General features: G+C 56.3%; 215 protein-coding genes, 3 tRNA genes and 3 pseudogenes (2 of these 221 only partly in view). 106 read left to right on the top strand and 115 right to left on the bottom strand.

Annotated features, from left to right (window positions below; translation table 11 throughout):
* Window positions 1–164, top strand: the 3' portion of a protein-coding gene (locus LAC65_RS08610; protein ID WP_166713891.1) for a hypothetical protein. Its footprint begins 4 nt before the window's first position; 164 of the gene's 168 nt are visible here — the last part of the coding sequence; its start codon lies beyond the left edge, outside the window; it ends in the stop codon at window positions 162–164.
* Window positions 165–360: 196 nt separating this feature from the next.
* On the opposite strand, the gene rsmF is transcribed toward LAC65_RS08610, so the two are convergent.
* The 3 genes from rsmF to yebS form a co-directional block, all read right to left on the bottom strand.
* Window positions 361–1743, bottom strand: a complete 1383-nt coding sequence (gene rsmF / locus LAC65_RS08605) for a 16S rRNA (cytosine(1407)-C(5))-methyltransferase RsmF (protein WP_233453631.1) — start codon at window positions 1741–1743, stop codon at window positions 361–363.
* 117 nt (window positions 1744–1860) lie between these two features.
* Window positions 1861–4494 carry a PqiB family protein gene (locus LAC65_RS08600; protein WP_039384848.1) on the bottom strand — a complete coding sequence of 878 codons (2634 nt, stop codon included), beginning with the start codon at window positions 4492–4494 and terminating at the stop codon, window positions 1861–1863.
* The gene (gene yebS / locus LAC65_RS08595) at window positions 4463–5707 is read right to left on the bottom strand and encodes a membrane integrity lipid transport subunit YebS (RefSeq protein WP_039384845.1); all 1245 of its coding nucleotides are present in this window, start codon (window positions 5705–5707) and stop codon (window positions 4463–4465) included. The genes LAC65_RS08600 and yebS overlap by 32 nt, the downstream gene beginning before the upstream one ends.
* Window positions 5708–5924: 217 nt before the next feature.
* Here yebS and LAC65_RS08590 point away from each other — a divergent pair, with 217 nt between their 5' ends.
* From LAC65_RS08590 to htpX, 4 genes are all read left to right on the top strand, one after another.
* A complete protein-coding gene (locus LAC65_RS08590; protein ID WP_039384843.1) occupies window positions 5925–6425 on the top strand; it encodes a GAF domain-containing protein in 501 nt (166 codons plus the stop codon).
* Between the two features lie 96 nt (window positions 6426–6521).
* On the top strand, window positions 6522–7202 hold the full coding sequence (gene proQ, locus LAC65_RS08585; protein WP_039384840.1) for an RNA chaperone ProQ: 681 nt from the start codon (window positions 6522–6524) through the stop codon (window positions 7200–7202).
* Between the two features lie 20 nt (window positions 7203–7222).
* Window positions 7223–9262: a carboxy terminal-processing peptidase gene (prc, locus tag LAC65_RS08580; RefSeq protein ID WP_039384838.1), complete on the top strand. Its 2040-nt coding sequence runs from the start codon at window positions 7223–7225 to the stop codon at window positions 9260–9262.
* A gap of 220 nt (window positions 9263–9482) precedes the next feature.
* Window positions 9483–10364: a protease HtpX gene (gene htpX, locus LAC65_RS08575; protein ID WP_039384837.1), complete on the top strand. Its 882-nt coding sequence runs from the start codon at window positions 9483–9485 to the stop codon at window positions 10362–10364.
* Window positions 10365–10432: 68 nt separating this feature from the next.
* Here the strand turns inward: htpX and LAC65_RS08570 are convergent, their stop codons facing one another.
* Together LAC65_RS08570 and LAC65_RS08565 are read right to left on the bottom strand one after the other, a co-directional pair.
* A complete protein-coding gene (locus LAC65_RS08570; RefSeq protein WP_071668876.1) occupies window positions 10433–11809 on the bottom strand; it encodes an MFS transporter in 1377 nt (458 codons plus the stop codon).
* 142 nt (window positions 11810–11951) lie between these two features.
* Window positions 11952–12191, bottom strand: a complete 240-nt coding sequence (locus tag LAC65_RS08565; protein ID WP_039384778.1) for a YobH family protein — start codon at window positions 12189–12191, stop codon at window positions 11952–11954.
* 208 nt (window positions 12192–12399) lie between these two features.
* On the opposite strand from LAC65_RS08565, the gene LAC65_RS08560 reads away from it, so the two are divergent.
* From LAC65_RS08560 to rlmA, 5 genes and pseudogenes are all read left to right on the top strand, one after another.
* Entirely contained in the window at window positions 12400–12675 is a 276-nt protein-coding gene (locus LAC65_RS08560) for a YebO family protein (RefSeq protein WP_039384776.1), read from the top strand.
* 19 nt (window positions 12676–12694) lie between these two features.
* Window positions 12695–13696 carry an MBL fold metallo-hydrolase gene (locus LAC65_RS08555; RefSeq protein WP_039384775.1) on the top strand — a complete coding sequence of 334 codons (1002 nt, stop codon included), beginning with the start codon at window positions 12695–12697 and terminating at the stop codon, window positions 13694–13696.
* A 514-nt stretch (window positions 13697–14210) separates the two neighbouring features.
* A pseudogene (locus tag LAC65_RS18280) lies at window positions 14211–14282 on the top strand (DUF2627 domain-containing protein); the annotation flags it as partial.
* 84 nt (window positions 14283–14366) lie between these two features.
* On the top strand, window positions 14367–14576 hold the full coding sequence (gene cspE, locus LAC65_RS08545; protein WP_021510024.1) for a transcription antiterminator/RNA stability regulator CspE: 210 nt from the start codon (window positions 14367–14369) through the stop codon (window positions 14574–14576).
* Window positions 14577–14714: 138 nt separating this feature from the next.
* Window positions 14715–15521 carry a 23S rRNA (guanine(745)-N(1))-methyltransferase gene (gene rlmA / locus LAC65_RS08540; protein ID WP_039384770.1) on the top strand — a complete coding sequence of 269 codons (807 nt, stop codon included), beginning with the start codon at window positions 14715–14717 and terminating at the stop codon, window positions 15519–15521.
* On the opposite strand, the gene LAC65_RS08535 is transcribed toward rlmA, so the two are convergent.
* Genes LAC65_RS08535 through manX form a run of 4 tightly spaced genes read right to left on the bottom strand, consistent with a single transcriptional unit; the run spans window position 15518 to window position 18672 of the window.
* Window positions 15518–15976 carry a DUF986 family protein gene (locus tag LAC65_RS08535; RefSeq protein WP_039384768.1) on the bottom strand — a complete coding sequence of 153 codons (459 nt, stop codon included), beginning with the start codon at window positions 15974–15976 and terminating at the stop codon, window positions 15518–15520. The two genes, rlmA and LAC65_RS08535, sit on opposite strands and share 4 nt — an antisense overlap.
* Window positions 15977–16028: 52 nt before the next feature.
* The gene (locus LAC65_RS08530; protein ID WP_039384766.1) at window positions 16029–16874 is read right to left on the bottom strand and encodes a PTS mannose transporter subunit IID; all 846 of its coding nucleotides are present in this window, start codon (window positions 16872–16874) and stop codon (window positions 16029–16031) included.
* Window positions 16875–16888: 14 nt separating this feature from the next.
* Window positions 16889–17668 (bottom strand): PTS mannose/fructose/sorbose transporter subunit IIC, encoded by a 780-nt coding sequence (locus tag LAC65_RS08525; RefSeq protein WP_039384764.1) that lies wholly within the window; start codon window positions 17666–17668, stop codon window positions 16889–16891.
* A gap of 47 nt (window positions 17669–17715) precedes the next feature.
* Complete coding sequence (gene manX, locus LAC65_RS08520; protein WP_039384761.1) at window positions 17716–18672, bottom strand: PTS mannose transporter subunit IIAB; 957 nt, start codon at window positions 18670–18672, stop codon at window positions 17716–17718.
* A gap of 493 nt (window positions 18673–19165) precedes the next feature.
* Here manX and LAC65_RS08515 point away from each other — a divergent pair, with 493 nt between their 5' ends.
* A complete protein-coding gene (locus tag LAC65_RS08515; protein WP_039384757.1) occupies window positions 19166–20731 on the top strand; it encodes a TerC family protein in 1566 nt (521 codons plus the stop codon).
* Between the two features lie 47 nt (window positions 20732–20778).
* Here LAC65_RS08515 and LAC65_RS08510 read toward each other — a convergent pair whose 3' ends face one another.
* From LAC65_RS08510 to pabB, 4 genes are all read right to left on the bottom strand, one after another.
* The gene (locus LAC65_RS08510) at window positions 20779–22338 is read right to left on the bottom strand and encodes an EAL domain-containing protein (protein ID WP_039384755.1); all 1560 of its coding nucleotides are present in this window, start codon (window positions 22336–22338) and stop codon (window positions 20779–20781) included.
* Between the two features lie 229 nt (window positions 22339–22567).
* Entirely contained in the window at window positions 22568–23932 is a 1365-nt protein-coding gene (locus LAC65_RS08505; RefSeq protein WP_039384754.1) for an L-serine ammonia-lyase, read from the bottom strand.
* A gap of 188 nt (window positions 23933–24120) precedes the next feature.
* A complete protein-coding gene (locus LAC65_RS08500; RefSeq protein WP_039384751.1) occupies window positions 24121–24687 on the bottom strand; it encodes a CoA pyrophosphatase in 567 nt (188 codons plus the stop codon).
* A 1-nt stretch (window position 24688) separates the two neighbouring features.
* Window positions 24689–26047: an aminodeoxychorismate synthase component 1 gene (gene pabB / locus LAC65_RS08495; RefSeq protein ID WP_039384749.1), complete on the bottom strand. Its 1359-nt coding sequence runs from the start codon at window positions 26045–26047 to the stop codon at window positions 24689–24691.
* A 111-nt stretch (window positions 26048–26158) separates the two neighbouring features.
* Here pabB and LAC65_RS08490 point away from each other — a divergent pair, with 111 nt between their 5' ends.
* Window positions 26159–26344, top strand: coding sequence for a YoaH family protein (locus LAC65_RS08490; protein ID WP_039384746.1), 186 nt, complete (start codon window positions 26159–26161; stop codon window positions 26342–26344).
* A gap of 12 nt (window positions 26345–26356) precedes the next feature.
* Here LAC65_RS08490 and LAC65_RS08485 read toward each other — a convergent pair whose 3' ends face one another.
* On the bottom strand, window positions 26357–26701 hold the full coding sequence (locus LAC65_RS08485) for a RidA family protein (protein ID WP_039385962.1): 345 nt from the start codon (window positions 26699–26701) through the stop codon (window positions 26357–26359).
* A gap of 124 nt (window positions 26702–26825) precedes the next feature.
* Between LAC65_RS08485 and LAC65_RS08480 the strand changes: the two genes are divergently transcribed.
* The 5 genes from LAC65_RS08480 (at window position 26826) to rnd (ending at window position 33245) form a co-directional block, all read left to right on the top strand.
* Complete coding sequence (locus tag LAC65_RS08480; protein WP_039384744.1) at window positions 26826–28736, top strand: DNA repair helicase YoaA; 1911 nt, start codon at window positions 26826–26828, stop codon at window positions 28734–28736.
* Window positions 28737–28788: 52 nt separating this feature from the next.
* Complete coding sequence (gene tsaB, locus LAC65_RS08475) at window positions 28789–29487, top strand: tRNA (adenosine(37)-N6)-threonylcarbamoyltransferase complex dimerization subunit type 1 TsaB (RefSeq protein ID WP_039384741.1); 699 nt, start codon at window positions 28789–28791, stop codon at window positions 29485–29487.
* Window positions 29488–29548: 61 nt separating this feature from the next.
* Complete coding sequence (locus tag LAC65_RS08470; protein WP_039384738.1) at window positions 29549–30142, top strand: Slp family lipoprotein; 594 nt, start codon at window positions 29549–29551, stop codon at window positions 30140–30142.
* A gap of 205 nt (window positions 30143–30347) precedes the next feature.
* Window positions 30348–32024, top strand: coding sequence for a long-chain-fatty-acid--CoA ligase FadD (gene fadD, locus LAC65_RS08465; protein WP_139239674.1), 1677 nt, complete (start codon window positions 30348–30350; stop codon window positions 32022–32024).
* A gap of 99 nt (window positions 32025–32123) precedes the next feature.
* On the top strand, window positions 32124–33245 hold the full coding sequence (gene rnd / locus LAC65_RS08460; protein ID WP_039385960.1) for a ribonuclease D: 1122 nt from the start codon (window positions 32124–32126) through the stop codon (window positions 33243–33245).
* Between the two features lie 55 nt (window positions 33246–33300).
* On the opposite strand, the gene minE is transcribed toward rnd, so the two are convergent.
* The 3 genes from minE to minC are packed head-to-tail and all read right to left on the bottom strand — an operon-like array spanning window position 33301 to window position 35127.
* Window positions 33301–33570, bottom strand: a complete 270-nt coding sequence (gene minE / locus LAC65_RS08455) for a cell division topological specificity factor MinE (RefSeq protein WP_039384731.1) — start codon at window positions 33568–33570, stop codon at window positions 33301–33303.
* 3 nt (window positions 33571–33573) lie between these two features.
* Window positions 33574–34386 (bottom strand): septum site-determining protein MinD, encoded by an 813-nt coding sequence (minD, locus tag LAC65_RS08450; protein WP_039384727.1) that lies wholly within the window; start codon window positions 34384–34386, stop codon window positions 33574–33576.
* 33 nt (window positions 34387–34419) lie between these two features.
* Complete coding sequence (gene minC / locus LAC65_RS08445) at window positions 34420–35127, bottom strand: septum site-determining protein MinC (RefSeq protein ID WP_039384722.1); 708 nt, start codon at window positions 35125–35127, stop codon at window positions 34420–34422.
* 155 nt (window positions 35128–35282) lie between these two features.
* On the opposite strand from minC, the gene LAC65_RS08440 reads away from it, so the two are divergent.
* From LAC65_RS08440 to LAC65_RS08430, 3 genes are all read left to right on the top strand, one after another.
* Entirely contained in the window at window positions 35283–35558 is a 276-nt protein-coding gene (locus tag LAC65_RS08440) for a YcgL domain-containing protein (protein WP_039384721.1), read from the top strand.
* 263 nt (window positions 35559–35821) lie between these two features.
* Complete coding sequence (locus tag LAC65_RS08435) at window positions 35822–36481, top strand: fumarylacetoacetate hydrolase family protein (protein WP_039384719.1); 660 nt, start codon at window positions 35822–35824, stop codon at window positions 36479–36481.
* Window positions 36482–36546: 65 nt separating this feature from the next.
* A complete protein-coding gene (locus LAC65_RS08430) occupies window positions 36547–36993 on the top strand; it encodes a YcgN family cysteine cluster protein (RefSeq protein WP_039384718.1) in 447 nt (148 codons plus the stop codon).
* Window positions 36994–37004: 11 nt separating this feature from the next.
* On the opposite strand, the gene dsbB is transcribed toward LAC65_RS08430, so the two are convergent.
* Complete coding sequence (gene dsbB / locus LAC65_RS08425) at window positions 37005–37535, bottom strand: disulfide bond formation protein DsbB (protein ID WP_039384717.1); 531 nt, start codon at window positions 37533–37535, stop codon at window positions 37005–37007.
* A 285-nt stretch (window positions 37536–37820) separates the two neighbouring features.
* Between dsbB and fadR the strand changes: the two genes are divergently transcribed.
* Window positions 37821–38540: a fatty acid metabolism transcriptional regulator FadR gene (fadR, locus tag LAC65_RS08420; RefSeq protein ID WP_039384716.1), complete on the top strand. Its 720-nt coding sequence runs from the start codon at window positions 37821–37823 to the stop codon at window positions 38538–38540.
* Between the two features lie 34 nt (window positions 38541–38574).
* Here the strand turns inward: fadR and LAC65_RS08415 are convergent, their stop codons facing one another.
* Window positions 38575–40110: a SpoVR family protein gene (locus LAC65_RS08415; RefSeq protein ID WP_039384715.1), complete on the bottom strand. Its 1536-nt coding sequence runs from the start codon at window positions 40108–40110 to the stop codon at window positions 38575–38577.
* Window positions 40111–40598: 488 nt separating this feature from the next.
* On the opposite strand from LAC65_RS08415, the gene LAC65_RS08410 reads away from it, so the two are divergent.
* The gene (locus LAC65_RS08410) at window positions 40599–41900 is read left to right on the top strand and encodes a D-amino acid dehydrogenase (protein WP_039384714.1); all 1302 of its coding nucleotides are present in this window, start codon (window positions 40599–40601) and stop codon (window positions 41898–41900) included.
* Between the two features lie 21 nt (window positions 41901–41921).
* Complete coding sequence (gene dadX / locus LAC65_RS08405; RefSeq protein WP_039384712.1) at window positions 41922–42992, top strand: catabolic alanine racemase DadX; 1071 nt, start codon at window positions 41922–41924, stop codon at window positions 42990–42992.
* Here dadX and LAC65_RS08400 read toward each other — a convergent pair.
* The 6 genes from LAC65_RS08400 to yeaG all read right to left on the bottom strand — a co-directional run bounded on the left by LAC65_RS08400 (window position 42985) and on the right by yeaG (window position 51703).
* Window positions 42985–44178 carry a multidrug effflux MFS transporter gene (locus tag LAC65_RS08400; protein WP_039384710.1) on the bottom strand — a complete coding sequence of 398 codons (1194 nt, stop codon included), beginning with the start codon at window positions 44176–44178 and terminating at the stop codon, window positions 42985–42987. The two genes, dadX and LAC65_RS08400, sit on opposite strands and share 8 nt — an antisense overlap.
* A 118-nt stretch (window positions 44179–44296) precedes the next feature.
* Window positions 44297–45763, bottom strand: coding sequence for an undecaprenyl-phosphate galactose phosphotransferase WbaP (gene wbaP / locus LAC65_RS08395; protein WP_039384708.1), 1467 nt, complete (start codon window positions 45761–45763; stop codon window positions 44297–44299).
* A gap of 374 nt (window positions 45764–46137) precedes the next feature.
* Complete coding sequence (locus LAC65_RS08390; RefSeq protein WP_039384706.1) at window positions 46138–46371, bottom strand: DUF1480 family protein; 234 nt, start codon at window positions 46369–46371, stop codon at window positions 46138–46140.
* A 76-nt stretch (window positions 46372–46447) separates the two neighbouring features.
* Entirely contained in the window at window positions 46448–48175 is a 1728-nt protein-coding gene (locus LAC65_RS08385) for a potassium/proton antiporter (protein ID WP_039384705.1), read from the bottom strand.
* 227 nt (window positions 48176–48402) lie between these two features.
* Window positions 48403–49680 carry a YeaH/YhbH family protein gene (locus LAC65_RS08380; protein ID WP_039384703.1) on the bottom strand — a complete coding sequence of 426 codons (1278 nt, stop codon included), beginning with the start codon at window positions 49678–49680 and terminating at the stop codon, window positions 48403–48405.
* Between the two features lie 88 nt (window positions 49681–49768).
* On the bottom strand, window positions 49769–51703 hold the full coding sequence (gene yeaG / locus LAC65_RS08375) for a protein kinase YeaG (RefSeq protein ID WP_065649162.1): 1935 nt from the start codon (window positions 51701–51703) through the stop codon (window positions 49769–49771).
* A gap of 412 nt (window positions 51704–52115) precedes the next feature.
* Between yeaG and LAC65_RS08370 the strand changes: the two genes are divergently transcribed.
* Complete coding sequence (locus tag LAC65_RS08370) at window positions 52116–52865, top strand: MipA/OmpV family protein (protein WP_039384700.1); 750 nt, start codon at window positions 52116–52118, stop codon at window positions 52863–52865.
* Between the two features lie 61 nt (window positions 52866–52926).
* A complete protein-coding gene (locus tag LAC65_RS08365) occupies window positions 52927–53775 on the top strand; it encodes an aldo/keto reductase (RefSeq protein WP_371328703.1) in 849 nt (282 codons plus the stop codon).
* On the opposite strand, the gene LAC65_RS08360 is transcribed toward LAC65_RS08365, so the two are convergent.
* Together LAC65_RS08360 and gapA are read right to left on the bottom strand one after the other, a co-directional pair.
* A complete protein-coding gene (locus tag LAC65_RS08360) occupies window positions 53772–54656 on the bottom strand; it encodes a D-hexose-6-phosphate mutarotase (RefSeq protein ID WP_039384696.1) in 885 nt (294 codons plus the stop codon). The two genes, LAC65_RS08365 and LAC65_RS08360, sit on opposite strands and share 4 nt — an antisense overlap.
* Before the next feature lie 73 nt (window positions 54657–54729).
* Window positions 54730–55728 carry a glyceraldehyde-3-phosphate dehydrogenase gene (gene gapA, locus LAC65_RS08355; RefSeq protein WP_039384694.1) on the bottom strand — a complete coding sequence of 333 codons (999 nt, stop codon included), beginning with the start codon at window positions 55726–55728 and terminating at the stop codon, window positions 54730–54732.
* A gap of 338 nt (window positions 55729–56066) precedes the next feature.
* On the opposite strand from gapA, the gene msrB reads away from it, so the two are divergent.
* Window positions 56067–56477, top strand: a complete 411-nt coding sequence (msrB, locus tag LAC65_RS08350) for a peptide-methionine (R)-S-oxide reductase MsrB (RefSeq protein WP_039384692.1) — start codon at window positions 56067–56069, stop codon at window positions 56475–56477.
* Between the two features lies 1 nt (window position 56478).
* Window positions 56479–56760, top strand: coding sequence for a YeaC family protein (locus LAC65_RS08345; protein WP_039384691.1), 282 nt, complete (start codon window positions 56479–56481; stop codon window positions 56758–56760).
* Window positions 56761–56790: 30 nt separating this feature from the next.
* Here the strand turns inward: LAC65_RS08345 and pncA are convergent, their stop codons facing one another.
* The 3 genes from pncA to sppA all read right to left on the bottom strand — a co-directional run bounded on the left by pncA (window position 56791) and on the right by sppA (window position 60369).
* Window positions 56791–57399, bottom strand: a complete 609-nt coding sequence (gene pncA / locus LAC65_RS08340; protein WP_039384690.1) for a bifunctional nicotinamidase/pyrazinamidase — start codon at window positions 57397–57399, stop codon at window positions 56791–56793.
* Between the two features lie 15 nt (window positions 57400–57414).
* Window positions 57415–58428: an asparaginase gene (gene ansA / locus LAC65_RS08335; RefSeq protein WP_039384688.1), complete on the bottom strand. Its 1014-nt coding sequence runs from the start codon at window positions 58426–58428 to the stop codon at window positions 57415–57417.
* 84 nt (window positions 58429–58512) lie between these two features.
* A complete protein-coding gene (sppA, locus tag LAC65_RS08330) occupies window positions 58513–60369 on the bottom strand; it encodes a signal peptide peptidase SppA (protein ID WP_039384685.1) in 1857 nt (618 codons plus the stop codon).
* 171 nt (window positions 60370–60540) lie between these two features.
* Here sppA and LAC65_RS08325 point away from each other — a divergent pair, with 171 nt between their 5' ends.
* From LAC65_RS08325 to LAC65_RS08315, 3 genes are all read left to right on the top strand, one after another.
* Entirely contained in the window at window positions 60541–61092 is a 552-nt protein-coding gene (locus LAC65_RS08325; protein WP_039384682.1) for an NAD(P)H nitroreductase, read from the top strand.
* Window positions 61093–61238: 146 nt separating this feature from the next.
* Window positions 61239–63158, top strand: coding sequence for a DNA topoisomerase III (locus LAC65_RS08320; protein WP_039384680.1), 1920 nt, complete (start codon window positions 61239–61241; stop codon window positions 63156–63158).
* Window positions 63155–63454 (top strand): YnjH family protein, encoded by a 300-nt coding sequence (locus LAC65_RS08315; RefSeq protein WP_039384678.1) that lies wholly within the window; start codon window positions 63155–63157, stop codon window positions 63452–63454. The genes LAC65_RS08320 and LAC65_RS08315 overlap by 4 nt, the downstream gene beginning before the upstream one ends.
* Before the next feature lie 33 nt (window positions 63455–63487).
* Here the strand turns inward: LAC65_RS08315 and xthA are convergent, their stop codons facing one another.
* From xthA to LAC65_RS08290, 5 genes are all read right to left on the bottom strand, one after another.
* Window positions 63488–64294: an exodeoxyribonuclease III gene (xthA, locus tag LAC65_RS08310; RefSeq protein ID WP_039384676.1), complete on the bottom strand. Its 807-nt coding sequence runs from the start codon at window positions 64292–64294 to the stop codon at window positions 63488–63490.
* A gap of 145 nt (window positions 64295–64439) precedes the next feature.
* Window positions 64440–64524: transfer RNA gene (locus tag LAC65_RS08305), tRNA-Tyr, on the bottom strand.
* A gap of 43 nt (window positions 64525–64567) precedes the next feature.
* Window positions 64568–64652 (bottom strand) — tRNA-Tyr (locus LAC65_RS08300).
* Window positions 64653–64809: 157 nt separating this feature from the next.
* The gene (gene purU, locus LAC65_RS08295; RefSeq protein ID WP_039384674.1) at window positions 64810–65658 is read right to left on the bottom strand and encodes a formyltetrahydrofolate deformylase; all 849 of its coding nucleotides are present in this window, start codon (window positions 65656–65658) and stop codon (window positions 64810–64812) included.
* A 56-nt stretch (window positions 65659–65714) separates the two neighbouring features.
* Window positions 65715–66170, bottom strand: coding sequence for a YchJ family protein (locus LAC65_RS08290; RefSeq protein ID WP_039384671.1), 456 nt, complete (start codon window positions 66168–66170; stop codon window positions 65715–65717).
* A 96-nt stretch (window positions 66171–66266) separates the two neighbouring features.
* On the opposite strand from LAC65_RS08290, the gene rssA reads away from it, so the two are divergent.
* From rssA to LAC65_RS08265, 5 genes are all read left to right on the top strand, one after another.
* Complete coding sequence (rssA, locus tag LAC65_RS08285) at window positions 66267–67166, top strand: patatin-like phospholipase RssA (protein WP_039384669.1); 900 nt, start codon at window positions 66267–66269, stop codon at window positions 67164–67166.
* A 101-nt stretch (window positions 67167–67267) separates the two neighbouring features.
* Entirely contained in the window at window positions 67268–68284 is a 1017-nt protein-coding gene (gene rssB, locus LAC65_RS08280; RefSeq protein ID WP_039384667.1) for a two-component system response regulator RssB, read from the top strand.
* Between the two features lie 193 nt (window positions 68285–68477).
* On the top strand, window positions 68478–69386 hold the full coding sequence (galU, locus tag LAC65_RS08275) for a UTP--glucose-1-phosphate uridylyltransferase GalU (protein ID WP_039384664.1): 909 nt from the start codon (window positions 68478–68480) through the stop codon (window positions 69384–69386).
* A 23-nt stretch (window positions 69387–69409) separates the two neighbouring features.
* Window positions 69410–70750 carry a UDP-glucose dehydrogenase family protein gene (locus tag LAC65_RS08270; RefSeq protein ID WP_039384663.1) on the top strand — a complete coding sequence of 447 codons (1341 nt, stop codon included), beginning with the start codon at window positions 69410–69412 and terminating at the stop codon, window positions 70748–70750.
* Window positions 70751–70764: 14 nt separating this feature from the next.
* Window positions 70765–71772, top strand: coding sequence for an NAD-dependent epimerase (locus LAC65_RS08265; RefSeq protein WP_039384660.1), 1008 nt, complete (start codon window positions 70765–70767; stop codon window positions 71770–71772).
* 95 nt (window positions 71773–71867) lie between these two features.
* Here the strand turns inward: LAC65_RS08265 and hns are convergent, their stop codons facing one another.
* Window positions 71868–72275, bottom strand: a complete 408-nt coding sequence (gene hns / locus LAC65_RS08260) for a histone-like nucleoid-structuring protein H-NS (protein WP_039384658.1) — start codon at window positions 72273–72275, stop codon at window positions 71868–71870.
* Between the two features lie 373 nt (window positions 72276–72648).
* Here hns and tdk point away from each other — a divergent pair, with 373 nt between their 5' ends.
* The gene (gene tdk / locus LAC65_RS08255) at window positions 72649–73269 is read left to right on the top strand and encodes a thymidine kinase (RefSeq protein ID WP_039384655.1); all 621 of its coding nucleotides are present in this window, start codon (window positions 72649–72651) and stop codon (window positions 73267–73269) included.
* Between the two features lie 51 nt (window positions 73270–73320).
* Here tdk and adhE read toward each other — a convergent pair whose 3' ends face one another.
* On the bottom strand, window positions 73321–75999 hold the full coding sequence (adhE, locus tag LAC65_RS08250; protein ID WP_039384652.1) for a bifunctional acetaldehyde-CoA/alcohol dehydrogenase: 2679 nt from the start codon (window positions 75997–75999) through the stop codon (window positions 73321–73323).
* 386 nt (window positions 76000–76385) lie between these two features.
* On the opposite strand from adhE, the gene LAC65_RS08245 reads away from it, so the two are divergent.
* The 6 genes from LAC65_RS08245 (at window position 76386) to oppF (ending at window position 83401) form a co-directional block, all read left to right on the top strand.
* The gene (locus tag LAC65_RS08245) at window positions 76386–77033 is read left to right on the top strand and encodes a YchE family NAAT transporter (protein ID WP_039384649.1); all 648 of its coding nucleotides are present in this window, start codon (window positions 76386–76388) and stop codon (window positions 77031–77033) included.
* A 772-nt stretch (window positions 77034–77805) separates the two neighbouring features.
* Complete coding sequence (oppA, locus tag LAC65_RS08240; RefSeq protein WP_039384646.1) at window positions 77806–79446, top strand: oligopeptide ABC transporter substrate-binding protein OppA; 1641 nt, start codon at window positions 77806–77808, stop codon at window positions 79444–79446.
* Between the two features lie 81 nt (window positions 79447–79527).
* Window positions 79528–80448: an oligopeptide ABC transporter permease OppB gene (oppB, locus tag LAC65_RS08235; protein WP_039384644.1), complete on the top strand. Its 921-nt coding sequence runs from the start codon at window positions 79528–79530 to the stop codon at window positions 80446–80448.
* Window positions 80449–80463: 15 nt separating this feature from the next.
* Window positions 80464–81372 carry an oligopeptide ABC transporter permease OppC gene (gene oppC / locus LAC65_RS08230; RefSeq protein WP_039384641.1) on the top strand — a complete coding sequence of 303 codons (909 nt, stop codon included), beginning with the start codon at window positions 80464–80466 and terminating at the stop codon, window positions 81370–81372.
* Between the two features lie 11 nt (window positions 81373–81383).
* Window positions 81384–82400: an ABC transporter ATP-binding protein gene (oppD, locus tag LAC65_RS08225; protein ID WP_039384639.1), complete on the top strand. Its 1017-nt coding sequence runs from the start codon at window positions 81384–81386 to the stop codon at window positions 82398–82400.
* The gene (gene oppF, locus LAC65_RS08220) at window positions 82397–83401 is read left to right on the top strand and encodes a murein tripeptide/oligopeptide ABC transporter ATP binding protein OppF (RefSeq protein WP_039384638.1); all 1005 of its coding nucleotides are present in this window, start codon (window positions 82397–82399) and stop codon (window positions 83399–83401) included. Before oppD ends, oppF begins: the two co-directional genes overlap by 4 nt.
* A gap of 63 nt (window positions 83402–83464) precedes the next feature.
* Here oppF and LAC65_RS08215 read toward each other — a convergent pair whose 3' ends face one another.
* Together LAC65_RS08215 and cls are read right to left on the bottom strand one after the other, a co-directional pair.
* The gene (locus LAC65_RS08215; RefSeq protein ID WP_199181676.1) at window positions 83465–83794 is read right to left on the bottom strand and encodes an HI1450 family dsDNA-mimic protein; all 330 of its coding nucleotides are present in this window, start codon (window positions 83792–83794) and stop codon (window positions 83465–83467) included.
* A 35-nt stretch (window positions 83795–83829) separates the two neighbouring features.
* Window positions 83830–85290 carry a cardiolipin synthase gene (gene cls / locus LAC65_RS08210; RefSeq protein WP_039384637.1) on the bottom strand — a complete coding sequence of 487 codons (1461 nt, stop codon included), beginning with the start codon at window positions 85288–85290 and terminating at the stop codon, window positions 83830–83832.
* A 163-nt stretch (window positions 85291–85453) separates the two neighbouring features.
* Here cls and LAC65_RS08205 point away from each other — a divergent pair, with 163 nt between their 5' ends.
* On the top strand, window positions 85454–85627 hold the full coding sequence (locus LAC65_RS08205; protein ID WP_128083772.1) for a YciY family protein: 174 nt from the start codon (window positions 85454–85456) through the stop codon (window positions 85625–85627).
* A gap of 20 nt (window positions 85628–85647) precedes the next feature.
* Here the strand turns inward: LAC65_RS08205 and LAC65_RS08200 are convergent, their stop codons facing one another.
* On the bottom strand, window positions 85648–85818 hold the full coding sequence (locus LAC65_RS08200; RefSeq protein ID WP_158086426.1) for a hypothetical protein: 171 nt from the start codon (window positions 85816–85818) through the stop codon (window positions 85648–85650).
* A 3-nt stretch (window positions 85819–85821) separates the two neighbouring features.
* The gene (locus LAC65_RS08195) at window positions 85822–86118 is read right to left on the bottom strand and encodes a YciI family protein (protein ID WP_039384635.1); all 297 of its coding nucleotides are present in this window, start codon (window positions 86116–86118) and stop codon (window positions 85822–85824) included.
* Window positions 86119–86322: 204 nt separating this feature from the next.
* On the opposite strand from LAC65_RS08195, the gene LAC65_RS08190 reads away from it, so the two are divergent.
* Complete coding sequence (locus LAC65_RS08190) at window positions 86323–87054, top strand: energy transducer TonB (RefSeq protein WP_108569366.1); 732 nt, start codon at window positions 86323–86325, stop codon at window positions 87052–87054.
* A 45-nt stretch (window positions 87055–87099) separates the two neighbouring features.
* Here the strand turns inward: LAC65_RS08190 and yciA are convergent, their stop codons facing one another.
* From yciA to LAC65_RS08170, 4 genes are read right to left on the bottom strand one after another with little or no spacing between them, the layout of a single operon-like run.
* A complete protein-coding gene (gene yciA / locus LAC65_RS08185; protein ID WP_039384631.1) occupies window positions 87100–87516 on the bottom strand; it encodes an acyl-CoA thioester hydrolase YciA in 417 nt (138 codons plus the stop codon).
* A gap of 54 nt (window positions 87517–87570) precedes the next feature.
* Window positions 87571–88110, bottom strand: a complete 540-nt coding sequence (locus tag LAC65_RS08180) for a septation protein A (protein WP_039384629.1) — start codon at window positions 88108–88110, stop codon at window positions 87571–87573.
* Window positions 88111–88169: 59 nt separating this feature from the next.
* A complete protein-coding gene (locus LAC65_RS08175; RefSeq protein WP_039384626.1) occupies window positions 88170–88904 on the bottom strand; it encodes a YciC family protein in 735 nt (244 codons plus the stop codon).
* Between the two features lie 49 nt (window positions 88905–88953).
* Window positions 88954–89349 (bottom strand): YkgJ family cysteine cluster protein, encoded by a 396-nt coding sequence (locus LAC65_RS08170; RefSeq protein ID WP_039384623.1) that lies wholly within the window; start codon window positions 89347–89349, stop codon window positions 88954–88956.
* 232 nt (window positions 89350–89581) lie between these two features.
* Between LAC65_RS08170 and ompW the strand changes: the two genes are divergently transcribed.
* Window positions 89582–90214 carry an outer membrane protein OmpW gene (gene ompW, locus LAC65_RS08165; protein WP_039384618.1) on the top strand — a complete coding sequence of 211 codons (633 nt, stop codon included), beginning with the start codon at window positions 89582–89584 and terminating at the stop codon, window positions 90212–90214.
* A gap of 38 nt (window positions 90215–90252) precedes the next feature.
* Here the strand turns inward: ompW and LAC65_RS08160 are convergent, their stop codons facing one another.
* The 6 genes and pseudogenes from LAC65_RS08160 to LAC65_RS08135 all read right to left on the bottom strand — a co-directional run bounded on the left by LAC65_RS08160 (window position 90253) and on the right by LAC65_RS08135 (window position 97318).
* A complete protein-coding gene (locus LAC65_RS08160; RefSeq protein WP_039384615.1) occupies window positions 90253–90567 on the bottom strand; it encodes a BON domain-containing protein in 315 nt (104 codons plus the stop codon).
* Window positions 90568–90753: 186 nt separating this feature from the next.
* A complete protein-coding gene (trpA, locus tag LAC65_RS08155) occupies window positions 90754–91557 on the bottom strand; it encodes a tryptophan synthase subunit alpha (protein ID WP_039384612.1) in 804 nt (267 codons plus the stop codon).
* A complete protein-coding gene (gene trpB, locus LAC65_RS08150; protein ID WP_039384608.1) occupies window positions 91557–92750 on the bottom strand; it encodes a tryptophan synthase subunit beta in 1194 nt (397 codons plus the stop codon). The genes trpA and trpB overlap by 1 nt, the downstream gene beginning before the upstream one ends.
* Window positions 92751–92793: 43 nt before the next feature.
* Window positions 92794–94155, bottom strand: coding sequence for a bifunctional indole-3-glycerol-phosphate synthase TrpC/phosphoribosylanthranilate isomerase TrpF (trpCF, locus tag LAC65_RS08145; protein WP_175540472.1), 1362 nt, complete (start codon window positions 94153–94155; stop codon window positions 92794–92796).
* Window positions 94156–94162: 7 nt separating this feature from the next.
* A pseudogene (trpD, locus tag LAC65_RS08140) lies at window positions 94163–95756 on the bottom strand (bifunctional anthranilate synthase glutamate amidotransferase component TrpG/anthranilate phosphoribosyltransferase TrpD).
* The gene (locus LAC65_RS08135) at window positions 95756–97318 is read right to left on the bottom strand and encodes an anthranilate synthase component 1 (RefSeq protein ID WP_039384597.1); all 1563 of its coding nucleotides are present in this window, start codon (window positions 97316–97318) and stop codon (window positions 95756–95758) included. Before LAC65_RS08135 ends, trpD begins: the two are co-directional and overlap by 1 nt.
* A 280-nt stretch (window positions 97319–97598) precedes the next feature.
* Between LAC65_RS08135 and rnm the strand changes: the two genes are divergently transcribed.
* Window positions 97599–98474, top strand: coding sequence for an RNase RNM (gene rnm / locus LAC65_RS08130; protein ID WP_039384594.1), 876 nt, complete (start codon window positions 97599–97601; stop codon window positions 98472–98474).
* A 21-nt stretch (window positions 98475–98495) separates the two neighbouring features.
* Entirely contained in the window at window positions 98496–99116 is a 621-nt protein-coding gene (locus LAC65_RS08125; protein WP_039384591.1) for an L-threonylcarbamoyladenylate synthase, read from the top strand.
* Window positions 99117–99139: 23 nt separating this feature from the next.
* On the opposite strand, the gene LAC65_RS08120 is transcribed toward LAC65_RS08125, so the two are convergent.
* Window positions 99140–99781 carry a hypothetical protein gene (locus LAC65_RS08120; protein WP_039384588.1) on the bottom strand — a complete coding sequence of 214 codons (642 nt, stop codon included), beginning with the start codon at window positions 99779–99781 and terminating at the stop codon, window positions 99140–99142.
* Window positions 99782–100557: 776 nt separating this feature from the next.
* On the opposite strand from LAC65_RS08120, the gene rluB reads away from it, so the two are divergent.
* The gene (rluB, locus tag LAC65_RS08115) at window positions 100558–101433 is read left to right on the top strand and encodes a 23S rRNA pseudouridine(2605) synthase RluB (protein WP_039384587.1); all 876 of its coding nucleotides are present in this window, start codon (window positions 100558–100560) and stop codon (window positions 101431–101433) included.
* Window positions 101434–101461: 28 nt separating this feature from the next.
* On the opposite strand, the gene cobO is transcribed toward rluB, so the two are convergent.
* A complete protein-coding gene (cobO, locus tag LAC65_RS08110) occupies window positions 101462–102049 on the bottom strand; it encodes a cob(I)yrinic acid a,c-diamide adenosyltransferase (RefSeq protein ID WP_039384586.1) in 588 nt (195 codons plus the stop codon).
* Window positions 102046–102810, bottom strand: a complete 765-nt coding sequence (locus tag LAC65_RS08105; RefSeq protein WP_039384584.1) for a YciK family oxidoreductase — start codon at window positions 102808–102810, stop codon at window positions 102046–102048. The genes cobO and LAC65_RS08105 overlap by 4 nt, the downstream gene beginning before the upstream one ends.
* A gap of 175 nt (window positions 102811–102985) precedes the next feature.
* Here LAC65_RS08105 and sohB point away from each other — a divergent pair, with 175 nt between their 5' ends.
* The 6 genes from sohB to acnA all read left to right on the top strand — a co-directional run bounded on the left by sohB (window position 102986) and on the right by acnA (window position 112191).
* Complete coding sequence (sohB, locus tag LAC65_RS08100) at window positions 102986–104032, top strand: protease SohB (protein ID WP_039384581.1); 1047 nt, start codon at window positions 102986–102988, stop codon at window positions 104030–104032.
* 463 nt (window positions 104033–104495) lie between these two features.
* The gene (gene topA, locus LAC65_RS08095; protein ID WP_039384579.1) at window positions 104496–107093 is read left to right on the top strand and encodes a type I DNA topoisomerase; all 2598 of its coding nucleotides are present in this window, start codon (window positions 104496–104498) and stop codon (window positions 107091–107093) included.
* Window positions 107094–107277: 184 nt separating this feature from the next.
* The gene (cysB, locus tag LAC65_RS08090; protein WP_039384577.1) at window positions 107278–108252 is read left to right on the top strand and encodes an HTH-type transcriptional regulator CysB; all 975 of its coding nucleotides are present in this window, start codon (window positions 107278–107280) and stop codon (window positions 108250–108252) included.
* A 492-nt stretch (window positions 108253–108744) separates the two neighbouring features.
* Entirely contained in the window at window positions 108745–108903 is a 159-nt protein-coding gene (locus tag LAC65_RS08085; protein WP_071668859.1) for a YmiA family putative membrane protein, read from the top strand.
* 3 nt (window positions 108904–108906) lie between these two features.
* Complete coding sequence (locus LAC65_RS08080) at window positions 108907–109086, top strand: hypothetical protein (protein WP_039384574.1); 180 nt, start codon at window positions 108907–108909, stop codon at window positions 109084–109086.
* A gap of 423 nt (window positions 109087–109509) precedes the next feature.
* Window positions 109510–112191: an aconitate hydratase AcnA gene (gene acnA / locus LAC65_RS08075; protein WP_039384572.1), complete on the top strand. Its 2682-nt coding sequence runs from the start codon at window positions 109510–109512 to the stop codon at window positions 112189–112191.
* A 32-nt stretch (window positions 112192–112223) separates the two neighbouring features.
* On the opposite strand, the gene ribA is transcribed toward acnA, so the two are convergent.
* Window positions 112224–112817: a GTP cyclohydrolase II gene (ribA, locus tag LAC65_RS08070; protein ID WP_039384570.1), complete on the bottom strand. Its 594-nt coding sequence runs from the start codon at window positions 112815–112817 to the stop codon at window positions 112224–112226.
* Between the two features lie 225 nt (window positions 112818–113042).
* Here ribA and pgpB point away from each other — a divergent pair, with 225 nt between their 5' ends.
* From pgpB to yciH, 5 genes are all read left to right on the top strand, one after another.
* Window positions 113043–113807 (top strand): phosphatidylglycerophosphatase B, encoded by a 765-nt coding sequence (pgpB, locus tag LAC65_RS08065; RefSeq protein WP_039384568.1) that lies wholly within the window; start codon window positions 113043–113045, stop codon window positions 113805–113807.
* 124 nt (window positions 113808–113931) lie between these two features.
* On the top strand, window positions 113932–114237 hold the full coding sequence (locus LAC65_RS08060; RefSeq protein ID WP_039384565.1) for a LapA family protein: 306 nt from the start codon (window positions 113932–113934) through the stop codon (window positions 114235–114237).
* Window positions 114238–114243: 6 nt separating this feature from the next.
* Window positions 114244–115413 (top strand): lipopolysaccharide assembly protein LapB, encoded by a 1170-nt coding sequence (gene lapB / locus LAC65_RS08055; protein ID WP_039384563.1) that lies wholly within the window; start codon window positions 114244–114246, stop codon window positions 115411–115413.
* 187 nt (window positions 115414–115600) lie between these two features.
* Complete coding sequence (pyrF, locus tag LAC65_RS08050) at window positions 115601–116308, top strand: orotidine-5'-phosphate decarboxylase (RefSeq protein WP_039384561.1); 708 nt, start codon at window positions 115601–115603, stop codon at window positions 116306–116308.
* The gene (yciH, locus tag LAC65_RS08045) at window positions 116308–116631 is read left to right on the top strand and encodes a stress response translation initiation inhibitor YciH (RefSeq protein WP_039384559.1); all 324 of its coding nucleotides are present in this window, start codon (window positions 116308–116310) and stop codon (window positions 116629–116631) included. Before pyrF ends, yciH begins: the two co-directional genes overlap by 1 nt.
* 62 nt (window positions 116632–116693) lie before the next feature.
* On the opposite strand, the gene osmB is transcribed toward yciH, so the two are convergent.
* Window positions 116694–116912 carry an osmotically-inducible lipoprotein OsmB gene (gene osmB / locus LAC65_RS08040; protein WP_039384556.1) on the bottom strand — a complete coding sequence of 73 codons (219 nt, stop codon included), beginning with the start codon at window positions 116910–116912 and terminating at the stop codon, window positions 116694–116696.
* A 316-nt stretch (window positions 116913–117228) separates the two neighbouring features.
* Here osmB and araD point away from each other — a divergent pair, with 316 nt between their 5' ends.
* Both araD and LAC65_RS08030 read left to right on the top strand, forming a co-directional pair.
* Window positions 117229–117921 carry an L-ribulose-5-phosphate 4-epimerase gene (gene araD, locus LAC65_RS08035; RefSeq protein ID WP_224144861.1) on the top strand — a complete coding sequence of 231 codons (693 nt, stop codon included), beginning with the start codon at window positions 117229–117231 and terminating at the stop codon, window positions 117919–117921.
* Window positions 117922–118237: 316 nt separating this feature from the next.
* On the top strand, window positions 118238–119104 hold the full coding sequence (locus tag LAC65_RS08030; protein ID WP_039384553.1) for a crotonase/enoyl-CoA hydratase family protein: 867 nt from the start codon (window positions 118238–118240) through the stop codon (window positions 119102–119104).
* A 15-nt stretch (window positions 119105–119119) separates the two neighbouring features.
* Here LAC65_RS08030 and pdeR read toward each other — a convergent pair whose 3' ends face one another.
* From pdeR to LAC65_RS08005, 5 genes are all read right to left on the bottom strand, one after another.
* Window positions 119120–121102, bottom strand: a complete 1983-nt coding sequence (pdeR, locus tag LAC65_RS08025) for a cyclic di-GMP phosphodiesterase (protein WP_039384551.1) — start codon at window positions 121100–121102, stop codon at window positions 119120–119122.
* 153 nt (window positions 121103–121255) lie between these two features.
* Window positions 121256–121552: a YbdD/YjiX family protein gene (locus tag LAC65_RS08020; RefSeq protein ID WP_039384547.1), complete on the bottom strand. Its 297-nt coding sequence runs from the start codon at window positions 121550–121552 to the stop codon at window positions 121256–121258.
* Complete coding sequence (locus LAC65_RS08015) at window positions 121545–123611, bottom strand: carbon starvation CstA family protein (RefSeq protein WP_039384544.1); 2067 nt, start codon at window positions 123609–123611, stop codon at window positions 121545–121547. Before LAC65_RS08015 ends, LAC65_RS08020 begins: the two co-directional genes overlap by 8 nt.
* A 179-nt stretch (window positions 123612–123790) precedes the next feature.
* The gene (locus LAC65_RS08010; RefSeq protein WP_113655177.1) at window positions 123791–125725 is read right to left on the bottom strand and encodes an exoribonuclease II; all 1935 of its coding nucleotides are present in this window, start codon (window positions 125723–125725) and stop codon (window positions 123791–123793) included.
* 124 nt (window positions 125726–125849) lie between these two features.
* Entirely contained in the window at window positions 125850–128159 is a 2310-nt protein-coding gene (locus LAC65_RS08005; RefSeq protein ID WP_039384537.1) for an FdhF/YdeP family oxidoreductase, read from the bottom strand.
* 242 nt (window positions 128160–128401) lie between these two features.
* On the opposite strand from LAC65_RS08005, the gene LAC65_RS08000 reads away from it, so the two are divergent.
* The 3 genes from LAC65_RS08000 (at window position 128402) to LAC65_RS07980 (ending at window position 131463) form a co-directional block, all read left to right on the top strand.
* The gene (locus LAC65_RS08000; RefSeq protein WP_039384533.1) at window positions 128402–129991 is read left to right on the top strand and encodes a PTS transporter subunit EIIC; all 1590 of its coding nucleotides are present in this window, start codon (window positions 128402–128404) and stop codon (window positions 129989–129991) included.
* Window positions 129992–130714: 723 nt separating this feature from the next.
* Window positions 130715–130789, top strand: a tRNA-Lys gene (locus LAC65_RS07985).
* 476 nt (window positions 130790–131265) lie between these two features.
* Window positions 131266–131463: a hypothetical protein gene (locus LAC65_RS07980; protein WP_039384530.1), complete on the top strand. Its 198-nt coding sequence runs from the start codon at window positions 131266–131268 to the stop codon at window positions 131461–131463.
* A gap of 301 nt (window positions 131464–131764) precedes the next feature.
* Here LAC65_RS07980 and LAC65_RS07975 read toward each other — a convergent pair whose 3' ends face one another.
* The 3 genes from LAC65_RS07975 to LAC65_RS07965 form a co-directional block, all read right to left on the bottom strand.
* Window positions 131765–132250, bottom strand: a complete 486-nt coding sequence (locus tag LAC65_RS07975) for a nucleoside triphosphate pyrophosphohydrolase family protein (RefSeq protein WP_224144702.1) — start codon at window positions 132248–132250, stop codon at window positions 131765–131767.
* 549 nt (window positions 132251–132799) lie between these two features.
* Entirely contained in the window at window positions 132800–133006 is a 207-nt protein-coding gene (locus tag LAC65_RS07970; protein WP_224144701.1) for a hypothetical protein, read from the bottom strand.
* A gap of 24 nt (window positions 133007–133030) precedes the next feature.
* The gene (locus LAC65_RS07965) at window positions 133031–133348 is read right to left on the bottom strand and encodes a hypothetical protein (RefSeq protein WP_039384526.1); all 318 of its coding nucleotides are present in this window, start codon (window positions 133346–133348) and stop codon (window positions 133031–133033) included.
* A 523-nt stretch (window positions 133349–133871) separates the two neighbouring features.
* Between LAC65_RS07965 and LAC65_RS07960 the strand changes: the two genes are divergently transcribed.
* Together LAC65_RS07960 and LAC65_RS07955 are read left to right on the top strand one after the other, a co-directional pair.
* Entirely contained in the window at window positions 133872–134036 is a 165-nt protein-coding gene (locus LAC65_RS07960) for a S24/S26 family peptidase (protein ID WP_158448517.1), read from the top strand.
* Between the two features lie 273 nt (window positions 134037–134309).
* A complete protein-coding gene (locus LAC65_RS07955) occupies window positions 134310–135206 on the top strand; it encodes a LysR family transcriptional regulator (RefSeq protein WP_039384523.1) in 897 nt (298 codons plus the stop codon).
* On the opposite strand, the gene LAC65_RS07950 is transcribed toward LAC65_RS07955, so the two are convergent.
* From LAC65_RS07950 to LAC65_RS07905, 10 genes are all read right to left on the bottom strand, one after another.
* Window positions 135197–136318 carry a CMD domain-containing protein gene (locus LAC65_RS07950; protein WP_039384520.1) on the bottom strand — a complete coding sequence of 374 codons (1122 nt, stop codon included), beginning with the start codon at window positions 136316–136318 and terminating at the stop codon, window positions 135197–135199. The genes LAC65_RS07955 and LAC65_RS07950 overlap by 10 nt on opposite strands.
* 194 nt (window positions 136319–136512) lie before the next feature.
* Window positions 136513–137301: an enoyl-ACP reductase FabI gene (gene fabI / locus LAC65_RS07945; protein ID WP_039384517.1), complete on the bottom strand. Its 789-nt coding sequence runs from the start codon at window positions 137299–137301 to the stop codon at window positions 136513–136515.
* Between the two features lie 141 nt (window positions 137302–137442).
* Window positions 137443–138246, bottom strand: coding sequence for a putrescine export ABC transporter ATP-binding protein SapF (sapF, locus tag LAC65_RS07940; protein ID WP_039384515.1), 804 nt, complete (start codon window positions 138244–138246; stop codon window positions 137443–137445).
* Entirely contained in the window at window positions 138246–139241 is a 996-nt protein-coding gene (gene sapD, locus LAC65_RS07935; protein WP_039384513.1) for a putrescine export ABC transporter ATP-binding protein SapD, read from the bottom strand. Before sapD ends, sapF begins: the two co-directional genes overlap by 1 nt.
* On the bottom strand, window positions 139241–140131 hold the full coding sequence (sapC, locus tag LAC65_RS07930; protein WP_039384510.1) for a putrescine export ABC transporter permease SapC: 891 nt from the start codon (window positions 140129–140131) through the stop codon (window positions 139241–139243). The genes sapD and sapC overlap by 1 nt, the downstream gene beginning before the upstream one ends.
* Window positions 140118–141083, bottom strand: coding sequence for a putrescine export ABC transporter permease SapB (gene sapB, locus LAC65_RS07925; RefSeq protein ID WP_039384506.1), 966 nt, complete (start codon window positions 141081–141083; stop codon window positions 140118–140120). The genes sapC and sapB overlap by 14 nt, the downstream gene beginning before the upstream one ends.
* 3 nt (window positions 141084–141086) lie before the next feature.
* On the bottom strand, window positions 141087–142703 hold the full coding sequence (gene sapA / locus LAC65_RS07920) for an ABC transporter substrate-binding protein SapA (RefSeq protein ID WP_039384504.1): 1617 nt from the start codon (window positions 142701–142703) through the stop codon (window positions 141087–141089).
* 557 nt (window positions 142704–143260) lie between these two features.
* Window positions 143261–143848 carry a hypothetical protein gene (locus tag LAC65_RS07915; protein ID WP_039384502.1) on the bottom strand — a complete coding sequence of 196 codons (588 nt, stop codon included), beginning with the start codon at window positions 143846–143848 and terminating at the stop codon, window positions 143261–143263.
* Between the two features lie 232 nt (window positions 143849–144080).
* A complete protein-coding gene (locus tag LAC65_RS07910) occupies window positions 144081–144563 on the bottom strand; it encodes a hypothetical protein (RefSeq protein WP_039384499.1) in 483 nt (160 codons plus the stop codon).
* On the bottom strand, window positions 144563–145228 hold the full coding sequence (locus LAC65_RS07905) for a winged helix-turn-helix domain-containing protein (protein WP_039384497.1): 666 nt from the start codon (window positions 145226–145228) through the stop codon (window positions 144563–144565). The genes LAC65_RS07910 and LAC65_RS07905 overlap by 1 nt, the downstream gene beginning before the upstream one ends.
* 308 nt (window positions 145229–145536) lie before the next feature.
* Between LAC65_RS07905 and LAC65_RS07900 the strand changes: the two genes are divergently transcribed.
* Window positions 145537–145944, top strand: a complete 408-nt coding sequence (locus tag LAC65_RS07900) for a hypothetical protein (RefSeq protein ID WP_039384496.1) — start codon at window positions 145537–145539, stop codon at window positions 145942–145944.
* A 17-nt stretch (window positions 145945–145961) separates the two neighbouring features.
* On the opposite strand, the gene pspF is transcribed toward LAC65_RS07900, so the two are convergent.
* Window positions 145962–146963 carry a phage shock protein operon transcriptional activator gene (gene pspF / locus LAC65_RS07895; protein ID WP_039384493.1) on the bottom strand — a complete coding sequence of 334 codons (1002 nt, stop codon included), beginning with the start codon at window positions 146961–146963 and terminating at the stop codon, window positions 145962–145964.
* 164 nt (window positions 146964–147127) lie between these two features.
* Between pspF and pspA the strand changes: the two genes are divergently transcribed.
* The 7 genes from pspA to tyrR all read left to right on the top strand — a co-directional run bounded on the left by pspA (window position 147128) and on the right by tyrR (window position 152937).
* Window positions 147128–147793 carry a phage shock protein PspA gene (gene pspA / locus LAC65_RS07890; protein WP_039384491.1) on the top strand — a complete coding sequence of 222 codons (666 nt, stop codon included), beginning with the start codon at window positions 147128–147130 and terminating at the stop codon, window positions 147791–147793.
* Between the two features lie 59 nt (window positions 147794–147852).
* Window positions 147853–148077 carry an envelope stress response membrane protein PspB gene (pspB, locus tag LAC65_RS07885; RefSeq protein ID WP_039384488.1) on the top strand — a complete coding sequence of 75 codons (225 nt, stop codon included), beginning with the start codon at window positions 147853–147855 and terminating at the stop codon, window positions 148075–148077.
* Complete coding sequence (gene pspC, locus LAC65_RS07880) at window positions 148074–148421, top strand: envelope stress response membrane protein PspC (RefSeq protein WP_039384486.1); 348 nt, start codon at window positions 148074–148076, stop codon at window positions 148419–148421. Before pspB ends, pspC begins: the two co-directional genes overlap by 4 nt.
* A 45-nt stretch (window positions 148422–148466) precedes the next feature.
* Entirely contained in the window at window positions 148467–148715 is a 249-nt protein-coding gene (gene pspD / locus LAC65_RS07875) for a phage shock protein PspD (protein WP_039384485.1), read from the top strand.
* Window positions 148696–150093 carry a YcjX family GTP-binding protein gene (locus LAC65_RS07870; RefSeq protein ID WP_039384484.1) on the top strand — a complete coding sequence of 466 codons (1398 nt, stop codon included), beginning with the start codon at window positions 148696–148698 and terminating at the stop codon, window positions 150091–150093. The genes pspD and LAC65_RS07870 overlap by 20 nt, the downstream gene beginning before the upstream one ends.
* Window positions 150090–151160, top strand: a complete 1071-nt coding sequence (locus LAC65_RS07865) for a YcjF family protein (protein WP_039384483.1) — start codon at window positions 150090–150092, stop codon at window positions 151158–151160. Before LAC65_RS07870 ends, LAC65_RS07865 begins: the two co-directional genes overlap by 4 nt.
* Window positions 151161–151371: 211 nt before the next feature.
* Window positions 151372–152937, top strand: coding sequence for a transcriptional regulator TyrR (gene tyrR, locus LAC65_RS07860; RefSeq protein WP_039384482.1), 1566 nt, complete (start codon window positions 151372–151374; stop codon window positions 152935–152937).
* 62 nt (window positions 152938–152999) lie between these two features.
* Here tyrR and tpx read toward each other — a convergent pair whose 3' ends face one another.
* Complete coding sequence (gene tpx, locus LAC65_RS07855; RefSeq protein ID WP_039384481.1) at window positions 153000–153503, bottom strand: thiol peroxidase; 504 nt, start codon at window positions 153501–153503, stop codon at window positions 153000–153002.
* Between the two features lie 149 nt (window positions 153504–153652).
* Here tpx and ycjG point away from each other — a divergent pair, with 149 nt between their 5' ends.
* On the top strand, window positions 153653–154639 hold the full coding sequence (gene ycjG / locus LAC65_RS07850; RefSeq protein WP_039384480.1) for an L-Ala-D/L-Glu epimerase: 987 nt from the start codon (window positions 153653–153655) through the stop codon (window positions 154637–154639).
* Here the strand turns inward: ycjG and mpaA are convergent.
* Window positions 154608–155321: a murein tripeptide amidase MpaA gene (gene mpaA / locus LAC65_RS07845; protein WP_039384479.1), complete on the bottom strand. Its 714-nt coding sequence runs from the start codon at window positions 155319–155321 to the stop codon at window positions 154608–154610. The genes ycjG and mpaA overlap by 32 nt on opposite strands.
* Before the next feature lie 183 nt (window positions 155322–155504).
* Here mpaA and LAC65_RS07840 point away from each other — a divergent pair, with 183 nt between their 5' ends.
* The 3 genes from LAC65_RS07840 (at window position 155505) to ynaL (ending at window position 158596) form a co-directional block, all read left to right on the top strand.
* A complete protein-coding gene (locus LAC65_RS07840) occupies window positions 155505–157124 on the top strand; it encodes a peptide ABC transporter substrate-binding protein (protein WP_039384478.1) in 1620 nt (539 codons plus the stop codon).
* A gap of 95 nt (window positions 157125–157219) precedes the next feature.
* On the top strand, window positions 157220–158203 hold the full coding sequence (zntB, locus tag LAC65_RS07835) for a zinc transporter ZntB (protein ID WP_039384477.1): 984 nt from the start codon (window positions 157220–157222) through the stop codon (window positions 158201–158203).
* 246 nt (window positions 158204–158449) lie between these two features.
* On the top strand, window positions 158450–158596 hold the full coding sequence (gene ynaL, locus LAC65_RS07830; RefSeq protein WP_166713867.1) for a proline-rich small protein YnaL: 147 nt from the start codon (window positions 158450–158452) through the stop codon (window positions 158594–158596).
* Between the two features lie 50 nt (window positions 158597–158646).
* On the opposite strand, the gene ttcA is transcribed toward ynaL, so the two are convergent.
* Both ttcA and LAC65_RS07820 read right to left on the bottom strand, forming a co-directional pair.
* Window positions 158647–159582: a tRNA 2-thiocytidine(32) synthetase TtcA gene (ttcA, locus tag LAC65_RS07825; RefSeq protein WP_039385949.1), complete on the bottom strand. Its 936-nt coding sequence runs from the start codon at window positions 159580–159582 to the stop codon at window positions 158647–158649.
* A 179-nt stretch (window positions 159583–159761) separates the two neighbouring features.
* Entirely contained in the window at window positions 159762–160418 is a 657-nt protein-coding gene (locus LAC65_RS07820) for an MgtC/SapB family protein (protein ID WP_039384476.1), read from the bottom strand.
* 189 nt (window positions 160419–160607) lie between these two features.
* Here LAC65_RS07820 and LAC65_RS07815 point away from each other — a divergent pair, with 189 nt between their 5' ends.
* On the top strand, window positions 160608–160880 hold the full coding sequence (locus LAC65_RS07815) for a putative hemolysin (RefSeq protein WP_039384475.1): 273 nt from the start codon (window positions 160608–160610) through the stop codon (window positions 160878–160880).
* 15 nt (window positions 160881–160895) lie between these two features.
* On the opposite strand, the gene LAC65_RS07810 is transcribed toward LAC65_RS07815, so the two are convergent.
* Entirely contained in the window at window positions 160896–161888 is a 993-nt protein-coding gene (locus LAC65_RS07810; protein WP_039384474.1) for a 2-hydroxyacid dehydrogenase, read from the bottom strand.
* Between the two features lie 164 nt (window positions 161889–162052).
* Here LAC65_RS07810 and LAC65_RS07805 point away from each other — a divergent pair, with 164 nt between their 5' ends.
* The 3 genes from LAC65_RS07805 to LAC65_RS07795 are packed head-to-tail and all read left to right on the top strand — an operon-like array spanning window position 162053 to window position 165182.
* Window positions 162053–164665: a YdbH family protein gene (locus LAC65_RS07805; protein WP_039384473.1), complete on the top strand. Its 2613-nt coding sequence runs from the start codon at window positions 162053–162055 to the stop codon at window positions 164663–164665.
* A 2-nt stretch (window positions 164666–164667) separates the two neighbouring features.
* On the top strand, window positions 164668–164853 hold the full coding sequence (locus tag LAC65_RS07800; protein WP_039385947.1) for a YnbE family lipoprotein: 186 nt from the start codon (window positions 164668–164670) through the stop codon (window positions 164851–164853).
* The gene (locus LAC65_RS07795) at window positions 164853–165182 is read left to right on the top strand and encodes a YdbL family probable chaperone protein (protein WP_039384472.1); all 330 of its coding nucleotides are present in this window, start codon (window positions 164853–164855) and stop codon (window positions 165180–165182) included. The genes LAC65_RS07800 and LAC65_RS07795 overlap by 1 nt, the downstream gene beginning before the upstream one ends.
* Window positions 165183–165252: 70 nt before the next feature.
* Here the strand turns inward: LAC65_RS07795 and LAC65_RS07790 are convergent, their stop codons facing one another.
* The 4 genes from LAC65_RS07790 to LAC65_RS07775 form a co-directional block, all read right to left on the bottom strand.
* Window positions 165253–165546: a hypothetical protein gene (locus LAC65_RS07790; RefSeq protein ID WP_039384469.1), complete on the bottom strand. Its 294-nt coding sequence runs from the start codon at window positions 165544–165546 to the stop codon at window positions 165253–165255.
* A 35-nt stretch (window positions 165547–165581) separates the two neighbouring features.
* Window positions 165582–166391 (bottom strand): hypothetical protein, encoded by an 810-nt coding sequence (locus tag LAC65_RS07785; RefSeq protein WP_039384467.1) that lies wholly within the window; start codon window positions 166389–166391, stop codon window positions 165582–165584.
* A gap of 341 nt (window positions 166392–166732) precedes the next feature.
* A complete protein-coding gene (gene azoR, locus LAC65_RS07780; RefSeq protein ID WP_039384466.1) occupies window positions 166733–167332 on the bottom strand; it encodes an FMN-dependent NADH-azoreductase in 600 nt (199 codons plus the stop codon).
* Between the two features lie 16 nt (window positions 167333–167348).
* Window positions 167349–167597, bottom strand: coding sequence for a hypothetical protein (locus LAC65_RS07775; RefSeq protein ID WP_144380290.1), 249 nt, complete (start codon window positions 167595–167597; stop codon window positions 167349–167351).
* Between LAC65_RS07775 and hrpA the strand changes: the two genes are divergently transcribed.
* On the top strand, window positions 167584–171480 hold the full coding sequence (gene hrpA / locus LAC65_RS07770) for an ATP-dependent RNA helicase HrpA (RefSeq protein ID WP_224144854.1): 3897 nt from the start codon (window positions 167584–167586) through the stop codon (window positions 171478–171480). The two genes, LAC65_RS07775 and hrpA, sit on opposite strands and share 14 nt — an antisense overlap.
* Before the next feature lie 43 nt (window positions 171481–171523).
* Here the strand turns inward: hrpA and LAC65_RS07765 are convergent, their stop codons facing one another.
* The 6 genes from LAC65_RS07765 to rstA form a co-directional block, all read right to left on the bottom strand.
* Window positions 171524–172330: a trypsin-like serine peptidase gene (locus LAC65_RS07765; protein ID WP_039384464.1), complete on the bottom strand. Its 807-nt coding sequence runs from the start codon at window positions 172328–172330 to the stop codon at window positions 171524–171526.
* 116 nt (window positions 172331–172446) lie between these two features.
* Complete coding sequence (ydgU, locus tag LAC65_RS18320) at window positions 172447–172527, bottom strand: small membrane protein YdgU (protein WP_459213502.1); 81 nt, start codon at window positions 172525–172527, stop codon at window positions 172447–172449.
* 73 nt (window positions 172528–172600) lie between these two features.
* Window positions 172601–173023 carry an acid resistance repetitive basic protein Asr gene (asr, locus tag LAC65_RS07760; RefSeq protein WP_039384462.1) on the bottom strand — a complete coding sequence of 141 codons (423 nt, stop codon included), beginning with the start codon at window positions 173021–173023 and terminating at the stop codon, window positions 172601–172603.
* A 158-nt stretch (window positions 173024–173181) separates the two neighbouring features.
* On the bottom strand, window positions 173182–174666 hold the full coding sequence (locus tag LAC65_RS07755; RefSeq protein ID WP_039384459.1) for a carboxypeptidase M32: 1485 nt from the start codon (window positions 174664–174666) through the stop codon (window positions 173182–173184).
* 12 nt (window positions 174667–174678) lie between these two features.
* Window positions 174679–175989: a two-component system sensor histidine kinase RstB gene (rstB, locus tag LAC65_RS07750; RefSeq protein ID WP_039384456.1), complete on the bottom strand. Its 1311-nt coding sequence runs from the start codon at window positions 175987–175989 to the stop codon at window positions 174679–174681.
* On the bottom strand, window positions 175989–176711 hold the full coding sequence (gene rstA, locus LAC65_RS07745; protein WP_039384454.1) for a two-component system response regulator RstA: 723 nt from the start codon (window positions 176709–176711) through the stop codon (window positions 175989–175991). Before rstA ends, rstB begins: the two co-directional genes overlap by 1 nt.
* 176 nt (window positions 176712–176887) lie before the next feature.
* Here rstA and LAC65_RS07740 point away from each other — a divergent pair, with 176 nt between their 5' ends.
* On the top strand, window positions 176888–177301 hold the full coding sequence (locus LAC65_RS07740) for a hypothetical protein (RefSeq protein WP_039384453.1): 414 nt from the start codon (window positions 176888–176890) through the stop codon (window positions 177299–177301).
* Here the strand turns inward: LAC65_RS07740 and LAC65_RS07735 are convergent, their stop codons facing one another.
* The 4 genes from LAC65_RS07735 to LAC65_RS07720 form a co-directional block, all read right to left on the bottom strand.
* Window positions 177302–178693, bottom strand: a complete 1392-nt coding sequence (locus tag LAC65_RS07735) for a basic amino acid/polyamine antiporter (protein WP_224144853.1) — start codon at window positions 178691–178693, stop codon at window positions 177302–177304.
* A gap of 205 nt (window positions 178694–178898) precedes the next feature.
* Complete coding sequence (gene ydgH, locus LAC65_RS07730) at window positions 178899–179855, bottom strand: DUF1471 family protein YdgH (RefSeq protein ID WP_039384446.1); 957 nt, start codon at window positions 179853–179855, stop codon at window positions 178899–178901.
* Between the two features lie 303 nt (window positions 179856–180158).
* The gene (gene uspE, locus LAC65_RS07725) at window positions 180159–181115 is read right to left on the bottom strand and encodes a universal stress protein UspE (protein WP_039384444.1); all 957 of its coding nucleotides are present in this window, start codon (window positions 181113–181115) and stop codon (window positions 180159–180161) included.
* Window positions 181116–181233: 118 nt separating this feature from the next.
* Window positions 181234–181986 carry an FNR family transcription factor gene (locus LAC65_RS07720; RefSeq protein ID WP_039384441.1) on the bottom strand — a complete coding sequence of 251 codons (753 nt, stop codon included), beginning with the start codon at window positions 181984–181986 and terminating at the stop codon, window positions 181234–181236.
* Between the two features lie 251 nt (window positions 181987–182237).
* On the opposite strand from LAC65_RS07720, the gene smrA reads away from it, so the two are divergent.
* Window positions 182238–182801: a DNA endonuclease SmrA gene (gene smrA / locus LAC65_RS07715; protein WP_039384438.1), complete on the top strand. Its 564-nt coding sequence runs from the start codon at window positions 182238–182240 to the stop codon at window positions 182799–182801.
* On the opposite strand, the gene LAC65_RS07710 is transcribed toward smrA, so the two are convergent.
* Window positions 182798–183718: a LysR substrate-binding domain-containing protein gene (locus tag LAC65_RS07710; RefSeq protein ID WP_039384435.1), complete on the bottom strand. Its 921-nt coding sequence runs from the start codon at window positions 183716–183718 to the stop codon at window positions 182798–182800. The genes smrA and LAC65_RS07710 overlap by 4 nt on opposite strands.
* A gap of 320 nt (window positions 183719–184038) precedes the next feature.
* Here LAC65_RS07710 and LAC65_RS07705 point away from each other — a divergent pair, with 320 nt between their 5' ends.
* The 4 genes from LAC65_RS07705 to LAC65_RS07690 all read left to right on the top strand — a co-directional run bounded on the left by LAC65_RS07705 (window position 184039) and on the right by LAC65_RS07690 (window position 190521).
* Window positions 184039–185373 carry an MFS transporter gene (locus LAC65_RS07705; RefSeq protein ID WP_039384433.1) on the top strand — a complete coding sequence of 445 codons (1335 nt, stop codon included), beginning with the start codon at window positions 184039–184041 and terminating at the stop codon, window positions 185371–185373.
* A gap of 88 nt (window positions 185374–185461) precedes the next feature.
* Window positions 185462–186805: a 2-oxoadipate dioxygenase/decarboxylase HglS gene (gene hglS / locus LAC65_RS07700; protein WP_039384431.1), complete on the top strand. Its 1344-nt coding sequence runs from the start codon at window positions 185462–185464 to the stop codon at window positions 186803–186805.
* A 363-nt stretch (window positions 186806–187168) separates the two neighbouring features.
* Window positions 187169–188692 carry a carboxylesterase/lipase family protein gene (locus tag LAC65_RS07695; protein ID WP_039384429.1) on the top strand — a complete coding sequence of 508 codons (1524 nt, stop codon included), beginning with the start codon at window positions 187169–187171 and terminating at the stop codon, window positions 188690–188692.
* A 158-nt stretch (window positions 188693–188850) separates the two neighbouring features.
* Window positions 188851–190521: a methyl-accepting chemotaxis protein gene (locus tag LAC65_RS07690; RefSeq protein WP_039384427.1), complete on the top strand. Its 1671-nt coding sequence runs from the start codon at window positions 188851–188853 to the stop codon at window positions 190519–190521.
* On the opposite strand, the gene LAC65_RS07685 is transcribed toward LAC65_RS07690, so the two are convergent.
* Window positions 190518–191360, bottom strand: a complete 843-nt coding sequence (locus LAC65_RS07685) for a LysR substrate-binding domain-containing protein (protein ID WP_039384425.1) — start codon at window positions 191358–191360, stop codon at window positions 190518–190520. The genes LAC65_RS07690 and LAC65_RS07685 overlap by 4 nt on opposite strands.
* A gap of 128 nt (window positions 191361–191488) precedes the next feature.
* Between LAC65_RS07685 and LAC65_RS07680 the strand changes: the two genes are divergently transcribed.
* Both LAC65_RS07680 and LAC65_RS07675 read left to right on the top strand, forming a co-directional pair.
* Entirely contained in the window at window positions 191489–192655 is a 1167-nt protein-coding gene (locus LAC65_RS07680) for a methionine aminotransferase (RefSeq protein ID WP_039384423.1), read from the top strand.
* A 13-nt stretch (window positions 192656–192668) separates the two neighbouring features.
* On the top strand, window positions 192669–193454 hold the full coding sequence (locus LAC65_RS07675; RefSeq protein ID WP_039384421.1) for a transporter substrate-binding domain-containing protein: 786 nt from the start codon (window positions 192669–192671) through the stop codon (window positions 193452–193454).
* 33 nt (window positions 193455–193487) lie between these two features.
* Here the strand turns inward: LAC65_RS07675 and pepT are convergent, their stop codons facing one another.
* Window positions 193488–194720, bottom strand: coding sequence for a peptidase T (pepT, locus tag LAC65_RS07670; RefSeq protein ID WP_039384419.1), 1233 nt, complete (start codon window positions 194718–194720; stop codon window positions 193488–193490).
* A 124-nt stretch (window positions 194721–194844) separates the two neighbouring features.
* Here pepT and LAC65_RS07665 point away from each other — a divergent pair, with 124 nt between their 5' ends.
* Window positions 194845–196431, top strand: a complete 1587-nt coding sequence (locus LAC65_RS07665; RefSeq protein WP_200889508.1) for an ABC transporter substrate-binding protein — start codon at window positions 194845–194847, stop codon at window positions 196429–196431.
* Here LAC65_RS07665 and LAC65_RS07660 read toward each other — a convergent pair.
* A complete protein-coding gene (locus tag LAC65_RS07660) occupies window positions 196421–197335 on the bottom strand; it encodes a LysR family transcriptional regulator (RefSeq protein WP_039384414.1) in 915 nt (304 codons plus the stop codon). The genes LAC65_RS07665 and LAC65_RS07660 overlap by 11 nt on opposite strands.
* A gap of 145 nt (window positions 197336–197480) precedes the next feature.
* Here LAC65_RS07660 and LAC65_RS07655 point away from each other — a divergent pair, with 145 nt between their 5' ends.
* Window positions 197481–198902 (top strand): M20 family metallopeptidase, encoded by a 1422-nt coding sequence (locus LAC65_RS07655; RefSeq protein ID WP_071668835.1) that lies wholly within the window; start codon window positions 197481–197483, stop codon window positions 198900–198902.
* A complete protein-coding gene (locus LAC65_RS07650) occupies window positions 198899–200173 on the top strand; it encodes an MFS transporter (RefSeq protein WP_039384408.1) in 1275 nt (424 codons plus the stop codon). Before LAC65_RS07655 ends, LAC65_RS07650 begins: the two co-directional genes overlap by 4 nt.
* A 39-nt stretch (window positions 200174–200212) precedes the next feature.
* Here the strand turns inward: LAC65_RS07650 and LAC65_RS07645 are convergent, their stop codons facing one another.
* From LAC65_RS07645 to LAC65_RS07625, 5 genes and pseudogenes are all read right to left on the bottom strand, one after another.
* Window positions 200213–200311: a YoaK family small membrane protein gene (locus tag LAC65_RS07645; RefSeq protein ID WP_139239671.1), complete on the bottom strand. Its 99-nt coding sequence runs from the start codon at window positions 200309–200311 to the stop codon at window positions 200213–200215.
* Window positions 200312–200322: 11 nt separating this feature from the next.
* The gene (locus LAC65_RS07640; protein ID WP_039384405.1) at window positions 200323–200646 is read right to left on the bottom strand and encodes a hypothetical protein; all 324 of its coding nucleotides are present in this window, start codon (window positions 200644–200646) and stop codon (window positions 200323–200325) included.
* A 117-nt stretch (window positions 200647–200763) separates the two neighbouring features.
* Window positions 200764–201948 carry a sugar transporter gene (locus LAC65_RS07635; protein ID WP_039385944.1) on the bottom strand — a complete coding sequence of 395 codons (1185 nt, stop codon included), beginning with the start codon at window positions 201946–201948 and terminating at the stop codon, window positions 200764–200766.
* Between the two features lie 243 nt (window positions 201949–202191).
* Window positions 202192–202442, bottom strand: a pseudogene (locus LAC65_RS07630) (hypothetical protein).
* 147 nt (window positions 202443–202589) lie between these two features.
* On the bottom strand, window positions 202590–203795 hold the full coding sequence (locus LAC65_RS07625; RefSeq protein WP_224144860.1) for an MFS transporter: 1206 nt from the start codon (window positions 203793–203795) through the stop codon (window positions 202590–202592).
* Window positions 203796–203923: 128 nt separating this feature from the next.
* Here LAC65_RS07625 and LAC65_RS07620 point away from each other — a divergent pair, with 128 nt between their 5' ends.
* From LAC65_RS07620 to bioD, 3 genes are all read left to right on the top strand, one after another.
* Window positions 203924–204820, top strand: coding sequence for a LysR family transcriptional regulator (locus tag LAC65_RS07620; RefSeq protein WP_039384400.1), 897 nt, complete (start codon window positions 203924–203926; stop codon window positions 204818–204820).
* 135 nt (window positions 204821–204955) lie between these two features.
* Window positions 204956–206173 (top strand): sugar metabolism global transcriptional regulator Mlc, encoded by a 1218-nt coding sequence (mlc, locus tag LAC65_RS07615; protein WP_039384398.1) that lies wholly within the window; start codon window positions 204956–204958, stop codon window positions 206171–206173.
* 108 nt (window positions 206174–206281) lie between these two features.
* Window positions 206282–207004, top strand: a complete 723-nt coding sequence (gene bioD, locus LAC65_RS07610) for a dethiobiotin synthase (RefSeq protein ID WP_052246494.1) — start codon at window positions 206282–206284, stop codon at window positions 207002–207004.
* 37 nt (window positions 207005–207041) lie between these two features.
* On the opposite strand, the gene osmV is transcribed toward bioD, so the two are convergent.
* Genes osmV through LAC65_RS07590 form a run of 4 tightly spaced genes read right to left on the bottom strand, consistent with a single transcriptional unit; the run spans window position 207042 to window position 210496 of the window.
* The gene (gene osmV, locus LAC65_RS07605; protein WP_039384396.1) at window positions 207042–208178 is read right to left on the bottom strand and encodes an osmoprotectant ABC transporter ATP-binding protein OsmV; all 1137 of its coding nucleotides are present in this window, start codon (window positions 208176–208178) and stop codon (window positions 207042–207044) included.
* Window positions 208178–208825 carry an osmoprotectant ABC transporter permease OsmW gene (gene osmW / locus LAC65_RS07600; RefSeq protein WP_039384394.1) on the bottom strand — a complete coding sequence of 216 codons (648 nt, stop codon included), beginning with the start codon at window positions 208823–208825 and terminating at the stop codon, window positions 208178–208180. The genes osmV and osmW overlap by 1 nt, the downstream gene beginning before the upstream one ends.
* A 9-nt stretch (window positions 208826–208834) precedes the next feature.
* Entirely contained in the window at window positions 208835–209761 is a 927-nt protein-coding gene (locus LAC65_RS07595; protein WP_039384392.1) for a glycine betaine ABC transporter substrate-binding protein, read from the bottom strand.
* Between the two features lie 18 nt (window positions 209762–209779).
* Window positions 209780–210496 (bottom strand): ABC transporter permease, encoded by a 717-nt coding sequence (locus tag LAC65_RS07590; protein ID WP_039384390.1) that lies wholly within the window; start codon window positions 210494–210496, stop codon window positions 209780–209782.
* A gap of 358 nt (window positions 210497–210854) precedes the next feature.
* Between LAC65_RS07590 and LAC65_RS07585 the strand changes: the two genes are divergently transcribed.
* Entirely contained in the window at window positions 210855–212315 is a 1461-nt protein-coding gene (locus tag LAC65_RS07585; protein WP_039384388.1) for an MDR family MFS transporter, read from the top strand.
* Window positions 212316–212356: 41 nt separating this feature from the next.
* On the opposite strand, the gene LAC65_RS07580 is transcribed toward LAC65_RS07585, so the two are convergent.
* Both LAC65_RS07580 and LAC65_RS07575 read right to left on the bottom strand, forming a co-directional pair.
* Window positions 212357–212653: a DUF1161 domain-containing protein gene (locus LAC65_RS07580; RefSeq protein ID WP_039384385.1), complete on the bottom strand. Its 297-nt coding sequence runs from the start codon at window positions 212651–212653 to the stop codon at window positions 212357–212359.
* A 51-nt stretch (window positions 212654–212704) separates the two neighbouring features.
* On the bottom strand, window positions 212705–213040 hold the full coding sequence (locus LAC65_RS07575) for a DUF1283 family protein (protein WP_039384383.1): 336 nt from the start codon (window positions 213038–213040) through the stop codon (window positions 212705–212707).
* 130 nt (window positions 213041–213170) lie between these two features.
* On the opposite strand from LAC65_RS07575, the gene LAC65_RS07570 reads away from it, so the two are divergent.
* Complete coding sequence (locus LAC65_RS07570; RefSeq protein WP_039385939.1) at window positions 213171–213497, top strand: YnfA family protein; 327 nt, start codon at window positions 213171–213173, stop codon at window positions 213495–213497.
* 41 nt (window positions 213498–213538) lie between these two features.
* On the opposite strand, the gene ydfG is transcribed toward LAC65_RS07570, so the two are convergent.
* Window positions 213539–214288: a bifunctional NADP-dependent 3-hydroxy acid dehydrogenase/3-hydroxypropionate dehydrogenase YdfG gene (gene ydfG / locus LAC65_RS07565; RefSeq protein ID WP_039384381.1), complete on the bottom strand. Its 750-nt coding sequence runs from the start codon at window positions 214286–214288 to the stop codon at window positions 213539–213541.
* A 314-nt stretch (window positions 214289–214602) separates the two neighbouring features.
* Here ydfG and guaD point away from each other — a divergent pair, with 314 nt between their 5' ends.
* Window positions 214603–215961: a guanine deaminase gene (guaD, locus tag LAC65_RS07560; protein ID WP_052246493.1), complete on the top strand. Its 1359-nt coding sequence runs from the start codon at window positions 214603–214605 to the stop codon at window positions 215959–215961.
* A 50-nt stretch (window positions 215962–216011) separates the two neighbouring features.
* Window positions 216012–218063, top strand: a complete 2052-nt coding sequence (dcp, locus tag LAC65_RS07555) for a peptidyl-dipeptidase Dcp (protein WP_071668827.1) — start codon at window positions 216012–216014, stop codon at window positions 218061–218063.
* A gap of 18 nt (window positions 218064–218081) precedes the next feature.
* Here dcp and hpxO read toward each other — a convergent pair whose 3' ends face one another.
* Complete coding sequence (gene hpxO, locus LAC65_RS07550; RefSeq protein WP_039384376.1) at window positions 218082–219239, bottom strand: FAD-dependent urate hydroxylase HpxO; 1158 nt, start codon at window positions 219237–219239, stop codon at window positions 218082–218084.
* Window positions 219240–219471: 232 nt separating this feature from the next.
* On the opposite strand from hpxO, the gene LAC65_RS07545 reads away from it, so the two are divergent.
* Window positions 219472–219711 carry a hypothetical protein gene (locus LAC65_RS07545; protein WP_039384375.1) on the top strand — a complete coding sequence of 80 codons (240 nt, stop codon included), beginning with the start codon at window positions 219472–219474 and terminating at the stop codon, window positions 219709–219711.
* Between the two features lie 3 nt (window positions 219712–219714).
* On the opposite strand, the gene LAC65_RS07540 is transcribed toward LAC65_RS07545, so the two are convergent.
* The 3 genes from LAC65_RS07540 to LAC65_RS07530 are packed head-to-tail and all read right to left on the bottom strand — an operon-like array spanning window position 219715 to window position 223831.
* On the bottom strand, window positions 219715–221199 hold the full coding sequence (locus LAC65_RS07540) for an FGGY-family carbohydrate kinase (RefSeq protein WP_039384372.1): 1485 nt from the start codon (window positions 221197–221199) through the stop codon (window positions 219715–219717).
* A gap of 51 nt (window positions 221200–221250) precedes the next feature.
* Window positions 221251–222096, bottom strand: coding sequence for a class I fructose-bisphosphate aldolase (locus tag LAC65_RS07535; RefSeq protein ID WP_039384371.1), 846 nt, complete (start codon window positions 222094–222096; stop codon window positions 221251–221253).
* A complete protein-coding gene (locus tag LAC65_RS07530; protein ID WP_039384369.1) occupies window positions 222080–223831 on the bottom strand; it encodes a glycerol-3-phosphate dehydrogenase/oxidase in 1752 nt (583 codons plus the stop codon). The genes LAC65_RS07535 and LAC65_RS07530 overlap by 17 nt, the downstream gene beginning before the upstream one ends.
* Window positions 223832–224014: 183 nt before the next feature.
* Here LAC65_RS07530 and ampC point away from each other — a divergent pair, with 183 nt between their 5' ends.
* The 4 genes from ampC to LAC65_RS07510 all read left to right on the top strand — a co-directional run bounded on the left by ampC (window position 224015) and on the right by LAC65_RS07510 (window position 227861).
* Window positions 224015–225130: a class C beta-lactamase gene (gene ampC / locus LAC65_RS07525; RefSeq protein ID WP_039384368.1), complete on the top strand. Its 1116-nt coding sequence runs from the start codon at window positions 224015–224017 to the stop codon at window positions 225128–225130.
* A gap of 9 nt (window positions 225131–225139) precedes the next feature.
* Entirely contained in the window at window positions 225140–225583 is a 444-nt protein-coding gene (locus tag LAC65_RS07520) for a GNAT family N-acetyltransferase (RefSeq protein WP_039384367.1), read from the top strand.
* Window positions 225584–225902: 319 nt separating this feature from the next.
* On the top strand, window positions 225903–227108 hold the full coding sequence (locus LAC65_RS07515) for a YbiU family protein (RefSeq protein ID WP_052246492.1): 1206 nt from the start codon (window positions 225903–225905) through the stop codon (window positions 227106–227108).
* 12 nt (window positions 227109–227120) lie between these two features.
* Window positions 227121–227861, top strand: a complete 741-nt coding sequence (locus LAC65_RS07510) for a DeoR/GlpR family DNA-binding transcription regulator (RefSeq protein WP_039384365.1) — start codon at window positions 227121–227123, stop codon at window positions 227859–227861.
* Between the two features lie 39 nt (window positions 227862–227900).
* Here the strand turns inward: LAC65_RS07510 and LAC65_RS07505 are convergent, their stop codons facing one another.
* Window positions 227901–228291, bottom strand: the end of a protein-coding gene (locus tag LAC65_RS07505) for a sugar-binding transcriptional regulator (RefSeq protein WP_039385931.1). It continues 560 nt past the right edge of the window; the window shows 391 of its 951 coding nt (coding positions 561–951); the start codon falls outside the window, past its right edge; it ends in the stop codon at window positions 227901–227903.

The raw sequence follows: 228291 nt of genomic DNA, 5'->3' as shown, positions 1-228291 counted from the left end.
CAGATACACACTATTTACTTTGGGTAATGACAGGGACGCTGACCATCCTCAGCCTGTTTATTGGTGCAATTGTCGGACAGGCAAAAACCCGCCGGCTGGGTATGATGACCTTTACCGGTCTCTGGGCATTTTTTATGCTGGCAATATTTTTGATAACCCGCTAACCCACTATCAGCAGATGCACCAGCCGGGCCAGCGATTCCAGCAGCAGCAGGCTGCCGGTCACCAGCATAATCAACACAATGATAAACTGCTTACGGCCTTTCATGCTGTGCTCTCCATGGCGACGCCATACCGGCATTACACTATGCCGGTTGGGTTAAACTAACGCTCAACCATCAGATTATGAGCCGCAGCCTGCTAGCGAAACAGCCGGCCGTCACGCACCAGCTCGCGCGGATAGCTGTTTTTAATGCGGTTGCCCACTTTTTTAGCCAGTCCAAGCGGCTGCTGCTGCCAGGTGACGATGACTTCATCCCGGTCAGGCAGTGTCTCCGGATGGATATCCTGTCCGCGATACCAGCTTTCCGCTTCCGCTTCATTCAGCGCAAACGCCAGCGATGCATCAGGCCTGGCCAGTGCCATCACCGCCTCATGCTGCCAGCGGTAGCCTTTGGGAAAGGTTTCAGCCAGTTTCAGACCAATGCGTGAGAAGCGTACCTTATTCAGCCACTGCTCTGCGCTGGCCGGAAACAGCCACAGCTCTTTATCGCGCTGCCAGAGCGTCAGGCTCTCATCCCACTGCAGGCCCACCTTAGCCGCTGCCTGCATCACCTCCGCGCTGAGTTTTCGGCTGGCGGGCGCAAACGGCAGTTTCCCGAGTTTATAGCCCGGCGCCGGCAGTGCCGGCACGCTGGCGGTTTTACGCAGACGCGCGACGAAAAATCCTTCGCTGTCGAAGCAGTGAGGAAACACGTGCAGATAGCCTTCCGGCGTCAGGGCAGCCTCTGCGCCGGCAAACAAATCCTGCAGCGACAAGATCTCAATGGCGTCGGGATAGCGTGTCAGCAACCAGGCTATGACCTGCTGATTCTCGATGGTGTTAAGGGTACAGGTTGAGTAGATCAGCACGCCACCGGGCCTGAGCGCGTGAAAAGCGCTGTCGATAAGATCGCGCTGGGTGGCCGCAATCGCCTCGGTGCTGGCCAGCGTCCAGTTGCGCAGCGCATCTGCATCTTTACGCACCACGCCTTCGCCTGAGCAGGGGGCATCAAGCAGGATGGCGTCGAACTGTTCCGGCAGCGCTGCGCCAAACACCCGGCCATCGAAATGCGTCAGCGCCACGTTGCTGACGCCGCAGCGGCTGATATTGGCATGAAGGACTTTGACCCGGCTGGCGGAGTATTCATTGGCGAGGATCGCGCCGCGATTATGCATCAGCGCCGCCAGCTGCGTGGTTTTGGATCCCGGTGCCGCCGCCATATCCATAACCTGCTGTGCGTCCGGCGCGGCGGCAAACAGCGCCGTCACCGGCAGCATCGAGCTCGCTTCCTGAATGTAGAACAGACCGCTGAGATGTTCAGCCACGCTGCCAAGCGGCAGGCTCTCATCATCGCGCTCGATCCAGAATCCCTCTGCGCACCAGGGAACCGGCGTCAGCCGCCAGCCATACTGCGCCGTGCGGGTAAGAAAATCAGCCACGCTGATCTTCAGCGTGTTGACGCGTACACTTTTGCGCAGCGGCTGCTGGCTGATAGCAAGAAAGCGTTGCAGTTCAGCCTCATCAGGGAGGCTGGCACGCATGAGGGTAATGAACTCTTCAGGAAAACGACTGGACACAACAATTTACCGCGCTGACAAATGATGGGCGCAGTGTAACACGCGCAAAGAGAACGGGCAGCCTGCTGGCTGCCCGGTTGTTTAGCGCGGAGCAGGGATAGCGGTACCCCAGTCACGCCACGCTTTCGGCGCTTCATCCTGCAGCAGGAAATGTTTGTTGGCGCCTGCCTGCGGTGCCAGCGGCACGGTTGGCGGCGTAGCGAACTGAATGCCGCCGCGAATAAACTGCTGGAAGGTGCCGGTTTTCACCACGCCGCCAATCAGGCCAAAATCGAGGTTATAGCCGGATGCCAGCCAGAATACTGAGTTATTCCGCACCAGATGCTGATACTTTTTACTGATGCGCAGCGCAATCTGCACCCGATCGGCCATATTACCCAGCGAGGTGCCGGTGACCGTACCGACCTCAACGCCGCGGAACAGAACCGGCGTACCCAGGGAGAGCGATCCCGCCTCGGCGGCATCGACATAAATGTTCAGGCCGTTCAGGTAACGCGAGTCGGTGATTGTGCTTTCCTGCAGCTCAAAGCTGCGCGCCATCGCACCTTTGCCGGGATCGACGTTGACATAGGGCTGCAGAATCGTCTCCAGATGGTTGACGCCTGCCGCAGAAATTTCCGGCGATACCACTGAGAAACGGCTGCCCGTGCGGGCAAAGTCCTGCACATACTCCGGATAGAGCACGGCTTTAGCGACCACCTGATTGTTATCCTGACTCAGCGCCAGCGACTCCACCTGACCGACATTAATACCGAGATAGCGCACCGGCATGCCTGCCGCCAGCTTGCTGCCGTCGTAGGTGTGCAGGGTGATCTGGCTGCCGACGGCGCGCGCTGCGGTTTCTGACGCATAGAGCACGCGCTTAACGCCTTTTTTCGCCTGTGCACCGGTCAGATTGTCAAAGCTGATGGCGCCTTTCAGCGCCCGGTTAATCGGCGACGCCTGCACGGTCAGACCGCTGCCGTTGAGCTGCACTTTTGCGCCACCTTCGGCCCAGAATACGCTTTCGCTGGTCAGCAGCTTGCGATACTGCGGCTGGATATGCACTAAGATATCAAACGCATCCGCACGCGGCACCACGTCGACCACTTCACCGACTTCAAACTTACGGTAGAGCACTACTGAACCTGCCTGTACGTCCGGCAGGCTGGTTGCCGTCAGCGTCAGCGTGGCAGGCGGCTGATCGCCGGTGATCCCTTCAGCAGCACGCTCGGCGTCTGCATAGAGTGGGTAGCGGCTGGAGGCTTTCCCTTTTGCGCCGGGATCGAGACGAATACCGCCATCCACCCATTCACGTGCGCTGGCACCCAGCACCTGCATACCATCAAGGCCAAATTTTACGTTCAGGCGACTGTTGACGATAAACTTGCTGTCAGCGTGCACCAGCTGACGATATTCAGGGTTAATCGCGACCACGAAATTGATGCCGTTCTCATCCAGTTTGCGCGAGATCACCTGACCAATCTTCATGCCATAGATCACCAGGGGCTGGCCGGCATCGATACCGTAGGTTTCCGGCGCGCTAAGCTGTACCGTCAGGACATCCGGTTTCTGCAGCAGCGTTTCGCTGGCGGGCAGCACGCTGAAATGGTCCTGCGGTTCGCCCTCACCGGGCACCAGCTCCAGCGTGTTACCGGTGAGCAGGCTGCTCAGGCTGGTGTCAGTGAGGCTGAGTTTCGGTGCGCGCATCTCAATACGTGTTCCGCTGCGCATCAGGCCGGTCACTGAGGGATCAATCGTCAGTTCGCCAGAGACTTTGCCGTCAGGCAGCAGCGTAAGTTTTGTCAGGGTGCCTACTTCCAGCCCCTGATACATCAGAGGCGTACTGTTGGCTTTGAGGTTGTTACCATCAGGCAGATCGAGGTTAATCAGCACGCCGCGTTGGCTGTGTGCCAGATCCGGATAGAGCTGATAGTTCTGCTCGCTCTCAGCCGGTTCGCCTTTATCGGGTGAATCAAACGCGATAGCGCCGTTTACCAGCGCGGCCAGACTCTCCAGCTTCACTTTCGCGCCGCTCAGGCTGACATCTGCATCAATACCGGAAACATTCCAGAAGCGGCTCTGCTTTTTGATGAGATTGATAAAGCGCCGCTCGATCAGCACATCAATGGTGACGCCATCAGTATTGCTATTAAGGCTGTAGTCATAGACGTGACCCACCGGAATTTTCCGGTAGTAGACCAGCGAGCCAGTATTAAGCGAGCCGAGATCGGGCGCATGCAGATGGATGAGCAGCTCGCCGGTATTGACCCGGTATTTAGGCTGCGTATCAAGCGCGGTGAAATGGTCGCGCTCTTTACCATCGCCAGGCATCATACCGATGTAGTTACCGCCCACGAGCGCATCAAGCCCGGAGACGCCGGCCAGGGAGGCTTTTGGCGTCACCAGCCAGAATTGCGTATTCTCGCGCAGGGCGTCGCGCATATCGCTTTTGATGCTCGCTTTGATACGAATGCTGCGATAATCATCACTCAGCTCAATACCCTGCACAGTACCGACCTCCACGCCCTGATAACGAATCGGCGTGCGGCCCGGCACTATGCCGTCCGCCGTCTGGAAGTTGATGGTAATGGTGGTACCGCGCTCCTGATAATTGGTCCATAAAAGCCAGCCGGCAATCAGCAGGGCGATAATGGGCAAAAGCCAGAATGGCGACAACTTGCGTTTGTTACGCACGGTTGCGCTAGTCGGTGTAGTCGGCGTTTCCTGTTGCATGTGCATCCCAGATCAGGCGGCTATCCAGCCACTCAACAGCCATAATAGTCAGGATTACCGCTGCGCCGAAGTAAAGCGCGGCAGGTCCCATGGTAAAAGCCAGCAGCTGATCGCGATTGACCAGCGACATGGTTAAAGCAATAACAAACAGATCCAGCATCGACCAGCGTCCCACCCAGGTCACCACGCGCAGCAGCCGGATGCGGGTTTTCAGCCCCTGTTCACATTTGAAGTGAATACTGAGCAGCAGCGTCAGCATCACCAGCACTTTAGTGAAAGGCACCAGGATACTGGCGATAAACACCACCGTAGCAATGGGAATATTGCCTGAGCCCAGCCCGAGGATACCGGAAAAGATAGTGTCTTCACGCCGCGAACCGTTTACAAACACCACGGAAATCGGCAGCAGGTTGGCGGGTATCAGCATCACGATCGACGCAATTAACGCCGCCCAGGATTTTTGCAGGCTGTGGCGACGGCGAAAATTAAGCGGCGTGTGGCAGCGGGTACAGCGACCACGCTCATCGGGCATGCCGGTGTGATGACAGTTGAGGCACACCTGCCAGCGCTCTGGCGGCGCGGTTGGGATGGACTGGGGATAGTAATGCTCCCAGAGCTCTTCCACATTAAGATGAATAATAGTGAGCAGGCTTAACAGGGTCAGAGCTACGTAAGCGACCAGACCATAACCCAACGCCAGCGAGGCGTAATCCTGAACTTTGATAGAGGCGACGCCAATACCTACCAGGTAGATATCCAGCATCACCCACTCTTTCAGCCGCTCAAGCATTAGCAGCACCGGTCGCAGATTCATGCCCAGCCGGTTGCCAATCCACAGATAGCTGATGCCGGCAACCAGCGTCACCGGAGCCCCGATTGTACAAAACGCGACCATGGCGGCCGTCAGCACGTTGCCCTGCTGCGCCATCTGCAATACGCCTTCCAGCAGACTGGCGTTTATGCGCATGCCAAGTAAGCGAATTTCAACCAGTGGCAGGCTGAAAGCAAAGGGCATCAGCACCAGCATTGTCACTGCCATCGCGGTCAGACGACGCATTGACCAGTCACGGCCATTCTGGATTTTGGCATGACAGCGCGGGCAATAAGCCGTTTGATGCGATTTCACATCCGGTAAGGAAAAAAGGGTATCGCATTGGGGGCAACGCTGATAACGTGCGTGGGGCAAGCTCTGGCTGATAGCGTGAATTTTCATAAGTGACGCGAGTGGCCCATCATTCGTTACGGTTGCCGGCAGTCTGAACAGAACGTGCAGCCTGCACTATCTTGTGGTACGAGATCAGTCTCAATCATAGCGTGCTAAGGGTATAGCAACTTATTCAATGATTCACCTTGTTGGGCTGGATTATTAGTGCTTATTTTAACAACTGAGGGAAAACTGATACCTCTCAGTGATGAATTATGGTTGATCAATGAACAAAAAAGCCTTTTACGAGGAATTAAATCGTGATGCCCGGGCGCTGCTGGCGGGCGAAACCTCTTTTCTTGCCGCGCTGGCTAACTGCAGTGCGCTGCTGTTTGAGCGTCTGGAGGGGGTTAACTGGGCAGGCTTCTATCTGCTGATTGAAGAGAATACGCTGGTCCTGGGTCCGTTCCAGGGCAAGATTGCCTGCGTGCGTATTCCGGCAGGTAAAGGCGTTTGCGGTACGGCAGTGGCTGAAGAGCGCGTGCAGCGCGTGGATGACGTTCATGCGTTTCCCGGTCATATCGCCTGCGACGCCGCCAGTAACGCAGAAATCGTGATTCCTCTGAAAGTGAACGGCCTGCTGGCAGGCGTTCTTGATATCGACAGTACGCTTTATTCCCGCTTTGACAGTGAGGATGAAGCAGGGCTGGTAGCCCTTGCCGACGGGCTTTGTGAGGTGCTGGCGAACAGCAACATCGAAAAATTTATTGCGCTGTCGCATAGCTAATCGTCTGGATTGCATGGCATTTGGCGATGTTGTCATTATAATGTCGCCTGTTCATGCCCGCTCTGGTCGGCAAATCCGTTGTAATCAGGAAATTTCATGGAAAATCAACCTAAGTTGAATAGCAGTAAAGAAGTCATCGCCTTTCTGGCGGAACGTTTTCCGCACTGCTTTAGCGCCGAAGGTGAAGCGCGTCCGCTCAAAATCGGTATCTTTCAGGATCTGGTCGAGCGCGTTCAGGGCGAAAATAGTCCGAGCAAAACGCAGCTGCGTTCAGCTCTGCGTCTTTATACCTCCAGCTGGCGTTATCTTTACGGTATCAAAGCCGGCGCAACGCGTGTCGATCTCGATGGCAACGCCTGTGGCGTACTGGATGAGCAGCACGTAGAGCATGCGCGGAAGCAGCTGGAAGAGGCAAAGGCACGCGTTCAGGCGCAGCGTGAGCAGCAGCGGGCGAAGAAGCGCGAGGCAGGAGAGGAGAGTGCAGAGCGTCGTCCGCGTAAGCCAGCACCGCGTAAAGCGGCTGAAGGTGATACGCCGCGCAAGCCGCGCCCTCAGACGCCACGCACCGGTGCTGCAGAACGCAACGCCGCACCACGTCCGCCGCGGGCAAAACCCGTTACCGACACCTCAGCTTTGCAGCCAGGCCAGAATATTAAAGTCAAAGCAGGCAAAAGTGCTATGGACGCCACCATTCTTGAAATCACTAAAGATGGCGTTCGGGTACAGCTTGCTTCAGGCCTGGCAATGATTGTGCGCGCAGAACACTTGCAGTTCTGAAACGGAGGCCCGACCCTGGCATGAACAGCTTTTTTAAGATCGGTATGATCGCGGGCCTGCTGCTGGCAGGCCCCTCCGTTGCCGCAGACAATATCACGCGTGCAGACCAGATCCCGCAGTTACATGAAGAAGCGCAGCATCCCACGGTCAGTGAGCGGGTTACATCGCGCTTTACCCGCTCTCACTACCGTCAGTTCGATCTGAATCAGGATTTCTCAGCAAAGATTTTTGATCGCTATCTGAACCTGCTGGATTACAGCCATAACGTGCTGCTGGCATCAGACGTTGCGCAATATGCGGACAAAAAAACCACGCTCGGCGACGAGCTGCGCAGCGGCAAGCTGGATCTGTTTTACGCGCTCTATAACCTGGCACAAAAACGCCGTTTTGAGCGCTATCAATATGCGCTGACGGTGCTGGATCGTCCGATGGATTTCAGTGGCAATGACACCATTGATATTGACCGGGCGAAAGCACCATGGCCAAAGAGCACCGCAGAGCTGAACGCGCTCTGGGACGCCAAAGTTAAATATGATGAGCTCAGCCTGAAGCTGGCGGGCAAAGATGACAAAGAGATCCGTGAAACGCTGACCAAGCGCTACAACTTTGCCATCCGTCGCCTGGCTCAGAGCAACAGTGAAGATGTCTTCCAGCTGGCAATGACCGCCTTCGCTCATGAGATCGATCCCCACACCAACTACCTTTCCCCACGCAATACTGAGCAGTTCAACACCGAGATGAGCCTGTCGCTTGAGGGGATTGGTGCCGTGCTGCAGATGGATGATGACTACACGGTCATCAACTCTATGGTCGCTGGCGGTCCGGCAGCAAAAAGCAAATCGATTACCGTTGGCGATCGCATTGTCGGCGTGGGTCAGCCAGGCAAGCCTGTTGAGGATGTTATCGGCTGGCGGCTGGATGATGTGGTATCGAAAATCAAAGGACCTAAAGGCAGCAAAGTGCGTCTTGAGATCCTGCCTGCCGGTAAAGGCACCAAAACCCGGACCGTAACGCTCACGCGTGAAAAGATCCGTCTGGAAGATCGGGCAGTTAAAGGCACGGTGCATAACGTCGGCAAAGAAAAAGTGGGCGTGCTGGATATTCCGGGCTTCTATGTCGGTCTGACTGACGATGTCAAAGTGCAGCTGCAGAAACTGCAAAAGCAAAATGTGGACAGCGTCGTTATCGACCTTCGAACCAACGGCGGCGGTGCACTGACTGAAGCGGTCTCTCTCTCCGGACTCTTTATTCCGGGTGGCCCGGTGGTTCAGGTCAGGGATAACAATGGACGGGTGCGTGAAGACAGCGATACCGACGGCATTGTTTACTACAAAGGTCCGCTGGTAGTGCTGGTCGACCGGTTCAGCGCGTCAGCTTCGGAAATCTTTGCCGCGGCGATGCAGGACTATGGCCGGGCTCTGATTGTTGGCGAACCGACCTTCGGCAAGGGAACCGTACAGCAGTATCGTTCTCTGAACCGCATTTACGATCAGATGCTGCGTCCGGAGTGGCCTGCGCTGGGTTCCGTACAATATACCATTCAGAAATTTTATCGTATCAACGGCGGCAGCACGCAGCGTAAAGGGGTAACCCCCGATCTGCTGATGCCAACCGGCGTTGAAGCGGCAGAGACCGGCGAAAAATTTGAAGATAACGCGCTGCCGTGGGACAGCATTAATGCGGCAACCTATACCAAAACCGGTGATATCACCGCGCTGGTGCCGAAGCTGACGCAGTCTCATGCCGATCGCATTGCGCAGGATCGTGAGTTTCAGTACATCATGAAAGATATTGCGCGTTTCAATGCGATGAAAGATAAACGCAATATCGTGTCGCTCAATCTTGCCCAGCGTGAGAAAGAGAGTCACGAAGAGGACGCGCTTCGTCTGGAGCGTATTAACGCGCGTTATCAGATGGAAGGTAAAAAGCCGCTTAAGAATCTTGAGGCGCTGCCAAAAGATTATAAAGAGCCCGATCCCTATCTGGATGAGACGGTGAAGATCGCTAACGATCTGGCTCAGCTGGCCTCTTCTCAGCCCGCTGCCACTCCGGCGAAGTAATCCTGAAGCCGGTCACAAAACACCGCTACGGCGGTGTTTTTTTTTACACTATACTCGCTAAATAAGTGGTCTGAGCAGTTTGCAATCGATCGCCAGAGTGGAATGTAAAGTTTTGTTTTTTTAGGCACTTAAAGATTAAGGTCGCTTGAAAAGCCGCGCAATGAACATAGGATATATATCCGCGTACAAGCGCGTGAACAACTGAGGAAGATTAACATTTATGATGCGTATTGCTCTTTTCCTGATCACCAACCTGGCGGTGATGTTGGTATTCGGACTCATTCTGAGTCTGACAGGAATCCAGTCAAGCAGTGTTCAGGGCCTGATGATTATGGCGGGTCTGTTTGGCTTTGGCGGTGCGTTCGTTTCACTGCTGATGTCCAAATGGATGGCGCTACGCTCCGTTGGCGGGGAGGTGATTGCACAGCCCCGTAATGAAACCGAGCGCTGGCTGATGGAGACCGTGGGTCGCCAGGCGCAGCAGGCTGGCATTGCGATGCCGCAGGTCGCGATTTATCATGCGCCCGATATCAATGCCTTTGCGACCGGTGCGCGCCGTGATGCGTCCCTTGTCGCTGTCTCAACCGGTCTGCTGCAAAACATGAGCCGCGATGAGGCTGAAGCCGTGCTGGCGCATGAGATCGCGCATATCGCCAACGGAGATATGGTCACCATGACCCTGATTCAGGGCATTGTGAACACCTTTGTTATCTTTATCTCGCGCATTATTGCGCAGGTTGCGTCGGGCTTTCTGTCCGGCAACCGCGATGGTGAAGAGAGCAGCAACGGTAATCCGCTGGTCTATTTTGCGGTTGCAACGGTGCTGGAACTGCTTTTTGGTATCCTCGCCAGCATCATTACCATGTGGTTCTCACGCCACCGTGAGTTTCACGCTGATGCAGGATCGGCAAAACTGGTTGGCCGTGAAAAAATGATCGCCGCGCTGCAACGTCTGAAAACCAGCTACGAGCCGCAGGAGCCAGGCAGCATGATGGCGTTCTGCATCAACGGTAAAAACAAGTCGTTCAGCGAGCTGTTTATGTCTCACCCGCCGCTTGATAAGCGCATCGAAGCGCTGCGCAGCGGGCAGTATCTGAAATAATCCGCTCAGGCGACGAAAAAAAAAGGCATCACCCTGGTGATGCCTTTTTTATTTGCGTGCGGATAGCGTCAGGCTGGCGCGCGTGACTGGGTCATCCGCACCAGACTTATCGCAGCAGCAGCGGAAGCAAAGCCACCGGCAAGGATCAAAGAAGCGTGCGTGCCGCTGTCGCTGAACAGGTTAAACATCAGAGCCACCAGCGCGGCACCGGCACTCTGTCCTGTCAGCCGGGCGGTGCCCAGCATGCCGCTGGCTCCGCCGCTGCGGTTGCGCGGGGCAGCAGAGATAATGGTGTGATTATTGGGTGACTGAAACAGGCCAAAACCGGCACCGCACAGCATCATACGCCAGATGATATCTGCATCAGCAGGCTGCGCCGGGAGCATGGCCAGCAGAAACAGCCCGGCGGCAAACAGCGCCAGCCCCAGTCCACCCAGCAGGCCGGCGTGATACTTCTCAATCAGACGTCCGGCAATCGGCGCCATCACCATTGTTGCCAGCGGCCACGGCGTCAGCAGCAGCCCGGTTGCCACTTCATCCCGGCCAAGCACGTTCTGCAGGTAAAACGGCAGCGATACCATCGCCAGCATCTGCGCGCAGAAAGAGCAGACGGAGGTGCCAATGGAGAGCGAGAACAGCGGCAGACGTAGCAGATCAACCGGTAACAAGGGCACCGGCAGGGTTAGCTGACGCCGCACAAAGATAATACCGGTAACGATCAGCGCCGCCAGTTCGGCCACGATAAGGCTGGCTGGCTGCCCCTGCGAAAAGCCGCTCAGTGCAGTGATGAGTAACCCAAAAAAGAGCGCGTTCATCACCGCACTTGGAATATCAAACTTCTGCTGGCGCGCTTTTTGCGGATTGTCAGGCAGGAAGCGCAGTGCCAGCCAGAGTGCGGCAAGGCCAAACGGGATATTGATTAAAAAGAGCCACTGCCAGCTGGCCACGGCCAGAATAGCCGCGGCAATAGTGGGGCCGGCGGCGCTGGAGACCGCCACAATGAGTGAGTTGATTGCCATGCCGCGTCCAAGAAAGCGCTGCGGATAAATAATCCGGATTAGCGCGGTGTTGACGCTCATCAGCGCGGCGCCGCCAAATCCCTGCAGTACGCGCGCCACGGTTAGCGTCGTCAGCGTGGAGGAGAGGGCGCAGAACAGCGATGTCGCGATAAACAGGATCAGGCCGGCCTGAAAGATACGGCGGTATCCCAGCATATCTCCCAGAAAGGAGAGCGACAGCAGCGAGATCACGATTGCGATCTGATACGCGTTAACTATCCAGATTGATTCAGCCGGGCTGGCGCTGAGATCGCGGGCTATCGTCGGCAGCGCTACGTTAGCGATAGCGCCATCGAGTACCGCCATCATAATACCCAGCGCAATCGTGATGATTGCGCCATAGCGCTGCGGTAGCGGAAGTCCATCCTGAGGGGCAATTGAAGGCATAATAGTGGTAAGTAAAGGGAGTAAATATCATCATGCTAATCAATTTAGCGCCGGAAAGCATCGCCGCAGGCGTGAAAAACCTCTATTTCGCTGATGCCGGCATAGCGAAAATCAAAATGGGCTCACGCTGAGCCCGGAAGGGTTACTGGTTATCAATGACATCGCCGCTTTTTTTCAGCAGCGGGCAGGCCGTTACACCGACAATTCCGCTGTCGCTATGCAGATAACGGGCGGTCATCATGCCGCGTGCGGTCAGGTAGTTACACTCCAGGCCAAGACCGGCTGCTTTCTCAGCGCTGCCGGTCAGAACACCATAGCCGGTGAAGAGCAGCGCCAGCCACAGCAGGGCGAACAGCATCACCAGACGAATAAAATATTTCATTATTATCTCCCGAAATTGAAAACGCGCCGCATCCGTTTGGCAATAAGCGCGACAGGCGTACCATGCCGTGCTTTACACGTTAATACGATCGGAGATAGCTGAAAGCGCTGCGGCAGGCAACTGCTTTGGTTGCAGAAGATATCTTTTCCTGGCGCAACAGGTAGAATTAGCGCCGTTAAATCCTTACTGATAGTTACCCGAGGCAGTTATGAACGAATTAGCCGCAAACTCCAGCCCGCTGCTGCACTATGGTATCGTGGCGCTCATTATTCTTGTGGCCTTTATCGTCTGGTTTTTTGTTAATCGCGCCAGCGTGCGTGCCAGCGAGCATCTGCAGCTGCTGGAAATGCTGGTGGAAGAGCAGAAAAAACAGACCGCGCTGCTGCGCCGTATTGCGGAGGCGCAGGGAGAAATGTCATCCGCTGTGCAGGATGACGAAGGCACGGCTTCACGCGATTTTATCCGGCTGATCCCGGAGCGCTGAAAGTAAAAATGGAGAGGGCATGAGCCGCAGAAGTCCCTGGTACGACGCTTCAAAAGCACACCATACCCCTGACGGGTTTTGCAATCCTGAAGGGGAACAGCGCAAGCCGGGTGATTTACAGCGCTGGCGTCGTGAACGTAAAGCGCAGCATCTCCCGCTGCCGCCTGCCAGCGGCTATGCTGATTTCAGCGCTCGCTGGTATCAGCCCGCCGACCTGAGCGGCAGTGACGATCGCATCTGGTGGCTGGGTCACGCCGCGCTGCTGCTGCGCCTTAAGCAGCGCTATATCCTGATTGACCCGGCTTTATCACCGCGCGCTTCGCCGCTGCCCTTTGCCGGTCCTGAACGCCGGGTACCCTCACCGCTTGATGTGACCCGGCTGCCGCAGCTCGACTATGTACTGATTTCACATAACCACTACGATCATCTTGACCGGGGCACGATAAAGCGCCTGCTGCGCTGTTTTCCGGAGGTAAAGATGATAGTACCGCTTGGCCTGGGCGCATGGTGCCGGAAGCGGGGGGCCCGCAACGTCACCGAGATGGACTGGTGGGAGTCAGCGGATAGTCAGGATTTGAGCATTACCGCTGTGCCGGCGCGCCACTGGAGTATGCGCACGCTGTGGGATCGCAATCGCTCGCTATGGTGTGGCTGGGTAGTGCGCTGCGGCACGCTCAACTTCTGGTTTTCCGGCGACAGCGGTTACAGCGATAACCTGCTGCAGATTGTGCAACGGCTGGGGCCGTTTAATCTGGCCGCCCTGCCGGTTGGCGCGTATGCACCAGAATGGTTCATGGGCAGCCAGCACATGAACCCGCAGCACGCCGCAGACTTATGGCAGTATGCCGGGCATCCATTAACAATACCTATACACTGGGGTGTTTATGAACTGGCTGATGAGTCGCTGGATGCGCCTCCTGCTGAACTGCAGCGTGTGCTGGACGCAGCCGGGACGCCTCTGGCCGGACGGTTCAGCCCGTGGCGAATAGGGGAGAGCCGGACGCTGGCGGATATTGAATGAGATTTTTCTCACCGGTAATGAATAAGGTGTACAGTTTTCTTAACCTGTCCGGATTAGCGTGCTTATAAAAATAACAGATAAGTTCAGCAGGTTAATGATTATATCCGGAGCAGCCGGATAATAATTTTCCCGGTTTTGGTGCAAAAGCGTTTTATAACCTGTACTCCGCGGGTTTAATTGTACACCTTGTGCATTAAGAGAAGCAGGCGCTGTTATTTTACACTGCAGAGAGAAATAATCTTTGTCTGCCATAATAGTGCAACACGTTTAACGTAGCGTCTGGCACTTAACGCAAATTCATGTCCTGCCGCTGCGCTTGACGTTGCTGCAGAAAAACGCTGGTCATCAAGGATTTTGTGCGCCATCAGGTGTTTGCAGTTCCTGTTTCACCACGAAGGAGCAGGGGTCCCGGATAATAATGTGCGACAAGTCGACCACTGTTTAAAAATGGCTTGCCATTATTTAGCGGATATGTGATAACCATCAGCGGGTCAAACGAGGTACAGTTCTGTTTATGCATGGCATCTTCAGTAAAGAAGTTTTGAGTAAAGACGTTGACGTTGAATACCGCTTCCTTGCCGAACCTTAAATTAGTGCCTCATTCAGTAACGTCTCTGTTTCTCTGCAATACTGCCTTCGGGCAAAATAAACATTTAAAGGAATTTGCAAAATGGCAAAGATTAAAGGTCAGGTTAAGTGGTTCAACGAGTCTAAAGGTTTTGGTTTCATTACTCCTGCTGACGGCAGCAAAGATGTGTTCGTACACTTCTCTGCTATCCAGGGTAACGGCTTCAAAACTCTGGCTGAAGGCCAGCAGGTAGAGTTTGAAATTCAGGATGGCCAGAAAGGTCCTGCAGCGGTTAACGTTACCGCTATCTGATTTTCCGCTCAGCCCGGGTCACTGTACCTGCTGAAACGAATCGTAAGCCCTGCTCTCTGAGCGGGGCTTTTCTTTATGCTTTTTGTTACTCCTGCTTCAGGGTAAACTGCGCCGCTTATCGTTGAACCGGAGTCCGCTATGTCCCTGATCTGTCCCCTGTGCCGCCAGCCATTAACCCAGCAGCCGGGCGTGTTTCGCTGTGACGCTGGTCATCAGTTTGATCGGGCCAGAGAAGGGTATGTCAATCTTCTGCCGGTGCAGCACAAGGGGTCGCGAGAGCCGGGTGACAGCCTGGAGATGCTGCAGGCGCGCCGTGCTTTCCTGGATGCCGGGCACTATCAGCCGCTGCGCGATCGCGCGGCGGCGATACTGGCGCAACGCCTGACGCAGCCTGCGGCTCAGGTTCTGGATATCGGCTGCGGTGAGGGGTATTACACCAGCGCCCTGACCAGCGCGCTGCCTGACGCCGAAATCTATGGGCTTGATGTTGCCAAACCGGCTATCCGGATGGCGGCAAAACGCTATACGCAGGTACGCTTTTGCGTTGCCTCCAGCCAGCGGCTGCCGTTTGCCAGCGCGGTGCTGGATGCGGTGGTACGCATCTATGCGCCCTGTAATGAAGAGGAGCTTAGCCGGGTGGTAAAGTCAGGCGGTTATCTGCTGACCGTTACGCCGGGTCCGCACCATCTGCAGCAGTTCAAGGCGCTAATCTATTCGCAGGTGCAGCTGCATGCTGCAGAAGAGAAAACCTATACCGGCTTTACGCTCTGCGAGTCGCAGTCTCTCAGCTATGACCTGACGCTAAGCGGCGCTGAAGCGGTAAGCCTGCTGCAGATGACACCCTTTGCCTGGCGTGCATCGGAAGCGGTATGGCAGACGCTGGCAGCGGCAGAGCAGTTCCGCTGTGACGCGGACTTTACCCTCTCTCTGTGGCAGCGCGATTAGCGAGCGGTGAGGAGCGTATGCCAGATACGCTCCAGGTCATCCAGCGTATGAACAGCAATAAGCAGCCGGCGCCGCTCCAGCTGCATCATTAAAACCCCCTCCGGCGAGAGGTTAATCGCGGCAATGCGCGCATAGCGGATCCAGATCCCGTTATCAAACAGGCCCTCCTGCTTCATCAGCAGCACCGGACGGCGCAGCCAGAATACCCAGAGCGTCAGGGCGCACAGCACCATGATAAGCGTTGTCGTCAGCACCGGCCCTGCATTGCTGATATTTTTCCACAGCAGAATCAGCAGCAGTCCGATAAAAATCGCGCTATCGGGCAGGTGACGTCGTCGCAGTGCGACCCGCAGCAGGGTGACGCCTTTACGGCGCGGCAACACTACATCATGGTAAATAGCAAACAGCAGCAAAGCGGCGATGCAGAACATCAGCAGCAGATCGGTCAGCGCCATTATCGCTCCTTTTAACACTCTGCCCATATTACGCGTCCGGCCGGAAAGCGGCTTACAGTCCCAGCAGGCCAATCGAGTAACCAATAATCCCGATCGCAAAGAAACCGATGATGATCCACAGCGCGTTAACTTTACGACGCAGCAGCCACATACAGCCAAATGTCAGCAGCAGCGGGATCAGGCCGGGCATAAGCTGGTCAAGAATAGACTGAACGGTGGTTATCGTGGTTTTACCGGTCTGGTCGGTAATACTCGATACCACCAGCGGCACGTTAACGTGGGTCCATTTATTGACCAGTGCGCCCATCACAAACAGGCCGAGGATCGAGGCGCCTTCGGTGAGCTTCTGCAGAAAACCGCCGCCCATATCGCTGACGATATCAACGCCTTTGCGATAGCCGTAAGCAACGCCGTAATAGCGGGTCAGCAGGCGCACAACGTTAAACAGCACAAAAAACAGCAGCGGGCCCAGCAGGCTGCCGCTCATGGCGATCCCTGCACCAAGCGCGGCAAATACCGGCCGTACGGTGCCCCAGAAGATGGGATCGCCTACGCCTGCCAGCGGCCCCATCAGACCTACTTTAATGCCGTTAATAGCACCATCATCAATGGCGGCGCCGTTTGCCCGCTGCTCCTCCATTGCCATAGTGACGCCCAGTACCGGCGCGGCGACATAGGGCTGCGTGTTGAAAAACTCCAGATGACGCCGGATCGCCTGTTTACGTGCGTCGTCGTTTTCCGGGTAGAGGCGACGAATCACCGGCACCATGGAAAAACAGAAACCGAGCGCCTGCATACGTTCAAAGTTCCATGACCCCTGAAGCAGGTTAGATCGTATGAACACGGCGCGGACATCACCGGAGGTGAGCTTTTTAGCCATTCGCGTGCTGTCAACCATAGTGGCACCTGCTCCTAGTCAAGTTCATTATCAAGGTCGTTTTGCGAGGCACCTGCCGGCGCTGCGCCTGCGACCCGGTTATATTTCGGGGCGAGCTGGATATAGAGAATCGCCATCACGACGCCGATAACGCCCAGCGCAACCAGATTGAAGTCAGTAAACGCGGCGGTGACAAACCCGAGATAGAAGAACGGCATCAGATAACCGGCGCGCATCATATTGATGACCATTGCGTATCCCACTACCACAATCATGCCGCCGGCGATGTTAAGGCCGTTGGTGACTACCTCCGGAATGGAACTCAGTAGCGTATGCACGGCGCTGGTGCCGACAGAGATAGCGACAATCAGCGCCGGGATGGCAATGCGCATCGCCTGCAGCAGCAGGGCAGAGACATGGATCCAGGAGATAGCGGTGAGGTTACCTTTCGCGGCCGCGTTATCTGCCGCATGCTGAAACGCCACGGTCAGCACCTGACCCGCTGCGGCCAGCGGGATCGCCAGAGCGATACCGGCACCGACGCTCTGTCCGCCGGCAATCACCAGGATGGTGGATATAATGGAGGCGAGAGCCGCATCGGGTGCTACCGCCGCCCCGATATTCATCCAGCCCAGCGCGATCATCTCCAGCGTGCCGCCGATAATAATGCCGGTTTTCATGTCACCCAGCACGGCACCAATCAGGGTACAGGCCACCAGCGGACGGTGAAACTGAAATTCATCCAGGATAGAACCCATACCGGCAACACAGGCCACGATAAATATCAGCACAATCTGTAACGTGGTTATTTCCATTTTGCATCTCCTCAGCACGCCCGCCATTATTGCCGGGCGGCAACAAGTCAGGCGGTGGCCTTCGCAATCAGGTCCATCATATTAAGCTTTTGATCGGTGGAGACTTTGCGTACCTCAAGCTCAATCCCGTGGGCGTTGAGCTGACGAAAAACGGCAATATCTTTTTCATCTACTGAAACCGCATTATTGACCTGCGTCTTACCCTGACGAAACGCCATGCCGCCGATATTCACAGAGGTAATATTGACGCCCTGCGCAACCACGCGCTCAACGTCGGTGGGATTAGTAAACAGCAGCATGACGCGTTCGCCCGCATATTTGGGGTTATTCCAGACGCGGATCATTTTTGCGATATCGACCACGTGTGCGGTTACGCCCGGCGGCGCCACCTGGGTCAGCAGGGTTTTACGCACGTGATCGTTTGCCACTTCATCACTGATCACAATAATGCGACTGACGCCGGTCTCTTTAGTCCAGCGGGTCGCTACCTGGCCATGGATCAGACGATCGTCTATGCGCGCCAGCCCGATTTTCATATGCTGGCCCGGCGCCAGCGGTGGCGGCGGCGGCGCAGCAGATTTAGCCGGCGCTGCGGCAGCGGAAACCGGGTTCGCCTTTAGCGCTTTAATGCCCTCACGGCCGGCATCGGTTGCGACCTGCACCAGCGCCGCCAGTTCAGGATTGTCATCGCGGGCCATCAGCGTTTCGACCAGCATCGGAATATTCACGCCAGCAATGACCTCCTGATCCGGGCGATCCGTGACGAGACGGCTGGCGGCATTAAACGGGCTGCCTCCCCATGTATCGACCAGAAACAGGACTCCCTGAGCGGTATCAAGCTCTGCCAGCCGGGCACGATACTTATCCATCAGGGTTTCGGCGTTTTCACCGGGTGCAAAATCGATACAGGCGACATTGTGCTGTTCGCCCAGCAGCATCTCTGCTGTTTTCAGGAGCGGCTCTGCTGCCCAGCCGTGTGTACCAATGACTAATGCGATGGTCACCTGCTACCTCCGTTTATGACGAAACCCTGTCATTAAAGGACGTTGACAGGAATAAAGGATGCGGCCGGGCCCGTCAGGCAATATAAGCCTGAGCCGCTACGATGGAGCCCCCATCGGTTTGCGTTAAGGTCGCCGTTTATTTTAGTTAGCGAAAGAAGAAAGAGTGTGACGCCTGTCGGTTATCTGGTGTAACGGCGGTTCAGCGGACTTTTTTATGCCGTTTTTATGCGCCAGCGCAGCTATGTGTAAATGTAAGAAAATTTTTTGATCTTGTTGAGGTAACTGATACATTAACTTTCTGTTTATTACTCAGGAGTACCGGGCTCAAGCTCACCTTTATGGACCGTCACCGACGTCGCTTCTTATCCTTACTGTGCCAGCCGGCGCAGATCGCCACGCCATTCAGCGTTATTTCGCCTTCGACTCTTCAGCTGTCTCACTTACCGGTGCAGGCTGATTTTCGTGCGTCTACTTTCTTAGCAAGGAGTCACTAATGGAGTTTCTCTTGGATCCCTCGATCTGGGCGGGGCTGTTAACGCTGATCGTGCTGGAAATTGTGCTGGGTATCGATAACCTGGTCTTTATCGCCATTCTTGCTGACAAACTGCCGCCAAAGCAGCGCGATAAAGCGCGACTGATCGGTCTGTCGCTGGCGCTGGTGATGCGCCTCGGCCTGCTCTCCCTGATCTCGTGGATGGTCACGCTGACCCGTCCGCTGTTCAGCGTGATGGATTTCAGCTTTTCCGGTCGCGATCTGATCCTGCTGTTTGGTGGCCTGTTCCTGCTTTTCAAGGCCACGATGGAGCTGCATGAGCGTCTGGAAAATAAAGGCATGGAGCAGCAGGGTAATCGCAACTATGCCAGCTTCTGGGCAGTGGTCGCACAAATCGTGGTGCTGGATGCCGTCTTCTCACTGGATGCCGTGATTACCGCAGTGGGTATGGTTAACCACCTGCCGGTGATGATGACTGCGGTGGTGATCGCAATGGGCGTAATGCTGCTGGCATCGAAGCCGCTGACTAATTTTGTCAACGCTCATCCGACGGTTGTCGTGCTCTGCCTGAGCTTCCTGCTGATGATCGGTTTGTCGCTGGTAGCGGAAGGGTTCGGTTTCCATATTCCGAAAGGTTATCTCTATGCGGCGATCGGCTTCTCAATTTTGATTGAGCTGTTTAATCAGATCGCGCGCCGTAATTTTATGCGCCATCAGGCGCGCCGGCCAATGCGTGAGCGCACGGCAGAAGCTATTTTACGCCTGATGGGCGGGCGCAATCGTCAGCAGCAGCCTTCAACGGATGAGCATACGCTGAATAACGCTATGCCGCAGGAAGCGTTTAAGGATGAAGAGCGCTATATGATTAACGGCGTACTGACGCTGTCGCAGCGCTCTATTCGCAGCATCATGACGCCGCGTGGCGATATCTCATGGGTTGATGTAACGCGTCCGCTGGATGAGATCCGTATGCAGCTGCTGGATACGCCACACAGTCTGTTTCCGGTGTGCCGCGGTGAGCTGGATGAGATTATTGGCGTGGTGCGCGCAAAAGAGCTGCTGGTGGCGCTGGAGCACGGTATGGATGTGACCACGTTCGCATCAGGCTCGCCGGCGATTGTTGTCCCTGAGACGCTGGATCCTATTAATCTGCTGGGCGTGCTGCGCCGGGCGAAAGGCAGCTTTGTTATCGTAACCAACGAATTTGGTATGGTGCAGGGTCTGATTACGCCGCTGGACGTGCTGGAAGCGATTGCCGGTGAGTTCCCGGATGAAGATGAGACGCCGGATGTGATCGCCGATGGTGATGGCTGGCTGGTCAAAGGCGGCACCGACCTGCATTCGCTTCAGCAGCTGCTCGACTACCATGAACTGGTTAAACAGGAGGACGATCACGCTTCGCTGGCGGGCCTGCTGATTGAGCAGAAAGGTCAGCTGCCGCAGCCTGGTGAGGTAATCGATCTGCCGCCGCTGCACTTTGAAATTGTTGAGGCGACAGATTACCGTATCGACCTGGTACGGGTGACCAAAGATGCGCCTCACGATGAAGATGAAGAAAACGCGTAATCGCGCGTAGCTGTTCAATCAGGGCCGTCGTGAAGACGGCCCTTTTTTTAACCCGCTGTTTCCTGATGCTGAGCCAGCCATGCCGGAAAATCTTCGATCGGCATGGGGCGCGCATAGAAGTAACCCTGCAGATGATCTACCCCGCGCTCGCGCAGATAGGAGGCCTGTTCAGCGGTCTCCACGCCTTCGGCCACCAGCGCAATCTTCAGCCGCTGCGCCAGTGAAATCACCATATCGGTTACCGTGGCGTTGATCGCGTCAGTGCCGATCGCCGCGGTAAAAATCTTGTCAATTTTCAGCACATCCGGCTGCAGATCTTTCAGGTAGGCCAGCGAACTGTGCCCGGTGCCGAAATCGTCTATCGCCAGGCGTACGCCAATGTTATGCAGCTGCGCCACGACCGACTGATCGATAACCGGCAAGGCGTCACGCTCTGTCAGCTCCACAACCAGCTGCGGATGGGGGTTAGCAGGCCACCAGATCTGCTGCAGATCTTCCACAATGGCGCGATCGTGAAAATGGCTGGCGGCGACGTTAATCGCAATATGGAACGCGCTGCTTTGCGGCAGCTGCGGCAGCGCCTCTACGGCCCGGGCAATCACGAAGCGGGTAAGGGGAGCGATCAGGTTTTGCCGTTCCGCCAGAGGGATAAAGACGTCAGGTGCAATCCATCCCTGACGCGGATTATGCCAGCGCAGCAGAAGCTCAATACCCTCACACTGTTCGCTGCGGGCATTGATCAGCGGCTGACAATAAACCATAAACTCACTGGCGGTGATGCCGTAGCTGATTTGCCAGCTGAGGCTCATGCGATTGGCCGTTGCCAGCCAGACAATATAGCCAATCAGCAGGCTCAGCATCACCGCCAGCGGCAGCTGGGAAGGCAGCGTATTTAACGCCAGGCGCGCCGGAGAAGGGCCGTAGAGCGTAATGGTGAACGGGTAGCGTAAAGATGCCTGATCGTAAGCGACCTCGTCATCCGAGGGCACCGTGTGTTCAATCATCGGATTACCATACTCAAGGCTCTGACCGCCCACGTTGAAAATAGCCCGCTCTACCCACGGCAGCTGAGGCTCAAGCAGATAATTGCTCATCAGTTCAACATTCACCACCTGCAGCAAGCCATCGCGATTATCCAGCGACTTTGGCGTCCAGAGCAGCAGCACCGGCGAGCCTTTAAGCAGATAATCATCTGTGGTCAGCAGCATGCGCTGATTATTGAGCGCCAGCTCCGGATAGGTCTGACTAAAAGAGATATCGCGGGCGCCATAGATGCTGGAGCAGTAGATAGTGTCATTTTGCACCAGCAGCACGGTGCGTACCGTCTGCAGCGCAGCGATCTTTTCAATCAGCGGATAACGCACCAGCGAACAGGGCAGGCCCACCAGGCCCAGCGTGTTATTGGCGGAGACGTCCAGCGGCGAGAACATACGGTCAAAGCGCTCAATGGCGCGGCTGGCAAAGTTAAGAGACTGCTGCTCAATACGTGACTTCTCTTCGATATAACGAAAAGTCAGGGTAAGGATCAAAACCAGCGTCGCGATCACTAACGCAATAAGCAGCCGCTTACGGCGAAATTGACCCACAAATTGCTGGGGAATGAGCATCAGTAACCACCTTGTTAAGACACAGACCAGGAGCAAATTAACGTGAAGGTTATCGGCATCGGGACGGCCAGGTTTAGCGCTGCCCGTTAAAAAAGCAGGCAATAAAAATTGCGTCCTGCCGGATCCGCGCAGGAAAATTACAATATCTGGTTTGGCAACGCCGAGGTAGGTAAAAAAGCAGAAATCAGTATGAGTGCGCTGATTTTAACCAGCGCACTCCGGACAGGTATCAGTCACACTGAACTTTGATGGCCAGACCGCCACGCGAGGTTTCGCGATATTTAGCGTTCATATCTTTACCGGTCTCATACATGGTCTCAATGACTTTATCCAGCGAGACGCGCGGGGCGCTGGTCCGGCGCAGCGCCATGCGCGCTGAGTTGATGGCTTTGACCGATGCAATAGCATTGCGCTCAATGCAGGGCACCTGCACCTGACCGGCAACCGGATCGCAGGTCAGACCCAGGTTATGCTCCATACCAATTTCCGCGGCCACGCAGACCTGCTCCGGGCTGGCGCCCAGCAGCTCCGCCAGACCCGCCGCCGCCATAGAGCAGGCCACGCCCACTTCACCCTGACAGCCTACTTCGGCACCGGAGATAGAGGCGTTCATTTTATAGAGAATACCGATAGCGCCTGACGCGAGAAAATAACGGATAAAGATATCGGGCGTGACGCTTTCGATAAAGTGATCGTAATAGGCAAGCACCGCCGGCACGATGCCGCAGGCTCCGTTAGTCGGGGCCGTTACCACGCGTCCGCCTGCCGCATTCTCTTCGTTTACCGCCAGGGCAAACATATTGACCCAGTCGATAACGTTCATTGGATCATTGGAGTGCTTGGTCGATGAGACCAGCAGGCGACGCAAAGAGGCGGCACGGCGCGGAACGCGCAGCGGCCCCGGCAGCACGCCTTCGGTGTTCAGACCGCGGTCAATACACGCCTGCATGGTCTGCCAGACATCGGTAAAATAGCGGGTGATCTCTTCACGGCTGTGCAGCGCCAGCTCATTTTGCATCACCAGTCCTGAAAGCGACATGCCGGTCTCGCTGCAGTGGCTGAGCAGCTCTTTTGCCGAGTGAAACGCATAAGGTACCGCGACTTCATCCAGCACCGGCTGGCCAAAATGCGCTTCATCCACGATAAACCCGCCGCCAATTGAGTAGTAGGTTTTCGTCAGAATCAGCAGATCGCCGGCAAACGCATACAGCGTCATACCGTTTTCATGCAGCGAAAGATTCTCACTGCGGAACACCATGCCGCCTTCGCGTGGAAAGTCGACCTCATGCGCGCCCTTAGCCAGCAGCAGGCGCTCACGCGTTTCCGTATCTTTAATAAATGCCGGGATCGCATCAATATCCACGGTGGCAGGTTCATAACCCGCCAGACCCATAATGATAGCGATATCCGTATGGTGACCTTTGCCGGTCAGCGAGAGAGAGCCATACACATCCACCGCTACGCGCGTGACATCCTGCAGTTTGCCCTGCTCAGCCAGCAGATCCACAAACTGTTTGCCCGCTTTCATCGGACCTACGGTATGTGAACTGGATGGGCCGATGCCCACTTTGAACATGTCAAAAACACTAATCAACGGTAACGCTCCTCACAAATACGGGGTTCTGCGGCCTGAGCCGTAATTGCGGCTAATAGTAATCGCCACGGCGGGCGAAAGAACAGCTTTTCGCATGAAATAATCTAATTATAAACCGCAGAAATAGTTATCAATCCATACCTTTGTGAAGTGGATCGATTTTTCAGCTATGAGTTTACACACGGCATTCAGGGCAGCGCGATCTGCTGACCAAGCGCACGAATAATTCCGGCCGTCATGCCCCAGATAAAATAATCGTTATACCAGGAGAGCCATATCCGGTGCTGACGCTGGCCGCGATATAACGTCAGCGGATGATAGCGGGCCAGATGCAGTGCTTCACGCAGCGGCATGGTAAAGGCGCTTTCGACTTCATCCGGGTTCAGACGGAGCGGCATGGCTGGCAGGATCCCCACCACCGGCGTGACGGCAAAACCGGTACTGCTGGTGACCGCCGGCAGTACACCGGCTATCTGCACCTGACGGGGATCGATCCCGATCTCTTCCTGCGCTTCACGCAGCGCGGTATCGATCAATGACGTATCGCTGGCATCCTGCATGCCGCCCGGAAAAGCGACCTGGCCGGCATGTTTACGCAGCAGCGCCGAGCGCCGCGTCAGCAGCAGTGCCGGCTCGGCGCTGTTGATAATCGGCACCAGCACTGCCGCATGACGTCCGGCAGGGGCCGGCAGGCGTGCGGGTGGCGGAGGCTGCAGCATAAAACGCGTCAGAAACTGGCTGAGTTCGGCAGTCATATTACTTCTCATCGCTGAGGCAGGGCAGAATGCGGTTAACCTTATGGAAGGTCTCTTCATATTCAGATTGCAGATCGCTGTCAGCCACCAGTCCGCCACCGGCGGCGCAGTAGAGGGTATTGTTTTCAGCGATCAGCGTACGAATGGTAATACTGCTGTCCATACGGCCACACAGGCTGACATAGCCTATGCTGCCGCACCAGGCGTTGCGACGATGCGGCTCCAGCTCTTCGATAATCTCCATCGCACGGATTTTTGGCGCTCCGGTGATTGAGCCGCCCGGAAAGCAGGCGCGCAGCAGATCGGTGGCGCGCAGCCTGTCGGGCAGACGGGCCCGCACGGTGCTCACCAGATGATGCACTGCCGGAAAGGGTTCAACCACAAACAGCTCAGGCACGCTCACGCTGCCGGGTTCAGCCACCCGACCAATATCATTACGCATCAGATCAACAATCATCAGATTCTCCGCACGATCTTTTGCGGAGTGCGCCAGCTTTTCCGCCTGCAGACGATCGGCCTCTGCATCGGCCAGACGCGGCAGCGTGCCTTTGATCGGACGCGTTTCAATAACGTTTTGCTGCAGAGAGAGAAAACGTTCCGGCGACAGGCTGAGCAGCGCGCTGTCCGGCAGACGCAGAAAGGCGCTAAAGGGCGCGCGATTGGCGCGCGTAAGGCGCAGAAACGCCTGCCACTCATCCCCGCTATAGCGCGCCTCGAAACGCTGAGCAAGATTGACCTGATAGCAGTCACCTGCCTGAATATACGCCTGTACAGCATTGAAGCGTGCTGCATAGGCTTCGCGCGTCAGGTCAGAGCGCCACGCGCTGGTTAAGTGAAACGCCCGCGGCAGCGGAACCGCCTGCGCCTGCAGCCAGCGCCAGCGCGCGTCAGCATCGCTGAGAGAGACCAGCGTAAGCCGCTGCAGGTGATGATCGGCAATCAGCGCCCAGTCATAAAGGCCCACTGCCATATCAGGCGTCTGCAGATCCTGCTGCGCTACCGCCGGCAGCTGTTCAAACCGGCGGCCGAGATCGTAGCCAAACAGGCCCAGCGCACCGCCCTGAAAAGGCAGATCGGGATGGGAGGCGGGCTGCAGGCCCAGCCGGTCAATCTGCCGCTGCAGCAGCTGCAGCGGATCCTCCCCGGAGCGCTGAATGCCGGTGCCATCATCGGTTTCGGTATACCCGCCGCGCGTGGTGAGCGTGATGCGCGGATCGGCAGTCAGAATATCAAAGCGGTTATCGGCGTGATCGGCCTGACCCGAGGTCAGCAGCATGGCCCACGGGCGATGCGCCAGCGTGGCAAAGCGGTTCAGCAGTGCATCGGGACTATAGGTAAGCGTGAGGGTTTTCGCGATCATGGGTTCAGCAGCATTCAACAGGCAGAGGCGTAGCCTGGCATATTTTTTTGCCACTGGCACCTGTTTGTTCCGCGTGGGATAATGCCCGTCCGATTTAATCTGGAGTAACGTATGTTTACAGGGCTTCCGGCACTATCTCATGAGCAGCAGCAGCAGGCGGTTGAGCGAATTCAGGAACTGATGGCGGGCGGCATGGCCAGCGGCCAGGCGATTGCGCAGGTGGCGCAGGAAATTCGTGAAACCTTTACCGGAGAGGCAATCAGGGCACGCTTCGAAGATGAAGATGAAAACGAATAGTGCCCGTGCCGCTTAACGTGCGGCGATAATTTTTATTTCTACTTTATATTTCGGGTTCATCAGTCCGGCCTGTACGGTGCAGCGTACCGGCGCGTTGCCCGGTGATACCCATGCGTCCCAGGCGCGATTCATCGCCGCAAAATCCGCTTTATCCACCAAAAAAATCGTGGCGTCGAGAATATTGCTCTTGTCCGATCCGGCGCACGCCAGAATACGATCGATGACTGCCAGCGCGTTAGCCGTCTGCGCCTCCGCATCGGCATCCAGATTTTCCGGGACGCTGGTGTAGTAGATCGTATTGCCGTGTATCACGGCTTCGGACATACGATGTTCGGGATCGATACGCGTAATAGACATGCTGTTCTCCTCTGTTTTTTGCTGCGCCAGCCTGGCATAACCGGGCTGCGATGTCATCTGTTGTGGTCGCGTCTGCGGAATCCTGACATAATTACAGTGTTTTTCAGGTTACAGGTGAGGATGTGTGGCAGACGATTTTGCAGCAGATGGCGCGTTAGCGCAGGCAATTCCGGGTTTTAAACCGCGTGCGGCCCAGCATGAGATGGCACAGGCGGTCACGGCAGCGGTAACGCACGGCGGTGAGCTGGTGGTGGAGGCGGGCACCGGAACCGGTAAAACCTACGCCTATCTGGCGCCTGCACTGCGCGCAAAAAAGAAAGTCATTGTCTCTACCGGCTCCAAAGCGCTGCAGGATCAGCTCTACAATCGCGATTTGCCCACCATTGCCCGGGCGCTCAAATTCAGCGGAAAAACTGCGCTGCTGAAAGGCCGCTCTAACTATCTTTGTCTCGAACGTATGGAGCAGCAAAACCAGAGCGGCGGCGATCTTACTGTACAGGCGCTGGGCGATCTTATCCACGTGCGCAGCTGGTCATCGGAAACCAAAGATGGCGATATCAGCAACTGCGCCGGTGTCGCTGAAGATAGCCCTGTCTGGCCTTACGTCACCAGCACCAATGACAACTGTCTTGGCAGCGACTGCCCGCTCTATAAAGAGTGTTTTGTCGTAAAAGCGCGTAAAAAAGCGATGGATGCTGACGTTGTGGTGGTCAACCATCATCTGTTTCTGGCTGACCTGGTGGTCAAAGAGGGCGGGTTTGGCGAGCTGATCCCGGAAGCGGACGTAATGATCTTCGATGAGGCACATCAGCTGCCCGACATCGCCAGCCAGTACTTTGGCCAGCAGCTCTCCAGCCGTCAGCTGCAGGATCTCGCCAAAGATATCATTCTTGCCTATCGCACCGAGGTGCGTGATGTGCAGCAGCTGCAGAAATCTGCCGATCGGCTGGCGCAGTGTGCGCAGGATTTTCGCCTGACGCTTGGCGAACCCGGCTTTCGCGGTAATCTGCGTGATCTGCTCAGCGATAACAACGTCATGCGCATGTTTACTCTGCTGGATGATGCGCTGGAACTCTGTTACGACGTCATTAAACTCTCCCTGGGACGCTCAGCGCTGCTTGACGCGGCCTTTGAGCGCGCGGCGCTCTATCGCACCCGCCTGAAGCGTTTACGTGCCATCAGCGAACCCGGTTTCAGCTACTGGTATGAATGTACCAGCCGGCACTTTACGCTGGCGCTGACGCCGCTTTCAGTTGCGGAGCGCTTTCGCGAAGTGATGGATACGCGTAAAGCGGCCTGGGTGTTTACGTCCGCCACGCTGGCGGTGAATGAACAGGTCGGGCATTTCGCCAGTCGGCTCGGGGTTGAGCAGGCGCAGACGCTGATCCTCGACAGTCCGTTTGACTACGCCCGGCAGGCGCTCCTGTGCGTGCCGCGCAACATGCCGGAGCCGAATGCGCCTGGCGGGGCCCGGCAGCTGGCGCGGATGATGAAGCCGCTGATTGATGCCAATAAAGGACGCTGCTTTTTTCTCTGCACCTCACACAAGATGATGCGTGAGCTGGCGGCCGAGTTTCGTGCATCAATGACTCTGCCGGTGCTGCTGCAGGGCGAGACCAGCAAAGGGCAGCTGCTGAAGCAGTTCCTGGAGGCGGGTAATGCGCTGCTGGTTGCCACCAGCAGCTTCTGGGAAGGTGTCGACGTGCGCGGCGATGCCCTGTCGCTGGTCATTATTGATAAACTGCCGTTTACCTCGCCAGACGATCCGCTGCTGAAGGCGCGCATGGAGGATTGCCGGCTGCGCGGCGGCGATCCGTTCAGTGATGTGCAGCTGCCGGATGCAGTAATCACCCTCAAACAGGGGGTGGGGCGTTTGATCCGCGACACCGCCGATCGCGGCGTACTGGTGATTTGCGATCAGCGTCTGGTCTCCCGCCCCTACGGCGAACTCTTTCTCAACAGCCTGCCACCCACGCCGCGGACCCGCGATCTGGCGCGTGCGATCGACTTTGTCCGGCAGGCTGAGGAACACTAATTTATGCCGCTTTGTGATAAGATGCGCGCCATTTTGATTCTCTGAGGTTGTTATGTCCGCCCGAATTTTAGCACTGGACACGGCGACAGAAGCCTGTTCTGCCGCGCTGCTGAATCAGCAGCAGATCGATGCCCGTTTTGAAATTGCTCCGCGCGATCACACGCAGCGCATTCTGCCGCTGGTGCAGTCGCTGCTGCAGGCGCAGCAGCTGGACCTGACCGCGCTGGATGCGCTGGCGTTTGGGCGCGGGCCGGGCAGTTTTACCGGCGTTCGCATTGGTATTGGCATTGCGCAGGGGCTGGCGCTGGGCGCAAACTTACCCATGATTGGCGTCTCTTCGCTGGCAACGATGGCGCAGGGGGCCTGGCGGCTGACCGGTGCCACTCGTGTGCTGGTGGCGATTGATGCACGCATGGGTGAAGTCTACTGGGCTGAATATCAGCGCGATGATGCGGGTCACTGGCACGGCGCCGACAGCGAAGCGGTGCTGAAGCCTGAGGCTGCTGCTGCCCGCATCGCGGCGCTGAGCGGCGAGTGGGCGACCGCAGGCACCGGCTGGCAGGCATGGCCTGAGCTGATGACCACGCCGGGCGCAACGCTACTGGCCACCCCGGTTACGCTGCCCGCGGCTGAAGATATGCTGCCGCTGGCGCTGCAGGCGTGGCAGCGAGGCGACACCGTAGCGGTGGAGCATGCAGAGCCGGTTTATCTGCGTAACGAAGTGGCGTGGAAAAAGTTGCCCGGACGCTGAGCCGCCACGCAACTTATTTTTGCACCTCCAGTCTAAATTAAAAATTACAGGAGATGTGCTTATGCCAGGTTATCGTGCTGGAATCGCTGGTGGCGTACTGGCGTGTGTATTGCTGCTGAGCGGCTGCGTCAGCGTACCCGATTCTATTAAAGGAAGCTCGGCGCTTCCGCAGCAGGATTTATTGCGCGTGATGAACGCTCCCCAGCTCTATACCGGGCAGGAGTCACGCTTTGGCGGTAAAGTGGTTCGCGTTACAAACCTCAACGGACTGACGCGGCTGGAGATAGCCACGCAGCCGCTGGATGAGAGCGCACGGCCCCGGCTGGGGGCTGCCTCAATCGGACGGATATATGCCGATCTCAAAGGATTTGTCGATCCGGTTGATGTGAATAACCAATATGTTACGGTGCTGGGTACCATCAAAGGCACCGAAAAAGGTGAAATTGGCAAGGCCAGTTATAACTTTGTTGTGATTGATGTGCGCGGCTATCAGCGCTGGCATCTGACTCAGCAGGTAATGACGCCGCCGCAGCCAATCGATCCCTGGATCGGATATGGCCCGACGCGGCATCATCCGGGTTACTGGGGGCCAAACCCTTACTGGGGGATTAACCTGGGGGGGCCGGCTCAGGTACAGACTATTCTGACCGAGTAGCCGCCACATACTTTTCCGGCCCGGTTGCGGTGCACGCAGCCGGGCTTTTTTATTGGGCGCGTAACCGGCGCGCGAAATTTAGTGATGGGCTTCGCAACCTGAAAATGCCGTAACCGGCAAACTGGTACAATCAGTTAAAGTATTGTTAATAACACTGATTGCAGAGGCGGCGATGGCTACGCAACAAGAATATCGGGGTGACTCTTTGACCAAAGTTTGGCTGAAACGCTATCCGCCAGATGTGCCAGCAGAAATAAATGCCGACCGTTATCCCTCTCTGGTCGATCTCTTTGAACATGCGGTGTTGCACTATGCCGACAACGTTGCCTTTATCAATATGGGGCAGCCGCTGACCTATCGCCAGCTCGACGCGCAGAGCCGCGACTTTGCCGCCTGGCTGCAGCAGGGGCTGGGACTGCAGCAGGGCGATCGCGTGGCGCTGATGATGCCTAATCTGCTGCAGTATCCGGTGGCGCTGTTTGGCGTACTGCGTGCCGGTATGGTGGTGGTAAATGTTAACCCGCTCTATACCCCGCGCGAGCTGAAACATCAGCTCAATGACAGCGGTGCCAGCGCCATTGTTATCGTTTCCAATTTTGCTCACACGCTGGAAAAAGTTGTGGCAGAGACGGCGGTAAAGCACGTGATGCTGACGCGGATGGGCGATCACCTGGCACCGGTCAAAGCGACGCTGGTGAACTTTGTGGTCAAATATGTCAAAAAGCTGGTGCCGAAATACCATTTGCCCGGAGCTGTACCGCTGCGGCATGCGCTGCAGCAGGGCGCACGCATGGCTTATCAGCGTCCGGCGCTCAGCAATGACGATCTGGCATTTCTGCAGTATACCGGAGGCACCACCGGCGTCGCCAAAGGCGCGATGCTCACCCATGGCAACATGCAGGCAAACCTGGAGCAGACAAAAGCCACCTACGGCAAACTGCTGCGCGCCGGGCAGGAGCAGGTGGTAACGGCGCTGCCGCTCTACCATATTTTTGCGCTGACGGTTAACTGTCTGCTGTTCCTCGATCTGGGCGGCACTAATCTGCTGATTACCAATCCGCGCGACATACCCGGATTCGTTAAAGAGCTGGCTAAGTTTCCTTTTACCGCCATTACCGGCGTAAACACGCTGTTCAATGCGCTGCTGAATGATGAAAACTTTAATAAACTCGATTTCTCCACGCTGCGGCTCTCCGCTGGCGGAGGCATGTCGGTTCAGAAAGCGGTAGCGGAGCGCTGGGAAAAGCTTACCGGGCATTACCTGCTTGAAGGCTACGGCCTCACCGAATGCTCCCCGCTGGTATCGGTTAACCCTTACGATATTACCTGCCATACCGGCAGTATCGGCCTGCCGGTGCCCTCTACTGATATCCGGGTTATTGACGATCAGGATAATGATGTGACGCCGGGTGAGCCGGGTGAGCTCTGTATCCGCGGCCCGCAGGTGATGGCGGGCTACTGGCAGCGTCCTGATGCCACGCTGGAAGTGCTGAAAAATGGCTGGCTGCATACCGGCGATATTGTTACCGTGGACAGTGAAGGGTTTATCCGGATTGTCGATCGTAAAAAAGATATGATTCTGGTATCCGGCTTCAACGTCTATCCTAACGAAATTGAAGATGTGCTGATGCAGCATCCAAAAATTCGTGAAGCTGCAGCGATTGGCGTGCCAAGCGAACTCTCGGGTGAAGCGGTGAAGGTCTGTATCGTTAAAAAGGATCCCGGGCTGACTAAAGAAGAGGTGCTGGATCACTGCCGTCGTCAGCTGACCGGCTACAAGGTGCCGAAAATTATCGAGTTTCGTGAAGAGCTGCCAAAGACAAACGTGGGCAAAATTTTACGCCGCGAACTGCGCGATGAGGCGAAGCGGGAAGGGCAGTAGTGTCGCCATGCTTCCCCAGGTTAACGCCGGCTACGACCGGCGTTTTTATTGTTTTTAACATGGAGCGCTGCGCGGGGTTTGCGCAGCGGGAATAAATACGTGAATTACACCCTGATCGACCAAGACCACCAGCTGGCTGACGTGTGCCGCCTGGCTCGCCAGCATGATGCTGTTGCTCTGGATACTGAATTTGTACGTACCCGGACCTACTATCCTCAGCTCGGGCTGATTCAGCTGTTTGATGGCGAACAGCTGGTTCTGATCGATCCACTGCCGATTGGTGACTGGACGCCGTTTATCGGCCTGCTGCAGGATACGCAGGTGACTAAATTCCTGCACGCCGGAGGCGAAGATCTGGAAGTCTTTCTGCATCGCTTTGGTTGCCTGCCGCAGCCGATGATCGATACGCAGATTCTGGCCGCCTTTTCCGGCCAGCCGCTCTCCTGGGGATTTGCAGCGATGGTTAATCACTTTAACCAGATTGAACTGGATAAAAGTGAGGCCCGCACCGACTGGCTTGCGCGCCCGCTGACCGAGCGTCAGTGCCAGTATGCCGCAGCGGATGTCGCCTACCTGCTGCCTATTGCCCGTGAGCTGATGGCGCAGACTGAAGCCGCCGGCAACATGAAAGCCGCCCTGAGCGAGTGCGACATGCTGTGTCAGCGCCGGCTCGATATATTGCAGCCTGAAGAGGCGTGGCGCGATATTACCAACGCCTGGCAGCTGCGTCCGCGCCAGCTGGCCGCACTGCAGCGCCTGGCGGCCTGGCGCCTGAAGGTCGCGCGTCAGAAAGATATGGCGGTTAATTTTGTGGTACGTGAAGAAAATTTGTGGAAGGTCGCTCGCTATCTGCCCGGCAGCCTCGGTGAACTGGATCACCTTGGACTCAACGGCCATGAAATCCGTTTTCACGGTAAAGCGATGATTGATCAGGTCGCTGAGGCGCAGGCACAGGATGAGGCAACGCTACCGGCACCGCTGCCCAATCTTATTGAGCATCCGCACTATAAGCAGGTCTTTAAAGCGATTAAAGCGCTGGTACAGCAGGTAAGCGAAGAAACGGGATATGGTCAGGAACTGCTGGCTTCACGCCGTCAGATTAATCAGGTTCTCAGCGTGTTCTGGGGGCTGAAATCAGCAAACCGTCCACCCGAACTGCTGAACGGCTGGCGTGGCGAGCTGCTGAAGCCGGGAATCGACAAGATTCTGCAGGCACTTTAAGCGCGCTGTTTTCCCCTGCGCTATTACGCAGGGGAAACGCTGCGATCCGCTACACTCATTTCGGCGCGTCTTCCGTTTCCGGCAGCGTCACGTTCAGCTCCAGAATCGAAATATCGTCGCCTTTCTGATCGAGCTGTACTGTCACCATATCGGGATCGATTTTGACATATTTGCAGATCACTTCCAGGATATCGCGTTTAAGCTGAGGCAAATAGTGGGGCTCACTGTCGCCCCTCCTGCGTTCAGCAACGATGATCTGCAGCCGCTCCTTGGCTATATTGGCTGTGCTCTTTTTACGGGATAAAAAGAAATCGAGTAAGGCCATTGGTTATCCCCCGAACAGGCGTTTCAGGAAACCCTTCTTCTCTTCTTCAATAAAGCGGAAGGGGCGTTCTTCGCCAAGCAGGCGTTCTACGGTATCAGCATAAGCTTTACCGGCGTCAGAATTGATGTCGAGGATCACCGGTTCGCCCTGGTTTGAGGCGCGCAGCACAGACTGATCTTCCGGAATAACACCGACCAGCGGAATACGCAGGATTTCCAGCACATCTTCCATGCTGAGCATATCGCCACGGGTCACACGGCCTGGGTTGTAACGGGTCAGCAGCAGATGCTCTTTGACCGGGTCCTGGCTGTTTTCAGCACGGCGCGATTTAGAGGAGATAATGCCCAGAATACGGTCAGAGTCGCGTACGGATGAGACTTCCGGGTTGGTTGTGATGATCGCTTCATCAGCGAAGTAAAGCGCCATCAGCGCGCCGGTTTCGATACCCGCCGGGGAGTCACAGACGATAAAATCGAACTCCATAGCGGCTAAATCGTTCAGCACTTTCTCTACGCCTTCGCGCGTCAGAGCGTCTTTATCACGCGTCTGCGATGCCGGCAGAATGTAGAGCTGCTCGGTGCGTTTATCGCGGATCAGCGCCTGATTCAGGGTGGCATCACCCTGAATAACATTCACAAAGTCATACACGACGCGACGTTCACAGCCCATAATCAAATCGAGATTACGCAGACCGATATCGAAGTCGATAACAACGGTTTTTTTGCCCTTTTGCGCTAACCCTGTCGCGATGGCCGCGCTTGACGTGGTCTTGCCAACGCCCCCTTTGCCCGATGTTACTACAATAATGCGTGCCATAAATGTTGATTTCCTTAACGAAAGAAAAGGGGCCTAATTAAGTGTCTGGATGGTAAGCGCGCCCTCTTTCAGACAGAGGCGCGCCGCTTTACCAAAAAATTCCGCCGGAATCTGATCCATGATCCAGTACTCACCGGCGATTGAGACCAGCTCAGCGGCAAGGTGAGTACAAAAAATCTGGCAGTCACGATCGCCACTGGCGCCTGCCAGCGCCCGGCCGCGCATCATGCCGTAAATATGTATATTGCCATCGGCAACCAGTTCTGCTCCGGCGCTAACGCTGCTGGTCACAATCAGGTCGGCGTTACGGGCATAAATCTGCTGACCGGAACGCACTGGCGTATTCACCACGCGCGTTTTGTTGATGCTCTCGGTAACAACAGCGGGTGCAGCAGCTTCTTCCGCAGGCGGCGCTTCAGCCGTTTTGCGGTTCTCTTTGCCTTCAGAGAGCACCGGTAAGCCCGCGCGGGCCACCATTTTTTTCTGGGCGTCATCTTTGCAACCGCTGACGCCAACGATACGCAGTCCGGTGGCGCTGATCGCCTGCTGCATCTGCTTCCAGTTAATATCTCCGGATAGCGCTGAGATGTTCAGGACGACCGGAGCGTTCTGTAAAAAGGCCGGCGCCTGATCGATCTTCTCCTGCAGCGCCTGACGAATCACATCGGGTTGTGAATGGTGCAGATGAACAACTGACAGGGTAAAACTGCTTCCCTTGAATTCGATTGGCGATTGCGGCATCTGTCCTGGCTCAGTCCTGTTTTTTTTGACCCGGAGATGAACGTCGATAAAATCGCCATTAACATCATCGGGTCAATATTCGAAGTTCTGCAAGCATGTTATAGTTACTGTAATATTCAGGCAAGTGACGCTAACAGTTAATTCGAGTAAAAAATATGTTTTGTGTGATCTATAGAAGCCCGCAACGCGACCAGACTTATCTTTATGTAGAAAAAAAGGACGATTTCTCCCGCGTGCCGGAAGCGCTGCTTAAAGGTTTTGGCAAGCCGCAGTTAGCGATGGTGCTGTCGCTGGACAAGCGTGAGAGACTGGCCAACGCAGACATTGAAAAGGTAAAGCAGGGACTGCGCGAGCAGGGTTTTTATTTGCAGATCCCGCCGCCTGTAGAAAGTTTGCTCAACGTCCATCTTGAGCAGGGTAAAGAAGTTTAATTCAGATTCATCTGTAAAAAATATAGCCTGTAAATATATTCAGTGTTCAGTGATTAATTAATTGCCCATGTTCCATCCTGTCGTGGGCAATTAATATTTGTTTGCCCGCCGTCGTAAGAAAGATAAATCTCTTTTGACAATTTCTGTTACACCTGTCGCGATAACCGTTAATATTATCTTTACTGGCGCCCCGTTCCGGCCGCTACTCACAGAGCCTCTGTCATCCCGACAGAGCGCAGACATAACTCAGGCAGGTGAAAAATATGTATCAGCATCGTAACTGGCAGGGTGCTCTGCTGGATTTTCCGGTCAGCAAAGTGGTATGCGTAGGCAGTAATTATGCAAAACATATTAAAGAAATGGGAAGCGCAACGCCGGATGAGCCGGTGCTGTTTATCAAACCTGAGACAGCCTTATGCGATTTGCGGCAGCCGCTCTCTATCCCGACCGCGTTAGGCGACGTACATCATGAAGTGGAACTCGCTGTCCTGATCGGCGCCACGTTAAAGCAGGCCAGCGAAGAGCATGTGGCAAAAGCGATTGCGGGTTACGGCGTAGCGCTGGACCTTACGCTGCGCGATCTGCAGGCGGGGTTCAAAAAAGCGGGTCAGCCCTGGGAGCGCGCGAAAGGGTTCGACAACGCCTGTCCGCTTTCCGGCTTTATTCCGGTCGGTGAGTACACGGGCGATCCGCAAAACAGCGAGCTGCAGCTGGTGGTGAACGGAGAGCGGCGTCAGCATGGTTCTACGTCCGATATGATCCACAAAATCAAGCCGCTCATCGCCTATATGAGCCAGTTTTTTACGCTGCGCGCGGGCGATGTGATCCTGACCGGCACGCCAGAGGGCGTAGGCCCGCTGCGCTCAGGGGATAAACTTGAGATATCGCTTGCGGGTCACGGTATCAGCACGCGCGTGCTGTAATACTTGCATCACCGCATCTTAACCTTTATAAGGTGCGGTTTTGCTGAACAACCCGGACCGCAATGATGAGTGACCAACCTTTCTGGCAGACCAAACGTCTGGAACAAATGGACGACGCTGAGTGGGAATCGCTGTGTGACGGCTGCGGACAGTGCTGTCTGAATAAGCTGCAGGACGCCGATACGGATGAGATCTATTTCACCAATGTCGCCTGCAACCAGCTGAATATTAAAACCTGCCAGTGCCGCAACTACGAACGCCGGTTTGAGTATGAAGAAGATTGTATCAAGCTCACGCGTGAAAACCTCACAACCTTTAACTGGCTGCCGCGCACCTGCGCCTACCGGCTGCTTGGCGAAGGCAAAGCGCTGCCCGCCTGGCATCCGCTGCTGGCGGGATCAAAAAAAGCGATGCATGCCCAGCGGATCTCGGTGCGCTACATCGCTGTACGCGAAAGTGAAGTACGCGACTGGGAAGATCACATTATTGACCGACCCGATCGGAATGGCTGATTCTGCGTCCCTCAGCGGCCAAACAGGTTGCGCTGACGCGGCCTGAATATCTGAGCGACAAGTACCACTATCGCCACCAGCAGGTAGGCGGCAAAAATGGCGATCATCCACTGCGGCATGCTCCAGCCGAGGAGCGTCCAGCCGCGCTCAGCGCAGTCGCCGCTGGCAACAAATACCGCGGGCAGCCATTTGTCCAGCGGCAGCCATGCCGGAAAGCGTGCGGCAAAGTCGCAGGTGACAAACGGGTTAGGGTGCAGCTGCAGCATGGTATGCTCCCAGGATAAGCGCAAGCCCTCAGCGGCGCTGTAGATCCAAATGGCCAGGCTGGCCCAGCGCAGCGGAGTCTGCGGCGCAATAGCGCCCACCACGCCTGCCGCCATTACGCCAAACAGCGCACACCGCTCGTAGATACACATCACGCAGGGCTTAAGCCCCATACCGTGCTGGAAGAACAGCGCCACCAGCTCCAGCGCCAGCGCGGTCAATGCCAGCAGCAGCCAGGCGCCACGCCCGCGCGAGCAGAGATTCAGATATCGCAACATAGTGGATTTCCCTTAGCTATCAGTGCCTGGCAGTGTAAACCAAAAGCCCGACGCTGCCAGCCTGCAATCAGGAATTCAGCGATAAAAATGACGCAGATCGTTTATGTGGCAGGTTGTCTGACCCGATAGCCACTTGCCCGGCCCGGGCCAGGTGAAAGCATTCAGCCCGCATGCTGAAATTTGCGCCAGGCCATGCTTTTAATCCGCCGGCAGACTATTTCCGCTATAGCCCCTCTGGTATGATGAGTGTAATGACGATTAAGAACGCAATGAGAACGTAACGCTATGGTTATCAAGGCGCAGAGCCCTGCAGGATTCGCAGAAGAGTACATAATTGAGAGTATCTGGAACAGTCGTTTCCCCCCCGGGTCGATTCTGCCTGCTGAACGTGAATTGTCTGAACTGATTGGCGTTACCCGCACCACCCTGCGCGAAGTGCTGCAGCGTCTGGCGCGTGATGGCTGGCTCACTATTCAGCACGGCAAGCCGACGCGCGTAAATGATTTCTGGGAAACCTCAGGTCTCAACATCCTTGAGACGCTGGCCCGGCTCGATCACGACAGCGTGCCGCAGCTGATTGATAATTTGCTCTCAGTACGCAGCAACATCGCCTCTATTTTTATCAGCCGTGCGCTGCGTCACCATCCGGAAAAAGCCCGCGAAGTGCTGGAGAGCGCGCTGCATGAGCAGGATCAGGCTGATGCCTATGCTGAGCTTGATTACCGGGTATTCCGCGGTCTGGCGTTTGCTTCCGGTAATCCGATTTACGGTCTGATCCTCAACGGACTGAAAGGGCTCTATACGCGGGTCGGACGCCACTATTTCTCTGATTCCGAAGCGCGCGAGCTGGCACGCAGCTTTTATCAGCAGCTGGCGGATATGTGTTCGCAGCAGCCGACGCAGGAGCAGGTGGTTGAGTGCGTGCGGGTGTATGGACGCCGCAGCGGGGAGATCTGGCACAGTATGCAGAAAAATCTGCCGGACGATCTCGGTAACAAGCGCTAAAGAAAACCGGACTCTTCAGTCCGGTTTTTTATGCTCAGAGTCCGGGCGCACGCGGCGGACATCGGTCGAGCAGTTCTATGCTGCCATCTTCGTTTTGCTGCTCCAGATGAATATCAAATCCCCAGAGCCGGTGAACATGTTTCAGCACATCGCGCCGGCTTTTATCCAGCGGCGCACGCTGCTGAGGAACATAGCGCAGCGTCAGCGAGCGGTCGCCGCGCAGATCCACGTTATAGACCTGAATATTGGGTTCCAGATTGCTGAGATTATACTGGGCAGAGAGCTGCTGGCGAATGGCGCGATAGCCAGCCTCATCATGAATCGCCGCAATTTCCAGATAGTTATTGCGATCGTCATCCATCACGGTGAACAGACGGAAATCGCGCATCACTTTCGGCGACAGGAACTGGCTGATAAAGCTCTCATCTTTAAACTCGCGCATCGCAAAATGCAGCGTTTTAAGCCAGTCGGAGCCGGCAATATCGGGGAACCAGTGGCGATCTTCTTCTGTCGGCGCCTGACAGATGCGTTTGATATCCTGGAACATAGCGAACCCCAGGGCATAGGGGTTAATACCGTTATACCACTGGCTGTTATAAGGCGGCTGATAGATAACGTTGGTATGACTGTGCAAAAACTCCATCATAAAGCGTTCTGATACTTTGCCCTCGTCATAGAGATGATTGAGGATCGTGTAGTGCCAGAAGGTTGCCCAGCCCTCATTCATCACCTGCGTCTGTTTCTGCGGATAGAAATACTGGCTTACTTTACGCACGATGCGCAGCACTTCGCGCTGCCACGGCTCCAGTAAAGGGGCATTTTTTTCCATAAAGTAGAGCAGATTCTCCTGCGGTTCAGAGGGATAGCGCGCGGCTTCTATGTGCGACGCCTCTTTCTCTTTACGCGGCAGCGTACGCCATAGCGTATTTACCTGACTCTGCAGATACTCTTCGCGGCTCTTTTGCCGCGCTTTCTCCTCCTGCAGTGAAATTTTCTGCGGGCGCTTATAGCGGTCAACGCCGTAGTTCATCAGGGCGTGGCAGGAGTCAACCAGACGCTCAACCTCTTCGACACCAAAGCGCTCCTCACAGTCGGCAATATAGTTACGGGCAAACAGCAGGTAATCGACGATTGAACTCGCATCCGTCCAGCTGCGGAACAGATAATTATTTTTAAAGAAAGAGTTGTGTCCGTAGCAGGCGTGGGCCATCACCAGCGCCTGCATGGTCATCGTATTCTCTTCCATCAGATAGGCGATACAGGGGTTAGAGTTGATGACGATCTCATAGGCGAGCCCCTGCTGCCCATGCTTATAGCGCTGCTCGGTTTCGATAAACTTTTTACCGAACGACCAGTGCGCATAATTGATCGGCATCCCCACGCTGGAGTAGGCATCCATCATCTGTTCGGAGGTAATAACTTCAATCTGATGCGGGTAGGTATCAAGCCCGTAGCTTTTCGCCACGCGGTCGATTTCAGCCAGGTAGACATCAAGCAGTTCAAATGTCCAGTCGGGCCCGTCACTGAGTCGTTTACTGCTGCGGGTTGGCTCGTCAAACATTGTCGTCATAGCGCACCTCTGTTTTGCAGGCGGCAGGAAGACCCTGCCACACGGGTGAAGGCTTCGTCCTGAGAAAGAGCGCCCAAAAACTGAGCGAACAGATCAAGGATAGTTCACTGTCTCGCATCCGATAACGGAACTCAAACGAATTCTTTTGGCAGAAAATCATCCGGATAGCGCGATTACACCATGCTATGAGATATTAATCCGGCTGCAAATCAAAAGGCAGAATAATAAACTGGAGAAACCGCAGTCAGGCAGCAGCGGGTGATTCTGCTGAAAAAGGGAAAAAGCCCTGATTTTTTTCTGACAAAGCGCTCCGGTCAGCGCTTCAGAAGCGGTAAAACTCTGATCTTTGCTATCAGGAAGGATTTAAGTGTGCAGAATGTTAAAAAAGATGTGAAATAGCCGGGTCAATTCTAAGATAAACAGAGCAGCCTGATTATTCTGACTCAGGTGCTCATACCAGTTAATTATGCTTTTGTCTCGAGGGGCCTATGCGTGTCGTGATTCTGGGTAGTGGGGTGGTGGGAGTGGCAAGTGCCTGGTATCTGGCGCAGGCCGGACATGAGGTTACCGTCATCGATCGACAGCCTGACGCCGCGCTGGAAACCAGTGCCGGTAACGCCGGTCAGATCTCGCCTGGCTATGCGGCGCCGTGGGCCGCGCCTGGCGTGCCGCTGAAAGCGATTAAATGGATGTTTCAGCGCCACGCACCGCTGGCGATGCGGCCAGACGGCAGCCGGTTTCAGCTTGAGTGGATGTGGCAGATGCTGCGTAACTGCGATATGCGCCACTATCAGGAAAACAAAGCCCGCATGGTACGTATCGCTGAATACAGTCGCGACTGCCTGAAAACGCTGCGGGCGGAAACCGGAATTGCCTATGAAGAGCGGCAGGGCGGAACGCTGCAGCTGTTTCGTACTCAGCAGCAGTTCGACAGCGCCAGTAAAGATATCGCCGTGTTGAAAGAGGCGGGCGTGCCCTATGAGCTGCTGCAGGCTCATGAGCTGCAGCGTGCCGAGCCGGCGCTGGCAGCTACCGCGCACAAGCTGACCGGTGGCCTGCGGTTGCCTAATGATGAAACCGGTGATTGTCAGCTCTTTACCCAACGCCTGGCAGAAATGGCTATGGCGGCAGGCGTCACGTTTCGCTTCAATACGCCGGTTGATCGGTTACTGCGTGAAGGCAACCGCATCTATGGTGTGAAGTGCGGAGATGAAGTGATTAAAGCGGATGCTTACGTCGTGGCATTTGGCTCCTATTCGACCGCGCTGCTGAAAGATATCCTCGCCATTCCGGTTTATCCGCTGAAAGGCTATTCGCTGACTATTCCGGTAAAAGATGCTGACGCTGCGCCACGCTCTACGATCCTTGATGAGACCTATAAAGTCGCTGTGACCCGCTTTGATAACCGTATCCGGGTAGGCGGCATGGCTGAAATTGTTGGTTTTAACACCAAACTGTTGCCGGCACGGCGGGAAACGCTGGAGATGGTGGTGCGCGATCTCTATCCTGAAGGCGGGTTTATCGAACAGGCCTCTTTCTGGACGGGGCTGCGTCCGATGACGCCAGACGGTACGCCAATTGTGGGACGTACCCCGCTGACAAATCTCTATCTCAATACCGGACACGGTACGCTGGGATGGACCATGGCCTGTGGTTCCGGCCAGCTACTGGCTGATATTGTATCGGGTCAGAAACCCGCGATTGCCGCAGACGATCTCTCTGTATTGCGCTATCTGCCGGGTTTTGCCTCGCACGCATCGCCTTTACGCCGCGCGGATATCGCACGCTAACACTCACGGAGAGTTAACACTATGTCACGTCCTGTGCGCGCGTCGGTTAACCGACAGGCGCTGCGTCATAATCTGTCTGTGGTGCGTCAGGCCGCGCCGCAGTCACACGTATGGTCAGTGGTCAAAGCTAACGCCTATGGACACGGCATTGCCCGCGTCTGGCAGGCGCTGGAGAGCACCGACGGTTTTGCGTTACTCAATCTCGAAGAGGCTATTCTGCTGCGCGAGCAGGGATGGAAAAAACCGATTCTGCTGCTGGAAGGTTTTTTCCACGCAGACGATCTGAAGCTTATCGATCGCTACCGGCTGACCACCAGCGTGCACAGTAACTGGCAAATCAAAGCGCTGGCGACCGCACAGCTCTCTGCTCCCGTGGATGTTTACCTGAAAATGAACAGCGGTATGAACCGGCTCGGTTTTCGCCCTGAACAGGTGCATAACGCCTGGCAAAAACTGCGTGCGCTGCCGGGGGTAGGTGAGATCACGCTGATGGCACATTTCGCTGATGCCGATAATCCCGAGGGGGTAGCCGGGCCACTGCAGCGCATTGAGCAGGCAGCTGAAGGCCTGAACTGTCCGCGTTCGCTCGCTAACTCCGCCGCCACGTTGTGGCACCCGCTTACGCATTATGACTGGGTTCGCCCCGGCATCGTGCTGTATGGCGCCTCACCCAGCGGTCGCTGGCAGGATATCGCCGGTACCGGGCTGCAGCCAGCTATGACGCTGAGCAGTGAAATTATCGGCGTGCAGCAGCTGACAGCGGGCGACGGCGTCGGCTACGGCTATCGCTACCGGGCCAGCGGAGCGCAGCGGATTGGTATTGTGGCCTGCGGCTATGCAGATGGTTATCCGCGCCATGCACCTACCGGCACACCGGTATCCGTTGGCGGCGTACGCACCCGCACCCTGGGAACGGTGTCGATGGATATGATGATGATCGATCTCGAACCCTGTCCGCAGGCGGGTATCGGCACCGCCGTTGAGCTGTGGGGTAATGACGTGAAGATTGATGACGTTGCTGCAGCGGCCGGCACGGTCGGGTACGAGCTGATGTGCGCGCTTGCCCCGCGCGTGCCGGTTGAGGTTATTTAAGCGCGGTCACGCTGCCGCGTATTTTACGGCTGCAGCGCCAGGCAATCAGTGCCAGCGCTGCGCCAGTCAGCATCATCAGGGCCAGTGACGATTTTTCCGCGACCGGCAGGGCAACAATCAGCATGCTGCCGCCAGCGCCTCCCGCCATCTGAATAAAGCCCTGCAGCGCTGCGGCTACACCCGCCTGCTGCTGATAGGGTTCCAGCGCATAGCTGGTGGCCGGGCCAACGGTAAAGGCAAGGCCTGCCACCGAGACCGCCACAGGGATCATATAGAGCGCCCAGTGAGGCTGCCATTCAGCAGGCAGAAGGTGAGCGCCCGCCAGCAGCAGTATTGCCCCCAGCAGCATCGTAATAAAGCCCATCGCCAGACAAAATGGCCGGCCCGCTTTGCGGATCGTTTTATTCACAAAGGCGCTGACCAGCATGATCCAGAAGCCGTTGGCCCCAAAGGCAAATGAGAATTGCAGCGGCGTCAGGCCGCCTTCAGTCATCAGCACATGCGGAGCCAGAGAGACGTAGGTCAGCACCATGCCCAGCGCGCCTGCATTGGCAAACGCAAAAGCGAGAAAGCGCGGCTGGCGCAGAATCGCGCCATATTGCGCCAGCGGCAATCCCTTCACCCGCAGCGTATCCGCCGGCCGGGTTTCCGGTAAGGCCACGATCACCAGCAGGCCAATCGCCAGCGCATAGCTGCACAGGAACCAGAAAGGTGCACGCCAGCCATAGGCTTCCGCCAGAAGGCCGCCCAGCAGCGGTGCCAGAGCCGGAACGATGTTTAGCGCGCCATTCAGAAATCCGTAAGCGCGTGCCGCCTCATCGCCGCTCAGGCGATCGCGTACGCCGCTGAATGCCACCACCGCGCTGCAGCAGACGCCGCAGCCCTGAATAATGCGGGCCAGGAAAAATACCGGCCAGAGCGTGGCGGTTGCCGCAACGGCGCTGCCCACGATATAGAGCAGCAGGCCAGCCAGCGCCACGGGCTTGCGGCCAAAGTTGTCCACCAGCGGCCCCGTCACCAGCTGACCTATGCCCATCACCAGCAGGAACAGCGGGATGGTAAGCTGGATCAGGCTCACCGGGGCGTTAAGGCCATCGGCAATCTGCGGCAGAACAGGCAGGTAGAGATCAATACCGAGCGGAGCCAGCAGCACCAGACTCAGCAGAATAAGCGTAAATTTTTGCATGAAGAACCAGAAACGTCCTGTTAAACAGGCGAGAAGGGTAATGAGTCTGCGGATAAAAAGAAAGCGCTAAAGTGAAAAGGCGATGCCTGCCGGACGGCAGGCATCGCACAGAGAGCGGTCAGTAGGCACCGTCGCGGCGCAGTACCACGCCAGCGGTTTTAAACAGAATGGCAATATCGGTCCACAGCGCCCAGTTTTTTACATACCAGGAATCAAAATAGACGCGGGTGTCATAATCGATATCATTACGACCGCTTACCTGCCATAAACCGGTCATACCCGGTTTGGCCATCAGGTAGTAATCAACGTCACCGGCATAGCGCTCCAGTTCAGCTTCGATAACCGGACGCGGCCCCACCAGGCTCATCTCTCCGCGGATCACGTTCCAGAGCTGCGGCAGCTCATCGAGGCTGGTTTTACGCAGGAAGCCGCCGATGCGGGTAACGCGCGGATCGTTTTTCAGCTTAAAGTCACGATCCCATTCGGCCCGCGCCTCTTCGCTGGTGGCCAGCAGCGCCTGCAGGACGTCCTGCGAATTGGTAACCATAGAGCGAAACTTCAGGCATTTAAACTTTGCGCCATCCTGACCTACGCGCTCATGACCGTAGATAGCGTTACCGCCATCGCGTTTCACCATCCAGCAGAGCAGGCCAAATATCGGTGCGAGAAACAGCAGCAGCAGCGACGCTACCACAATATCAAAGGTGCGCTTCAGGAAGCGCGATGAGCGCTTGGCCAGATTATTGCTGACGCGCAGAATCATCACTTCATGACTGAAGATAAATGACATATCGGTACCGTAAAGCGGTACGCCACGCAGCGTCGGGATCACTGAGACAGAGCGGCATTTCATTCTGGAGAGAAACTTCAGCCAGTGATCGCGCACCGCCTGCTGTTCATATTCGGTCGCCACGATAAACTGCGTGTTATCGCGATCCATGGTCTGCCAGTTAATATCCTTGCGGGTGATAACCGGCACGCCGTTGAGTTTATCCGGGGTGTTTTCATCATCCAGTGAGATAAACGCCTGCACGTTATAACCAAGGATCTCTTCACTCTGCAGCGCGGCATAGGCTTCCAGGGCATTTTTGCCTGAGCCGATAATAATGGTCTCTTTCTGCCACTGTCCTGCACGGCTGATCGCCCGTTTTACCATTGCGCGCATCAGCGGCAGCAGCAGCAGCGCCCAGCTCCAGCTGAACACCCAGACCATGCGTGAAAAGTCCCATTTTGAAAAGGCAATCAGCGCCAGATCCAGCAGTGAAAAAACAAACAGCGTTTTAACCACTTCTTTCAGCTCAAACCAGAAAGGTTTGCGGTAGGTGTAGTGCCGCATCCGGACCCAGAACCAGGCGGTGCAGAGTACCGAGAGGCCAAGCTGCGCGATAAACCGGTACTCAATCTGCTGCGGCGGAATAAAGCTGTCCAGCTCTCCCCAGATCCCCTGGACGGTAGCCGCGGATAAAAACAGCGCCAGATTAAGTGCAATAAGATCGGAAAGACTTAATGCGACTTTAGCAATGAGATTTTTGCGCAGGCCGCTCCATGAGCGGCTTGCGTCATTCATTACAATTGTACTTGCCATAACACCCGCTCTCTTTTCTTAAGTAAAAGATGGCCTGACCAGAATCAAGTACGCGCTCAGGGTTAATGGCTGACAGGAAAATAACTTTTGTTATCAGCACACTAACCATTAGTGATCACTCAAGCGCTGCACGGCAAGGGCCGGATAAGACGTGATACAAGTCACGAAAACAGCAGCAACGTTTACGAGTATGCAAGAGGAATCTGACGGAGTTAATATGGAATTACTCTTAAAAGGAAATTATTGACCTGAGGGACTATCAGCTATGTTATTGAAAACAGAGAGATGGTGATGAAAAAGAGGACAAAAAAAGCGTTTTTTTTCAGCAATTTTTAGGAATCACCGCCATACGCAGGCATGACGGTGTGGTGAGATCAGGCGGGGCGATTGAGTACCCAGCGATCCTGCTCTTTATCGTAGTGGCCAATTTTCAAATCGACAGGCTCGCCATCAATCCACGCCGGCACGCTGGTCTCATGATCCCAGCCATCAAGCTGATAGCTCAGGCCCGGGTTAGTCTGGCAGGGGATAGAGACGGTATCAGGTTTATCGCCTCCCATCTCCGCATCAACAATTTCATAGCGACCAATTTTGACTACCGTTCCCATTTTTTGCTCCCGTTTGCTGACTGATAAGTAAAATCATAGTCGCTGCTGACCGCTTCAGGGGCGCTAAAACCTCAGATTATTCTCGCTCTTCGCTGACGCGCACGCCGACTTTCATGATTTTATTATCCTCTTTTTCCGCGACGGTCCAGGTCAGCTGCTTCCACTCCACCTGGTCGCCTACCACCGGCGTGCTGCCGAGCAGGCTCATCACCAGCTGCCCCAGCGACTGTTGATCGCTGGTTTCATCATCCAGCTCCAGGCCATAAATCTGTGCCACGTCCCGCAGGCGTGCATCAGCGTCGAGGATAAAGTCGCCGAAAAAGCGCTGGTCAAGGGCCACCGGCGGCGTCTGACTGAACATTTTACCCAGCGCCGGTAAATCGCGCTCGCGGCCTATGACGCACAGTACATCACCCTCTTTTAGCCGGGTAGCGCCGCTGGGATGCATCAGCGTGTTATCGCGGAACAGCGCCGCAATGCGCGTTTCACGCGGCATTTTGAGATCGCGCAGCGCCGCGCCCACACACCATTTGTCGGCATTGAGCTGGTAGACAAACTGCTCCCACGGATTTTCCGGATGGATATCAAGCCCGATACGGCTGACAGGCGAGGCGAGCGGCGGAACAACCACTCTGGCGCGTTTCGCTGCGTAACCCAGCGACGTTCCCTGCAGCATCAGTGATACCAGCACCACAAAGAAAGCGATATTAAAATAGAGTCTGGCATTCTCCAGTCCCGCCATCATCGGAAACACGGCCAGGATGATCGGCACGGCGCCGCGCAGGCCGACCCAGCTGATAAAAATACGTTCCCGACCGGTGAATCCTTTGAAAGGCAGCAGTCCGACCAGTACCGAAAGCGGGCGGGCCACCAGAATCAGCCAGAGTGAGAGGATCATGGCCGGCAGGGCGATGTGCCACAAATCGGATGGCGTCACCAGCAGCCCCAGCACAATAAACATGCCGATCTGGCTGAGCCAGGCCATGCCATCAAACGTTTGCAGAATGCCGTGGCGGTTGCGGATAGGGCTGTTGCCCAGTAAAAAGCCACACAGATAGACCGCGAGGATCCCGCTGCCCTCCATCACCGTAGTCAGCGCGAATACGATAATGCCACCGCTAAGCGCCAGCAGCGGATAAAGCCCCTGAGCCAGGCTGATACGGTTAACCAGCTGCTGCAGCGCCCACCCGCCGCCGAGGCCAAAGACGATGCCCAGACCAAACTGCTGTACCAGATGTACTACAAACATCCAGCTCAGGCCGCTCTGACCCTGCTGGATCATATCAATCAGCGTGATGGTCAGAAATACCGCCATCGGGTCGTTGCTGCCCGATTCAATCTCCAGCGTAGAGCTGACGCGTTCGTTGAGGCCTTTATCACCCAGCAGAGAAAAAACCGCTGCTGCGTCCGTTGAGCCGATAATGGCGCCAATCAAAAATCCCTGCATCAGGTCGAGTTTAAACAGCCAGGCTGCAATCAAACCGGTCAGGCCGGCGGTGATCATGACGCCGACTGTTGCCAGCGACAGCGCCGGACCGAGCGCGACTTTCAGCGAGCTGGCTTTCGTGCGCATGCCGCCGTCCAGCAGAATAACCGCCAGCGCAAGGTTGGAGACCAGATAGGCTACCGGGTAGTTATCGAAGGCGATACCGCCGATGCCATCCACACCGGTCAGCATACCGAGCGCGAGAAAGATCACCAGAATGGGGATGCCAAGACGCGAGGAAAATGAGCTCAGTAAAATGCTTGCAGCGACCAGCACGGAACCAATAATAAAAAGACTGTAAATCATGCTGGTATTCAATAGCATTCTCCTGCAACCGGGGCAAAACTGACAAGCACGAACAATTCGTACAAATAAGTTCAAAAGATAATGCCTTATCAACGGCTTGTCAGCGCTTAATTTCCTGTTTTTTGTTTATGCGAGCTATGATGACATTAAACAGGAAAATCCTGCAACAGGCGGGTCGTTTTGCGGGTAAACAGGTCGTAATCAGATATAAAAAAGCCGGTCAGTGACCGGCTTACGATTCAGGCCTCGGCAGCCTGCTTGTGGAAAAGCTCCCGGAATACCGGGTAGATATCTTCAGGTTCACGAATATGCTGGATAGCAAAATTGTCAAACATAGCCTGTAAGTGTTCATATTCGCGCCACAGAGTCTGGTGGGCCCGCCGGGTGATCTCGATATAGCTGTAATAGCGTACCACCGGCAAAATATGCTTCGCCAGGATCTCGTGGCATAGCGGCGAATCATCTGCCCAGTTATCTCCGTCTGATGCCTGCGCCGCATAAATATTCCACTGGGACGGGTCATAACGTTCTTTGACCACCTCATCCATCAGCTTCAGCGCGCTGGAAACAATGGTGCCGCCGGTTTCCTGCGAGTAGAAGAACTCCTGTTCATCCACCTCTTTTGCCTGCGTATGGTGACGGATATACACCACTTCAACGTTTTTATAGGTACGACTCAGGAACAGGTAAAGCAGAATATAGAACCGTTTGGCCATATCTTTGGTGGCCTGATCCATAGAGCCGGAGACGTCCATCAGGCAGAACATCACCGCCTGACTGGAGGGTTCAGGACGTTTTTCAAAGTTTTTGTAGCGCAGATCGAAGGTGTCAATAAACGGCACCCGTTCAATACGCGCGCGCAGTTCAGCAATCTCATGACGCAGTCGATCTTCTTCAAGCAGCTGCGCCGGCTCGCTGTTTTCTACCTCATGCAGGGCAGCTTCCAGCTCATGCAGCATACGGCGCTTGCCTGCTGTCATAGCTGTACGCCGGGCGAGCGAGTTCTGTAATGAGCGTACCACGCTGATATTGGCCGGGACGCCGTTTGAGGTAAAACCGGCACGGTGCGTTTTAAACTCATTGAGCTGGCGATGCTGATTTTTGCGCAGGTTCGGCAGCGCCAGGTCTTCAAACAGTAAGTCGAGATACTCATCTTTCGATATCTGAAAGACAAACTCATCCTGCCCCTCACCATCCTGGCTGGCGTTGCCCTGACCACTGCCGCTGCCGCCCGCGCCGCCCTGAGGCCGCTCGACACGGTCATTTTGTACAAAGTGATCGTTGCCGGGATGAACACGATGGCGGCTTCCGCCGCGACCCTGATGAAATACGGGTTCATTGATGTCATCAATCGGGATCGACACCGACTCACCACTCTCTGTATCGGTTACCGAACGCTTGTTGATGGCCTCGGAAATCGACTGCTTGATTTGCGACTTATAACGGCGCAGAAAGCGCTGCCGGTTGACCGCACTCTTGTTTTTACCGTTGAGACGCCGATCGATAAAATAGGCCATGGTTTCCCCTCAACTGCAGTGTAAGCCAGGCCGGAAAGGGTTCTCCGGCCTGATTAACGGCACGCAAGGCGCCGGGCTTACAGATCGATTATGACGATTTACGCACGCGGAGATACCACTCGCAGAGCAGACGCACCTGTTTGCGGGTATAGCCTTTCTCCATCATACGGTCGACAAAATCATCATGTTTTTTCTGCTCATCGGTAGACGTTTTAGTATTGAACGAGATAACCGGCAGCAGCTCCTCAGTATTGGAGAACATTTTTTTCTCAATGACCGTGCGCAGTTTCTCATAGCTGGTCCAGTTTGGATTACGGCCGCTATTTTGCGCCCGGGCGCGAAGAACAAAGTTGACGATTTCATTACGGAAATCTTTTGGATTACTGATACCGGCTGGTTTCTCAATCTTCTCCAGTTCCGCATTAAGCGACTCACGGTCAAACAGTTGCCCGGTATCCGGATCGCGATACTCCTGATCCTGGATCCAGAAGTCGGCATAAGTGACATAGCGGTCAAAGATATTCTGACCATATTCAGAATAGGACTCCAGATAAGCGGTCTGGATCTCTTTACCGATAAACTCCGCATATTTCGGAATTAAATAACCCTTCAGATGCTCCAGATATTTCTCTGCCTGATCCTGCGGAAACTGCTCCCGCTCAATCTGCTGCTCCAGCACGTAAAAGAGGTGAACCGGGTTAGCCGCCACTTCAGTGTGATCAAAGTTGAACACGCGCGACAGAATTTTGAAGGCAAAACGGGTTGAGAGGCCATTCATCCCTTCGTCGACGCCCGCGTAGTCGTGATACTCCTGCCAGGATTTTGCTTTGGGATCGGTATCCTTCAGGCTTTCACCGTCATACACCCGCATTTTCGAGTAGATGCTGGAGTTTTCCGGCTCTTTCATGCGCGACAGGATAGTGAAACGGGCCAGCGTTTCAAGTGTGCCAGGGGCGCAGGGCGCAGTGGTGAGATCGCTATGGTTAAGCAGCTTCTCGTAAATCTTGATCTCTTCTGAAACGCGCAGGCAGTAGGGCACCTTAACGATATAGACACGGTCGAGGAAGGCTTCATTATTCTTATTGTTGCGGAAGGTGACCCACTCCGATTCGTTGGAGTGCGCCAGAATAATGCCGTTAAAAGGCAGAGCGGAAATGCCTTCAGTACCGTTGTAGTTGCCTTCCTGCGTAGCAGTCAGCAGCGGGTGCAGCACCTTAATCGGCGCTTTGAACATCTCTACGAATTCCATGATGCCCTGGTTCGCGCGGCAGAGCGCACCAGAGTAACCATAGGCATCCGGATCGTTTTGCGCATGATTCTCAAGCTTGCGAATATCAACCTTACCTACCAGCGCGGAGATATCCTGGTTGTTTTCATCACCGGGTTCAGTTTTAGCGATAGCCAGCTGTTCCAGAATTGATGGCCACACTTTTACCACTTTGAAGCGGGTGATATCGCCACCAAATTCATGCAGGCGTTTTGCTGCCCACGGCGACATAATGGTGCCAAGGTAGCGCCGCGGTACGCCATACTCTTTCTCCAGAATATTGGCATCTTCCTGCGGGTTAAACAGGCACAGCGGATGATCGTTAACCGGGCTGCGTTCGCCATCGGCACTCAGTACATAAATAGGCACGCGCTGCATCAGCGCTTTTAAACGTTCAGCGAGAGAGGATTTACCGCCGCCCACCGGACCGAGTAAATAGAGGATCTGCTTCTTCTCCTCCAGCCCCTGCGCCGCATGTTTCAGGTAGGAGACGATCTGTTCAATCGCTTCCTCCATACCGTAGAACTCTTCAAACGCCGGGTAACGGCCAATAACACGATTCGAGAAGATACGGGAAAGGCGTGGCTCCTGAGCGGTATCAACCATAACGGGCTCACCAATAGCCGTTAACAGTCGTTCTGCCGCATTGGCGTATGCACTGCGATCCTGCTTACAGATAGTAAGAAATTCCTGCAGTGTGAACTCTTCGTCCTTGGCAGCTTCATAACGCTGACGATAGTGATCGAATATATTCATAGCGATGCCCGTCCTGTTAGAATTGTTGGGAACAATAAGCGTAACCTTACAAACAGTGGTGCCAACCTCTCAATTTTAAGGATATAAATCTCTCTGCTTCTCTATTGTTATGAGCGTGTATCGGATAAAGATCAAGTAGTAAGTGGCGCAGGATTAAACGATTAGCGCACAAAAAACGCGCAAATTTCCGCATATTGTTTTAAGCCACGAGCGTTTTGCGAAATATTCGCCTGTGAGGATGGGAGACGGCCTGTAAAGATGCCAACAACTCTGTTCGGTATAAGCTGCGTAAATTTCTGCAAGATGTGAAGAGCGGCAGAATTAGCCATTACGGTTAACAGCAGATTGCCTCTGTTGCAAAATATTCGCTAGACTGCAAAAGCAATTAGTGACTTAACAGGCAAAATATATAGTGAACACCTTTAAACTTTCTGCGTTTATGCTGCTGTCTCCCGCGCTGGTGACCGCATTTACTGCTCATGCTGACCCGCTGTCGCTGGGCGCCTCTGTTATCTATGCTCAATCGCCTTATCGTGGCGGACAGGATCGCTATCTGCCCGTACCGGTTATCAACTATGAAGGCGAAAACTTCTGGTTTCGCAGCCTGCAGGGCGGCTATTACCTGTGGAAAGACCCGCAGAATCAGCTGTCGCTGACGCTGCTCGGTTCGCCACAGCAGTATGACCCGGATGATAACGATCTTGGCGATATGAAATCTCTGGATAAGCGCCGGATGACGCTAATGGCGGGTGGCACTTATCGTCATGTTGCAGAGTGGGGCATCCTGCGCACGGCATTACTGGGTGATGTGCTGAATAACAGTAATGGCATCATCTGGGATCTGACGTATCTCTACCGCTTTGAGTTTGGCGCATTCAGCCTGACGCCCGGTATCGGGGCCCTGTGGAACAGCGCAAATCAAAACCGTTACTACTACGGCGTTTCTTCGCATGAGAGTGCCCGTAGCGGTATCGCCACCTACCGGCCCGATGACAGCTGGTCGCCCTATGTCGAGCTGAACGCCAGCTACCAGCTTACCCAAAACTGGAACGCCAGTTTTTCCGGGCGCTACACCCGCTTTGATGATGAGGTTAAAGACAGCCCGATGGTCGATAAAAACGGCCAGGTCACGCTCTGGACCGGCCTCAGCTACAGCTTCTGATGCACTATCGCAACGCCTGATATCAGGCGTTGTTTTTTTATAGCCGTACCGCGCAGGAGGGATGATGCAAAACGTCTGGATCAATGGTGCTTCGCTGCCCGCTATCGGGCAGGGAACCTGGTATATGGGGGAAAACCCCGCGCTGCGTGCTCAGGAGATCGCTGCGCTGCAGGCGGGGCTTGCTGCCGGATTACAGGTGATAGATACGGCCGAAATGTACGCTGACGGGGAAGCTGAGAGAGTGGTGGGTGAAGCGCTGCAGGGACGACGTGATAGCGCCTGGCTGGTTTCCAAAGTCTATCCGTGGAACGCCAGCGAAGCTGATATCACCGGAGCCTGTGAGCGCAGCCTGCAGCGACTTAAAACCGACTACCTCGATCTTTATCTGCTGCACTGGCGCGGTAATATCCCGCTGGAGGAGACCCTTCGCGGCATGGAGAAACTGGTGGCGCAGGGAAAGATACGCAGCTGGGGCGTATCAAATTTTGACAGCGATGATATGGAAGAGCTGTGGGCAGAAGAGGGCGGCTTCTCCTGCGCGACGAACCAGGTGCTGTATCATCTTGCATCCCGCGGCATTGAGCATACGCTGCTGCCGCTCTGCCAGCAGCGCGCCATGCCGGTAATGGCTTATTGCCCGCTGGCCCAGGCGGGGCGGCTGCGACAGGCGCTGTTTGATAATGCGCAGCTGCTGGCGCTGGCACGGGATAAGCAGATTAGTGTGGCGCAGCTGCTGCTGAGCTGGGCGATCCGGCATGAGGGTCTCATAGCGATACCTAAAGCAGGCAGCGTCGCGCACGTTCAGGAAAACGCTGCGGCGCTGAACATCACGCTCAGCGCCGAAGAGATCGCGTTGCTCGACCAGCTGTTTCCTGCTCCGCAGCAGCGCATGCCGCTGGATGTGGTTTAAGCTGGCTTAGCGCTGCGCACGCGTAAGGTTGTCCCCAGGCGGGCAGGTGTTTCGCCCGCGCTTTTTAGCGGCTTAGTGATGCGCGCCGTCTCGACGCAGACCATGCGCTTGTAGCCGTCATTCGGCATATCCGCCATGCTGCAGGAGAGTTCAGGACCCGGGTTCCAGGTGACAACGTCACTTTGATAGTGATGATAAACTTCAATCTGCCTGCCGCCGCTGCTGTCTTTGATCACGCTGCACTCGTCAGGCGCAGTATAAATACGGTCAATCCGTCCCGGGTAGCGCTGTACGCCGCTACTGTTTTCACCCGGTGAGTTATCCGCCACTTTATCGATAAACGTCTTACCCAGCCCGCTGACTGCGGTCTCAGCGATATCCGCTACGCTAAAATAAGCATGCAGCGCGGCTGTCGCGTCGAAATCGCCCCAGGCTTCAAGTTCAATCTCGCACTGATCGGCCAGCCGGAAACGGGCCAGCAGCGTAAAGTCGTGAGGCCAGAGCTTTTTCGTCTGGCTGTTACTTTCCAGCGTAAAGGTCAGCATGACGGCATCGTCATTTTCATCGTGTGCTGTCAGCGTCCATGGCTGGGTGCGGGCAAATCCGTGAGCCGGTTCACCGGCAGGGCCAAACCACGGCCAGCAGATCGGCACGCCGCCGCGAATCGCTTTACCTGCTTTAAACGCACTTTTATCACTCAGCCAGAGAACAGGCTGCTGACCGCTGGGCTGCCAGGCGAGCAGATGCGCGCCCTGAAGCGCGATAGCCGCACGAACTTTCGGATGACTGATAATCACGACCGGCAGGTCATCCTGCTGACGCAGCGACAGGTAAGGGGTTATCTGCTCTGTCACAGGCAGTGTAAAAAGCGTATTTGGCATCGTTCAGCCTCTGTTTATCTGGTCGAAAAAAAAAGGGCGACCGAAGTCACCCTTATTGATATAGCCTGGTCGCTTATTTAGCAGCAACCAGAGCAATCAGGTCGAGAACCTTGTTGGAATAACCGGTTTCGTTATCGTACCAGGAAACCAGTTTCACAAAGTTATCATTCAGCGCGATACCTGCTTTGGCATCGAATACTGAAGTCAGTACTTCGCCGTTGAAGTCAGTAGAAACCACGTCATCTTCAACATAGCCCAGTACATCTTTCATTTCGCCTTCTGAAGCCGCTTTGATAGCTTCACAGATCTCTTTGTAGGTCGCTGCTTTTTCCAGACGAACGGTCAGGTCAACCACAGAGACGTTAGGCGTAGGAACGCGGAAAGCCATACCGGTCAGTTTACCGTTCAGCTCTGGCAGTACTTTACCAACCGCTTTTGCTGCGCCAGTAGACGATGGGATGATGTTCTGTGCTGCACCGCGGCCGCCGCGCCAGTCTTTATGTGACGGACCATCAACGGTTTTCTGGGTAGCAGTGGTGGCGTGAACGGTGGTCATCAGGCCTTCAACGATACCGAATTTATCGTTGATGACTTTTGCCAGCGGTGCCAGGCAGTTGGTGGTGCAGGATGCGTTAGACACGATATCCTGGCCAGCATATTTATCAAAGTTGGCACCGCGTACAAACATCGGGGTGTCATCTTTAGATGGACCGGTCAGAACCACTTTCTTTGCACCGGCAGAGATATGCTTACGTGCGGTTTCGTCAGTCAGGAAGATCCCGGTTGCTTCAGCAACAACGTCAACGCCTGCTTCGTCCCACTTGAGGTTAGCCGGGTCTCTCTCAGCGGTAACACGGATTTTTTTGCCGTTAACAATCAGCGCGCCATCCTGTACTTCTACGGTGCCGTCAAAACGACCATGGGTAGAATCGTACTTCAGCATGTAAGCCATGTAATCGGCGTCGAGCAGATCGTTGATCGCGACGATTTCGATGTCTGAACGCTGCTGAGCAGCACGGAAAACGATGCGACCGATACGGCCAAAACCGTTGATACCTACTTTGATAGTCATATATTCCACCAGCTATTTGTTAGTGAATAAAAGGTTGGCTGTAAAATTACAAAAACCTTACCAGGCGTCAAGCGGAATCGTGTCAATTGTTGCGACAGGTCAATTCCAACGCCAGGAATAATCTGTATTGCAACCGCTTGCGCGCCGATTTTACAGCGCGTCTATCTTACGCTGATTAGCGTGTGAAAAGGGAAGTTTGTCACAAAGAGTGATCGTCATCACAAAACCACGCTGCAGCGACCAGGGCAGAAAAGTTCGCACAAAAAAAACGTCGGGCAATGTTGTCCGTTTGTTAGAATAGTAGCTGATTTCTACAGAAAGATACTCTGGAAGCAAAAATGGCAAAAGATACCGCATCTGAAGCAAAAATCGGCCAGCTGTCGGAAATGCAGCGCTACGTCACGCAGCATCGGGGTACCGAACCACCCTTTACCGGCGCGCTGTTGCACAACAAGCAGGATGGCATTTATCACTGTCTGGTCTGTCAGGCACCGCTGTTTCTGTCAGAAAGCAAATATGATTCAGGCTGTGGCTGGCCCAGTTTCTACCAGCCGGTCAGCGATGAGGCGATACGCTACCTTGAAGACGACTCGCACGGCATGCACCGGGTTGAGATCCGCTGCGGCAGCTGTGACGCGCATCTGGGGCATGTTTTTCCGGATGGCCCGCAGCCTACCGGTGAGCGCTATTGCGTTAACTCCGCCTCGCTGAGCTTTACTGACGAACAGGGCAAACAGCAGGAGGGATAGAATGAATCAGGAACTGAATGCGATGCTGGATGCGATGACGCCTGAGATCTATGCACGTCTGGCAACCGCCGTTGAGACGGGTAAATGGCCTGATGGTGTTGCATTAACGCAGGAGCAGCGCGAGCACTGTCTGCAGCTGGTCATGCTGTGGCAGGCGCGTCATAACGACTCACCTCAGCATATGAGCATTGCCAAAGGGGGAGATATTGTGACGAAATCTAAAAAGCAGCTGAAAGAAGAGTTTGGCATCGAGCCGGATGTCACGCGCATCAATCTGCACTAAGAAAACAGGCTGGAATACCCAGCCTGTTTTTCAGATTATTTCCGCACCCTGCGCCTGCATTTGCGCCAGCGCAATGTCACTGTCTTCCGGATTGAGATTCACGCCGCGGCAGCCCTCTTTAACGACCTGAACGTGATACCCGAGCTCCAGCGCATCCAGCACGCTATATTTCACACAGTAGTCAGTCGCAATCCCCAGCATAACCAGATGCGTGATATCGCGTTCGCGCAACCAGTTATCCAGTTCAGTTTTGCGCCGGTGTCCGTTATCGAAAAAGGCGCTGTAACTGTCGACATCAACGTCTCCACCTTTGTGAAATACGGCGTCAATCAGGGAGCGATCGAGGTCGGGATGAAAATCTGCGCCCGGGCTGTTTTCGATACCGTGGTCCGGCCACCAGATTTGCGCCAGCCCGTTAAGCTCACCCAGCGTGTAGACAGGCTCACCGGACACTGAGGCAAAGCTGCCATGATTTGCCGGATGCCAGTCCTGCAGGGCCACAACACATTCGCCGCGCTGGCGAAACTCACGCGCATAGCGATTCGCTACCGCCACAGTCTGATCACCTTCGCGCACGGCCATCGGACCGCCGGGGCAAAAGTCATTCTGGATATCGATAATTACCAATGCCCGCTTCATATCATTTTGCTCCGTTCAATCTTCAGTCAGTTCGCCACGTAAGTTCTGCTGCATTCTGGCACGAATTTCATCGGGGCTAAGGTCCTGACTCAATAAATAGTGCAGTTTTGTTAACGTGGCCTCAACGGTGAGGTCAAAACCGCTGATCACGCCAGCATGCTCCAGCGCATTGCCAGTGGCATAGCCGCCCATATTCACTTTGCCGGACATGCACTGCGTCAGGTTAACCACGATAATCCCGCGTTCGCTCGCCTGCTGCAGCTCATGCAGGAACTCCGCATTTTGCGGCGCATTGCCCACGCCATAAGAGCGCAGAATCAGCGCCTTAACCGGCTGGCGCAGGAAGTTGCGCACCACGTCTGCAGAGATGCCCGGATAAATGGTGACCACGCCAATAGGCTGCGGGGTAATGGGATGAACCACCAGCTCGCCCGTCTGCTGTGGCGCGGGAGAGGTGTTCAGACGGCGGATATGGATACCCGCTTCCAGCAGCGGCGACAGATTTGGCGAGGCGAAGGCGTTAAAGCCGTCGGCGTGCGCTTTGGTGGTACGGTTGCCGCGGAACAGGGTGTTATTGAAAAACAGTGCCACTTCATTGATCGGATAGTTAGCCGCCACGTAGAGGGAGTTCAGCAGATTTTGCTGACCGTCAGAGCGCAGTTCCGCCAGCGGGATCTGCGATCCGGTGACGATGACCGGTTTTGCCAGATTTTCCAGCATGAAGGAGAGAGCCGATGCGGTGAAAGCCATGGTATCGGTTCCATGCAGAATAACAAAACCGTCATAGGCGTCATAATTCTGGCGGATATCATCTGCGATTGCCTGCCAGTCCTGCGGCGTCATATCAGAGGAGTCGATAAGCGGGGCGTATTCATGAATCGTAAAATCCGGCATCTCCGGCCGGTGAAACTCAGGCATATTGGCCAGCTGCTGCTGAAGGTGGCCTGATACCGGTACATAGCCCTGCGCAGAGCGCTGCATCCCGATAGTACCGCCCGTGTAGGCTACATAGATATTTTTCTTTTGCATGAGTGTACTCAGACTTGCCGTAAAACGCGCAGTATAAGGGGATTGACAGGGAAAAGCAGCCCGACCAGCGGCCGGGCTGTAAAATTAGCGAACGCTGCCGCAATTCAGACAAAAGGCGTAACGATTTTGCGGATCGTTAAGCTTACCGAGCAGGCCCGGCTGCGACTGCATGGCGCTGACAACATCCTGCACCGGTGCGGGCAGCCAGATTTTCAGCGCGTCGGGCAGTACCGCCTGCGCCGAGGCGCTCATCTGATTAAGCAGCAGATCAAGCATACCGGGTTCATCCTGATACCAGTTCAGCGCAGGCTGTTTCACGCTGGCCAGCGAGGCAGCTTTCGCCACGGCGTCATCAAAATCACCCAGCGCGTCAACCAGACCATTACCTTTGGCATCGCTGCCGGTCCAGACATGGCCCTGTGCAATCGCATCAATCTGCTCAGGCGTCTTATGGCGCGACGCAGCAACCAGACCGATGAAATTGCGATAGCCATTCTCAATCGTCAGCTGCATCAGCTGCTGTACCTCTGCAGGCAGCGTTTTGGTGGTAGCCACATCAGCGAGCGGTGAGGTGGCTACGCCATCCGTATGTACACCGATTGCGTCCAGGCTGTTTTCGACCGTATTAATCACGCCAAAAATGCCAATTGAACCGGTCAGCGTAGAAGGCGCGGCGATGATGTAATCTGCCGGCGTTGAAATCCAGTAACCTCCCGATGCGGCCATGCCTCCCATGGAGACCACCACCGGCTTACCGGCTTCATGCGCGGCGGCCAGCTCTTCACGAATCGCTTCCGATGCGGTGACGCTGCCGCCCGGGCTGTTTACCCGCAGCACGATAGCTTTAATGGCGGGATCGAGGCGTGCTTCACGGATCTGTGCGGCCGTCGTATCACCGCCGACATTGCCTGCGCTCTCTTCTCCATCCATGATCGCACCGCTGGCGAGGATCACCGCGATGTTGCCTTTTTGCTGCGCTGGCTGTTTCAGACGGTAGTCATAAATGCTGACATAGCGGTAGTCATTATTTGCTTTGTCCCAGCCAAAGGTTTTCGCCAGCGCCTGGTCAGCCGCCGCGCGTGAGCTCAGCGTATCCACCAGTTTGTTATTCAGCGCATATTTAGCGGTGTCACCCTGTACCGCCTCCAGTCCGCTGATCACGCCTGCCGCACCGGGAAAGAGCTGCTCTGGCGTAATCTGACGGTTGGCCGACACCGTATTGAGATAATTTTGCCATAGCTGAGTGATCCAGCGGCTGTCCGCATCGCGTGCATCCGGTGACATATTGTCGCGCAGGAACGGTTCAACGGCTGACTTATAGGTGCCTACGCGGAAAACGTGGGAAGAGACCTTCAGCTTTTCCAGCAGCGTTTTGTAATAGAGGCCGTTGGTCGCAAAGCCGTGCAGGTCAACCGTACCCTGAGGGGAGAGCCAGATTTTATTCGCGAAGCTGGCCAGGTAATACTGCGCCTGACTGTAGCTGTCACCCAGCGCATAAACCGGTTTACCGCTGTCGCGAAACTCCCGCAGCGCTTTACCGACATACTGCAGAGAGGGCTGATCGCCACCGGCAAAATCGCGCAGATCCAGCACGATACCGATGATATTGCTGTCAGTTTTAGCCTGACGAATCGCATCAACCACATCAAACAAGGAGTTTTCCTGCAGGCGATCGCTGTTCGCGCCCAGCAGCTGACGGCTGATGCGGCTCAGACGGTTACTCACTGAAGGTTTATCCACCAGCATACCGCTAAGATCGACTTTTAATGCTCCCTGCTGGACCGGTTCACTGTTGCCGGCGCTCGACAGCTGCAGCCAGATGCCGACACCGGCCAGGATCAGGACAATCAGAAACAGGTTAAGGATAAATTCCCGGATAAAATTCAGAACCCGCCAGCTCCAGCGGAACAGACCGGTAATCATTCGCCACAATGTGCGCATAAACTCTCCATATTCACGTAGCCAGAGCCGGCAGCAGGCGTGCGGACCCCGATATCGGCATCATCCTAAAGAGCAGCGGCTGAAAAGTCAGCAGGAATTCGCACCAGACTGTTACAAAAGATCGCGCTGTGCCAGGATTAGCACATCATCAAAAGGCACAGGAGAACCCTTATGGATGCACTGGAGTTATTAACCAATCGCCGCTCAGCTTCGCGACTGACTGAACCCGCTCCGGCAGGTGAGGTGCTGCAAAATATTCTGCATGCCGGTATGCGGGCACCCGACCACGGTACGCTGCGCCCGTGGCGTTTCGTTATTGCGGAGAATGAGGGACGGGACCGGCTAAGCCGCGTGCTGGAGCAGGCCGCCCGCGAGAGCGCGCTGGATGAAAAAGCCATCGCGAAAGCGGCGGCGGCGCCGTTTCGTGCGCCCATGGTGATAACGGTAATTGCAGACTACAAGCCCTCTGAAAAAGTGCCGCAGTGGGAGCAGGTTGTCTCTGCGGGCTGTGCCGTTATGGCGATGCAGATGGCCGCGCTGGCTCAGGGGTATAACGGCATCTGGCGCAGTGGCCCCTGGACCGACCATCCTCACGTGCGGGCGGCGTTCAACTGCAAAGAAAAAGATGCCATTGTGGGCTTTCTCTATCTCGGCACGCCGCAGCTTAAAGCCAGCACCACAGTTGTCGCACCGGATACCACAGAGTTTGTCTCCTGGTTTTGATTCTCTCGCCTGCAATCTGGCAGAATTGCAGGCGTCGTGCGCAAAAGCGCCGCATCCGTGCAGAGAAAGCTTACCTCCAGCAGGCCGCCAGGCTACCATCGCTTCACTGTTTTCGTTAAAGCTAAAAGAAAGGATTTGCGCCTTCCATGCGTCTATTTATTGCTGAAAAACCGAGCCTGGCGCGCGCCATCGCAGATGTTTTGCCAAAGCCGCATCGCCGCGGAGAGGGCTATATCGCCTGCGGCAACGATCAGGTGGTGACCTGGTGCGTCGGGCATTTGTTGGAGCAGGCGCAGCCTGATAGCTACGACAGCCGCTATGCCCGCTGGAACCTGGCCGATCTGCCTATTATTCCTGAAAAGTGGCGTCTGCAGCCGCGCCCCTCGGTAGCGAAACAGTTGAAAGCCATAGAAGGCTTACTGCAGCAGGCCAGCGAAATCGTGCACGCCGGCGATCCGGATCGCGAAGGTCAGCTGCTGGTGGATGAGGTGCTGGACTATCTGCAGCTGCCGGCCGGTAAGCGCCAGCGGGTGCAGCGCTGCCTGATCAACGATCTTAATCCGGCGGCCGTTGAGCGTGCGGTGAGCCGGCTGCGCGAAAACCGCGAATTCATCCCGCTTTGCGTCTCAGCGCTGGCGCGTTCACGCGCTGACTGGCTGTATGGCATCAATATGACGCGCGCCTGGACCCTGCTGGGGCGTAACGCCGGCTATGATGGCGTTCTGTCGGTGGGGCGCGTGCAGACGCCGGTGCTCGGACTGGTCGTGCGACGTGATGAAGAGATCGAGCACTTTGTGCCCAAAGACTATTTTGAAGTAAAAGCGCATGTCGTCACGCCAAAAGAGGAGCGCTTCGTTGCCAGCTGGGTGCCAAGCGACGCCTGCGAACCCTGGCAGGATGAAGAGGGGCGCGTCCTGCACCGGCCGCTGGCAGAGCATGTGCTGGCGCGTATTCAGGGACAGCCCGCGCAGGTGACCGGCTATAACGACAGGCGTGAATCGGAAACCGCACCGCTGCCGTTTTCGCTCTCCAGCCTGCAGATTGAAGCCGCAAAGCGTTACGGGCTGAGCGCGCAGAGCGTGCTGGACTGCTGTCAGCGCCTCTATGAGACGCATAAGCTTATTACTTATCCGCGTTCGGATAGCCGCTATCTCCCTGATGAGCACTACGCCGGTCGTCATGCCGTGCTGAAAGCGATCGCTGTGCATCAGCCCGATCTCACGCCACCTGCTGACTTCAATACGGAACAGAAAAACCGCTGCTGGGACGATAAAAAGGTCGATGCGCATCACGCTATCATTCCCACCGCGCGTACCGGCAAAGTCGCACTCAGCGACAATGAGGCCCGGATCTATGCGCTGATTGCCCGGCAATATCTGATGCAGTTCTGCCCGGATGCGCAGTTCCGCAAATGCGTTATCGATCTGGAGATCGGTGGTGGCCGGTTTGTTGCAAAAGCGCGGTTTCTGGCGGAAGCGGGGTGGCGCGCGCTGCTCGGGAATAAAGAGCGTGACGAAGAGAATGACGGCACGCCGCTGCCGGTCGTCGCTAAAGGCGATACCCTGCTGTGCGAGCGCGGTGAACTGCTGGAGAAGCAGACCCAGCCGCCGCGGCCGTTTACTGATGCCACGCTGTTATCCGCCATGACCGGCATTGCGCGCTTTGTGCAGGATAAAGAATTAAAGAAAGTGCTGCGTGCGACCGATGGTTTAGGAACGGAGGCGACGCGGGCCGGCATTATTGAACTGCTGTTTCGCCGCACCTTCCTGGTTAAAAAAGGGCGCTATATCCACTCAACGGAGGCGGGCAGAGCCCTGATCCATGCGCTGCCGGAAATGGCGGCGCGGCCGGATATGACGGCGCAGTGGGAGTCAACCCTGACGCGCATCAGCGAAAAAAGCTGCCGCTATGATGAGTTTATGCAGCCGCTGGTGTCAACGCTGACCACGCTGATTGGCGAGGCGCGGCAGCGGCCTTCTTTGCAGGCGTTCAAAGGGCTGGCGGCCGCTTCGCCAGCGCGCGCGAAAGCCAAAAAACAGCGGCGAAAGCCAAAGGAGACGCAATGAGCGGGTATACAACAGGGGTGGCGCTGGCGCTGCTGATCTGCAGCACTACAGCGCTGGCAAACCGGATGCCGGAGCCGGGGCGGACGGGTAATACGGATGTGGTGGTGGATATGCCGGCGGAAGTCTGGACGCAGGGCCAGAATCGTCAGCAAAACAGCTGCCTTCAGTGCTGCATTTATGAAAACCGCAGCTATTCAGAAGGCGCAGTGGTTAAGGCCGAAGGGGTACTGCTGCAGTGCTCGCGGGATGAAAAGGTGCTGGGGACCAATCCGCTGCTGTGGAAAATCATTAAATAGTTAAGCGTGGCGCGCCGGCGCCACGCCTGACGTTTACAGATCGAACGTCGCCCAGACGGGAGCATGGTCAGAAGGTTTTTCCATGCCGCGAATGGCGTAATCGATACCGGCATCGACGCAGCGCGCGGCCAGCGGCTGACTGGCCAGCAGCAGATCGATGCGCAGTCCGCGGTTGTCATCAAATCCGCGCGAGCGGTAGTCGAACCAGGAAAAGCGATCGTTTTTCGTCGGGTTTCTGGCGCGCCAGGTATCGGTAAGACCCCACTGCAGCAGCCGATCCATCCACTCACGCTCTTCCGGCAGAAACGAGCATTTTCCGGTACGCAGCCAGCGCTTGCGGCTCTCCTCACCAATCCCGATATCCAGGTCAGTGGCGCTGATATTCATGTCGCCCATGATCAGCACCGGCTTGTCAGCGGCAGCGTGCTCCATCAGATAGCTCTGCAGATCGCGGTAGAATTTCTCTTTAGCCGGGAATTTAAGCGGGTGGTCGCGGCTTTCACCCTGCGGGAAATAGCCGTTGATAACGGTGATGTTACCTGCCGGGCTCGGTATCTCCGCCATAATCAGGCGTCGCTGGGCGTCAGCGTCATCGCCCGGAAAACCGCGCATGACCCGTACCGGTGCGTTTTTGGTAAGTAGCGCGACGCCGTAGTGACCTTTTTGCCCATGATAGAAGACGTGGTAGCCGAGCTGGCTGACCTCTTCCAGTGGGAACATCTCATCGTGAACCTTGGTTTCCTGCAGGCCGATAACCTCAGGCTGATGCTGTTCCACCAGCGCGGCCAGCTGATGAGGGCGGGCGCGCAACCCGTTGATGTTGAATGAAACAAATTTCATATCGCTGCCATTTTAATAACCTGTATGCGGCGCGATGGTAACGGCTTTTTGGCAAAAAGTCATGCCCGAAGCGGAGCAGGCAGCACAGTATCAGAGGGGAAGAGCAAACTGAGTTTTTTCAGGATGTAGCGAACGGAACAGGAGATGGTGGCGGGAGAAGGATTCGAACCTTCGAAGTCGATGACGGCAGATTTACAGTCTGCTCCCTTTGGCCGCTCGGGAATCCCGCCTGGGATATAAAGCTCAGATTCAGGCACTGCAGAGTGATTCAGATGGTGGCGGGAGAAGGATTCGAACCTTCGAAGTCGATGACGGCAGATTTACAGTCTGCTCCCTTTGGCCGCTCGGGAATCCCGCCACTTGCCTGAATCTTTGTGCCTGAAGGCGGGGCGCATCATATCAAATGCGTTCCGCCTGTAAAGCACCGGATGTAAAAATAAAACCTGTTTGCCCGTTTTTTACGCGTAGCGCTGAAGAGTTAGACAATTCAGCGCCCTGGCGCCAAAACGCCGCGCTTAAAGAATAATCGTGCGGTTGCCATAAACAAACACGCGCTGGCCGAGCACTTTATAGAGCGCGCGACTCAGCACGTTTTTTTCCACATCGCGTCCGGCGCGCATCATCTCTTCAGCGGTATAGCTGTGATCCACGTTAATGACATCCTGCATAATGATTGGACCTTCGTCCAGGTTGTCATTGACGTAATGCGCCGTTGCGCCAATGATTTTAACGCCGCGTTCATACGCCTGATGATAAGGACGCGCGCCGATAAAAGCTGGCAGGAACGAGTGGTGAATATTGATGATCTGGTTAGGGTAGCGCTGCACAAAAGCAGGCGTCAGCACGCGCATATATTTTGCCAGCACCACGTAATCAGGCTGATAGCGATCGATCTCTTCCGCCATGCGGTTGTCATGCTCTTCGCGCGTTTTGCCTTCATGGCTGACCAGCACAAAAGGAATATCAAAACGTTCTACCAGCGAGCGCAGCGTATCGTGATTGCCGATCACCGCAGCGATCTCCATATCCAGACCGCCAAACGCGCTTTTCATCAGCAGGTCACCCAGGCAGTGCGCCTCTTTTGTGACCAGAATAACGACGCGGCGGCGACCGGCAGTGTGCAACTCACGCACCGAACCGGTCGGCAGAGCGCTATCCAGATCGGCCAGCAGCGTATTGTCGTTAAAAATGCCTTCCAGCTCGGTGCGCATAAAAAAGCGGCCGGTGCGGTGATCGACAAACTCATTGTTTTGCACAATGTTGAGTTCATGCTTGTAGCAAATGTTGGTGATCTTGGCGATCAGACCTTTAGCATCAGGGCAAATGGTCCGTAAAACTTTTCGTTGCAGTGTTTGCGCTTGCATCTCAGTCAAGGTCCTGTCAAAGCGATAAGGGTATTACCATTGCGGCGAAGCGGATATCAGCCACAACATTTTTTGTATTTTTTGCCAGAGCCGCAGGGGCAGCGATCGTTACGCCCGATTGCTGGCGCTGTTCCATCCACATAGTACCAGCGACCCTCCTCCCGAAGAAAGCGTGAACGTTCAGCGATCGCTGACTCGCGCTCTTTTTCGCGGTAGCGCGCAAAAAAGGTCACAAAGGCTTCGTTCTCATGGATGCCATGATTACAACAGGTTACATTTAGTCCGAGCCACGTTGTACCGGCAAAACTTTCAGATAAACGCGCCGTCAGATCGACGCTGCGCTGGCTGGCGTGCCAGGTTTCTGTCAGATAAACTGCATTACCCGTGGCGTAGGCCGTATAGCGAGATCGCATCAGCTGTTCAGCACTTAGCGGGATGGCCTCGCCGTTTAAAAAGGGCTGACAACATACGCTATACTGCTTCCCGCTGCAGCAGGGGCACTTTTCGGACACATCATCTCCTGAGAGTGGTTAACGTTATCATAGGCGTGCGCTATGGTAGCCGACTGCGTGGCATGATGCTACGTACCAGCAGCATCACGAGGTAAGATGAGAAAGGTCAAGATTGGACTGGCTCTGGGATCGGGCGCCGCGAAGGGCTGGGCGCATATCGGCGTCATCAATGCGCTGGAGCGTGCCGGTATTGAAATTGATGTGGTAGCGGGCTGCTCAGTCGGCGCGCTGGTTGGTGCCGCCTACACCAATGGTCACCTGGCAAAGATGGAGAAGTGGGTCAGCGCGTTTCGCTACTGGGATGTTATACGCCTGATGGATCTCTCCTGGCAGCGCGGGGGACTGTTACGCGGCGATCGCGTTTTCAGTCATATTCGCCAGCTGATCCCGCATGACCAGATTGACGGCGGCCTGAAACCGTTTGGCGTGGTTGCCACCAACCTGAGTACCGGCCGTGAGCTCTGGCTGACTGAAGGCGATCTGCATCAGGCCGTGCGCGCTTCCTGTAGTATGCCAGGCTTATTACCACCTGTTGGCTACAATGGATACTGGCTGGTGGATGGCGCGGTGGTAAACCCGGTGCCCATCTCCCTGACGCGCGCACTTGGCGCCGACATTGTTATTGCGGTCGATCTTCAGCATGATGCGCATCTGATGCAGCAGGATCTGCTGTCGGTAACGCCGGAAAACGGCGATGACGCGGCAGAGGCGCTCTCGTGGGGTAAAAAATTACGTCAGCGTCTGATGGGATTTTCCCGCCAGCGCGCGGCGCAGTCACCTGGCGCAATGGAGATCATGTCGACCTCAATTCAGGTGCTGGAAAACCGCCTGAAACGTAACCGTATGGCGGGCGATCCGCCGGATGTGCTGATTCAGCCGTTTTGTCCGCAGATTTCAACGCTGGATTTTCATCGTGCTGAAGAGGCGATGGCTGCCGGTAAGGCGGCCGTAGAGAAAAAAATGGATGAACTATTACCACTGGTCCGTAGCAGATAGTCAGTTGTTCATTCAGGGGGGTTGTCGCTGATGACAATAATTAAAGGCGCAACTGCATTTTATGAACCACTATTGCAATATCTGGTACGCAGGGGGAGAGAATGGAAAAACCACTACTCGGCAAAAAGATACTCATTGTCGAAGATGAGGTCGTTTTCCGTTCATTGCTGGAAAATGTACTGACCAGTCTGGGGGCAACAGCCCTGCAGGCCGGCGATGGGCTGGAAGGCCTCGACATTCTGTCGTCGCACAGCGCCGATCTGGTGATTTGCGATCTGGAAATGCCCCGGATGGGCGGTATTGCGTTTGTTGAGCATCTGCGCAGTCAGGGGAATACGGTGCCTGTACTGGTCATATCTGCTACCCAGAATATGGCTGATATCGCGCATGCGCTGCGGCTTGGCGTGCAGGATGTATTACTGAAACCCCTGAAAAATATCGAACGCTTCCGCGAGGCTGTTTTTGAGTGTCTTTATCCCTCGATGTTCACCTCGAAAGTGGAGGAGGATGAGCAGCTGTTTCAGGACTGGGATGCGCTGGCCCGCGATCCGATCGCCGCGGCAAAACTGCTGAAGCAGCTGCAGCCGCCGGTGCAGCAAACCATTGCGCACTGCCGCATCAACTACCGACAGCTCACCATGGCGGAACAGCCAGGGCTGGTTCTGGATATCGCTGCGCTCTCCGATAAAGATCTCGCCTTTTACTGTCTCGATGTTACCCGGGCGGGCGACAACGGCGTGCTGGCCGCGCTGCTGCTGCGGGCGCTATTCAACGGTTTACTGCAGGAGCAGCTGTCCGGACAGCATCATCGGCTGCCGGAACTCAACGGCCTGCTGCGTCAGGTGAATATGCTGCTGCGCCAGGCAAACCTTACCGGGCAGTTCCCGCTTCTGGTGGGATATTATCATCGCGAACTGCGTAAATTAATTCTGGTTTCAGCAGGGCTTAATGCCACGCTGCACCTGGAAACGCAGCAGCTGCAGTTAAACAGCGGTGTACCGCTGGGTACGATGGGGGGGACCCATCTTAATCAGATTTCTCAGCATACCGGTGCCTGGCAGTGCCACGTCTGGGGTGCCGGCGGCAGGCTACGTCTGATGTTATCGGGTGAAGAATAAGCAGTTAAACAGCGGGTTAAATCAGTTAAGCGACAGCGCCAGACCTATCCTTTACACTTGGGTAAAAGTCTTAAATTCCATGGATTAACTTTATCCAGGATAATTCCGCCTGATACTAACTGATATACTCATTTCGTTTTTTAAACCGACATATCAAGTATTAACTTGAGCGGCCTATTAAGAGAGGTATTTGATGTCTGCCTATAAGTCAAAAGTAAAAAAAGCGGTAATCCCGGTTGCAGGTTTAGGTACGCGTATGCTGCCAGCGACCAAAGCTATTCCAAAAGAGATGTTACCGCTGGTCGATAAGCCGTTGATCCAGTATGTCGTAAATGAGTGTATTGCTGCGGGCATTAACGAAATTGTGCTGGTTACGCACTCTTCTAAAAACTCAATCGAAAACCACTTTGATACCAGCTTCGAACTGGAAGCCATGCTGGAGAAGCGTGTTAAGCGTCAGCTGCTGGATGAAATCCAGTCTATCTGTCCGCCACACGTCACCATTATGCAGGTGCGTCAGGGTATCGCTAAAGGTCTGGGCCATGCAGTCATGTGTGCACATCCGCTGGTAGGCGATGAGCCGGTAGCAGTCATTCTGCCAGACGTTATCATCGACGAATATGAGTCAAACCCGACCAAAGACAACCTGGCAGAGATGCTGGCGCGTTTTGAAGAAACCGGTCACAGCCAGATCATGGTTGAGCCAGTAGCAGACGTAACCGCATACGGTGTGGTTGACTGCAAAGGCGCCGAGCTGAGCGCGGGCCAGAGTGCACCGATGGTGGGCGTTGTTGAGAAGCCAAAAGCGAATGAAGCGCCTTCAAACCTCGCGGTAGTAGGTCGTTATGTTCTTTCTGCTGATATCTGGCCTCTGCTGGCTAAAACCCCTCCGGGTGCAGGCGGCGAAGTTCAGCTGACCGACTCTATCGCTATGCTGATGGAAAAAGAGACTGTAGAAGCTTATCACCTGACTGGCGTCAGCCACGACTGTGGTAACAAGCTGGGTTACATGCAGGCTTTTGTTGAGTACGGCGTACGTCACCCGGTGCTGGGCAAAGATTTTGCACAGTGGCTGGACAACGCGGTAGGCAATAAAAAGTAATTCATTAAGCACAGGATAATTTAATGAAAGTCACTGTATTTGGTATCGGCTATGTCGGTCTGGTTCAGGCTGCGGTGTTGGCCGAAGTCGGACATGACGTTCTCTGCATTGATGTCGACGCGAACAAAGTCGAAAACCTGAAAAAGGGTGTTATCCCGATTTTTGAACCGGGTCTGACGCCGTTGGTGATGTCCAATTATGAATCGGGCCGCCTGAAATTCAGTACTGACGCCAAAGAGGGCGTTAATCACGGGGTGATGCAGTTTATTGCTGTTGGCACACCGCCTGACGAAGATGGTTCTGCCGATCTGAAATATGTGACCGCGGTTGCGCGCACGATTGCAGAACATATGAACGATCACAAAGTCGTTATCGATAAATCAACGGTGCCAGTCGGCACAGCCGACCGCGTACGCAATGTGATGCAGGAGACGCTGAAACAGCGTGGCGCCAGCGTTTCTTTCGATGTGGTTTCCAACCCGGAATTCCTCAAAGAGGGTGCGGCCGTTAACGACTGCATGCGACCAGAGCGTATCGTTGTCGGTACTGACAATGATGATGTGGTGGAACTGCTGCGCGAGCTCTATGAGCCGTTCAACCGTAACCACGATCGCATGATCCTGATGGATATCCGCAGTGCAGAGCTGACAAAATATGCGGCAAACTGCATGCTGGCGACCAAAATCAGCTTTATGAACGAGATCTCTAATCTCGCTGAGCTGCTGGGCGCTGACGTGGAGAAAGTCCGTCAGGGTATCGGTTCTGATCCCCGTATCGGCTATCACTTCATCTATCCGGGCTGCGGCTACGGCGGTTCCTGCTTCCCGAAAGATGTGCAGGCGCTGATCCGTACAGCAGAGTCTATTGGCTATAAACCGCGCCTGCTGCAGGCGGTGGAAGAGGTCAATGACGCGCAGAAAAACAAACTGCCTGCCTTTATCAAGCGCCATTTTGGTGACGATCTGCGCGGCAAGACGTTTGCGCTGTGGGGCCTGGCGTTTAAACCCAACACCGACGATATGCGTGAAGCCTCCAGCCGTGTGCTGATGGAAGCGTTATGGGAAGCGGGTGCTACGGTTCAGGCTTACGATCCGGAAGCGATGGAAGAAGCGCAGCGCATCTATGGTCACCGTGACGATCTGAAACTCACAGGGACTAAAGAAGCGGCACTGCAGGGCGCTGATGGTCTGGTTATCTGTACCGAATGGCAGAATTTCCGGGCGCCTGATTTTGACGTAATTAAAAATGCGTTAAAACAACCCGTGATTTTTGATGGTCGTAACCTGTATGATCCAGAGCGTATCAGCAAACGCGGTTTCGTTTATTATGCAATCGGCCGCGGAGCGTCTATTCAAATTGCGTAATAAATGAGGGATGTATGAATTTTCTGGTAACCGGCGCAGCAGGATTTATCGGTTTTCACGTAAGCCAGCGTTTGCTCGCTGCCGGTCACCAGGTTGTTGGTATCGACAACCTGAATGACTATTATGATGTCAGCCTGAAACAGGCTCGCCTCGATCAGATTTCACCGCATCCCGCATTTACTTTTATTAAAATGGACCTGGCCGATCGCCAGGCCATTTCCTCTCTGTTTGAACAGCACGCGTTTGAGCGCGTTATCCATCTCGCCGCGCAGGCGGGTGTGCGTTACTCAATCGATAACCCGCACGCTTATGCAGATGCTAACCTCACCGGCCATCTGAATATTCTGGAAGGCTGCCGTCACCATAAGATTGGCCACCTTCTTTATGCATCTTCAAGCTCAGTTTATGGGCTGAACCGCAAAATGCCGTTCTCCACCGATGACAGCGTTGATCACCCGGTTTCCCTCTATGCGGCGACGAAAAAAGCCAACGAACTGATGTCGCATACTTATTCGCACCTTTATCAGCTGCCGACAACCGGACTGCGTTTCTTTACCGTGTATGGCCCATGGGGCCGGCCCGATATGGCGCTGTTTAAATTTACCCGTGCAATGCTGGCAGGCGAGGCGATCGACGTTTATAACCGCGGTGAGATGACGCGCGACTTTACCTATATCGATGATATCGCTGAGGCGATTGTTCGCCTGCAGGCGGTGGTACCACAACCTGACAGCGCATGGAGCGTGGAGCACGGCTCCCCCGCCAGCAGCTCTGCGCCTTATCGGGTATATAACATTGGCAACAGTCAGCCAACGCGCCTGATGACCTATATAGAGTCGCTGGAGAAAGCTTTGGGCATTGAGGCAGTGAAGAACATGCTGCCGATGCAGCCCGGCGATGTACTGGGCACCAGCGCAGATACGCAGCCTCTCTATGACGCCATCAATTTCCGGCCGCAGACCAGCGTTGAGCAGGGCGTACAGCAGTTTGTCGACTGGTATCGCGACTTTTATCAGAAATAAGCGCATAAAAAAAGGAAGCCGCGGGCTTCCTTTTTTTTACCTGGCGAAACGAATATTGCAGTAAAAGTGCAGACAGTTAAAACGAAGCGCGCGGATTACAGCAGGAAATCGTCCAGCTGTTTACCATCTTCTTCAATCGCTTTTTTAATTACGGCAGGCGTGCGGCCCTGACCGGTCCAGGTGCGGCTTTCACCGTTTTCATCTACATAGCTGTACTTGGCGGGACGGGCAGCGCGACGCGCTTTGGTCACCGTTTTGTTTTCTGATAATGCGTTCAGCAGTTCATTAGGATCGATGCCGTCAGCCAGCAGCATTTCGCGATACTGCTCCAGTTTGCGGCTGCGTTCAGCATTTTCAGCCTGAGCATGACTCTCTTCTTCACGACGCTCATTAACCACTACGTCAAGTTTTTCAAGCATCTCTTCCAGGGTTTCCAGAGAGCATTCGCGAGCCTGAGCACGCAATGTACGGATATTATTAAGGATTTTAAGTGCTTCGCTCATTGTTCTTATCTCAGAATATAAAAAGGAGTGGTTAAGCTGTTCCATAATAGTGGCGGGAATATATAACTGCAATAGTGAAACCTGAGTGAGGAGATTTATTTATTTTTTTAGTTATGTCAGCAGAGTTAATTATCAATCGCTGTGCTGCATAAATTATCCGCGATATGTCTCGTTGCGTGACGGCTATTCCATTTGGCTGAGATTAAATTAACCGCTATTAGTGATTTAACCGCAGCGTGCCGGCATTGATTTTCAGCGTCCAGCAGCGTGGCTTTCTGCTACGGTAAACCTGTCGTTTGTGAGGTGCTCTGCGGCAATACATTTGTGTTAAACTGCCGCCTTCTGAATTTAGTATCCCCGGAGAGACTGGTAAGTGGCTCAACTCTATTTCTATTACTCGGCGATGAATGCGGGTAAATCCACCGCGCTGCTGCAATCTTCCTATAACTATCAGGAGCGCGGCATGCGCACCCTGGTCTATACCGCAGAGATAGACGATAGATTTGGTGCCGGCGTGGTCAGCTCACGAATCGGGCTCTCTTCGCCTGCCTGTCTGTATAATGATAAAACAGAACTGGCCGAAGCCATTGCGGAAGAACATGCGCGCCAGCCCGTACACTGCGTGCTGGTTGACGAAAGTCAGTTTCTGACGCGTGAGCAGGTTTATGCGCTCTCTGACGTGGCGGACAATCTTGATATTCCGGTTCTCTGCTACGGTCTGCGTACTGACTTCCGCGGTGAGCTGTTCACCGGCAGCCAGTATCTTCTTGCCTGGGCCGATAAACTGGTCGAGCTTAAAACAATTTGCCACTGCGGCCGTAAGGCGAGCATGGTACTGCGCCTTGACGGGGAGGGCAGACCGTTCAGCGAAGGTGAGCAGGTCGTAATTGGCGGTAATGAGCGCTATATATCCGTATGCCGGAAACATTACAAGCAGGCGATTAATCTGGGTACGCGTGAGGCGATATATGGCGCTAATCCGCCACCGGTTTAATCAGCCAGCCATAAAAAAACCCGCCGCGGCGGGTTTTTTATTTTCAGCGGACTACGCTTTCTTTACTTTTTTTTCACGGGCAGCGGACTGCAGCTCGCAGATTTCTGCAGAGGGTATGTCCGTTTCTGAATAATCACGTCCGTAGAACGTATCCAGCATAATCTGTTTTAGCTCAGCGATTAATGGATAGCGCGGATTGGCGCCAGTGCACTGATCGTCAAAAGCGTCTTCAGCCAGCTTATCTACTTTCGCCAGGAAATCCGCCTCCTGCACGCCTGCTTCCCGAATAGAAGCGGGAATACCGAGCTGCGTTTTTATTTCATCCAGCCACGCCAGCAGTTTTTCGATTTTCTGCGCCGTGCGATCCCCGGGCTGAGTCAGGCCGAGATGGTCAGCAATTTCCCCATAGCGGCGCCGTGCCTGCGGCCGGTCATACTGGCTGAACGCCGTCTGTTTCGTCGGGTTATCATTGGCGTTATAGCGGATGACGTTACCGATAAGCAGCGCGTTTGCCAGCCCGTGCGGGATATGAAACTCTGAGCCAAGTTTATGGGCCATAGAGTGGCACACCCCGAGGAAAGCGTTGGCAAAGGCAATGCCGGCGATAGTCGCCGCGTTGTGTACGCGTTCACGCGCAACCGGATTTTTCGCACCATCGCGATAGCTGGCAGGCAGGTTCTCTTTAAGCAGCTTCAGCGCCTGTAGTGCCTGTCCATCTGAGTACTCACTGGCAAGCACCGAAACGTAAGCCTCCAGCGCATGCGTCACCGCATCAAGACCGCCAAAGGCGCAGAGCGAGCGCGGCATATCCATCACCAGGTCGGCATCGACAATCGCCATATCCGGCGTTAGGGCGTAGTCCGCCAGCGGATATTTTTGCCCGGTGGCGTCATCGGTGACAACGGCAAACGGGGTGACTTCTGAGCCGGTGCCTGACGTGGTAGCGATCGCGACCATGCGCGCTTTCACACCCATTTTCGGGAATTTGTAGATACGTTTACGGATATCCATAAAGCGCAGCGCCAGCTCTTCAAAATGCGTTTCCGGATGCTCATACATGACCCACATGATTTTCGCTGCGTCCATCGGTGAACCACCACCCAGGGCGATAATCACGTCAGGCCGGAAACTGTGCATCTGCTCTGCACCCTTACGCACAATGCTCAGGGTCGGATCGGCTTCCACTTCAAAAAATATCTCGGTTTCGATACCCTGTGATTTCAGCACCCGCGTAACGCGCTCGGCATAGCCGTTATTAAACAGAAAGCGATCGGTAACGATAAACGCGCGTTTCGCTCCCTCAGCAGCAACCTCTTCCAGCGCAATCGGAAGAGAGCCGCGGCGGAAGTAGATAGACTTCGGTAACTTATGCCACAACATATTTTCTGCTCGCTTAGCCACGGTTTTCTTATTGATCAAGTGTTTAGGGCCCACGTTTTCAGAGATAGAGTTGCCCCCCCAGGAGCCGCAGCCCAGCGTCAAGGAAGGGGCAAGTTTGAAGTTGTAAAGATCGCCAATGCCGCCCTGTGAAGCCGGGGTGTTGATCAGGATGCGGGCCGTTTTCATTTTGTCGCCAAAATAGTGGATCCGCCCGGCCTCGTTATCCTGATCGGTGTAGAGACAGGATGTGTGACCAATGCCGCCCATCGCGACCAGCTTCTCTGCTTTTGCTACCGCGTCCGCATAATCTTTTGCCCGATACATCGCCAGCGTCGGCGAGAGCTTTTCATGTGCAAAAGGCTCCGATTCATCAACGGCTGACACCTCGCCAATTAAAATTTTGGTGCCCGGCGGGACACTAATGCCGGCAAGCGCAGCAATATTGCAGGCGGGCTGGCCCACAATTGCCGCGTTCAGTGCGCCGTTTTTCAGCAGGATATTCTGAACCGCGCTCAGCTCATGGCCCTGCAGCAGATAGCCGCCGTGGCTGGCAAACCGTTCGCGGACCGCGTCATAGACGGCATCAACGATAATGACCGATTGCTCAGAGGCACAGATCACGCCGTTATCGAACGTTTTAGACATTAAAATGGAAGCGACCGCGCGTTTGATGTCAGCCGTTTCATCAATCACCACCGGCGTATTGCCCGCGCCAACGCCAATCGCCGGTTTACCTGAGCTATAGGCCGCTTTAACCATGCCCGGGCCGCCGGTCGCCAGAATCAGGTTGATATCCGGATGATGCATGAGCTGACTGGAAAGCTCGACCGAAGGCGCATCGATCCAGCCGATGATATCTTTGGGAGCGCCCGCAGCAATAGCCGCCTGCAGCACGATATCGGCTGCTTTATTGGTGGCATTTTTTGCGCGCGGATGAGGAGAAAAAATAATGCCGTTGCGGGTTTTCAGGCTGATAAGCGCCTTGAAAATAGCCGTGGAGGTAGGGTTGGTGGTAGGGACGATACCGCAGATGAGGCCAATGGGTTCGGCAATGGTAATGGTGCCAAAGGTATCATCGCTTGCCAGCACGCCACAGGTTTTTTCATCTTTGTACGCGTTGTAGATATATTCTGAAGCGAAATGATTTTTGATCACTTTATCTTCAACAATACCCATGCCCGATTCCGCTACCGCCATCTTAGCCAGCGGAATGCGGGCGTCAGCTGCCGCCAGCGCCGCGGCGCGAAAAATTGCATCAACCTGCTCCTGGCTAAAACTGGCAAACTCGCGCTGCGCGCGTTTTACACGTTCAACCAGTGCATTGAGTTCGGCAACATTGGTTACGGCCATAATACTCTCCTGAGGAAGTTAAACTTTTTTAATAAACAGGCCAGCGCAGAGAAAGAAATCAGCTAAGGTTTGACAGGGCAGGCCCGTCTGTTTAGTAAAAAGGTCTGACGTGAATGATTTACTGCACCCAGCGTAGCGCTGGTGGAGAGACGTAATCATGATGCAGATCAAGAGAGGCTGCAGCGGTGAGCGGTCAGCCAGATCGTTTACGACTAAAGGCGCCGTTTTTTAGACGCTGCTGTTCTGCAGGCATATATGAAAACAGCCAGATTTTTATGCCATCTCTGTGGTGGACATATAGCAGATATTTCTGCCATATACGCTGTTTTTCAGCAGACATATGCACTACATTAAGCGCGTTTTTTTGACTTTTTCAGGAGCCTGTTGTGACCCCCGTGCTACTCGATCTTTCCGGCTATATAAAATTTTTTGTCGGCCTGTTTGCGCTGGTGAATCCGGTAGGCATCATTCCGGTTTTTATCAGCATGACCCGCTATCAGGCGGTGGCTGAACGCAACAAAACCAATCTTACAGCCAACCTTGCGGTCGCGATTATTCTCTGGACCTCGCTGTTTCTTGGCGATGGGATCCTGCATCTGTTTGGTATCTCAATCGACTCTTTCCGAATCGCAGGCGGCATACTGGTTGTGACCATTGCGATGTCGATGATTAGCGGCAAGCTGGGTGAGGATAAGCAAAACAAGCAGGAAAAATCAGAAACGGCTATTCGTGAAAGCATCGGTGTTGTCCCGCTGGCGCTGCCGCTCATGGCAGGGCCGGGGGCTATCAGTTCCACTATCGTCTGGAGTTCGCGCTATCACAGCTGGCTTAATTTGCTGGGTTTTACGCTGGCGATTGCGGTTTTCGCCTTTTGCTGCTGGTTACTGTTCAGAGCGGCGCCGTTAATGGTACGGATATTGGGTCAGACCGGAATTAACGTCATTACCCGTATTATGGGGTTGTTATTAATGGCGTTAGGGATTGAATTTGTCGTCACCGGCATAAAAGCAATCTTTCCAGGATTACTGAATTAGACCTGACCTGTTTTTTGCTGAAAAACATCTTCATGAACCAAAAGGGTGCATCGCGACGTGCAGATGCACCTTTTTGGTGAAATTAGTTATCGGGCTACTTTCAGGCTCGCTTTTATCACTTTTACTACTCAGTCAGCCATCCCTGCTTAATATCCGCTTATTAATGTGATTATTGTCACAGATTTACCTGCTGCTAAATCCGCGCTGAAAGTGATTAGCTGTGCCTCTCTTGTAAAGTAGTCGCTGAATATTCCGCTTTGAAGTAAAAACTCAATAGATTTGCGCAGAATGAGTTTTGCATAAAATAAGTGCGCACATAATCGCCAGAATTGATTAAATAATCATATTTATCAATGTATTAACTGATATTTAGCGGAGATAATTAACGCTTTCAACGTTATCCCGGACATGATAAAAGAGAAATAGCTAACATTTTTCTGCATTGGCTTTGGCGCAACGGGATAGCTTCTGATAATTTCTGGCACTCTCAGGATTTTTATCGCTCTCTCAGCAGATGTGTACGATTTTTGCTTATTAGCACGCGGGCGTAGTTATACCGGCAACGCGTATCAGAAACCGGCAGCTGAACGCTTTCTTTATCAAAAGAACAGTGAGTGAGTCGTCAGCAAATATCATTACCCGCTGGCGGCTTGCTGAAGTCACCCGGAAGGGGACAGGGATCTTTGCTCGAACGAGACGAAGATCGCCCGGTAAACGGGATACGTCAGGCGCGATAGCGCACCGACGACAATAATAAAACTGGAGCATAACAATGAACAACATCACAAAAAAAAGTCTGATTGCGGCCGGCGTTCTGGCCGCAATTGCCTCTCTGACAGGGAACGCTGCGCTGGCTGCAACGGTACCGGCTGGCGTTGAGCTGGCCGCCAAACAGGAGCTGGTGCGCGGTAACGGTGACGAAGTTCAGTCGCTCGATCCGCATAAAATTGAGGGCGTACCAGAAGATAATATTGCCCGCGATCTCTATGAAGGGCTTATCGTCAGCGATGCCAGCGGCAAACCGGTTCCGGGCGTTGCAGAGAGCTGGGAAAACAAAGATTTTAAAGTCTGGACTTTCCATCTGCGTAAAAATGCCAAATGGTCTAATGGCGAGCCGGTTACCGCACAGGATTTCGTCTACAGCTGGCAGCGTCTGGTTGACCCGAAAACGGCGTCACCTTATGCCAGCTATCCGCAGTATGGCCATATCGCTAACGTTGATGAAATTATTGCCGGTAAAAAGCCGACCTCTGAACTGGGCGTAAAAGCGCTGGACGATCATACGCTGGAAGTTACGCTAAGCCAGCCGGTACCTTACTTTTATAAGCTGCTGATCAATGCCGTGATGTCACCGGTCTATAAGCCTGCAATCGAAAAATCGGGCGATCAGTGGACGCAGCCGCAGAACTGGGTAGGAAACGGCGCGTTTAAACTGGAAGCGCACGTCATCAACGAGCGCGTCACGCTGGTACGCAACCCGCAATACTGGGATAACGAACATACGGTACTGAACAAAGTCACCTTCCTGCCCATCAACTCAGAAGTGAGCGATGTGAACCGCTACTTCTCTGAAAATGGCAGCGACATCACCTATAACAATATGCCGATTGAGCTGTTCAAAAAGCTGCAGCGCGATAATGGCAAAGAGCTGATGGTAAAACCGTATCTCTGCACCTACTACTACGAGATCAATAACCAGAAAGCGCCTTTCACTGATGCCCGCGTGCGCACCGCGCTGAAGCTGGGTCTGGATCGCGACATCATGGTGAATAAGGTACTGGCGCAGGGTCAGCTGCCCGCCTACAGCTATACACCGCCGGCAACCGATGGCATGGAACTGCTGCCGCCGGACTGGTTTAAATGGGATCAGAACAAGCGTAACGCAGAAGCGAAAAAACTGCTGGCTGAAGCAGGCTATACCGCAGATAAGCCACTGACGTTTAACCTGCTGTATAACACCTCAGATCTGCACAAAAAGCTGGCAATCGCGGCGTCCTCTATCTGGAAAAAGAACCTCGGCGTTAATATCAAGCTGGAGAATCAGGAGTGGAAAACGTTCCTGGATACCCGTCATCAGGGCAACTACGACGTTTCACGTGCGGCCTGGTGCGCGGACTATAACGAACCGACCTCCTTCCTGAACACCATGCTGTCCGACAGCAGCAGTAATACAGCGCACTACAAGAGCGCTGATTTTGACAAAGTGATCCACGATGCTGTGAAAGCTGCCGATGAAAAAGCGCGCGTGGCTGACTACCAGCAGGCAGAGCAGATTCTGGATAAAGACAGTGCCATCGTGCCGGTCTATTACTACGTCAACGCCCGTCTGGTTAAGCCTTATGTCGGCGGCTATACCGGTAACGATCCGCTGGATAAAACGCTGGATAAGAACCTATACATCATTAAGCACTAATAGCACACAGGCTATCGACAGTGGCGGTGCTGCGGCACCGCTTTTTTGATTTTGTGAAGCAACAGCCTGGCAGGTACGGCAATGTTAAAATTTATTCTGCGTCGGCTTCTGGAAGCGATTCCGACGCTCTTTATTCTGATCACCATCTCGTTTTTTATGATGCGTTTAGCGCCGGGCAGCCCGTTTACCGGCGAGCGCACGCTCTCCCCTGAGGTGATGGCCAATATTGAAGCCAAATACCATCTCAACGATCCGATTGGCAAACAGTACCTGAGTTATCTGGGGCAGCTGGCGCACGGCGATTTTGGTCCTTCGTTCAAATATAAGGACTATTCGGTTAACTATCTGGTAGGGCACGCCTTCCCGGTCTCCGCGAAGCTGGGACTGGCGGCCTTTTTCCTGGCGGTGATCCTGGGCGTAACCGCTGGCGTTATCGCGGCGCTGAAGCAGAACAGCCTGTGGGACTACGCCGTCATGGGGGTGGCGATGACCGGCATTGTTATCCCGAGCTTTGTTGTGGCGCCGCTGCTGGTATTAATTTTTGCCATTACGCTGCGCTGGCTGCCGGGCGGCGGCTGGAACGGCGGGCAGTGGAACTACATGCTGCTGCCGATGGTGGCGCTCTCGCTGGCTTATATCGCCAGCATCGCCCGTATTACGCGCGGTTCCATGATTGAGGTCATGCACTCAAACTTCATTCGTACGGCTCGGGCAAAAGGGTTGCCGCTGCGCCGTATCGTGCTGCGCCATGCGCTCAAGCCTGCGCTTTTGCCGGTGCTCTCCTATCTGGGGCCTGCCTTTGTCGGCATCATTACCGGTTCGATGGTAATTGAGTCGATCTATGGCCTGCCCGGTATCGGCCAGCTGTTTGTTAACGGTGCGCTAAACCGTGACTATTCGCTGGTAATGAGCCTGACGATTCTGGTCGGCGTGCTGACTATTCTGTTTAATGCGATCGTTGATGTGCTTTACGCCGTTATTGATCCCAAGATTCGCTATTAAGGGTGGAGCACGCTCATGATGTTAAGCAAAAAAAACAGTGACGTGGTGGATGCCTTCAGCGAAAAGCTCGAGGTGGAGGGGCGCAGCCTGTGGCAGGATGCACGCCGCCGCTTTATTCACAACCGTGCGGCGCTGATCAGCCTGCTGGTGCTGCTGCTGATTGCCCTGTTTGTGGTGTTTGCGCCGATGCTGGCGCAGTTTAACTATGATGATACGGACTGGGCGATGATGTCGTCGCCGCCGGATACGGTTTCAGGCCACTGGTTTGGAACGGACTCCTCCGGGCGCGATCTGCTGGTGCGGGTGGCGATTGGCGGACGTATCTCACTGATGGTGGGCATCGCCTCTGCACTGATTGCGGTGCTGGTGGGAACGCTCTATGGCTCGCTGGCGGGCTATCTCGGTGGCAAAATCGACTCGGTGATGATGCGTATTCTGGAGATCCTTAACTCCTTTCCGTTTATGTTTTTTGTGATCCTGCTGGTGACCTTTTTCGGCCGCAATATTCTGCTGATCTTTGTCGCCATCGGCATGGTCTCCTGGCTCGATATGGCGCGTATTGTGCGCGGTCAGACGCTGGGACTAAAACGCAAAGAGTTTATCGAAGCGGCTCAGGTAGGGGGCGTCTCCACGGCCAGTATCGTGCTGCGCCACATTGTGCCTAACGTACTGGGCGTCGTAGTGGTCTACGCCTCGCTGCTGGTGCCCAGCATGATTCTGTTTGAATCTTTCCTGAGCTTCCTGGGTCTGGGGACGCAGGAGCCGCTCAGTAGCTGGGGCGCGCTGCTGAGTGACGGAGCGAACTCGATGGAGGTTTCTCCGTGGCTCCTGATGTTCCCGGCCGGCTTTCTGGTGGTCACGCTATTCTGCTTTAACTTTATCGGCGATGGTCTGCGTGATGCCCTCGATCCGAAAGATCGCTAAGGAGTTTCCCGATGAGTTTTGAAACCACAACGCCAGCGCGTGCTGTGCCGGCGGGAAGCCCGGAGCTGCTGCTGAATGTGCAGGATCTGCGCGTAACCTTTACCACGCACGACGGCGACGTTACCGCCGTCAACGATCTCAATTTTTCACTGCGTGCCGGGGAAACCCTTGGCATTGTAGGTGAGTCAGGCTCCGGCAAATCGCAGACGGCGTTTGCGCTGATGGGGCTGCTGGCAAAGAACGGCCGCATTGACGGATCGGCACGTTTTAACGGGCAGGAGATCCTGAACCTGCCCGAAGGCAAGCTGAACAAGCTGCGTGCGGAGCAGATTGCCATGATATTTCAGGACCCCATGACCTCGCTCAATCCCTATATGCGGGTAGGGGAGCAGCTGATGGAAGTTCTGCAACTGCACAAAGGCATGAACAGCGCGCAGGCTTTTGAAGAGTCGGTACGCATGCTGGATGCGGTAAAGATGCCGGAAGCGCGGAAGCGGATGAAGATGTATCCGCATGAATTTTCGGGCGGGATGCGCCAGCGCGTGATGATTGCCATGGCGCTGCTGTGTCGTCCTAAGCTGCTGATTGCCGATGAGCCCACCACTGCACTGGATGTAACGGTTCAGGCGCAGATCATGACGCTGCTTAATGAGCTGAAACGCGAATTTAACACCGCCATCATTATGATCACGCACGATCTTGGCGTCGTAGCCGGGATCTGCGACAAAGTACTGGTGATGTATGCCGGGCGCACCATGGAGTATGGCCGTGCCCGCGATGTGTTTTATCAGCCGGCGCATCCATACTCTATCGGGCTGCTGAATGCGGTACCGCGACTCGATGCAGAGGGTGAGTCTCTGACGACCATTCCCGGCAATCCGCCAAACCTGCTGCGGTTGCCGCAGGGCTGTCCGTTCCAGCCACGCTGCGCTTATGCAATGGAGATATGTGCCGCTTCGCCGCCGCTGGAGCCGTTTGCCGACGGACGCCTGCGCGCCTGCTTCAAACCGGTGGAGGAGTTAGTATGAGCACCGTTGTGGAAGAGAAAAAAGTACTGCTGGAGATAGCCGATCTTAAAGTGCATTTTGAGATCAAAGATGGCAAACAGTGGTTCTGGCAGCCGCCGAAGACGCTGAAAGCGGTGGATGGTGTCAGCCTGCGGCTGTATGAGGGCGAGACGCTGGGTGTGGTAGGCGAATCGGGCTGCGGTAAATCGACGCTGGCGCGCGCTATCATCGGGCTGGTGAAAGCGACCGAAGGGCGTGTCGCCTGGCTGGGACGCGATCTGCTGGGGCAGAGCGCGGAAGAGTGGCGTCAGGCCCGCAGCGATATTCAGATGATTTTTCAGGACCCGCTGGCGTCACTGAACCCGCGTATGACCATTGGCGACATTATTGCTGAACCGCTGCGCACCTATTATCCAAAAATGCCGCGTCAGGAAGTCAGAGACAAGGTCAAAGCGATGATGATGAAAGTCGGCCTGCTGCCGAATCTTATCAACCGCTATCCGCACGAGTTCTCTGGCGGCCAGTGTCAGCGTATCGGTATTGCGCGCGCGCTGATCCTGGAGCCGAAGCTGATTATCTGTGATGAGCCAGTCTCGGCTCTGGATGTCTCTATCCAGGCGCAGGTGGTGAATCTGCTGCAGAAACTGCAGCGCGAGATGGGGCTGTCGCTGATATTTATTGCGCACGATCTGGCGGTGGTGAAACATATCTCCGATCGCGTGCTGGTGATGTATCTGGGCCATGCCGTTGAGCTGGGTACTTATGATGCGGTGTACAACGATCCGCAGCATCCCTATACCCGGGCGCTGATGTCGGCGGTGCCGATCCCCGATCCTGACCTGGAGAAGAATAAACAGATCCAGCTGCTGGACGGAGAGCTGCCTTCGCCAATCAATCCGCCTTCAGGCTGCGTGTTTCGTACCCGCTGTCCGATTGCCGGGCCGGAATGTGCCAAAACCCGTCCGCTGCTGGAGGGCAGTTTCCGCCATGCGGTATCCTGCCTGAAGGTAGATCCGCTCTGACGTCAGTCAGCAGGCTCTGAATAGCAAAACGCCCGGCAAAGGCCCGGCGTTTTTATGGCTGACTTATTCGCGCCAGAGAATATGGCAGAGCTTATGATCCTTCTCACGGCAGAGCAGCACGCGGGCAAACACATCCGTGATAGGTTCGCCATCGGCCTCACCCAGACCAATCACAACCTCTGAGAAAAAGTCGGGATTTAAGTCAAAATCAACATGTTCCTGCCAGTCTTCCGACGGGTCAAACAGCTCTGCGCCGCCACGCTCTTCAAACTGCAGGTTAAACAGAATAATATCAGCCGGATCGAGGTTATCGCCCGCCAGCTCCAGAAAAATATCGTAGGCCTGCTCCAGCGTTTCATCATCGGTCAGGCGGTTGTCTAAATCCATGGTCATGTGCTTATCCTGCGGCGGTAATCTTTCCGCTCGTTTTACAGTAATGGACTAAAGAAGTAAAACAGTCGTTCAACGATGCGCTGCCACCAGGCACGTTTCGCCCAGCGGGCGTTGTCCAGCAGGCGCGAACGGGCAATATAGTCATCCTGCACGGTAGCGAGATCGCTGCCAAAACCATCATCATCTACCACCAGGGTGATCTCAAAATTGAGCCACAGGCTGCGCATATCAAGGTTCACCGTGCCCACCAGGCTGAGCTGCCCGTCAACCAGCACGCTTTTGGTATGCAGCAGGCCATCTTCAAACTGGTAGATTTTTACGCCCGCTTCCAGCAGTTCCGTAAAGAATGCCCGGCTGGCCCAGCCAACCAGCAGTGAATCGTTGTGACGCGGGACAATAATACTGACCTCTACGCCGCGCAGCGCAGCCGTGCAGATAGCGTGCAGCAGATCGTCGCTGGGAACAAAATAGGGGGTAGTCATGATCAGCTGCTCGCGCGCGGAGTAAACCGCGGTCAGCAGCGCCTGATGGATCATATCCTCGGGGAAACCCGGCCCGGAAGCGATAACCTGAATAGTGTGGCCGCTCTCCTGTTCAAACGGCATGATGTTGCCGTCTGGTGCCGGAGGCAGAATACGCTTACCGGTCTCAATCTCCCAGTCGCAGGCGTAAACGATCCCCATTGTGGTGGCAACAGGCCCCTCCATCCGCGCCATCAGATCGATCCACTGCCCGACACCGGCATCCTGCTTAAAGAAACGCGGATCGACCAGGTTCATGCTGCCGGTGTAGGCGATGTAGTTGTCGATGAGCACGACTTTGCGGTGCTGCCGCAGATCCATACGCCGCAGGAAGACACGCAGCAGGCTGACCTGCAGCGCCTCAACCACATCGATCCCGGCGTTACGCATCATATTTGCCCATGGGCTACGGAAAAAGGCGACGCTGCCGGCAGAATCGAGCATCAGACGACAGTGCACGCCCCGGCGTGAGGCTGCCATCAGCGACTCCGCCACATCGTCAGCCAGGCCGCCTGGCTGCCAGATATAGAACACCATCTCGATATTATGACGCGCCAGCTGAATATCACGGATTAGCGCCTGCATCACCTCATCGCTGCTGGTCAGCAGCTGCAGCTGATTGCCTTTGACGCCAGCGATCCCCTGCCGGTGCCGGCAGAGATCAAAAAGCGAGCGTGCAACGTCGCTGTGCTCGGTGGCAAAGATATGCCGGCACTGCCTGAGGTCGGTGAGCCACTTAGCCGTAGAGGGCCACATGGTGCGGGCGCGCTCGGCCCGGCGCTTGCCAAGATGCAGCTCCCCGAACGAGAGATAGGCGATAATCCCTACCAGCGGCAGAATATAGATGATCAGCAGCCAGGCCATAGCTGAGGTCACTGCGCGACGTTTCATCAGAATACGCAGCGTTACACCCGCAATCAGCAGCCAGTAGCCAAACAGCAGTAACCAACTGATCAGGGTATAAAAGGTGGTCATTGAGTGGACATCCTGTTCGCGCATTTATAGGCAAAGTTTACGTGCTGATGCGCTGTAGCGAAACCTTAATCTGCCCTGAGATTTATCGATAAAGGTTTCGAATTGGCATTTCTGTGCAGATCACTATAATGCGTGCCGAAATATGCCGGACTGAGAGAGTGTCATGAGACGAAGCAGAAATGAAGTGGCCCGCTGGAGAATGTTACGCCAGGTGCATCGCCGTCGTGCCCGCTGGCTGGAGGGCCAGTCGCGTCGCTATAAGCGCATCCATGCCATTCGTCACCAGGTTGCGCAGCAGCAGCGCCGTTCAATTCTGTTTATTACGCAGAATATGTGAGACCGGCGCGGCTGGGTTCGTTAATGGCCGCGCAGCATCAGCGTAATGTTGACGATCTGCGCCGCCGCCGCCAGGACTATCAGCATGACAATCTGCTGGCGCGCCTGAAGCCAGCCCTGACGGCGCCAGATCCAGAGCGCACGACCGGTAAGCAGCAGTGCCACCAGTAGCAGCAGCAGTGATAACATCACGAATTAAAATACCCGCTTAAACGGCTTAACGGTAACTTTTTCGTAAACGCCAGCGGCGATATAGGGATCGTCCTGAGCCCAGGATTGCGCCGCCTCCAGCGAATCAAACTCTGCGACAATTGCCGAGCCGCTAAAGCCAGCGGGGCCTGGATCGTTGCTGTCGACCACCGGTAGCGGGCCGGCAACAATCAGTCGTCCCTCATCCTGCAGCAGCTGCAGACGAGCAAGGTGCGCAGGGCGCACGCTGTTGCGTTTTTCCAGTGAATCTGCGGTATCTTCCGCGTAGATGAGGTAAAGCACGATGGGATACTCCCGTTAGACTGGCCGAAATTGCGAGACACGTTAAGGGATCGCCCGGCAGAGTGCAAACGAAACCTCAGGGCAATCGGCGCCAGCGCAAGCGGGGTTAAAAAAAAGAGGAAACGGAGCACTTTTACGCTGCTTATTGAAACTGATTGCTATTTGCATTTAAAATCATCTTCTCACTCAATGACCACAGCTGCTATGACGACATTGACTACGCCTTTTCCGACCCGTACGCCTGTTTCACTGATCCTCTCCGTGGTACTGCACGGGTCCGTTATTGCCGGCATTCTCTATGCCTCGTGGCATCAGTCCCGTGAGCTGCCTGCCGCGTCTCAGCCTATCGCCATCACCATGGTCGCGCCTGAGGTGCAGCCGGAACCTGCGCCGGCTGTGGTAGCACCGGCACCGCAACCTGAGCCTGAACCCGAGCCGCAGGCCGCCCCGGAGCCGCCAAAAACGGAGCCGGTTCCTATTGCAAAACCGGAGCCAAAGCCGAAACCTAAGCCGAAGCCAAAACCAAAAGCAGAAAAAAAACCGGCGCCAGCCCCCCGTCAGCCGGCACCGGACCGGGCCGATCCGTTCAGGCAGGAGACCGCAGCAGCTCAGCCCCGGCCCGCCACTGCACCAAAAGCGGCCACTGCTCCGGCACCGGTTAAAGCGAGCGGACCGAAAGCGCTCAGCATCAGCAAACCAGCCTATCCGGCACGCGCGGCCGCGCTGCGTATTGAGGGTAATGTACGGGTGAAATTTGATGTCGACAGTGACGGCCGGGTTGGCAACGTCACTATTCTTTCGGCACAGCCGCGCAATATGTTCGAGCGCAGCGTCAGGGATCAGGTTAAAAAGTGGCGCTACCAGCCGGGCCAGCCGGGCCAGGGCATCACCATGAATATTGTTTTCCGTATTAACGGCGGCGCGAAGATCGAGTAGGGCGCAGAGCAGAGCGGCCGAAAAAGCCGCTCTGCTTTTCATCACTCAGTGGCTGCGGTTAGCGCGATCTGCCGGCAGCGGACGCGACTTGCCGCTGTTGTCTACTGCGACGTAAACGAACACCGCTTCGGTGGCGCAGTAGGTCTGGCCTATCGGCTCAGATGAAACCTTTTTAATCCACACCTCAACGTTGATAGTCATTGAGCTGTTTCCGGTGCGCAGGCAGTGCGCATGGCAGCTGACCACATCGCCTACCGCGACCGGCTTCAGAAAACTCATGCCGTCGACCCGAACCGTGACCACGCGACCTTCAGCGATCTCTTTTGCCAGAATTGCACCGCCCATGTCCATCTGCGACATCAGCCAGCCGCCAAAAATATCGCCGTTGGCATTGGTGTCGGCTGGCATAGCCAGCGTACGCAAAACCATTTCGCCCGTGGGCTGCTTATGCTTCTCGTTCATTGCTCAGTTCTTCTGCAGGTGAAAAAAAGCCCGGCTGGCCGGGCGATGGAAAGACTATTTTGATTCCTGCTGGGGCATCTGCCGCCAGATATAGAGCCCGCTCAGCAGGGTAAACAGCAGCGTCAGCCCTGTCAGGCCAAACACTTTAAAGTTCACCCATACCGGCTGTGGCAACCAGAACGCAACATAGATGTTGGCAAGGCCGCATAGCAGAAAGAACAGCGCCCAGGCGATGTTGAGCCGGCGCCAGACCGTGGCAGGCAGCTGCAGCTCTTTTCCCAGCATGGTCTGGATCAGGGGCTGCTGCATGAACCACTGGCTGTAGAGCAGTGCGAGCGCAAACAGCGAATAGATTACGGTGACCTTCCACTTGATGAATTCATCATTATGAAACACCAGCGTTAGGGTGCCGAACACCGCCACCAGGACAAAGGTAAACAGGGTCATCTTTTCCAGCTTGCGATAGAGCACCCAGCTCACTACCAGCGCCAGGCCGGTAGCCACCACCAGCGCGCCCGATGCAACGTAGATGTCGTAGAGTTTGTAAAAAACAAAGAAAACGACCAGGGGGAGAAAGTCGAGTAACTGCTTCATAGCGTTTCCAGTCCGGACAGTAGCCTGTGGTTATAGCGCTCAGCGGAGCGCCGTAACCCTTAACGTAACAGCATATAGAGCCGATACAAATAAATAATCAAAACGGCAGAAACCAGATTGCCCAGCGCGTTAAGCACCACGGAGGCAATATTGGCGGGCAATACCGTCAGCGAAGAGAAAAAGAACATCAGAATAATTTTTGCCAGCAGCCACAGCAGAATAGCGGGTGCAATCAGGCGAATATTTTTCCACGCCAGGCGCAGGCTGGCGCGCATGGCACCGATTACGCCCATTTTTTCACTGACCAGCATCACCGGCGCCAGAGAGAGCAAGATAGCGAGCACGATGCCAGGCACCATCAGCACCATAAAGCCAAGCTGCACCAGCAGCGTGATCAAAAAGGTCTGCAGCAGCAGCTTAGGCAGCAGCGGTGCAGCGGTACCGATAGCGCGCAGGGCACTGACGCGCTGACCGCTGGAGACCAGCGGGATCAGGCAAAGCATGCCGCCGAGCAGCAGCGTATTACCAATCAGCGCCGCCAGGGTTCCTGCTGCGGAAGCGCGCAGCAGTATACGCTGCTGATCCGGAGACATATTCTGTACCAGTTCAAACAGGGAGGATGCGCTGCTGTCACTCTGACTCAGCAGCGACAGCTGCTCATCATCAGGCGTTAACGCATGCCCGATAATCACGGTAATGAATGAGGTCAGCAGCGCCATCAGCATTATAGTGACCAGCTGATGGCGCAAAAAATTTCCTGTGTCACGGTATAACGAGCTTGCCGTGATAGACATGTACACTCCTTGAAAAAAACCGGGTTAATTAACCCGGCGATTGTACATGCTAAGCGGTCAGGCTGGCACCCGGAATACCATAACTTTCTGTCATGTCAGGTAAAGAAGGGTGAAAAAGGGCAGGTAATCCATGGCGGGCGCGGGCACGGTCGCAGGCTTCGTTAACGACGCCATTTTCCCCGGACATCGCAAATTCACGGCAGGGAGAGGGGCGCTGCTCATAGATACCGCAGGAGACGCAGCTACCGGGCTCGCCCTGCAGAGCAACGCAGCGCGGTGTGCGATCGCCGGTGCCGCGCATATTGCGCATCAGCAGGTTTAGCGGCTCGGTGAGTTCGGCTGGCACTGCGCCACCGGCATCATCGGCTTCAGCCCAGTAAAAGGAAACGCGAAAATAGGCGCAGCAGGCGCCACAGGTCATACAAGGGTTAGTTATATCGCTCATCTGATCGCCCGCCACTCCTGAGGCATCGAACCAAAATCACTCGGGATCAGCAAAGTAATCACGTTATGAAACTTCAGCAACCTGTTTTTGATCTTTTTTCGCGCTGGCAAATTTGATCTGTGTCAATTCATTGTTAACTAAGCATTTATTCTGCCAGCCAGTTAATGAAATCTGCGCTGAAAACCGTTACATCTGTGCCGCGAAAAATTTTAATTCAGGCAAAGGAGTGATGATGAAACTGGCAAAATGCGCACTGTTCCTGGCGATGGCGATACCACAGCTGGCGCTGGCTCATCAGGCGGGTGACTTTTTTATGCGCGCCGGTACGGCAACGGTCCGTCCGACAGAGGGGTCAGATAATGTGCTGAACATGGGTGAATTCAGCGTCGATAATGATACGCAGCTGGGGCTGACATTCACCTGGATGGCAACCGACCATATCGGAATTGAGCTGCTGGCTGCCACGCCGTTTCGTCATAAAGTCGGTCTTGGTCCGACCGGTAACCTGGCCACGGTGCGTCAGCTGCCGCCCACGCTGATGGCGCAATACTATTTCCTCGACAGTAACAGTGCGGTACGTCCTTATGCGGGCGTTGGCATCAATTACACCACCTTTTTTGACGCAAAGCTGAATCAGACCGCCAGGGATGCACAGCTCAGCGATTTGAGCGTTAAAGACTCCTGGGGCATTGCGGGTCAGGTGGGGCTCGATTATCAGATTAACCGTGACTGGATGCTGAATGCTTCGCTGTGGTACATGGATATTGATACTGAAGTGAAATTCAGACATCAGGGCGTACAGCAGAATATTAATACGCGTATCGATCCGTTTGTCTTTTTCTTTGGTGCAGGCTATCGCTTCTGAGGCAGAAGAAGGGCGACCTGCCGGCCGCCCTTTTGGTATTACTTGATCTGCATATTATTAACAACAGACTTCACGCCTGCCACGCTGCGCGTAACGGAAACGGCGCGGTTAGCCATCTGTGGCGAGCTGACAAACCCGCTCAGCTGAACCTTACCTTTGAACGTTTCAACATTGATTTCTGTAGATTTCAGCGCTTCATCATTCAGCAGCTGCGCTTTTACTTTCGTGGTGATGACGGTGTCATCAATATAACCGCCGGTGCCTTCTTTGGTTGGCGTTGGCGCACAGGCGCTCAGTGTCAGTGCCACAAATGCAGCCATAAAAATTCCCGCAACGACCTTGAACAATTTCATTTGGTTATCTCCCTGTCATAGATGGATTCACACCGTAACGCAACGGCGCATTTAAGTGTGGGTCGGCCCTGAATAATCGGCAACCTGCTGGCAGAGAAAAAGTGAAAAAAGCTGGCGCTCAGGCAGAAAGGATGGGGGTGGCGGAAAAAAGAGTGTGGCCCCGTCGGAGTGACGGAGCCACAGCGATTAGCGGGTGGCCGCTTTCAGGCCGCTGACAAAGGCTTTCAGCTCACGCAGCAGCGTTGCCGGGTCGCGCTGATTTTTCTCAATGATGCGTACAATGGCGGAACCGGAGATCGCTCCCGCTGCGCCTGCAGCAATCGCTTCACGTACCTGCTCCGGCTCGGAGATGCCGAACCCCTGCAGGGCAGGCGGCGCCTGAAACTCACGCAGTTTATCAATCAGATGGTGAAGCGGCTGACTGGCGCGGTTTTCAGCACCGGTCACCCCTGCGCGCGACAGCAGATAAGTGTAACCGCGGCCATGCTGAGCCAGTTCACGCAGCAGGTCATCGCTGGCATTAGGCGGGCAGATAAAAATCGGCGCAATGTTGTGACGCAGCGCAGCCTGGCGGAAGGGGGCTGACTCTTCAACTGGCACATCAGCGACCAGTACCGAGTCGACGCCCGCGGCGGCACACTGCGCATAGAACGTATCGATGCCGCGGCTGAACACCAGATTAGCGTACATCAGTAAACCAATGGGCAGATCGGGGTATTTCTGCCGCACTACCTGCAGCATTTCAAAGCATTGCGCCACCGTGGTGCCGGCCGCAAAAGCCCGCAGCGTGGCGCTCTGAATGGTGGGTCCATCTGCCAGCGGATCGGAGAAAGGGATCCCCAGCTCCAGCGCATCAGCGCCGCCTTCAACCAGCGTATCGATAATCTGCAGTGAGAGCTCCGGAGAGGGATCGCCCAGCGTAACAAAAGGGACAAACGCGCCTTCCTGACGCGCTGACAGGCGTGAAAACAGCTGATTATAACGCTCCATCAAATCTCTCCTTTCGCTTTAAGCAGATCGTGAACCGTGAAAATATCTTTATCGCCGCGACCGGAAAGGTTAACCACCAGCAGCTGCTCTTTTTCCGGATTTGCCCGCATCATTTTCAGCGCATGGGCCAGCGCATGAGACGATTCCAGGGCCGGAATAATCCCTTCTGCGCGGCACAGCGTTTTAAACGCGTCGAGCGCTTCATCATCGGTAATGGAGACATACTCTGCGCGCCCGATGCTGTTCAGATGCGCGTGCTGCGGACCAACTGACGGAAAGTCGAGGCCGGCGGAGATAGAATAAGACTCTTCAATCTGGCCCTCTTCGGTCTGCATCATTGGCGCTTTCATACCAAAATAGATACCAACCCGGCCGTGCTTCAGTGGCGCGCCGTGCTCGCCGCTTTCAATACCGTGGCCAGCGGGTTCAATACCAATCAGGCCCACGCTGCTCTCTTCAATGAAATCAGCAAACATGCCAATCGCATTGGAGCCGCCGCCTACGCACGCCAGCACGGCATCGGGCAGGCGGCCTTCCGCTTCGAGGATCTGCGCTTTGGTCTCTTCGCCGATCATACGCTGGAATTCGCGCACGATGGTCGGGAAGGGGTGCGGACCTGCTGCGGTTCCCAGCATATAGTGTGCGGTCTCATAGCTGCCTGACCAGTCGCGCAGCGCCTCGTTACAGGCATCTTTCAGCGTAGCTGAGCCGCTGTGAACCGGGATCACTTCCGCGCCCATCAACCGCATCCGGAACACATTGGGAGACTGACGCTCAACATCTTTCGCCCCCATATAAATACGGCACTTCATGCCGAGCAGCGCGCAGGCGAGCGCGGAGGCGACACCATGCTGGCCGGCGCCGGTTTCCGCAATGATCTCATTTTTCCCCATTCGCTTTGCCAGCAGCGCCTGACCCAGTACCTGATTGGTTTTATGCGCGCCGCCATGCAGCAGATCTTCGCGCTTCAGATAGAGGCGGGTTTTCGTCCCCTGAGTCAGATTACGGCACAGGGTCAGCGCCGTCGGACGACCAGCGTAATTTTTCAGCAGATCGGTAAACTCCTGCTGAAACTCAGGATCGCGCTGCGCTTCAACAAAAGCAGCTTCCAGCTGGCGCAGAGCCGGCATCAGGATTTGCGGAACGTACTGGCCGCCAAATTCACCAAAATAGGGATTCAATAACGTCGACATAATTGATCTTTCCTCAACGGCCCGCACTGGCGGGCCAGCAACATTAGTAAGCGCGTAATGTGGTAAATACCGCAGCAATTTTGCCGGCATCTTTTATGCCAGGGGCGGACTCCACGCCGGAGTTAAAATCAAGACCAGCGCAGCCCAGCTGGGCTGCCGTCACGCAGTTATCAGCGGCGAGACCGCCAGCCAGCAGCACGTTGTCCAGCGACTTTCCCTGCAGCAGCGACCAGTCAAACTGCTGCCCGCTGCCGCCCTGGCCATTATCAAACACGTAGCGATCAACGTGCGGCCAGTCGCGCGCCGGCAGGCTCTCTTTGACACTCAGCGCTTTCCAGATTTGCGTCTGTGGCGGCAGCGCCTGACGCAGCGTGGCAACATAGTCGCGATCTTCGGCGCCATGCAACTGCACTGCTGCCAGATTCAGCTCTACCGCCAACGTGACAACGTCACCAACCGGCGCATTACGAAACACGCCCACATAGCGCAGCGGCGCTGCGGCCATCACGCGGTGTGCCTGGACAGTATCGATTTTGCGCGGTGAGCCTTCAGCAAAAATCAGGCCGCCATACAGGGCTCCCGCTTCACTGGCGGCGCGCGCCGCTTCCGGCTGCGTCAGGCCGCACACTTTATTATCACCCAGCAGCACGCGACGTACCGCAGCTGCCAGGTCAGCCTCTTCCATCAGCGCCGAGCCGATGAGAAAACCGTTAGCAAAGCGGCTCAGCTCACGCACCTGCGCATAATTATGAATACCGGATTCACTGATGACCGTGACGCCGTGACTGAGGCGCGGTGCCAGCTCGCGGGTGCGGTTAAGATCGATCGAAAGATCGCGCAGGTCGCGGTTGTTGATGCCCACCACCTGAGCGTCGAGGGCAATCGCCCGTTCCAGCTCCGCCTCATTGCTGACTTCGGTCAGGATGCCCATGTTCAGGCTGTGAGCCACTGCGGCGAGCTGCCGGTACTGTTCATCATCCAGTACGGAGAGCATCAGCAGGATGGCGTCCGCCTGGTAGTGGCGCGCCAGGTAGATCTGATAGGGGTCGATGATAAAATCTTTGCACAGCACGGGCTGGGTCACCGCCGCGCTGACAATCGGCAGAAAAGCGAAGTCACCCTGAAAATATTTCTCATCCGTCAGTACCGAAATGGCAGACGCGTGATGACGATAGACGGCGGCGATGGCGGCAGGATCGAAATCCTCGCGGATCACCCCTTTTGACGGTGACGCTTTTTTACACTCAAGGATAAAAACGGTGCGGGTGCCGCGCAGGGCGTCATAAAAAGAGCGCGTTGCCGGCTGCAGTTCCGGGTGGAATGTCTCCAGCGGCTGCTGCTGCTGACGCTCTGCTATCCAGATCGCCTTATCCTGCACAATTTTCTCTAATACGGTGCCTTTAATACTCATCTCATCCTCTCGCTGCCAGTGCAACCACGCGCTCATAAGCCTGTCCGCTGCGAATCGCGGCAATGGCCCGCTCCGCGTTGTCGCGCAGGTCTTCATGACCAAACACTTTCAGCAGCATCGCCACGTTAACGGCGACCGCCTGCTCATGCGCGGGCTCTCCTTTACCCTGAAGTAAACGGGTCAGAATGTCACGGTTTTCTTCCGGCGTCCCGCCCGCCAGCGCCTCTTTGTCATGCATGCCAAAACCAAAGTCATCCGGCGTCAGCTGATAGCAGGTAATTTCCCCTTCGCGCAGCTCAGCCACCTGCGTGGCGCTGTGCAGAGCGACCTCATCCATTCCGCCGCCGTGGACCACAGCGGCCCGCTGATAGCCGAGCACCTTCAGCGTTTGCGCGATGGGCAGCACCAGCTCCGGGCTGTACACGCCAATCACCGCCAGCGGCGGTCGGGCCGGATTGATCAGCGGGCCGAGCACGTTGAACAGCGTGCGCGATTTCAGCTGCTGACGCACCGGCATTGCGTGACGAAAGCCGGTATGGTACTGCGGCGCAAACAGGAAACAGACATTAAGATCGTCCAGCGCCTGGCGCGCCTGCTGCGCGGGCATGTCCAGATTAATACCAAACGCTGCCAGCAGATCGGAGGAGCCGGATTTGCTGGAGACGCTGCGATTACCATGTTTGGCCACTTTAAGGCCGCAGGTTGCGGCCACAAACGCGCTGGCGGTCGAGATATTAATGCTGTTACTGCCGTCGCCTCCGGTGCCGACGATATCAGCAAACGCATAGTCAGGACGCGGGAAAGGTTTGGCATCAGCCAGCAGCGCCGATGCGGCGCCGGCTATCTCCTGTGGCTGCTCGCCGCGCACTTTCATGGCAATCAGCGCTGCGGCCAGCTGAGTGGGCTCCAGCTGACCGGTAATAATGGCGCTGAACAGCTGGTGGCTCTCCGCCTGGCTCAGCGTTTGCGCCTGATACAGTTTTTCCAGAATAGTTTGCATCTTTATCTCCCTGTTACTGCGCCAGCGCCCAGGCCAGCGTCTGCTCAAGCAGGCGTGCGCCCTGGGTGGTGAGAATCGATTCAGGATGGAACTGAAAGCCGCAGACGCGATCGGCATCATGCCGCACGGCCATGACCATGCCGTTGTAGCTGGCGTTAACCGTCAGCTCAGCGGGCGTATTACTCCCCACCAGCGAGTGATAGCGTGCCACCGGCAGCGGATTACTCAGGCCGCTGAACATCGCGCTGCCGTCATGCTCTACCGCAGACGCCTTACCATGCAGAATTTCACCCGCCTGGCCCACGTGGCCGCCATACGCTTCAACGATAGCCTGATGACCCAGACAGATACCGATAATGGGCAGCTGGCCGCGCAGCGCCTGCAGCAGGGCTGGCATACAGCCCGCATCAGCCGGCGCGCCAGGACCGGGTGACAGCATCAGCACCGGATTTTCCATCTGCTGCAGCCGCGCAATCAGCGTCTCAGCCGGCACGCTGTTGCGGTAGATCACTACGTTGTGACCAAAGCTGCGCAGCTGATCCACCAGGTTATAGGTAAACGAGTCGATATTATCGAGCAGCAGGATATCAGCCATCAGAACATCTCCTTGCAGTGGTGCGCGGTTGCGATAGCGCGCAGAACTGCGCGTGCTTTGTTGCGGCTTTCATCCGCTTCAGCCTGCGGGACAGAATCCAGCACCACGCCGGCACCCGCCTGCACTGTAGCCACACCTTCTTCGACCCAGGCGGAACGGATCACGATGCAGGTATCGAGATCGCCGGTCGCCGTGAAGTAGCCTACGGCACCGCCGTAACTGCCGCGCCGCGTGCCCTCTTTTTCAGCAATCAGCTGCATGGCGCGTACTTTAGGCGCGCCGCTCAGCGTGCCCATATTCATACAGGCGCGGTAGGCGTGCAGGACATCCAGATCGTCACGCAGCGTGCCGACCACGCGGGAGACCAGATGCATAACAAAAGAGTAGCGGTCAACTTTGGTCAGATCGGCAACGTAACGACTGCCGGGTTTGCAGATACGGGCAAGGTCGTTACGCGCCAGATCCACCAGCATCAGATGTTCGGCCAGCTCTTTATGATCGGTACGCATCTCCAGCTCGATACGGCTGTCGAGATCGCGATCCAGCGAGCCGTCGGCATGGCGGCCGCGCGGGCGGGTGCCGGCAATGGGGTAGATCTCAATCTGGCGCGACTGCGCGTCATACTTCAGCGAGCTTTCCGGTGAGGCACCAAACAGGGCGAATTCCCGATCCTGCATAAAGAACATATAGGGGCTGGGATTGCTGTTCTTCAGCGTTTCATAAGCGGCAAGCGGTGACGGACAGGGTAGCGAGAAGCGGCGCGACGGCACGACCTGGAAAATTTCACCGATGCGGATAGCCTGCTGCAGCGACGCCACCACCTCGCAGTAAGCATCATCGCTCTGGCTGGTGCTGAGCGTCATCTGTTCCACGCGCTGCACCGGCAGGGCGGGCGCCGGCTGTGTCATCTGGCCGTGCAGCTGCTCAATACGGCTCTGCAGACGCTGAAACTCACTGGTTGACGGCGTAAACAGGCTCGCCTGCAGGCGGGCTGAACCCTGCTGGTGGTCGATAATCAGCAGCGTTTCCGCCAGATAGAAGCAGTAGTCGGGACAGCGCTGGTCGTTGCGCAGCGCCGGCAGCGCTTCAAAGCCGGCGACCAGGTCGTAAGCAAACAGTCCGCCCAGCAGCATCGCTTCACGCTCATCGGCAGGTGTATTAACCAGTTGCGGAATCAGACGCAGCGCATCAAACACCGAGAAGGCTTTTAGCCGCGAATCTTCATCCTGTACATCATTCGCCGTAGCAAAATGCAGCTCACGACCATCCGGACGAACGTCGATTTTTACGCTCTCAGGCAGAGCGGCATCCAGCAACGGCAGCAGGGCACGGCCATTTTCAGAGAGCGCCTGTAAAGTCACGGTCTGACCAAGGGCGCTGATGCGCAGTGCACTATCAACAATCAGCAGGCTTTTCAGATTTTTTTTGCTGTCGATGTCCGCAGACTCAAGCAGCAGAGTGGCCGGACGTGCGCCGCACAGTTGATGAAACACCGCGGCCGGATCTTCGCGATAGGGTGCGTTTCCGGTAATCAACTTCAATGTAGGTTTCGCATTTGCCATGATAATTTCTCTGAAATTCGCTCAAAAAAAAGCCCGCATGGTGGCGGGCTCAGGTATCTGCACAGCAATCAGGCTTGTGCACAATAACGCCACCCGTTACAGGAAGACGTACGCCAGCTATCTGTTAACCGCATTGCTACCTGACTCATGGCAGATACCCACTGTGTGTGAACTTGTGTACTAGTTAACTGGTTCGGGTGAAAAATGTCAATACCCTTTCTCAGTTAACAACAAAATCGCTATCATGCCCGCTGATTTTTAGCCGTGCTCCGGAGTTACTTTGTCAGATATCAGCCGTTTCCCGCTTTACGATCTTCACAGCCATACCCGCGCCTCCGATGGATTGCTGACCCCAGCGGCCCTGGTTCAGCGCGCGGTTGATAAGCAAGTTGGCGTGCTGGCCATTACCGATCACGATACGGTCGCGGGCGTTGCTGAGGCGCAGGCGTTTGCACAGGAGCAGAAACTGCCGATAAAAGTGCTGGCCGGTCTGGAAGCGTCCACGCTGTGGGAAAATCACGAAATTCATATCGCAGGCCTGAATATCGATTGCGATCATCCGGCACTTAAGGCCTTTCTGGCAGCGCAGCACCAGTGTCGTTATGAGCGGGCGCTGCAGATTGCTGAACGGCTGGAGCGGGCCCGCATCCCCGACGCACTGGCGGGCGCACAGCGGCTGGCACAGGGTGGGGTGATTACGCGCGGTCATTTTGCCCGTTATCTGATTGAACAGGGTAAAGCTGAGAATATGGCCCAGGTGTTCAAACACTATCTGGCGCGTGGCAAAACCGGCTATGTGCCACCACAATGGTGTACAATTGAACAAGCTATTGAAGCTATTCATCATTCCGGCGGCGTCGCGGTGCTGGCGCATCCGGGACGCTACGGCCTGTCGGCAAAATGGCTGAAGCGGCTGATTGCCTTTTTCGCACAAGCGGGAGGCGACGCGATCGAGGTGGCGCAGTGTCAGCAGCCGCCTAACGAACGCACCCAGCTGGCAGGCTATGCGCGCGATAATCAACTGGCAGCATCGCAGGGGTCCGACTTTCACCAACCCTGTCCCTGGATTGAGCTGGGGCGTAAACTCTGGCTGCCGGGTGGCGTTGAACCCGTCTGGGAACGCTTTCCCGCTCTGGCCCCCGCTTCAACTGCCTGAGACAGATGACAAGAGGTTTTTATGAGTCAACGTTTTCACATTCATCCTGATAACCCGCAGCCGCGCCTGATTAATCAGGCGGTGGATTATCTCAATAAAGGCAGCGTCATTGTCTATCCCACCGACTCCGGCTATGCGCTGGGGTGCCGGCTGGAAGAAAAAAACGCGATGGAACGTATCTGCCGTATCCGTCAGCTGGATGGTAACCACAACTTTACGCTGATGTGTCGCGACCTCTCAGAGCTTTCGGTTTACTCTCAGGTCGACAACTCAGCCTTTCGTATCCTGAAAAACAACACCCCAGGTAATTACACTTTTATTCTCAAGGCGACGAAAGAGGTGCCGCGCCGCCTGATGAATGACAAACGCAAAACCATCGGGCTGCGCGTGCCTTCGCATCCGGTTGCGCTGGCGCTGCTTGAGCGACTGAATGAGCCGATGATGTCGACATCACTGATGCTGCCCGGTAATGACTTTACGGAATCCGATCCGGAAGAGATCCAGCACAGCATCGGAAAACTGGTCGATCTGATCCTCGATGGCGGCACGCTGGGGCAACAGCCGACGACGGTTGTCGACCTGACGGAAGACACGCCGGTCGTGGTGCGCGCAGGTGCCGGAGATACGCGGCCATTTAGCTAATCGCCCGGCCAGGCCAGGTGTCGCTACGTGACAGGCGCCTGGCTGAGATTGCGCTCAAGCCAGCGCTTAAAATCGCCATAGGGAATATAGAGTGACACATCTTTAAGGATCACTTTTCTGCTACGTCTGTTCGCAATTTCATGACTGTATCCCACAATCACTCCGGCAATGGTTTCATCACTGTTATAGACCGCGCCGCCTGACATTCCCTGAGTCACACCCGCATTAGATGCCATTGCCATACAGGGTTTTTTATTCCAGCGATTAGTAATAGCCGTGCGCGCCAAATTAACGCCGCTCGATTCAACCGGCATGGCAGAAATAAAACTGTAGCCATACATTTTAATCGCTTCTCCGGGCGCGCTGGTACGAAACCTGGCCAGCGTATCAGGACTATTTTTGTGATAAATAATCGCAACGTCGCAATAAGGATGATAGGCCTTAACGCGCTGCACAGACGTTTTAGCAACGTGCGCCGCTGTCAGGCTGTACTCCGGCGTAAGGGGAATAGTTGTACCGAGAACACCCAAACCCAGCACTGTCGGCACGCCTGTTACGCTCATATCAACATGTTCAAGCGCCGCTTTGCTGTATTCAGTCTGTCCAACGGAACAACCGGTCAGCGCCAGCGCGAACAGCGCCGGGCAAAGTACGGTTATTTTCATTGTTACGATCTTCTTTAAGGCGCGTCAGTAACATCCCTGGTGAGGAGAGCAGACACGCTAATTAATTATGTCAGCATGTGCGGGCTTATAAACGGAATACTCTCCGTTAAAACAGCCGTCATGCAGAGTAACGTTAATAATTTGTTATAAACAGCTTCAGGCTTAATAAATAATATTTCTGCGAATCTAAATCGGCCCTGCTGCTTTATTTTACACCGCTTTTATTTATGCACAAATTAAGCGCGCTAATAGATAGCAATAAAACAGAATATAGAGCCTTAAACCAACCTGTAGTGCGAATCATGCGCGCAACCGGCTCAGGGCAAGGTGAAGTTTTGTTTTAAGATGGTTGGGTAGATGATTGTGTGGTTTTCGTAAGCGATAGCAATATTTTGCCGCGCAGGCGGGATTCAGACTGGTTTAGCGGGCTCATCGCTTTAGAGCGATTTCCCCGGTCGGGTTCATCAGGCAGCAATATAATGCGGGCTTCTCCATCGCCAGGTCATTGACCAGCCTATAAACAGGAGAGTGCCATAGATAAAAACGCCTGTCGTCATGAACGGCAAAACCGGCAGAGGCGGGAAAACGCCGGCCGGCTATTATCGGCAGCAAAGTTAAAGGTGTTAACGCAACCTTAGCTGGTGTAAAATCGCAGGCCGTTTGCATCCGATCAGATTGATGCGCAACGTTAACAGTTTCTGACAGAGGACGTGGTAATCCCGCTGTCATACCCATTCTTACCACGACGCCTGGGAAGGCGACAACGAGGCAGCTCCATGAGCGAAAAATTACAGAAAGTATTAGCGCGTGCCGGTCACGGCTCGCGCCGCGAAATCGAAACCATGATTTCCGCCGGACGCGTCAGCGTAGATGGTAAACTGGCCACGCTGGGCGATCGCATTGAAAATGACAAAAGCCTGAAAATTCGTATTGATGGTCACCTGGTTTCCATTGCCGAGTCCACTACGGAAGTGTGCCGCGTGCTGGCTTATTACAAGCCGGAAGGGGAGCTTTGTACCCGTAACGATCCGGAAGGGCGCCCAACTGTGTTTGACCGCCTGCCGCGCCTGCACGGATCGCGCTGGGTGGCCGTGGGTCGTCTGGACGTTAACACCTGCGGTCTGCTGCTATTTACTACCGATGGTGAACTGGCTAACCGCCTGATGCATCCAAGTCGCGAAGTTGAACGCGAATATGCGGTACGTGTTTTTGGCGAAGTGGGTGACGATAAAGTGCGTCTGCTGAGCAAGGGCGTTCAGCTGGAAGATGGCCCGGCTGCCTTTAAAACCATTAAGTTTGCTGGCGGTGAAGGGATTAATCAGTGGTACAACGTTACCCTTACCGAAGGACGCAACCGCGAAGTGCGTCGTTTATGGGAAGCGGTAGGCGTGCAGGTTAGCCGCCTGATGCGCGTGCGTTACGGTGATATTCAGCTGCCAAAAGGTCTGCCCCGCGGCGGCTGGATGGAGATGGAGCTGCCCGCGGTAAACTATCTGCGTAAGCTGGTGGGCATGCCGGAAGAGACCGTCACCAAAGTTGCCGTTGAGAAAGATCGCCGTCGCACCAAAGCGAATCAGATCCGCCGCGCAGTGAAGCGTCACAGCAGCGCCGGCAACACCAGTCAGCGCCGCAGCAGCAAACGCGGCGCCTGATGCCTGTGTGCCGCTGCCCCGGCAGCGGCTACCAGTCAATTCCCTGTTGTGCCTGGATGCCGGCATCAAAGGCATGTTTTACCGGGCGCATCTCAGTCACGGTATCTGCCAGCTCCAGCAGGCGCCGGTGACAGCCGCGTCCGGTAATAATCACGCTTTGCGCAGACGGACGCTGTTGCAGAGCAAGCATTAGCGCCTCCAGATCCAGATAATCCATGCTCACCATATAGGTGATTTCATCGAGGATCACCAGGTCGACATCGCTATCAGCCAGCATGCGTTGTGCCTGCTGCCAGACCTGCTGGCAGGCGATGGTATCCGTGCTGCGGCTCTGGGTCTCCCAGGTAAATCCGGTGGCCATTACCTGAAACTCAACCCCGTGCTGCGCCAGCAGATTACGCTCGCCGTTGGGCCACTCCCCCTTAATGAACTGTACCACCGCCACCTTTTTTCCGTGGCCGCAGGCGCGCAGCGCCGTACCGAAAGCCGCCGTGGTTTTTCCCTTACCGTTACCGGTAAATACCATAACGATACCGCGATGTTCTGTCGCCGCAGCGATGCGCGCGTCAACCTGCTCTTTCAGGCGCTGCTGACGTTGCTGATGGCGATCGCTCATGCGCTGGCCGGACCCGCTTTACGTCCGGGCTGAGCATCGAAGCTCATGCCCGTTTTACGCCGGCTATCATCGCCCATCAGGTAGAGATAAAGCGGCATTAAATCGGCCGGAGTTTTCAGCAGGTTTGCATCCTCCTCCGGAAACGCGCTGGCGCGCATCTTCGTACGCGTGCCGCCGGGATTGATACAGTTTACGCGCAGGGCGTGGTTTTTATACTCATCGGCGAGCACCTGCATCATGCCTTCAGTGGCAAATTTAGAGACGGCGTAAGCGCCCCAGCCGGCGCGCCCGGTGCGGCCTACGCTGGAGGTAGTGAATACCAGCGATCCCGCCTCTGATTTCAGCAACAGCGGCAGCAGAGCCTGCGTCAGATAAAAGGTGGCATCGAGGTTGATCTGCATCACCTCGCGCCAGAGGGCCGGCTCAAGATCGGCCAGCGGAACAATTTCACCCAGAATACCGGCGTTATGCAGCACGCCGTCCAGACGCGGCACGCGCTCAGCAATCTGCGCGGCCAGCTGCTGACATGATTCAGGCGTGGCGGTCGCGAGATCCAGCAGGTATGAGCTGGCGGGCTGCTTATTAAGCTGGTTAATCGCCGCTTCTGTCTGCTGCAGGGTAACGGCGTTACGTCCGAGCAGGATAACGCGGGCGCCGTAGCGGGCATAGGTCAGCGCCGCTTCCCGGCCAATGCCGTCTGATGCGCCGGTAACCAGAATAATGCGGTTTTCGAGTAGATCGCCTTTAGGCTGATAGTGCACAGCAATCTCCTTCAGTCAGTGGTAGAGGTTTCTGGCTTTATGCCTGAATTCGCCAGCCGGTGCAATGCTACAGAGGAGCATTCTGTGCCGCCTGCGGGCTTTTCAGGCGACGAACCGGGTTAAAGCAGTTACACTCAGCTGTTAATTGTAATTCACTGTTTAATAAGGCGGCAGAATGGATTTTTTCTCCAGCTATGGGCTCTTCCTGGCCAAGGCTGTCACGGTAGTGATCGCCATTGCGGCCGTAGTATTTATCATACTGAATGCTGCGTTGCGCAAACGTCATCACGCCGGTCAGCTGCAGGTGACGCATCTGGATGATGAGTATCGTCAGATAAAAGAGGATCTGCAGCTGGCTAAAATGAAGCCGCAGGTACAAAAAGTCTGGCTGAAACAGCATAAAAAAGAAGAGAAGCTGAAAGCGAAAACAGAGAAGCGCAACGCAAAAAACGGCGTCACTGAAACCGCGAAGCCGGTACTCTATGTGCTTGGCTTTAAAGGCAGCATGGACGCGGGTGAAGTCGCCTCCCTGCGTGAAGAAGTATCCGCTGTACTGGCCGTAGCGCAACCGGGTGATGAAGTCCTGCTGCGGCTTGAAAGCCCGGGCGGGGTGGTGCATGGCTACGGTCTGGCAGCGTCGCAGCTGCAGCGCCTGCGCGACGCGGGTCTGCGCCTGACCGCCGCCGTAGATAAAGTGGCCGCCAGCGGCGGATATATGATGGCCTGTGTGGCAGATCGCATTGTCGCCGCGCCGTTCTCCATTATCGGTTCAATCGGCGTTGTGGCGCAGATCCCCAACTTCAACCGGCTGCTGAAGCGCAATGATATTGACGTGGAGCTGCATACTGCAGGCCAGTACAAACGTACCCTGACGCTGTTTGGTGAAAATACCGAAGAGGGGCGTGAGAAGTTCCAGCACGATCTGGATGAAACGCATCAGCTGTTTAAGGGCTTTGTGCAGCAAATGCGTCCGTCGCTGGATATGAACCGGGTAGCGACCGGCGAACACTGGTATGGGCAGCAGGCGCTTGAACTGGGTCTGATTGATGAAATCGGCACCAGTGATGCCCTGATTATCCGGCATATGGAGCGCTTCACCGTGCTGGGCGTACAGTATGCGCGTAAGAAAAAGATGATGGATCGTTTTACCGGCAGCGCCAGCCAGGCGGCAGAACGGCTGTTGCTAAAAATCTGGCAGCGTGGCGAAAAGCCTCTGCTGTAACAGAAACCCGGCTCCGGCCGGGTTTTTTATGCTTAGCAACGGGTGAGTCCCATTTACTTCGGCCGGGTTGTGAAATGAATTCCATTTTTGTCCCGAATTATCCGACTTTTTTTGACAGCGCATTTTCTCCTTCTATATTACCTGCCATTCTGTTGCCACTTATCCGTGTTCACGCCTGCAGCTGGCGCAAAATTAAACAGAGTGCTATTTAAGTTGCGTATCAGATTTTATCAGGTAGAGTGTGGGCGATTCAGCTTTCAGGGAGTTCACACCAGGATGTGTGATGATGTCAGGCGGAAAAAGTGTAGTTAATCATAAGGTTGCGCACACCGTTTTAAACTGAATAGTGGCAGTCCCCGCCAGCTTGAAAATCAGATTGCTGGCAGCAATATTAAACCCACTGGGTTTTGGGGCATTAATCCTCTCCCGTTTATCAGGACGTTTCAATCAGGTAAAGGTACATATGGGTAAAGCACTCGTTATCGTTGAGTCCCCGGCAAAGGCCAAAACAATCAATAAATACCTCGGTAATGACTACGTGGTGAAATCCAGCGTCGGTCATATCCGCGATTTGCCGACCAGTGGTTCAACGACCCGTAAAAGTACTGACGGTGAGAAGGTAAAAACCGGGAAAAAAGTTAAAAAAGATGAAAAGGCGGCGCTGGTCAACCGAATGGGTGTTGATCCGTGGCATGGCTGGGAAGCTGATTATCAGATCCTGCCAGGCAAAGAGAAGGTTGTGTCTGAACTTAAGAGCCTGGCCGCTGACGCCGATCATATCTATCTCGCAACCGACCTTGACCGCGAAGGAGAAGCCATTGCCTGGCACCTGCGTGAAGTCATTGGTGGCGACGACAAGCGTTTCAGCCGGGTGGTGTTTAATGAAATCACCAAAAATGCGATTCGCCAGGCGTTTGAAAAGCCGGGTGAACTGAATATCGAGCGGGTTAATGCCCAGCAGGCGCGCCGTTTTATGGATCGCGTTGTGGGGTATATGGTTTCGCCTCTGCTGTGGAAAAAGATCGCCCGCGGTCTCTCTGCCGGACGCGTTCAGTCGGTAGCGGTACGTCTGGTGGTTGAGCGCGAGCGCGAAATCAAAGCGTTTGTGCCAGAAGAGTACTGGGAGATCGACGCAGATTTTGCTACGCCAAAAGGCGATGCGCTGGCGATGCAGGTGACGCATCAGGGCGACAAAGCGTTTCGTCCGGTTAACCGCGAGCAGACGCACGCGGCGGTCGCGATACTGGAAAAAGCGCGTTATGAAGTGCTGGATCGTGAAGATAAACCGACCAGCAGCAAACCTTCTGCACCTTTTATTACCTCAACGCTGCAGCAGGCTGCGAGCACACGTCTCGGCTTTGGCGTGAAGAAAACCATGATGATGGCGCAGCGGCTTTATGAAGCGGGTCACATCACCTACATGCGTACTGACTCCACGAACCTGAGCCAGGATGCAGTGGCCATGGCGCGCGACTATGTCGCCAGCGAGTTCGGCAAAAAATACCTGCCGGAAGCGCCGGTGACCTATACCAGCAAAGATAATTCGCAGGAAGCGCACGAAGCGATTCGCCCGTCAGATGTCAACGTAAGCGCTGAGCAGCTGAAAGATATGGAAGCGGATGCGCAAAAACTTTACCAGCTTATCTGGCGCCAGTTTGTGGCGTGTCAGATGGTCCCGGCTAAATATGACTCCACCACGCTGACCGTAGGCGCAGCCGAATTCAGGCTCAAGGCAAAAGGCCGCACGCTGCGTTTTGATGGCTGGACGCGCGTTATGCCGGCGCTGCGTAAAAACGATGAAGACAGGACGCTGCCGCCAGTAGCGGTAGGGGAAATACTGGATCTGACTGCGCTGCAGCCGAGCCAGCATTTTACCAAGCCTCCGGCGCGATTCAGCGAGGCGTCGCTGGTGCGCGAGCTGGAGAAGCGCGGTATTGGCCGTCCCTCAACCTACGCGTCTATTATTTCCACTATCCAGGATCGTGGTTATGTACGCGTTGAGAACCGTCGTTTTTATGCTGAGAAGATGGGTGAGATCGTCACCGACCGGCTGGAAGAAAATTTCCGCGAGCTGATGAATTACGATTTCACCGCTCATATGGAAAACAGCCTCGATCAGGTAGCCAACAATCAGGCGCAGTGGAAAGGCGTTCTCGACTCCTTCTTCAGTGACTTCAGCCAGCAGCTGGAGCAGGCTGAAAAAGATCCGGAAGAGGGCGGCATGCAGCCGAATCAGATGGTGCTGACCTCAATCGACTGCCCGACATGCGGTCGCAAAATGGGCATTCGTACGGCCAGCACCGGCGTATTCCTCGGCTGTTCGGGCTACGCCCTGCCGCCAAAAGAGCGCTGCAAGCAGACCATCAATCTGATCCCGGAAAACGAAGTGCTGAACGTGCTAGAGGGTGACGACGCGGAAACCAACGCGTTACGTGCCCGCCGCCGCTGCGTTAAGTGCGGCACCGCGATGGACAGCTATCTGATTGATAACAGCCGCAAGCTGCACGTCTGTGGTAACAATCCAGAGTGCGATGGCTATGAAATTGAGCAGGGCGAGTTTCGCATCAAGGGCTATGATGGCCCTATAGTCGAGTGCGAGAAATGCGGGTCGGAAATGCACCTTAAGATGGGACGCTTTGGCAAGTATATGGCGTGTACCAACGAAGAGTGTAAAAACACCCGTAAAATCCTGCGCAATGGCGAAGTCGCGCCGCCGAAAGAGGATCCGGTACCGCTGCCTGAGCTGCCGTGCGAGAAGTCAGATGCCTATTTTGTGCTGCGTGACGGAGCAGCCGGCGTCTTCCTTGCGGCTAATACGTTCCCGAAATCGCGCGAGACCCGCGCGCCGCTGGTGGAAGAGCTGAAGCGCTTCGCTGACCGTCTGCCGGAAAAGCTTAAATATCTGGCAGAGGCACCGGCAGCCGATCCGGAAGGAAATAAAACCCTGGTGCGTTTTAGCCGCAAGACAAAACAGCAGTACGTTTCGTCTGAAAAAGAGGGTAAAGCAACCGGCTGGTCAATGTTCTATATTGACGGTAAATGGCAGGAAGCGAAAAAATAACTCTCCGGGGCTGGCATCTGCCAGCCCCGTTTACTTTCCCCGCCTTATAACCTAACGTTCTTTATTCGGTTAAAAACTGATATAGTTGTTATAGTTTTTCTATTCTCAATTCGCTCTGTTCCTCACATCTGCATCATGGGCGGCTGCCGGCACGTACGTTAGTCGCTAACGGGAAGATATAACTATGAAACTGCAGCAGTTGCGCTATATCGTGGAAGTGGTCAATCACAATCTCAACGTCTCATCAACCGCTGAAGGTCTCTATACCTCACAGCCTGGCATCAGCAAACAGGTACGTATGCTTGAAGATGAGCTGGGGGTGCAGATATTTGCCCGCAGCGGCAAACATCTGACGCAGGTTACGCCAGCCGGTGAAGAGATTATCCGCATAGCACGTGAAGTATTATCAAAAGTTGATGCGATTAAATCCGTAGCGGGCGAACACACCTGGCCTGACAAGGGATCGCTTTATGTCGCCACCACGCATACGCAGGCGCGCTATGCGCTGCCGGGCGTAATCAAAGGATTTATCGAGCGCTACCCTCGCGTTTCACTGCATATGCATCAGGGCTCCCCTACGCAGATTGCTGAAGCGGTATCCAAGGGCAACGCTGACTTTGCCATTGCTACTGAAGCCCTGCACCTCTACGACGATCTCATCATGCTGCCCTGTTACCACTGGAATCGTGCGATTGTGGTAACGCCCGACCATCCGCTGGCAGGCAAAGACAACGTGACTATAGAGGAGCTGGCCGATTTCCCACTGGTAACCTACACCTTTGGTTTTACCGGCCGCTCCGAGCTCGATACAGCGTTTAATCGTGCAGGTCTGACCCCGCGTATCGTGTTTACCGCAACTGACGCAGATGTAATTAAAACTTATGTACGGCTTGGCTTAGGTGTGGGTGTGATTGCCAGTATGGCGGTTGACCCGGTAGCCGATCCGGATCTGGTTCGCATTGAAGCTTCAGAGATTTTCACCAATAGTACGACCAAAATAGGCTTCCGCCGCAGCACCTTCCTGCGCAGCTATATGTATGATTTTATTCAGCGATTTGCACCGCATCTCACGCGTGATGTGGTAGACACCGCTGTTGCTCTGCGCTCCAATGACGACATTGAAGCGATGTTCCGCGATATCAAACTCCCTTTCAAATAATTCGCCAAATCATGAATTTACCGGGGTGTCCAGTGGGCACCTTCAGGTTTCCCCTCGCTTAGCGCCATCAGTAGTTCAACAAAAGCTGACATTTTTCTGTAAATAAAACATGCATCACAGGTTTTTTCATTGTTATTAATTAATTGAGAAACAGTACACATTTTTCGGTTCACTTCTTTGCACACTGCCAGGATTATTCCCATACTCCAGTTAACACCTGATGAAGAAGGGCTTTATTACTGAGGTTTCTTATTTAACTCAAATTTAAAGTGGTACTAATTGTTGTTTAACCCAAATTTCGGTCGCCGTTTTTTTAATAGTTCTGAGGTCTGTGTTTCAATAAGGCTAATCAGTTTTCGAAGCTTTGATTAATAGCGTTAATCGTTGTGCTCAATAAAAATAACTGGATTTTTGGACTTAAGAAGTTTAGGATTCATCCTAAATCTTAATCGTTGTTATCAATCGTTTTGTTGAGAGTGATTATCAAAAACTATGGCTACGAGAATAACTGTACAACCCGACTTCCGGGCTAAGAGCACCAAGGTTCAGCGTACCGGTAACACCCGTCGCAAAGCCTGGTTGGCTGTCTTCGCTGCTTCAGCGCTGTTCTGGGTAGTGGTGGCATTAATGATTTGGCGTTTATGGGGCTAAGCCATGTGGGCAAACTCACTCAGTCGTAAATATCCGGTCACTGCACGGCAGCCAAATACACCTGCGTGCAAAGCAAAAGAAGCTCCTGCTGCTGAGCAGTCTGTAGCGATTCCTGCTTCCTGGGATCTGAGTGACAAGCAGCGCAGCTTTATCGAATCTTTTATGGATCCAAAACTCAAATAATTGTTGTTGCACTTATTTTTAGCATCTGATGTTGCTTTGATTTTTTTCCGGTTATTCCGGCGGGCCAGCAAAAAGCCCATGACCTTACACTGCAAATAAGCGTCGACAGTAGATTACTGAAGATTAAAGAAAATTTAGCCCGAGAACCGGGAAGGAGTGACGAATGAATACAACCACTTTTTCATGGCTTAGCGTTTATGCTTTCTCATTTGCCTTCTGGGCAGCGGCAGCCTGGGCTCTTATGTAACCGACGCTTCTTATCACCGAATTTATGGAAATGCCCCGACTCAGGTCGGGGCATTTTTGTTTGTAGCACCCAGTGCCCTTTCGGGTTGTTATCAAAACGTTAACGAAAATGTGGTCTATCTTTAAGCTAAACCTTGCACTCTCTGAGGTTTAGCCTAAGGAATTAAAGGAGGAGACATGTCGTTAACATTACGCGAGCAAAGTCAGGATACGCTGGCGGTCGGGGCACACACCTATCATTATTACAGTCTGGCTAAAGCCGCACAGCATACCGGCAATATTGATCGCTTACCGAAATCGATGAAAGTGCTGCTGGAAAACCTGCTGCGCTGGCAGGATGGCGAGTCCGTTACCCTTGAAGATATTCAGGCGCTGGCAGACTGGCAGCAAACCGCCCACGCTGACCGGGAGATTGCATATCGTCCGGCACGCGTGCTGATGCAGGATTTTACCGGCGTACCCGCCGTGGTCGATCTTGCCGCTATGCGCGAAGCAGTCGCACGACTGGGCGGAGATGTGGCAAAAGTTAACCCTTTGTCCCCGGTGGATCTGGTTATTGACCACTCCGTAACCGTCGATCGCTTCGGTAACGATGACGCCTTTGGCGAAAACGTCAGGCTGGAGATGGAACGTAATCACGAGCGCTACGTTTTCCTGCGCTGGGGACAGAAAGCGTTCAACCGGTTCCGCGTGGTGCCGCCGGGTACCGGCATCTGTCATCAGGTTAATCTGGAATATCTGGGTAAATCCGTCTGGCATGAAGAGCTGGAGGGCAAAAACGTTGCCTGGCCTGATACGCTGGTGGGTACCGACTCGCATACCACGATGATCAATGCGCTGGGCGTGCTGGGCTGGGGCGTTGGCGGCATCGAAGCGGAAGCGGCTATGCTGGGTCAGCCGGTTTCAATGCTTATTCCCGATGTGGTTGGCTTTAAGCTGACTGGCAAACTGCGTCCGGGCATTACCGCGACCGATCTGGTGCTGACCGTTACCCAGATGCTGCGTAAGCATGGCGTTGTCGGCAAATTTGTCGAATTCTACGGTGACGGGCTGGCCGATCTGCCGCTGGCCGATCGCGCAACGATCGCTAACATGGCACCCGAATATGGTGCCACCTGCGGTTTCTTCCCGATTGATGACGTCACCCTGAGCTATATGACGCTGACCGGGCGCGATGAGCAGCAGGTTAAATTGACGGAAGCGTATGCGAAGCAGCAGGGCCTGTGGCGAAATGCGGGCGACGAGCCGATCTTTACCAGCACGCTGGCGCTGGATATGGCTGACGTCGAATCGAGTATCGCAGGACCTAAGCGCCCGCAGGATCGGGTGGCGCTGGGCGATGTGCCCGCCGCGTTTGCCGCCAGTAATGAGCTGGAGATCAACCAAGCACAAAAGCCGCATAAAGCGGTCAGTTACCGCGACAGTGAAACCCGCCAGTCGCATCAGCTTGATGATGGTGCGGTAGTTATTGCCGCGATTACTTCCTGTACCAATACGTCAAACCCCAGCGTGCTGATGGCCGCCGGCCTGCTGGCAAAAAAAGCGGTTGAGCGCGGGCTGAAGCGCCAGCCGTGGGTAAAAGCTTCCCTGGCCCCCGGATCAAAAGTGGTATCTGACTATCTGGCCACAGCCCGTCTCACGCCTTACCTGGACAAACTCGGTTTCAACCTGGTGGGGTATGGCTGTACAACCTGTATTGGTAACTCAGGGCCACTGCCGGATGAGATCGAAAGCGTTATAAAAGAGGGCGATCTGACCGTTGGCGCCGTGCTCTCCGGGAACCGTAATTTTGAAGGCCGTATACATCCGCTGATTAAAACTAACTGGCTGGCTTCACCCCCGCTGGTGGTGGCCTATGCGCTGGCCGGCAATATGAACATCAATCTGCAGAGCGAGCCTATCGGTCAGGATCAGACCGGCAAAGATGTTTATCTCAAAGATATCTGGCCATCACCGGAAGAGATCGCCGCCTCGGTGCAGCTGGTTAACAGCAGCATGTTCCGCAAAGAGTATGCGGAAGTGTTTGACGGGACGCCGGACTGGCAGCAAATCTCCGTGAGTGAAGCGGCAACCTACGACTGGGATGAAGGATCGACCTATATCCGCCTTTCACCTTTCTTTGATGACATGGAGAAAACGCCAAAGCCGGTTGAAGATATTCGCGGCGCCCGTATTCTGGCGATGCTGGGTGACTCAGTCACCACTGACCACATTTCGCCTGCGGGGAGTATTAAGGCTGAGAGTCCGGCGGGACGCTATCTGCTGGCGAAAGGCATAGAGCGTAACGACTTTAACTCCTACGGGTCGCGCCGTGGTAACCATGAAGTAATGATGCGCGGTACCTTTGCCAATATTCGTATCCGCAATGAAATGGTGCCCGGTACGGAAGGCGGCTACACCCGGCATTTTCCGGGTAATGAAACGCTGGCTATTTATGATGCCGCAATGAAATATAAAGAAGAGGGCGTGCCGCTCGCCGTGGTGGCCGGGAAAGAGTACGGTTCAGGTTCCAGCCGCGACTGGGCTGCTAAAGGACCGCGCCTGCAGGGAGTACGCGTCGTGATCGCTGAGTCTTTTGAGCGTATTCACCGTTCAAACCTGATTGGTATGGGGATCCTGCCGCTGGAGTTCCCGGCGGGCGTTACCCGTAAGACGCTGCAGTTAACCGGTGAGGAGCGGATAGATATTGCTGACCTGACGCAGCTGACGCCGGGCTGCACGGTCAATGTTACTCTGACCCGCGCAGACGGCAGTGAGGAGCAGGTGGCCGCACGCTGCCGTATCGATACGGCAACGGAACTGACTTACTACCGCAATGACGGCATACTGCACTATGTTATCCGCAATATGCTGAACTAAAAAAAAGCCGGGCTTGCCCGGCTTCTTTTCTCTCAGGATTTCGGTAGCAGATGCCCCATCTTTTCCGCTTTGGTATCGAGATAGTGGGCATTTTTTGGATTGCGCCCGACGATCAGCGGCACGCGCTCAACAATATTAATGCCCGCTTCGCTGAGGATCTCAACCTTGCGCGGATTATTTGTCAGCAGGCGCACTTCATCGATACCCAGTAATTTGAACATATCAGCGCACAGGGTGAAATCACGCTCATCAGCGGCAAAGCCCAGCTGATGGTTCGCCTCGACGGTGTCATAGCCTTTATCCTGCAGCGCATAGGCGCGGATTTTGTTCAGTAAACCGATATTACGGCCTTCCTGACGGTGATACAGCAGCACCCCGCGCCCCTCTTCAGCAATCGCTGTTAACGCCGCTTCAAGCTGAAAGCCGCAGTCGCAGCGCAGACTGAACAGCGCATCACCGGTCAGACACTCAGAGTGGACACGCGCCAGCACCGGCGTATGATCGCTGATATCACCGTAAACCAGCGCCACATGATCGTGGCCGGTTGCCAGTTCTTCAAAACCTACCATCAGGAAATCTCCCCATGGCGTGGGCAGTTTAGCTTCTGCTACCCGTTTAAGCTGCATGTGATTCTCCAGAACCTTCAGAGGATGCGCTATCATCTTGATAACGCACGGGCCGACTGACCCGAAAATTGTGTCTATTGTGCCATATCCACAAGCAGGCCCGCTAATCAGTCAGAAAGATTGTAGTGATAAAGCACGATTATCCAAGCCGCTTTAGGTATGTTATTCTTTTTTCAGCTAAAGTTATTCAGCAAACGCATTATAACCCGCAGGAAAAGCCAAAGTATGTTGAAAATAGTGCAGCGCACGACTCTGGGTGCCTTCTTATTAATTGCGATGCCACTCTGCGTCTGGCTGTCGGGCTGGCAATGGCAGCCGGGTGAAAGCGGGGGAGTGCTGCGCTTTTTGTTCTGGATGACGGAAACCGTCACCAGCCCGTGGGGGATTATCACCAGCAGCGTGCTGAGCGCCTGGATGCTGTGGTGTCTGCGCTTCCGCCTTAAGCCTGCTATCCTGCTGCTGATTATCATGAATGGCGCGATTCTCGCCGGGCAGTACACGAAGTCATGGATTAAAGAGCAGGTGCAGGAGCCGCGACCCTATGTGGTCTGGCTGGAGCAGCAGCATGGCATCAGCAACGATGAATTTTATCAGCTGAAACGGCAACAGCGGGGCGAGATGGTTAATGGGCTGCTGGCCAGCGATACGCAAATTCCCCGCTGGTTAAAGCAGCACTGGGCATTTGAAACAGGATTTGCTTTTCCTTCCGGCCATACTATGTTTGCTGCCAGCTGGGCGCTGCTGGCAATGGGCCTGCTCTGGCCGCGTCGCCGGGTGGTGACGCTGGTGGTGCTGTTCAGCTGGGCCATTATGGTGATGGGCAGCCGGCTGGTGCTGGGTATGCACTGGCCGCGCGACCTGATTGTCGCAACCCTTATCTCCTGGCTGCTGGTGACCGTCGCGACCTGGCTGGCGCAGCGCTTTTGCGGTCCGCTTACGCTTCCGCCTGATGAGCAGCGCGAAGTCAAAGCGCGCGACGACGGATTGTAATCAGCCGAACTGCCCCCATATAGCTGATTACGCTTGCGCAAAGCCAGCTAACTGATAACGTGAAAGCAGCATGGTACACGCTTTTTTGGCATACTCTATTGGAAACTCTACGACAGGACGCATTGTGAAATATTTGCTGATTTTTCTGGTGGTACTGGTCATTTTTATCATTTCAGTGACGCTGGGTGCTCACAATGATCAGGTGGTGACGTTCAACTATCTGCTGGCGCAGGGTGAATTTCGTATCTCCACGCTGCTTGCGGTGCTGTTTGGCGCCGGTTTTTTACTGGGCTGGGCAATCTGCGGACTATTCTGGTTACGCATCCGCGTTTCACTGGCACATGCTCAGCGTAAACTGAAGCGTATGCAGGCGCAAAACGAACACGCTTCGGCAGCCACCACCGTATCGACTACAGGTCGTCGGGATTAATGTTCAATGCATGAATTGCTGTTTCTGCTTCTCCCGGTCGCAGCGGCCTATGGCTGGTATATGGGACGACGCAGCGCGTACCAGAATAAGCAACAGGAAGCGAACCGCCTGTCACGAGAGTATGTGGCCGGGGTAAACTTTCTGCTTTCAAATCAGCAGGATAAAGCCGTCGATCTATTCCTCGACATGCTGAAAGAAGACAGTGGTACGGTTGAGGCGCACCTGACGCTCGGTAATCTGTTTCGCTCACGCGGCGAGGTAGATCGCGCTATACGTATTCACCAGTCGCTGATGGAAAGCGCCTCGCTTACCTACGACCAGCGACTGCTGGCGATTCAGCAGCTTGGCCGCGACTATATGGCGGCGGGCCTCTACGATCGCGCAGAAGATATGTTCAGTCAGCTAACGGATGAAACCGATTTTCGCATTGCCGCTCTGCAGCAGCTGCTGCTGATTCATCAGGCAACCAGCGACTGGCAGAAAGCGATCGACGTTGCTGAGAAGCTGGTAAAACTGGGAAAAGAGAAGCAAAAAGGCGAGATTGCGCACTTCTATTGTGAGCTGGCGCTGCAGGCGATGAGCAGTGACGATCTCGATCGCGCAATGTCGCTGCTGAAAAAAGGTGAATCGGCCGATCATCAGAGCGCGCGCGTTTCCATCATGATGGGACGCATCCTGATGGAGCAGGGGGAGTATGCGAAAGCAGCACAGCGTCTGCAGCGGGTGCTGGATCAGGATAAAGAACTGGTCAGCGAAACGCTGCCGATGCTGGAAACCTGCTATCAGCGGCTGGCGCAGCCAGAGGTGTGGGCCGGTTATCTGCAGCGCTGTACCGAAGAGAATACCGGTGCCGCCGCTGAGCTCTATCTGTCAGATATTCTGGAGCAGCAGCAGGGGCCGGAAGCGGCACAGCTCTATATTAATCGCCAGCTGCAGCGTCATCCGACCATGCGTGTCTTCCACCGGCTAATGGACTTTCACCTGCATGAAGCGGAAGATGGCCGGGCAAAAGAGAGTCTGATGGTTCTGCGCGATATGGTTGGTGAACAGATCCGCACCAAACCGCGCTATCGTTGCCATAAATGCGGTTTTACCGCCTACGCACTTTACTGGCACTGCCCATCCTGCCGGGCATGGTCTTCAATAAAACCGATCAGAGGACTTGACGGGCAGTAACAGCTATTTTTAAAAAAACAGGAAAAATAGTTACAACGTATTTTTTTAATAATCGCCTTATCGCGCATCAGACACCGGCATATGGCTCAACAGGTCACGTATCCCGGGCGTAAGATTGTTCTGCCGCAGCATGGCAGGTAGAATGCAGGCCGTTTGTTGCCCCTGTGCCTGCTTATGAGGAAACGTTATGTCTGTAACCCCTTCACCCATTCTGGTGGCGCTCGACTATAGTAATCTGGATGACGCACTGCGATTTGTGGACCGTATTGATCCTGCTCAGTGTCGCCTCAAAGTAGGCAAAGAGATGTTCACGCTGTTTGGTCCGTCAGTGGTCCGGACATTGCAGGCACGCGGATTCGATCTCTTTCTCGATCTGAAATTTCACGATATCCCCAACACCACCGCACATGCCGTAGCCGCTGCCGCAGAGCTGGGCGTCTGGATGGTGAACGTGCACGCCAGCGGGGGAGCACGCATGATGCAGGCTGCACGCGAGGCGCTGCTGCCTTTTGGAAAAGATGCACCGCTGCTGATTGCTGTAACCGTGCTGACCAGCATGGATGAAGAGGATCTGCGCGGACTGGGCATCACCCTGTCACCGGCGCAACAGGCAGAGCGGCTGGCGCGCCTCACGCAACAGTGTGGCCTGGATGGTGTCGTCTGCTCAGCCCATGAAGCGGCTGCATTCAAACAGGCGTTCGGCAGCGAATTTGCGCTGGTCACGCCCGGTATCCGACCGGCAGGCAGCGACGCTGGCGATCAGCGCCGTATTATGACGCCTCTGCAGGCGAAGCAGGCCGGGGTTGATTATATGGTTATCGGCCGTCCGGTTACGCAGTCAGCCGATCCGGCTGCCACGCTGCAGCAGATTATTACATCGTTACAGGAGGCGTAATGGCGCAGGACAATCCACTGGTTTACTCCACCGACAGCGGGCGTATTGTGCCGGCAGAGGAGAAGCCACAGCGACCGCGCGGCGACGGTATTGTACGCATTCAGCGTCAGACCAGCGGACGTAAAGGCAAGGGCGTCTGTCTGATCACCGGTATCGATCTGGACGACAGCGCGCTGGCTACTCTTGCCGCAGAACTGAAGAAAAAGTGCGGCTGCGGGGGGGCGGTAAAAGAGGGCGTGATTGAGATTCAGGGGGATAAACGTGACCTGCTCAAAACGCTGCTCGAAGCCAAAGGCATGAAGGTTAAGCTGGCGGGCGGTTAATGAAAGCGGGCCACGCATTGTGGCCCGGACAAAAGGGTGTCTGCTGTGTAGCCTGCAAAAAATTAACGGTCGATTTGATGGCCGATAATACCGCCCACCGCCGCGCCGCCCACGGTACCCAGGCCACTGCCGTTGGTCAGGACTGAACCACCAATAGCACCGGCACCGGCACCAATTGCCGTGTTGCGATCGCGTTTAGACCAGTTTGAACAGCCGCTCAGCGCAACAACTAATGTTGCTGCCAGCACGGCAACGGATACACGTTTCACTGTTGTAGTCATAGATATCTCCTTGATGATTGGCTCAGAGGCAACAGCAATAAGTATAGATGCCCGACGGCAAAGTTCTTTATTCCCGGATGGAAAAGTTGGGCCAGGCCGCCGGGTTTATGCTGTCTGCCAGCGTAAATATCCTGAAACCGAATGGTCCTGTTTAATTTTAAACGCTGCGGCGCAGTCGTCAGACAGAAAACGCTGAATCTGCGCCGCATTTATGACGAGACAGCGACTTTCCACTGAGCATTCAGCCATTCTTTCCATAACATCCGATCCCCTCTCTGCGCACAATCTCTCTATCACAGACTGGTGGAGAACAATGATGCTGGAAGCGCTAAAGCAGCAGGTACTGGAAGCGAATCTCGATTTACCGCGCTACAACCTGGTCACGTTCACCTGGGGCAACGTCAGCGCCATTGACAGAGAGCAGGGTGTACTGGTGATCAAGCCTTCAGGGGTGCGATATGAAAAGATGCAGCGGGATGACATGGTAGTGGTAGATCTGGAGAGTGGTGCGGTGATCGAAGGCGCGCTACGACCCTCATCGGACACGGCCACGCATCGTGCGCTTTATCAGGCGTGGCCCGATATTGGCGGTATCGTTCATACGCACTCGCGGCATGCAACCATCTGGGCACAGGCAGGACGCGACATACCCGCCTGGGGCACGACCCACGCGGATGATTTCTACGGCACGATCCCCTGCACCCGCGCCATGCTGCGCATGGAGATCGAGCAGGAGTATGAGTGGAATACCGGACAGGTCATCATCGAAACTTTTGCCCATCGTAATATTCAGCCCGCCGCAATTCCCGCAGCGCTGGTTAACTCTCACGGGCCTTTCGCATGGGGCAGCGATGCGGCGGCGGCAGTACACAGTGCGGTGGTCCTGGAGGAGGTCGCCTATATGGCGCTGCATACCGAACAGCTGCGAGCTGAACTCCCGCCTATCTCGCAAAATCTGCTGGATCTGCACTACCTGCGCAAACACGGTAAAAATGCGTGGTATGGATAATAAGGCTGTTCTTACAGCCTCAGGCGCCTGCGGGCGCTTTTTTTATCGCTGCATCAGTAAATTCCTGGCTAACGATGCGTGATTCACGCGCGTGCAGTGTGCTAAATCGTCTTTATTCACAACGCGTTAGGCGATCTCATGTACTCTGGCTTTCGCTCTGCTCTATCCTGAAATGGCGCTAATGATTTTTCACCCCCCTGTTCAGGGATACTTCTGGATTTTGCTTTATAAATCAATCTCTCATTTGGTCTGGCCTCACTCTGCATTACGCTGATGTGGCGTTAAACGCATCACATAAATATTAGAGGATGAGACTATGACCGTTATTAACCAACCAACCTGCCGCCTGTTTACCGAAGCGGGACAGACCACCCAACTTGTTGCTTACTACGAGGAAGGGCGTCGCACCATGTGGATGATGTTGCGGGCTCAGCCACGCCCAAGCTTCAACCATGAATTAATCGAGGAGATCATGAACCTGAGCTATACGGCTCAGCGCTCCGGACTGCCGATCGATTTCTGGGTAACCGGCTCTTTAGTCCCACAGATGTTCAACGCCGGTGGCGATCTGCGCTTTTTTGTTGAGTGCATTCGCAACAACCGTCGCGAAGCGCTGCGTGCCTATGCCCGGGCCTGCGTCGACTGCATTCACTCGGCGGCTCGCGGGTTTGATACTGGCGCGGTAACGCTGGCGATGATTGAAGGCAGCGCTCTGGGCGGAGGCTTTGAGGCCGCGCTGGCGCACCATTTCATTCTGGCACAGAACAGCGCGCGTCTCGGTTTCCCGGAGATTGCGTTTAATCTGTTCCCGGGAATGGGTGGCTATTCGCTGGTCGCGCGTCGTTCCGGTATGAAGCTGGCAGAAGAGCTGATCTGTGAAGGGGAGTCGCACAGTGCGGAGTGGTATGAGACGCGCGGCCTGGTCGATAAAGTGTTCCAGCCGGGTGAAGCGTACCGCGCGACGCGCACCTTTATCGATACCTTACGGCCGAAGCTGAATGGCGTGCGTGCCATGCTGAAAGCGCGCCAGCGCGTACTGCAGCTGTCACGTGCTGAACTGATGGATATTACGGAGGACTGGGTAGATTATGCCTTTACGCTTGAACCCAAGGATATCGCCTATATGGAGCGCCTGGTGCAGTTACAAAATCGCCACAGTGCTTCATTACGTAAAGCCGGATAACACTTCCGCGCAGCGTTAAACACGGGCAGGATGCTTCAGCCAATGCCCGAGCTGTTCTGCGGGCATTGGTTTGGCGTAAAAATAGCCCTGGCGCCCATCCACACCGTTAGTGAGAACAAATTTCTCTTCCGCTTTGGTTTCAATACCCTCTGCAATCACCTGCAGCTCAAGGGCTTTGGCAACCGCCACAATCGCGCGCACTAAAGATTGCGAAACCGGTTGTTTGTTGATATCCCGGACAAAACTCTGATCCAGCTTAATGGCATCAATGGGTACCCGTGCCAGCTGAGAAAGGGAGGAGTAGCCGGTGCCAAAGTCATCAAGATGTACCTGCGCCCCAAGCTCCTGAAACTGTTTCATGAGCTTAAGCGCACCCGCTTCATTCTCAATCAGGCAGCTTTCAGTTAATTCAATATCGATCGGGGATTCCGTCAGCCCCGCTTCGCCCAGCGCATTTTTCAGATCGCTGTAGATGCTCTGATCGATAAGCTGTTTCGCGGAGACGTTGACGGCAACGCGCAGAAAAATGCCTTCACTGCGCCACTTTATAATCTGCTGCAGCACATTAAGCATGACCCAGCGGCCCAGCGGGACAATGAGACCGGACTCTTCGGCATAGGGGATAAAGTCGCCGGGCGAGACCATGCCGCGTTCCGGAGAGTTCCAGCGTACCAGCGCTTCGGCGCTGCGCACCTCGCCGTCGCGATCGACCTTAGGCTGGTAATAGACCACCAGGTGATCCTGCTCCAGCGCTTTACGCAGATTGGTATCGAGCCAGAGGTATTCAAAGACCCGCTTGTTCATTTCGCTGGTGAAGATGCAGAACTTGCCGCGGCCATTCTCTTTGGCATGATACATGGCCGTATCCGCATTGCGGATCAGGCTTTCGCGATCTTCGCCATGCAGGGGAGCCAGTGAGATCCCGATAGAACAGCCGCTGTAAACCTCAATAAGCCCGATGCGAAAGGGCTGCCGCAGCCGCTCAAGGATACGCGACGACATCGCCTCCAGCGCCGCCTGACTGGTATGCTCAGCCAGCACCACAAATTCATCGCCGCCAAGACGCGCCAGCGTCTGATCTTTGCCCAGGCAGCTGAGGATAGCCAGCGATACCGCCTGCAGCAGCTGATCGCCGAACATATGACCGTAAGCGTCATTTACCTTTTTAAAATTGTCGAGATCGAGGTAGACCACGCCGGTCTGAGAACCGTTCGCCAGCTCCAGTGCCAGGCTAATTTGCTGGTGAATAGCGTTACGATTAGGCAAACCCGTGACCGTATCGGTATTTGCCAGCACCCGAAGCCGCTCCTGTGCCCGTCGCTCTTCGGTGATATCCGTACCGGAACAGATGAGGAAAATTTCATTTTTCCCGCTGCCGCTGTGAACGAACTTATTACGGAACAGAAACAGTCGCTGACCCTTTTTGGTTTTGACCCAGCGCTCAACTTCATACGAATTTCCGTCGCGGAAAAAACCGGTGATATTACGGCGTGAAGCCTGCGCCTCCTGCCGGGTCATAAATAGCTGAAAGACGTTACGACCGATAACTTCCTGCTCTTTCAGGCCGGTATACTCTTCACTCAAACGATTAAAGCGCTGAATGTTACCGCGCTGGTCGAGGATAACGATAACCGAGTTAGCTTCAGATACCACCTGTTCGGCGAAAGAGAGTCCCTGGGTGAGATCGCGGGCAACCGACGACGTATCACCCCATGCAGAGGCGGTGCCGGCCCAGGTAGACTGGTTCACTTTACGTCCGACAAAGTGCATTGGCACCGGGGTTCCGTGCAGCGGCAGAGTAAGATTAATGCTGGAGGTGATCACCGTCATCGCCCGTAACAGACTGGCCTGCGCCGGAGTAAGCGAAACGGCCAGATTGGTATTGGCATTTTCATCTTCGGCAAAATGCAGTGCGTCACTGTCAGAGGTTAACCGCCAATGGGGGCTGGTGGTGCCAAACAAGGCATACAGCAAGGTTTGCCCCTGTTCATCGGTCATTTAAACTTCCTCCGGCCATGTCTCTAAGACTCTATCTCATTATTTTAGCAACAGTATTCAACCTCCTGCGTAAGCACAAGATGCAAACCGAATATATTTTTGTTTTTATTAAAGAATGGCACGAAAAAGCCCCGAAAACGGGGCTTATAATCATCAGCAGGGACATCTGCCGGGGTTTCCAGCCTGGCTCGGAAAGCGGGCATTGAGACAGTGCCGGTGAAAAGTGCGCTCATCCATGGGCGGCGTTTCAGGATGATGGAGGCGCATATGCTTCAGATAAGTTTGATAATCGTGCACGCCAACCATTAAACGAAAGCTCTGCTGCAATCCGCGCCAGATTTGCTGCCAGCGGGAGAGCGGCGGGGTATCAGCGGCACTCACTATCAGTAAGCAGCGCTTTATCTGCCAGCCTGCGCCGGGAGGCGTCCAGCGATAGATGGACTCAGACATGGCGTACCTCCTTACGCAGTGAAACCTCGGCTTCGCGCACGGTCGGTGCGGTGCTGCGGAGCGCACGACGAATAACAAAGAAGGCGGCAACCAGCATGGTGACTGCAACCAGCATAAAGAAGCCGCACAGCGCCGCGTTGATCTGATTGCTGAAGATAATGGTCTGCATATCCGCCACGCTTTTGGCCGGGGCGATCACGATGCCATTGTCGATGCCCTGCTGAAATTTGCGCGCCTGAGCCAGAAAGCCGATGGCGGGTTTTTCATGAAAAATCTTTTGCCAGCCCGCGGTCATCGAGGTGATAAATAACCATGCGGTAGGGAGAATAGTGACCCACGCGTAGCGCTGTTTTTTCATCTTAAACAGCACCACTGTCCCGAGGATCAGCGCCATTGAGGCGAGCATCTGGTTACCAATGCCGAACAGCGGCCACAGCGTATTGATCCCGCCCAGCGGATCGACCACCCCCTGATAGACAAAAAAGCCCCAGCCGGCAACGGCAACGGTGGTGCCGGCCATATTCCCCAGCCAGGAGCGGTTGCTGCCCATTGCCGGAACCACGGTACCCACTAAGTCCTGCACCATAAAACGGCAGGCGCGGGTGCCGGCATCCACGGCGGTCAGGATAAATAAGGCCTCAAACAGAATGGCAAAGTGATACCAGAACGCCATCATCGCGCGACTGTTGAATACCTCGGTGATGATGTGTGCCATACCCACGGCGAAGGTGGGTGCGCCACCGGCGCGTGAGAGCACCGTACTTTCACCGACGTCACGTGCAATGCCGCTCAGCATCTCCGGCGTGACAACAAAGCCCCAGCCATTAATCACCTGCGACGCGTTCTCGACGGTGGTTCCAATCAGCGCAGCCGGGGAGTTCATGGCGAAGTAGACGCCCGGGTCCAGTACCGAGGCGCAGATCAGCGCCATAATAGCCACGAACGACTCCATCAGCATGGCGCCGTAACCGATAAACCGGATATGGCTTTCGCGCTCTACCAGTTTAGGCGTGGTGCCGCTGGAGACCAGCGCATGAAACCCGGAGATAGCCCCGCAGGCAATAGTGATAAACAAAAACGGGAAGAGCGCACCGGAGAACACCGGGCCGGTGCCATCAATGAATTTTGTGACCGCCGGCATTTTCAGCTCCGGCATAGCAAACAGAATTCCTATTGCCAGCCCGACAATAACGCCAATCTTCAGGAAGGTGGAGAGGTAGTCGCGCGGTGCCAGCAGCAGCCAGACCGGCAGCGAAGAGGCGACGAAACCGTAGATCACCAGCACCCACGTCAGCTCTGTGCCTTTAAGGGTAAAGAAGGGGCCCCAGTAAGGATCGGCGGCCACATCGCCTCCATAGATAATCGCTGCCATCATCAGTACAAAACCGATAAGGGAAACCTCAGCAATTTTTCCCGGACGCAGAAAGCGCATATAGACGCCCATAAACAGCGCAATGGGAATGGTAGCTGCGATGGTGAAGAGTCCCCACGGGCTGTTAGCGAGTGCTTTAACCACCACCAGCGCCAGCGCAGAGAGAATAATGATCATCACGCCCAGCGCACCGAGCATCGTCACCACGCCGGCAAAAGAGCCCAGCTCCTGGCGCGCCATTTCACCCAGCGAGCGCCCGTCACGGCGGGTAGAGATAAACAGGATCAGGAAGTCCTGCACCGCGCCGGCGAGCATCACCCCTACCAGGATCCAGATAGTGCCCGGCAGAAAGCCCATCTGTGCGGCCAGAATCGGTCCGACCAGCGGTCCTGCACCGGCAATGGCGGCAAAGTGATGACCAAACAGCACCCATTTGTTGGTCGGAACATAATCCAGACCATCGCTGAGGCGCTCTGCCGGCGTACGGCGGCGATCGTCAAGTTCGAAGATGCGGCGGGCGATAAACAGGCTATAGAAGCGGTAGGCGATGCTGTAGCAGGCGACCGATGCAATAACCAGCCAGACCGCATTGACATGTTCGCCGCGACTGAGCGCAAGCATGGCAAATGCGCCAGCACCGATTAACGCCACTGCTAACCAGACGATGCCGGTTTTGACGTTGTTCATGAGTTAACTCCTTGTAGAGGCCGGAAAAAAAGCAAGCGAAATACAACGAGTTAAAAGTAAGGTAAAAAAATGTTAACGAAAGGTAGTAAAAGCAGAAGTGTGAAGCGCGATACAAATTTTAAAGCAGAGCAGAAAAGAAGAGGCGGGATAACATCTGTTATCCCGCACTATGAGCGCCGTCAGGCTGCCGGGCGGGCAACCACGCTGCGGGTCTCCATGCGCACTTCGGCGATGGTGACATCAATAATATCGGTGACGCGATACACCACTTCACCTTGAACCTGCACCGTGCCGCTCTCCTGCGAGCAGACCAGCTCATCGCGTACCGCATGAATAAACGGCGCCGGAATAAAGGCCACCGCACCGTTCTCCTGCAGGCGTACGCGCATACCGCCGCGCGATACATCAATGATCTCGGCGCTGAATTTGCGCTCGCTGCCGGCGAAAGGCGTCAGGAAACGCGCATAAAGCCAGTCACCCACATCGCGCTCAGCCATCCGGTTAAGGCGACGACGCTCACCCATAATAACCGTAACGTCACTCTGCGGACGGGCAATGCTCTCACCGCGCACAATAGCTTTCAGCAGGCGATGGTTGATCATATCGCCAAACTTACGGATCGGTGAGGTCCACGTCGCATAGGCATCCAGACCCAGACCAAAGTGCGGGCCGGGTTCGGTGCCAATCTCAGCAAAGCTCTGGAAACGGCGAATGCGGCTGTCGAGATACTGTGTCGGCTGCGCGTCGAGTTCGCGACGCATCTGACGGAACCCTTCCAGTGTCGTAATGGCCTGCGGATCGACGGTAATGCCGTGACCAGCCAGCACGCCGGCTACCTGTTCAGCGTTGGCCAGATCGAAGCCGGTGTGCAGGTTGTAGATGCCAAAACCCAGTTTTTTCTGCAGCACGTTCGCCGCGCAGATGTTGGCCAGAATCATCGCCTCTTCAACCATGCGGTTAGCGATACGACGATGTTCAGCGATAATATCCAGCACTTCGCCTTTCTCTCCCAGCAGGAAGCGGAAATCGGGGCGATCTTTAAATACCAGCGCATGGGTCTGACGCCATTCACTGCGCGCCAGGCAGAGACGATGCAGCAGACGGATCTGCTCAGCAATCGCCTCATTTTCCGGCTGCCAGCTGCCGCTGTTTTCCAGCCAGTCTGAGACGTTGTCGTAAACCAGTTTGGCTTTGGATTCAATCCAGGCTGCAAAGAAATGCACGTCGTCAGCGAGTGCGCCATCCGGCTGGACCGTCACCCGGCAGGCGAGCACCGGACGTTTCTCATGCGGGCGCAGCGAACAGATATTATCGGAGAGCTCGCGCGGCAGCATAGGAATGTTAAAGCCGGGAAGGTAGTTGGTAAACGCGCGCCGGGCGGCCAGCTTATCAAGCTCGCTGCCTTCCGCTACGTAAGCGGTCGGATCGGCAATAGCGATGGTCAGCAGCAGGCTGCCATCCGCCTGCGCTTCCGCATAGAGCGCATCGTCCATATCCTGCGTACTGGCGCTGTCGATGGTGACAAAGTTCAGCGCGGTGAGATCTTCACGCGTCAGCTGCTCATCCAGCATTCCGCCGCATTCACTCTCTGGCGCTTCGCGCTCCAGGTTATGGCGCGACAGCGTGACCCACCACGGCGCCAGGTGGTCGTCTGCGGTAACGATAAATTCAGTCAGCTCAGCATAAAAGCCGCGATCGCCTTTCAGCGGATGGCGACGCATTTCAGCCACAGCCCAGTCACCGTTCTGGAAATCGTGCGTCAGACCGCGCACGGCGCGACACTGAATGGCATCTTTCAGCAGCGGATGATCCGGCACGATGGCGAGACGATCGTCTTTTTTCTGCACCCGGCCGACGAAGCGCGTCAGAAACGGCTCAATCAGGGTATCCGGCTCTGCACTTTCACGATCTTTATCGGTGTGGATTACCGCGGTGATACGATCGCCGTGCATCACTTTCTTCATTTGCGGTGGCGGAATGAAGTAGCTTTTCTGAGCATCAACTTCAAGGAAGCCAAAGCCTTTTTCTGTGCCTTTCACAACGCCTTCGGCGCGCGGAGTCTGCGCGTGAAGCTTCTCTTTCAGCTGCGCGAGCAGCGGGTTATCCTGGAACATAATTTAGTCAGTTTCGTGGCCTAAGAGCGGTGGACAGTTTTACGCGAATCAGGGGCGCGCGGCAAGGTTAAAACGGGTTAAAAAGCCGCAGAGCGCGGCTTTTGTTTCAGAGAATAACGCGTAATCAGGCGATACGCTGCGTGGGCAGGGCGGCGCTAAGCGTGAGCTTCACCGGCACCGATTTAGAGGTCGGCGTTCCGCTGATATCGCCGTAGCTTGAGAGCGGTACCAGCGGGTTGGTTTCCGGATAGTAGGCTGCGAGATTCCCGCGCGGAATGTTGTAAGGCACCAGTTTAAAGCCGCTGACGCGACGGGTCAGGCCATCATTCCAGAGAGTTTCAATATCCACCTGCTGGCCTTCGGTAAAGCCCAGCGCCGCCATATCCTCAGGATGAATAAACACCACTTCACGCTGACCATAGACGCCGCGATAGCGATCGTCGAGACCGTAAATCGTGGTGTTGTACTGATCGTGTGAACGCAGCGTCTGTAGCGTAAACGGCACGGTCACGTCGCTGCCGAGCTGAGGAAACAGCGAGTCGGGCAGGGCGGACGCGCTGAATTCAGCACGCTGCGATGGCGTATTAAAGCGCAGCTCTGCCGCCGCGTTGCCGAGATAAAAACCGCCAGGCTGGTCGCACTTTGTATTGAAATCAGCAAAGCCCGGGATCGTTGCGGCGATATGATCGCGGATAATATTGTAGTCCGCCGCCATGCCGAGCCAGTCGATATGATCGCTGCCCAGCGTCGCGTGGGCGATACCTGCCACAATGGCGGTTTCTGAACGCTGCGTCTCCGCCAGCGGGATGCCCACGCCTTCTGAAGCGTGAACCATACTGAATGAGTCCTCAACGGTAATGAACTGATTACCACCAGCCTGACGATCGCGCTCGGTGCGGCCCAGCGTAGGCAGGATCAGCCCTTCATGACCCGGCACCAGATGACTGCGGTTGAGCTTGGTGCTGATATGCACCGTCAGACCACAGTGCTGCAGCGCGGCTTCCGTAACCGGAGAGTCGGGCGCTGCCGCCGCCAGATTGCCACCGAGAGCAATCAGCACTTTCACTTCATCACGCAGCATGGCGCCCAGCGCTTCAACGGTATTGTGACCGGCATTACGCGGGGGTTCAAAACCAAAATGGGCGCCCATGGCATCAAGGAAAGGCTTAGAAGGCTTTTCATCGATACCCATGGTGCGGTTGCCCTGCACGTTGCTGTGGCCACGTACCGGGCAAAGGCCGGCACCTTTTTTACCCAGCTGACCAAACAGCAGCTGCAGGTTGACGATTTCGCGTACGGTGTCGACGGAGTGCTTATGCTGCGTGATCCCCATCGCCCAGGTGATAATCACCCGTTCCGCGCTCTGATAAATGGCCGCCGCTTCGCGGATCTGCGCTTCGCTCAGGCCTGACTGCTGCACAATCTGCTGCCACGAGGTGTTATCTACCGCGTCCAGATAGGCCTCAACGCCCTGCGTGTTTGCGGCGATAAACGTCCGATCGAAAATGCCCGGCTCACCGGCGGCAAGGCGCGCGCGCTCCACTTCCAGCAGCGCTTTCACCATGCCGCGCAGGGCAGCCATATCGCCACCGAGGTTGGGCTGATAGTAGGCAGAGCTAATGGTACCAGCTTTTGATGTGACCACTTCCAGCGGCTTTTGCGGATCGGCAAAGCGCTCCAGACCACGTTCACGCAGGGTATTAAATGTCACAATTTTTGCGCCGTGATCGGCAGCGTGACGCAGGCTGTGCAGCATGCGCGGATGGTTGGTCCCCGGGTTTTGCCCGAGCACAAAAATGGCGTTAGCGTGATCGAAATCGTCGAGACGAATGGTGCCTTTTCCGACACCGATGCTGCGTTTCAGGCCGCTGCCGCTGGCTTCATGGCACATGTTGGAACAGTCAGGGAAGTTATTGGTGCCCATCACACGACCAAACAGCTGATAGAGCCAGGAGGCTTCATTGCTGGCGCGCCCGGAAGTGTAGAGTTCCAGCTGATCGGGATGGTCCATCGCTTTCAGGTGCTGAGCAATCAGCGCAAACGCCGCATCCCAGCTGATGGGTTCATAGTGATCGGTGGTGCTGTTATAGCGCATCGGGTGCGTCAGACGCCCCTGATACTCGAGAAAATAGTCGCTCTGCTGATAGAGCGTGCTGACGCTGTGCTGAGCAAAAAACTCAGGCTCGACCACGCGTCGCGTCGCTTCCCAGGTCACCGCTTTGGCGCCGTTCTCACAGAAGCTAAACGTACTTTTATTATCATCGCCCCAGGCACAGCCGGGGCAGTCGAAGCCGCGCGCTTTGTTCATGCGCATCAGATTACGCATATTTTTCAGGGCAGCTTTGCTGTCAAATACGAAACGGGTGGTCGCTTCCAGTGAACCCCAGCCGCCGGCAGCAGCGCGGTAAGGCTGAATTTTACGTTTAAATTTCATGGTAGTCGCAGGCTTATTGTTTATGAGTTGTTATCAGAATATGTCTTCTGTTGAAAAGAAGTGTGCGACTGAGAACAGAGGTTGTCTAATTGATTGACTTAATTGAGCGATAGGCGGCGTTTATCGCCATGGCGGCAAACTGTGATCTACTTCAAATTACCTCAGCTCTGAGAGACACGCGGCTGCGTAAGCAGCGTAATAGTGGCTAATAATTGCTCTTTCACCGTGTGAAGGAGCGCGTCATGAAACAACTCACCAGCCAGATCCACGCGTTTGGTAAAGCGCTGATGATGCCTATCTCGGTTATCGCCGCCGCTGGCATATTTCTCGGACTGGCCGCTGCGCTGCAGAACCCGGCGATCACCGGTGAAGCCTTTGCACAGATGCAGGTGCCACAGCTGATCATCGGCTTTATCCGCAAGGTTGCCGGTGCACTTTTTGCCAACCTGCCGCTGTTCTTTGCCGTTGCCAGCGCAATCGGGCTGGCGAAAGCGGAGAAACCCACGGCCGCTTTTGCCGCCGTCATTGGTTATCTGATGATGAACACAGGCATCAGCGCCACCCTGGCAGCCAAAGGGCTGACCGCCGCAACCACCACGCCGCAGGCGCTGCAGCAGGCGGGGATGGATCAAACCAGCGCGATGATGCTGTCGGCAGAATATATCCAGATGCTGGGCATTTTTACCTACAACATGAGCGTACTGGGCGGGGTGATTGCCGGGCTGCTTACGGTAGTACTGCACAACCGCTTTTATACTCAGCAGCTTCCGGTGGCGATCAGCTTTTTTGGCGGACGCCGTTTTGTGCCGATTATTACCGTGGTTGTGCTGCCGCTGGCGGGCGTGCTGCTGGCGCTCATCTGGCCAACTATCGGAGCCGGTATTGCCTGGGTCGGAGAGATGATTGGTAAAAGCGGGCAATATGGCGCCTTTCTGCTGGGAGCGTGCGAACGGCTACTGATCCCGACCGGCCTGCACCATATTCTGAACGAGACGGTGCGCTTTACTCCGATTGGCGGGATGGCCACCGTCGAGGGACAGAGCGTCGTCGGCGCGCTCAATATCTTTAACAGTTCGCTGACGCATCCGGGGGCGATTCCGGATGACACCGTACGCACCGCCACGCAGTTTCTGGCGCAGGGCAAAATCCCGGTCATGATGTTTGGTCTGCCGGCCGCCGCCCTGGCGATCTACCATACGGCCCGTCCGGAGCATAAGCAGCGGGTAAAAGCGCTGGTGCTGGCGGGGGCGCTGACCTCATTTACCACCGGTATTACTGAGCCGCTGGAGTTCTGTTTTATCTTTGTCTCACCGGTACTTTATGTGCTGCATGCGCTGCTGACCGGCCTCTCGTTTATGCTGATGTCGATGCTGCACCTGATGATTGGCAACGTGCAGGGCGGCGCTATCGATCTGGTGGTATTCGGCATTCTCGGCGGCAGTAAGACCCACTGGTGGTGGACGCTGGTGCTGGGTGCCTGTTACGCGCCGCTTTATTACTATCTGTTTCGCCTGGTCATCACGCGTATGGGGGTAGAGACGCCGGGACGCGAGAGTGAAGATGAGCAGAAAGCGCCGCAGGTCACGGCAGACGAGCGTACCAGAGTCATTATCAGCGGTCTGGGCGGCGAAGCGAATATAGAGGAAGTCGATTGCTGCTTTACCCGCCTGCGGGTACGCGTCAAGGCAATGAATGAGGTAGTTGATCAGACGCTGCTTTCCACCGGAGCTAACGGCGTTAACCGCGTGACGGAACATGATGTGCAGGTGATCTATGGCCCGCAGGTTGAAAAAATTGCGAATGAAGTCAAACAGGCGCTCGGGGTAAGCTGATTTGTAAGCCTGCTAATAGTGAGGATCGCAATCATTGTTAAAAGCGTCGGGCGGATATTTGCGATAGTAACGCTGCCCTTTCAAGAGCTAAGCCATTGCGAGTGCCGGAGATAAGCGCCGGGTAGGGCATTACCCTGAAGCTGCCTGCGGGCAGCTTTTTTGTGCGCAGCGCTTACCGGTTATGAAGCGCAGAGTGCATAAAAAAACCCACCTGTCGGTGGGCTGGCTGAGAACAACGCTGGCTCTTTATCCTGTAAACGCACTTACAGGAATCAGTAACACGTACCGCCAGCATGGTGCGAGCCGGTACCGCCGTGAGGGTGGGTCCCTTTAGGACAGGCAACCGCTGCCGTTGAAAAAACAAATGCTGCAGTTAAAACCAGAAGCGTGGCGACTTTTTTCATTTTTATAGTCCTTTTGCTGTGTGCAATCTTTGCACACCTAATGTATCAGAATAATCCTATAAGTAAATGTTTATTTATCATTAATGCTTATGAGTTATCCCCCAGCCCGTATCGCTTACCGGCTCAGGCAGAGCCAGCTGACAGCTGGCCAGACCGCGCTTGCCCCTCTATTTTGCTCTGTCCCGGCATCGTCGGGTAACCAATATGTTATAATCAGGTCATACGTTAAATTGCCTTCGCGGGCAGTATCAGTTTGCCATCGGGTAAGGCTCACCAGCTGCTTTAACAGCAATCTGAAAACGTCTGGCACCGCAGTTATCCGCCGTTAGCTCATTGGACAGAGCGCTGGCTACTTAGGGCAGAGAGCGGGGTTAAAATCCCCGACGGCGGTCCAGCCCGATTCGTTGATCACCGAAGCTCTGCATCAGCCGCGCTTTTATATTGCCGCCGGCAACGTCTTCAAAGTTTGCGCTCATTACCTCAAACAGATGATCACTTCGGGTCGTACATAAACGTTATAACGAAGGATTTGGCCCTGCATAAGTTATTGACAGGTGAAAAAGAGGTATAAAAGAACAAATTTACCTCTGTAGTCATTAATTTAATAACAGGCTCTCTTTATTATCCCTTAATATCCCGGGCACTAAGGGCTTAAGCCTTATTTATTGCCCTGACCTGCCCCTCATAATGCCGGCAATTCGCACCTGAATCCCTGAAATCAGTACATAACATCGGGTACTTTGAGTAATTAAAATCTATGTACTAACCGTAAAAAATAGCACTTACAGATACTTAATCATGGTCGTTCATGGGTAAAGAGCATGAAAAGGTTTCTGAGAAAACCGATCGTGACGAGCTATCCGTACGGATTTGCAAAAAGGGCAAAGTGGTTTTTCACATGCACTACCGGTTACTGATAAACAGCGGCAAGTTGACGCGGGCGGCTATCCGGCACTCAGCCTTAAAGGGGCCCGTGAAGAATCAATCAACATCGGGCGTGAACCGGAAGAGGGCATGGATATTTATACGTACCCTGCTGCGCGCTATAAAAAAATGTCACAGCTATGACTGCTGAAAAGCTTATACGGGGATGGGACAGGGTTTACGCGCGGGCTAACCTGAAAGATGCTGCCGGAATTCTCCGTTCGTTTAAAATTCGTATGTCTCTGAAAACCGGCCATTTACCTCATGAGTCTGCTGGCAGGCATACATGGAATGAGTTAATCAGGGAGATACCCAGGAACGTTCCGGGTATTACCAGGCGAATAGTGACATTTCATGAACCGGCACATTCATGAGTTGTGCGCCAGGATGGCAGAAGCGACCCCGGTACAATCCCTGAAAGCGAACGATTTTGGTATAAAGAAGCTTACGAAGCGTGTTCCTGATGATGACGAAATCCGGACCATTTATGGAGCGTTTGACAATACTGCAATGCGGCGTAAACCAAAGCGCCCTCAAAGTCATACCCAAAAGCATGTGCGTAATCGAGGATGCGGATAACGGCATCAGCCAGTTTAACCTCTGCTATCTTGCGATACGGCAGGTGGCCATCCATAAGATTTTTACGCTCTCCCTCTATGGCTTCACTCATTTCTGAATGAACTAAACACAGCAGCGTGCCTTTCTCTCGTGGGTTATCACAGTAACCGGCCTCTCCATTCTGCTGATGAGTTACTTCTGAAACGCTTTTATAGCCGTAACACCTTCTCACGCAGAGCGTGATAAAGATTAATGAGTGGGTAGTCCGATTTGGGCTAACAGGTACGAAAGATAAAAGTGGTATTTCTAATGCAATATATTTGCTTTTGATTTTTTTTGGCCTACAGTTGATAGGCTTTACTTTATCCTCCAAAGATATACGGCGGTCTTTTAACCTTTCAGGAACAGAGTGGACACACACACAGCCGTATCAGCTCAATTGTCCGAGCTAATTCAATTCCTTACGACTAGCGAGAGAGTAACAGCTAGTGCAGAAAATAATGAAGAGATGATGGAAATGTACCTCGTTTTGGGTGCACTTCTGCAATGGACATATCAGGTGAAAATTAAAGCCTAATTTTCGAACCACTCGACACAATGTTGAACGCAGCAGGCCCACCAGGTGCGGGTCTGCTGGACGTTTCACATATTCCTCTCCGGCTCGTCTTTGGTCAGATAACTTCATGCTCTTCTCTGCATTCCCGGCTGCGGTAGCTGTATCCATCGCGGGAAGGTTCCCCGCAGTCCCCATTACGGCAGAAGGGGGACCGCGGCTCCGGGCGTGGCCGGTTAGCCATAGCAATTTCTGCATTGACTATCTCAGGGTCTGACGCATCATCTGCAATGTCGGATATTATGATTCTCCGGATATCAGATATAAAAAAAACCGCCTCAGGGACGGTTGGTTAAATCTTATCCGGTGTTATGCAGGCCTTACTGAAGCCTTTGCTGGATGTCCATCAGGGCCATCATCATGAGTGTGGTCTGGGTCAGGCCCGATGATAACTATAAAATCTTCTCCTTTCCCATTACGCATCAGCGTCACCAGATCCCCGGCGCAGGGTTTGGTATCAAAATCATGTACCTCTTCAGCGCCGGTATCCTCGAAAACCACGTTAATTTTCATCATTCAGCTTCCTCTTGATAAACCGCCTTAGCGAGCAGCTTCTGCGGCTTTTTTAGCGTCATATTTTCGTCGTATATCAATCATTCTGATATAGAAGTCATACAACTCTTTGCGCATATGCTGCTTCATTTCATCAGGCAATGGCTCTTGCAACTTCATCCACTCATTAAGTTCAGGCTTGCATTGTGCGTAAGCATCATCAACGACTTTCTTCGGCGGGATACGGGTCTCAATGAAGGGGATGGTGTGGTCATTCAGGCATCGAACCTCTGGAGTATAGAAGCTTTGACCGTCCGCCATGACTGCGCTCGAAACTAAAATTCCTGATAGTAAAATCCATTTCACAACTTATTTCTCCTCGTTCTGATAAACCGGGTCCGTACTGCGCGGGAACTGCAGGGCGGCGTTCCTGTAATGCTGCAGGCATTAGTGATTTGATTAATGTGCTCTGACACAGGTCAGCCTTGATTAATCTGGCGCGGCGTTATGCCGCAACTATGTGTATGCACTGGCTGTCATTGGTCGTCATGCCGGAAAGCAGCATTGAAGAATATACCTCTGACGTATCCTGATCAGATCCACCGTTCGATACTGCTGTGTCTATACACAGTTATCATCAGAGCAGGATTTGATCATGCTACCGGGTAGCAGATTAAAGAAGCATTCATCAGTTTCATGAAGCGCGCGCCATCAGACCGCTGCATCGTCATCACTGGCGACGTTGCAGAGAGGCTGGGGCGCGTTAACTGGCACCTCACAAAGCAGCCAATGACCGGGTACGGAGCGACACGACGACCTTCCGCGACGCTTCAACGCAGGAGGGTGAGCATATGACGTGGTTCCGGTTCAACGCTGACGGTGGCCTCTGATGGGATTCACTTCACCGGCACACGACTCCATAGAGCCGCGGCTCAGCCTCAACCCGGTATTCATCTCCAACCCGGCGACCACGTTCCGCGTGGATATCCCGGATGGTTTTCTGCTGGTTGACTCAGCCGCGAAGGTAAAACCGGGAAACAGGATTGCGTATTAGTGGAACGGCTACTCCGGGCTGGGGAAAATATACCGCAACAGTCTGGTGACAGAAGAGGTCGAGGTGATCGAAAGTGAGCCGCTGAATGATGTCATCGTAATGAGAAGGTAACGTGCGAGATGCGGAACAGAGATGTTTCATTTTGACATTCATGCTGAGCTACCTGATGATCCGCACTCTGTATCTGAGCAATTTTTTATTTATTACGCAGGTTAGTACATAATAATTTTATCAGATGTTTTATAGTTCATAAGTCATTGATAGGTAATCAAAATAGACATAAAACAATTAATTTACCTGTGTAATCTTGAGCGGGAGCGCCATTTTGGTCGGGCGGCAGAAGCGAGTTTTGTCAGCCAGCCCACGCTCTCAATGCGGCTCAAAAACCTCGAGCGTGAGCTGGGGTTATCGCTGATTAACCGCAGTAATAACTTTGACGGCTTTACCCCGGAAGGTGAACGGGTGCTGACCTGGGCGCGGGAAATTGTTTCCGTCTATCAGGGACTGAAGCTGGAGGTTGAATCTCTCAAACATGGCGTAAACGGCACGCTGCGGCTGGGCGTGATGCCGCAGTGCAGCGTGGCGCTGCCGGCGCTGCTTAAAGCGGTCGAGACGCGCTATCCTCAGCTGGACTATCGCGTCGCGGCGATGAGCGCCGATCAGCTACTGGAAGCGCTAAACAGCCATACCGTCGACGGCGGGATCGGCTTTTTTGAGCTCACCGCTCTGCGCGAACTGCATTTTCAGACGGCACTGCTGAACGACGGCGGGGTGGAAGCGATTTTTAACCCGCAGCACTTTCCGGCGCTGCTGAAGCAGCAGCGGCTCTCACTGCATACCCTGGCGGCGCAGCCGCTCTGTCTGGCTGAACCCACGCGCTATTTCCGGCGCTATCTGGACGGGCAGCTGCGCGAAACCGGCCTGCTGCCGCGTGTAATAGTTGAGAGCGCATCCATTATGCAGCTGCTGCAGAGCGCGCAGGTTGGCCTCGGCGTGATGGTTTCACCGTGCGGGCATCTGCTGCCCGAACTGTTGCAGAACCTGGCGCGGCGCCCGATCGATATGGCACCAATGGGACGACAGGCTGCGCTGGTAATCGCAGAGCCGGGACGTGCCTCACCGCTGGCGCAGCACTTTTTTGATGAGGCGCGCCGCCATCTTCATGACTGACGCGTCTCTGCCAGCGCCATAGTAAGCCGGTCTTCCCAGCTGGCCAGCGCCACTCTCTGCAACAGCGTAAACAGGGCGGTATGATCCCAGCCGCTGTTGATCAGCGGCTGCAGGTGGGCGGCACTAAACCGATCGGGCTGACGCGTCAGCTGCCCGCTCAGCGCAGCCACCGCGTCGCGATTATGCGCAGCGTCAGCCAGTAACACTTCCCGCCGCTCACCGGCGTAGCGTGTAAAACGCTGACGACAGCCGTGAATACGCGCGCTGACCGCCAGCGCCAGCGCCTCCGCCTCAGGGTTAACCGGCATCAGCTGCTGTTTCAGGCGCTGCAGGCCGCTCAGAACCGGCGCATCATACATCAGCAGCCAGCTCAGCGGCTCCAGATCGCTATCGTTCAGACAGTCAGCCTGCGCGCTCAGCTGCTGCGGGCTGGCGTAACGTCGTTCCAGCGGCTTCAGCCCGGGCGAGCAGAGATTATCTTCAGCAAACAGCGTGGCGCAGGCGTCGGGCGGCACTGATGCGCCGGGGATCCAGCGTACCGGCTGTGCCAGCAGCGCCTGCACGCCAGCCACCATCCGCGCCTGGAATCCTGTGAAACCGATAATCTGGGTCAGCGTAATGATATCGGGCTCTGTCAGTCCCACCGCCTCCAGCGCGCCGAGGCTGTGAGCGTTAATCAGCGCCGGCTGCATCGCCAGCTGACGAGCATACTGCGTCATCTGCGTCAGGCGATTGTTGCTCTCGCGGGAAGAGTCGGGACCGGGGAGCGGGTTGAGGCGCGCTGAGTAGTGATTGCACAGGCGCTGAACGCCCGCTACCTGGGCGACCGTCAGGGCCGCGCTCAGCCGGTCGTAGAGTGTCAGCGTATGCGTGTGCGATGCCGTCAGGCTGTCAGGAAACAGCAGCTGGCTTACATCGCGAGCCGCCAGCAGCGCCGGCTGAAAATGGCGAAACAGCGGCTGTAAAACCGTTGCTTCCTGCTGCAGGCCGAGCAGGAATCGATCGTTAACCAGGGCGGCCTCGGGGACCAGCGGGGCGGTGGTGGAGGTGTATGGGCGAGCCTGGCTTTCATACAGCCAGAGGTTATGGCCGGTAAAACGGCGTTGTTCCATAATCCATCCTTTCGCTAAATTCGGGCTGAGCGTACGACGGGAAATTCTGAAAAGCGTGTCGCCACTCGGGGGCAGGCTTATCGTCGCTGATGGTCATGCGCAGGCAAAAGAATGAAGGGGAATAATTAATATCGAATGGGTATATAGTGCGGTCAGAGAGGGAGTGGGGCGAGTCAGGCTCGCCCCTGCAGAACTTATTTCAGTTCCAGCTCGTTCATTGCAGCGATGCTAAAGCCGCCATCAACGTGAACAACTTCACCGGTGATACCACCTGCCAGGTCGGAGCACAGGAAGGCCGCAGAGTTACCTACGTCTTCAATGGTCACCGTACGGCGAATCGGGGTAACCGCTTCACAGTGGGAGAGCATTTTACGGAAATCTTTGATGCCGGAGGCAGCCAGGGTACGGATTGGACCCGCAGATACGGCGTTGACGCGCACGCCTTCCGGACCCATTGCGTTAGCCATGTAGCGTACGTTAGCTTCCAGCGACGCTTTCGCCAGACCCATAACGTTGTAGTTTGGAATAGCACGCTCTGCGCCCAGATAAGAGAGGGTCAGCAGGGCTGCATTCGGGTTCAGCATCGCGCGGCACTCTTTGGCCATCGCCACGAAGCTGTAAGCGCTGATGTCGTGCGCGATTTTAAAACCTTCGCGGGTCACGGCATTGACGTAGTCACCATCCAGCTGATCGCCCGGGGCAAAGCCGATAGAGTGCACGAAACCGTCAAATTTTGGCCAGGTTTTTGCCAGCTCAGTGAACAGGGCAGTGATGCTCTCATCTTCTGCCACATCGCAAGGCAGAACAATGTCTGAACCCAATTCTTTAGCGAACTCTTCCACACGACCTTTCAGTTTGTCGTTCTGGTAGGTGAAAGCCAGTTCTGCGCCCTGCTTATGCATCGCCTGCGCAATACCGTAGGCGATGGAGAGTTTACTGGCAACGCCAGTAATCAGAATGCGCTTACCGGAAAGAAAACCCATAGCTGTAATCCTTATGGTCATTGTTGTTGGCGGTCGTGATGATTAAAAAGTATACGACCGACGTTAATCGACGTGCGGATTCTAGCACGTCTGTGTCAAATACGGTAAACCGCACCGCGTTTTCCGCGAGACGGGCGGCATTCAGAGCGCGCGCCGCCAGGCTTCAGCGGTCAGCGCTTCACCAAAGTGGCTGGCGATGAGCCTTTTGGTCAGCTCATGCAGCGGCGAGGCTAAAACATCTGCGGTGCCGCCGCGCTCAACCACTTCACCCTGATGCATCACCAGCACCTGATCGCTGATATGTTTCATCATGCCAAGATGCTGCGTGACGTAGATATAGGCGATGCCATGTTTCTCCTGCAGCTCCAGCATCAGGTTAACCAGCTGAGAGCGCATGGTCATATCCAGCGAGGCGAGCGCCTCATCGGCCACGATCACCTTGGGCTGCAGAATCAGCGCACGCGCCAGCGCCAGGCGCTGCTTCTGGCCCGGCGCCAGCATATGCGGATAGTATCCTGCATGGTCGCGCAGCAGCCCGACCTGACGCAGCGTGCTGATAATACGCTGCTCGCGCGCCTCATCATCCAGCTCCGTGTTCAGACGCAGCGGCAGGTCGAGGATCTGACTGACGCGCTGGCGCGGATTCAGCGAGGTCGACGGGTCCTGAAAAATCATCCGGATGCGCTGGCTGCGATAGCCGTAGTCGCCATAGCTCAGCGGATGATCGTCAATCAGCATTTCACCGGCACTGGGAGCCACCATGCCGCTCAGCATCTTGGCCAGCGTGGATTTGCCGGAGCCGTTCTCGCCAATGATTGCCAGCGTCTGCTTTTCACGCAGCGTAAAACTGACATTTTTTACCGCCTCGACGTGCTGGCGACGAAACAGCCCGGTGCGATAGCGATAGGTTTTGCTCAGGTTGCGTACTTCCAGCAGGGTTTCCATTACTGACGCTCCCGGTTAAGCGGAAAGTGACAGGCAAACAGATGCGATTTACTGCCGGTCAGGCGCGGCGTTTCAACGCATTTGCGCTGCGCGTAGGGGCAGCGCGGGCCGAGCCGGCAGCCAATCGGCAGATGCTCCAGCGACGGAATCGCGCCGGAGAGCGTGTTCAGACGGCTTTTGTGCGGTAGCGCGCTGCCAAAATCGGGCATCGCGCGGATCAGCGCCTGCGTGTAGGGGTGGTGCGGCGTGCTCATCAGCTCTTCGCTCTGCGCGGTCTCCACCGTCTGTCCGCAATACATCACGTTAATGCGGTCAGCCCATTTGCTCATGGTGCGCAGATCGTGGCTGATCAGCAGAATCGTGGTGTTGTTATTCTGGTTCAGGCGGCTCAGCAGGCGAAATATCTGCGCCTGGGTGGTAGGCTCCATGGCGTTAGTCGGCTCATCGGCAATCAGCAGGCGCGGCTGATTTGCCAGCGCAATCGCTATCATCACTTTCTGACACTCACCCTCGGTAAGTTCGTAGGGAAAGCTGCGCATAATATCTTTGTGATCGCGAATACCTACCCGGTGCAGTAATTCAATAGCGCGTGCTTTGCGCCAGAACCACAGGCGCTGATACCAGCGGCCCTTATGCGTCCAGCGTGGGATCGCCTGCATCAGCTGGCGGCCGACGCTCTCCGAGGGATCGAGACAGGATTGCGGCTCCTGAAAAATCATCGAGACATTGTGCCCCATGATTTTACGCCGTTCGCGCGGCGAAAGACGCTGCAGATCGATGTCGTCAAACACCATACGATCGGCGGTAACGCGCCAGTTATCTTTCGTTACGCCGCAGATCGCTTTAGCCACCAGGCTTTTTCCGGAGCCTGATTCCCCCACCAGCCCGCGGATCTCTCCCTCGCTCAGCGTCAGGTTAATGCGGTCCACCGCCTTGACCGGCCCTTCGGGCGTCATAAACTCAATCGTCAGATTGCGGATATCCAGTAGCGGCATTATTCAGCTCCCGCCTCAACCGCGCGACGGATACCGTCGCCCAGCAGGTTAACAATCAGGACGCTTATCATTAGCGCCGCACCCGGCAGCATCACCGTCCAGGGCGCAACATAGATCAGCTCCAGCGCATCTCCCAGCATCGCTCCCCATTCCGGCGAAGGAAGCTGTGCGCCCAGGTCCAGGAAGCCCAGCGCGGCGATATCCAGGATTGCCATCGACAGTGAGCGGGTAAACTCACCAATCAGCAGCGGCAGGATATTGGGCAGCACCGCGTTCCAGAGAATGCTGAGATTGCGGGCGCCGTCCAGACGCAGCGCCACAACATACTCTTTCTCCAGCTCATCGTGCACGGCGGTGTAGATCTCCCGTACCAGCCGCGGGATCAGCGCCAGCAGCACCGCCAGCATGGCGTGCGCCAGCTGCGGCCCGAGAAAAGCAACCACGATAATCGCCAGCAGCAGTGACGGAATTGACAGCAGCGTATCCAGAACGTGGTTCATCACGGCGGAACGCACGCCGCGCGTCATGCCCGCCAGAATACCCAGCAGCAGCGCGGCCAGCGCGGCCAGCAGCGTCACCACCAGCGCGGAACCCACCGTCGGCGCCACGCCGCTCAGCAGACGGCTCAGCACATCACGGCCCAGGTCGTCAGTGCCGAGGAAAAATGAGACGTCGCCGTAGCGTGACCAGGAGGGCGGCAGCAGCTGATAGCCCAGAAACTGCTGATCGATGCCATACGGCGCGATCAGCCGGCCAAACAGGCAGAGCAGCAGCAGCGTGCCAAAGCCATACAGGCCGATCATCGCGCCCGTATCGCGGTAGAAGTGATGCCAGCTGAGGCGCAGCGTGCTTGGCAGCCGCTTCTCGGCGTAAACGTTATCGATGGGCATACCACTCCTTGTGCTTTAGCGGGTTCAGGGCGGCGCCAAGAATATCAGAGAGAACGCTGACGATAATCACCAGCCCGCCCGCCACCATTACGCCGGCGGAAATGGCCGCATAATCCTGCTGGCGGATGGCGTTAATCAGCCAGCGTCCCAGACCCGGCCAGTTGAAAACGACTTCGGTGATCATCGCCAGCGTCAGCATGGTCGAAAATTGCAGTCCCAGCCGCGGGATCACCGGTGGCAGGGCGTTATGCAGCACGTGACGGCGGATTACGGTGAAGCGCGACAGGCCGCGGGTAGCCGCCGCTTTAACATAATTTTTATCCATCACTTCACTGGTACTGATGCGCAGCAGCCGGATCACTTCGGTGGTGGGTGCCACGGCGAGCACGATCACCGGCAGCACCATATGTGACAGCGCGCTCAGCAGCATCTCATGACGCCAGCGCGACGGACTCAGCCAGGCGTCGATCAGCGCAAACCCGGTGACATTCTGCACCGGATAAAGCAGGTCGAATCGACCCGATACCGGCAGCCAGCCGAGCGTTAGTGAAAAAAACAGGGTAAACAGCAGCGCCAGCCAGAATACCGGCATGGAAAAGCCCAGCAGCGCCAGCGCGCTGATCGCTCTGTCCGGCCATTTTTTACGCATGACCCCGGCACAGATACCGAGCGGAATACCGGCCAGCAGCGCGAGCATAAACGCGAGCACGCACAGCTCCAGCGTGGCGGGGAAGACTTCACGCAGCTGCAGATCAACCGGCAGCCCGTTAATGCTGGAGACGCCAAAATCAAACTGCAGCAAACCCTGGGTCCAGAACCACCACGCATCGAGAAGCGACGCGCCTTCGAGCGGCGCGTTTGGGGTGAAATAGCTCAGGCTGAAGCTCACCAGCGACAGCAGAAACAGGGTGATCACCAGCAGCAGCAAACGGCGCAGTAAATAGATAATCATCGGTTACTCTCCGCTCTGCTCATCACGATGTACGCCGGCGAAAGAGGCGTTGCCAAACGGACTCAGTACCAGCCCCTGAATATCGTGCCGGTACGCCTGCACGCGCAGTGAAGAGGCGAGCGGCAATACCGGCAGCTCCTGAGCAAGCAGCTGCTGTGCACGGTCATAGCTTTCAATCCGCGCGGAGAGCTGCTGAGAGAGCAGGGCGCGCTGCAGAGACTCATCGAACGCCGGGGAACACCAGTGAGCATAGTTGGTCTGGGAACGGATCGCCGCACAGCTGAGCAGCGGACGGAAGAAGCTATCAGGATCGTTGCTGTCGGTGGCCCAGCCGCTCAGGGTTAAATCGTGGTTCATCGCCATCAGCTGCGCTTCCTGAAAGCGGCCCTCAACCGGGGTGATAATAACGTTAACGCCGACCTGCGCCAGATCCGCCTGCAGCAGCTCGGCGGTTTTAAGCGGGCTGGGGTTCCAGGACATGGAGGTGGTTGGCACCACCAGACGCAGCGTCAGGTTTTCGATGCCGAGGGCTTTCAGCGCCGCGCGCGATTTGTCCGGATTATATTCCGTTACGCGGGCGTCGCTGTCATAGGCCCACGAGGCGCGCGGCAGGATAGACGCTGCAGTTTCCGCCGTGCCGTAATAAATGGACTCCATCAGGCGCTCATTATTGATTGCCAGCGCCAGCGCGTGCCGCACTTCAGGCCGGTCCAGCGGCGCTTTACGGGTGTTAAACGCCAGATAAGCGATATTCATGCCGGGGCGCAGCGTCATGCGCAAACGCGGATCGTCGCGCAGGATCGAGAGCTGGCTCGCCGCCGGATAAGCCAGTACGTCACACTCGCCGGTCAGCAGTTTTGACAGACGGCCGGTGCCGCCAACGCCCAGGTCAATCACCACCTGCTGCAGGCGCGGTACGCCCTTCCAGTACCAGGGATTACGCGCCAGGCGCAGATACTGCCCGGTACGATACTCGCTCAGCTGATAGGGACCGGTGCCCACCGGTTCGCGATCCAGCTTCTCCTGCTGCCCTTTGGCATCCAGCTGCGCGGCATACTCCTGTGACAGTACCGGCGCGTAGTGGGTAGCGATATGCCATAAAAAAGAGGCGTCAGGCGCGTTCAGGCGGATCTCCACGGTATAGCGATCCAGCTTTTTGACGCTCTGGACGGAGTCGGAAAACTGCAGGCTGTCAAAATAGGGATAGCTGCCGCCGTTAACATTATGCCACGGATGATGCCGGTCAAACATCCGCGCAAAACTGAATACCACATCATCGGCGTTCAGCGTGCGGCGGGGCGTAAAGCTGGCGGTATGCTGGAAAGAGACATTCCGCCGCAGATGAAACCGGTAGGTTGCGCCGTTATCGCGCACTTCCCAACTCTGCGCCAGATCGGGTATTAAACGATAAGTGTAAGGGTCAACGTCCAGCAGTCTGTCGTAGAGCTGCGCGGCCAGGGTATCAACCACCAGGCCGCTGCTGACCATCTGCGGGTTAAAAGTGTTAACGCTGCCGTTTACACAATAGACAAAGCCGGTCTGACGGATCGATTCCGCAGGCGCAGCAGACGCGCTCAAAGCGCTGAAACTCAGCAGCAGCGAGAAGAGAATTTTTAGCATAGAACTCAACGATTCTGAGGCAATAGCCAGAGTGTATCGCAAACCGGTAAGAGTTCCCAAACTCCCCGGCACGCCAGCAGCAATAACAGCCATATCGCCCAAAAAACAGGCGCAATAACTGTGTGGGAATGAGAAAAATTCTCAATAAAGCTTTACAGATGATAATAGGAATGATTATTATTCACCTGCGCTTCACCGGTGGCTCTGCCGGAGAAGAGCACGACATTGCTCACATTGCTTCCAGTATTATGTTGCCCGCCCTGTGCGGGCTTTTTTTTTCTTCCTGACTGGCGCGGCAGCGGCGTTGGCTGCGTTCAGCAGAACCGGTCACATACTGATGTATGCTCCCGGTCTCCGCTTCACTTGCCGCCTTGCTGCCACGCCAGTCAGTTTGAAAAAAAGGGACTGTTTTGTCTGCGCCACGCTCCTGCGGAAAGATAATATCAGGTCAGGCAGAACAGGATGGAAATAAAACAGCAGGTCAAAATAAAACCGATCGTTAAAATAAATTTCATAGGGTATGACGGTTATTAAAAATCATGTACGGCAGAAAGCAATCAGCCTGCTATATAGTAAGGCTGACTGCTAAAATAGCGCTCCGAAAAACAGCGACTGCGCCGGATATAACCTGATTCTTCAAGACGTAAACGGATTATTTCCCGGCAGAAGATCTCCTGCGCGCCGGCACGCCAGACCGAAATAGCTTTCAGGTAGGCCGCATTATTTTTGATGCCCAGTCGGCTGAATGCGGCGTTTTTAAAATTAAACCAGGTTTTATAATCTACTCCCATTCTGCAGCGTGACATCTCCTCACTCATTCCACGGCCGGTATCAAGCAGAACGCGTTTCTGACCGGTAGAAACTGAAATGTGCCAGAAAGCTCCGCGCTGAAATTTTTGTAGCAAATCACGCAGGCGCTCAATATCCGTATTACGCGGTACAACAATTTTCAGGCGCTCCAGAAACAGTGCAACCGCATCTCCCGTCAGAGAGTGACCGCCGCTGTTAGGTCTTGCATCAAGAAAGTAAAGGTTACTGATACCATCATCCATAATAAGCAGTGGGAAATGGCTCAGATAATCATTATCGCGGTAGAGTTGTTCAAACCCCCATTGAAAGAAAATATCATCCGTAATCAGAATCATCGCTCAGGCTCGCTATCAACTTATGCCCGACGTGCAATTCAGGGCATGAAAAATGAATAATCTGCTTGAAATGAATGATGGCGTACGGTGCACGACTTCGGAATAAAGGTAAGGTATTTACCTTTTATTACACATTAAACTCTAACTGAATCATCTTCTGAAGCATTTAAGTCTGCGCGCAAACTTTGTATCACATTTTCAGCGCGTAAATTAGCGTCGGAAAACGATCGGCTTAGTGCGGCTCAGAGACCCTGCAGGCATAAAGCGGGAAAGCGAGACCAGAGAATAACCAGACGCCGGGAGCCACCTGCTCGATTCGGGTGATGTGCGTTTGCCTTCCCGTTTCAGGACGCAGGCGATGCATTATTGCATCGGGCACGGCATCATCGAATGATTTATTGCCCGAGGCGAGAGTAAGTCTGAAAGTATCTCCTTCTACTGCTGCCAGAGTAAAAGTATAAAAGCGATTATAGCGCCACTGCTTACCGTTTGCGGTTACTGTCCCGGTATCGTGAGCAAACCCCTGCTGATGCAGAATCGTTACCACGCGTGAAAAACGCGCCTGTACAGAAGCTGAAGCCATACTTTCTGTAATCGTGGCAGTGCACTGCTTCATCTCCGGAAATGTATTCGCACTGATAATAAGCCTGACCACAACGCCGGTGGTCAGCAGGAGAAACAGAGCCAGCAGGCTGAGATGCAGAGGGGAGCGCATTATTTTTCGATATAGTTGATACATTGCCGATCATCCTGCGGACAAACCGCAATCATAGAATAGCGCTGGCCAGACAGTTTGCTGTCGCGGATACCATCAATAGTCACTGCGGGACGCTGGCAGGGCGCAAAGTCCTCCAGTTTCTCTCTGAGGCTGCTGAGGCTGCCCCGATCGCCACGCTCAATAGTAATGCAGCCCGGTCTGGTCGTTAAAAATGAAGCAATGACGGCTGTAATTATTATCAGCAGGAGAATCGAGGCCGGCAGCAGAAACCGGCATCTGTGCAGCGCTGGCGGTCTCTTTGCTGACGCAAGTGAATCGGTTGCCGACGCGGGATATTCTGTTACTGCAGCGCTGAAAATAATGCCCTGATGCGGCACGGTGGCAAGCACCTCTCGTTCAGCGCCCAGGTCGCTGAGATAACGCCGCAGCAGGCTCAGGCTTTTGTTCACATTGGCTTCTGAGCCGGAATAAGGAGAGTGATCGAGTGCCCGCTGACCGAGCTCTGATTTGGTCCATATCTGATCCGGATATGAGATGAAAAAATCGAGTAAAATAGCGACAGAGCCGGGTGTAAGGCTTATTCTGTTATCAGCATCATCGCGGTGAGACAGGGTTTTCGCCTTAGCGTCATAAATTATGGTGTGGTTAATAATGTAGCGCATGAACAGCGAATAAGATCCTATGAGGCGGAAAGCGGTGACTGCTTATGATAGCGCATAGAGATCATACAATGCCACTACCTGAAAAGAAAGGCGGCCGGCTGAACCAGGAATAATCTGTCAGCAGAAGGAATATGAGGTTTCCGTTTTTTAATATCAAGAAACTAGTTCGTTGTGAGCCGATTTAAATTTTTTCTAAACTGCGTTAAATATTTAATAAATCGCTTTTTTCTTAAATTGCGTTGAGGTGTTTATCCTGTTTATGTCAGATGATAAAGTTGCGTTTTCCCTCCTGAGTATTTAAAGGAATAATGACAGCAATTAATGATAACTGTTGCTGCTATTTAATACGTTTCATGCTTAAACCTGTAAAGTATTTTGTCAGCGATCATGCGCTGAGTGGATTTTTGTTGCATCGCGCTGATTGCCTGCATTTGCCTGCGGCCGACGCGCGCACTTTTATTGGCAGTTGTTATTCAAAAGAGCAGGCACTTTCCGTTTCACAGACAAATTATCGTGGCGTTAAATTGTGCCTGGAGTGCCTGATTCCGGCGGAAACAGCGTCATTTCTGCCGCTGGTAGTAAAATCCGGCAGCAGAAAAAAGCAGAAGACTTCGCCTGAAGAGAAAGCTGAAATGATCTATCTGCCTGCAGAACGCAAAAGCCGTAAGCGAATAATGAAAGTGAAAGCGGTCAGACATCTGCCGCAAACGTCCTGAGCCTCCGTATAGGAGACTCAGGGTAGCTCTTTCACTTCAACATCATGCTTTTTCATCATTGCCCGCAGCTGATGATAGGTCACACCCAGCAGCCCGGCCGCACGCCGCTGGTTAAACTTTGCCTGCTGCAGGCTCATTTCCAGCAGCGCACGCTCCTGCTGATACTGCCACTGGCGCAAATCGAGCGGCAGCGCGGGCAGGGCTGCTGATTCGGCAGGGCGCTGCGGCTCTGCTGAATCAGCAGCACGTGAAGCAAACGGATTGATGATGATCATGTCCAGTGGCTCTTCGGTGCTGCGGTGACGATACACGGAACGCTCCACAACATTCTTCAGTTCGCGCACATTGCCGGGCCAGCGGTGATCCAGCAGCTCCCGCTGCGCACGTTCGCTGAAGCCGGGAAACAGCGGCAGACGCAGCTCGCGACACATCTGAATAGCAAAATGCTCTGCCATAAGCAGAATATCGCTGCGTCGCTGGCGCAGCGGCGGTAACTGCACCACATCAAAGGCGAGACGATCCAGCAGGTCCGCCCGGAATTTTCCGGCAGCAGCGAGCGCGGGCAGATCTTCATTGGTGGCGCAGACCAGGCGTACATTAACCTGCAGCGCGTGATTACCGCCAACGCGCTCCAGCTGGCCATATTCGATTACGCGCAGCAGCTTCTCCTGAACCAGCATCGGTGCGGTCGCCAGTTCATCAAGAAACAGCGTGCCGCCGTCGGCGCGCTCAAAGCGGCCAAGATGACGCTTCTGCGCGCCGGTAAAAGCGCCCGCCTCATGCCCGAAGAGCTCAGAGTCGAGCAGGCTCTCATTAAGCGCCGCACAGTTAAGCGAGATAAAAGGGCCCTGCCAGCGTTCAGACAGATAGTGCAGCCGGCTGGCGATCAGCTCTTTACCGGTGCCGCGCTCACCTACCACCAGCACCGGTTTTTCCAGCGGTGCCAGCTGAGACACCTGCTCCAGCATCTCAAGAAAATTATTCGACTCACCCAGCAGGTTATCGTTGCCATTAGCCATGATGAATTTCACCAATAGTTATGTAATTTAATCATTCTGGCCTTTCGCAGCAGGAATGTAAACCCAGCGCAGTCAATAAAATCAGCCACTTAAAAGTTGGCACGCATCTTGTAAGCAGTACAGGCGTCCCGACCATATACATGACAATATTGAGGAACATCATTATGGGTATTTTTTCTCGTTTCGCTGACATCGTAAACGCTAACATTAACTCGCTGCTTGAGCGCGCAGAAGATCCGCAGAAACTGGTACGCCTGATGATTCAGGAAATGGAAGACACGCTGGTTGAGGTACGTTCAACTTCTGCACGCGCGCTGGCTGAGAAAAAGCAGCTGCTGCGCCGTATTGAACAGGCTGAAGTCCAGCAGTCGGAGTGGCAGGAAAAAGCGGAGCTGGCTATCAGCAAAGAGAAAGAGGATCTGGCACGCTCTGCGCTGATTGAAAAACAGAAACTTACCGATCTGATTAGCCTGCTGCAGCAGGAGTCAACGCAGGTGGATGAGACGCTGGAGCGTATGAAAGGCGAGATCGGTGAGCTGGAAAACAAGCTCAGCGAAACCCGCGCCCGCCAGCAGGCGCTGACGCTGCGCCATCAGGCTGCTTCCTCATCACGCGATGTTCGTCGTCAGCTCGACAGCGGCAAAATTGATGATGCGATGGCGCGCTTTGAATCCTTTGAGCGTCGTATCGACCATATGGAAGCTGAAGCGGAAAGCCAGCGCTTTGGTAAATCAAAAACGCTGGATCAGCAGTTTGCGGAGCTGAAAGCTGATGATGAAATCAGCCAGCAGCTCGCCGCACTGAAAGCCAGAATGAACCGCGGTGAGTGATCGCGTCCGGGCCCGTTTTCGGGCCCGGCTGAAACGGTGTAGATGATTAAGGAGAGTCAATGAGCGCACTTTTTCTTGCCATACCCCTGACAATTTTTGTGCTGTTTGTCGCACCCATCTGGTTATGGCTGCATTACAGCAACCGGCGCAGCGCAGGTGAACTGTCGAATAATGATATGCAGCGGCTGCAGCAGCTGACGCAGGAAGCGCAACGTATGCGCGAACGCGTTCAGGCGCTGGAAGCGATTCTTGATGCGGAGCATCCAAACTGGAGGCAGCCATGACAGGCGATCGCAAACTCTGGCGCATTCCGCAGCAGGGCAAAGTACGCGGCGTGTGTGCCGGCGTAGCGGAATATCTCGACATACCGGTGCGTCTGCTGCGCGTCATCGTCGTGCTGTCACTGTTCTTTGGCCTGTTTATGATCACCGTGACCGCCTATTTTATTCTCGGCTATGTGCTGGATGAGAAACCGGCCACGCTGCCGGATCAGAAGCAGCCAACGGCCCGTGAACTGCTGGATGAGCTGGCGCTGACCCTGAGCCAGGATGAGCGCAGCGTTCGCGATGTAGAGCGTTACGTGACCTCTGAAACCTTCAGCGTGCGCAGCCGTTTTCGTCAGCTCTGATCCCCGGACCCTCGCGGGTCCGCATCTCAACTCATAAGGGGATTTATGCACACTCAGCGAATGACTGCTCTGCGCCGTCGCGCAACGCCTGCGTTGAAGTCGGCCGGAAAATTCATCATTATCAGTGCGGTAACATATGGTCCCGGCGGGCTCGCCGGCTGGGCTGTTAAATCGGTGGCGCGCCGTCCGCTGCGCCTGTTGCTGGCGGCCGCCCTGGAACCGCTGCTGAGCAGGGCGTTTCGCCGTCTGTCAGCGCGATTCATCAGGGAGAACGATGAAAAAACTGCAAAATGAACTTGTCGCGTTGATGAACCGCGGCGTGGATCGTCATCTGCGCCTGGCGGTCACCGGACTGAGCCGCAGCGGCAAGACCGCGTTTATTACCTCGCTGGTCAATCAGCTGCTGAACGTCCATCACGGCGCGCGCCTGCCGCTGTTTTCAGTGGTACGCGAAGAGCGTTTACTTGGCGTCAAGCGCGTGCCGCAGCGCGAGCTCGGTACGCCGCGCTTTACCTATGATGAAGGGCTGGCTCAGCTCTACGGCGCGCCACCCGCATGGCCCACCCCAACGCGCGGCGTCAGCGAAATGTGCCTCGCGCTGCGCTACCGGCCTGATAACTCACTGCTGCGTCACTTCAAAGATACCGCCACGCTCTATCTTGAGATCGTTGACTATCCCGGTGAATGGCTGCTCGATCTGCCCATGCTGGCGCAGGATTATGTCAGCTGGTCGCGGCAGATGCGCGGACTGCTGCAGGGCGACAGAGAGAAATGGTCAGCCCGCTGGCGTGAGCTCTGCCATAACCTCGATCCGCTGGCACCCGCTAATGAAAACCAGCTGGCAGAGATTGCCGCCGCCTGGACAGATTATCTGCACCACTGCAAAAGCCAGGGGCTGCACTTTATTCAGCCGGGCCGCTTTGTGCTGCCGGGCGAGATGGCGGGCGCACCGGCGCTGCAGTTTTTCCCGTGGCCCGATGCGGATGAGCAGGCTGTGAGCAAACTGGCACAGGCGCCGGCCGGCAGTAATTTTGCCGTACTGCAGCAGCGGTATAACTACTACTGTTCGCACGTGGTGAAAGGCTTCTATAAAAATTATTTTCTGCGTTTTGACCGGCAAATTGTGCTGGTGGACTGTCTGCAGCCGCTGAACAGCGGGCCGCAGGCGTTTAATGATATGCGTCTGGCGCTGACTCAGCTCATGCAGAGTTTTCATTACGGTCAGCGGACCCTGTTCCGGCGCCTCTTCTCCCCGGTGATAGACAAGCTGCTGTTTGCCGCGACGAAAGCCGATCACATCACCGCCGATCAGCACGCCAATATGGTGTCGCTGCTGCAGCAGCTGGTACAGGATGCCTGGCAGAACGCCGCATTTGAAGGTATCAGCATGGATTGCCTCGGACTGGCCGCTATACAGGCTACCGAAAGCGGCCTGGTGGATCACCGGGGCGAGAAGCTGCCGGCACTGCGCGGTGAGCGGCTGACAGATGGTGAGCCGCTCACCGTTTATCCGGGTGAGGTGCCGCCCCGTTTGCCGGGGAACAGCTTCTGGCAGCAGCAGGGGTTTCAGTTTGAGCAATTCCGGCCGCAATCGCTGGATATAGATCGGCCTCTGCCGCATATCCGCATGGATGCCGCGCTGGAATTTTTACTGGGAGATAAATTGCGATGAGTGATGAGACGCCGTTAAAAGCGCGAATCGATTTTGCCCGTCCGCTCAGCAGCGATGCGCAGCCACCGCTGCGTGCTGCGCAGACTTTTGACGTAAAAACCGCCGATTTTGTCGCAGCGACCGGGGCAGATCCGCTGCCTGAAGGCGCCGGTGAAAAGATGGTGGAGGCGGCGCTGCGACCTAAACGCAGCCTGTGGCGTAAAATAGCCGCTGCGGGCGTGGCGGTGTTCACCGTGAGCGTGCTGGCTCAGGGCGTACAGTTTATGCACGATGCGTGGCAGGCGCGCGACTGGTTTGCCCTGGGCAGCGGGGCGGCAGGCGGGCTGATTGTGCTGGCTGGCGCCGGCGCACTGATTGCGGAGTGGCGGCGTCTGTGGCGGCTGCGCCAGCGCGCAGAATCGCGCGATGTGGCGCGTGACCTGCTGCAGAGTCACGGCATCGGCAAAGCACGCGCCTTTTGTGAAAATCTCGCGCAGCAGGCGCGGCTCGATCAGGCGCATCCGGCGCTGCAGCGCTGGTATGCCGCGCTGCATGAGACGCATAACGATCGCGAGATTGTCACGCTCTACGCACAGCTGGTGCAGCCGGTACTCGATCGCCAGGCGCGCAGTGAAATCAGCCGCCACGCCGCGGAATCGACCCTGATGATTGCCGTCAGCCCGCTGGCGCTGGTGGATATGGCGTTTATCGCCTGGCGTAATCTGCGGCTGGTGAATCGTATCGCCGCGATTTACGGCATCGAACTGGGTTATTTCAGCCGTATCCGTCTGTTTCGTCTGGTGCTGCTCAATATGGCCTTTGCCGGCGCGTCCGAACTGGTGCGCGAAGTGGGGATGGACTGGATGTCGCAGGATATCGCGGCGCGTCTTTCAGCCCGTGCCGCACAGGGTATCGGTGCCGGGTTGCTGACCGCGCGGCTGGGCATAAAAGCGATGGAGCTGTGCCGTCCGCTGCCGTGGCTGGAAGAGGATAAACCCCGCCTTGGCGACTTCCGCCGCGACCTGGTGAGCCAGCTTAAAACCTCGCTGGCAAAAGGCAGCTCCGCCTCAGAGCAGAGTGCTAAATAATCAACGTTCCTGTCACTTTCATTCTGCTCCCATGCTAAAAGGCAACGTAAACGTTGCCTTTTTCGTTTCTTCCCGGCATAAGCAGCTCTGTCTGACCCGGCGAAAAGGGGAATCTGTGCTGCACTGTCAACTTTTCATGACACAGCCCTTCTGGGGTGCTGCAAGTTAGCGTATTATCTCTGAAATCAAAACCTGACTAAGGCTTACTGCCATGCGTTTGGAAGTTTTTTGTCATGACCGAATCGGTCTGGCGCGTGAACTGCTCGACCTGCTGGTCGCCCGCAATATCGATTTACGCGGCATCGAAATTGCCCCGCAGGGCCGCATCTATCTCAGCTTTTCTGCGCTGGAGTTTGACGCTTTCAGCAATTTGATGGCAGAGATCCGGCGCACGCCCGGCGTCACCGACGTGCGTACCGTGGCATATCTGCCCTCTGAGCGCGAACATCGCGCGCTCAGCGCGCTGCTGGTGGCGATGCCGGAGCCGGTCTTCTCTATCGATCTTAAAGGCAAAATTGAGCTGGCCAATCCGGCGGTGCAGCATCTGTTTGCGCTGGATGAGCAGAAAATCCGCAATCACAGCGTGGCGTCACTGATTGGCGGCGTTAATTTTCAGCGCTGGCTGGAGAGCGAACGGGTAGAGGCGCAGACCCAGCATGTGGTGATTCAGGGGCGTGACTTTCTGCTGGAAGCGCGACCCATCTACCTTGCAGACAGCGATGAGCAGGGCGATAACCCGGTGGGCGCAATGATCACGCTGAAGTCCACGGCGCGTATGGGACGTCAGCTGCAGAATCTCAGCGTCACGGATGAGTCCGAGTTTGACCATATCGTGGCGGTGACGCCTAAAATGCGTCAGGTCATTGAGCAGGCGCGTAAACTGGCGATGCACGATGCGCCGCTGCTGATTGTGGGCGATACCGGCACCGGCAAAGATATGCTGGCGCGCGCCTGCCACCTGCGCAGCGCACGCGGTAAAAAACCGTTTCTCGCGCTCAACTGCGGTTCGATTCCGGACGACGTGGCGGAGAGCGAGCTGTTTGGCCACGCGGCCGGCGCCTATCCCAACGCGCTGGAGGGGAAAAAGGGCTTTTTTGAGCAGGCCAGCGGCGGCTCGGTGCTGCTGGACGAAATCGGTGAGATGTCGCCGCGTATGCAGACCAAGCTGCTGCGTTTTCTCAACGACGGGACCTTTCGCCGCGTAGGCGAAGATCATGAAGTGCATGTTGATGTCCGGGTGATCTGCGCCACGCAAAAGAACCTGATTGAGATGGTACAGCGCGGGGAGTTCCGCGAGGATCTCTTTTACCGGCTCAACGTGCTGACGCTGAATCTGCCGCCGCTGCGCGAGCGTCCGCTTGATATTCTGCCGCTGACAGAGATGTTTGTGGCGCGTTTTGCCGATGAGCAGGGGCTGCCGCGCCCGCGCCTGTCACCGCAGCTGCTGCCGTTCCTGACGCGCTACAGCTGGCCGGGCAATGTCCGGCAGCTGAAAAACACGCTCTATCGGGCCATGACGCAGCTGGAAGGTTATGAGCTGCGTCCGCAGGATATCGTGCTGCCGGAGCAGGCGCTGGATGTGTCGCTGGGTGAAGAGGCGCTGGAGGGATCGCTGGATGAGATCACCGGCCGCTTTGAGCGTTCGGTACTGACCCGGCTCTATCTCTCCTATCCCAGCACGCGTAAGCTGGCCAAACGTCTGGGCGTATCGCACACGGCGATTGCCAATAAACTGCGTGAATATGGATTAGGGCAGAAGCGCGGAGAGAGCGAGTAGCTGCGCTGGCCTGTTCTGAACAGTAAAAACCGTCCCATAAGGACGGTTTTTTTATGAGCAACTTACTTCAGCGCGGCCAGCGCTGCATCGTAATCGGGCTCTTCGGTGATCTCATTGACCAGCTGGCTGTAAAGCACCTTGTCATTCTCATCAAGCACCACTACCGCACGGGCGGTCAGGCCTTTTAGCGGGCCGTCAGAGATAGCGACGCCATAATTCTCTTTGAACTCAGAGCCGCGCATAGCGGAAAGCGTGACCACATTGGCGACGTTCTCCGCGCCGCAGAAGCGTGACTGGGCAAACGGCAGGTCAGCTGAAATGCAGAGCACCACGGTGTTGCTGGTATCACCGGAGCGCTCGTTAAACTTGCGAACCGAGGCGGCGCAGACGCCGGTATCGATACTCGGGAAGATGTTCAGCACTTTGCGCTTTCCTGCATAGTCTGCCAGCGAAACATCAGCCAGATCTTTAGTGACCAGCGTAAAAGGCTGCGCCTGCTCGCCTGCCTGCGGGAAGTGGCCGGCAACCGGAACAGGATTACCCTGAAAGTGAACGTTCTGTGACATACAATCTCCTTTTTAAATGAAAAGTCAGCGCAGCGCGCGACTTTACGAAAACCGTTAAAGTTTATGCCATAATTTTTAGGGGTTTACGATTACCTTTCTTACAATAATCGCTCAGCTTCACATCAGGCGCACAATTTTAAGGTGTAAAAATGAGAACAGTGAAGAGTTATCCTGAAGCCTGGCCACTGCATTCGCCGTTCGTTATCTCGCGCGGCAGCCGGACGGAAGCGCAGGTTGTGGTGGTGGAAATTGAAGAGAATGGTATTAAAGGCACCGGAGAAGCGACCCCGTATGCCCGTTATGGTGAGAGCGAGGCCTCAGTGCTGGCGCAGATTGCCGCTCAGCTGCCCGCGCTGCAGCAGGGCTTAACCCGAAGCGCGCTGCAGCAGGCGATGCCGGCGGGTGCGGCGCGCAATGCCATTGATTGTGCGCTCTGGGATCTGGAACGCCAGCAGCATGGGCAGACGCTGGCCGCGCTGTGCGATCGCCCTCTGGCCGGGCAGGTAGCCACGGCGCGCACCATCAGTATCGATACGCCGGAAGCGATGGCCAGCAGCGCGCTGGCGCTGTGGCAGCATGGTGCAAAGCTGCTCAAAGTGAAAATGGATAATCATCTGATCAGTGAGCGGCTGGTAGCGATCCGCAGCGCGGTGCCGGAAGCGACCCTGATTATCGACGCAAATGAATCCTGGGAAGCGGAAGGGCTGGCGGCACGCTGTCAGCTGCTGGCGGATCTCAATATTGCGATGCTGGAGCAGCCGCTGCCCGCCGGGCAGGATGCTGCGCTGGCAAATTTTGTCCATCCGCTGCCGATCTGCGCAGATGAGAGTTGCCATACGCGCGACAGCCTGGCGGAACTGGCGGGGCGCTACGAGATGATCAATATCAAGCTGGATAAAACCGGCGGCCTGACAGAGGCGCTGGCGCTGGCCGCTACCGCGCGTGAGCAGGGATTTACGCTGATGCTGGGCTGTATGCTCTGTACCTCGCGCGCTATCCGGGCCGCGCTGCCGCTGGTTTCACAGGCCGCCTTCACCGATCTGGATGGCCCGACCTGGCTGGCAGCAGATGTCGATCCCGCGCTCTCATTCAGCTATGGCACACTTAATGCGGCGCCTGCCAGCGCAGCAGATTAATCATCGCCTCAAGATAGCGTTCGGTCGCCTCATCAACGGAAATCGGCGGCATTTCCGCCGTAATGCAGAGTAGCCCCAGATCGGCGCACCAGCTGCCAAAAGAACCCGGCGTGGCGTATCCCACGCTGCTTACCACCGGCAATGCGGTCTGCTCACCCAGCCAGCGCGCCAGCGCGCTGTGATGGGGATCGTCGATACAGGCCAGCGGTTCATGCCATGAGACCACCCAGCGCGGCTGCAGCTGATGGATCAGCTGGCACAGCGCGCTGGTTTCGGGTTCGGAAGCGGGCTTCTCACCAGTAGAGAGCACCACATCGCGTGCGTCAGCGGCGCTGTTCCAGCGGTAGTGCGTATCGCCCCGCTGCCAGTTAGCGGCGGGAAAGTTACGGTTGAGATCGACGCCGCGCGCGTTGGCGCGCAGCCCGAGCTGACAGCCGTCCGGATTCACGGCCAGAATGACATGATGGCGGCGCAGGGAGGCTGGCAGCGTCCGCAGCGCGGCGGAAAGCGTGGCGATTGCGGCGTTCTCATCGCCGTGAGTGCCGGCGATGATCAGTCCGCTCTCTTCATCAGCTGACTGCGCCGGAAACCAGAGCAGCGGGGCGCCGAGCGCCGAGCGACCATACTGCTGCCAGACCGCATCAAGCTGACCGCGCTGCGGTCGCGGGTGATGAAATGACATATCAGGCTCTCCTGTGAGCGGCTCTGCAAACGAGCGGGGCGCGCGCCTGTCCGGCACTACATTAACGGTAAACAGCAAACCGGGAAATAGCTACATACCAATCAGCAATTTGCGTTACAGTTGCCGGAGTTGCTGGCGACATTACGCACTTCAGGTCGCCCTTTTTTCTGTTAAGGAGTGATGATGAAGCCTCTGTTTTTCCCCACGGCGCTGGCGCTGATCGTCAGCAGCACGTTTTTCCCGGCTACTGCTGCTGAGATACCGGCGGGCGCGCAGCTCGCCAGCCAGCAGACAATTGTTCGCCACATCAAAGATGAACCCGCCTCGCTTGATCCCATGAAAGCCGTGGGATTGCCGGAAATTCAGGTCATGCGCGACCTGTTTGAAGGCCTCACCAGTCAGGATGCAAAAGGCCAGATTGTGCCCGGCGTCGCTGAGAGCTGGAGCAGTAATGACAATAAAATCTGGCTGTTTACGCTGCGCAAAGATGCGCGCTGGTCAGATGGCAGCCCGGTCACTGCGCAGGATTTTGTCTACAGCTGGCAGCGTCTGGTCAATCCGAAAAACAGTTCGCCTTTTGCCTGGTTTGCGGCGCTGAGCGGTATTGAAAATGCGGAAGCGATTACCAAAGGCAGCATGAGTCCGGAGAAACTGGGCGTAACGGCCACCGATGCCACCCATCTGAAAGTGACGCTGTCACGACCGGTGCCGTGGCTGCCAGCCATGATGGCTAATGCCGCGCTGTTTCCCGTGCCGCAAAAAGTTATCCAGGCTGAAGGTGACGCGTGGACCGCGCCGGGCAAGCTGGTGGGAAATGGCGCCTATCAGTTACAAACGCGGGTCGTAAACGAAAAGATTGTTCTGGTGCGCAATAAACATTACTGGGACGACAAACATTCAGTGCTGACGCAGGTGACCTTTCTGCCCATCAATGAGGAGTCCAGCGCCACCAAGCGCTATCGCGCCGGGGATATCGATATCACCGAATCATTCCCGAAAAATATGTTTGCGCTATTGAAAAAGAGTCTGCCGGGTGAGGTCTATACCCCTGACCAGCTCGGGACCTACTACTACGCCTTTAATACGCAGAAAGGACCGACGGCTGATGTGCGCGTGCGTAAAGCGCTTTCGTGGAGTATCGATCGCCGCATTATTGCGGAGAAGGTGCTGGGGACCGGCGAGAAGCCGGCGTGGCATTTCACTCCCGATGTGACGGCCGGTTTTACGTCACAGCAGAGCTATCTGCAGCAGCATAGCCAGCAGGAGCTGAATGCGCAGGCGAAAGCGCTGCTCGCGGCAGCGGGCTACGGTCCAGCTAAGCCGCTGCATCTGACGCTGCTCTATAACACCTCAGAAAGCCATCAGAAAATTGCTATCGCCGTCGCCTCGATGTGGAAAAAGACTCTGGGCGCAGAGGTTACGCTGCAAAACCAGGAGTGGAAAACCTATATCGACAGCCGCAACAGCGGAAATTTTGATGTGATCCGCGCCTCGTGGGTCGGTGATTATAACGAACCCTCTACCTTTCTCAGTCTGCTGACGGCCAGCCACAGCGGGAATATTGCGCGTTTCAACAGCGCGGAGTATGACGCGCTACTGGCGAAAGCGAGTACCGAAACCAGCGTGCAGGCGCGCAATGCAGATTACAACAAAGCGGAGCAGATCATTGCCGACCAGGCACCCATCGCACCGCTATATCAATATACAAACGGCCGCCTGATAAAACCGTGGGTAAAAGGCTATCCCATCACCAACCCGGAAGATGTGGCTTACAGCCGCGAGTTGTGGATTGAAAAGCACTGAGTACCTTGCGTCACGTTTGCATACACCGGCGCGATTGCAACTGAAAGGCGCGGCGCTAGACTGTAGCCTGTTGATTGAGAGCGTGGAGTGGGGACGTGAACGTTATTGAAGGGAAAGCATTACAGGTATCAGATGCCATTATTGCCTGTCAGTTTGATGGCAAAGGTGGCGTTATCGCGATTAAAGATGACGATATCATCCACTGCGAGCGCCACTGCTGGCTGCATCTGAATTACGCGCAGCGCCAGAGCGCGGAGTGGCTGCAGAATACGCCGCTGATCCCCGATGCCGTGCGCGATGCGCTGGCAGGCGACAGTATGCGGCCGCGCGTCACGCGGCTTGGCGACGGCTTTATGATTGTGCTGCGCAGCGTGAACCACAACGCCGACTCGCGTCCCGATCAGCTGGTGGCGATGCGCGTATTCATCAATGACAAACTGATCGTCTCTACGCGCCGCCGCAAAGTCAACGCGATAGATGAAGTGCTCAATGAGCTGCAGCATGGTAATGGCCCGGCAGACGGCGGCAGCTGGCTGGTGGATGTCTGCGACGCGCTGACCGATCACGCCAGCGAATTCATTGAAGATATGCATGACAAGATTATTGAGCTGGAAGATGCGCTGATGGATCAGCAGGTGCCGGCCAGAGGCGAGCTGGCGCTGCTGCGCAAGCAGCTGATCGTCATGCGCCGCTATATGGCACCGCAGCGTGATGTCTATGCGCGACTGGCCAGCGAGAAACTCCCGTGGATGAGTGACGACGACCGGCGACGCATGCAGGACGTGGCGGACCGTCTGGGCCGCGGCCTGGACGATCTCAACGCCGGCGTGGCGCGCACCGGCATCCTCGCTGACGAGGTCGCCTCGCTGCTGGCGGAGTCGATGAACCGCCGGACGTATACCATGTCACTGATGGCGATGATTTTTCTGCCTGCGACCTTTCTTACCGGACTGTTTGGCGTCAACCTCGGTGGCATTCCGGGCGGTAACTGGCAGCACGGTTTTCTGCTGTTTTGTCTGATCCTGCTGCTGATGGTCGGGGGCGTGGCGGTATGGCTGAAAAAACGCAAATGGCTATAGCAAAAGCGGGAAAAGCTGATCGATATCAACTCACCCTGCGGAAAATCGCGGCACACTCTCTTTCGCAGGTGAATGCAACGTCAGGCGATGGGCGTTGTACTCCATATTGTCTTACTTCCTGTTTGCGAATTACTGCATAGCACAGTTAATTCCTCTGACACCGGCCCCAGGGCCGGTTTTTTTTATGCTGGCTTGTTCAGCAAAGCTTTCCTACGCTTAAAGTACGTTCCGCAACAGGAGAAAGCGATGCAAGCTATCCACGCCAGTGAACCGATCCCAACCGACCCGGTGCCGATTCCGGAGCCTGTTCCGCAGCCGCAGCCCATTCCGGAGCCGGAGCCGCCGCACGATCCCGATGTGCCACCCATCAGCGATCCGCCGCCGCATCAATAAAAAAAGGCGCGTTCCCGCCGGGATACGCGCCTTTGTAGTTCTCAGCAGAACTACTTTATCTCTAATACATCCAGCCGCAGCTCCGCGGTGGCTGCTGCATCCTCATCCGGCTGCCAGCCCGCGGGCTGCATCGGCAGCGTTTCGCGATCGAAGCCAATATCACCACCATCAACCACTTCATCGCCATGGCGGATGCCTTTGAAATCGAACAGGCTGATATCCGCCATATGCGAAGGCACAATGTTCTGCATGGCGCTGAACATGGTTTCAATGCGGCCCGGAAAACGTTTATCCCAGTCGCGCAGCATATCGGCCACCACCTGACGCTGCAGGTTGGGTTGCGAACCGCACAGGTTGCAGGGGATAATCGGGTACTGGCGCGCTTCAGCAAAGCGGATAATATCTTTTTCACGGCAGTAGGCGAGAGGGCGGATAACAATATGCTTGCCGTCATCACTCATCAGCTTGGGCGGCATGCCTTTCATTTTGCCGCCGTAGAACATATTAAGAAACAGCGTCTGCAGGATATCGTCGCGATGATGGCCGAGCGCAATTTTAGTACAGCCCAGTTCGCTGGCGGTGCGATAGAGAATACCGCGACGCAGACGCGAGCAGAGTGAGCAGGTGGTTTTGCCTTCCGGGATCTTCTCTTTAACAATAGAGTAAGTATCTTCGGTGACAATTTTATACTCCACGCCCAGCGTCTCAAGATAAGCGGGCAGAATATGCGCCGGGAAGCCGGGCTGCTTCTGATCGAGATTGACCGCCACCAGCGAAAAATTCACCGGCGCGCTCTGCTGCAGGCTGCGCAGGATCTCCAGCATGGTATAGCTGTCTTTACCGCCTGAGAGACAGACCATGATGCGGTCGCCTTCTTCAATCATGTTGAAGTCAGCAATCGCTTCGCCGACGTTGCGGCGCAGGCGCTTCTGCAGTTTATTGAAGTTGTATTGCTCTTTTTTTGTTACGTCTTGATTTTCTGACATTATTTTCACGCTTGAGAGTGCCGGCGAACAGAACAGGCGGCTGAAACCCGCATTGGCGGTCATAAACCTGTAGTTATGGATGCGTATGGTACGGATTGCGCGCGCGAATACCAGCCTCGCGTGAACGCTTTTAATCTGTTGCCGCATCCGTGGCTAATAATTTTGCTCTGTCTGCGCCTCTATACCATCTCCAGTGACTGCACCCCTTTAATATCCATGACCTTCTCATAAAGGCTGTGGCGCGGTGCCCGGCGGGAGAGTGTGACCTCTACGCTGAGTTCACACAGGCCGCTCTCTTCGTCACGGTTGACCACCGCGATATGCCCGTAGCGGATCCCTTCACGCTGCAGCACCAGTAACACCAGCGGGACGCTTTTGGCTTTCAGATGCACGATCAGCGTATGATGGCGGCCAATCAGCCAGTGGCTGAGGCGGCGAAAAACCTCCAGCACGACCAGCGCCAGCAGCGTGCCATAAATGCCAATTTCATACATGCCGCTACCGATAACCAGACCGATGGCGGCGGTAACCCAGAGGCCCGCTGCGGTAGTCAGGCCTTTCACGATCTGCTTCTGAATAATGATGGTACCGGCCCCGAGAAAGCCCATACCGCTGACGACCTGCGCCGCGATGCGGCTGGGATCAAGACCCACATGGTCGCTGCTGAGCATATCGGCAAAGCCATATTTCGAGACCAGCATAAACAGGGCGCTGCCGATCCCCACCAGAATATGGGTACGCAGACCCGCCTCTTTTGCCCGCATCTGACGCTCAAGTCCGATAAGCCCGCCGAGAACGCCGGCCAGCGCGATGCGTAACAGCATATCGGTTAACATAATTTCCCCTGAGCAATTGAAATAACGGATTATTTTAGAAGATAACCGGCAAAAATCTTCTCTTCAGGATAATTCTGCTTGCAATGAAAGGTCTGAAATTTTGTAAAAAGCTATGTCCGCACTCGATTCGCAGTAGAGGCTGTCATATGCTGTGAGCACTTTTCGTCCCCTGTCCCCGGAGTCCGACTAATGAAAGCTGCCTCTTTACTGCTGGCTGGTGCAGCACTGCTGCTCTCCGCCTGCAGCAGTACCCCTGATAACGAACCGCCGCAGCAGGCGACCGCGGCTCACGTCCAGCCGCACGTCGTGATGTCCGCGATGGCAGAAAGCAGCTGCAGCGGTGCCGGGGGCACGCTGGCATTTTCCCGCCAGCTGGATGGTTCACGTATCGGCATGTGTCAGCTGTCAAACGGCCGCCGCTGCGATGAACAGGCGCTGATGGGTGGCACGTGCGCCCGCTGATGCGGGCGCACCATTTCAGGGCTTAACCCGGTTCGGGCACGCTTCGCCTTTATCGAGCTGCTGCAGATTACCCAGCGTGGTTTCTGAGATGGCGGTCAGGGCTTCTGCGGTCAGAAACGCCTGATGTCCGGTAAACAGCACGTTGTGGCAGGCAGAGAGGCGGCGGAAAATGTCGTCCTGAATAACGTCGTTCGATTTGTCCTCAAAAAACAGATCGCGTTCATTTTCATAGACGTCCATTCCCAGCGACCCGATCTTCTGCTGTTTTAGCGCTTCAATAGCCGCCTGCGAATCGATCAGGCCGCCGCGGCTGGTATTGATGATCATCACGCCATCTTTCATTTCGCTGAACGCCTGCGCGTTAAGCATATGATGATTTTCCGGCGTCATCGGGCAGTGCAGCGTAATCACATCCGAGCGGGCAAACAGCGTTTTCAGATCGACATATTCTGCACCCAGCTCAAGCGCAGCGTCGCTCGGGTAGGGATCACAGGCCAGCAGCTTCATGCCAAATCCTTTCAGGATCCGCAGCGTAGCCACACCGATTTTCCCCGTACCGACCACGCCTGCGGTTTTATTGTGCATGTTGAAGCCGGTCAGGCCATCAAGCGAAAAGTTTGCGTCACGGGTGCGCTGATAAGCGCGATGAATGCGGCGATTCAGCGCCAACATCATACCCACCGTGTGTTCCGCCACCGCTTCCGGGGAGTAGGCGGGCACGCGTACGACCTCCATGCCCAGCTCAGCAGCCGCCTGCAGATCGACGTTATTGAATCCGGCACAGCGCAGGGCAATATACTTAATGCCCAATGCCGCCAGCTCTTCCAGTACCGCTCTGCCGCACTCGTCATTTACGAAAATACAGACCGCGTCACAGCCGGCGGCATTTTTTGCCGTATCCTCGCTGAGCAGGAAATCAAAGAACACCAGCTCAAATCCAAAACGGGCATTGACCTGTTCAAAATATTTCTGGTCATAGTGCTTGGTGCTGTAAACCGCAACTTTCATTGTTTCGCTCCTGAAAAATGCCATGTCGGTATCATTAAAGGATAACGGTTTCTGCGCGACTTTGCTTTTCTTCACGCAGCAGGCCAGGCTAACACCTTCATTTGCGAATGATTACGTGCCATCATTTCGGCAGGAAAATATAAACAACAGGATAGTTACCCGCCATGACGCGTGGCCTTCGCCGACTACTTGCCGCCTTGCTGGCGCTGATTCTGCTGCTGCTGGGCCTGCTGCTGACGCTGACGCAGTGGCTGCCACGGCTGGCCGGTATCTGGCTGCCGGATGAGACGCGCATCGAAATTGAGGGCAGGCCGGGCTGGCAGCAGGGCGCAGTGACGTTGCCGCAGCTGCGTTACCTGACGGGCAGCTGTACGCTGGCTAAGGTTGAGCAGGTGGCGCTGGGCCGCTCACAGCAGCGCTGGCAGCTTAGCGCACAGCGCGTCACGCTTAACAGCGCCTGCTGGCAGTCGCTGCCGCCGCAGCCAGCTTCTGCCGTACCGCGTACGCTGGCCGACTGGCAGCAGCGCCTGCCGGGGGCCGATGTGCATATCGGCAGGCTGGCCGTCCTGCCGTGGCAGCACTATGCCGGTGAACTCGATCTCACGCTTGCACCGGAACAGCAGCAGCTGCGCTATCGCGGCGATAATCTCAGCCTGAACGCACGCCTGCAGGGCCAGACGCTGACGGTCGACTCTCTTAAGTTACAACATCCTTTTCTGACACAACCGCTGGCGTTACATGGCAGCGTAGCGCTGCCCACATTTGCGGATGGCTTGCCAGTAACCGGCGCGCTGCAGAGTGAGCTAAGCGTGGCTCAGTGGCCGCAGCCGCTGACGCTGGATCTGCAGTGGCAGCAGCAGCAGGGTAAGCTGATCGTTCAGGAGCAGGGCGATGAGACACCGCTGCTTGAGCTGCCGTGGCAGAGCGACCGCGATACGTTTCAGATCGCCGACGGGCGCTGGCGCTGGCCTCTGGCCAGTCAGATGCTGTCAGGCGGCGTGGGGCTGACCCTGACCGGATGGCAGCAGGGGATGGACAACCTGCGCGTGCAGGGGCGGCTGAATCTGCTGACGCAGGGGCGCGGCGGTAAAGGCAATGTGGTACTGAGCGTCGGGCCGGGACCGCTGCGCGTAACGGATAACGCGCTGCCGCTGCGCATTACCGGCGAGAGTAAATTTGCCGGGCTGCAGCTCTATGGCAGCCTGCCCGGCGAGCTGCGCGGTGCACTCAGCGCGCCGACGCTGACGTTCCAGCCAGGCGCACTGCTGCGCCTGCGCGGCCAGCTGCTGGATCTCCCTGAAGTGGATGAAGCGCGCTGGCCCCTGGCGGGTGTTTCACTTTCAGCGCAGGGCATTAATGGCCGGCTGCAGGCGATTCTGACGGCGCGTAAGCGCGACTATGGTCACTTTACGCTGCATCTGGATGGCCGCGCTGCCGCGTTCTGGCCAGACAGCGGCAGCTGGCGCTGGCGCTACTGGGGCGACGGCAAACTGCAGCCGTTTAACGCAGAGTGGGATGTTACAGGCACCGGCAGCTGGCTGGATCAGCGTATTACGCTGGATACGCTCAATACCGGCCTGAATCAGCTGGCGTGGGGGCCGGTGCAGATTGACCGGCCGCGTATCCGGCTCACTGCGCCGCTGCGCTGGCAGCGGGATAGCACGCAGCCCGGTTTTGCAGGCAGTTTTCGTCTTGATGCGGGGCAAACGCACTTCAGCTACGGCGGCTGGCTGCCGCCTGCAGAGCTGACATTTGATGTAAAAGGCCGCGATCCGGCACGGTTTTTATGGCGCGGTGAACTGCGCGCTGAAGATATCGGCCCGCTGCGCGTGCACGGGCGCTGGGATGGTGAGCGGCTACGCGGGGAGGCCTGGTGGCCGGCACAGTCGCTGCGCGTGTTCCAGCCGCTGCTCAGCAGCGACTTAAAAATGCGTATCCGCAGCGGTGAGCTGCGGGCGCAGGTCGCGTTTTCAGCCGGAGCCAGTCAGGCATTTCAGGCTGGCGGCTTCTTTGCGGTTCAGCAGGGTAGCCTGCAGCTGCCGGACAGTGACATCAACGGCATCGACTTTGCGCTGCCGTTTCGCTATCGCGCTCAGCAGTGGCAGCTGGGACGGCGCGGACCGGTTTCGCTGCGTATCCGCGAGGTTAACAATCAGTTTGCGCTGCAGAATATCACGGCCGATCTGCAGGGTTACTATCCCTGGCAGGAGAGACAGCCGCTTACCCTGAGTAACGTGACGCTCGATTTACTGGGCGGGCACGTCAGTATGCCGGCGCTGCGCATGCCGCAGCGCGAAGCGGCCAGGATTTCGCTGCGCCAGATCGATCTCAGCCGGCTGGTGACGGCACTCAAGCCCAAACAGTTTGCTATGTCGGGTAAGGTTAACGGTGAGCTGCCGCTCTGGCTCAGTAATCCGCAGTGGCTGATCAGAAATGGCTGGATCGCTAACAGCGGGCCGCTCACGTTTCGGCTGGATAAGGATACGGCAGACGCGATTGTAAAAGACAATGTCGCCGCCGGGGCAGCGCTGAGCTGGCTGCGTTATCTGGAGATTTCACGCTCCTGGGCCACACTCGATCTGGATAATACCGGTAATCTGGTGATGCAGTCGCAGGTCACCGGCGTCAGCCAGTTCAGCAACCGGCGCCAGACAATCAATCTCAACTATCGTCATCAGGAGAATCTGTTCCAGCTATGGCGCAGCCTGCGCTTTGGCGATAATTTACAATCCTGGGTGGAGCAGAACGCCACCCTGCCATCAAAGAGGGATCCCTGATGATGAGGTTAAGAGGTGCGCTGCTGGCAGGCAGCGTTGTGCTGGCAGGATGCGTACCGCGGATTGAAGTGGCCGCTCCTGATGCGCCGATTACGATAAATATGAACGTGAAAATTGAACATGAGATCCACATCAAGGTGGATAAAGATGTCGAGGCGCTGCTGCAGAATCAGAGCGGGCTGTTCTGATGGCCCGCAACCGAACAATACGCGCCGTTGCGCTGCTGCTGGTTTTGCTGGCCGGGTCTGCCCATGCGCTGACGCTTGATGAGGCGCGGCAGCAAGGGCGGGTCGGGGAAACGCTGAGCGGCTATGTTGCTGCACGGCAGCAGGATGAGGTCACGCTGGCGCTGGTGAGTCGTATCAATGAGGGCCGCCGGATGGCGTATCAGCGCATTGCCGGAGAAAACAAACTCACAACCAGCGACGTCGCGCGGATTGCCGGAGAGAAGCTGGTGAGCCGGGCCAGCGCAGGGGAATATGTGCGCGGCATCAACGGCCAGTGGCTGCAGAAGTAACCGGCGACGGGAGAGCGACAATGCTGCCGTCACCGGGCCTGACTGCAGAAAGGATCGGTGCCGTCAGGCGTTATGTCGCATTGTGGCCTGCCAGCGCCGGCTGGCCTTTAAGCAGCGCGGCGCGCATTTCGTTTCGGTCGAAAGAGTGGCGCGTACCATAAATATTTTTTGGATCACATGCTATATCATTAAACAGCTTTGCATAGGCATTAGCGATCATTTCCTGTGCGCTGGTCTGCACCGAGTTGGCGCGTTGACGCCCTGTCGCATGTTGTGAAGAACGGCGCAGCGCGGTAGACCCGTTAAATGCCTTGCGAATCTCTGTTTCAAGTTTTTCCTGTTTTTGTGTTGAGGTTTCTGACATATAATTTATAGCGGGTACAATGTTATTATTTTCAGTCAGAGTAAAAAAATGGCGTTAGCGCCCGAGCTCACTGCATATTGATTGGCCTGCTCGCAAAGTTTTCGCATATCGACTGTCAGATTGTTTTGATTTGCCTTGCTTAAGATTTTCTGAATTTCACCAAGTATGCGTGACTGTTTTTCTGCATTGTATATACGCAGGGCATTAAGGGGGTTGTTATAATAAGCATGAGAAATTTCTTTTAGCGTGTCATAATTTTTTTGTTTGTCTCTGAAGCTATTTTTATCACGCATCAATGTTTCCTGCTGATGTAAGCGCGAGGTTTCGGTAAATGATGAAAAATAGCGCTGTAGCGACGACCAGATTTGCCTGAATTGCTGCTTAACGCGAGTCAGCAAAGAAGGCGCGGTTTTACGTGTGGATTGGCTGTGTGTCTGAGCCACCGCAGGTTCAGGTTTTGCCTCTGCCTGAGAGGGCGCAGGAGTAACGGAAGCTGCTCGCGGGACAGAAACTTCATGTACTGCCGCTGCGGGCGGCGAAATCCATGATGCAGTCACCGTGGCAGCTGTGGGGGGCGCGGCACAAGCAGACGGCATGCGATTGCCGGTGCTGCAGACCTTGCCAAAAGCTGACGCCTGCAGAAAAACTTTTCTCTCTGCTTTTACGGCAGCGATTTCCTGCGCGTACGCACTCTCTTTCTTAAGCTGTGGCCCGTCATTGCCTGTTTTTTTCAGTAACAAATTAAACATTTTAATCGTATCGCTAACGCTCCGCAAAGAATTCATCGCGGGAACTGTTCCTGGCGCATTATTGCACACAGGAATAAAGCTTAGCAGCAGAGTCATATTATTCTCCTGGCAGAGTATTTTATCAGTTTTCAGGTAAGGCCGGAGGGTAATTCCAGCCTGTATGGCTGAGATCAATTGCGAGCTGATCGTGCCATTTTGTTGTACGGAAAACTTTCTTATTTCGATTTTTATTAATAGGGCAGGCAGTACTGCGAGGATAATAATGTCAGTGAAACTGTCAGCAATAATATCTGGATGTTCAAAAAAAGTAGAATATCTTGCTGTACTGTAAATATAAAGAGAGGCTGGCGTCTAAAATGCGAATGTATATTTACGTTAAAATAAAAAACCGGGCGCTCAGGCCCGGTAAAAAATAAATCAGCAAATCATTTTTCTAATCAGGCAGAGACGCACTGTTTAATTGCATCTTTCGCATCAGCGGTCGCTTTGGTCGCTACTTCCGGCCCGTAGGCGATACCTTCCGCGAATACAAACTCAACGTCAGTGATACCGATAAAGCCAAGGAACAGCTTCACATACGGAGTCAGCAGATCGGTTGGGGTATCTTTGTGGATACCGCCACGGCTGCTCAGGATCACCGCACGTTTACCTTTAACCAGACCTTCCGGACCCGCTTCGGTGTAGCGGAAAGTCACGCCCGCGCGGGCAATCAGGTCAAAGTAGTTTTTCAGCTGCGTCGGGATGTTGAAATTGTACATCGGTGCCGCAATAACAATCGTGTCATGCGCCTGCAGCTCAGCAATCAGCGCATCGGAGAGCGCCAGCGCCTCCTGCTGACGCGGAGAAAGCGGCGCATCTGAAGGACGCAGCGCACCCACCAGTTCACCATCCAGTACCGGTACCGGATCGGCAGCCAGGTCGCGTACAGTTACGCTGTCGCCGTTGGCACGCGCTTCTTCAGCGTAAAAATCAGCCAGCTGGCCTGACTGTGAATAACCGGCAAGGATACTGGACTTCAGAATTAATACGTGGCTCATAATAGGTTCCTGTGGGTTATGCGGCGGGCTTCCCGCTCAATGCGTCATACTCTACGGCGTTCACCGGCAGCGTAAAAGCGTAATAATTCGAGGCCAATGTTCGAATTAATTGAATAAGCCAGCCGGAGCGGCTCAGCCAGCAGGCTGAGAATATGCTATTATGGCGTCCGGTAATTGATTGAATCTGCCGGGAAAGCGTCCCGGCGCCGCGCGTGTTTCCGCCGTGCTGCACTAACAGGTAATCCATCTCTATGTCATCATCCATTGAATCACCTTTAGCACCACTCTGGGCCCGGCTTGATGCGCTGACGCTGCGCGATCGCCAGCGCCTGCAGCGACGTCTGCAGGGTGCGGCAAAGGTGAAAAACAGCGCCGCACAACAGACCATTGCCGCAGAGCTGGCGGACGAATTCAGCGTGGCCGAACAGCGTGTCGCCCGGCGCGTGGCCGGCACCCCGCGCATCACCTTTCCTGAGAATCTGCCGGTCAGCCAGAAGCAGCAGGCGATTTCAGACGCGATTCGCGATCATCAGGTAGTAATTGTTGCCGGTGAAACCGGATCGGGTAAAACCACCCAGCTGCCGAAAATCTGCCTCGCGCTGGGACGCGGCGTTAAAGGCCTGATCGGGCACACGCAGCCGCGTCGTCTGGCAGCCCGCACCGTAGCGAACCGTATCGCGGAAGAGCTGGCGACCGTGCCGGGAAGTACCATCGGCTATAAAGTCCGTTTTACCGATCAGGTCAGCGACAGCACGCAGGTCAAACTGATGACCGACGGTATCCTGCTGGCGGAGATCCGGCAGGACCGGCTGCTGCTGCAGTACGACACCATCATTATTGATGAGGCGCATGAGCGCAGCCTTAACATCGATTTTCTGCTGGGATACCTGCGTGAGCTGCTGCCGCGCCGCCCCGATCTCAAAGTGATCATCACCTCCGCCACCATCGATCCGCAGCGCTTCTCGCGTCACTTTAATAATGCGCCGGTTATTGAAGTGTCAGGTCGTACCTACCCGGTAGAGGTGCGCTACCGGCCTATCGCGGAAGAAGCGGATGAGAGCGATCGCGATCAGCTGCAGGCCATTTTTGACGCCGTGGATGAGCTGGGGCAGGAGAGCCGTGGCGATATATTGATCTTCATGAGCGGAGAGCGTGAGATCCGCGACACGGCTGATGCGCTGATGAAGCGCGATTTACCGCATACCGAGATCCTGCCGCTCTATGCGCGTCTCTCCAATGCCGAGCAGAATCGCGTGTTTCAGTCCCACAGCGGGCGGCGCATTGTCCTGGCCACGAACGTGGCAGAGACCTCGCTCACCGTGCCGGGCATTAAATATGTCATCGATCCCGGTACCGCGCGAATCAGCCGCTACAGCTATCGCACCAAGGTGCAGCGCCTGCCGATTGAGCCGGTTTCACAGGCTTCGGCAAACCAGCGTAAAGGGCGCTGCGGCCGCGTTTCGGAAGGGATCTGTATCCGGCTCTACTCCGAGGCTGATTTCCTCAGCCGGCCCGCTTTTACCGATCCGGAGATCCTGCGGACCAATCTCGCGTCGGTGATCCTGCAGATGACCGCCCTGGGGCTGGGCGATATTGCGGCGTTCCCGTTTGTGGAAGCGCCTGACAAACGAAATATTCAGGATGGCGTGCGGCTGCTGGAAGAGCTGGGCGCCATTACTCTTAATGAAAATGAGCACTACCGGCTGACGCCGTCCGGTCGTACCCTGGCGCAGCTGCCGGTGGATCCGCGGCTGGCGCGGATGGTGCTGGAGGCGCAGCGCTTTGGCTGCGTGCGCGAGGTGATGATTATCGCGGCGGCACTCTCGATTCAGGACCCGCGCGAGCGGCCGGTCGAGAAACAGCAGGCGTCCGATGAGAAACATCGCCGCTTTGCTGATAAAGAGTCTGACTTTCTCACCTTTGTTAATCTCTGGAACTATATCCAGGAGCAGCAGAAAGCGCTGTCGGGCAACCAGTTCCGCCGCCAGTGTAAAAGTGACTATCTCAACTATCTGCGCGTGCGCGAATGGCAGGATATCTACACGCAGCTGCGTCAGGTCGTGCGTGAACAGGGGATGCCCGTCAACAGCGAGCCGGCACCTTATCGTGAGGTGCACTGTGCGCTGCTGACCGGCCTGCTGTCGCATATCGGACAGAAAGATGCGGAGAAGCAGGAGTTTACCGGTGCGCGCAACGCCCGCTTTGCCATATTCCCTGGCTCCGGTTTGTTTAAAAAACCGCCGAAATGGACCGTGGTGGCAGAACTGGTAGAAACCAGCCGCCTGTGGGGCCGGGTGGCGGCACGCATCGATCCGGAGTGGATTGAGCCGCTGGCTCAGCACCTTATCAAGCGCAGCTACAGCGAACCGCACTGGGAGAAAGCACAGGGCGCGGTGATGGCTACGGAAAAGGTAACGCTCTACGGGCTGCCCATCGTGCAGGCGCGTAAAGTGAATTACAGCCGCATCGATCCGCAGCTGAGCCGCGAGCTGTTTATTCGCCATGCGCTGGTTGAGGGCGACTGGCAGACGCGCCACGCCTTTTTCCGCACCAACCTGAAGCTGCGCAGTGAAGTTGAGGATCTGGAGCATAAATCACGCCGCCGCGACATTCTGGTGGATGACGAAACGCTGTCTGCTTTTTACGATCGCCGTCTGGGCAAAGAGGTGGTCTCTGCCCGTCACTTTGACAGCTGGTGGAAGCAGGCCAGTAAAGAGAATCCGGACCTGCTCAACTTCGACAAGCAGATGCTGATCAAAGAGGGAGCAGATAAGGTCAGCCAGCTCGACTACCCTAATGTCTGGCAGCAGGGCAACCTGAAGCTGCGGCTCACCTATCAGTTTGAGCCAGGCGCCGATGCGGATGGCGTGACCGTTCATATCCCGCTGCCGCTGCTGAACCAGGTGGATGAAGCGGGTTTTGAGTGGCAGATCCCCGGCGTGCGGCGTGAGCTTATCATCGCGCTGATTAAATCGCTGCCCAAACCGCTGCGCCGCAATTTTGTGCCGGCCCCCAATTACGCGGAAGCGTTTCTCGGTCGCGTTCAGCCGCTGGCACAGCCGCTGCTGGATGCGCTGGAGCGTGAGTTCCGGCGCATGTCAGGCGTGACGATTGAGCGCGATGCCTGGCACTGGGATCAGGTGCCCGATCACCTTAAAATGACGTTCCGCATTGTGGATGAGCACAACCGCAAGCTGCAGGAAGGTAAAGATCTGCATCAGCTGAAACAGGCGCTGAAAGGCAAAGTGCAGGAGACGCTGTCGAAGGTTGCCGATGATGGTCTGGAGCAGAGCGGCCTGCACATCTGGAGTTTTGGCGACCTGCCACAGAGTTATGAGCAGAAGCGCGGCAGCTATCAGGTCAAAGCCTGGCCGGCGCTGGTAGATGAAAAAGATAGCGTGGCGATCCGCCTGTTTGACAGTGAAGAGGAGCAGCAGAAGATGATGTGGCGCGGTCAGCGTCGCCTGCTGCTGCTGAACATTCCGTCACCGGTTAAATATCTGCATGAAAAGCTGCCGAATAAAGCCAAGCTCGGGCTCTACTTTAATCCGTATGGCAAAGTGCTGGAGCTGATAGACGACTGTATTGCCTGCGGCGTGGATAAGCTAATGGCGGAGGCGGGCGGCCCCGCGTGGCAGCAGCAGAATTTTGAGCAGCTGCGCGATAAAGTGCGGGCGGAGCTGAACGACACCGTGGTGACGATTGCGCAGCAGGTTGAGCAGATCCTCACCTGCGTGTTCAATATCAACAAATTTCTGAAAGGCCGCGTGGATATGACGCTGGCGCTGGCGCTGGCAGATATCAAACAGCAGATGAGCGGTCTGGTCTATCGCGGATTTGTCACCGGCAACGGCTACGATCGGCTGGGAGATACGCTGCGCTATCTGCAGGGAATCGAGCGCCGTCTGGAGAAGCTGCCCGCCGATCCGCACAGCGATCGCGCCCGCATGCTGAAGGTACAGGCGGTGGAACAGGCGTGGAACGTCTGGCGCAGCAAGCTGCCGCCGCAGCGCCGGGATGATGCCGATGTAGTGGCGATCCGCTGGATGATTGAAGAGCTGCGCATCAGCTACTTTGCTCAGCAGCTGGGTACTCCCTATCCGGTTTCAGATAAGCGGGTGCTGCAGGCGATGGAGCAGCTGAGCTGAATGCATAATGCGCGCAGGTGTGCGTGATCGCGCGCCTGCCTGCTTATTCAGCCAGCTCTTCGAGTTTATCTTTAAACGAGGTCACGGCAATGGCCCGGTTGTCAGCGCGATAGCGATCGACCGGCGCCGGTGCCGAACTCTGTACGGCGATGAGCTGCCAGCCATCATCTTTTTTCAGCAGCAGCGGGGAGCCGCTGTCGCCAGGCAGCGTATCGCACTGGTGCGAAAGCACGGCGCGCTGCGCCCAGCCGGTGACTATACAGTCGCTATGCGAATAGAGTGAATCGAGGTGATCGGCCGGATAACCCGCCTGCGTGACTTTGCGTCCGCTCTCTTTGAGCGCGGCGGTGAGATCGCTGCGAGAGCCATCAAACAGCGGGATCGGCACAATACCTGAAGGGGGGTTGTGCAGGATCACCAGACCATAATCGTAAGGCGCGGCGGCAGAGGGCACAATCCAGCCCTCGCCATCGGCCTGCAGGCGCCGCGCCAGCGACGGCTCAACCCGGGCATCTATATCGTGAATTTCGTAACGCCAGCCTTTTTCACCCGCCATAAAGCGCAGCGCAACCGGCTTATCGAACCGGCCTGGCGGTGTCAGCAGGCAGTGGCCGGCGGTCAGGGCCAGATGAGCAGAGATCAGCGTGGCGGTGCAGAGGTTGCCGCTTTCCGTCTCCAGCTGACCAATGGCATCCCAGGGCGCAGCGGCCACGTCGCTTATTGCCTGGCGATGGTCTTTACCAAAAAACAGCGTCTTGATCTCTTCGGGACTCAGCCCGTCTTCATCATCGGCGTGTGCTGTGAGGGTAAAGCCGAAAATACCAATAAATAACAGAATTGCCAGGCGCATAGTTCTCTCGACAGGGAGAATAAAAGGGAGTTTTTGTTATCACGCTTAGGCGATAACTATAGTCGGTGAGCGGTAAAAAAGGGAGAAATATTGGAGTAATCAGCGCGCTACAGCCATCAAATAAAAAAACTGGCCGCGACAATGCCGCAGAGAATCATCACAAAGAGAATAATTTCGAAGCGATAGCGACGCACCATTTTTCGCTACTCCAGTAAATAAACACCCGGCATAACCGGGTGTTTTAAACAACATCGTGGTGTTGGCGCGAACTTATTTCGCTGATTTTTTCATTTTGTGATGCTTTTTAGCTGCCTGCGCTTTCTGCGCAACTTTAGCGTGGTGCTTTTTAGCCGCCTGCGCTTTCTGTGCAGCAGGTTTAGCGGATTTCACGTGGTGCTTTTTGGCAGCCTGCGCTTTCTGTGCAGCGGGCTGAGTTGATTTTTTGTGATGCTTTTTAGCGGCCTGCGCTTTCTGTTCAGCAGGCTTGGTTGCTTTTTTATGATGCTTTTTCGCAGCCTGGGCTTTCTGCGCAGCAGCTTTATGTTTGTGATGCACCATTTTATGTTTAGCTGGCGCAGCGGTAGTGGAGCTGGTGGTGGCAGTTGCCGCCGGAGCAGCGGTTGTCTCAGCAGCAAAAGCAGCAGAAGAGAGACCCATAGCAGCGGCGATTACCAGTGCACATAATTTTTTCATCGCTTAATCCTCGGACTATTTTTTCATATGTAGCCCACTGCGGGGCCGGTGAAAACACTATATGAAAAAGCGATTTCGCTTTCCGTGAGGGATTGGTATCGGCGTGTAACGGATTGTACAAGGCGGGAAAGTGGCGGCCGTTGCGGCCGCCTGCGGGGTCAATCGGCGAGGTAGCGCTGCTCAAGGTGCTGACGGAAATAGTCCGGATTCAGCGCTTCACCGGTGGCGTTGCGCAGCAGCTGTTCAGTCGGGAAGCGACTGCCGTGCTGCCAGATATTCTGCTGCAGCCAGTCAAATACCGGCTGCAGCTCGCCGTTGAGGATCAGCGTCTCCAGCTGCGGGATCGCGCGCTTAACTGCCTGATAAAGCTGTGCCGCATACATCGCGCCCAGCGTATAGGTCGGGAAATAGCCGAACGCGCCGTCGGTCCAGTGGATATCCTGCATACAGCCATCGCGATAGTTGCCACGGGTATCAATGCCGAGCGACTGCTGCATTTTTTCATCCCACAGCGCCGGAATATCCTCTACCTCAATCTCACCTTCAATCAGCGCGCGCTCAATCTCATAGCGCAGAATAACGTGTGCCGGATAGCTCAGCTCATCGGCATCGACGCGGATAAAGCCAGGCTTGACGCGCTGCGCCAGACGAATAAAGTTAGGCGTCTCCAGCGCAGGCTGCTCACCCATCAGCGCGACGACCTGCGGCTGAATATGCTGCAAAAAGGCGCGGCTGCGGCCCAGCTGCATCTCCATAAACAGGCTCTGCGACTCATGAATCGCGGTAGAGCGCGCCAGGGCCACTGGCTGACCGCGCCACTGCTGTGGCAGATTCTGTTCGTAGCGCGCGTGCCCGGTCTCATGGATCACACCCATCATGGCGCTGAGAAACTCGCTTTCGTTGTAGCGCGTGGTGATGCGCACGTCGTCCGGCACACCGCCGCAAAAAGGGTGGGCGCTGACATCCAGACGACCATGATTGAAATCGAAGCCGAGCAGCTTCATTACGCTCAGCCCCAGCTGCTTCTGTGACTCAACGGCAAAGGGTCCCAGCGGCTGAAGCGGCGCCTGCGCCTGCTTTGCCACCGCCCGCTGCAGTAAATCAGGCAGCCAGCTTTTCAGCGCGCCAAAAGTGGCGTCAAGCCGGGCGCTGGTCATGCCTGGCTCATACAGATCCAGCAGCGCGTCATAGCGCGACGTGCTGGCCGCAGCGGCGCGCAGCTGCGCCTCTTCCCGGCTCAGCCGGACAACCTCTTTGAGGTTAGCGCTGAAGCCCTGCCAGTCATTCGCCGGGCGCTGCGATCGCCACGCATGCTCGCAGCGCGAGCCCGCCAGCGATTTTGCTTCGACCAGCGCGGCGGGAAGCAGCGTTGCCTGACGCCAGGCGCGCTGCATCTCCGCCACGTTTGCCTGCTCAACATCGTTCAGCGACTCCTGCTCAGCAGCAGAGAAAAGCCCTTCCAGCGCCGGCGCGGTCAGCAGCTCATGCATAAACACGCTGAGTTCGGCCAGCGCTTCGCCACGCGCCTGACTGCCGCCGGGCGGCATGGTAGTCTGCATATCAACCCCGGCAATCGCACCGAGGTGACCGAAACGGGAAAGGCGCTGAAACGTGCGGGTAAGTTCCTGATAAGCTGATGTCACAGCCAGATCTCCTTAAGCGGGTAAGCGGGGGGGTGTCTCACGCAAGGGTAAATCAACCGGCCAGCAAAAGCGAACGCTGGCGCCGCCGAGCGGCGAGCTCTCGATCACCACCTGACCCTGCAGCGCCTGGGCAATCGAATGGACGATAGCCAGCCCGAGGCCGCAGCCGCCGGTCGCGCGATCGCGGCTGGGATCGAGACGAACGAAAGGCTCAAAAACCCGCTGGCGCTCTTCGGCCGGAATGCCGGGACCATCATCCTCTACCTGCAAAATGCCGGTTGTGCCGTCAAACCAGAGGCTGACGCGCAGCCGCTCAGTAGCGTAGCGCAACGCATTATTGACGAGGTTATCCAGCACCCGCTCCATCAGCCGCATGTCGGCGCTGCCGGTATTCTGCAGCTGCGGAATATCCAGCGCGATCTGCGTGTGCGGCTGCATACTCTGTACATCAGCAATATAGAGCCGCAGCCACTGCGCCAGGTCGAACGACTGCAGATGCAGGTCGACCCGCGGACGGTCCAGCCGGGCATAGGTCAGCAGTTCTTCAATCAGGCTCTCCAGCTGGCCCACATCGCGATTCAGCGCGGCGGACTCCGCCTCTGTCAGGTTATCGCTCATCTCCAGCCGGTAGCGCAGGCGCACGAGCGGCGTGCGCAGCTCGTGGGCGATGCCATCAATCAGCTGTTTTTTGCTGGCCACCAGCGTATTGATGTTATCCGCCATCTGGTTAAACGCCACGCCGAGACTGTGAAGGCTGGAGGTGCTTTCAAAATGGGTGCGCACGTCCAGCTCACCGCGGCCAAAGCGCTCCGCGGCTTTCTCCAGCCGCTGCATCTCCTGCCAGTGCGGACGCAGCCAGATAAATACCGGCAGTGCCAGCGACATACCGATAAACGCCACCAGCGCAATATCCAGCAGCCGCATCTGATGCAGATAAAACAGATAGGGGATAGGCCCGACAGAGAGCACGTAGTGGCTGCGGGGAATATGCTGCAGAAAGGTGTATTGATCGTCGAGTGCGACAATTTCGCCGGCGCGCAGACGTTTCATATCCCTCTCATCCAGCTGGTATTTGCTCATAGGTTCGATATTGAGATCGAATGAGAGGTCAAGATCGAGACTGCGGATAGTTTTGTTCCAGTCGCGCGGCGGGATCTCGCGCAGCTCGCTGCGCATCAGAAACAGCGAGCTGGCCATCAGGTCATTCATCGACTGCCGGCCAGCCCGCTCGGCGGTAAACTTATACACCAGGCCCACCAGCAGGGTCATCACCAGAAAGCAGACAAACAGCAGCAGGTAAAACTGAATAAAGAGCTTTCTCATCAGCTGCGGGTATCCCAGGCCTGAGGCGCAAACAGGTAGCCTTTGTTGCGGATGGTTTTGATGCGAAACGGCTCAGTCGCGCTGTCATAGAGCTTTTTGCGCAGCCGCGAGATAGCCACATCAATACTGCGATCCATGCCGTCATAGCTCACGCCGCGCAGCGTCATCAGCAGCGCGTCGCGATCGAGGATCTCGCCGGCGTGGCTCGCCAGCTGCCACAGCAGATCGAAGTCGGCCGTTGAAAGCGTAATGTTCTCATCAAACAGCAGCACCTGACGGTTCAGCGCATCGATGGTCAGCGAACCAAACCGCAGCACTTTCTGCGACTGCTGCTGTGCCGGCGTGCTCTCCGGCTTGTTGACCACCGCCTGACGCAGATGCAGCCGCAGCCGCGCCAGCAGCACGGCAGGGGGCGTGGTCTTGAGAATGTAGTCATTGGCGCCCATTTCAAGCGCGAGAATATGGTTCATATCGCTGTCGAGTGAGGTCAGCAGGACAATGGGACCACTCCAGTGCGCCCGCAGGTCGCGGCAGAGCGTCATGCCATCTTTACCCGGCAGCATAATATCCAGCAGGACCAGATCCGGCTGGACGTTAAGAATCGTCGCCTCGGCGCGATCGCCGCGCGTTTCGACAACCACGTCAATATCATGGCGGCCCAGATAGGCGGCGATCAGCTCGCCGACTTCCGGCTCATCTTCAACATAGACAATTTTGTTCATAGGTAAGCGCGCTGAAAAAGAATGGCAGCAGCATAGCTTTTCCTGGTCCTGAGCACTACGCTACCGCACGAAATATCCCTGTCTTACTGGTATGTATACTGTGAAATGTGCCATTATTAGCGGCGCGTTAAGGCGCAAGGTTCGGAACCGCATTGAAAAACAGGAGGAGTGCGAGGGTGTCTGATAAAGAGCTGGCTTCAGCCGGATACAGTGATCGCATCTGCTTCAATTACAGTGACTTTCTCTCCGCTTCCTGCAAAAAACGCTGGAGCTTTGTTGACGCCATTTACGGTGTCATGCCCATTTTTGGCATGGTAACCCGCAAGTCCGCTCACAGCTTACAGGCCAGCGACGATCATCTGAAAGAATTAGCGTTGCAAATCATTTCAACGCAGGTCAGCGATGAGATCAATATCGCCCGGCTGATCACGCTGGCGGAGCAGCAGCATATCAGCCGGTTTGATATTCAGCTGCCTTATCCGCTCTCTGCGGAACAGCTTGATGGGATCCACCTCGAATACAGCAAACCCCTGAATCTTACACAGCAGAACGATCTGCTGTGCGTCTCCATTCCGGCACTCGCGCATTGATTACTGCGTAAGCTGCCACAGCGCGGGCAGCGATGCCGCCATCAACAGCACAATCGCCATGCGCTCCAGCTGCAGCAGCGGCTTGTCACCGCGTCCGCCGCGGCGCGCGTAGAGAAACAGCAGCAGTCCCGGCGCGTAAAGCACCACGGAGAGCAGCAGATGCAACGGGCCTGAGGCGTAGAGCAGCCAGAGGCCATACAGCGTGGCACCCAGCCCGATGCTCATCGCCAGCGGTTTCTGCTGGCCGCGCACCACCTTCATCAGATAGAGTCCCACCAGCAGGTAAGGCACCAGAATCATCTCTGAGGCGATTGTCAGCAGGGTATTGTAGTCAGCGCCGGTCAGCGCGATGGCGATCAGGCAAACCTGTACGCTGCCGTTGGTCAGCCACAGCGACGCCGCAGGCGAATTGTGACGATTCTGCCGGGCGAGGCTGCGCGGAAATGCACCCTGCCGGGCAGCGATAAAGGGAACTTCAGCCGCCATAATGGTCCAGCTGAGATAGGCGCCGCAGACCGAGACAATCAGCCCCGCGGCTATCACCGCATCGCCCCAGTGACCCAGCAGATGCGTCATCAGCCCGGCCATTGACGGGTTGCGCAGCTGCGCCAGCTCAGCGCGCGGGATCACACCCAGCGAGAGCAGCGTGACCAGCAGATAAACCAGCAGCGCCGCCAGCACCGCCAGCAGCGTGGCACGCCCCACATCCTGTTTATTGCGCGCGCGCGCCGATACCACCACGGCACCCTCAACGCCGATAAAGACCCACAGCGTGATAAGCATGGTCTGCTTGATTTGCTGCCACAGCGGCTGACCCAGCTCAGCGCCGCTGAAATCAAAGCTGAACCGGTCATAATTAAATGCCAGCAGCGCCAGCACCACAAACAGCAGCAGCGGGACCAGCTTGCCAAGCGTGGCCAGCATATTAATGCTCGCTGCGGTCTGCACGCCGCGCAGCACCAGCCAGTGTACCAGCCAGAGCAGCACCGAAGCGCCCAGCATCGCCTGCCAGGTGTTACCGTCGCCAAACACCACGTGCTGCGGCGTATCGGTAAAAAAGCTCAGCGCAGAGAACACAATCACCAGATAAGAGACGTTGGCGATCACGGCGCAGAGCCAGTAGCCCCACGCCGAGCAGAACCCCGTTAGCTCACCAAACCCGGCGCGGGCATAGGTAAAGATACCGCCGTCGAGCTCCGGTTTGAGCCGCATCAGCAGCAGCATTGCGAGGGAGAGAAAAATAATACCCACGCCGGTGATGAGCCAGCCGATGAGCAGCGCCGCCGGACCCGCGACGGCCGCCATATTCTGCGGCAGGCTAAACACGCCCGCGCCAAGCATGGAGCTGAGCACCAGAGCCGTCAACGCGCTAAGACCTAATTTTTTATCCAAAATGCCTTTCCTGAACAGCAGAGTATGCTGGGTCGTGAACTTTCCGTAGAAGTGTAGTGCACCATCAGGCGCAGATTAAAACGGAATCCCCTGAAAACAGGCGGCAGATTTTACGAGGAGGAGAGAGGGATGGCAATGCAAGAGTATGCAGATTTGTGCAGGAACTATGCAAACAGCAGGGCAGTCTGGCTGCCCCGCTGCATCATTATTTAAACAGGTCGGCGGTAACGGTAAGGTTGCCACCGCTCTGGTTCTGCCACTGGCGCGTGATGTGGTAATACTTCGCGCCTTTCGCGATAGCCCGCTTGCCGACGGCCTCTGAAATCTCAGTCGGCGTGCCGAAATGATCGGAGAAGGTGATGGTATCAAACGGCTGCATCTGCGCGGCGGTAATCGCATTGACTTCCTGCACGCTGCGGCCGTCTGACTGCTTCACCGTATAGCGTTTGCCGGTTGAACTCTGCGTCTCAAAGAAGCGACCTACATTGGTGCTCGGCGTATCAGAAGAGGCTACACCCGGCAGCGCCACGCGCGACGCCGCTGCGCCGCCAGCGGCCAGCGCGGCTTTTCCGGCTTCAGAATCAGCAGGAATCGAGTTTGATGTATCCTGGACGATACGCGCTTTGGCGTCAGCTTTATAGACATAGGCGGTGACATACTGATTGCCGCCGTTATTGGCATCAACCTGGCGCACAATAAAGAATGAGGCGGCGCCTTTTTTCTGAGCGGCTCTGGAGATTGCATCATTTACCGCGGGCTGGCTGGAGAAGAAACCACTGACTGAAACCGTGTCGAACGGTTCAAGGCGGTACGCTTCCGCTTTCGGCAGCTCTTTAACGCCGTTGATCACGCGATACTGCGTATCGGTCGATGCTTTAGCGGCGTCCGCTTTGTATAAATCAGCGGTCACGCGCCAGTTGCCGCCGTTACCGTTGGTATCATTGATGCCCTGAACGTAAAACGAGTCAGCGCCTTTTTCATCTGCTGCTCTCGAGACTGCGCTGGTGGCATCACCGATTGCGTTGAAACGGCCGTTGATATTAATACGTTCGAATGGTTTCAGGCCGGCCGCTTGTTCCGGCGTCAGCTCTTTGGCAGCAAACGCGTTAGCTGCCAGCAGCGATAACAGAGTAGACGCCAGAATGGTGTTCTTCAGCTTCATAAAAATGATCCTTCGCCTTACGCAAAATGAGTACGAAAACGTGCTGGACTCTTGATGTATAACAGATTAGCCGCTGATTATTGCATGTAATAATCAGCCTGTCTCAGCCAATTTAGCGTGAATGCCGTACGGATGCATGTCTCTTTTTGCGGCAATATTTTTTCTAAAATCACGGACGCGTCTGTCGGGCAGTTAAGCGCGTAGCCTGTCAGGCTACGCGCTGGTCTGTCGATGCTGTTGTTAAGCGGGGCAATGGATCAGGATGGGCGTAATCATGCAGGGGCGCCGCAGCGCCCGTGACGATTAATCCTCTTCATCTTCCTCATCATCACGATCGACCGGCGATTTAAAATCATCCGGCTTGATGGCCAGTAAATCACAGCGCAGATGATCAATAACCTGCTCAGCGGTGTTGCCCAGAAAGGCCGCCGAGAGCCCGGTACGGCCTATCGTACCGAGCACGACAACACCGGCATCCAGCTGTGAAGCGATATCAGGGATCACCTCTTCCGGCAGGCCTTTAGCGACGTGAGTAAACTCTTCACCGATGGAGAATTTCTGTCGCAGCGCTTTCATCGCCACCAGATGCTGACCGCGGATAGCGTCGTTATAGACGCTGGGATCAAAATCGGGCAGCTCAATGGCGATATTAATTGGCGTAACCGGATAAGCGCCCACCAGATGGACCTCGGTGTGATTTACCATCTCCGCCAGACGCGCGGTTTCGCGGATCAGTTTCTGATTTAGCTCATCGTGATGCGGCTCTTCACTGGCAAGGTTTACCGCCACCACCGCTTTGCCGCCTTCCGGCCACGGCTGATCTTTTACCATCCATACCGGGCAGGGGCATTTACGCAGCAGATGCCAGTCGGTGGGGGTAAAAATAACTGACTCCAGCCGGTCATGCTGATGTGCCATTTTCAGCACGAGGTCATGATTGTGCGCCAGCACTTCCTGAATAATCGCTTCAAAAGGACGGTTGTGCCAGACCACTTTGATTTCGATATCCACGCCGGCATCCAGATAGGCCTGCGCCTGCTCACGGATCCACTCGGTGCGCTGGCTAATTACCCCTTTACGCATATTCGTGCGCTCATCAGGCGAAAGCAGGGTGGTCATTTCATAGGAGAAATCATAGATAGGCAGAAACGCTTTAATTTTTCCGCCGATGCGTTGATTCAGATAAACCGCGCGACGCAGCGCCGGCTGATCGTCCTGCTGAGGATCGATCGCGACCAGAACATGTTGGTAACGGGACATAGCGCACTCTCCTTAGAACCAGGCCATTTGGAATAAAGATAGCCTAAGTTCCGGGCGTGCAGAAGCGGAAAAGGTGTAGCCGGATCAATAAAATAACAATTACTGACCCGGCAGCGCCTCAGGCGGGTTGCTCCGCCTGACCCGCCAGCTCAGAGAGCAGGGCGTGATCCTCGATTGTGATATATTTGCCTTTAACGGCCAGCATGCCGCTTTTCTGAAAGCGCCCCAGCAGGCGGCTGATGGTTTCAACCGTCAATCCCAGATAGTTACCGATATCGCCACGCGTCATGGTCAGCCGGAACTCGCGCTGCGAAAAGCCGCGCTGACCAAAGCGTCGCGAAAGATTCCAGATAAAGGCAGCCAGCCGCTCTTCAGCATTTTTTCTGGAGAGCAGCATAATCATGTCCTGATCGCCTTTGATCTCTCCGCTCATCAGCCGCATCATTTGCTGACGTAGGGCGGGCATTTTGCCTGACAGATCGTCCAGCGTCTCAAAAGGAATTTCACAGACCATGGCCGTTTCCAGCGCCTGTGCAAAGCCCGGGTGCTTAGCGTTAACGATAGCGTCAAACCCGACCAGGTCGCCCGCCAGATGAAAGCCGGTGATCTGCTCGTCGCCCTGTTCGGTAATGGTATAACTCTTGATAGTGCCGGAGCGAATGGCATACAGCGACTTCAGCTCGTCACCCGCCTTGAATAATGTCTGGCCTTTCTGAATCGGCTTTTTACGTTCGATGATGTTGTCCAGCTGATCAAGCTCATGCTCATTCAGTGTGAAAGGAATACACAACTGGCTGATACTGCAATCCTGACAGTGGATCGCACATCCGCCAGACTGAATACGTCGAATGCTGCGTTTTTCCTGGATCATATCTGTACGCTCGATGATTATTGACTGCCGTCAATTTTACCATTTTTCTCCCTGCTGTGAATGCATGCAGGCTGAATCTGGCACAAAAACCTTACAAATATTGGGTATTCGCCCGATTGATTTCACCCGCGCGGCGTAACAGCATCCGCCCTGTGCGGTTCAGACCTTTTACCCCGTACGGCAACCTTTGCTATTCTTCAGTTTTATCAGTATGCCGTGCGCATATGCTTAATCGGGTATGGGGAAACATGATGAACCTTGATGATGAAGACCTGTTCCGCGATGCCATGGGGGATGTCACGCCCCTGAAAGATTGTGCTAATACGCAGTGGCTGCGTGCGCCCTCCACTAAAGCGCCACGGGCTGTGCCGCCGGAGAGTGAAGAGAACTTTCTTACGCGCGGTTTTCTGGAGATTGTTCCGCTCACGTCACCGCTGGAGTACCGGGCAGAGGGCCTGCAGCAGGGCGTCGCGGATAAAGTGCGGCTGGGCAAATATCCGCTGGAAGCCAGCCTGAATCTGCTGCGTCAGCCGGTGGAGACCTGCCGCCAGTCGCTGTTCAGTTTTATACAGGAAGCGCGCAGGCAGGGGCTGCGTAATTTACTGATTATTCACGGCAAAGGACGTGATGACGAGTCGCATGCCAACATTGTGCGCAGTTATCTGGCGCGCTGGCTGCAGCAGTTTGATGAGGTGCAGAGCTTCTGTACCGCACAGCCGCAGCACGGCGGTGCGGGCGCGCTTTATGTGAGTTTGCGTAAAACTGAGCAGGCGCGGCTCGACAACCGTGAGCGGCATGCAAAACGCAGCCGCTAATGGTGAAACTTGCGGATCGTGGCGATCAGCACTTCGGCGCTGAGGCTGAGCGGATAGCCGCTGCGGGTGATGATCCCTACCGGTTCGCCCGGCCCGGGTGAAGCGAGCGGCAGCGCATGCAGAGCATGGTGTTCAAGATCCTCCTTGACCGCGCCAGAAGGAACAAACCAGACGTAGTCGTAGCGCAGCGCCAGCTGACGGGCAAGGGAGGTAGAGGAGGTTTCAACGCAGTCCGGCGGCAAGCGGCAGCTCTGTTCATCCAGCATATGCTGAGCGAGGCGGCGCGGCGCGGTGCCTTCCGGCGAGATCACCACTGGCCACTGCATGGCGCGGGACAATGTGACGTTGTCACTTAAAAGCGGATGTTCCGGTCTGACGACCAGCTTCAGCGACTCCAGAAACAGCAGCTCATAACTTAACCCCGCCATCATTTCACTGCTTGCCATACGGCCAATGCCGACATCAAATTCACCGGCGCGCAGCCCGGCCAGCAGCACGTTATTATGCAGCGTAGCCACCTGCACCGTGGTGTTGGGCTGCTGCTCATGAAAGCGGTCCAGGATCTGCGGTAACATGCCCATTGCCGCCGTGGTCAGCGCCCCCAGCCGGATAATAACCGGCCGTCCCGGTGCCGGCGCGTTAAAGCTTTGCGCAGCATGATTCAGCGCGTCCAGCACTTTTACTGCGTAAACCAGAAACTGTTCGCCCGCCGTGGTCAGCTGCGCGCCCGAACGCCCGCGATCCAGCAGGCGCGCGCCTGCCAGCTCTTCAAGCTCATTGAGGGTCTTGGAGAGCGCAGGCTGGCTCAGGCTGAGCGTCTCTGCCGCGCGCCCCAGCGTTCCCTGTTGCGCGACGGCGACGAAAGCGTGCAGATGGCGCAGGCGAATGCGCTGGCTGAAAACCGTGTTTTTATCCATAGGGTCAACGTAATCCGTAAGGGCTGGCGAGAGCAACCAGCAAAAATGCGTTCTGTTAACTTAATTGCAAAATGAATTTAACAAAAGTCTTTTCATCCACCGCCTTCTTTAACCCCTTGTTTTTGCAACCTTGCTTCGACTGGCTGAGAGGTGGTTTTAGCAAAACTATTTTTTATCAGAGGGTTAAATTGTTCTGTTTTCGAGTGAAACAGGTGCGATGTAAAAAAAATGTGCAGTGCAGGGTTAACGATGGGCTATCATATCCGCCGTTTTTTTTACCAAAACTGATGACCTTTTTGCTGAACAGCAGGAGTTAAACCGTGACCAGCGCCGAAGCCGTAGATGTTCGCCAGTTAATCAATCGTCATGCGCTGAGCCGCTGGCAGAAACGGCTTATCGCGCTCTGCTTTGTCATCGTGGCACTGGACGGTATGGATATTGCGCTGATGGGGTTCATTGCGCCCGCGCTTAAAGCAGGCTGGGGCGTAACAAACCATCAGCTGGGCATGGTGATCAGCGCCGCGCTGATTGGTCTGGCGCTGGGGGCGATGGTGGCCGGGCCGCTGGCCGATCGCTACGGGCGCCGCATCATGATCCTGCTCAGCGTGCTCTTTTTTGGGCTCTGGACACTGGCCACCGCGCTGGCGCAAAACATTGAGCAGATGATGCTGTTTCGCTTCCTGACCGGACTGGGTCTGGGCGCCGCCATGCCCAACGTGGGCACGCTGGTGGCGGAATATGCTCCTGAACGTCGCCGATCTTTTATTATCACCGTGGTCTTTTGCGGCTTCACCTTTGGCGCAGCGGCTGGCGGATTTGCAGCGTCCTGGCTGCTGCCGCGCTACAGCTGGCACGCGGTGTTACTCATGGGCGGTATTTTGCCGCTGCTGGTGCTGCCCTGGCTGATGTATGGCCTGCCGGAGTCGGTGCGTTTTCTTATTCACCAGCGCGCGCCGGCGGCGCGTATACACGCGATCCTCGAGCGTATGCTGCCCGGCGAGGTGGCGCCAGACAGCCGCTATCATGCCAGTGAAGCCCTGAATGCGCAGCGCGGCGCGATAGCTACCGTGGTATCAGAATCCTATCTGTTTGGCAGCCTGATGCTCTGGGGCGGCTATTTTATGGGACTGTTTCTGGTCTACCTTATTGGCAGCTGGCTGCCGTCGCTCATCAATACGCTGGGGATGTCGCTCACCGGGGCCGCCATTGTCACGGCCATGTATCAGGCGGGCGGCACGCTGGGCTCGCTGTTTGCCGGCTGGCTGATGGACCGCATGAACGCCAGTCTTGCGCTGGCGACCATCTACTTCTGTGGCGGCATTGCGATAGTTGCGCTCGGCTTCTCTCCGGCGCAGGTCGGATTGATGAGCGCTATCGCTTTCTGCAGCGGCTTCTGTTTTAACGGCGCCAATACCGGCATGAATGCGCTTTCCGCACACTTCTATCCCACGCACGCCCGCGCCACCGGCTCAAGCTGGATGCACGGCGTGGGCCGTATCGGTGCGATTCTCAGCGCATTTGCCGGCGCAGAGTTGCTGACGCTGGGCTGGGCGTTCAGCCAGATTTTCCTGCTGCTGGCGATACCGGCCGCCCTGACAACCCTGATGCTGGTGCTCAAGTACCGCTTTGCCGATCCAAAACCGGGCGAGGAGTGACAGGGCGATCACACTTCAGGGAAAATTTTACCTGTGCTGCGTGCCTTGATTTAGAGTAACAGCACTGTTCCGGCTCAGGACCCCTGTTATGGAAAATTTTCTCAGCTCTGATGCGATCCGTACGCTATTTTCACAGGCCATGTCGGCCATGTATCAGCAGGAAGTGCCGCAGTATGGCGCGCTGACGCAGCTGGTCAGCGCGGTCAATGAACGCACGCTGGAAGCGACCCCCGCGTTGAAAGATCGGCTGGCAGCGGCGGATGAGCTGGCGCGGCTGAGCGTTGAACGCCATGGCGCTATCCGGGTCGGGACGGCCGCCGAGCTCTCTCTGCTGCGGGAGATGTTTGCAGTGATGGGCATGGAGCCGGTGGGCTATTACGACCTGTCGCAGGCGGGCGTACCGGTTCACTCCACGGCTTTCCGGCCCGTGAGCGAGGCCGCGCTGCGCCGCAATCCGTTTCGCGTTTTCACGTCGCTGCTGCGTCCTGAGCTGATTGACGATCCGGCGCTGCACGCCCGTGCGATGGCGATACTCGACGCGCGTGACATCTTTACGCCCGGCTGCCGCAGGCTTATCCGGCGTCATCAGGAGCAGGGCGGCCTCAATGCCAGAGACGCAGCCGCGTTTGTCAGCGAGGCGCTGGAAACGTTCCGCTGGCACGCGCAGACCACGGTGGACAGCACAACCTATCATGCGCTGAGCCAGCAGCACCGGCTGATCGCTGACGTTGTCTGCTTCCGCGGCTGCCATATCAACCATCTGACGCCGCGTACGCTGGATATCGATCGCGTGCAGGCGCTGATGCCGTCGCGCGGTATCGAGCCAAAAGTGCTGATTGAAGGCCCGCCGCGGCGCCAGGTTCCGATCCTGCTGCGGCAGACCAGCTTTAAAGCGCTGGAAGAGGCGGTGCATTTCAGTGACGGTACGCCGGGCACGCACACGGCGCGCTTCGGCGAGATAGAGCAGCGCGGTGCGGCGCTGACCCCGGCCGGCCGGGCCCTCTATGACCGGCTGCTGGCTGCCGCGGGCTCCGGCAGCGATAATGCGCAGCATCAGCAGCGCCTCAGTGAGGTATTTCGTGATTTCCCCGATGATGAAGAGACGCTGCGCGAGCATCAGCTCGCCTGGTTCCGCTATCGTCTGACGGAGCGCGGCGAACAGCAGCCTCCGCGCGCCGGAGAGAGCGTGTCAGCCCTGCTGCAGGCTGGCCGGCTGCAGGCAGAACCTATCGTGTATGAAGATTTTCTGCCGGTCAGCGCGGCGGGCATATTTCAGTCTAATCTGGGTAATGCGGTAACAACGCGCGAGGCGGGTCACGCCAGTCAGGCAGCGTTTGAAGCGGCGCTGGGCGCGTCAGTACAGGATGAGATGGCGCTCTATGCGCAGATGCAGCAGCGCAGTCTGATTCGCTGCGGCATTCACGAGGGATAACAGAGAGCCGGTCAGCGAAATCAGCGATGATTTCAGCAGCCGGCGATTTTTTATCATTATAATGGCAGGCGCATATGCAAATACGCTTCTGCTCAGCGGCACCGTTCAAAACGGTTACGCTTTTTCCCCGATGTAAGCATGGTATTCGATCAAATCCGCCCGTTCAGGATGAAACTCATCTGACCTGCCGGATTCAGCCCCGCCACAATAGACTAAACAGCCTGCCGACAGTAAGCCAAAATATTTGATGATCTCATTCAGCGATCCGGGTCATGTTTCGGCATAATCTGCAAATGCTTTAAGAACATAGACATTTATCAGGTCGCTGCAAATAATGAGGCACGCTTTATCAGGGAACCCGATATGAAAAATGAACCGCGTCTGAGGATCAAGACAGCAGAAGGCGAGCTCAGCGGCCTGATGGATGATGACATCTATGTTTTCAAAGGGATACCTTATGCTGCGCCGCCGACGGGCGCGCTACGCTGGCGGCCGCCTCAGCCGGTTACCCCCTGGCAAACCGCACGCGACGCGACCGCGTGGGGAGCAGCGAGCTGGCAAAATCGCGAATACTGCATCGGCATCGGTGGTGGCGATCCGGGCACTTTCAGTGAAGATTGCTTATATCTCAATATCTGGACCCCCGATCCTGAGCCTGGCGCACCGCTGCCGGTGATGGTCTGGCTGCACGGTGGTGGTTTCACCCTCGGTGCCGGCAGCCTGGATCCTTATCAGGGTAAAGCGCTGGCCGCACAGGGCGTGGTAGTGGTCACCCTTAACTACCGGCTGGGCCATCTTGGTTTTTTCTCACATCCCGCGCTGGATGCGCAGTATAAGGCGGGCGCAACCGTCAATAACTTTGCGCTGCTCGACCAGATAGCCGCACTGCAGTGGATCCAGCGCAATATTCCCGCCTTTGGCGGCAACCGTCGCAATATCACGCTATTTGGTGAATCGTCCGGCGCCCGCAGCGTACTCTCTCTCTGCTGTTCACCGCTGGCAGAAGGGCTGTTTCACAAAGGCATCGTCCAGAGCAGCTACAGTCTGCCCGATCTGACGCAGCCGCAGGCGCGGCAGAAGGGAATAGAGGTCGCCGCCCATTTCGGACTGCCGGAGAACGCAACGGCAGAACAGCTGCGCGCGCTGCCCGGCGATGCATTCTGGTCGCTGGCGCAGCCGCTGGCACCGGGACCGGTGGCGATCAGCGGGGATGCCGTGCTGCCAAAGCCGATGCTCGACACCTTTATCGCCGGCCGGCAGCATCGCGTGCCGCTGATGATTGGCAGCAACAGCGATGAAGCCAGCGTACTCAACTATTTTGGGGTCGACGCGCGCGGCGTGCTGCTGCAGATGCGCGAGAAGAACCGCTTCACTTATCGCCTGCTGAAATGGTTATACGACATTCATGATGATGCGCTGCTGGGACGTGCGGTGGCACGCGATATGGCGTTTACCGTCATGCCGCTGCTGGTCGCGCAGTCGCAGTCCGGTACCGGCATGCCCGTCTGGCGCTACTGGTTTGACTATGTTTCTGAAAATGCGCGCGATCTCTACCCGCACGGCGCCTGGCACGGTAATGAAATCCCCTATGTGTTTAACGCGCTGGAGACGCTGCCGCCGCCCGATAACCGGCCTTATACTGCCGCGGACAAAACCCTAGCGGCAGAGGTAAGCGCATACTGGGTGGCGTTTGCCAGGGATGCCACTGAATTCAGCTATCGCCTGCGCGGTCGCAATGAAACGGAGTGGCCCGTCTGGCGCACCGGAGAGGATGTCACGCTCGCGTTTGGTGAACAGGGCCGTGCGGTTACCACTTTAAAAAAGCGCTTTATGCGCCGCCGTTTGCGCCTGTTCCGGCTGATGATGCGCAGCCACGTGCAGCTGTAATGCCGGTAGCAGACTGGCGCACGATTGCGTTGTTCCCCCCCGCTGCGCTGGCGCTTATTTAGCTTACAAAACGGTTACATTTTCCCTGCCTGCTGCCGATAACCGCAATATGCCCGATTTTATCGGGCGATAACGCGTATCAATCCAGGGGAACAGGTATGGGTATCTTTAAAAATTTTACGATTCGCGCGGTTTTACTGGCGCTGCTCGGGCTGTTTTGCCTGCTGTGGTGCGGCGTCGGTCTGTTCAGCGTTTATGCGCTGAATGCGCTGGGGAAAGGCAATGAGGTCGATCGCCAGCTGGTGAATCAGATGACGGTGCTGAGCAAAGGCAACGATCAATATTTTCGGGTAGTAACGCGTCTGTCGCGCGTGATGGAGAGCCGTACCGCCGGCGCGGCAATCAGCACAGAAGCCTTTGCCCCCGTTGAGCAGGCGCTCAGCAGCATGAAAGCGCAGCTGGATCAGTTTAAAGCGATGGCACCCGGTCCGATGGATCCGGCAACAGCGCAGAGCGTAATCAACAGCTGGCAGAAACTGCTGGATGAGGGCATTGCGCCGCAGGTCGCGCTGGCGCGCCAGGGCACGCCTGAAGCGTACAAAGCGCAGGCGACCGGCGTGACGCCGGCGCTGAGCCGCGCGTTTGGCGCCACTGCCGAAACCTTTAATCAGTCCGCGGGCAGCAAACTGGATGCAACACGGGTCACGGTAGACCGGCTGACAGGCATGACCAAAGTCATCATCGTGATGGCGGTGGCGGCAGGTCTGCTGATCCTGCTGTTTACGGACAGGTATCTGGTGAGCATGCTGGTCAGGCCGCTGGCGCGGATCCGCGAGCACTTTACGCTGATCGCGCAGGGCGATCTCAGCCAGCCAATGGAGGATGCAGGCCGCAACTGCGTGGGCAAACTGATACCGCTGCTGCGCGCCATGCAGGAGAGCCTGCGCGATGCCGTCAGCGCTATCCGCAGCGGGACAGATAATATCTACCGCGGCGCGTCGGAAATCTCCGCCGGCAACAATGACCTCTCTTCACGCACCGAAGAGCAGGCGGCCGCGCTGGAACAGACCGCGGCCAGCATGGAGCAACTCACCGCGACGGTGAAACTCAACGCCGATAACGCCCGTCAGGCCAGCGCGCTGGCTGATACCGCGACCGGCACCGCGCAGCAGGGTGGTCAGCTGGTAGGCGAAGTGGTTGCCACGATGCAGGGCATTTCCGGCAGCTCGAAGAAAATTGCTGAAATTACCAGCGTCATCAACAGCATCGCTTTCCAGACCAATATCCTGGCGCTCAATGCGGCAGTTGAAGCGGCGCGTGCCGGTGAGCAGGGGCGCGGCTTTGCCGTAGTGGCCAGCGAGGTGCGCAATCTGGCACAGCGCAGCGCCGGAGCCGCAAAAGAGATTGCCAGCCTGATTGCCGACTCGGTGGAGCGGGTGGACAAAGGCTCCGTGCTGGTAAGCAGCGCCGGCACCACGATGGATCAGATCCTGACGTCCGTGCAGGATGTCAGCGAAATTATGAAGCAGATCGCCGCGGCCTCCGAAGAGCAGAGTAAAGGGATCTCGCAGGTTGGCACCGCAGTCACGGAGATGGACAGCGTGACGCAGCAGAACGCCTCGCTGGTTGAGCAGGTCTCTGCGGCGGCGAGCGCGCTGGAGCGGCAGACGGAAGCGCTGCAGCTCTCCGTCGCGCGTTTCCGCCTCTCTGCCGCCGCGCCGGTTCATCATGCGCCGCCGGTTTCCGCTGCTCCGCTGCGTCGTCCGGCGCTGGCTGGCGCTACGCCGGCGGCGAAACCCGCAGCCAGTGAGGAGTGGGTCGCTTTTTAGGCACGGCTGAGCCACGACACCAGCTCAGCGAGCAGCGGCGGGGCGCGCTTATCCTGACGCTGCAGTAAACTGTACGCCGCCCCGGTTGCCACGCTGCCGGGGAACGGCGTCACCAGGCGCTGCGCCAGCAGATCGTTTTCAATCAGCGTGATATCCGCCACCGTAATACCAAACCCCTGTATTGCCGCACTGATAGCGAGATCCATCGTGGCAAAATGCTGATTACGCTGCATCACCAGCTCAATCCGCTGCTGCTGCAGCCAGTGCTGCCAGTCACGCCGGTCTGGCGTCGGATGCAGAAACGTCAGCGCGCTCATCTCTTCAATTCGCTGCGGGATCGCCATCCCGGCGGCCAGCACCGGCGTCAGACGCTCATCAAACAGCCGCAGCGCATCGGGTGGCGGCAGACCATAAACAATCGCCGCATCGAACTCCTCCAGCTGAGAGAGATGCTCCTGGGTCGTGGTCAGCGCGACATGCGTTGCCGGGTAGCGCTGTTCAAACGCAATCAGGCGCGGGAGCAGCCAGCGCATAATGCAGCTGGGCGCTTTCAGCCGCAGCGTCTGCGACGGCTGGCGCGCCCGTTCCGTTACCGCCAGCAGCTGCTGATAGCTCTGCTGCAGCTCCGGCAGCAGCGCCGCGCCGCGTTCAGTCAGCCGCAGGCCACGCGCATGGCGCTGAAACAGCGCAAAGCCCAGCCAGTTTTCCAGCGTGGCAACTTTGCGGCTTACCGCACTCTGCGTCAGGTACAGCTCGCGCGCCGCATGCGTCAGATTGAGACAGCGCGCCGTCACCAGAAACGCGTTAATCGCTGTCAGGGGAGGAGCAGAACAGGCCATAACATCCTCAGCTATGCAATTTTCTCATGGCTATTATGACGACAATTCGCTTGTCGTCTCAAGGCGCTATGCGTTGAATAACGATCTGATCTTTCAATCTTACTCTGTCAGTCAGCGAGGCCGCAGCAATGAGCATCACCACGCCAGTTTCTCTCTGTTCAAAACAGCCCGATGTGGGCACCACGATCTTTAGCGTGATCGGTCAGCTCTCGGCCCGCCATCAGGCGATTAACCTGTCGCAGGGCGCCCCCAATTTTCCCTGCGATCCGCTGCTGGTGGAGCTGGTGGCGCAGGCGATGCACGACGGCCAGAATCAGTACGCGCCGATGACAGGCCTGCCGGCGCTGAAAAACGCGCTGGCGGAAAAAGTGCGCACGCTTTATGGCCAGCATTATGATGCTGACAGCGAAGTGCTGATCACCGGCAGCGCCAGCCAGGGGCTCTATATGGCGATTTCAGCCCTGGTGCACGCAGGCGATGAAGTGATTTTTTTTGAGCCAGCCTTCGACAGCTATGCGCCGGTGGTGCGCCTGCAGGGCGCCACGCCGGTAGGGATCAAGCTGCAGCAGCCCGATTTTGCCATTAACTGGGATGAGGTACGCGCCCGTCTCTCACCGCGTACCCGCATGATCATTATTAATACGCCGCATAATCCGACCGGACAGGTGCTGACGCCGGCAGACCTGAGCGCGCTGGCGCAGCTGACGCGCAACACCGATATTATTGTGCTGTCAGATGAGGTGTATGAGCATATTCTGTTTGATGGCCGTCAGCATTGCGGTATGGCGACCCATCCGGAACTGGCGCAGCGCAGCGTTATCGTCTCGTCATTTGGCAAAACCTTTCACGTCACCGGCTGGCGGGTTGGCTACGCGCTGGCACCGGCTGCTATCATGGCAGAAATCGTCAAGATCCATCAGTTCATGATGTACGCGGCAGACACGCCGATGCAGGCGGGGTTTGCCTGCTATCTCGCGCAGCCGGAGCACTATCTGCAGCTCGCTGCGCTCTATCAGGCAAAGCGCGACCGGCTGGCCACGCTGCTGCAGGCGTCACCGTTCAGGCTGCTGCCCGCCAGCGGATCCTTTTTTATGCTGGCGAGCTTTCGCGATTTCAGTGACGAGAGCGACAGCGAAATGGTAAAACGTCTTATCGTTGATTACGGCGTGGCGACCATTCCGCTCTCAGCGTTTTATTCAGATGGCACCGATAACCGATTAATCCGTCTTTCGTTTGCTAAAGATGACGCCACACTTGAGGCGGGCGCAGCTGCGCTCTGCCGGGTTACAGGGTAAAAGAGGACATATAATGAAAAAACTGAACGCGCTGTTTATTGCACTGGGCATGATCGCATCGGCACAGACGCTGGCGCAGACCAGCCTGCGCTATGGCGTAGAGTCACAATACCCGCCGTTTGAGAGCCGCAACGCCCACGGCGAGCTGGAAGGCTTTGATATTGAGCTGGGTAACGCCATCTGTAAAACCGGCAACTTCAATTGCAGCTGGGTGGAGAGCAGCTTTGATGCGCTGATCCCGGCGCTGCAGGCGAAAAAGTTTGATGCGATTAACTCCGCGATGAACATCACCGAGGCGCGGGCAAAAAGCATCGATTTCACCAAACCGATTTACCGTATTCCCAGCATGCTGATTGTGAAAGCGGGCGAGAAGCTGCAGCCTTCAGCAGACGCGCTGAAAGGCAAATCGGTCGGCGTGCTGCAGGGCTCTATTCAGGAGACCTATGCGAAGAAACACTGGGAGCCTCAGGGCGTGACGGTAACGTCCTATCAGGATCAGAACCAGGTTTATAACGATATGGTCGCCGGTCGTCTGGACGGCACGCTGGTGATGTCGGCGGCCGGGCAGTCCGGCTTCCTGGATAAGCCGCAGGGGAAAGGTTTTGCCTTTGCCGGCGGACCGGTTGAGGATGACGCTATCCTGGGCACCGGCATCGGTTATGGACTGCGCAAAGGCGACAGCCAGCTGAAAACGGCGCTGGATGAAGCTATCAGCAAGGTTCAGGCGGACGGCACCGTGACCCGGCTGGCAGCCAAATATTTTCCGGGCATTGACGTGACCGCCAGCAAACAGCCCTGATAAAGAGCGGGCAGGCGCAACGCCTGCCCTCTGTCAGGCTGGCCTGGCAGCCAGCGCGCACAGCGCCTCCGCCACCTGATACGACTTCACAAACGAGGGGATCGGCAGAAACTCAAAGCGCGAATGAAAATTGTGCGCGCCGGTAAAAAAGTTAGGCGTCAGCAGACCTTTCGCTGACAGCGCAGAGCCATCGGTGCCACCGCGCATCGGGATCACTTTCGGCGTCACGCCAGCCTGCGCCAGCGCGGCAAACAGCAGATCGATGGCGCGGCGATCTTCACCAATCGCATTGCTGATATTGCTGTAAACGTCGCCGATCGTCAGCGCCACCTTGCCGGTGGGATAGCGGGCGGCAATCTGTTCGGCAACCGTTGCCAGCTGCTGTTTCTTCGCGGCAAAACCCTGCAGATCGAAATCACGAATGGAGGCTTTCAGCACCGCCTGGCTGGCGTTCGCCTGCATCTCATTAAACCAGATATAGCCTTCGCGGCCCTCGGTCTGTTCCGGCGTCGCCTGGCGATCAAAACAGCTGATAAAATCATGCGCCATCAGCAGCGGATTGACCAGCACCCCTTTCCCTGACATCGGATGCGCCGGCACGCCGCTAAACACCAGCTCAGCGCTGGCGCCGTTGAAGCATTCATAGACCACCTCTCCCAGCTCACAGCAGTCGATGGTCCAGGCGAAATCGACGTTAAAACGCCGCTCAAGGTCCAGCGCTTTGGCACCGCGCAGCCCAATCTCTTCGTCCGGCACAAACGCGACCACGACATCGCCGTGCGCGCCCTGCAGATTCGCCATGAGCGTCATCACCACGCTTACCGCAGCTTTGTTATCGGCACCCAGCACGCTGGTGCCGTCGCTGAAAATAATCTCCTGACCGCGGTAAGGCAGGATCTCCGGATGTTCCGCCACGCGCAGCCAGATTTGCTGCTCAGCATCAAGACAGAGGTCGTCGCCGGTAAAGGTCAGCTTTTGCGGATGGATATCGGGCGAGAGGCCAACGTCCACGGTATCGATATGGGTAATAAAACCGATACGGGGTGCGCCAGGCGTGTTGCCGGGCTTAACGGCGGTTACGGTGGCGTGCTGGTCAATCTCGACCTGCTGCAGCCCCAGGTCTCGCAGCTCCTGTGCCAGCAGCGCAGCCATCTCATGCTGAGAGGGCGTACTGGGCAGGGTGGTGGACTTTGCATCACTCTGGCTGGAGACCGCCAGATAACGATAAAACCGCCGGGTCAGTTCCCGGGCAAGCTGGTCTGTCATCACAATTCCTTATCAGTAAGGGTCCGCAGGTGATACGCCTGGCGGTGAAAACATGTTATCAATGAAATAAATAGCGATGCAGACCAACATAAGTCAATAAAAAGCGAGAAACAGTATGAAAATGATGATGAGCAAACTGGCGCTAAGCCTGCTGGGCGTGGCTGTGGCGGGCAGCGTATCCGCGAAGACGCTGGTTTACTGTTCTGAAGGCTCCCCGGAAAACTTTAACCCGCAGCTTTATACCTCCGGCACCAGTGTGGATGCCAGCGCCGTACCGCTGTTTGACCGGTTGGTGGACTTCCGTCCCGGCACGACCGATTTACAGCCTGCGCTGGCAGAACGCTGGGAGATCAGCCCCGATGGCAGGGTTTACACCTTCCATCTGCGCAAAGGCGTAAAATTCCACAGCAATAAACTCTTCACGCCGGGACGCGACTTCAATGCGGACGACGTGATTTTTTCTTTTATGCGGCAGATGGATGCAAAAAATCCCTATCACACCGTATCCGGCGGCAACTACGCGAACTTTGAGAGCCTGGAGCTGGCAAAACTCATCACCGCCATTGACCGCGTAGATGATCACACCGTGCGTATCACGCTGGCGCACCCGGAAGCGCCTTTTCTCGCCGATCTGGCGTGGTATTTCGCCTCCATTCATTCCGCCGAGTATGCGGACAAAATGCTGAAGGCGGGCACGCCGGAAAAGGTTGATATGCAGCCGATTGGCACCGGCCCGTTTGAGCTGGTGCAGTATCAGAAAGATTCACGCATTCTGTATAAGGCGTTCCCGGCTTACTGGCAGGGCAAAGCAAAACTGGATCGGCTGATATTTTCAATCACGCCGGACGCCTCGGTGCGACTGGCGAAGCTGGAGAAAAATGAGTGCCAGGTTATGCCGTTCCCGAATCCGGCCGATCTCGATAAGATGCGCAACAATCCCGATCTGACGCTGGAGCAGAAGTCGGGCCTGAACACCGGTTTTCTCTCGTTTAACACCACCAAAGCGCCGCTGGATAATGTGAAGGTGCGCCAGGCGCTCGCAATGGCCATCAATAAACAGGCGATTATCGACGCAATCTTCAAAGGCACCGGCACGGTAGCGAAAAACATTCTGCCGCCGGGCGTCTGGAGCGCGGATCAGCAGCTGAAAGATTACGCCTACGATCCGCAACAGGCCAAAGCGCTGCTGCAGGAGGCGGGCATCAAACCCGGTACCGAAATCGCACTCTGGGCGATGCCGGTGCAGCGCCCCTATAATCCCAACGCGCGCCGGATGGCTGAGATGATTCAGGCGGACTGGGCGCAGGTGGGCATCAAAGCCAGCATCGTCAGCTATGAGTGGGGCGAATACCTTAAGCGGGTCAAGAGCGGCGAGCATCAGGCGGCGCTGATGGGCTGGACCACCGCCACCGGCGATCCGGATAACTTCTTTGGTCCGCTCTACAGCTGCACATCAGCGAATGGCGGCTCCAACTCGTCAAAGTGGTGCTATCAGCCGTTTGAGAAAATCATTACCGCCGCGCGCGCCGAGCAGGATCATGATCGGCGCGTTGCGCTCTATCAGGAAGCGCAGCAGATGATGCATGACCAGATGCCGGCGGTCATGATCGCACACTCCACTATTTTTGAACCGGTGCGCAAGTCGGTCAGCGGCTATCAGGTTGATCCGTTTGGCAAGCACAACTTCTATCCAGTCGATATTAAGCAGTAAGCGCTGGATCTTCTGCGCTCAGCTGCTGCTGCAGGAACGCGAGGAACAGCGTCAGGGCGGCGCTGCGGGGCCGCCCTGACTGCGCCTGCAGCTGGAGTGTACGCTGACTGAGCTGTTCGATATTAATGCTCCGCAGGGCGAGCTGATGCTGTCCGGTCTGGCCGCGTACGGTAAAGGCGCTGCAGATTGTCACCGCCTGCGGCGTCTGCAGCAGAAAGTTAAACAGCGCCGAGAAGTTGTCGCAGGTTAACACCGGCTCAATCAGCTGGCCGCTCATGTGGCTCGCCAGTTCAAACAGCTGGCGTACGGTCGTATTTTGCTGCGGCAGCGCCAGCGGATAGTGGCTGAGCTGCGCCAGCGTAATAGCGGATGCTGCGGCCAGCGGGTGCTGCTGCTGCATCAGGAGCAACACCGGCGCAGGCCAGGAGCCGATAACCTCCACTCCCTGTTCAGCACGCAGGCTGAACTGCAGCGCAATATCGCACGCGCCCTGACGCAGCTGCTCTGCCACACCCTGTGCGTCTGCCACCTGTACCTCAAACAGCGTGGCCGGGTGGTCAGCGCGAAACGCGGCGATCAGAGCCGGTAGCAGGCTGAACGCCAGACCATCGGTACAGGCCACGCGGATCAGCGTGCGCCGCATCGCACGTAATCCGTTGATTTCCGCCAGGGCATACTCCATATCGAGCTGCGTTTTTCGCACGTGATGCGCAAAGATTTCCCCCGCCTCCGTCAGCACCATCCCGCGCGCGTGGCGCTGAAACAGCGGCGTGCCAACCTGCGTCTCCAGCCGCTGTATCTGACGACTGATAGCGGAAACGGCTACGTAGAGCTGCGCGCTGGCCGCGCTGAGCGATCCTTCCCGGGCAACCACCAGAAAATAGCGAAGTTCAGTGCTTAACATCGACGTGCCTCATGATAGTGCATGCCTCAGAAACGGGCAGGGAAGCTTTGCTGTAAAAGCAAAGCATACTCGATAAATTGATAATTGTGGCAAAGCAGTGATTTCGTAACTATGTCAGCACAATAACGCAAACAGAGATGCAAACATGACACGAGATCGGGCGATATCAGCCGCGCTGCGCTACTTCGACAGCGGTGAGTTTCAGCAGCTGCTGGCGAGACGCGTGGCGCTGCGCACGGAGAGTCAGCGACCAGATCGTGCGCCGCAGCTGGCGCATTACCTGCGCGAGGAGATCGGCCCGCAGCTGAGCGCGCTCGGTTTTGAGCTGCACTTTATCGCCAACCCGCTGGCGGATAAGCCGCCGTTCCTGGTTGCCATCCGTATGGAAGCGGCGACGCTGCCCACGCTGCTGAGCTATGGTCACGGCGATGTGGTCTTTGGTGACGATGAAAACTGGCGCGCCGATCTGGATCCCTGGCAGCTGACGGCAGAGGGCGATCGCTGGTATGCGCGCGGCAGCGCGGATAATAAAGGCCAGCACTGCATAAATCTGGCGGCGCTGGAGCAGGTCTGGCACGCGCGGGGCGGCCGGCTCGGCTTTAACTGCAAACTGCTGTTTGAAATGGGTGAGGAGATTAGCTCGCCGGGCCTGGCGGAACTCTGCCGGGAACATGCTGCGCTGCTGAAGGCCGATCTCTTTATCGCGTCAGACGGACCGCGCGTCAGCGCACCCCGTCCGACCCTGTTTCTCGGCTCACGCGGCGCGGTAAATTTTCGTCTCACCATCAACGCGCGCGACAACGCCTGTCACTCCGGCAACTGGGGCGGCCTGTTGAGTAACCCCGGTACCCGGCTGGCCCATGCGATCGCAGCACTGATAAGCGCCCGCGGTGAGCTGCAGGTCGCCGCGCTGAAACCTGACTCTCTGACGCCCGCGGTGCGTGCGATCCTGAGCAGCATCCGCGTGGGCGGCATGCCGGGCGATCCTGCGCTTGCCTGCAACTGGGGGGAGCCGGGGCTGACGCCTGCCGAACGCCTTTATGGCTGGAACACGCTGGAAGTGCTGACCTTTATCACCGGCAATCCGGCACGCCCGATGAATGCTATCCCCGCCAGCGCCACGGCGGTATGCCAGCTGCGCTTCGTGGTGGGAACCGACTGGCAGCGGCTGGGCGAGCACGTTACGGCTCACCTTGCCGCCGCAGGCTTTACTGACGTTGAGGTTGAGGTGCTGCACGGATCGCCGGCAACGCGTTTTGATCCGACCGATCCGCTGGTGGAGTGGATCATGCATACCATGACGGCGCTGTGTGAGCAGCCTCCGGCGCTGCTGCCGAATCTGGGCGGATCGCTGCCGAACGATGTGTTTGCGGACATTCTGGGATTACCGACGCTCTGGGTGCCGCACTCCTATCCGGCCTGCGGGCAGCATGGCGTCAATGAGCATCTGCTGACGCCGGTGGCGCGCGAAGGGCTGCAGATCATGACCGCGCTGCTGTGGGATCTGGGCGAGCGGGGTGACGCGCTTATTGCACAGCATCGTGCCAGAGCAGGAGGTGCACAATGAGCAGCCTGAACCCGGCCGCCACGCTCGCGGGGAGTAAACCTGCGCTGCATAAAACGCTGTTTGCCACCTGCATCGGCAACGCCCTGGAGTGGTTTGATATTGCGGTATATGGATTTTTTGCCAGCTATATTGCCCACGCCTTTTTCCCGGTCAGCGATCCGGCGGTCTCGCTGCTGCTGACCTTTGGCAGTTTTGGCGTCTCATTTCTGATCCGTCCGCTGGGGGCAATCGTGCTGGGTAACTACGCCGATCGCCACGGACGCAAGCGGGCGCTGCTGCTCTCAATCAATCTGATGATGCTGGGCGGGGCGATCATCACTTTTATGCCGGGCTATGCGCACATCGGGCTGCTGGCGCCGCTGCTGATTCTGGTAGCGCGGCTGATTCAGGGATTTTCAGCTGGCGGCGAGTTTGGCAGCTCGACGGCCTTTCTGGTGGAGCACTATCCCGAGCGCAAAGCCTTTATTGCCAGCTGGCAGTTCGCGACCCAGGGAGCCAGTACGCTGATGGCCTCTGCGTTTGGGCTGGGGCTGACGCAGCTGCTGAGCGAAAGTGAAATGCAGGCGTGGGGCTGGCGCATTCCGTTTGCCTTTGGGCTGCTGATTGGTCCGCTGGGTCTCTATATCCGCCGCCATGTGCATGAGCCCGCAAGCTTTGCCGCCCGCCCGCCGGAGCCCGCGCCGCTGAAGCGTCTGTTCGGGCGCCAGAAGCAGCTGATGCTGCTGGCGATTGGCCTGATGGTAACCTCGACGGCGGTTAACTACATGCTGAACTATGTGCCGACCTGGGCGACCAAAAATCTCCACCTTTCAGGCAGCGCGGCCTTTACCGCTACGCTGCTGGGCGGGGTGATCCTGACGCTGGTGACGCCGCTGATGGGCCTGTGGGCGGAGCGCGTTGGCCGCGCACCGCTGATGTGGGGATCGCTGATACTGTTAATGGTTACCATCTGGCCGGCGTTCCGGCTGTTAGCGAACCATACCACGCCGGTGACGCTGATTTTGCTGGTCTGCTGGATGGCGCTGCTGAAGTCGGTCTACTTCTCCGTGGTGCCTTCAGTGATGGCCGATCTCTTTCCGATGGGCACGCGCGCCAGCGGCATGGCGATCAGCTATAACGTCGCCGTTACCCTCTTTGGCGGCTTTGCGCCCCTGATTTGCACGCTGCTGATTAGCTGGACGGGAAGTAGCCTGGCACCGGGCTATTATCTGATGGCGATGTCGCTGCTGAGCGGCGCGGCGTTGCTCTTTAGCCAGAAGCATATCCGTTAAGGCGCAGACGTCGGCTGCTGCCGCCGCAGCGGTGCCGCTTTACGACCCCGGCACCGCTGCACCGCTGGCGATAAACCAGGCCAGAAACGTTACGCCGGCAACAATAATGGCAATGGGAAACAGCAAACCAATCTTCATAGCAATCCTTATTAAGCGAGCCGGAGCAGCGCGCGATGCGTTTTCATCATGCTGAACAGTTCAAACTGCGTGGCATCCGCGATCTGCCGCAGGCGATCGCCTTTATGGTAGTCAATGTGCTGAATCTGCCCGAGCTGACGCCAGACCACAATAGCGGAGGCGAGCAGCGCACAGTTCTCTTCGCTCTGCAGGCACTCAACCGTGGCGTAGCGGGTTTCATCCAGGGTATTGATAAAAACGCTCAGCGCAGCGGCTGGCACAATCGCCCGGATATCCTCAAGCATGACGTGGCTGACGGCGCGCGACAGAATCAGCGTTACTCGTTTACTGTTCATAACGGTCCCTGCGGAGAGAGTCAGTGGGATTATAAAGGGCAAAACGGACAGGATGCGAGGCGTAATACAAAAAGCGGGATCCGGCAGCGTGCATCCCTGCAGCTGCCGGTCAGTCAGTCAGCCATTAGAGCGTAACTGCGGATAGCGGCGGAAAATCGCCACGCACCAGAACAGCGAGAAAAGCCCTATCAGCGCCCCGACGTTACCCACGTCTGAGAGCTGCAGATGCTGGCTGACCTGGCTGCCGAGCAGTGCGCCGGCTCCGATACCGATATTATAAATACCGGAGAAGAGCGACATCGCCACATCGGTGGCATCCGGGGCCAGTGACAGCACGCGAACCTGCATCGCCAGTCCGATCATCATCATCGCCATGCCCCAGATAATACAGAGGGTAATAATGGCGGTCGGGCGCACCGCTGCAAAAATCAGCAGTCCCATACAGAGCGTGATCAGCGCAATAGCAGCGATTAACATCGCAGACGGGAAGCGGTTACCCAGCGTACTGAACAGAATACTGCCGAGAATGCCCGCAGAGCCGAACAGCAGCAGCAGCAGGGTGGTAAAATTGGCATCCGCGTTCGCTACCACCTGCATAAAGGGCTCAATATAGCTATAAGCGGTGTAGTGCGCCGTGACCACCAGCGTCACCAGCAGATACATCGTCACCAGCGCCGGACGGCGGAACAGCATCGGCACGCTGCTGAGTGAGCCGGTATGCTCGCTGGGCAGACGCGGTAACACACGCACCAGCAGGATCATCAGCACCAGCGCCGAGAGGCCAATCATGCCAAACGTGGTGCGCCAGCCGAGATACTGCCCGATTACGCGCCCGATAGGCACCCCCAGAACCATTGCCAGTGCGGTTCCGGTGGCAAGCATACTCAGCGCCTGCGTTTTTTTACCTGCCGGTGCCACGCGAATAGCCAGCGAGGCAGTAATCGACCAGAACACGGCGTGTGAGAGTGCAATCCCGATACGGGACACCACCAGAGAGCGGAAATCCCAGGCAAACGCTGAGAGCACGTGGCTGCCGGTAAAGAGAATAAACAGCACCGCCAGCAGCAGACGCCGCTCAACGTTGCGCGTCAGCAGCATCAGCGGCAGCGACAGCAGCGCCACCACCCAGGCATAAATGGTGAGCATGATCCCCACATCTGCCGTTTTCATCGTAAAGCTTGCTGCAATATCAGAAAGCAGGCCGACCGGGACAAATTCAGTGGTATTAAAGACAAACGCCGCAATGGCCAGCAGGACAACGCGTAGCCAGGCTGTTTTACGGGAAACGGTAGATGTTTGCATGAAGTTCAAATTAGTCAGACAGCAGGTTAACGGGAGCAGAGACGCCTCAAAGGTGATCTGCGTCACAAATTATCCCTATTGTGGCTGATGAACCGGCAGATGGAAACCTGCTAAGGCTTTTTTATTCCTCTGTTTATTACCGGCATCAGCCGCTGACGGGGAAAAGCGCGGAATTCAGGGCTGACAGAGTGGCGACGTAACCCTTATTTATAACAGTGTGACTTCAGACCAGAATTATCAGAGTCACACCATATGTTTCAGGGCCACGCTATTGCAGGGGGTCAGGTTTTTTTTACACCCACCGGGCAGCAGTGCTCACAGCCCATGGCGCCCGGATAGAATTTACGCGCCTGCTGGATCGCCGCGTTCGGCGCATAAAAAGTGCCAAGAAAGCGCCGCGCAGGGTCGGCAGGGAGGAACGGGCAGCCTTTTGCGTGCACCACATGATTATTGTTATACCCGGCATGTTTATCAACATAGTAAAAAAGCGCCATTAACCACCTCATTGCTGTAAAAAAAAACGTCTGACTATTATTGGAATAGAAAAGATTATAACGATGAATTGCAGTTTTGTTTCAGGTGGACCTGGAGAAAGGTGGCAGAAGCGGAGCCGGGGCGCTCCGCCTGGCCATAAGCGCGGGTCAGAGGCGGCGGCGCAGCAGCAGAAAACCGGTGAGCAGTGCCAGCAGCAGCAGCAGCGTAATAAATAACGTGACGCCCGGCCAGCCGTAACTATGCCAGAACAGGCCGCCCGCCGTACCAGCCAGGCTGGATCCGGCATAGTAGCTGAACAGATAGAGTGAAGAGGCCTGGCCTCGGGCGCGCCGGGCGCGGGTTCCCACCCAACCGCTGGCAACGGCGTGAGCGGCAAAAAAACCGGCGGTAAAGAGCAGCATGCCGGGAACGATCAGCCACAGGGTGGGCGCCAGCGTCAGCAGCAGTCCGGCCAGCATAATAGCGATAGCGCTCAGCATCACCGGCGCGCGCCCAAAGCGGCCGGTCAGGGCTCCTGCTTTTGGCGAACTCCATGAGCCGGTGAGATAGACCAGCGACAGTAATCCTACTACCGCCTGGCTGAGAGTCCACGGCGCACTCATCAGCCGGTAACCAATATAGTTAAACAGGGTGACAAACGCGCCCATCAGCAGAAAGGCTTCGGCAAACAGCAGCGGCAGCCCGCCGTCGCGCCAGTGCAGGCGGAAGTTGATCAGCAGATGGCGCGGGCGGATCGAGGCGGGGCGGAAGTGACGCGATGCGGGCAGGATTTTCCAGAACATCAGCGCCGCCGCCAGCGAGCAGCAGCCGGTGACGCCAATGGCGATTCGCCAGGAAAAGAGATCGGTGATCACCCCGGTGAGCAGACGGCCGCTCATGCCGCCAATGGAGTTACCGCTGATATAGAGTCCCATCGAAAAAGCCACCACCCGGGGATGCATCTCTTCGCTCAGATAGGTCATGCCAACGGCGGCCACGCCGCTGAGCGACAGGCCGATCAGCGCACGCATCAGCAGAATGGCGTGCCAGCTCTGCATCATCGCCGACAGCAGCGTACACAGCGCCCCCAGCATCAGCGCCGTTACCATCACCGGCTTACGGCCAATAGCGTCTGAAAGCGGACCGGTAAACAGCAGCCCCAGCGCCATCAATCCGGTAGAGAGCGAGAGCGAGATGCTGCTTTGCGCCGGCGTAATGCCAAACTGCTGCGACAGCACCGGCAGAATAGGCTGGACGCAGTAGAGCAGAGCAAAAGTGGCAAGGCCGGCAGAAAACAGCGCCAGCGTCACCGGCAGGAACTGCGGTGAGTCGCGCCCGATGCGGGACGGGGTGGCGTCAGCAGTGACGTCGATAGGGTTACGCCATATCAGCGAGGTAAGGCGGCTCACAGGATATCCTTATTGAGAGAGAGTGATTTACTGTAGAAAGGCGTTAATGAGATGTACAATATATTAATCATCTCAACTGATATGTTAAAAATATGGCTATCGAGCTGCGTCACCTGCGCTATTTCATTGCTGTCGCTGAGGAGCTGCATTTTGGCCGCGCGGCGCGGCGCCTCAATATTTCTCAGCCGCCGCTCAGCCAGCAGATCCAGCAGCTGGAGCAGAGCATTCAGGCCCGACTGCTGGTGCGCACCAATCGCAGCGTACAGCTGACGCCGGCCGGTGCCGCTTTTCTGCAGGATGCGCGCGCTATTCTGCTGCAGGTAAACCAGAGCGCTGACCGGGCGGCACGCATTCATCAGGGGCAGCAGGGCGAACTGCGCATCGGTTTTACCTCATCAGCCCCGTTTACCGGACTGGTTTCCGATGCGCTGTTTCGTTTTCGCCAGCGCTGGCCGGAAGTGCATATTCATATGCAGGAGCACAACACCCGCCAGCAGCTGACGCCGCTGCTTGATGGCCAGCTCGATCTGGGTGTGATGCGCAATACGCCGCTGCCGGCAGATCTGCATTACCAGCTGCTGCTGCGGGAGCCGTTATATGCGGTGATGCACCGCGATCATCCGCTGGCGCAGCACCGCAGCCTCTCCGTTCGCGCCCTGACCGGGGAGCCGTTTATCTTCTTTGACGCGCAGAGCGGTACGGCGCTCTACGGTGACATTCTGGCCCTGCTGCATCGCTATCACGTCAGCCCGGTTATCACGCAGGAGGCGGGTGAGGCGATGACGATTCTGGGACTGGTAGCGACCGGGCTGGGGATCTCGGTATTGCCCGCTGCGTTTGCCCGGGCGCGGCTCGCCGATCTGATCTGGATCCCGCTGGAGGAGAGCGATGCGCGCTCGGAAGTGTGGCTGGTCTGGTCAGCGCTGCGGGAACCCACCGCCCAGATGCGCAACATGCAGGCGCTGATGCTGGAAAACGCTGAAATCTGACGCAATCAGGGCAGACGGAGCCGAACAATCTGTGCGACCAGTCACATTTCCAGCCAAATAGTTAACGCTCTCCGGCAAAGTGCCTCACCATAGCGAATGTTTATTTAGAAGCGCGAAAATATCCGGGAGCAGGGTGTGAATCGGGAGAGTCAGCCTGGTCATATTGACCACATCAAACAGACTAACGCAGGCGTAGTCTACCGTCTGATTGACCAGCATGGGCCGATATCACGTATTGAACTCTCCAGGCGGGCGCAGCTGGCACCCGCCAGCATTACTAAAATTGTACGCGAAATGCTGGATGCGCATCTGGTGCAGGAAACGGAGTTTCAGGAGCCGGGCAGCCGCGGTCGTCCGGCGATTGGTCTCGTGCTCGATACCCTGGCGTGGCACTATCTGGCGATACGTATTCAGCCCGGCGCAATCACGCTGACGCTGCGCGATTTAAGCAGCCGCGCACTGGAAGAGGATCGCCTGCCGCTGCCCGTGACGTCTGACGTGCCGCTGCTGCAGACGCTGCAGACGCTGGTGGATGCGTTCTTTATCCGGCATCAGCAGCGGCTGGAGCGTCTGACAGCTATCGCTATCACCACCCCGGGTCTTATCAACGCCGCCTCCGGCGTGGTTCATCGCATGCCGGGCTATGATGTAGAGGATATGCCGCTGGGCGAAACGCTGGCGCAGCGTTCCGGCCTGCCGGTGTTTGTGCAGCATGACATCTCAGCGTGGACGCTGGCAGAGGCGCAGTCTGGCGCATCGCACGGCGCGCAGGATGTTATTCAGATTGTTATTGATGAGACCGTAGGCGCAGGGGTCATCAGTGGCGGTCAGCTGCTGCATAAAAGCGGCCGTGCGCTGGTGGAGATAGGGCATACCCAGATCGATCCCTGGGGCCAGCAGTGCTATTGCGGTAATCACGGCTGCCTGGAGACCGTGGCCAGCACTTCCAGTCTGCTGCAGCTGGCGCAGCAGCGGCTGGCGCTACAGCCTGACAGCCCGCTGCATCAGCAGCCGCTGACGCTGGAAAACCTCTGCCGCGCTGCGCAGCAGGGTGACCGGCTGGCGCACGATGCGATTGCCGGCGTGGGGCATCACGTCGGGCGTATGCTGGCGATGATGGTGAATATTTTCAACCCGCAAAAAATTCTTATCGGTTCGCCACTCAATCAGGCGGCAGACGTACTTTTCCCCGCCATAAACAGCACTATCCGGCAGCAGGCGCTGCCCGCTTACAGCCGCGATCTGGAGCTGGTGCCTGCGTTAATGAGCGATCCCGGTACGCTGGGGGCGGCAGCGCTGATCAAAGATGCCCTCTATAACGGTCATCTGCTGATTAAACTGCTGCAGGGATAACTACAGCCCACCTTAAGTTTGCGCTAACGCAAGCATCCGGCGGCGTCAATTACCTACACTGCCTTCTTCGCAGGCTATCCATGCTGCTTACTGGAAGGAGTGGAACAGGTGAAAACGCTATTTGTCACAGGTACCGATACCGGAGCAGGAAAAACAGTGGTTGCATGCGCGCTGCTGCAATTGCTGGCACAGGCAAACATCTGCGCCGCAGGTTTTAAACCTGTGGCAAAAGAGGCGCGCGCCACGCCGGAAGGATTACGCAACCGCGATGCAGAACTGCTGCAGCAGGCGTCAGGGCTGACGCTCAGCTATCCGGCGGTTAATCCGGTTATTCTGACCGATGATGCGTCCGGAACGGGGGCACGGCAGCATATCGATTACGCGCTGCTGGATCGTCATCTGGCCGATCTGCAGACGCAGGCGGGATATGTGATCGTGGAGGGCACAGGCGGCTGGCGCAGCCTGATAAACGATCGGCAGCCGCTCGCCGGCTGGGTACAGCAGCAGCAGCTGCCGGTCGTGCTGGTCGTGGGGATAAAAACGGGGTGTATTAATCATGCGCTGCTGACAGCGGAGGCGATTGCGCACGATGGCCTGACGCTGGCAGGCTGGGTCGCAAACCGCATCAATCCGGGTTTGGCTCACTATGCGGAGATTGTCAGCGTGCTGCGCGACCGGCTTGCCGCGCCGCTGCTGGGAGAGCTGCCTTATCTGCCGCGCGCTGAGCAGCGCGATCTCACGCGCTATATCGATCCGGAGGCGTTAACCGGGCCGGCGTTTTCCTTTACCAGGGCACAACCCGCAGCCGTCAGCGTGTCAGAACACGATTAACGAGCCACGCGTGCGCCGCTTCCGGCGCACGCAGCGTTCAGGGGTTCAGACGGCGGCGGGTCCGGCCAGAACTGAGATAATCCGCTATGTAATCCTGCGAAATTTCGCCGCTGTAGCGACCATCTTCATCGACAATCGGCATCCAGACGGTATTGTGCTCATACAGCTTTGACAGCACCACGCGCAGGTTCTCTTCAGCTTTACCGGTGACGCGAAAGTGGTGCAGCAGCTCTCCGCACTGGCCGGCAGCGCCGCGCGCTTCGCGCCGCTTCACAAATCCGAGCGGCCTGCCATCCTCATCGACAACCGTAACGGAACGCATATCGTTGTCATCCATGGTGGCAAAGGCCTCTGTAAGCGGCGTGCTGCGGCGTACGGTAATGGTGGGCTGCTGGTCAGTGACGTCGCCCGCCTGTACCAGCAGCAGGCGCTTAAGGGTGCGATCCTGACCAACGAAGGATCCGACAAAGTCATTAGCAGGTTTTGCCAGCAGCTCATCCGGGCTGGCGCACTGCACAATTTTTCCCTGACCAAACACCGCAATGCGATCGCCGAGCTTCAGCGCTTCATCAATATCGTGGCTGACCAGCATGACCGTTTTTTTCAGCTGTCGCTGCATCTCCAGAAACTCGTTCTGGATTACTTCGCGGTTTATCGGATCGACGGCGCCAAACGGCTCATCCATCAGCAATACCGGTGGATCGGCGGCCAGGGCGCGGATAACGCCAATACGCTGCTGCTGACCACCGGACATTTCACGCGGATAGCGATGCAAAAATTTAGTCGGGTCCAGCGCCACCATGCTCATCAGCTCCGTAGCCCGTTCGCGGCAGCGCTTTTTATCCCAGCCCAGCATACGCGGCACCACCGTAATATTCTCCTCAATCGTCATGTTCGGAAACAGGCCAATCTGCTGGATCACATAGCCGATGTTGCGGCGCAGCGTTACCGTATCCTGGCCGCTGGTATCCTCTCCGTTGATATAAATCTGGCCGCCGCTGGCCGGTATCAGCCGGTTAATCATCTTCAGCGTGGTGGTTTTGCCGCAGCCGGAAGGGCCGAGCAGCACGCACATTTCGCCTGCCGGTACATTCAGGCTGACGTTATCAACCGCATTGAAGGCCGCGCCACTCTTCTGGGTAAAGGTTTTCGTCAGGTTTTCCAGTTTAATCATTAGCGAATCCCCCTCGGGGTCAGTGCCAGCTGCAGCCGGTGCAGCAGCCAGTCAAGAAAGATAGCCAGCAGACATATCATCAGCGCGCCGGCAATAAGCATGCGTACATCGCTACCGCCGATGCCATCCAGCAGCTGCAGTCCGAGACCGCCTGCACCGATAACGGCGGCGATCGCCATAACGCCGACGTTCATCACCACCGCCGTGCGGATGCCGCCGAAAATCACCGGCAGCGCCATCGGGATCTCTACCCAGCGCAGCCGCTGCCAGAACGTCATACCGATGCCGCGTCCCGCTTCGCGCAGTCCGGAGGGCAGGTTTTCCAGCGCCGTATGGGTGTTACGCACAATAGGCAGCAGCGAATAGAGAAACACTGCCGTGATGGCGGGCAGGGCGCCGATGCCCTGGCCGATCTGCGAAAACAACGGGATCATCAGCCCGAACAGCGCAATAGTCGGAATGGTCAGTACAATAGTGGCGACGCCCAGCACCGGTGTCGCCAGCCACTTAAAGCGGACAATTAAAATGCCCAGCGGTACGCCAGCCAGGATGGCAAAACCAACCGCCACCAGCACCAGCCAGGTGTGCTGCCAGGTCAGGCCGAGCAGCATCTGCCAGTTATCAGTGATGTAATAGAGGGTATCCATGGTGTCTCCTTACAGCATGTTACGGGTCTGGAGGAAATCGCGTGCAACCTGAGCGGGTGACTGATGATCGATATCCACCCGCTTGTTCATTTCTGAAATAGCGTCATCAGTAATCAATGCTGACAGCTGATTCAGCGCTTTCTCCAGGCCAGGATGTGCAGCGAGCACCTCTTTACGCACCACTGGCGTGACGTTGTAACTGGGGAAGAAGTGCTTATCATCTTTTAATACCAGCAGGTCAAAGCCTTTGACGCGACCATCGGTGGTATAGATCAGGCCGGCGTCCACAAACCCGTCACGGACCGCGTTATAGACCAGGCCGGGATCCATCTGACGGATTTGCGGGCGATCGAGCGGCAGTTGATAAACTTTTTGCAGCGGCTTCAGGCCATCGGAGCGACCAGCGAACTCCAGGTCGAGTCCCAGCCGCCAGTTATGCTCCGGCTCGCTGGCGCGCACCTGCTCCATTTTGCTGACCAGCTGCGACAGGGTGGTAATACCCTCCTGCTCTGCGCGACGTCGCTGCATGGCAAAGGCGTAAGTGTTGTTCATCGGTGCCGGTTCAAGCCAGACCAGGCCCAGTTTCGCATCCAGCTTTTTTACTGTTTCCCACGCCTGTTCAGGAGACATAGGCTTACTGATGTGGTTAAAAATAATGAGCGAGGTGCCGGTATATTCCCATGTCATATCGATCTGTTTGTTGATCATGGCATTACGGCTGATGGTGGTCGCAATATTGGTCTTAGGGACGATCGTAAACCCGTTTTTCTGCAGCCATAAAACGGACAGGGCAGACAAAATATGCTGTTCAGTAAAGCTTTTGGTTGAGAGCGTAATAGGCGCAGCCGCCAGCGCTGACTGATTAAGCAGTAGCGCAGCGCTCAGGGCCAGCACAGCGCCGCGCAGCCGGTTGAAAAACAGCCTGGTGGGGGTCATCAAAACGTGCTCCATGAGTTAAGTTGCAGCGTGTGGCGAAAGAATGCGGCCCAGCGCGGCCAGCAGCATGTCCAGGATCAGGGCAATCAGCGCGGTAGCGGCCGCACCCAGAATCAGCGTCGGGAAATCGTTCAGATAGATCCCGGGGAAAATCAGCTCGCCGTAGCTGCTGGCGCCTATCAAAAAGGCCAGCGGCGCGGTGCCGACGTTAATCGCGGTGGCGATGCGCACGCCAGCTAATATCACCGGCAGCGCGTCCGGCAGCTCAACCTGGCGCAGCCGCTGCAGGCGGGTCATGCCAATGCCTTTAGCCGCCTCGGTCAGCGCCGGTGGAACTGCGCACAGGCCGGCATAGGTATTGCGCACAATGGGCAGCAGCGAGGCAAGAAACAGCGCAATCAGCGCCGGTCGCTCACCGATGCCCACCACGACCATAGCCAGCGCCAGCACGGCCAGAGGCGGGAGGGTATTGCCGACGTTGAAGATCTGCATAACATATTCAGCCTGACTTCGCGCAAAAGGACGGCTCAGCACAATCCCGGCAGGGATCCCCACCAGCAGGGCGCAGAGCATGGACCAGAAAACCAGCCAGAGATGCTGCTGGCCAAGATAGATCAGATCGGTCTGGCGGGCGCGCAGCGTATCCGGACCAATGCCCCAGATCAGAAGCGCAACGAGTAGCGTAAGAGTGAGAAGAGCCAATCCGGTGCGCCGGATCAGCGATGCGTGAGGCATAACCGTTTTCTCCCTGAATAAACAGAACTATCAGCTATGATTGCTCTGCTGAGCGGCAGGATAAGAGGCCGCGTTCGATAGCAAAATTTTATGGTTAAGGTGCGGGTTGCCTGCGTTAATTCGGCATAAATTCACAGATAATTAACCTGACGGCTAAAAGTCTATAGCAATCTCTGATCGGCAACGCCAGCATTTAACGCAAAAAACAGCTGACAGTGAGGGGGCAAAACCGCCTGCAGCCCGCACCGGGTACGGGATGGTATGACAATAAAAAAAATTCATCGAAAAAGGTTACCCTGTCACATAAGCACGGGCTGTGTGGCGGGATAAGAGAGAGTAAAACGGGATAAGGAGCGTTATGTCAGAGCACGCTGAAGTTTTGCGCAGCCATCGTCCATGGATTTTGTTTGCCTGTATGCTGGCTATGTTTATGGCCGCAATTGAGGTGACGATTGTGGCGACGGCGATGCCTACGATCATTGCCGATCTGGGCGGCTTCGCGCAGTTTGGCTGGGTATTTTCTATTTATCTCCTGACGCAGGCGGTGAGCGTGCCGCTTTATGGCCGTTTAGCCGATATATGGGGACGTAAGCGGCTCTTTTTTGTCGGGGTATCGCTGTTTTTGTTTGGCTCAGTGCTGTGCGGCTTTGCTCATACCATGATATGGCTCATTCTGTTTCGCGCCTTTCAGGGGCTGGGAGCGGGTGCCATTATGCCGCTGACCACTACCATTGTGGCGGATATCTACTCCCCGCGTGAACGCGCCACCGTTCAGGGCTGGCTCTCCAGCGTCTGGGGCGTGGCGGCAATTATCGGACCGCTTAGCGGTGCGTGGCTGGTGCAGCACTTTAGCTGGGCGGTGATCTTTTGGGTCAACGTGCCGATAGGGCTGATCTCTATGCTGCTGCTGGCGCGTTTCCTGCCCGCCCGCCCGGTCTCCGCCGCAGGTGCGCTGAATATTACCGGCAGCTGCTGGCTGATGATCAGCGTCACTGCGCTGCTGGTGGCGCTGCTGCAGGCGGAAGCGCTCGGCTACTGGCTGCTGCCGTTTCTGCTGCTGGCAGGCGTGGCAGGCTGGCGTCTCAAACGGCACGAACAGCAGACGGCGGCACCGCTTTTCCCGCTTGCGCTGTGGCGCAGCCGTCTGATTGTGGCAGGCAACGCCGGTAATCTGATTATCGGCGCCACCATGATGGGCATCAGCGCGTTTCTGCCCACCTGGATCCAGGGGATCACCGGCGGTACGCCGCTGCAGGCGGGCAGCGCGCTGGCGATGATGTCAATTGGCTGGCCGATTGCCAGTACGCTCAGCGGTCGCCTGATGCTCGTGACCTCTTATCGCTTCACCGCTCAGCTTGGCGCACTGTTACTGATCGCCGGCAGCGCGCTGCTGCTGCTGCTCCACGCGGAAAGCTCCGTGCTGCAGGCGGGCTTTACGGCCTTTGTTATCGGCACCGGCATGGGCATGACCAGCACCACGTTTCTGGTTTCCGTGCAGAACCATGCGCAGTATGAGATCCGCGGTATCTGTACCGCCTCTATTATGTTCAGCCGGATGCTGGGTTCAGCGCTGGGAACCGCACTGATGGGGGCGGTTTTAAACATCAATCTGGCGCAGCGGCTGCCGCAGGCGGAGGATCCGATGCAAAAAATCATGTCGCCGGAAAGCCGGGAGGCGCTGCCGGTTGCAGAACTGCAGCTCTGGACGACCCAGATTGCCGCATCGCTGCACTGGGTATTTATCGTGGCCTTGCTGATCGCGCTGCTGACGGTGTGGATCGCCTGGCTGATGCCGCGTCAGCGACCGGAGATGGAATAGAAGAGAAGAAGCGGGGCAGCGGCGGCTGCCCCGGTTGCAGGTTACTGCGCTGACATATCCTGAGAGCTGCCGGCGCTGTCGGGTGCGCTACCCTCTGCATCCCGCATATTCTTTTTATAAACAATTTTTTGCGTATCATTTTCACAGTGGCCGACCACCTGACCGCCCGCCTGGTCGGCCTGATCGTTTGGCACGATATCCAGCGTAAAATCTGACTCCGCCACGCCATTACTGACAATTTTTTTACTGATATCGGCGCGAACGCTGTCGCAGGAGGCCTGAGCCATCAGCGGCAGCGTCATCACACCCAGCAGCAGTACCAGAGAACCCTTTTTCATCGCAAACTCCTTGTTGACTGTCTCTCTGAACACTATAGCAGCAGCGCCGCGTTACGGCGCGACCGGACGACCGGTGCGGCGATCGAGGCAGCGCAGGGTATTCTCTTCCCAGTAAGCGTTGACGTTATAGCTCTTGTCGCAGGCGTCGCGGGTATCAAACGCGCGGTCCGCTTTGTCGAACTCTTTCTCTGTCCGGGTATTAATCTTGCTGCGCAGATTACGCGTATCGTTCCACTGCTCTTTACTCTGGCGGGCGGCTTCATTGCTGGCCGCGCTATTGCCATCTTCCACGATCAGGCGATCGGTACGGGCAGCGGCAAAGGGAGCGCTCAGCAGCACGCTGGCCGTCAGCAGCGCCGTAAACAGAACGGAAGCATAGTTTTTCATGATGTTGTCCTTTAGTCAGACCCGGTCAGCCGTGCGAGGCTGTTGCCGTAACAGCGGCTAGTATATCATCCTGCTTTTGCTGCTCACCAGCGGTGTGCAGCGCGTTGAGGGAACAGAGAGCAGAGTTATGCTGATCAAGACCGCACTATTATTTTTCATTACGGCTGTCGCAGAGATTGCGGGCTGTTTCTTGCCCTGGCTCTGGCTGCGTAAGGGGATGAGCGCCTGGCTGCTGTTGCCGGCTGCGGCGAGTCTGGCGCTATTTGTCTGGCTGCTCACGCTGCATCCGGCGGCGAGCGGGCGGGTGTACGCGGCGTATGGTGGTGTCTATGTGTTTACGGCTCTGATCTGGCTGCGCGTGGTGGATGGGGTACGGCTGAGCGCATGGGACTGGGCGGGCGCGCTGATAGCGCTGTGCGGAATGCTGATTATTGTCACCGGCTGGGGAAAAGCGTAACAGCGTCACCCGGTGCTATCAGGTGACGTTGTCACACACGGTTATGCGTCTTTATGCACTTTCAGCCCGGCGGTGGTCTGGCTGACCGGCATAATCTCCAGCGTGTTGATATTGACGTGCGCTGGCAGCGTGGTTACCCAGTAAACGGCCTCGGTGACATCCTCTGCTGTCAGCGCCGTTGTACCTTCATACACCGCGCCGGCGCGATCGTCATCGCCTTTAAAGCGCACGTTGGAAAATTCCGTTCCGCCTACCAGACCCGGCTCGATATCGGTCACGCGCAGCGCGGTGCCGTGGAGATCGGTACGCAGATTCAGGCTGAACTGGCGCACAAACGCTTTGGTTGCGCCATAGACGTTGCCGCCCGCATAGGGCCAGCTGCCGGCAATGGAACCGATATTGACGATATGCCCGACGTTGCGCTCTACCATGGCAGGCAGCAGCGCCCGGGTCATGAAAACCAGGCCTTTGGTATTGGTGTCGATCATATTCTCCCAGTCATCGACGCTGGCTTTATGGGCTGGCTCAGTGCCCAGCGCCAGGCCGGCGTTGTTGACCAGTACATCAATGTTGCGCCACTCTGCCGGCAGCGCAGCAATGACCTCCTCGATAACGGCACGATTACGCACATCGAGCTGAACGGTATAGAGGTTTTCACCCAGCTCATCCTTCAGCGCCTGCAGCCGTTCGGCGCGCCGCCCGCTGGCGATCACTTTATGGCCTGTGGCAATGAAGCGACGGGTAATACTTTCACCAAACCCAGCAGTAGCACCGGTAACAAAAATAATCATCTCACTGTTCCTTAACTGTTTTCAGGTAGTCCGCGTTTAACCATATCACCATCATTCTTCGCCTGCTGAAAAAAAGCGGCCGGCAAACTCTCTGTCGCCGGCATGCGTTAACAGGGTGCAGGCGTGCACCGCGCTGATGCATCATGGTGCAGCGTGAGCGGTCGCCAGCAGATCTTAACGCCGGTGCAGATGCACGTAATCGTTTGCGCATCCGGTTGCCTCTCTTTTAGCCTAACCTTATGATTTAGCAGGTAAATAACCCTGAACTGGCACGGCTTTTGCACACTCATTTTATCTTACTGAGAGGATGAGTTATGAATGCTGACAACGAGACGCTGCTGCGCGCCAGTTTTTTTGATTTTACCCGCACGGTAGATCAGCCAGAGGCGCTGAGTGACGCCGCACGCTATTTCGCTGATGGTCTGCTCACGCTGCGTGCAGGAAAAATTGTCAGCCTGGAAAGCTGGAGCAGCGCGGCGCTACGGGTGGATAGCCGGCGGGTCACGGACCTGCGCGGCAAGCTGATTGTGCCGGGGTTTATCGATACCCACATTCACTATCCGCAGACGGAAATGATGGGCGCGTTTGGCGAACAGCTGCTGACCTGGCTGAATAACTATACCTTTCCGGTTGAGCAGCAGTATCACTGTGCAACCCATGCGGCAAAGATGTCCGATTTTTTCCTGCAGCAGCTGCTGGCTAACGGTACCACTACCGCACTGGTGTTTGGCACGGTGCATCCGCAGTCGGTTGACGCGCTCTTCAGCGCGGCGGAGCGGCTCAGCATGCGGCTCATTGCCGGTAAAGTGATGATGGACCGCAACGCGCCGGACTACCTGACTGAAACCCCCGAAACGAGCTATCAGCAGACGCGGGCGCTGATTGAGCGCTGGCACCGGCGCGGCCGTCTTGGCTATGCGCTGACCCCACGCTTTGCGCCGACCTCTTCGCCACAGCTGCTGGAACGGGTAGGTCAGCTGCGGAGAGAGTTTCCCGATACCTGGCTGCATACGCACCTGAGTGAAAATCCGCAGGAGGTGGCGTGGGTCAGAGAGCTTTTTCCCGAGCGCAACGGCTATCTCGATGTCTATCACCACTATCAGCTCACTGGCGCACGCAGCGTATTTGCCCACTGCCTGCATCTGCAGGACCATGAGTGGCAGTGCCTGCACGACACCGGTTCAGCCATCGCATTTTGCCCTACTTCAAATCTGTTTCTTGGCAGCGGGCTGTTTGATCTCAAACGCTGCTGGCAGGAGAACGTGCGCATGGGGATCGGCACCGACGTTGGCGCTGGTACCACCTTCAACCTGCTGCAGACGCTGGGCGAGGCGTATAAAGTCGGGCAGCTGCAGCACTATAAGCTGACCGCCTGCGAAGCGCTTTATCGCGCCACGCTGGGCGGGGCGCAGGCGCTGGATCTCGACGATAAAATTGGCAACTTTGCGCCCGGCAAAGAGGCGGATTTTGTGGTGCTGGATCCGGCCGTATCGCCGCTGCAGCAGCTGCGTCATGGCAACAGTAAAGATATCTTCGAGCAGCTGTTTGTTCTGATGACGCTGGGTGACGATCGCAACATTGCGCAGACCTGGGTAAATGGCCAGCCGGTGTGGCAAAAAGAGAGGGCGGGCAGCACGCCGGGTTGTTGCCCGCACACCGGCGTGCCAGGATAAAGGCTCTCTGCCGCAGGCTATTGCGGCGTTGCTGATTATCAGGAGCGATAATGAACCGATCCGCCAATCCCTTTTTTAGCGCCAGCACGCTGCCGTATCAGGCGCCGCCGTTCGATCAGATAAGCGAAGACGATTTTCTGCCGGCGCTGGAAGCGGGCATCGAAGAGAAGCGCCGCGAAGTCGCCGCGATTATCGCAAACCCTGCGCCACCGGACTTTGCTAATACGTTTGAAGCGCTGGAGCGCAGCGGCCTCTTACTGAGCCGGGTGTGGCAGGTCTTTTCAGCCATGACGGCAGCGAATACGTCGCCACGCCTGCAGGAGGTGGAAGAGATCATTACGCCCGCCCTGGCGGCGCTGCACGATGAGATCTACCTCAATAGCGCGCTCTTCGCCCGGCTGGAGGCAGTCTGGCAGCAGCGCAGTACCGCCTGCCCGGACGCAGAGGCGGTGCGGCTGACGGAGGTTACCCGGCAGGCGTTTCAGCTGGCCGGAGCCAGCCTGAGTGATGATGAAAAACAGCGGCTGCGCGACATCAATCAGGAGCTGGCAGGCCTCAGCACCCGCTTTGGTAACCGTCTGCTGGCGGCGACGCAGTCAGCCGCTTACACCGTCAGCAGCCCGGAGGCGCTGGCGGGACTCGACGATGCAGCGCTGGAGCAGGCGCGTGCCGCTGCGGCCGCACGTGGTCTGGATAATCAGTGGCTGATCCCGCTGCAAAACACCACGCAGCAGCCAGCGCTGAGCCGGTTAACCATCCGCGCCACGCGGGAAGCGCTGTTTGAGCAGGCGCTGAAGCGCTGTGAGCGTAACGATGTTAACGATACGCGGCCGCTGGTTTCGCGTATGGCGCAGCTGCGGGCGGAGCAGGCCGCGCTACTGGGCTATAGCAGCTATGCGGCGTGGAACCTGCAGGATCAGATGGCGAAAACGCCGGAGGCCGCGCTGGACTTTATGCGCAATATTGTGCCGGCAGCCTGCGAGCGCGCCGGGCGCGAGGCCGCAGAAATAGAACAGCTGATGGCTGAGCAGCAGCAGAGATTTGACCTGCGCGCCTGGGACTGGAATTTTTACGCAGAGCAGGTGCGCCAGGCGAAATATGACTTTGATGAAGACGCTATTCGCCCCTGGTTCGCGCTGGATAGCGTGCTGGAGCGCGGCGCGTTCTGGGCCGCCACGCAGCTTTACGGTATTCGGTTCAGCCGGCGCCACGATCTGCCGGTCTATCATCCGGATGTGTGCGTCTATGAGATTTTCGACGCCGATGAGACGCCGCTGGCGCTGTTTTATACCGACTTTTTCGCTCGTGATAATAAAAGCGGCGGAGCATGGATGGGCAACTTTGTTGACCAGTCTGCGCTGCTGGATCAGAAACCGGTGATCTACAACGTCTGCAACTATACCAAACCGCAGCCTGGCCAGCCGGCGCTGCTGAGCTGGGATGATGTTATCACGCTGTTCCACGAATTTGGTCATGCGCTGCACGGCCTGTTTGCCAGCCAGCGCTACGCCAGCCTCTCCGGTACGGCCACGCCGCGCGATTTTGTGGAGTTTCCGTCGCAGATTAACGAACACTGGGCCAGTCATGAGGCGGTGTTCGCCAGCTATGCGCGCCACTGGGAAACCGGGGAGCCGATGCCCGCTGCGCTGCGCGAAAAAATGGTACAGGCCGCAACCTTTAATAAAGGTTATGACATGACCGAACTGCTGGCCGCGGCGCTGCTGGATCTGCAGTGGCACTCCCTCTCCGCGCACGATAAGCCACAGGATGTGGAACATTTTGAACGGCAGGCGCTGCAGGCAGAAAACATTGCGCTGTCAGCAGTGCCGCCGCGCTATCGCTCCAGCTATTTTCGTCACATCTGGGGAGGAGGATATGCGGCAGGCTATTACGCCTATATCTGGACGCAGATGCTGGCTGACGATGGTTATCAGGCGTTCACTGAACAGGGTGGCCTGACGCGGGAAAACGGGCAGCGCTTCCGGGATCTGGTCTTGTCACGCGGAAACAGCAGCGATCTGCAGCACGTCTGGCTGAGCTGGCGCGGTAAAGCGCCAGCGCCAGAGCCGATGCTGCGCCATCGCGGATTAAGCGCAGAGTAGGGCAGAAGCGGTGGCGCGCTATCCCATCGGGCCACCGCAGATTGTGTCGCACATGCCAGCCAGCACCCGCTCGCCGCTTTCGGTTTTTAGCTCTTCATACCAGGCTGCCGTCAGCGCGGGCTCTTTACCGTGCGTCACGTCGCAGCGCTTGCGTGCCTTCAGCACCAGGTCGCGGGTGCGGTCCAGCCGGCGCGCCTGATAGCGCAGCAGCGCATCTTCCACCCCCAGCGAATGTGTCGCCAGCGTTTGTGCCAGCACCACGGCATCTTCCATTGCCGCGCAGCCGCCCTGACCAATATCGGGGGTGGTGCTATGGGCTGCATCGCCCAGCAGCGCCACGCGTCCGCGCACAAAGCGGGTAAGGGGTTCGGTATCGTGTATTTCGACCCGGTTAGTGGTGAGCGGATCGAGCTGCGCTATCAGCCGCTGCACCGGTTCGGCCCAGCCGGCGAAATAGCCGCTGAGATCGGCGCGCAGCGTGGTGCGATCCTGAGCGAGGCCGGCAGGTAGCGGCACATCAAAGAAGAAGTAGAAGCGGTTGCCGGCAACCGGCATCAGCGACACGCGCTTGCCGTCGCCGACAAAAGTGGTCCACTGATCGGCGGGTGCAATCGCTTCATCCACGCTAATCAGCCCGTTCCAGTTTACATAGCCCGCATAGCGACGCGCCACGCGCTCGCCCAGAACCGCCTCGCGCAGTACAGAGTGCGTGCCGTCCGCAGCGATCAGCAGGTCGCCTGTGGCTTCGCTGCCGTCGGCAAAGAAAGCGGTAACGCCCTGCGAGGTTTGTTCAGCATGCGTGACGCGCCTGCCAAAGCGAACGCGCGTCCGGCCATAAGTATCAAGCAGCATCGCCTGCAGCCCGGCGCGTGATACCGGCGCAGGATATTCACCGGTGCGCTGCACCAGCGGATCCAGGCTGAAGCGGGTCAGGGGGGCACCGCTTCGCGCATCGTGATAAGCCATCCAGGCCATATTGCCGCTCAGCGCGCGCAGCGGCTGTTTCAGACCGAGGGCATTCAGGCATTTCACGCCGTTAGGCCAGACGGAAATGGCTGCGCCAACCGGTTTCATCTCCGCAACGGCCTCATAGACTTCCGTCTCAAAGCCCGCCCGTTCCAGGGCGATAGCAGCACTCATTCCGCCGATACCGGCGCCAATAACAATCACTTTCATCATGCTCTCCTGTGCTCAGACAGGGAGATACTGCAACTTCTGTACCAGATGCGCGCCAACAGACAGCGTGTTGATAACTATGGTTTTTTATAAAAGAGACATAATGATGAAACGATTGTTGCAGTGCGTTCGCACTTTTATAGTGCAACTCTATGCGCATGAATCTTTTGTTTCATGCGGCATTCTGACCAGATTTTGCGCATACTTAAAGCTTCAGAGCGGAGGATTAATCATGAAGTGGATAATTGCGTTAATGATGGCGTGCAGCGTAAACGCGATGGCGCAGAGCAGCTGGCAGCCGTCGCCCAAATCGCCGTCTGCTATGTTTACTCCGATCGCGTCAAAATGCGATCTGTCGGCCTGTCAGCAAAACTGCTACGTACAGCAGTCACAGTGCAAAAATGATAGCGGCGGCGGATGTGGCTCGCTGGCGCAAATTTGTGTACAGAACTGCACCAGCCAGTGTCGCTGAGTATCAGCGGGTCTCGCGCCAGATGTCGCGCATCGCCAGCTCCAGTTTTTTAAACTGGTGATAGCGCGCGTCGTGGAAGCTGACCCACTCCGGCCGCGGCTGCCGCTCTTCCGGCTGCAGACGCACCGCATGCTGCACCGCATCCGTCAGATCCCGCCACACGCCCACGCCAACGCCTGCACAGAGCGCGGCGCCCAGCGCGCCGGTTTCCGTACACTCTGCCACCCGCACCGGAATATTCAAAACATCGGCAAACATCTGCGGCCAGATGACGCTGCGCGCGGCGCCGCCTGAGAGCGTGGCACGGGTAAATGGGAGGCCGGCAGCGTGCAGCCGGTCAATATGCGCCCGGTGAGCAAAGGTCACGCCCTCAAACAGGGCAAACAGCATATCTGCACGGGTATGCCAGCCGCCCAGCCCGTAAAAGCCGGCGCGGGCCGGTTCCGGTTTGCGGCCGGAGTAGAGGTAGGGGTGATAAAACGGCAGATGCGGATCCTGACGGATCTGCGCCACGCACTCGCTGCTCTGCACCGCGCCTTTTCCTCCGCGCCGGTCGTCAAATTCCCGCAGAAACCAGTTGAGGTTGGCCGCCGAGGTTGCGCTGGCCTCAATCGCCATAAAGCGATCCCGCTCTATCATTGAACTCATGGAAACCGGGCGAAGATAGTCAGGTTTATCCACCACAACCTGATTGATACTCCACGTACCCGCTACGATTGAGGCGTCACCGCAGCTGACGACCCCCGATCCCGCTGCGCTGGCCACCACATCAAACAGACCCGCCACCACCGGTATACCCGCCGGCAAACCGGTGCGTGCCGCCGCCAGCGCGGTAACATAACCGCTGACAGCGCTCGATTCACGCAGCGGCGGCAGCCAGGCTGCTGCCTCCTCAATGTCATAGAGTGCCAGCAGTTCACTGCTGTAATCGCGAACGCGATAGTCAATCAGCCCGGCACCCGCCGCATCTGAATAGTCGCTGCTGAGCGCGTCGCTGAGAAAATGGACGATAACATCTTTAGCGCTCAGTACCGCACCGATCTGCTGCCATATCTGAGGCTGGTGCTGTTTAACCCAGCTCAGCAGCACCGGCGTGGAGGCTGCCCACGGCGTCTGGCGGGAGAGGGTATAAATGGCGTGCTGTTTTTCAGCCTGCTCCAGCGCAGCGACAATATCGTCCGCCCGCCGATCGATCGACTGAATGCCAAGCTGCGGCTGCAGCGCCCGGTCCAGCGTATAGAGGCCATTGCCGTGTCCGGCGGCGCCCACTGCAATGATATCCTGTGCGTCCGTGCCCGCCTGCAGCAGGCAGTGACGGATCGCCTGTTCAGTACCGTGCCGGATGGCGGCTATCGAACGCTCGGCGTAGCCCTCCTGCGGCTGCAGCGTTTCGCCGCTATGCTCAGCCACGGCCAGTATCGTCCCGCTGAGATCAAACAGCACCGCCTTGATCATCGTATTACCGGCATCAATACCCAGGATTTTCATATCCGGCTCCGTAAAACCGCAGAGGAGAGCGCGCACAGAACGTGCGCCAGGTCAGGCGTCAGCCTGCTGATAAAGGGCCAGCGCATCCTCGCCGCTAGCACCCTGATGAATAATGGCCATCAGGGCGGCGACGACCCGGGCAGGAGAGGCGTGCTGATAAACATTGCGCCCATACACCATGCCGCTGGCACCCTGCGCCATCAGCAGCGCGCTTTTGTGCAGTACCGCACCGATCTCGCCTTTACCCCCACCGCGCACCAGCGTCGGACAGCGCGCCGCCTCTACCACGCGGTGAAAATCAGCCGGGTTATCGGTTGGATCCGCTTTAATAATATCGGCGCCCAGTTCGCGCGCCAGCCGCACCAGCGGAACAATCTGCTCTGCATCGCCCAGTGAACCGTAGGCGGCCCCCTGACCGGCGGGTGCCATCACCAGCGGCTCAATCATCAGCGGCATGCCGTAGCGGTCGCACGCATGGCGCAGCCGGCCAATATTTTCGATGCACATGCGAAAAATCGCGGGTTCATCGGGGATAAGATAAAGATTGACCACCACGGCGGCCGCATCCAGCTGCAGCGCCGCCAGAACCGGCTCATCGGGATTATGCAGCACTGCCCACATCTCGCGATGGCGCACGGCGTTATAGGCGTTGCCGACGTCGGTGCGCAGCACCAGAGCGGGTTTCACTCCTTCCGCGCACTGCAGCAGATCTGCCTGTCCGTAATTGAGCTGAATCGCATCGGGCTGCGCGGCAATCAGGTTCTGCATCACCGCGTCAATATTCTCAAGCCCCTGCAGAAAATCGGGTTCATTGGCAATACCGTGATCGACCGCTACGTCCAGACAGCGGCCGTGACGGAATAACCGCTTCATGCGTGCCTTACTGCTCGCTGACATGCTGTGCCTCCTGCTGCATCACCGTAGGGTAGAGGCCATGCAGACCGTGAAAACGCGCCAGCGACGCGCAGCAGCGCTGCAGCTGCTGTACCCGCTGACGCTCGCTCCAGCCCAGCGTCTGCGCCATCAGCAGCGAGATCTCCTGAATGAGCGGCGGGGTCAGCTCGCCGCCGATCGCCAGCGACGTGCGGCGCACCAGCAGATCTTCCAGCTGGCACACCTGCTCATGCTCTGTCAGATAGCGCAGTTCCGTGGCGCTGTAATCGGCGTGGTGATGCAGCGGACGGTCGTCATCGCGCAGCAGCGACAGCAGGGGTAAGGCGCGGCTGCCGTAACGTTTTACCAGCTGCGTGACGCGCGGCAGCGGCAGCGCATGCTGCTGCGCCAGCTGGGCGATCCAGGCGGGCTGGGCCGCCGGAGCAGGGAAGTCGCGCCCGCCGCCAATCGCTAAATCAGTGGTGGAAACATGGCGCTTTTCGCCCAGCAGCCGCAGAACGCGATCGGCCGCCTCTTCACCGAAGCGGCGAAAAGTGGTCCACTTACCACCTACCAGACAGAGCGTGCTCCAGGCGCGGGTGGGATCGGGCGGCAGCATCACCAGCGAGTGGTTACGTGATATCTGACCGCTCAGCTTTGCATCACTGGCAGGCAGCGGACGTACGCCGCAAAAGGTGTAGACCACGGCGGACTCCGGCACCACCACCTCAGGAAAGACAAAGCGCAGCGACTCAAGAATATACGCTTTCTCGGCTGCCTCGCAGACCACGTTATCGGGATCGTCAACGCGGATATCCGTTGAGCCGGCCAGGACTTTACCTCCCCACGGATAGAGGATGCAGACGCGCCCCTCCTGATTCTCGAAGTAGACCATTTCACCATCAAGCATGCGCAGCAGCTCCGGATGATCGAGGATCAGATGTGACCCTTTGGTGCCGCCAATCAGTTTCTGCCGGGCGCTTTTGGGCGCGATCTGCTGGTTAAGCCGATCAATCCATGCGCCGCCGGCATTGACCAGCACGTGTGGCTGCAGGCGAAACTGCTCTCCGCTCAGCGTATCTTTCAGCGTGACGCTCTCACCGTCGCTGCTGATTAACTGCATATAATTCAGCGCCAGCGCGTCGCTGCAGGCGCGCTCCGCATCCTCCACCAGCTCAAGCCCCAGCCGTTCAGGGGCGCTGATCCACGCATCATAGTAGCTGGCGCTATATTTCACCCACGGCGCAAAGCCCGGCCAGCGATCGCGGGTTGCCGCCTCGCTTCGTACCTGATGTTTAGGCATGGAGCCATACTGGCGCGTATAAAGGTCATACAGGCTGAGGCCGGTTTTGATCAGCAGCGCACCGCGCCGGGCAGGTTTGTCACTGAGGCGCAGAAACCGTCGCGTGGCGTTGACCATGCCGCCGCCGAAGGTTTCCACCGGCACCGTCGTCCGCAGCGGGAAAACATAGTGCGACGCGTTTTTCAGCAGCCGGTCGCGCTCGATCACAGACTCTTTAACCAGACCAAACTCACCGGTTTCAAGATAGCGCAGGCCGCCATGGATCATGCGCGACAGGGCACCACTTGCCGCCTGACACCAGTCATCGCGCTCCACCAGAATAGCCGGGATGCCCTGAAGGGCCAGTTCGCGAAAGGTACTGATGCCGTTTATGCCGCCTCCGGCAATCAGGACCGGTGTAATCTGACGCTGGCGCAGCCTGTCGAGACGCTCATTACGGGTTAACACAGTAGCCATAGCACGCTCCCTGACGGTGAAGGCTTATCCGTCAAAGGTATAGGAGTGCGCAGCCAAAACGGCAAACCCGCTTACTCAGGATGTGACTCTGTTCACTTACACCACGAATGGGCATGTGGGGTGGGCCGGGGGCGGATATACTATGCGCACCGCTTTTGGTTCTGACAGGAATAAGGATTATTCATGCGACGCCGCGTTATGGCTACATTTTTGCTGTTTATCGCCAGTTCTGCTGCTGCCCGGGCACCGGATGAGATTATTGAGCCGCTGATGGCGCGCTTTGCGATCCCTGGCATGGCGGTTGCCGTGCTGAACAAAGGCCAGACGACCTTTTATAGTTACGGTGTCACTTCAACCGATCTCGGAGAGCCGGTCACCCCCCGCACGCTGTTTGAGATCGGCTCGCTGAGCAAAACCTTCACCGCCACGCTCGCCAGCTACGCCGTACAGCAGCATAAAATGCAGCTTCGCGACAGCGCCAGCCAGTGGCTGCCTGCTCTGCAGGGCAGCGCGCTCGATCGCGTTACGCTGCTGAACCTGGCGACGCATACCAGCGGCATGCCGCTGTTTGTGCCGGAGGAGGTCACGGATAGCGCGCAGCTGATGCAATGGTATAAGGCGTGGCAGCCTGAGGCAGAGCCGGGAACAGAGCGCGTCTATTCAAACCTCGGTATTGGTATGCTCGGCATGATAGCGGCGAAGAGCCTGAATATGTCATTTATGCGCGCAATGGAGTCGATGCTGCTGCCGGCGATGGGAATGCATCGTACTTTTCTTCAGGTGCCGCCGCGCGCCATGCCGGATTACGCGCAGGGCTACGATAAACAGAACCGGCCGGTACGCGTGACGCCCGGGCCGCTGGATGCAGAAGCGTATGGGCTGAAATCAACGTCAGAAGATCTGATTCGCTGGATCGGCATTCAGATGGGAGAGGTTAACGTGGTACCTGCCTGGCGGCAGGCGGTGGCTGCCACCCATCAGGGCTATTTTCGCACGGCGGCATTTACGCAGGCGATGATGTGGGAGTACTACCCGCTGCCTGTTACTCAGCAGCAGCTGGTGGCGGGGAACAGCAGCAAAATCATACTTAACGGTATGCGGGCCACGCCGGTTTCTCCTTCTGCGCCGGCGCCGCTGCGCGCCTGGTATAACAAAACCGGCTCAACCAATGGCTTTTCAGCCTATGCGGTGTTTATCCCTTCCCAAAGGGTGGGGCTGATTATGCTGGCCAACAAATGGATACCCAATGACGATCGCGTTATTGCTGCAGATGAGATTATCCGTGCGCTGGCAAAGTGAGGAGAGACGATGAATATACGGGCATTGCGGGCTGAGGATTATGTGGCCTGGCTGCGGTTATGGCAGGGCTACCAGCAGTTTTATCAGACAGAGATTGATGAGGCGACGACCGGCGAAACGTTCCGGCGCATGCTCTCCCGTGCGGAACCGATGTATTGTCTGGTGCTGGAGCAGGGTGGCAGCATGGTGGGGCTGGTGCATTTTCTGACGCATCGCTCCACCTGGACGCGCGGTGACTACTGTTATCTGCAGGACCTGTTTGTCGCAGAAGCGGCGCGCGGTAACGGTGCGGGCGAAGCGCTGATACTGGCCGTCTATGAGCAGGCCAGAGCGCGCGGCTGTTCACGGGTCTACTGGAACACGCAGGAGGGAAACGTCGCCGCACGAGCGCTGTACGACCGGCTGGCAACGAAAACGGAATTTATTCAGTATCGCTATCTGGTAGCACCTTAGTAGTTACAACAAACAATTTTTTCCATGATAGAAAGGGTTAACCTCCTCTGCAAAAAATTTCCTGACAGAAAATATAAGCAGCGGGCAGGGCGGCCCGCAGGAGCTGAGCGCTCTGTTACCGCACACTTTCAAATGAAACCTTCTGCCAGCTGTGACCGCGTCCGGATTTCCGCCACGGCTGACTTGCTATACGCCAGCTGCATGTTATGAATGAAATTCAGTTAACTTTCATTTGAAACCAGAGCGAGAGGTGATTTCTGTGACCACTTTATTGTCTTCAGCGCAGCAGCCCGACGATTTCAGAAAAAGCATTCGTCAGATGAAGCAGCAGCTGCGCCAGCAGATCGGAGATGTGGAGGCGCTGTATAAGCAGGTGCGGGAGAGCGTGGTGACGGAGCTTGCCGCGGCCAGAAATGAAGAGGCGCAGTCTGGTTCCGCCTGGCCCCAGCTGAGCTGTGAGGCGATAGCCGCAGGTGAAATCAGTGAGGCGCAGAAAGCACATATCCGGCGGCGCGGCTGTGTTGTGGTAAAAGGTAATTTCAGCCGCGAATGCGCGCTGGGATGGGATGCATCGATGATGCGTTATCTGGACGATAACGATTTTATGACCGGCTACCGGGGACCGGGAGATGATTTCTTTGGCAATCTTGCGGCGTCGCGGCCGGAAATCTATCCGATTTACTGGAGTCAGGCGCAAATGGCCGCGCGGCAGAGTGAGGCGATGGCTGCCACCCAGCGATTCCTCAATCACCTGTGGCGGTTTGATTCTCAGGGTAAACGCTGGTTTGACCCTGATGTCAGCATTATCTATCCCGACCGCATCCGCCGGCGGCTGCCCGGCACAACCTCTAAAGGGCTCGGTGCGCATACCGATTCCGGTGCGCTGGAGCGCTGGCTGCTGCCGGCTTATCAGCAGGTATTCAGACATATCTTTAATAACCGCTTTGCACAGTACGACCCGTGGGATGCGGCATACCGCACAGAGGTAAATGAATACCAGTCCGGTACTACCACAAAATGTTCGGTATTCCGTACGTTTCAGGGCTGGACGGCGCTCTCTGATATGCAGCCGGGTCAGGGTTTGCTGCACGTTGTGCCGGTGCCGCAGGCAATGGCGTTACTGCTGCTGCGTCCTCTGCTCAGCGATGTACCGGAAGAGGAGCTATGCGGGGTTGAGCCGGGTAAAGTCCTGCCGGTATCGGAGCGCTGGCATCCTGAACTGATTGCCGGACTCTGCTCCATTCCGGCGCTGGAAGCGGGCGATTCCGTATGGTGGCATTGCGATGTGATACATTCTGTCGCGCCGGTAGAAGATCAGCAGGGCTGGGGTAATGTGATGTATATTCCGGCCGCGCCGATGTGCGACAAAAATCGCGCTTACGCGCATCAGGTGGCGCAGGCGCTGACAGAGGGTGTTTCACCCGGTGATTTCCCGCGTGAAGATTATGAGGTTAACTGGCAGGATCGCTTTACGCCCCAGCATCTGAACGCCCGCGGCCGTCAGGCGCTGGGCCTTACTGACTAACTGCAGGACACTATGAACGCACGTCATCAGTCAATTATCGAGCTGCTCAGCGCGCGCGGCAGCGTCAGCGTCAGCGAGCTGGCGCTGACCACCGGCGTCTCTGAAGTCACGATGCGCCAGGATCTTAACCAGCTGGAAAAAGAGGGGCTGTTGCGTCGGGTGCATGGCTCCGCCGTTGCTGCGGGCGGTGACGACGTCAGCGCCCGGATGCAAACCCGCCTTGCCGTAAAAAAACGGCTGGCCGATTATGCCGCCTCTCTGGTGAATGCAGGGGAAACGGTATTTATTGAGGGGGGCAGCACCAATGCGCTGCTGGCACAGGCGCTGAGCGAGCGGCATGACGTTACGCTGGTCACGGTAAGCCACTATATTGCCGGCCTGCTGCGTGAAAAGGGCGGCGACGTCATTATTCTCGGCGGTCTGTTTCAGAAAAGCAGTGAGTCGGTGGTCGGTCCGCTGACCCGGCTCTGTATTCAGCAGCTCAGCTTTCATAAAGTCTTTATCGGCATTGATGGCTGGGATCGCGCCACCGGCTTTACCGGGCGCAACATGCTGCGCTGCGATGTGGTTCATGCGCTGCTGGAAAAGCCTGCGCACACTATTGCGCTGACCGACTCCTCTAAATTTGGTCAGATCCACCCTTATGCGCTGGCGCCGCATCAGCCGTTCAGGCAGCTGATTACCGACAGCGAGCTTGATCCGGCCGCTCAGGCGCTGCTGACGGCGCAGGGAACGGAGGTCACGCAGATTTAACCTGGCGGTGCAGAGCGCTATTTTACTGACCGGTCAGCGTTATATCAGTAGCGCCTGTGCCGTGACCTCATCAGTGATCAGCCCGGAGAGCTGACCGCTGCTCAGCACGGCACGAATAGCCGCCACTTTACTCAGGCCACCCGTCAGCGCCACAATCTCACTGCGGTTCTGGCTGAGCGGCACGGAAAGTGTCCGCGCCGTCAGTGAGTTGTGGATCAGCGTGCCGTCGGCGGCAAAAAAGTGGCCCAGCAATTCTCCCACCGCGCCGGCTGCAGAGAGGGCGTTGATCTCCGCCTCTTCGAGCATGCCGGCTTCAACCAGCTGAGCCGCCGGCTCTACCGTCCCGATACCGACCAGCTTGACCTCACTGCGCGCGGCCATATCAAAAATCTCGCTGACGCCGCGCTGCGCCAGCAGAACATCGCGATCT

The sequence above is a fragment of the Pantoea eucrina genome (assembly GCF_020079945.1).
GTDB lineage: Bacteria > Pseudomonadota > Gammaproteobacteria > Enterobacterales > Enterobacteriaceae > Pantoea > Pantoea eucrina.
This window is presented reverse-complemented; position numbering and strand designations above follow the sequence as displayed.

Excerpts from the sequence above, each read along its gene's own strand:
- acnA (WP_039384572.1), top strand. The coding sequence starts at position 109,510 with ATGTCGTTAACATTACGCGAGCAAAGTCAGGATACGCTGGCGGTCGGG.
- LAC65_RS07960 (WP_158448517.1), top strand. The coding sequence starts at position 133,872 with ATGGGATTCACTTCACCGGCACACGACTCCATAGAGCCGCGGCTCAGC.
- pncA (WP_039384690.1), bottom strand. The coding sequence starts at position 57,399 with ATGAAGCGGGCATTGGTAATTATCGATATCCAGAATGACTTTTGCCCC.
- tpx (WP_039384481.1), bottom strand. The coding sequence starts at position 153,503 with ATGTCACAGAACGTTCACTTTCAGGGTAATCCTGTTCCGGTTGCCGGC.
- tsaB (WP_039384741.1), top strand. The coding sequence starts at position 28,789 with ATGTCCGCCCGAATTTTAGCACTGGACACGGCGACAGAAGCCTGTTCT.
- ttcA (WP_039385949.1), bottom strand. The coding sequence starts at position 159,582 with ATGTCAGAAAATCAAGACGTAACAAAAAAAGAGCAATACAACTTCAAT.
- LAC65_RS07575 (WP_039384383.1), bottom strand. The coding sequence starts at position 213,040 with ATGAAAAACTATGCTTCCGTTCTGTTTACGGCGCTGCTGACGGCCAGC.
- uspE (WP_039384444.1), bottom strand. The coding sequence starts at position 181,115 with ATGTCCCGTTACCAACATGTTCTGGTCGCGATCGATCCTCAGCAGGAC.
- rstB (WP_039384456.1), bottom strand. The coding sequence starts at position 175,989 with ATGAGAAAGCTCTTTATTCAGTTTTACCTGCTGCTGTTTGTCTGCTTT.
- LAC65_RS08015 (WP_039384544.1), bottom strand. The coding sequence starts at position 123,611 with ATGAACAACGTCAAAACCGGCATCGTCTGGTTAGCAGTGGCGTTAATC.
- LAC65_RS07540 (WP_039384372.1), bottom strand. The coding sequence starts at position 221,199 with ATGAAAATCCTGGGTATTGATGCCGGTAATACGATGATCAAGGCGGTG.
- LAC65_RS08435 (WP_039384719.1), top strand. The coding sequence starts at position 35,822 with ATGTATCAGCATCGTAACTGGCAGGGTGCTCTGCTGGATTTTCCGGTC.
- LAC65_RS07900 (WP_039384496.1), top strand. The coding sequence starts at position 145,537 with ATGACAGCAATTAATGATAACTGTTGCTGCTATTTAATACGTTTCATG.
- oppC (WP_039384641.1), top strand. The coding sequence starts at position 80,464 with ATGATGTTAAGCAAAAAAAACAGTGACGTGGTGGATGCCTTCAGCGAA.
- LAC65_RS07650 (WP_039384408.1), top strand. The coding sequence starts at position 198,899 with ATGAGCAGCCTGAACCCGGCCGCCACGCTCGCGGGGAGTAAACCTGCG.
- araD (WP_224144861.1), top strand. The coding sequence starts at position 117,229 with ATGCTGGAAGCGCTAAAGCAGCAGGTACTGGAAGCGAATCTCGATTTA.
- sapF (WP_039384515.1), bottom strand. The coding sequence starts at position 138,246 with ATGGAAACCCTGCTGGAAGTACGCAACCTGAGCAAAACCTATCGCTAT.
- LAC65_RS08190 (WP_108569366.1), top strand. The coding sequence starts at position 86,323 with ATGACGACATTGACTACGCCTTTTCCGACCCGTACGCCTGTTTCACTG.
- LAC65_RS07765 (WP_039384464.1), bottom strand. The coding sequence starts at position 172,330 with ATGCGCCTGGCAATTCTGTTATTTATTGGTATTTTCGGCTTTACCCTC.
- LAC65_RS07690 (WP_039384427.1), top strand. The coding sequence starts at position 188,851 with ATGGGTATCTTTAAAAATTTTACGATTCGCGCGGTTTTACTGGCGCTG.
- LAC65_RS08085 (WP_071668859.1), top strand. The coding sequence starts at position 108,745 with ATGGCTACGAGAATAACTGTACAACCCGACTTCCGGGCTAAGAGCACC.
- LAC65_RS08490 (WP_039384746.1), top strand. The coding sequence starts at position 26,159 with ATGTTTACAGGGCTTCCGGCACTATCTCATGAGCAGCAGCAGCAGGCG.
- cls (WP_039384637.1), bottom strand. The coding sequence starts at position 85,290 with ATGACCACCTTTTATACCCTGATCAGTTGGTTACTGCTGTTTGGCTAC.
- oppB (WP_039384644.1), top strand. The coding sequence starts at position 79,528 with ATGTTAAAATTTATTCTGCGTCGGCTTCTGGAAGCGATTCCGACGCTC.
- LAC65_RS08560 (WP_039384776.1), top strand. The coding sequence starts at position 12,400 with ATGAACGAATTAGCCGCAAACTCCAGCCCGCTGCTGCACTATGGTATC.
- LAC65_RS07810 (WP_039384474.1), bottom strand. The coding sequence starts at position 161,888 with ATGAAAGTTGCGGTTTACAGCACCAAGCACTATGACCAGAAATATTTT.
- LAC65_RS07640 (WP_039384405.1), bottom strand. The coding sequence starts at position 200,646 with ATGAACAGTAAACGAGTAACGCTGATTCTGTCGCGCGCCGTCAGCCAC.
- LAC65_RS07710 (WP_039384435.1), bottom strand. The coding sequence starts at position 183,718 with ATGGATAAAAACACGGTTTTCAGCCAGCGCATTCGCCTGCGCCATCTG.
- ompW (WP_039384618.1), top strand. The coding sequence starts at position 89,582 with ATGAAACTGGCAAAATGCGCACTGTTCCTGGCGATGGCGATACCACAG.
- LAC65_RS08125 (WP_039384591.1), top strand. The coding sequence starts at position 98,496 with ATGAGTCAACGTTTTCACATTCATCCTGATAACCCGCAGCCGCGCCTG.
- osmB (WP_039384556.1), bottom strand. The coding sequence starts at position 116,912 with ATGACTACAACAGTGAAACGTGTATCCGTTGCCGTGCTGGCAGCAACA.
- LAC65_RS08170 (WP_039384623.1), bottom strand. The coding sequence starts at position 89,349 with ATGAGCGATATAACTAACCCTTGTATGACCTGTGGCGCCTGCTGCGCC.
- LAC65_RS07515 (WP_052246492.1), top strand. The coding sequence starts at position 225,903 with ATGAAGCAGCAGCTGCGCCAGCAGATCGGAGATGTGGAGGCGCTGTAT.
- LAC65_RS08365 (WP_371328703.1), top strand. The coding sequence starts at position 52,927 with ATGATGCAAAACGTCTGGATCAATGGTGCTTCGCTGCCCGCTATCGGG.
- pabB (WP_039384749.1), bottom strand. The coding sequence starts at position 26,047 with ATGATCGCGAAAACCCTCACGCTTACCTATAGTCCCGATGCACTGCTG.
- LAC65_RS08010 (WP_113655177.1), bottom strand. The coding sequence starts at position 125,725 with ATGTTCCAGGATAACCCGCTGCTCGCGCAGCTGAAAGAGAAGCTTCAC.
- LAC65_RS07635 (WP_039385944.1), bottom strand. The coding sequence starts at position 201,948 with ATGCAAACATCTACCGTTTCCCGTAAAACAGCCTGGCTACGCGTTGTC.
- sppA (WP_039384685.1), bottom strand. The coding sequence starts at position 60,369 with ATGCGCACATTGTGGCGAATGATTACCGGTCTGTTCCGCTGGAGCTGG.
- rlmA (WP_039384770.1), top strand. The coding sequence starts at position 14,715 with ATGTCCCTGATCTGTCCCCTGTGCCGCCAGCCATTAACCCAGCAGCCG.
- LAC65_RS08320 (WP_039384680.1), top strand. The coding sequence starts at position 61,239 with ATGCGTCTATTTATTGCTGAAAAACCGAGCCTGGCGCGCGCCATCGCA.
- pspF (WP_039384493.1), bottom strand. The coding sequence starts at position 146,963 with ATGGCTAATGGCAACGATAACCTGCTGGGTGAGTCGAATAATTTTCTT.
- LAC65_RS07685 (WP_039384425.1), bottom strand. The coding sequence starts at position 191,360 with ATGGCCTGTTCTGCTCCTCCCCTGACAGCGATTAACGCGTTTCTGGTG.
- wbaP (WP_039384708.1), bottom strand. The coding sequence starts at position 45,763 with ATGGCAAGTACAATTGTAATGAATGACGCAAGCCGCTCATGGAGCGGC.
- dsbB (WP_039384717.1), bottom strand. The coding sequence starts at position 37,535 with ATGTTGCGATATCTGAATCTCTGCTCGCGCGGGCGTGGCGCCTGGCTG.
- hns (WP_039384658.1), bottom strand. The coding sequence starts at position 72,275 with ATGAGCGAAGCACTTAAAATCCTTAATAATATCCGTACATTGCGTGCT.
- pspD (WP_039384485.1), top strand. The coding sequence starts at position 148,467 with ATGCACACTCAGCGAATGACTGCTCTGCGCCGTCGCGCAACGCCTGCG.
- ampC (WP_039384368.1), top strand. The coding sequence starts at position 224,015 with ATGCGACGCCGCGTTATGGCTACATTTTTGCTGTTTATCGCCAGTTCT.
- sapA (WP_039384504.1), bottom strand. The coding sequence starts at position 142,703 with ATGCTAAAAATTCTCTTCTCGCTGCTGCTGAGTTTCAGCGCTTTGAGC.
- gapA (WP_039384694.1), bottom strand. The coding sequence starts at position 55,728 with ATGACTATCAAAGTAGGTATCAACGGTTTTGGCCGTATCGGTCGCATC.
- smrA (WP_039384438.1), top strand. The coding sequence starts at position 182,238 with ATGAACCTTGATGATGAAGACCTGTTCCGCGATGCCATGGGGGATGTC.
- LAC65_RS08390 (WP_039384706.1), bottom strand. The coding sequence starts at position 46,371 with ATGGGAACGGTAGTCAAAATTGGTCGCTATGAAATTGTTGATGCGGAG.
- LAC65_RS07775 (WP_144380290.1), bottom strand. The coding sequence starts at position 167,597 with ATGGATGATGACATAGAGATGGATTACCTGTTAGTGCAGCACGGCGGA.
- htpX (WP_039384837.1), top strand. The coding sequence starts at position 9,483 with ATGATGCGTATTGCTCTTTTCCTGATCACCAACCTGGCGGTGATGTTG.
- azoR (WP_039384466.1), bottom strand. The coding sequence starts at position 167,332 with ATGAGCCACGTATTAATTCTGAAGTCCAGTATCCTTGCCGGTTATTCA.
- LAC65_RS08485 (WP_039385962.1), bottom strand. The coding sequence starts at position 26,701 with ATGTCTATTACGCGTATCGATCCCGAACATCGTATGTCCGAAGCCGTG.
- hrpA (WP_224144854.1), top strand. The coding sequence starts at position 167,584 with ATGTCATCATCCATTGAATCACCTTTAGCACCACTCTGGGCCCGGCTT.
- LAC65_RS08535 (WP_039384768.1), bottom strand. The coding sequence starts at position 15,976 with ATGGCGCTGACCGATCTGCTGCTGATGTTCTGCATCGCCGCTTTGCTG.
- LAC65_RS08555 (WP_039384775.1), top strand. The coding sequence starts at position 12,695 with ATGAGCCGCAGAAGTCCCTGGTACGACGCTTCAAAAGCACACCATACC.
- LAC65_RS08510 (WP_039384755.1), bottom strand. The coding sequence starts at position 22,338 with ATGCTCATTCCCCAGCAATTTGTGGGTCAATTTCGCCGTAAGCGGCTG.
- ydfG (WP_039384381.1), bottom strand. The coding sequence starts at position 214,288 with ATGATTATTTTTGTTACCGGTGCTACTGCTGGGTTTGGTGAAAGTATT.
- LAC65_RS08080 (WP_039384574.1), top strand. The coding sequence starts at position 108,907 with ATGTGGGCAAACTCACTCAGTCGTAAATATCCGGTCACTGCACGGCAG.
- cobO (WP_039384586.1), bottom strand. The coding sequence starts at position 102,049 with ATGAGCGATCGCCATCAGCAACGTCAGCAGCGCCTGAAAGAGCAGGTT.
- dcp (WP_071668827.1), top strand. The coding sequence starts at position 216,012 with ATGAACCGATCCGCCAATCCCTTTTTTAGCGCCAGCACGCTGCCGTAT.
- LAC65_RS07510 (WP_039384365.1), top strand. The coding sequence starts at position 227,121 with ATGAACGCACGTCATCAGTCAATTATCGAGCTGCTCAGCGCGCGCGGC.
- LAC65_RS07535 (WP_039384371.1), bottom strand. The coding sequence starts at position 222,096 with ATGTCAGCGAGCAGTAAGGCACGCATGAAGCGGTTATTCCGTCACGGC.
- trpB (WP_039384608.1), bottom strand. The coding sequence starts at position 92,750 with ATGTCGACGTTATTGAATCCCTATTTTGGTGAATTTGGCGGCCAGTAC.
- minE (WP_039384731.1), bottom strand. The coding sequence starts at position 33,570 with ATGGCCTTACTCGATTTCTTTTTATCCCGTAAAAAGAGCACAGCCAAT.
- LAC65_RS07820 (WP_039384476.1), bottom strand. The coding sequence starts at position 160,418 with ATGTTAACCGATATGCTGTTACGCATCGCGCTGGCCGGCGTTCTCGGC.
- fadR (WP_039384716.1), top strand. The coding sequence starts at position 37,821 with ATGGTTATCAAGGCGCAGAGCCCTGCAGGATTCGCAGAAGAGTACATA.
- pepT (WP_039384419.1), bottom strand. The coding sequence starts at position 194,720 with ATGACAGACCAGCTTGCCCGGGAACTGACCCGGCGGTTTTATCGTTAT.
- ansA (WP_039384688.1), bottom strand. The coding sequence starts at position 58,428 with ATGCAAAAGAAAAATATCTATGTAGCCTACACGGGCGGTACTATCGGG.
- LAC65_RS08600 (WP_039384848.1), bottom strand. The coding sequence starts at position 4,494 with ATGCAACAGGAAACGCCGACTACACCGACTAGCGCAACCGTGCGTAAC.
- LAC65_RS07695 (WP_039384429.1), top strand. The coding sequence starts at position 187,169 with ATGAAAAATGAACCGCGTCTGAGGATCAAGACAGCAGAAGGCGAGCTC.
- LAC65_RS07790 (WP_039384469.1), bottom strand. The coding sequence starts at position 165,546 with ATGTCAGAAACCTCAACACAAAAACAGGAAAAACTTGAAACAGAGATT.
- LAC65_RS07815 (WP_039384475.1), top strand. The coding sequence starts at position 160,608 with ATGAAAGCTGCCTCTTTACTGCTGGCTGGTGCAGCACTGCTGCTCTCC.
- rsmF (WP_233453631.1), bottom strand. The coding sequence starts at position 1,743 with ATGCGTGCCAGCCTCCCTGATGAGGCTGAACTGCAACGCTTTCTTGCT.
- LAC65_RS08000 (WP_039384533.1), top strand. The coding sequence starts at position 128,402 with ATGAAACAACTCACCAGCCAGATCCACGCGTTTGGTAAAGCGCTGATG.
- LAC65_RS08345 (WP_039384691.1), top strand. The coding sequence starts at position 56,479 with ATGAATCAGGAACTGAATGCGATGCTGGATGCGATGACGCCTGAGATC.
- LAC65_RS08120 (WP_039384588.1), bottom strand. The coding sequence starts at position 99,781 with ATGAAAATAACCGTACTTTGCCCGGCGCTGTTCGCGCTGGCGCTGACC.
- LAC65_RS08160 (WP_039384615.1), bottom strand. The coding sequence starts at position 90,567 with ATGAAATTGTTCAAGGTCGTTGCGGGAATTTTTATGGCTGCATTTGTG.
- oppD (WP_039384639.1), top strand. The coding sequence starts at position 81,384 with ATGAGTTTTGAAACCACAACGCCAGCGCGTGCTGTGCCGGCGGGAAGC.
- sapD (WP_039384513.1), bottom strand. The coding sequence starts at position 139,241 with ATGCCGCTACTGGATATCCGCAATCTGACGATTGAGTTTATGACGCCC.
- LAC65_RS08515 (WP_039384757.1), top strand. The coding sequence starts at position 19,166 with ATGGAGTTTCTCTTGGATCCCTCGATCTGGGCGGGGCTGTTAACGCTG.
- pspB (WP_039384488.1), top strand. The coding sequence starts at position 147,853 with ATGAGCGCACTTTTTCTTGCCATACCCCTGACAATTTTTGTGCTGTTT.
- LAC65_RS08315 (WP_039384678.1), top strand. The coding sequence starts at position 63,155 with ATGAGCGGGTATACAACAGGGGTGGCGCTGGCGCTGCTGATCTGCAGC.
- LAC65_RS07580 (WP_039384385.1), bottom strand. The coding sequence starts at position 212,653 with ATGAAAAAGGGTTCTCTGGTACTGCTGCTGGGTGTGATGACGCTGCCG.
- proQ (WP_039384840.1), top strand. The coding sequence starts at position 6,522 with ATGGAAAATCAACCTAAGTTGAATAGCAGTAAAGAAGTCATCGCCTTT.
- LAC65_RS07840 (WP_039384478.1), top strand. The coding sequence starts at position 155,505 with ATGAAGCCTCTGTTTTTCCCCACGGCGCTGGCGCTGATCGTCAGCAGC.
- LAC65_RS07675 (WP_039384421.1), top strand. The coding sequence starts at position 192,669 with ATGAAAAAACTGAACGCGCTGTTTATTGCACTGGGCATGATCGCATCG.
- LAC65_RS07870 (WP_039384484.1), top strand. The coding sequence starts at position 148,696 with ATGAAAAAACTGCAAAATGAACTTGTCGCGTTGATGAACCGCGGCGTG.
- lapB (WP_039384563.1), top strand. The coding sequence starts at position 114,244 with ATGCATGAATTGCTGTTTCTGCTTCTCCCGGTCGCAGCGGCCTATGGC.
- osmW (WP_039384394.1), bottom strand. The coding sequence starts at position 208,825 with ATGGATACCCTCTATTACATCACTGATAACTGGCAGATGCTGCTCGGC.
- ycjG (WP_039384480.1), top strand. The coding sequence starts at position 153,653 with ATGAGAACAGTGAAGAGTTATCCTGAAGCCTGGCCACTGCATTCGCCG.
- rstA (WP_039384454.1), bottom strand. The coding sequence starts at position 176,711 with ATGAACAAAATTGTCTATGTTGAAGATGAGCCGGAAGTCGGCGAGCTG.
- sapB (WP_039384506.1), bottom strand. The coding sequence starts at position 141,083 with ATGATTATCTATTTACTGCGCCGTTTGCTGCTGCTGGTGATCACCCTG.
- hglS (WP_039384431.1), top strand. The coding sequence starts at position 185,462 with ATGGAAAATTTTCTCAGCTCTGATGCGATCCGTACGCTATTTTCACAG.
- LAC65_RS08265 (WP_039384660.1), top strand. The coding sequence starts at position 70,765 with ATGAATTTTCTGGTAACCGGCGCAGCAGGATTTATCGGTTTTCACGTA.
- pgpB (WP_039384568.1), top strand. The coding sequence starts at position 113,043 with ATGTTGAAAATAGTGCAGCGCACGACTCTGGGTGCCTTCTTATTAATT.
- asr (WP_039384462.1), bottom strand. The coding sequence starts at position 173,023 with ATGAAAAAATTATGTGCACTGGTAATCGCCGCTGCTATGGGTCTCTCT.
- LAC65_RS08205 (WP_128083772.1), top strand. The coding sequence starts at position 85,454 with ATGAGACGAAGCAGAAATGAAGTGGCCCGCTGGAGAATGTTACGCCAG.
- LAC65_RS08430 (WP_039384718.1), top strand. The coding sequence starts at position 36,547 with ATGAGTGACCAACCTTTCTGGCAGACCAAACGTCTGGAACAAATGGAC.
- trpA (WP_039384612.1), bottom strand. The coding sequence starts at position 91,557 with ATGGAGCGTTATAATCAGCTGTTTTCACGCCTGTCAGCGCGTCAGGAA.
- pspC (WP_039384486.1), top strand. The coding sequence starts at position 148,074 with ATGACAGGCGATCGCAAACTCTGGCGCATTCCGCAGCAGGGCAAAGTA.
- LAC65_RS08570 (WP_071668876.1), bottom strand. The coding sequence starts at position 11,809 with ATGCCTTCAATTGCCCCTCAGGATGGACTTCCGCTACCGCAGCGCTAT.
- LAC65_RS08325 (WP_039384682.1), top strand. The coding sequence starts at position 60,541 with ATGGATGCACTGGAGTTATTAACCAATCGCCGCTCAGCTTCGCGACTG.
- msrB (WP_039384692.1), top strand. The coding sequence starts at position 56,067 with ATGGCAAAAGATACCGCATCTGAAGCAAAAATCGGCCAGCTGTCGGAA.
- LAC65_RS07905 (WP_039384497.1), bottom strand. The coding sequence starts at position 145,228 with ATGCGCTACATTATTAACCACACCATAATTTATGACGCTAAGGCGAAA.
- ribA (WP_039384570.1), bottom strand. The coding sequence starts at position 112,817 with ATGCAGCTTAAACGGGTAGCAGAAGCTAAACTGCCCACGCCATGGGGA.
- LAC65_RS07655 (WP_071668835.1), top strand. The coding sequence starts at position 197,481 with ATGACACGAGATCGGGCGATATCAGCCGCGCTGCGCTACTTCGACAGC.
- galU (WP_039384664.1), top strand. The coding sequence starts at position 68,478 with ATGTCTGCCTATAAGTCAAAAGTAAAAAAAGCGGTAATCCCGGTTGCA.
- LAC65_RS08530 (WP_039384766.1), bottom strand. The coding sequence starts at position 16,874 with ATGGTTGACAGCACGCGAATGGCTAAAAAGCTCACCTCCGGTGATGTC.
- hpxO (WP_039384376.1), bottom strand. The coding sequence starts at position 219,239 with ATGAAAGTGATTGTTATTGGCGCCGGTATCGGCGGAATGAGTGCTGCT.
- LAC65_RS07590 (WP_039384390.1), bottom strand. The coding sequence starts at position 210,496 with ATGCCTCACGCATCGCTGATCCGGCGCACCGGATTGGCTCTTCTCACT.
- LAC65_RS08215 (WP_199181676.1), bottom strand. The coding sequence starts at position 83,794 with ATGACCATGGATTTAGACAACCGCCTGACCGATGATGAAACGCTGGAG.
- LAC65_RS07910 (WP_039384499.1), bottom strand. The coding sequence starts at position 144,563 with ATGCGCTCCCCTCTGCATCTCAGCCTGCTGGCTCTGTTTCTCCTGCTG.
- LAC65_RS08380 (WP_039384703.1), bottom strand. The coding sequence starts at position 49,680 with ATGGCCTATTTTATCGATCGGCGTCTCAACGGTAAAAACAAGAGTGCG.
- guaD (WP_052246493.1), top strand. The coding sequence starts at position 214,603 with ATGAATGCTGACAACGAGACGCTGCTGCGCGCCAGTTTTTTTGATTTT.
- ynaL (WP_166713867.1), top strand. The coding sequence starts at position 158,450 with ATGCAAGCTATCCACGCCAGTGAACCGATCCCAACCGACCCGGTGCCG.
- prc (WP_039384838.1), top strand. The coding sequence starts at position 7,223 with ATGAACAGCTTTTTTAAGATCGGTATGATCGCGGGCCTGCTGCTGGCA.
- pspA (WP_039384491.1), top strand. The coding sequence starts at position 147,128 with ATGGGTATTTTTTCTCGTTTCGCTGACATCGTAAACGCTAACATTAAC.
- LAC65_RS08360 (WP_039384696.1), bottom strand. The coding sequence starts at position 54,656 with ATGCCAAATACGCTTTTTACACTGCCTGTGACAGAGCAGATAACCCCT.
- sapC (WP_039384510.1), bottom strand. The coding sequence starts at position 140,131 with ATGCCCATCGATAACGTTTACGCCGAGAAGCGGCTGCCAAGCACGCTG.
- LAC65_RS08135 (WP_039384597.1), bottom strand. The coding sequence starts at position 97,318 with ATGGCAAATGCGAAACCTACATTGAAGTTGATTACCGGAAACGCACCC.
- tyrR (WP_039384482.1), top strand. The coding sequence starts at position 151,372 with ATGCGTTTGGAAGTTTTTTGTCATGACCGAATCGGTCTGGCGCGTGAA.
- LAC65_RS08415 (WP_039384715.1), bottom strand. The coding sequence starts at position 40,110 with ATGACGACAATGTTTGACGAGCCAACCCGCAGCAGTAAACGACTCAGT.
- dadX (WP_039384712.1), top strand. The coding sequence starts at position 41,922 with ATGTCACGTCCTGTGCGCGCGTCGGTTAACCGACAGGCGCTGCGTCAT.
- LAC65_RS08400 (WP_039384710.1), bottom strand. The coding sequence starts at position 44,178 with ATGCAAAAATTTACGCTTATTCTGCTGAGTCTGGTGCTGCTGGCTCCG.
- LAC65_RS08410 (WP_039384714.1), top strand. The coding sequence starts at position 40,599 with ATGCGTGTCGTGATTCTGGGTAGTGGGGTGGTGGGAGTGGCAAGTGCC.
- LAC65_RS07660 (WP_039384414.1), bottom strand. The coding sequence starts at position 197,335 with ATGTTAAGCACTGAACTTCGCTATTTTCTGGTGGTTGCCCGGGAAGGA.
- LAC65_RS08525 (WP_039384764.1), bottom strand. The coding sequence starts at position 17,668 with ATGGAAATAACCACGTTACAGATTGTGCTGATATTTATCGTGGCCTGT.
- LAC65_RS07800 (WP_039385947.1), top strand. The coding sequence starts at position 164,668 with ATGAGGTTAAGAGGTGCGCTGCTGGCAGGCAGCGTTGTGCTGGCAGGA.
- LAC65_RS08590 (WP_039384843.1), top strand. The coding sequence starts at position 5,925 with ATGAACAAAAAAGCCTTTTACGAGGAATTAAATCGTGATGCCCGGGCG.
- xthA (WP_039384676.1), bottom strand. The coding sequence starts at position 64,294 with ATGAAATTTGTTTCATTCAACATCAACGGGTTGCGCGCCCGCCCTCAT.
- osmV (WP_039384396.1), bottom strand. The coding sequence starts at position 208,178 with ATGATTAAACTGGAAAACCTGACGAAAACCTTTACCCAGAAGAGTGGC.
- yeaG (WP_065649162.1), bottom strand. The coding sequence starts at position 51,703 with ATGAATATATTCGATCACTATCGTCAGCGTTATGAAGCTGCCAAGGAC.
- rssB (WP_039384667.1), top strand. The coding sequence starts at position 67,268 with ATGGAAAAACCACTACTCGGCAAAAAGATACTCATTGTCGAAGATGAG.
- LAC65_RS07530 (WP_039384369.1), bottom strand. The coding sequence starts at position 223,831 with ATGGCTACTGTGTTAACCCGTAATGAGCGTCTCGACAGGCTGCGCCAG.
- sohB (WP_039384581.1), top strand. The coding sequence starts at position 102,986 with ATGGATTTTTTCTCCAGCTATGGGCTCTTCCTGGCCAAGGCTGTCACG.
- LAC65_RS08180 (WP_039384629.1), bottom strand. The coding sequence starts at position 88,110 with ATGAAGCAGTTACTCGACTTTCTCCCCCTGGTCGTTTTCTTTGTTTTT.
- LAC65_RS07720 (WP_039384441.1), bottom strand. The coding sequence starts at position 181,986 with ATGATCCAGGAAAAACGCAGCATTCGACGTATTCAGTCTGGCGGATGT.
- fabI (WP_039384517.1), bottom strand. The coding sequence starts at position 137,301 with ATGGGTTTTCTTTCCGGTAAGCGCATTCTGATTACTGGCGTTGCCAGT.
- LAC65_RS08440 (WP_039384721.1), top strand. The coding sequence starts at position 35,283 with ATGTTTTGTGTGATCTATAGAAGCCCGCAACGCGACCAGACTTATCTT.
- oppA (WP_039384646.1), top strand. The coding sequence starts at position 77,806 with ATGAACAACATCACAAAAAAAAGTCTGATTGCGGCCGGCGTTCTGGCC.
- LAC65_RS08270 (WP_039384663.1), top strand. The coding sequence starts at position 69,410 with ATGAAAGTCACTGTATTTGGTATCGGCTATGTCGGTCTGGTTCAGGCT.
- LAC65_RS07785 (WP_039384467.1), bottom strand. The coding sequence starts at position 166,391 with ATGACTCTGCTGCTAAGCTTTATTCCTGTGTGCAATAATGCGCCAGGA.
- ydgH (WP_039384446.1), bottom strand. The coding sequence starts at position 179,855 with ATGAAGCTGAAGAACACCATTCTGGCGTCTACTCTGTTATCGCTGCTG.
- yciH (WP_039384559.1), top strand. The coding sequence starts at position 116,308 with ATGGCGCAGGACAATCCACTGGTTTACTCCACCGACAGCGGGCGTATT.
- LAC65_RS07915 (WP_039384502.1), bottom strand. The coding sequence starts at position 143,848 with ATGATTCTGATTACGGATGATATTTTCTTTCAATGGGGGTTTGAACAA.
- LAC65_RS08030 (WP_039384553.1), top strand. The coding sequence starts at position 118,238 with ATGACCGTTATTAACCAACCAACCTGCCGCCTGTTTACCGAAGCGGGA.
- yciA (WP_039384631.1), bottom strand. The coding sequence starts at position 87,516 with ATGAACGAGAAGCATAAGCAGCCCACGGGCGAAATGGTTTTGCGTACG.
- LAC65_RS07970 (WP_224144701.1), bottom strand. The coding sequence starts at position 133,006 with ATGATGAAAATTAACGTGGTTTTCGAGGATACCGGCGCTGAAGAGGTA.
- LAC65_RS07680 (WP_039384423.1), top strand. The coding sequence starts at position 191,489 with ATGAGCATCACCACGCCAGTTTCTCTCTGTTCAAAACAGCCCGATGTG.
- LAC65_RS07520 (WP_039384367.1), top strand. The coding sequence starts at position 225,140 with ATGAATATACGGGCATTGCGGGCTGAGGATTATGTGGCCTGGCTGCGG.
- rssA (WP_039384669.1), top strand. The coding sequence starts at position 66,267 with ATGAGAAAGGTCAAGATTGGACTGGCTCTGGGATCGGGCGCCGCGAAG.
- LAC65_RS07620 (WP_039384400.1), top strand. The coding sequence starts at position 203,924 with ATGGCTATCGAGCTGCGTCACCTGCGCTATTTCATTGCTGTCGCTGAG.
- LAC65_RS08175 (WP_039384626.1), bottom strand. The coding sequence starts at position 88,904 with ATGTCTATCACGGCAAGCTCGTTATACCGTGACACAGGAAATTTTTTG.
- pdeR (WP_039384551.1), bottom strand. The coding sequence starts at position 121,102 with ATGACCGATGAACAGGGGCAAACCTTGCTGTATGCCTTGTTTGGCACC.
- LAC65_RS08020 (WP_039384547.1), bottom strand. The coding sequence starts at position 121,552 with ATGTCTGAGTCCATCTATCGCTGGACGCCTCCCGGCGCAGGCTGGCAG.
- cspE (WP_021510024.1), top strand. The coding sequence starts at position 14,367 with ATGGCAAAGATTAAAGGTCAGGTTAAGTGGTTCAACGAGTCTAAAGGT.
- yebS (WP_039384845.1), bottom strand. The coding sequence starts at position 5,707 with ATGAAAATTCACGCTATCAGCCAGAGCTTGCCCCACGCACGTTATCAG.
- LAC65_RS07865 (WP_039384483.1), top strand. The coding sequence starts at position 150,090 with ATGAGTGATGAGACGCCGTTAAAAGCGCGAATCGATTTTGCCCGTCCG.
- topA (WP_039384579.1), top strand. The coding sequence starts at position 104,496 with ATGGGTAAAGCACTCGTTATCGTTGAGTCCCCGGCAAAGGCCAAAACA.
- minD (WP_039384727.1), bottom strand. The coding sequence starts at position 34,386 with ATGGCACGCATTATTGTAGTAACATCGGGCAAAGGGGGCGTTGGCAAG.
- pyrF (WP_039384561.1), top strand. The coding sequence starts at position 115,601 with ATGTCTGTAACCCCTTCACCCATTCTGGTGGCGCTCGACTATAGTAAT.
- cysB (WP_039384577.1), top strand. The coding sequence starts at position 107,278 with ATGAAACTGCAGCAGTTGCGCTATATCGTGGAAGTGGTCAATCACAAT.
- LAC65_RS07665 (WP_200889508.1), top strand. The coding sequence starts at position 194,845 with ATGATGAGCAAACTGGCGCTAAGCCTGCTGGGCGTGGCTGTGGCGGGC.
- LAC65_RS07805 (WP_039384473.1), top strand. The coding sequence starts at position 162,053 with ATGACGCGTGGCCTTCGCCGACTACTTGCCGCCTTGCTGGCGCTGATT.
- purU (WP_039384674.1), bottom strand. The coding sequence starts at position 65,658 with ATGCAAGCGCAAACACTGCAACGAAAAGTTTTACGGACCATTTGCCCT.
- LAC65_RS08565 (WP_039384778.1), bottom strand. The coding sequence starts at position 12,191 with ATGAAATATTTTATTCGTCTGGTGATGCTGTTCGCCCTGCTGTGGCTG.
- minC (WP_039384722.1), bottom strand. The coding sequence starts at position 35,127 with ATGCCGCAATCGCCAATCGAATTCAAGGGAAGCAGTTTTACCCTGTCA.
- rluB (WP_039384587.1), top strand. The coding sequence starts at position 100,558 with ATGAGCGAAAAATTACAGAAAGTATTAGCGCGTGCCGGTCACGGCTCG.
- LAC65_RS07950 (WP_039384520.1), bottom strand. The coding sequence starts at position 136,318 with ATGGAACAACGCCGTTTTACCGGCCATAACCTCTGGCTGTATGAAAGC.
- LAC65_RS08500 (WP_039384751.1), bottom strand. The coding sequence starts at position 24,687 with ATGACTGCCGAACTCAGCCAGTTTCTGACGCGTTTTATGCTGCAGCCT.
- LAC65_RS07595 (WP_039384392.1), bottom strand. The coding sequence starts at position 209,761 with ATGACCCCCACCAGGCTGTTTTTCAACCGGCTGCGCGGCGCTGTGCTG.
- ydgU (WP_459213502.1), bottom strand. The coding sequence starts at position 172,527 with ATGGTGCGTCGCTATCGCTTCGAAATTATTCTCTTTGTGATGATTCTC.
- LAC65_RS07645 (WP_139239671.1), bottom strand. The coding sequence starts at position 200,311 with ATGAAGATTGGTTTGCTGTTTCCCATTGCCATTATTGTTGCCGGCGTA.
- LAC65_RS07795 (WP_039384472.1), top strand. The coding sequence starts at position 164,853 with ATGGCCCGCAACCGAACAATACGCGCCGTTGCGCTGCTGCTGGTTTTG.
- mpaA (WP_039384479.1), bottom strand. The coding sequence starts at position 155,321 with ATGTCATTTCATCACCCGCGACCGCAGCGCGGTCAGCTTGATGCGGTC.
- LAC65_RS07545 (WP_039384375.1), top strand. The coding sequence starts at position 219,472 with ATGAAGTGGATAATTGCGTTAATGATGGCGTGCAGCGTAAACGCGATG.
- LAC65_RS08005 (WP_039384537.1), bottom strand. The coding sequence starts at position 128,159 with ATGAAATTTAAACGTAAAATTCAGCCTTACCGCGCTGCTGCCGGCGGC.
- adhE (WP_039384652.1), bottom strand. The coding sequence starts at position 75,999 with ATGGCCGTAACCAATGTTGCCGAACTCAATGCACTGGTTGAACGTGTA.
- LAC65_RS08470 (WP_039384738.1), top strand. The coding sequence starts at position 29,549 with ATGCCAGGTTATCGTGCTGGAATCGCTGGTGGCGTACTGGCGTGTGTA.
- oppF (WP_039384638.1), top strand. The coding sequence starts at position 82,397 with ATGAGCACCGTTGTGGAAGAGAAAAAAGTACTGCTGGAGATAGCCGAT.
- LAC65_RS07585 (WP_039384388.1), top strand. The coding sequence starts at position 210,855 with ATGTCAGAGCACGCTGAAGTTTTGCGCAGCCATCGTCCATGGATTTTG.